The following is a 230,686-nucleotide window of genomic DNA, read 5'->3' on the forward strand; positions in this document are numbered from 1 at the left end:
AAGTAGTGGGACGTTTATATAAACATAATAAAACAATAGTAAACAGTTATAAACTACAAAAGCCAAAAAATGAAAATCAAGTTTTAGATTTTTTTAAAAAACAAAAATGGTCGGAAATGGAAGCTGCCAAATTTTTTAATCACTACGAAGCGACAGGTTGGAAATTGGGAGGTAAAGTCCAAATCGAAAATTGGCAGGCCACTGCAAAAAATTGGATGATTAAAGCGGCTGAAATTGCCTTAAAAAACAAAACAATTGAAAATGGTTCCCAACTGTCCCAAAATCGGGACAACCTCCATACCACTCGAAATAAAGATTACAACCAGCCCCTTTAATTTTTTTGATGTCAAAACCAGAATTTTTAAACTCTAAAAAAATGAAACACTTTTCATCAAATTACAACTTGAGCAACCCAAGCGTGATTTACGAAGGAGCTTCGCAATTCGAACTCGGTACGCTAGACGGAAAAGTCATTAACTACAATTTCGACAAAATTTTACTTTACCTCCAGATCAAAGGGAAATTGATGTTCGGTAAAAATTTTAAAATTTACAATGAAGACCATGAGCTGATTCTTAAACTATCCAGTTACTTCATTCAAGACCGCCAGTTCGCTCTTAAATTCGGAATCGACATAGATAAGGGATTGTTGCTTTCGGGACCTGTAGGATGCGGTAAGACCACTATGATGATGTTGCTGCCACATCTCGTCCCGCACAAAAGAAAATATAGCATCGTTCCGGCAAGAAACATTGTTTTTGGTTTCAATGCCATCGGCTACAAAATGATTGAGGACTACTGTGATGCCAAAGATTATTGCTTCGACGATTTGGGTGTTGAGAACATAGGTACCCATTTCGGTAAAGACTGCAATGTCCTGGGCGAAATTTTAATCTCACGCTATGACTTGTTCAAAGACAAAGGCATCAAAACCCATTGCACCACCAACCTCAACGCTGAAGAAATTCAAGAGCGCTATGGCGAACGTGTCCGCTCCAGGATGCGCGAACTTTTTAATTTGGTAGGGTTTGAAGCAAATAGTGTGGATAAGAGGCTCTGAACGTAATTTGATTAACGGATTTTAATTTAATTTATGTGTAGTTATATCGCTTTCATTCAGTATATTAGTTCCTAATAATGACCTGGCTCAGCTTAATCCTACTTACACTATGAGTACCCATAACCACTTCTGGAATTGGTTTAGAGATAACTACCAACATTTGGAGAATCCGAAGGACTTTGATAAGATCGGATATTTGATGTTAGAAGCCCAAGAAGAACTTAGTTATTATAGTTCTAATTTAACTTTTTTTATAAAGTACGCTAAAGAAGAAAATAAGAAAAATAAACTAAAGTTCGTTTCAAGTGGGGATAGGAGTGTGGTTGTGATGGTAAACTATCTTCTCAGCAAAGCCCCGGAATTGCCCAAATGGAAATTTTCTCTAAAAAAACGATCAAAACGTAAACTCAGCAAAATCATTGAGGGCACCGATCCTGACTATGAGTTTGGCGACTTCAAAATCAAGATCAGCGATCTCATGTTTGCCCCATCCAACTACTGTTCGGATACCGAGATGTTTGATATTACAATTTATCTCTCTGAATTCTGGAAACATCCCCAGGTGTTGTTATATCAGGCCATGGCCATCCTGCTGGAGGATCTATTGGGCGCCGATTATGCCTACTCAAAGATTGACCAACTTACATTGGAGCAGATGCCCAAAAATATTGAGGGACTCATTCCTGCACATGACATGGAGTTGTTTTTTCAAACATTTACTATGGAATGAAATTGTTCGTTTTCAGACCATTTTAAATTACCCGTTTTGAGATTTTCAAATTAAAAGCTTCAAGACTCATTTCACTACCAACCTCAACACCGAAGAAATTCAAGAATGCTATGGCGAACGTGTCCGCTCCAGGATGCGAGAGCTTTTTAATTTGGTGGGATTTGAGTCGTCTAGAATTGATAAGAAAACGTAATTTTAATTTTATTGATTTTTAATAATAAATTCTAGGGGAACTTATTGGAAATGAGTATGTTTGGAGTTTATGAGAAATATGCATAACAAGCGGTTTCTATTCGGTTTTTGATTGCAATAAGGAAGTAAAAAAAAGATAATAACTGTTCTAAAGGACACACAACAAGATAAAAATGAAATCACATTTTCCTAAGAAAGGTGTTTTAATACTCACCCTAATAGTTAGTGTATTAAATATTTTAACTTTTTCTTCTTGTAGTAAAGAGGAAATGGATAATAATGAACAAGTAAAAAATACCAATTACTATGTGAAGTATGTTATAAAAGGTACTGGTGCCTATGGTCGTTTTAGTAATTGGACAGCTACAACCCCAGAAGGGAAATACACCAATAGTGGCTATCAGACAAGAAGTTGGAATCAGACATACGGTCCAGTAAAAAAAGGGTTCAAGTGTGAAGTTCAAATAGGTAATTATATAAGTGGTGCTCCCGTTATTGAAATTCATGTTTCAAAGAATGAAGAACCCTTTGCTTTAAAAGTAACTGAAACAGGTAGGAAAGCATTATATACTATAGACTTTTAAATATTGAGTGAACGGAAGTTCAATTTTTCTTATAAATAAGCGTTCCACTAAAAAAACACCCCTAAAAAACCAACTCCGCATACTTCACAGGCTCACAAATCTCTGGAACATTCCCCATATACTCCTTACCTCTCAATTTCGAAACCGTATGAGCTTCCAATTCTTCCTCCGGATATGCCTGAATTAACTCCTCAATAAACTTCTGATCTTTTTCGCCTTCTAATTTGGCCAACCATTGATCTGCTAATTCTTCGTGCAGAATCACAGGCATTCTTGGTTCCTTAAGTTTCGGGTTATTATGGATTTTAGCCAGAAGCGGATTTCCCGTGGTCGTAACAATAGAAAAAGTATTCATTTTCCCTGAAGTTTCAGGATTGACCCATTCATTAAAAAGTCCAGCTAAAATGAAGGGCGATTTATCTTTTTTGTAAATATAAAAAGGATAGGTTTTTTTCTCAAAATGATGATGTTCATAAAACCCATCTATATAAATTAAGCAACGGCTTTCATTGGCAGCCCGTCTAAACGAATTTAATTCAAATATGGTTTCCCCGCGGGCATTCAAAGTGTTATTCCAACTCTTTTTCATATCCGCTTCATTTTTCACCCAATGCGGAACCAGTCCCCAAGTGGCAACTTCGGGGTAATTGGGAGAGCGATCCGTATAAATCAATAAGTCAGGATGCGAGAACCCCGAGCTGTGATAGAGTGGTAAATCGGTGAGAGGAATTAATGTTTCCATAATTTCATCCACGGCTTGTGCATCACCCTTTGTTTTGGCGCGTTTCAATTGGGTTTCTACGGTCGCTCTAATATCGTAACACATGATTTTTATTTTAAAGTTAACAGTATTGCGAATTACCTGCAACTATTTTGATCAACCTTAACAGCATGTTACACCAAATTTGTAGCATTCAATTATTCCGTGGATCCTCCAGTATCCCCATTTTACGACTCCAAACCACATTCATGCTATAAAAATCAAACCGATCAGTTATGCGACCATAACAGGCATAAACTCCCAATCCATTAATTGGGTATTTCTCTACCACATCAGTAAAATGAACGGCATCAAAATAGTCTCCGTTAATATCTATAAAAGTACTCAACCGCATTAATTTCCCTTGAGAGGTATTGTTGAATCTAGTTGTAACCAAGCTGCCATAAATTAAAACCTCCTTATTTATAAAATCTTTCATCTGACTCGCCAGAACACCATTGGCCATTTCTCCATTAACGAGATTAAAGTAATTACATAAAGGAAAGCCCAACAGCTCCATTTCATCATAAGCATTTTCAATCCAATTGCTATTTAATTTAGGCAACTTGAATGCCTTGTGCTGGATTTTAAACAACTTAGCTTGCTGACTTTTGGCACCGTCGGCATTCAATTTAAAAATAGCCTGCCAGAGTAATTCTGTTTTCGATTGTTTTGTAAACCGGAAGGCATCTATGCGAATTAAAATCGTTAGCTGTTCTATGCTTATGGTAACGCGATCTATAAAATCATCCAGAGAACTAAATGCACCATGCCACTGCCTTTCCGTTAAAAGCCGTTGCACGGTAAAAGTCTCTAAATTTTTCAGGTAGCCAAAACCTAAATAAATGGAGGTGCCAATCAATCGGTTCGGATGTTCACTATTATTAATGCACGGCGCACAAATGGTGGCGCCTTGTTTCTGTGCTTCGTGTAAATAATGTTCCACACTGTAAAACCCACCGCCATTGTTCAGTACGGCAGTCATAAACTCCAAAGGAAAGTAACATTTCAGATACAAGCTCTGGTAACTCTCCACGGCATAAGATGCGGAATGGCCTTTGGCAAAGGCATAACCGGCAAAACTCTTGATCTGATTCCAGACTTCAAATATCAATTCATCCGTAAAACCTTTCTTCCTGCAATTGGATATAAACTTTTCTTCCACGGCAACAAATTCTTGACGTGATCGAAACTTACCGCTCATCCCACGTCTCAATACATCGGCCTCACCAAGCGATAAATCCGCAAACTGATTGGCAACCTTTAATACATCCTCTTGATACACCATCACCCCATAAGTCTCAGGCATAATTTGCATCAGTATCGGATGGGCATTTTTTCTCTTTTCAGGATACCGGTGCCGCTTAATAAATTCCTCTTTCATTCCCGATCCAGAAACGCCTGGTCTAATAATGGAGCTTGCAGCAACCAATCCGATATAATCTTGGGTCTGTAATTGTTGCATCAGACCGCGCATGGCTGGCGATTCGACATAATAGGCGCCAATGGCACCTCCCGCTTTCAAAAGATTGTTGATATTCTTGTCCTTTTTAAAAGCTTCAACATTGGTAATGTCAATAGGAGGGACTTCTGGCCTGTTTTCTGCGATGATATCCAAAGCATCTTTAATCTTGGCCAAACCCCGCTGACCTAAAATATCGAACTTGAAGACACCCACATCCTCCGCGATGATCATATCAAATTGAACCGTTGGAAATCCTTTGGGTGGCATATCCGTTGCCGAGTAATAATGCACAGGTCGGTCTAAAATAAGCACGCCAGCAGAGTGAACACTCAAATGGTTCGGGAATCCCTCAATCAATTTCCCGTATTTCAAAACCAACTGCGAAATCTCATCCAATTGTGAAACTGCGTAATTCCCTTTACTCAATTTATCAATTTCTTCTTTCGGCAATCCAAACACTTTCCCTAACTCTCTAACCACAGCCCTATATTTAAAGGTATTATAAGTAGCCATTAGCGCGGTATGTGGAAATCGCCTAAAAATATAAGCCGTTACATCATCTCTGTCTTTCCAGGAGAAATCAATATCAAAATCGGGTGGGGAAGCCCTAAACGGATTGATAAAACGTTCAAAATATAAATCCAACTCAATAGGATCCACATCGGTGATCCCAATGATATAGGCCACAATACTATTGGCGCCACTACCACGCCCTACATGAAAATAACCTTTGCTGTTGGCATAGGAAACAATATCATAATTGATCAGAAAGAAGGCCACAAAATCCAAAGATTTGATAGTATCCAACTCGGTTTGTAACCGGTTTAAAACTACCTCATTCGGACAGGAATAACGTTTGTGTAAATTATCGTGACATAGTTTTTCCAGTAGTTTATAATCGTTTGCAGCGGAATCCGTATAAAGCTTTAAATTTTGTGAAACCCGATGTTCTCCAAAGCCAAATTCAATAGCACAGCTATTCAAGATCCGATTCGTATTTTCAATAATATGTGGAAAATCAACAAAAGCTTCATTTATTTCATCCAAAGGAATCATTTTTTCTGTAACCTTACATTCCTCCGATTTATCAAGTTTGCTCAATAAAGTGTTTTTATCAATAGCTCGTAACAACCGGTGCGCATTGAAATCCTTTTTTCCTCTTATTGTCACGGTCTGCAGAACCACCAATTTGCTTTCCAGATTTTTCAACTTAGAGAACCTTAGTTTCCGCAACTCTTCAATCGAAACGCCTATAAATTCATTAACCTTAAAGTCAGTTTTTTCTAACTGCAGAACATGCTCAAAAGGATAAATGATATAACAATTCTCAAAAACAGGAGCGAGCTCAGGTAATTTAACTTTGTTTTCCGAATGATGGGATAGAAAGGAATTAAGTTCTTGAAAACCTTCATTGTTCTTGGCAAGACCGACATATACTTGTTTGTTCCCATTTCTAAAGTCGATCCCAACCACAGGTTTGATATCATAATCCTTCGCTTTTCTAATGAAATTTAAGCATGCCGAGGTATTATTAATGTCCGTTAATGCTAAGGCCTGGACACCATTTGTTTTGGCAAGTTCCAAAAGTTCTATTTCAGAAAACGTACCGTAGCGAAGGGAATAATATGAGTGACAGTTGAGATACATTACTGGTTTCTATGAGCTAATACTGTTGGGGGTTCGCCATTGAATGGATTGTCAAATCTTCCAATAGAGTTGGCGCCCATAGACGAGGCGCGCATAATGCTGGCTTCGCCATAACGGCCTCTAATATGATCCATGGCGTTATAAAGACTGAGCATTTCTTCGGTATCATCAAATAAATTAATTTGATAATGGCCGCTGACGATATCGTTAATCTTCACGCCAACCAATCGCACCAACAAGCGACGTTGATACAATTGTTCAAACAGTTCCATCACTTTCGGAATGATAACATGGTCTGCACTGGAGTAAGGAATTTTAACCTGTTTGCTATACGTATTAAAATCTGAGTACCGAATTTTCACACTGATCACCCCAGCTATTTTATTCCCTCTGCGTAACTGAAACGCCAAATTCTCGGCCATGGCAAAAATGGTGGTCCGCAACTGTTTGACATCAATAGTGTCTTTATTGAAAGTGCGTTCTGTTGAAATGGACTTGCGTTCATGAAATGGCACCAACGGCGGATTGTCAATACCGTTAGCCCTTTTCCAAATGGTGGCACCATTGGCACCCAATGCGCTGGTCATCATTTCGATGGGCATTTGTTGGACCACCTTAACTTTATCAACGCCTAAATTCCGCAAAACCTGGTATGTTTTTTCTCCCACAGAGGGTATCTTCCGAATGGATAAAGGGCCAAGGAAAGATTTTTCAAAACCTGCATCGATCTTCAATTGGTTATTGGGTTTCGCTTCTCCAGTGGCAACTTTCGAAACGATCTTATTGACCGACAATCCAAATGAAATCGGCAAGCCACTATTTTTAATAATACTCTGTCTGAGCTCAGAAGCATATTTATAACAGCCATGAAATTTATCCATTCCAGTTAAATCAGCATAGAATTCATCAACACTCGCTTTCTCAAATACCGGAACTTTCTCCTTAATAATCTCCGTAACCAAATGTGAATATTTTGTATAAATTGAAGCATCCCCTCGGATCACAATAGCCTCCGGACATAAATTACGCGCCACCTTCATCGACATTCCCGAATGCACGCCAAACACTCGCGTTTCATAACTACAAGCCGCAACCACACCTCTATCTCCCGTGCCACCAACTAATAGCGGTCTGTTAACCAATCGGCTATCAATTAATCGCTCACACGAAACAAAGAAGGTATCCAAATCGAGATGCAAAATATTCTTTTCCATTCTACAAAATTACTCATAATTGTAGCTGTTTGTTGCTATTAATTGTAGTATGTGGATAACTTGCGATTATCATATTTTAAGTAAAACGTTTCCATAAATAATTTTTAACTCCTGAAAATATCTTTCATTAAGACTTCAACGCCGCAGAAATCCAGGAACGTTACTGCGAACGGGTTCGCTCAAGAATGCGTGAGATTTTTAATTTTGTAGGGGTTGAGTCGTCTAGTTTGGATAAGAGGGGGTGAGTCCAGCGTAATTGATTTTTTTAAATACTAATTGTAGGAAATGTCTTGGAAATTAATATGTTTGATGTATAAGAGTGATAGGCGCGACGAGTTGCGGCTATCCGATTATTGGCAACTAGTTAAAAAAGAACTATAACACATAATAAAGACATGACTGAAAAAAATAATATTCAAATACAATTTGACTACCTCGATTTAGAAAAATGCTTCAAAAATTTTTATGTAGTTCCTGATTATCAAAGAGAATATGTTTGGGAAGAAAGACAAGTAAATCAATTGTTGTCTGACGTTTTTGACGAGTTCGATAACAATCACAACAAAGAATATTTTATTGGAAGTACTGTAGTTTTTAAGGACAATAATGGTTCTTACGAATTAATTGACGGTCAACAAAGAACAACTACTTTGTTTTTAATTATTTGTGCTTTAAAATCTGTTTATAAAGAATGGAATTTAGACACAGATACACTTGACCGAATGATTAAGGATAAAACAGTTAATGCTTTAGGAGATTCAATAGATAAATATAAATTAGAACTTCAATACAAGGATTCTTCCAATATCTTAAACGTAATCTCTTCACTTTCTGACAGGCCTGAAAATTTAAAAGGTTCTGCTGAAAGACTTTTCAATGCATACGAAAACATAATTGCTTTTCTAAATCAAAATTTCAGAGAAGACAAACCTGAACAGCTTAAAAAATTTTTTGTTTATCTGTATCGTAAACTAAAATTCATTCAGATTGAAACACCTGAGATAAATGACGCATTAAAAATATTTGAAACCATCAACGAAAGAGGAATTGGTTTAAATCCAATGGACTTGCTTAAAAACCTAATATTTAGGCAGGTTGATCGAAAGGAGTTTACAAAACTCAATACTAAATGGCAGCAATTAGTTTCCATTTTAGCAAAAAACAATGAAAAACCATTGCGTTTCCTGCGTTATTTTATAATGGCAAATTATAATGTTAATAGTCCAAAAGGGGATGAGATTTTAAGAGAAGATGAAATTTATAATTGGATTACAAAACCCGAAAATACAATTCAATGTAATTACGAAAAAGAGCCCTTTGACTTTGTTAGTTTACTAATTGAAAATGCAGAGATATATGTCAAATACTTTAAAGGAGAAGACCAATTCGGGCAGAACATCTTTCTAAATAATATTAGAAAATTGGGAGGGGGATCATTCCGACAACATTTGATATTACTTTTAGCAGGCAGAAAATTATCCAAACCACTTTTCGACCATCTTGCTAAACAAATTGAAACCTTAATATTCTTCTATTTTATTACAAGAGAGCCAACGAAAGAATTTGAGCGGAACTTTTCAAAGTGGGCAAAAGACTTATTGACTATACAAACAGCAGACGAATTAGACCAATTTATTAAAGATAAAATTAAGCCAGAAGTTGACGAAAAAAGGAATAGTTACAGAAGTAGTTTTCTAGAGCTAAATCAAAATTCAGTTCAGCATTATCGAATGAGATATATTTTAGCGAAAATAGCTCAATATGTTGATCAACAAAGGTTAGGTTCTTACATTCCTCAAACACTTGATAGTTATATTACAACTGGAATTGAAATTGAACATATTTTACCTTTCACTCCTGAAAAGGGATTAAGAGAAAAAATAGGAGAAGAATATGATGAGGTTAAAATCAAATTAGGAAATCTGACTTTGCTCGAAAAAAGTATAAATGCTTCGATTGGTAATAATGATTTTTATGGCCATAAAGTTGGAGAATATTCTAAATCTTCAATCTATTTGACTAAATCAATTTCAAAACTTGAAAATGTCGGAACTAACACCGCAATTACTAGACTTAACCAACGATTAAAGTCCTTTACTGCTTGGAATTGCTCAACAATTACGGAGCGTCAAGAATTATTATTTGACTTGTCAAAAAGTATTTGGGAAGTGGATTATATTAACGAACAAAAAGAAAGGCCAATGGCCAACATTGGTAACAGTTACGCAACTCCATGAATGCACAAAAAGATGTACTCGTTTAAGCCCTTTTTAGGGCTTTGTTTAGCGGAAGCTTCTAAATTCCGTATTGACCAGAAAACAAGTTCCAACAAAGTACACTGTCCCTTCACTCTCAATTTTGAAACCGTAAGAGCTTCCAGTTTCGCATCTGGCTATCCCTGAGTAAGCTCCAAAATAAATTTTTGATCTTTAACGCCTTCTAATTTGACCATCCATTTCTCCGCTAATTTTTCATGCAGAATTACAGGCACTCTGGTCTTTTATCATAGCTTTTATCACAATTGCCTCTAATTCTTACTAAATCGATATAAATTGCTATTTTTAACATTAAATGATGACACAATCAAGTTTTCCAGAAGATGGTTGTGATTTTTAGTAATTCATCACGAAAAATTAATAAAGTCAACCTCGTAAGTTCTATTTCATAAGTGATGCCGTAAATTAATAATCAATGATACGTTGTCAATTTTTATTAATGAGATAGAGTTTAAGGAGTATGACTTCATTTGGAAAGAATAGAAAGAAATTTGAATAATGGCCAACAGCACCCACGCACATTTAAGATATAATATTCTGGATTATTGCTTTCGCAACAAGTCCTTCAATTTTGAGGAATTACTGAAGTTCGTGAATGAGGGTATTGCCGAGTTGTATCCTGGAGATGGCATTTCCACAAGAACTTTACGAGATGATCTAAAAGTGTTTAGAGATAAAGAAAGAGGATTTGGCGCACCATTACCCGAGAATATACGTGTTTTAAAATATACCGATCCAAAATTCTCAATTGCCCAGCGTTCATTAATGGGTCACGAACAGTATTTAATTGATGCCGCGCAGCAGTTATTAAGTCGTTTTGAAAATCATCCGAGGTACGATAAACTAGCCGAAGCTTTGATCAAGTTTCAGGATGAAGAAGATTCAGAAACTGACACCTCAAAAATTCTGTTTTACGACCAAAACGAAGAATATAAAGGTATTCAACATCTGAAACCACTTTACTTAGCCATTAAGAAAAAGGAAGTACTTAAAATTACTTATAAAGGGTTTAAAGATGAAAACTCAAGTTCTTTTGAATTTCATCCGCACCTTCTAAAACAATATAATAGAAGATGGTTCGTCTTTGGATTAAACAAAACTCGCGAGACCAAAGAATGGAGCATTCCATTAGATGAAAGACTTATTGGTTTTAATATTCTAGAAGATATTTCTTATATCGAATCTAATACCGACTGGGATACGTTTTTCAGAACGATGGTAGGCGTGGTAAGACCAGTCGATGCAGAGGTTGTAAGAGTTATTCTTCGTTTTCATAATGGAAGAGAACAGTACTTTAAAACAAAACCATTCCAGCCGGATTACGACGAGTTTTTAGAAGAAGACAAACAAGATCAAGTATGGTTCGATACAATTTTAAATAATGAATTGGTACAACAGATTTTGTCCTATGGACACGACGTAGAGGTGCTTGAACCAAAATCACTAAAACATAAGATGCGAGAACACACTAGTGTCATGCAGAACTATTATATGATTTAACTGTGCATTTATCTTGCACATTGGACTATTATGTTTGTTTCATAAAATTAATACCATCGTCAGATCAGATAATCCCGTTCCTTGCAGTTTTCCGCTCGAACGTTATAAAGATGTGTACTAATTTTATAATTATATGTACAATTTATTAATGAATTTATATGACTTATTTCCAATCATTGCTCTCCAAAAACAATCTCTCTTCTCATGATGGCCGACCTTTATGGAAGTATTTTTTAACGGAATCAGATTTTGAGGAATTGCGTAAAACCTTAAGTTTTGCAGCATCATATAATATCGACGCTAGAGATGCTGCCTTGTATTATGCGGAATGGTGGAAACGTAATTACGACGGAGGAAGTCCGAGAAAAGAAAGTGTTTTTGAGTCTATAGGGGGGAATAGTAAATATTATTTTAATTACAACGATTTTTATAAAATAGCGAAAAAAGGAGGGCAAATGCTAGGGGTTAAATGGATTGTTAAGCAGAACACCTTACGCTTCAAAACATTATTGCTTCAGGGGGGATTGCCTCTAACCCATATTAGTGCCAATCAAGGAGGGTATCTAAATTTTCTATTAGCAGTTTTAGAAGAGCAACCAGAAACTATAGAAGATTTTATTTTCCAACCACATATCGTTAATCATTTGCCAGTCTCGAGTAGAAATGATACAATTTATGAGAATTGTTTTGAAATAGTCCGCTCTATACTTAATAAAGAAAACATCTATGATGATTTATTAGATTCTGATGTTACCCTAAAAAGTATTTCTAGTCAACTTAAGATCCGTGCAAGCGAATTAAAAACAAAATCTAGACTCACCAAATCAAAAAATTATTGGTTAATGAGAAAATCGGAAAATCGCGTTGAAATTCAGTTGACTCTCGGTTTAGCATCGTCTTATACGCAAAAAGCACTTTCAGGAATTCTCGGCATTAATACTGAGGGTAGTCAATATCAACTTTATATAAATGATAAATTAATATGTGTATTTAAAAGACTCTACTCAGGTAATTATAAAACAGATTGGTTCAATCAAAAGAGTCATAATTGGGACGGGGATGACAACCTATTAAATGCTTATATAATAGTAGATGGTAATAAAATAGAGGTTCCTGATTTTATTCAGATCACACCATCCGTAACAGAACCTACGCTTTGGTCTAAATACACGGAAAACGAATGGAGGTTAATTAAAGGGAGCGGGAGTACGGATAAAAGTGCCTCTGTATTAATGCCTTTAGATTGGGAATCAGATTATGAATCTGAAAACATTGTGATTCTTGATAAAGAAATGAAATGGTTAGAGTTTGAGGGAGAATTACAAATTACGAAAAACGACCAAAGAAGAAAATTCTTAAGTGATGTTGAATCCTTCGATTGGACGATTGTTAGTAAAAAACCGCAATGGATAATAAAATCTAATATGCCAATTGTCAGAGCTGGGTTTAAAGTGTTTTTATATGATACTAGTGATAATTTAATTCCAGAATCTAAATATCAAGTTTGGATAAAGTCACATAGTCCCGGTACATATTGGACGGAATTATCGCAAGTTGCCAACTTGCCATTAGGTTGTGTCAGTGTTAAAATCGAAATGAATGGTTTAACTGCTTACGACCTTGTATATAATATTAGAAATTTATCAATTGACTATAATGAGACATCCATTGATAGAGCAAAGATTACCGTTAACGGAGCAACAGGGTTGGCTATTAATTTAATAGAAACCCCTTTATTCAATATAAGCAGTGACAACAACCAATATACATTAAAAGTAAATAAAGGAAGCTCTAAAATTCCTACGATGATTAAGGCATCATTAGGGATAGGAACTCAAAGGAAACTGCATTTCCAGATGGAATCACCATTTCAAGGCATGGCCCTTGTGGATAAAGATGGTAATATCATAGATGAAAGTGCTAATCTGTCGTTAAGAAACCTATACGGGTTACGTCTCTTAACTACTCCGGGCAGAGAAACAGTATTAACCTTAAGTAATAAGGTAAATACCGATGTTAAGATTTCTAAATCAATCATTCCAACTTTTCAACCCTTAATTTCATATCGAGATGAAATAGTACGATTGTTTTATCTAGCTGACGCTATGGATTATACCAACAAAGTGTGTTTACAGATAAAGGAAGGTACTAATCAAAAAACATATGAGGTTTCGGGGTTTTCCCATGCATTATACATTGACCAAGAAGCTGGCCATGTTGAACTAGTAAATTCTGATAAGGTCCTAGATTTATTTGCCATTCCATTAAACGATTGGAGTACAGATGTAACGGTAGTTCCTTTAGATAAAGAAGGTGAAAAATTTAAGTTTCCAACTCATGAAACAATTAAACAATGGATTATTATATCTTCCAAAGTAGAAGGAAGCCAATTGATGCCAAGATTTATAAATCTAGACCCAAATTACACATTTGTAGAACCAGAGGAGAGAATTAAAGCATACGGAGAGCAACTTTTAGAGAGTTCTTTTGATGCTGATATATGGCAGAAACTACTATCCTTATTTACTATTTGTTCCAAGAACGGATATGATATTCCTTTTTCGACATTCGATCAATTTAGAGCGCTCACATCCAACTCTAAAGCAGCAGCTAAAGCACTTCTATTTATTAGCACAAACCAAACAGATATTAACACATTCATTCAGCAAGACATTCCAGAAATGGAAAAGGACTTAGGGATTTGTTTTCATTGGATAGCAAATGATGATTGGTCTAGTGCTTTAAATGAGATCTTTGATTTTGCTAATGTGGAGCCTTATTATTATCATAAATATATGTCTTTGATATCAAGCTATATGCAAGAAGTAGGACTAGACTTGGTATTTAAAGTCATGTCCGGGAATAATGTTCACGTTGAAAAAGTTTCACATATGCGAATTAATGAACTCCGGTCGCGCTTAGGGCAAAGAGTCCTTGAAGAGCTTCCAGCAAACATTCCAAGAGTAACAAGCGAATATAATATTCCAGTCAAAGATCACAACCGAGTACAACTTTTAGTAAAGTCACCAATTGCGGTAGCCGAATCCATCAAGAATGTACCAACGCAATACCCTATATGGGGCGTTAATACACAAGTAAATACCATTAGAAGAAATATTCAATATAGTCAATATTTAAGTCCTGATTTTTATAAGGACACTATATTGCATGTACTAAAAACCAACTAAACCAAAAATGAATTTTAAAGAATTTTATACCAAAACAGAAAATAGATTAACCGATGCCATTCTTTCACTTTGGGCAACTGGAGATAAAGAAATGCAAGATTACTTTAAGTATTTGCTTTCCGAAGAACCAATAATGGCAGAGGCTGTGTTTCAAAATACATTTCCTTGGGAAGAGGGACAACTCGATTTTGGCGAAACATCAACAATGTTTAAAAAAGAGTTTATAGAGGCTTTAGACAATATCAAAGAAGAAGATTATCGATTCCCAAAAAGCAGAAAGCCCTACAAGCACCAAATAAGAAGTTGGGACATGTTATTGAACAAAAATAAATCTATCGCCGTGACTACTGGAACAGGTTCAGGTAAAACGGAGTGTTTTATGTTACCCGTTCTGCAGGATATTCATCAACACTGTAATAATCAACAAGGTATAAATGCTATTTTCTTATATCCTTTAAATGCGCTTATCGCAAGTCAGAGAAAGAGAATGCATGCTTGGTGTTCGGCTTTGGAAGGAGTTAGTTATGCATTATTAACAGGGGATACCCCAAATACTAGTAATAGAAATGATAGAGAGAAAAGCCTTCCACAGTTAATTTCCAGAGAACAAATAAGAGCTACACCTCCCCAAATATTATTTACAAACCCAACAATGTTGGAATATATGCTGGTAAGAAATGCTGATGTTCCAATTTTAGAAAAGTCAAAAGGTAAATTGCGTTGGATTTTATTAGACGAAGCACATACTTTAACAGGTTCAAAGGCTGCAGAAATGGCACTTTTGATTCGTAGAGTTGCAGATGCTTTTGGAGTGGATGTAAATGATTTGAGATTTGCTATCACTTCCGCAACTGTGGGTAGTGGTGATGGCAATAAATTGAAAAAATTCATGTCTGGTCTATGTGGTATTGATGAAGATAAAATAGAAGTGATTTCTGGAACCCGTGTAAACACGCATATAAAAGATAGTGAGATTCCAAATCTCTCGTCGGTACTCTCAAAAAATAATATAAAAGTATTAAGAGATAAATTTTTGAAGGAAAGTGCTTTAAGTCAAAGGGAAATTGGTGAGTATTTAGGAGTTAATGACCCGCTAGAACAATTAGAAATCGTTGACACGCTTGCAGAGAAGCAGATTAATGGAAATAACCTACTTCCAGTTCGAGGTCATTTCTTTACTAGAGGTATAGGTGGCGTGTATGTATGTACAAACTCAGAATGCAAGGAACATAAAGATGATAAACCAGAAATTGCATTAGGGTCAATGTACACTGTGGCAGGTAAAAAATGTAATTGTGGACATCAGCTGCTTGAATTAGTTGCCTGTAACTCCTGCGGAAACATAATGCTAGAAGGTGAGAAAGTAAATACTATAATTGACAAAAAGCCTAATAGTCAAATCAGACAAAAAGTAGGTGTTGGCTATGAGGCTTTTCAAATGGATAATCACGATGAAGATTCAGAAACTCTAGAAGACACAAAGTCACTCGATAGCTCAGTGTTTTTAGTGCGCAATAATGGAAGACAAAAATATCACAATGATCGTATGTCGCTTACTAATATTGATGGACATGGGGTACTGAAAAGCGGTGATCAATGGTGGATGACAGAGGATGAGGAAAAAAGGTGTCCCCATTGCAATTCTTTAAATGCAAACCCAATGCACTTCAGGGTCTCTTCAGCATTCACAAATAGAATCTTGTCTGATATTATTTTGGATCAAACGCAAGTGGCTAAACCTAAAGATAGAACGCCATATACGATTCATGACGGAAGAAAATATATATCATTTACAGATAGCCGTCAGGGAACGGCTAAAATTTCAGCAATGATAAATATTGATAGTGAAAGTGATTGGATACGCTATCAGACCTATCATTTTTTACTTAACAAAATGCACGAAGGTGATGAAGATAGATCACATGAAGAGCTGCTCGAAGAAAGAGTGTATTTTTTAGATCAATTGAATAGAGCTCCTGTGTTTTTACAGAAAGAAATTCAAGACAAATTAAGGTTAATAGAAGAAAAGCTAGCTGGGGGTAATAGCATACCTCTACTGCAAAGTAGGGCGTCCTGGAATGATATAGTTGAATATATCGTGTCAAAACAGGATTTCAAAACCTTGTTCTTTAAAGCGGCTAAAGGCGATAATTTTGTTATAGAAAATCACACCTATGCCAAGTCATTATTCTTCGATCAATTTGCACGGAGAAAACCAAGGGAGCGATCTCTTGAAAACTTAGGTTTGATAAACTTGGTTTATCCATCACTTGATAGTGTGACATTGCCAGAAGAAGCCGAAAGGCTAGGGGTTACTCTACAAGAATGGAAGGACTTGTTGAAGATTGCAGCCGATTATGTGATACGTTCTGGGTTTCATTATTTATATGATTCTTCATTATATACATTCACAATATCGCTTCATCGTTCAGATTTAATTTTTCCGCCAAATTCAGATGAACCCAATGCCAAAACATGGCCACAATATAATCCTAAAAGCAATTCTCAGTCACGCTTTGTTTTATTGATTTGTGCAGGGCTAGGTTGGTATGAAAAAGAAGATATTACAAAGGATAGAGAAGATGACTTGAATGAATTGCTTAATAAAATTTGGGTAACCTTAAGAACTAAACTTTTATCTGAGGACAATGGAGGTTATAGGATAAACCTTATGGAAAAGTCCAACTTTGAAATCGCAGGGGTTCAATATTTGTGTCCCGTTAAAAGAAGATTATTAGATAAGGTGTTTAGAGGCTATTCCCCATGGATTAAAGGGGTTTTGTCACAAGAAAACTTTGAACTCTACAGTATTGATTCAGCTTTTACCAATCAGTTCCCTGTGTTTTCACATCCATATCACTTGCATGAAAATGAGTCCGTCGATGCGTCTTTAGTGGATACATGGCTTGATGAAAAAAGTAAGGAAGCTCGTAGTAAAGGCTTGTGGAACAATTTACATGAACGGGTTTTTACGCCCAGTTCATTGTATTTAGCAGGAGAGCATTCTGCGCAACAAGGCAAAAAGAGACTGAATGAATTGGAAGAACAATTTGAAAAAGGAGAAATTAATGTGCTTAGTTGTTCAACTACTATGGAAATGGGTGTCGATATCGGCGGGATTTCAGCTGTAGTTATGAGTAATGTGCCACCCATGCCTGCCAACTATTTGCAGAGAGCTGGTCGAGCGGGGCGTCGTTCAGAAAATAAATCATTAGCATTAACATTTTGTGCACCTAATCCTATTGGACTGCGCACTATGAATAATCCAAAATGGGCGTTGGATCATGAAATAGCATCTCCAAATTTAAAATTTGACAGTAAGACTATTGTCGAAAGACACATCAATTCATTATTATTTGGGATTTTTATTAGGCATGAAAATAATAAAGAAAAAGGCCTTAATGTTGTCGAAAATATAAAGAACTTCTTTATTGAGGGGACCCCAACAATAGGAGAAGCATTTCTGAACTGGCTGGAAAATATATCTGCAAAAGATTATGAACGGTCCTTTAGTCGTATTGTTAAAGGTACGCCTTTACAAGGAGCAAGTGCAGAGCAGTTGAAACGTATGGTGTCGGACAACTTTAGAGATATAGTATCGGAGGTTAGAAGCCAATTAGAGGGATATGATCTAGAGTTGGAAAAGCTAAATGATGAGCTTGGGAACAATAGTCCTGGATATAAAGCCGTCAACTATCGTAAACGACAGTTTTTGGATAAGTTTGTTCTAAACTATTTGGCTGAGGTAAGCTTTCTGCCTAATGCGGGACTGCCAACTGGAATTGTCGAGTTTGAAAAAACGAGTTCTAAGGATATTGGTAGAAACTATACCGTCGAAAATCCGAGCTACTCAATAGAGCGCGCCTTAACAGAATTTGCACCGGGCAACAACATCCTTATTGATGGATTGAACTATCAGTCTGCAGGAGTCATAATGAAAAATACTCGCGGAGAAGCTGGTAAGCGTACTTTGATTCAAGCCTGTAGTTATTGTGGTTTTCAGAGAAGTACCGAATCCTATAAAGATGATGAAAACTGTCCAGAATGTGATGCTACTAATAGTTTTGTTGGAATTGATCTCGGAAGTAAAGGAGGTAAATTTACAGAACTGGTAGAGCCCGTTGGCTTTGCCGTTGATTTGTATAGAACGCCAACAAGAACAATTTCTGATAGAACTAAAGCACAGTACCTAGAGCCCTTATTATTGAACATTAAACCTTGGGGGCTTCAACAAAGTAGTCAACTAGATTTCCGAATGAGTAATGAGCAGGAAAACTCTGAGATTTTGTTCTATAATACAGGGGGAGGTCAGGGGTATAGTTTGTGTTTAGATTGTGGGCGTGTTGAAACGGCGCATGAATTGCTTGATGGGCATAAGCGTTTAAGAGGTGGTAAGAGGGAAGATGGAGAAAACATCTGTACTGCCACTAATATTCGTGATGGTATTATTCTGGGCAGTAGATTTAAAACCGACTTTACTGAAATTCGTTTAAAAAACAGTGATGGTGCCTATATTAATGATGAACGTTTGGTTTATTCTTTGGGGGTTATATTTACTAAAACCCTAGCAAATTATCTCGCTGTCAATGAGAACGAATTAGGTTTTGGTGTCAAGCGCTATAAAGATTACCGCACCATTTTTATTTATGACGCCGCTAAAGGTGGTGCAGGATATGCTTCGCAGTTTGCGATGTACACTGCTGAAATCTTAAAAGAAGCCTACAATGTGCTTAAAAACTGTGAATGCAAATCGGCATGTACTAAATGTTTAGTAGATCGATCCACACAATGGCATATTGAAAAGCTAGATCGAGAATTGGCTTATAAATGGATTGAAACGGCTGTAAAAAGTACCGTGCCATCAGACTTGCTGGCTATCCATCCGGAAGCAAGTTCCATTTTCGGTAATCTGGCAAGTGAAATTGCACGTATGGATTATCATTTTGGAATCAAAGGCATAAATATTCACGTTAATAGCCAATTAGAACACTGGAAGCTTGAAGATTTAAATTGGATAGAAAATATTAAAAGAAATTGTCCAGATGTAAATATAGTGGTAGAGGGAAGCCTTGTGTATTCAAATACTCAAGACAAATTATCTGTGACGATGTTATTGTATAAATACGGATTAACACAGAATGAAACTAAAATTAAAGAACAATATCCGGTGCATTTATCCATTTTGTTGAACAACAATAAAATTGTCAATTACGTGTCTAAATCAGATTATTCAAGTTTAGATGCCGTCTGGGCTTTTAATCTAGAAGAACGTTTCTATAAAATCGAGCAAAGCGAATGGATTGTGTATCCACCTGCTGAACTTCCCGATTTAACCAACACTAACCTCTACCAATCACGATTCAGTGCAATTCCATTTCGATCTCAAAGCGATGATCTGGCTAAGCTAATGTTGATTAACCTTAGTGATGCTTCTGATTTCTTGTCTAAAATTAAAAATCAAGAATTCTCGGTGGCCTATTATGATAAGTACAATCAATCAGAGTTCTCGTTGAGGTTATTGCTGCAATTTGTTGACGTATTTCAAAAAGAAGCTGATTTCACAATTAAAGACTTCAAAATCTATTCGGAAAAGGGAGCCTTTGAAAAAAATAGATACCCAGAATTCATCATCCATAATTATTTTGAAATTGAAGATTTCAAATATGACTTGGACCTCCTATCAAACGGGACTTCATATAGTGTTGAGACTGAAGAGAAGCGCGGGTTACCTCATTATCGCTATTTTAATTTCAAATCAAAAAATTTATCTTTTGAGTTCAGAATAGATGGCGGAATCGCCCATGGTTTCAAACCAATGGATTATTTAAGATCAGCGGAGATGTCTAATGAAAACACGCCTTTTACGATTAGGAAAGATGTGGATCACGACATTATATACAATATTACTATAGAGAATGAATAACTATGCAAGCAAATTGCACAATACATTTGTTAATTTGCAGAGTTGAATTTATAGAAGTTTATGAGAGAAGAAAATTATATAGAAAATGTAGAGGTAAAAAGTATCACTGAATCCCTCTGGCGATTAATAAGCAGTCTTAGCAGTGTTTTATCAGTAGAACAATATCACGTAATCCTTTTTCTTCTGTCAGCATATTATGAGGGTATAATTGGGAAAGAGCTCATGGAAGGAGAGGTTGACTATGAGGGCTTTTACTATGCTTTAGAAGATGATCATAGATACTGTGACCTGTTAAAAATTTATAAGCCTATAATCGATGGTATACCAGAATGGCCTTTAGAAATTATAATTAAAAAGTTTTCGATAATAGATAGTGACATTTCTGAGTCTGTATTTAATCGGGTTTTTGATAATCTTCTGTTCAAAATAGCAAGTAATCAGGGAAAATATTCCGGAGAATTTTTGCTCCCAAATGAGATCACTAGCTTAATTATGGGAATTATTGATATACCAAAAGGAGCTAAAGTCTTTAATCCGTTTGCAGGACTAGCTTCTTTTGCAACGCATCTTAATAATGAAGAAAGTTATTATGGACAGGAAATTAATTCTACTTGGGTATTAGGTAAGTTAAACCTTATTAGGTTAGATAAATCCAGAGCTGTTAGTATCGAATACAGAGTAGAAAATCCTATAGAAAATTGGCCCGAAACCATAGACTTCGATATAATAGTGAGTAAACCTCCATTTATTAAGTGGAGAGATGTGAGAATTCCTTCCAAATTAGGTGCTTATACTCTTAATAATAGTTATGCTTATGGTATTGATAAATCTATAAGTTCCATATCCGAAAATGGGCAAGTTGTAATTGTAGTTCCTGAAGGCTTTCTTCTTACGCAAAATTCAAATGATATTGCTCAAAAGACGTATTTAGTAGAAAAAAACTTGTTGGACAGTATCATTAGTTTGCCGGCCGGAATTATTCATAATACTGGTGTTAAAACGAGCATTATTATCCTTAAAAATAGTAGACCCACCAATGATCCCATTAAAATGTTTGATTTGTCAGATATCTATCTTACCGAAGCTAAAAATCGAGTGCTTGATGTTAAAAGATCCTTGGAAATTATCAATGCCAAAGAAGAAAAATTTAGTGTTGCTGTTTCGGGAAATCAAATTAAGCAAGAAAACTATGATTTTAGTGTTGGAAGGTTCATGGTGGCTCAAAATAATGGAACGCCTCTAGCAGAATTCTTTGAAATAGCGAACGGCACCTTGTCACCAGAGATGGATAAGTATCCAATTATAAAAGTGCGAGATATTATAAGTTCTTCGCCATATTTGGATGTAAGCATCGTTAAAGAAATTTCATCAAAGAGAAGGCCTAAATTTCTTTCTGGACAATATTTATTTATCAATACTGCTGGTTCTTTATTGCATAGTGCAATTTCTAAGGATTCTCAAATCATTTTTTTTCAATCAGATCAAATTGTTGTTTTGAAGTTGAAGGATGAGAATAAAATTAATCTGGAATACATACATTATATTCTTAAATCTGAGGAAATAAAGAGTCAAATTAGAATGTTAACTGGAGGCAGCACACAGCCAATGAGAATGAGAAATGAGGATATTCTTAGTTTAAGAATTTCTTTGCCAACACTTGAAGAGCAAAATAAATATGTCATTAATCAAATGATGACATTAATTAGGAAAGAAGAGGTATCGTTAAATAAATTAAAAACTGATGCTGGGATCGAGATTGCGGATGATATTTCATACTTAAGACATTCCTTAGCCGGTAGTGTTAAGAATACTCGAGACTCCTTTTCAAAAGTAGTGGCGATACTGAATGAGCAAATATTTAATATATATCCAGATTTACAGTTATTGACTAAAACACCTCGAAGTAAGATCACTTTAGGGGAGCATTTGAATATTATAAGTAAAGATTTGGAAGAAATCAAAAACACATTGAATAGAACAAGTGTCGAGATAGATGTTAGAACAATGAGCATGACACCTATTGATTTCATTGACTTTATTGAAAAATATACGCAAGTGCTATCCGCAAATAGGAATCATGAATTTCGTACCATGTTTAAATATGATCGCTCTTTAATAGAGAACAATAACATTGATTCAATTTATATTCTAGGAAATAGAGAGATGTTGAGAACGGCTTTAGAAAATATTGTTGAAAATGCAGTAAAGCACGCTTTTCACGACGAGCCAAATCCGTTAATTGAATTTGATTTAATGTTTGACTTTGAGTCAGATAATATGTTGCAATTAGACATCTCAAACAATGGAAAGGTTATTCCGGAGAATTTTTCTATAGATGATTTAACCAGAAAAGGACAACGTGTCGGACAATACGGAGGCGATGGTTTTGGCGGTTATTTAATTAAAGTAATAATTGAAGCTCACAAAGGGTATGTTGATATAACTGACGAAAGTGGTTCGGAAGGCATTGACTATCCAAGAATTTCTACAAGTTTTGAAATAAAATTACCATTTACCACTAATCCGGATGAATATGTATAAAGTATTATGGTTTGATGATGAATTTAATTCTAATAAAGGGATGAATATAATTGATAATGCGAACGAAGAGTATATCGAGCTTATCGGTGTAACAAATGCAAAAGTTGGCATAGATATGCTAACTTCATCGCCTGATAATTATGATGCAATTTTATTAGATGGACTTTTTTTTGTTGGGGATACGGAGCAAGAGAACTACACGGATATAGCATTTAGAGAAGTTGCAAAAACAATATTGAAACTTAAAGCTCAGGATATAGTTATTCCGTGGTTCGTATATTCGGGTCAAAAGGAATTTGTTAAAAGTAAGCACAGTCATCAATTGACTTTTGAAGATGAAAACTATGGGAAGAGAACCTATGATAAAAATAGTGATCAGGATCAGGTTGATTTATGGAAAGACATAATTAAAGCCTGTAATGAAAGAGATAGTGTCAGGGTGAGATTAAAATATTTTAATCCTTTTGAAATGTGCACTGATAATTATCTTGGTAAAAAACATTTCGATAGATTGCACCATTTAGTTTTAGGATTAGAAAATCCAAGCCAAATTAAAATAGCTCAAGATTCTCTAAATGGAATAAGAAAAATTATAGAAGCAGTTTTCGCGAAGCTAAATGAAATTGGCTGTATCCCAGATGAAATTATCCAAGATCAAGGTTGGATTAATGGATCGGGATTGTTTTTATCAGATAAACACAGAGATTATATTTATAAACAAGAAATTATACATCCAGTAGTCGCTTTTAATATATATAAAATCTTGAGTGTCACCCAAGATGGTTCACACAATGAGGGCAAATCATTGGGTGTTGATGCTTATATGGCATCAAATACAAATACATTTTTGTATCAAAGCATAGCTTTGCTTTTATTAGACACTTTAGACTGGTTAAAACCATTCATTGATGATAATAATGATAAAATAAAGAATCAAGCCAAGTGGGATAAAGTTCAATCGACTATTGTGTCTACGTCTCTTACTGGGGAAGTATGTCGAATAGCCGATAACGGATGGGGCACTTTTAAACATAATGATAGCCCTCTAGAAGTAAGTATTCCGCCGGCATTGGTTTCATCTAATCGTCTAGCATTAAATCAAAGCATAGAAATAACAACTGAGCCAAGTCCAGATGGGACAAAAACTTTTATTAAAAATATTAAAACCCAATTATAATACATGATCACAGGAGAATTAAAATCACAAATAGACCAAATCTGGAATACCTTCTGGACGGGCGGCATATCCAATACCATTACCATTGTTGAGCAATTGACCTATCTCATCTTTATCAAAGATTTGGACGAGACCGAAACCCGCAACGAGCGTATGTCAAAACGTTTGGATAAAGAATTTACACCCATTTTTGGAGCCGACCAGCAAGATTTCCGTTGGAAGAATTTAAAGGAAATGGACGTTAACGAGCGTCATAGTATTTTCAGTAATACGGTCGATGGTATTTTTCCATTTATCCGCTCATTAGGCAGTGAGAAAAGCTTGTTCAGTACCTATATGAAAGGCGCCACCTTTGGCATTTCTAAACCAGCCGTCTTAGATCAAGTGATGGAAAAATTGGAGCGACTGGATATGTCTAACCAAGACATTAAAGGCGATATCTACGAATATCTGCTGTCTAAATTAGAAGGTGGTGGAACCGCTGGTCAGTTTAGAACCCCACGCCATATCATTAAGATGATGGTCCACATGATGCAACCCACCTTAGAAGATACCATTTCTGATCCCGCAGCGGGAACCGCTGGTTTTTTAGTGGCTGCTAAAGAATATATTGACAAACATTACGACGTTACCGAGCTCGACAAACACCGTGAGCATATCAACAAACACATGTTTAGCGGTTCTGAGTTTGACGCGACCATGTTGCGCATTGCGTCCATGAACCTATTCTTACACGGAGTGGAAGAACCCAAAATCATAGATGTGGATGCCGTAAGTAAAGACAACAGCATCAGCGATGCTTATACCTTAATTTTGGCAAATCCACCATTTAAAGGCACCATCGACAAAGAAAGCATTGCGCCAGGACTGCGTAATGTGACCGATACCACAAAAACCGAATTACTCTTTTTAGCATTAATGTTACGCCAACTCAAAAAAGGGGGGCGTGCCGCAGTAGTTGTGCCAGACGGCGTGTTATTTGGAAGTGGAAAAGCCCACAAAAACATCCGTGAAGAAATTGTAGCCAACCACAAACTGGAAGCTGTAATCTCTTTACCAAGTGGCATATTTAAACCCTATTCTGGAGTTAGTACTGCGATTATTATATTTACTAAAACCGACAATGGTGGTACGGATAATGTATGGTTTTATGATATGTTAGCAGATGGTAAAAGCTTAGACGATAAACGAAATCTATTGGTAGATGCCGATATTTTTGAAGCCTTCTCTTTTGGGGATGTCGATGTCAGTCTGAGCGCAGTCGAAGACCTTAAAAACTTACACGACAAGTTTAATTTACCCGATGTCATCAAACGTTTTGCGTCATTACGTGACACGAAGCAATCTCCAGAAGTTAAACGTAAACGCACGGAACAATCATTTTTAGTGCCATTTAAAGAAATCAAAGCTAACGATTGGGATTTATCAATCAACCGCTATAAAGAGATCGTTTATGAGGAAGTGGAATATGATGCGCCATTAGATATATTAAAAAAGATAGAAAAGTTAAACTCTGAAAAAATGTCTATTAATGATAAATTATCTAAACTTTTATAAATGAAGACATTTTTAAAAGATATAATTGCGAAGCCCATTACTGGCGAATGGGGAACGGATGGAGATGAAGTAAATGTTCTAAGAACTACGAATTTTACAAATTCTGGAGTATTAGATCTATCTAATGTTGTAAAACGAAACATTGCAGAAAATAAAGTAAAACAAAAGCAATTATTAAGAGGGGATATAATAATTGAGAAATCAGGCGGGAGCCCTACGCAGCCAGTAGGGAGAGTTGTGTTTTTTGAGGAAGAAGGAGTTTATTTGTGTAATAATTTCACTTCTGTTTTAAGACCTAAAAAAGATAGAGTTGAACCTAAATATCTGCATTATTTACTTTATGCAAACCATAGATTTGGTGTTACTGAAATGTTTCAGAATAAGACCACAGGTATTATAAATTTACAATTAACACGTTATGTAAATAAATTAGAAATCCCACTTCCACCCCTAAAAACCCAACAACGCATCGCCCAAATTTTAGACGATGCCACAGCCTTACGCGATAAAACCAAACAACTCCTCACAGAATACGACTTGCTTGCGCAGTCTATCTTTTTGGAGATGTTTGGGGATCCTGTGATTAATCCGAAGCAGTGGGAGAAACGATTACTTAATGATATTTGCGGAGTTGGTTCAAGTAGAAGAGTTTTCGTAAATGAACTTGTAGATGAAGGTATACCATTTTATAGAGGTAAAGAAATAGGTGAATTAAGTGTAGGTAAGCCAATTAATCCTGACTTGTTTATAACTGAAGACCATTATAATGTTTTAAAAGAAGCGACCGGTGTACCCAAGATTGGACACCTGTTAATGCCTTCTATTTGTCCTGATGGAAGAATTTTAAGGATAGAAACTGAAGATCCTTTTTATTTTAAGGATGGTCGAGTTCTTTGGATAAAAGTAAATGAATCTAATATTAACAGTTATTATCTTACATTCTTTCTGAGAGAGTTGTTTAGGACTAATTATTATAATATAGCCTCAGGGACCACTTTTGCAGAGTTGAAAATAGTTGCATTGAAAAAGATAAAAACAATTGTTCCCCCAATCGACATCCAAAACCAATTCGCAGATAAAATAACATTGATAGAACAGCAAAAAGAACTGGCACAACAAGAGCTAAAAGAAAGTGAAGATTTGTTTAATTGTTTGTTGCAGAAGGCGTTTAAAGGGGAGTTGGTATGAGAAATAGACATTTAAACATATTTAGACCATTTAGTCAAAAGCTTTCTAATGAGAATATTGAGGACAATCTTAGTCGTGCATTGGTACATTGCTTGCAAAACAATAGCCTACTTTTCCATGAATTTTTAAGAACTGTTTTTTATGAAACTGAACAAAATGAGCTTTTTCAAAACCTACTTTCAGATATAACTGATAAAGATGCTTATAGTATAGATATCCAAGTGGAAACAACGGCAATTAACGAGTCATTTTCGAAAGTGTTTGCATTGACCATGAGTGGTGTTCCGTTAGATATGCAAGACTTTGTTCAAATAAAACCAAAACAAGAAAAAAGACATCGTACAGATATTTTTATCGCTATTAATGATATTGCAGTTATCATTGAAGTAAAACGAGATAAAACGGATTGCCGCCATCAATTATATCAACAAGTTGCGGCATTCACTGAAGATGTAAATGTGCACACGGTTTTTCCTTTAGATTTTAACTGGCCAAAGTTAATGCAATTGATAAACCGTGTTGTTGGTTTTCAAACACTTATTCAGTCTTCTGATATCCAGCTTAAGGACTTTATTGATTTAATCCAGAGTTACAATCCTAATTGGATACCTGTGCCACCATTAGCTTCCACGGGAAATAGTGTAGATAAAGCATATCAAATAAGACAAAGAGTTGTTTCCGCCTTAAAAAACATTAAAGAACAAGATGGCAACGTCCTAGACTATACTGATAGAATAGGTTTAGAATTACATTATAAATGGGCAAAGGAAATGCTTATTAATTTACGAGTAACGGAAGATAATACCGTAAATCTTGCCTTCGGTATCTGGCCAGGGAACACAAAGGGTCAAGGGTCATATGTTTTAGAACAACTTAAGAAAAATAAAGACTGGGTGCCTCCTAATAGTATTATAGTTAATGGTAAAGAGTTTAACGTAAAATGGGGTTATGAACTTAAGTTTTGTCATTTTAACCGCTACGTCACGAATATTATCATTAATGACACACATCTTAAACTAGGTAAGAATTTGATATCAGGACATGTACATTGGGGTTATACGGGAAAATATGATAAAGAACGATGGAATGATTTAGAGACCTTCCTTGACGATTACCTTATTGAAGATTACAACTGGCGTGAGAAATCTGGTTGGCGAAAACATTTCCTAGAAACGGGTCGTAATTATTTAACGTTGTCTATAGGTTATGAAATAGAAACTATAGTTCCAGTGGCCTATTTGCAAACAATAGATACTGAAATTGGGAATTTACAACCACTTTCAGATTTTATTGAAAATATTGAAAGGCAGTATAAAAACTTATTTTTATAGGAATGAATTATAGAGAGAAGACGGATTCAGAAGATTTACATTTTTGCTAGATAATGCAAAATATATTGTAAATGAATATTACATATATAAATTAAAAAAGCAAGGAAATATAAGTTAATATATAATACCGTATTATTAAAAGCCATCTAACAAAAAAACAACTTAAATCATGGGAATACCGCATAAGTTTTTAAATACAGATTTTGGAAATGGTTTTAATACCAACAATGCCATTTTAACTTCAACTCCTTATCAACCTGAAATTTTGTTTATAGGTACTTTTAATCCACTTACCAATGGCGATGCAAATCCAGCAGATTTTTTTTATGGACGCAATTGGTTTTGGCCAATATTATTCAATATTTTTGAACATAACAGAGAAGTCATTATTCAGAGTCAGCGCAAGTATTGTCCCCCTCATTTTAATCCAACTTTACTGGATATTTTTAAGTTTATGAAAACGCATAAAATTACGTTTGCAGATTTAATTATGAAGGTTTTTCCTGAAACTGAACTTGATAATATTGATGGAAATATTATCACGTATGATAATGAGACCTACAATTTAATTAATGATAACCATTTGATACAATTAAATCAATTTAACGAAGTCATGTGGAGTACAAAATATCTAATTAAGTATATAGAAGCTAATCCAACAATCAAACAAGTTTATTTTACCAGAAAAACGGTAAACCCTTTTACAGCGGAATTAATACAAGTTCAAAACGCGCTTAACCAAAGAGGGGTTACTATAAAATATTTATTTACACCATCAGGTCAAGGATTAGCGGGCATACCAAGAAATCAGGAATTAATGGATCAATGGTTGGAGAGTACAAGAGATGGTTTTGATAATTTGGATGAAGAATGGACTAATATAGATTAATAGATGGAAGCTAAATTTTTATGTGATGCAGAAAATGATCAAAGAAATCGATTTGTTTTGGCTAAAAAAGGCAAGAAGAATTTATTGGTTATTTGTTTGAATCCCAATACGGCTAATGAATATGAGCACGATGAAACATCACTGACTGTTGAAAAAATAGCCATAGCTAATGGGTATGATGGTTGGGTCCTTATTAACCTAACGCCAGAGCGTACCAATGATGAGGAGTTTTTGAGTTCATATTTTAGTGAAAAACTCTTAGATGATAATTTATGTCTAATTGGTGCTATAATGATGGGAAATCAATTTGAAATAAAGGAGGTTATGGTTGCTTGGGGAGATAATATAACAATTCCTGTGGTAGGATTCCATTATTTGCGATCCAGCGCTATTAATATTTTGGATCGCTTAAAAAAATATGAATTAAATTATTGGTGTATAAATCTCACAGCAAAAGGGCATCCATATCATCCTGTTTCATATGGTTATAATAGCTATCTTTCAGTTCCAGAAGAGGTTGTTCTACAGCCATTTGATGTTAAGGTTTATTTGAAAAAATTGACTCTTAAATATATATAGTATTTTAGAACTATGAATTCAAACTTCCAGTTTCTTAAAAACGAGTTTTCTGCCTTTTTTGATCGCGCGGTTAAGGCAGAACAAACGGTCATTACAGATCCGCGGACGTCATTAGTTTATAGTCGTATGGCATTGGAAGAAGCCATCAACTGGATGTATGCCAATGATGCCGAACTAGAAACACCTTATGATACGAGCCTAAACAGTCTCATGGTGGAAACACAGTTTAAAGAGCAGTTTAACCATAAACTGTATAATGACCTTCATATCATTCGTAAAGTTGGAAATCTGGCATCACACAACAAACCTGTAAATGATGTAGATGCCCACAATGCTATTGAAGCTTTATTTTATTATGCCAAATGGTTCGGTAGATCTTATGCGCAAGACGATTATGAAGATGCTGGTATTTTTGATTTCGAAATAATTCCTAGAGAAGGTGCAACTGCACTTTCTAAAAGACAAATTCAACAATTACAAGAGCAACTGGATAAGGAGCTTAATACCTATCAAGCACAATTACTAGCTAAAGAAGAAGAGCGACAATTACTTGCTTATGAAAACGAACTCTTCAAAAAGCAGATAGACGATTTACAAGCACAATTACAAGCCAATAAAGTAGAAGCCAATACGGCCGATGAGGTGCATCATCCGCGTAACGAAGCTGAAACACGTAAATATATCATAGACCTTGCCTTGCGAGAAGCAGGTTGGGATTTAAATGGCATTAACGATAAAGAATACAAAGTGCAGTACATGCCAAAATCTACAAACGTCTCTGAGACTGGATATGTAGATTATGTACTTTGGGATGATGATGGCTTGCCATTAGCACTCATAGAAGCCAAACGGACTTTAGAAAGTGTGACCAAAGGCGAAAACCAAGCACAACTTTATGCAGACAGTCTAGAGAAAATGTACGGACGTCGCCCTATCATGTATTATAGTAACGGTTATGAAACTTACTTGTGGGACGATAAGTTTTACAAACAATCACGGCCAGTGCATGGTTTTTATACCAAAGCCGAATTGCAAACAGCCATGTTCCGACGCAACCATCGTAAAGATATTCGCTTGGCACCAATCGATACGGATATTGCTGGGCGATCCTACCAAATGCGATCCATTAAAAGTATCGCAGAGCATTTCGCCGGTACCGATAAAACCACAGGCAAACTGATTGGCACTAACAGAGGTGCCTTATTAGTACTAGCTACAGGAACAGGTAAAACCAGAGTTTCTATTGCATTCTCAAAAGTCATGTTAGAATGTAATTGGGCAAAACGTGTCTTGTTTTTGGCCGATAGAATAAGTCTCGTAGATCAGGCCATGCGTAACTTTGTAAAGTTTCTCCCTGAACACACCAGTGTGAATTTATTAGAAGAAAAAGATAATCCGGATGCACGTTTTGCGTTTTCGACCTACAAAACCATGATGGGATTAATCGATGGGAGCCGGGATGAAAATGCGCGTTTTTATGGCGTTGGTCATTTCGATTTAATCATAATTGATGAGGCACACCGTTCCATTTATAAAAAATACCAAGCCATTTTTGAATACTTTGATGCTTTGTTCTTAGGGTTGACCGCAACACCTATAGACAGAATTGACAAGAACACCTATCACATGTTTGGCTTGCCAGATCAGTCGCCTACAGATGCATATACTTTTGACGAAGCAGTAGCCAATAGACATTTATCCCCATACGGAACCCGAGAGGTGCCTACCAAGTTTCTAAGCGAAGGCATTAGGTATAGCGAGCTTTCAGAAGAGGAAAAGGAAGAGTTTGAACAAGAAATATTGGATGGAGAGGAAGCTACCGGTAATGAATGGATAGCATCATCAGAATTAAATACCTGGTTATTCAATAAACCTACGGCTATTGAAACATTACGTTATGTTTTAAAACACGGTATTAAAAAACGTGGCGGAGAAGAGTTGGGAAAAACCATCATTTTCGCAAAGAATGAAAAACATGCCCAGTTTCTGAAGGAAACCTTTATGGAACTCGACAAAGAGTTATTTGGCAATGATTATGTCAAAGTCATAACACATAAGGCGCCAAAGGCCAAAGAATTTATCAATCGTTTTTGCGATGAAGAAAAAGAACTTTTACCGCAAATTGCCATTTCGGTAGATATGATGGATACCGGTATTGATGCGCCAAGTTGCGTGAATCTGGTATTCTATAAGCCTGTAAAGTCCTATGCTAAGTTCTGGCAGATGATTGGTAGAGGTTCACGTTTACGTCCCGATCTATTTGGTGTAGGCGAGGATAAGTCACACTTCTTAATTTTTGATCTCTGCGGAAATTTTGAGTTTTTTGAAGAAAATCCAAAAGGTATTGATGCAAGTTCTCAAAAGAGCTTAACCGAAATTTTATTCAGCCTACGTTTGCAACTTGCAGAATATTTAAAGAGTGATCAATTCAAAAACGATACGGCATTACAAGATTATAGAAAAGAATTATTAGATGGTTTACATCGCGAGATTGCCACACTGGATCTTGAAAGGTTCGATGTCAAAATGAAATTGGAAATCGTACATGAGTTTGGGAATGATAACCGAGAAATCTGGAATCACCTCTCTAAACGTGATATCAAGCGCATTGAAGATGAATTGGCAACCCTAGTAAAGCCACAACAGTGCGATACAGATTTGGCACGATACTATGACAAGTTATTATATACATTGATCACAAAACGACTAGAAACTCCCAATAGCGAGGAGTATGTCAATAGTTTTATAATTCCTATTTCCAAGATTGCGTCGACATCCAAAAAATTATTAAAGAAAACGACCATTCCTGCCGTGAAAGCGAAGGAAGATATCATCAAAATGCCACTGGAAGAAGACTTTTGGAAAGTGGATGGCATCGTGCATCTTGAGAAATTAAGAAAAGGAGTGCGCGAATTGGTAAAGTATATAGATCCCGTAGATCAGCGTTACGTAACTACAGATTTTGCAGATTATATATTAGAAGAAGGCATAAAAACAAGTCATCCCATAGATGACACCGGAGCAGTATATCCAGTATCGCCATTCCAAAATAATGTGCATCGTTTAGAGCAATTGATACGAGAAAACGAAAATCACATCACGATTACAAGAATTCGCAAAGGAGAACCCATTACCGAAAGCGAACTCAAAGCTTTAGAAGACATGTTGTTTTCAGGCGGAATTGATAAAGAAGCAATCGAAAGGGAATTGGGGTCACAGTTTAGTCTTGTAACATTCATAATTTCCTTAATGGGTTTAAGTCCAGAAAAAGTAGACCAAGCATTTGCTAATTTTATCAACGAATATCAATTAAATGCCATTCAAATTGAGTTTTTAGACACCATTAAAAAATTCCTGACTACCAACGGAAAGATAGAGCCTAGTAAACTATATGATTCCCCATTTAAGAATTACCACTCCATGGGCATTGATGGTGTGTTTACAACACAACAAGCCGATATGATTTTCAAAATTGTGGGAGATTTTAATAAGGCGAATTAAACAATAACTTCCTGAGTATTCTAAACTGTGCAATTACTCCGCGCAGTCCCGTCGTAGTATTGCAGTATTAATCTTAAATACTGTACGTATGACTGCTTATCAAAACTTTTGGGACGCTAAAATGGAAACATTAATCCTGCAATTAATATCACCATTATTTTACATGATATTTGTGAAAATGTAGCATAAAAGGAATAATAGCAATACTTAAAAATATAAATGTTATAATAATTTTAATGCACATCTGATGGAGCAGAAATCACAAAATAGCGACTTTCAAAATGATTGGGCATACAATGAGAATTTTACCTATCATATTCATATTTCTGAGGCTAAGAGCGGTCTGAATGGCTACTATTGTTTGGGATGTAAAAAAGAAATGCAGGCGGCCAAAGGCTTAAAAAGAATTCATTACTTCCGCCATCATGCCAAAAACGTTGATAAAGACAATACTGAATGTGTTGTAGCCAGCAGAAATTATAGAGAGCTTATCGCTCGGGATATTCTTCAAAGATTAAAGCAGTTAAAAGTACCAGATGTTTATAAGTTTCCTTCCATGGGTCAGGGGGGCAAGCCTATGTTGTTACAGAAATCTGAGACGATTGTCGCTCACAAGGTAAAGTCTGAAATAACCTTTTATGAAGATGATAATTGCCTAGTTCAGTTTGGTCAAAACCCAGAAGTTGATCAAAGATTTTTATTGATAAGACCGGACATTACGTTTTTCAACGAAAAGGAAGAGCCTATTTTACTCATTGAATTTGTAGTCACTCATAAAATAGACGATGAGAAAAGACTAAAACTTAAAAGGTTGGGCTTGAACACTGTTCAAATCATTATTCCTAAAAGGCCCGAAAATGAAATCGAAGCTGCGCTAAAATCACAAACAAAAGTAAAATGGGTATATAATGAAATCGAAGCCAACACCGAATACATATTCGTTTCCGAAGCAACTAATAATGGAATATGGTCAATTGATGACGACCAAAGAAACATTTTCGAAGAATCTTACAAGTGCAGAGCAAGCCAACTTAAATATCTTATACGATCAGTTAAAAGAGCTTTGGAATCGCAATCATACAATAGAACTGAACAACTCTTTGAATCTGAAATATCAAGAGTTGAGAAAGCTACAGCAGCAGAGCAACAGAGATTGGGAGAGTTGGAGACAGGAATTGATAACGAAGTACAATTACAGTATGCAGAACAGTTTATCGAACTTGATAGACAGAGAGGAAAACTTGACGAGTCAGAAAAGGAATTTCGAAGACACATTAAAGGTTTGGAAGAACGATATCGAACAAAGGATGACGAAATTAGAGGAGAACAGGAAGAAATTAGAGGTGACCAAGAAGAACTTAATGACATTAAGAGAAGAGAACTCGAAAACGGCGGAACTGAGGAATCTATTAGAGAAAGATTTAGGCGAGCAGGCGAAGAATTACGACATGACTTTGAAATTACATCAGAAGACCTTAAACGATATATCGACAGAGAAATCGAGTATAAAGGAAAGTTATCAGCAGACGAAGCAAAACTTCCAGGTTTCTTTAAACAACTTGAAAGTAAAGAATACGAAAACTTTGCAATCGAGAGAGATAGAAATCGAAACTGGTTCCGAGCACTCAATGACGGCGAAGAAAGAATCTTATCAGAAGATATTAGCAACGAAGAAGCAGGTCTTAAAGAGCTACAACTTAAAGAGGGAACCCTTGCAGAAGAGTTTGGAGAGCTTGAAGAAAGAGAACGAGCGCGTTTTAGAGAAGAAGAGGCAAGTCTTATTGGAGAAGAAAAACGCTATCAAGAATCAATTCGTGAAGAACTTATTAAAGAATTCAGAGAATCCACCACCGAATTACCCAGAAGAGTTAAGTTTATATTGGAAGCACAACGAGTGGGACGCGATTACAAAGATGCTCACCGCAAAGAACAATACTATCAGAGGGCACGAGACTTTTTTAACCAGGGAGCTTGGGAAAAAGAATAAATCTTTAAAGTGGTTTATAGAAACTTTTCAGAATGTAATAAATGATAAGTAGGTTTACGAGCAAGCTAAGGCATTATCGGACTTTTCTATAAATAAGAATAAATTGAATGTTTTTAAATTCAAATGTTAAATTCAATATCAACTAATCAATATAAATTACTATTTTTATCAATTGATGCTAAAATAAACGTTCTTCTCATTATTGGAAGACAGGTGATTATAGCATAACCGCTAACTAACCTAAACATGTCAAAAATAAATGCTGTTTTTGAACTCTTCTTGTTCAAAGTGTCAAAATTACTGTGTCCAAGCCGCAACAGCAATAAAGATAACCATAGGATTGAGGTAAGAGAAATTACATCTCCAAAATTAATTTTAAATTTTCATAGCAAACAATGTAATTATTACAAATTTCAAGAATATTTGTATGGAATCGGCAATACTTATTATATCGTAAAAAATATAGGTTTTAAGTCTATCAAATGCGGTTTGTGCAATATGATCTTCCAGGCAAACCAAAAACTACCAAATCAGGCAGCTTACATAAAGATAAATCATTAAAGTACATATGAAACAATCTGTTATTAAAGGAGAAGAAATTTTCAAAGATCTCTCACAGAGTCTTTCTATGGCCAAAAACAATATCCTTGTTGTAACTGCATGGTTTACAGATCAGGAATTATTAAGTATTTTGGAAATAAAGCAAAAAGAGGGCATTCCGGTTTCTGTTGTTATAGGAGATAACAAAGAAAATGAAAAACTAAATTTTAATAATTTAATTGGGTCTGGCGGAACTTTAACCAAAATTAAAGGTAAAGGATATGGTATGATGCATCAAAAGTACTGTGTCATAGATAACAACGTCGCTTATCATGGTTCATATAATTGGAGTGTTAATGCAAGAAGGAATAATTCCGAATCGGTCATAAAAACTGATCACAGCGATACAATACGAGATTTAATAAATGATTTTAAAATATTGACCATGGTTAAAGAAGAAGAAGAGCAGAGCGTTCCTAAAGTAAAAACCAATTCTTTTATTAACAAATTATTTGGGAAAAGAAATTTGGATAAGGAAATTGTAATTCCTCAAATAGAGAATAATACACAAGAAGTTGACAATGCGGTAATTTCTATAGATGACATCTATAAATCCATAATTTCGGCTGAAGCGAAGAAAACGGACTTTGATTCCGTAAAGAGTAAGGGGTATGCTCTTTCGAAGGAAGTCAGCGGTGATCATAATGTTCTAACAAAGTCGATGAATTCCTTATATCATCTATATATTTCTGATAACGCTGAAAACGTTGAATTAAAAGAAAAGTTAATTCAAAAAATCAATCAAAAAACTGAAGAATTAATTCAGTTGGAAGAGATTGAGCGGGCTAAAAAATCGGCTTCAGATGAAGTATACGATTTGACTAAACAAAAGGAATATAGTTTTGAAAAAACTAAACTAGCGCAGGAGCTAGATTTGACAAATAAGGATATTGAAGCTCACACTAAATCAATTGAAACTTTAAAGGATAAAATAAATAAAGTTAAAGATCAAATAATCGGGTTAGAGTTAGAATTTATGAAACCAGCCTTTAACTGGCTTGCTTTTTTACCTTATTTAATATTCATTTTGGGTTTAGGTACATTTTTAATGTTATTTTATTCTTCTTCCTTATATATAATGATTTACTCCCTTCAGGATTCCATGGAGTTGATAAAAGCAGGAGTGCCTTTAGAAGACATAAATCCACAAGTATTTGAGTCAAGGGCATTATCAAAATCATTTGGCAAAGAAGGCATTGCTGGTTATTTTATTGTTTTATTTTTCTTTGTACCATTGGTTATCGCGTACATTTCTCATTTAAAAGACGATCTAAAAGAAAAACGTAATTTTTGGGATTACACAAAAATGGGCCTATGTTATGTTGTTGTCTTTTTTATTGATGTTTTTATTGCTGCTAAAGTGACAAATACTATAGTCGAAATAAAAAAAGAGGCAAAACAATTAGCTCCTGACTATGTACTTACCTTTAATGAGTTAATTACGGACTTAAATTTCTGGTTAGTCTTTTGTCTTGGTGCGATACCATTTATATTTCTTGCTATTTTAATAGATAAATTATCCATATTCTTTAAAGAAAGATCGCCTGAGATTGAAAAAAAGAAACTGAAATTTAAGAAAAAAGCCTTAGACAAGAAGACCAAGGAATATATTACTGAAATAGATGAATTCGAGGTTAAGATTAAAGAAAAAGAAAGGGAAGTTGTCCGTATTAAAAATGAGATTGTTCAAATAGACAATAAGATGACGTTCCTGCCCTTAGAAGTTAATAATCAGAAAGCAGCCAATGGAAATTTAATAGATAAAAGAATCGAGTATATTAAAAATAAAGCAAGCTTGTTTTTGAACGATATTGATAACGATAATATTTCAATTTCGTTTTCTACCTTAAATCATAGAATTAGCGCTTTTATTGAAGGATGGATCGAATGGTTGCACGATGAGTATTCAATTGAAAAAGCGACTTTAATGTCAGAAAGTGCAGAAAAAATAATTGATAGATGGTTAGAGGAAAAATCAACAGTCACAAAATAAGTAGTAATGAAATTAATAAAAACTATATTTTCCGTTTGTTCATTATTCATGTTAATGTCTTGTCTTGAGCATGACACAAATAAGAGTGTAGACACAGCATCCAACGTTAATAAAAGAACTTCAGTAAATCTAAATATTATTATTACTCCAGATTTATCGAACAGAGTACAAGACAATTTATATCCTAAACCTGTTAAAGATATTGATTTAATAAGCAGTGTTTTTAGTAATTATTATCCAACATTATATGAATATAAACATAGAATTAGTAAACAAAAAGATGCTATAAATTTAGATTTTACAAATTCTAATATTATTAATGATTATGATTATAAAGGAGTATACTCATTTGACATATATAAGAAGGAAGAGCAGAATTCTGCATACTTGAAAACTTTTGACGGCACACAAACTCAGTTTGAAAAGGAGAGTAAAAATTTTATAAATGATATTAATACAATTTACGATAAGGCATCCAAAAAACCTGCAGGTGCTGATATTTTTAGCTATTTCAAAAAACTGAATACAATAATAAAAAAAGACATCCTAGATGTTGAAGTACAAAATTATTCCATAGATACGAAATATAGAAACATTCTTATTCTTTTTACCGATGGTTATTTAGAAGCAGGCCTATATGGTGAGAGGAATTGTATTGATAATAAATGCTATTTTTTAGACGGTAAATTAATTTCAAAATTCCGTGACGATTTTAATAGAAACGGTAAGGGTAGGGATTTGAAAACATTTTTTAAGGAAAAGGAATACGGTATAATTCCCGTGGAGAATCCTAATTTAAAAAATGTAGAAATATTTGTTTGTGAATTATACGACAGATCTTTGGATACAAGATCTGGAAGTCAAAGGTTGATCCCTACCGATTTTGATATTATGAAAATATTTTGGCAGGACTGGTTAGAGGAATCAGGATTTAAAAACATTAAAATCGAAGCAAAAGTTAATTCTGTAGATGAATTTCAGACACATTTAATGGCTTTTATTAACGAATAATAATAACCTTTTGAATTGAGTTGTATAACAAATTGATTATATATAAATTCAGAAAAGGGGCTAGTGTAAGCCTCTTTTTATGACATGAAGCATATGGCGAGTGTTATACGTGTATAAGTTTTTATTTGTGATGCACTGCATAGCTTAATTTTATATTGAAAGATGAATTTTAAAAGAGTGTGGAAATTATTAATACAAACATTATCTAAGATTACTATCTAAATAGTGCTGATACTATAAAGTGGTTCAGCATTGTAAAACTTTGATGGAGCGCTTTATGTTCTCGCTCAGATTTCATCATCAAAAAGAATTACTCTGCTAAATGATTGACTTTAATAAAATTAATCGATGTAATTGGCAAACCAAGAATTACAGTAAGGAAAAAATTAATGCGTCATTAATATCCAGCAGCTTTGTCAAAATTATTTGTTGACAGGATCATTGAAAAAATGAAAACCTAAAATTCTTTACCAGAATTAATTGTGAGTTAAACGAAATAGTTGCCTAAACAGAATAGATTTAAGAAACAAACAAGCCTTAATTATGATGAGAATTACAGAGTTTAAAGAACTAATACGAAACCTACCTTACGATCAACATTCTTTTGATGTTAAAAGGAAGAATTGGATAGTGCCATCGCAACAACAAGTGATAGATTCTATTTTTGCGGACAAAGATGTTATTTCATTAAATAGGCATCATTTACACAACTCTAATTTTGATCTGGACACTTTTATTCTCAAAACTTTAATGTGGGGTTATCCCACAAGAGGAAGAGGCAACAATCTAAATAACATACTAAAAAAAAGAAATTTTGTATTCCTTATCGAAATATTAGAAGATTACCGTGATAATGAGGTTTTTATTGAAAAAATGGAGTCAGACATAAAACAAATACGGGGGCTAGGGCTATCTACAATGACAAAATTCACCAATTTTTTAAACACCACAATTAACGGTAATAAAGCCCTAATTCTAGATAATCGAATAATTGAAGCTATTAATAAGGATTGTTTTATAGAGTTAGAACATCTAAAAGGTATAAGTATTAGTAACGGAATAAAACGGTATCCAGAATATTTAGAAACGATCAATCAATTGGCCAAACAAATAGAATCAGAGCCAGAACAAATTGAATTGTTTCTATTTATGTTTGGAAGAAACTTATCTGAATTAATAGGTGACAATGGTAAGTAATGAATAGCCTAAAAACCTTCATAGGAAAGAAAATGAGCAGGTCTTACATCTGCCAAACAGTGATAATTAAAGTATTGCTGGAAAATGAAGGTGTAGCATATAAGAGTTTCGAGAATTCAATACTCTCCACTGAAAATAAAATTATTAAATTAAATTGGCAATAGGATATGGATTTATATGATTTAGATACAGTTTTTAAAAATGGACAACATAAAGGTAAAAGTGTTGCCGAGGTGCTTATTCAAAATAATTCTTATCTACATTGGTGTTATGGTAATAGAGCCAACTTTTTTATAACAGATGCTGTTTGGGAGGCATTGGATGACCATAAGGATATAGAGGTCGCCTTTACAGAAAATTTTATAAATGCTGAGGACTTTCAATTGGTTGTTGCATCCAATAAGAAATATCATCAAGAAAAAAGAGACAATTACAAAAAGTATATGATGGATATTTATGAAAGAGAAGTTGAGTCATGCTTACAAGGCGATTCACAAATTCCATATTAGAATTAATTGATTTGAATAAGCCAGGTTTTTATATTACACATTGTGGATAAAGTTAGCTCATTAGATGTTTCATCTGAATTTTGGATTTTTCAGTTCTTAATATTATTATGCCATTCGTTATTGATCCATAAAACATATCCCTCATTATTTTTATTTATGATTTAAAACAACATTTAGAAAAGTTGATAATAAAAAACTTTTGTGAAATGAATGTTTTTATATTCATGATTAGAGATATTCCAAGAAAAATATTTAGTAAAATAAAACATTCATAATCTTGAAGGATAAAATTAACGAAGAAGTCTTATGTGTTCTTAGGAAGAATCAACAGACTAATTATATAGAAGTCGATTATATGTCTATTATAAATCCTTTATCAGGAGCTATAAATGGTTTTTTGTCTTTATGTAATGATTCAGAAAGCACTTTAGAGCAGATTATTGATTAAATAAAGACAACACAAGAATTAAATCAGCTTACAACTCATTTCCGTTATTGCTCTAAATTGAATGGTAATTATCAAGCGTTCAGTGGCAATAATCAGGAGACAGTCCAAGATATATTAACTAGGCAGGAACTAATGTTATTTAATCATCAAAGAAATCCTGAAACATATGATATATATAAGGCAATTACTGCATATAAGAATGAACTATTACAGAGATATCTTTCATGGGGCAAAGCATTTTCAATAAATAAAACATACAGACTTTGCCATGAAAACAAAAGTATTTTGACTTTCTCCCATCGGATAGACGGTTGGGCAAATCCAGTATATCAACTCACAACTAATTTTTCGGTCGAAATAAAGACAAATTTTGGATACGGACACTCCAGTTACTTCTACACGAAACTCAAATATAAAAACATTGAAATTACACCGTTCTCAGAGTGGGTTGATTATGAATTTGCGAAATACTCAGAAATAATCCGCTATACACGTACTCATTTATTAGAAAACAAATATTGGTACGAAGCAATGCAATTTGCAAAAGATGCTTGTAACTTATCAATGACCAATGAAGTCAAGTTTGTTGAAAAATATGTTATAGAAGAATGTGAGAAAATGGTAAGCGGTATAGAAGAGGTTTTCAATAAAGATAATTTCTTATTTAAAAGCAGAAAAGAGGATTCTTATAAAGTTGACAAAAAAGGACACGGATTAGTTGAGTTTAGAGGAGAGAAAATTAGTGGGGCATTAGATTTTATTTCAAAAATAATTGAATTTGAATATGTAGCTTCCATGAAATCTTTCATTAATAGAATTGAAGCTTGTAATAAAAAAATTCAGCCAATTTTGTTTGAGGAGTCAAACGTGCTTAAAGCGAAAATCTCCAATCTCCAAGATGATAAAAGCGCCTTGCAACCAACATATCAAAAGGCTTTGGCAGATAGTCAAATTTATCAAAAAGAAAGAAATATTCTACAAAAGGAAATGATATCTAGGGGTCAACTTGTTTTTGAAAAAATTGACGTAGAAAAATTAAATCAACAATTCAATAAAAATCATCCTGGTTACAATATGTTTAAGGATGAATATATCAAAATAACGAATGCTTTCAACACTCTATGTGATCAAATCTCCAAATTGAATAAAGTCTATAACAATATAAATACTTACAATAGAAAGATTGAACAATACTTTGGTAAGCTTGAAAATAATTTACGTCCTAAATAATCGCCATCTCACACTAACTTTATATAAATAATCCTTTTATTATAACTGATATACTAACAGTTGTCTACATTACCAACATATCATTCATTATCCAGAATTCTTAATCGTGTAAAAACAATTATAGACACTAACATTGCGGGCCATTTCTTCTGGCTTAAAGTAGAAATTGCAAATATCAATTTCCATAGATCAGGTCATATTTACCTCGAATTAGCAGAAAATCAGAATGGGCATACAGTAGCAAAGTGCAAAGCAATTATTTGGAATCATCAATTATCTCAAATAAGAGAGTCTTTAGGTAATGACTTTGCAAACATTCTCAAAAAAGGTAATGAGATATTATGCTATACAAGCATCCAGTTTGATGCGGCTCATGGCTTAAGCATATTAATTAGTGATGTCAATTTAGAATTTGCTGTTGGTCAAATCGAAAAGAAGAGACAAGAAACAATCGATCGTTTAAAGAAAGAAGGACTTATCGAATTAAATAAGTTGGTGCCTGTACCTCTCATCATAAAAAACATTGCACTTATTGCTTCAAAAGATACAGCGGGTTACCAAGATTTTGTTACAAATATTACAAAAACCCATATGGTTATAAATTCATTATTGAGGTTTTCTCATCATCCGTTCAGGGCAGTACAGCTGAAAATGAAATTGTCACCAGCCTGAAAACTATAAACCATAAAAAGTATGATTGCGTTGTGATAATTCGAGGTGGCGGTTCAAAAATGGATTTAGATGTTTTTAATTCTTATGAAATATCAAAACAAGTCAGTCAAATGCAAAGTGCCGTATTTACAGGTATTGGACACGAAAAAGATATTACAGTTATAGATTTTGCAGCCAATAAGTCATTTAAAACACCAACAGAAGTATCAAACTACATTCTTAATAAATCATATAATTTTGAACAGAAAATTATCAGCTTATATGACTTAATTACTGAAAGGTATCACAAACTATTAGAAAGAAAGAATAGTGATTTAAAACTCTATACAGAAGGCATAGCGAACGCGTCAAACCATTTCACTCAATTGCGAAGAGGACTTTTGCATACCTTAATGAATAGAATTATATCTAGCACTAATTATGCGTTGAATAACGAAATTAATAGGCTGTCTTTAATGGCACAAGAGCAATTACAGCTCAGCAAAAGGATTATTGACAATCAAGATGAGGTCCTAAAGAAACGTTTTGAAATGCTTACTTTATTAATTGAAAATGTAATTAATAACAAAAGAATATATTTAAACAACGCCTTAATATTGGCGTCAACAAGTAGCCCTAAAGCAATCCTCAATAAAGGTTTCACAATTCCTAGGGTGAATGGTAATCTCTATAACGGAGAGGAATTGCCCAAAGACACAGTGATCAAATTAGAATTTAAAGACGCAGTTATAATAACCAAATACGTTAAAAAAGAAAGTCATGGAAGATAAACCTATCTCAGAGCTAACCTATGAGGAAGCTTCAAACGAACTTGAATCAATTCTAGAGCAATTAAGAAATGATGAGGTCAGCATTGACAAATTAGAAAATGTAGTAACTAGGGCCGCAGCTTTATCTAAATTATGTCAGGATAAATTACGAAATACCGAAAAGAAAGTGCAGAATATCATCGAGAAGCTGGGTTTGTAAATAGAACATTTTACACATTTTACAATCAGTAGTTTCTAGCTATTGATTTGTACAAATCATTAAATTCTGTAATAGATAACTCCCCACTTCCAGCACATGCTCATTCCTTCATTCCGCGAATAGCTTCACTTATTCATTCGCAAGAGCTTCCAGAACAGCCTGTCCTGAGCGAAGTCGAAGGGCTCAATACCCGTTGTGTCCATTTCGCACCTACCTTCGGTTAGGAGCTACATTACCACAACCAGTATTTTTTGCCAACGCGCAGTCACTCTGCTAACGCTCGTTAATAATGATGATATCCAAGCTGCTGAGTTCATAGAATATTTAGGCTAGTTTGAATAGTTTTATAGAAATCAACGAAACCATTACTGGTAATTGGAATAAAGCAGTAAGATTGACACTTTAGATTTATTAGATTTTAAATAAGAAAACCCCTCCAAAGATGAAGAGGTTTTTGATTGTAAAGGAATATTAACAGCTTTTAACTCTGTGGGTTCAGGGTATAGCAAATTCCTTGAAGTTTATTTTTTTGATTCCGCTATTGAAATCTTACGGAATTCCTTTAATAACTTCTCTAAAGCCAATGACGATTTTCTCGCTCTTGTTCCTGCTGATTTGTTCCCGCTTTCTAACTGTAATTTAGCGTCACTTTCCAATGATTCGTAAGTGCTTTGCATGTTCTCAATAAGTTCTTTCATAAGATTTGTATTTTAAATTTTTAAAAGCGCGAAAGTATAGGTTTTCTGCCTAAATACCTGCAATAGTTCAATAAATTACACCCCCCCGCTAGCGCTCGTTTGTAACCCCCGCTAGTGCACGATTGCATCGCGTTCTAAACTGGCAAGCAACAAATATCAACTATTATTACAACCGTTAAAATTTGGAAGAGCAGGTGATAAGATTTCGTCAATCGTTTCATAAATTCCTGCTCAAGCAGGAAATCGAAGATTAAGTGGAGCTAATTTCCGACTAATATTAGCCCTGTTATTTATTCACATGTCACCCAGCCTGTCCTGAGTGGAGTCGAAGGGCAGTCGAAGGGGCGTCGAGTTAGCGAAATTAACTATTATCATTACTTGCGTAAGATCCTGAAGCTAAAGAAGAAATGTAAAATCTTATGCATTTTCTTACCATTCCCAAACCACCACATTCCAATGAGTGCCCGATGAGTCGGTATAGGAATGAATAATTTCATAGCCCACTTTTTGATGTGCTTTTAAAGAACGAATATTACTGGAGGCAATTTCCGTAATAGAAAAATCGTAACGCTCAGAAAAAGCGGTTTTATAATGTTGAAATAAGCCTTCAATTAATCCTTGTCCACGATAATCCTTGTGCACACAGGTTTGACCTACAATCATATAATTAAAATCGGCAATTGTTTTACCGCGAAAGGGAATCCTTTTAAATTCATCAAACAGCGGAGCGATTAAAGGAATATCAAATCTTGATTTCTTGGTCATAGCCAGTACATATCCAACCACTTTTCCATTGTCCTTTGCCACAGAATGGGGTTCAATTTTCGTTAAGCCAATAAGCGATTCCCAATCGTGATCTACCGTAACAAAGCCATCCTTTTCCGCGTTTTCTTTGGAAAGGTTCTTCTTTAAATTGGCTTTTTGCAAGCTGAGGATCTCTTGTAAATCCTCTTTTTTGTCTGTCGTTTCAAAAGTGATCATAATTTGTATATATGAAATGAGGTTTTAATACCCATTTCATTTTGTTCAATATTATGATATTTTAAAACCCTACCCAAATTTGTCCTCGATTGCGATCATTTATAACGACTGCAAGTAATAAATGTCAAAAGAAATTACAACCGTTAAAATTGGAGGGGGCAGGTAATATGGAGTTCGTCAGTCGTTCCATAAAACATATCTTCAGGCGCTTCTCATCCGGTTTTCCCCACATCATTCTTGGCAATGGCAGCAACCTCAAAATCATATGTCACATTTTTTATCACAAAATATTATCTCCTAAATAAATTTTTGAGTTTATCAAATACTGCATTTAATTTAACATCAATTGTAGGAAAATAGATTCAGAATGAATATGTTTGAAACATATCAGATGTAGTCGCATTTTGTGGTGCCCATACAAGTTCCAAAAACCCTCACAACGAAATCCTTTAACTAAAAAACTAAAATAAAATAATGTATAGCGAAAAATTAGAAAAATTAATTGCAATGGCTCTTTTAGATGGAGAGCTTAGTGAAAAAGAAAAACAAATTCTTTTTAAAAATGCAGAAAAAGAAGGAATTGATCTTGATGAATTTGAAATGGTGCTTGAAGCTAAGCTATTTGAAAATAATAAAAGCGATAAGCCTGTGACTGTGGCCCCAAAATCAGATAAATTTGGAGAAGTAAAAAAATGCCCGGCCTGTGGTTCTATGGTTCAATCATTCCAAATTAAGTGTATTGATTGTGGACATGAATTTTCAAACGTACAATCTAATGCATCAGTAAACAGATTATTTGAAATGTTGAATGAAGCTGAAAGTGAAAGAAAAGATGAGGGAATGTCAGTTGCAAAAGCTCTTGGAGGGATGTTTTCTGCTTATGGTTTAGGCGTTGATAACAGAATTGATAGTAAAAAGAAAACCATAATCTCAAATTTCCCAATTCCAACAACTAAAGATGATATTGTAGAGTTTTTATCATTAGCAGTGCCAAGAGCAAAATCCGTAGGTAATATATTTACCCGAAAAGAACCTGAGAACAAATCGCATAATGATTTTGTTAATGTATGGAAAGCAAAGTGCGAACAAATTATTATGAAAGCAAAATTTTCGATGAAAGAGGATAAGAGAGCTCTGGAAGAAATTATGCTATATGCAAAAGAGCTAAAAATCAAATAAATTATGGCACTATTTAGAAAAAAATCAGAGGGGGGATTAATGGATGTAATCCGCTGTGACGAACCAGAATATCTTGTTTGGAAATGGCGCCCTTCAGGTGATGCAAATTCAACAAAAAAAGAAAATGCAATACGTTACGGTAGTAGCTTGCGTGTTAAAGACGGCGAACTTGCAGTTTTTGTTTATAATCAAAAAGACGGGGGGAGTCAAGATTTTATAATTGGGCCTCATGACCAAACAATTAAAACAGCAAACTTTCCTGTTTTAACAAATATTGTTGGAACTGCATTTGGTGGTGCATCACCATTTCAAGCAGAAATTTATTTTATAAATCTATCAGGGAATGTTCAAATAAGATTTGGCATACCTTATTTCGATGTTTTCGATCCTCGGTTTATGGACTTCGCTGTTCCTATGGCAGTAAGAGGAACAATTACTTTTAATATAACAGATTACAAGGGATTTATAAAATTAAACCGGCTAATAAATTTTGAATTAGATGATTTTAAGATCCAAATAAAGGATGCCATAACAAAATATATTAAAGGTGTAGTTACAAATATCCCTTTGGATAATGGAATACCTGTATTGCAAATGGAAAGAAAAATCCTTGAAATAAATGATTTGGTTGCACAATATTTAGGTCCTCGACTTGAGATAGATTTCGGTGTAAATATGAAAGGTTTAGATATTGCATCTCTTGAAATTGACAAGGAAACAGAAGGATATGCCGAATTAAGAAAAGTTACAGCTGAACAGACTACTAAAACTGTCGGAGCTCAAACCGACGTAAATATTAGGAATTTACAAGATACTCAAGAAATCAATGCTATTAATATGGCAGAAACGCTACGTATTCAAAGAGAAGAAGCACAAAGGGCTCAAAAACTGCAAAGCGAAGCTCAAAACTTATCAGTGCATCAACTTAATCAACAAACCGATGTTGCAAAAACAGCTGCCAAGAGTATGGGGATGATGGGGTCAGGAGGCAACGGCGGTTCTAGTGGTGGAGGCGGAATGATGGATCCAGGCTCTATGATGGCAAGTATGGCTATGGGCGGAGCAGTAGGTTCAGGAATGGCAGGTGTCGTTGGTGGCATGATGCAAGGAATGAACCAAGAAAAACAAACACCGCCACCACCACCGCAAGTTCAGTATAGCCTTTCGGTTAATGGACAACAGAGCGGACCTTTTGCATGGCAGCAAATACAACAAATGGTTCAAAATGGCCAGATTACAAAAGAGACTTATGTTTGGAAACAGGGTATGTCAGGATGGGAGTTTGCGGGTAATGTTCAGGAATTATCATCATTATTTGGTACAGTCCCACCTCCACCGCCGCCAGCACCATAATTAAATAATAATCTAAAAAAAATATCATGGATAATTATAGTTTTTTTTCAATTGATAGATTAGTTGAATTTGGTATGGGAATGGCCGTTGCGCAACAGATGATAAAAACCATGAACCAATCTATGATCAGTATGTATGTTCCAGGAGCGACGAACCAAATGGAAAAATCACAGCAGCAATTTTTTTATGCAATCATAGAGACCAAACAAGCAGGACCGTTTTCTGAACAGGAACTAGCTCGTTTAATTGCCGAAAAGAAAATAGTAAAGGAAACTTATGTTTGGATGCCAAGTTTGTCAAGTTGGAAAATGGCAGACCAGGTCCCTGAAGTTTTAAAATTGGTTGCGTTAGCACCGCCACCATTTAATCCAAATCCATGAGATTATGAAAGTTAATTTTGTTCAAACAATTATAGCTATAGCGTTAAGTGTACTTATCGCTTATGGATTGTATTATTTTCACGATAATGAAAACAAAATACTTTTGAGTGTAGGTAGTTTTGTGTTTATTACGCTTACATTAATTCTTACAATTGGAACAAGTTTCCAACTTACTCGAACAACCACAAATGTTAGGGTTGTATCGGGTATTTTTTTTATAATCGCCTTGATTAGTAGTTTGGTGTTTACTTTTATTCATTTTTCAGTACCTATTTATGTTATAATAAACGGAATACTACTACTTATATTTATTCTTATCGTTTATTCCATTTACAACGCAAAACAATGACAGGTAGATAATACTCTCTTCCTTCGCTTGTAAGAATACATATTGTCAAAAACACTTGAGAAAAAATTTCAAGTGTTCTTTTTAATTTGACCTGTTGCACTAATCACTTTAAAAGATAATCACCTTTAAAGGTAAACTCCTATGGGTATAATTTTAAAAATAGAACACGATCTACCAATGCCCTTGATAAAAGCCTAATAAAGAAACAGCACTAGCGAACATTTTTCCTTCATGGATATAATCAAACCTAAATCCAGATCGTAATAAGGAGTTCCTCAAAATTTCTGTGCAGGCAGGGATCTAAAACTCGTTTTTATACTTAATAAATATTTTTAATACTGAATTTTCTGAACATCTTTGACCCCTTATTTCTGCGTAATTCAAAACTTACAAGGGGGCATGTTATAAGGAGATCGTCAGTCGTTCCATTTTATTCCATTAAACATTTATGCAAGACGCAGTGTATATAAAAAATAGTTTTTCAAACAAGGATCTATCGTGTCACGGTTATTATCGACACTTTACAAAATCTGTGTAAGTAGATAAAGATGACTTGGATTATCAAATTAAGTCATCTCTATCTAAATTTATTTTCTCATTTAACCATTATTATGATAATTGAATATAAACGTAAATTGCAGTTGTCATTGAAACTATTATTGCGCCTATACTTACTGCAGTTAGTAGTTTAAGCTTCTTTTTTGCATTATCGAATCGGTTAGATTCTAAAACCAATTTTGTGTTTAATTCTTTCAAAAAATGAACTTGTTGAATAGAGGCATTAAGTTCTTCTAATTTACAATTTACTGATTTTATAGTTGCATCTAATGCAAAATCAATTTTTTCTATATTTTGATTAAATAGCAACTCTCTTTCTAATTCATTTTTTGCTCTGTCAAGATACCGTTTTATAAGTTGGTTTAACTGCAATTGTCCTCTCTCAATCTGATCTCCCTTTTCATTAACTAATGATCTATTTTCCTTAATTTCAGTAAAACTTTTATTGAGATCCTCATAAGTCATGCATGATAATTGAGCAAGACCTCTCACCATTTTAGCAAGATCTGCTGTGTTTGCATTGACACTTTTAAATAAATGAGAGATGGAGGAGGTCGTTTCGCTATTTGATTTTTGATCACTTTTGATTAGCTCCCATAATTCAGATCTGCTCGGGCTACTTGAGAACCATTGCTCATCAACCGACGTTTGAGTTTTACCTATTAAGTCTTCATGATCCTTTAAGTTTTTTAGAAGTGCGGTCAGTTTACTTTCTGAATTGTCAAGTCTGCTTTGAACACCTTGAATCTCCTGAATAATTCTTGAGGGGGGTATAGTCCGAAGCGTATTGTTTGTTTTTATCATTATAAAGATGTTAGTTGGTTTAATAGATAATCTGCTTCGTCCTGCGAATTATCTATTCTATTGGCTTTTAAAATGAATTCACTTTTCATTTCTGATAAATCTCTTATTGATTCATTAATTTGATTTTTACAAGAGGAAATGATTGGTAATACACCTTGAAAAACGGTTATTGAAACACCTACAGCTTGTGTTGTTTTAAAATCACTCACTCCCGCTTGCGCCATATTTACCTTTGAAAGTCTTGTTAATTCATCTGCCTCTTGTCCGACTAATTTTTTAAAAGCAATTTGACTTTGATATTTCTGAAATCCTTGTAGAATTAGTACAGAACTGATACCTACAATTAAACCAGATAGTACTGGGGAAATAAAACCAGCAAAGGGAGCTGTAAAGGGCAGGTACGTTATTAAGGCCTTTTCGATAATTTCATCTAATGCGAGCCCGATTAATGTTGCAACTGTTGCGCCCATTATTTTCATAGCTTCATTAAGCCTTTCTTCCCACGTGTAATCATTAGAAAATAAAATTTTGACAGCTTTTATAATCGACATAAATGCGGTCTTAACAAACTTAAAGATATTCTTCGCTATTTTAAATACGGAATTTAATAGAGCATCTACAAAGGTTGAGAGAAAACTATTAATTGAATGATCTTTAAATGATCTCAAAATATCATTTGCTTTAACTTTAATTCTCGAAGTAATGTTTTTTGCTTTAGTTGTAAAATCAACATCTTCTTCACTTTTACATTCATTAATTACTTCAATAACAGTTATTGATAACAATTTACCAATTGCAGCCTTAGCACCACTTTTTGCTGCATTTGATACTGCGATTTTGGATTGGGTTCCAAGACTATATACAATTGTTTTGTTTTTTAAGATATCATTCTCCTTTCTGTTGCTTTTTTCTAGGGCATCATTAATTCGTTTCTCATCAATTTGAAAAAACTCTTTATTTGTTTTATTTGGGTCTTCTTTAGATGGGGCGTTTAGCCATTTTGGAAGATTGCTTAGGGTTACGGCCCTTTTATGATTATTTAACTTTCCTAATATCGGAACTAAATTCTCATCAGAGTTAAGAAAGTTTCTTTTTTCCTCCAAACTTAATAAACTCAGAACTGGGTCATTATGAACTTCATGAGCAGATTTAAAATGATCCCATTCATATGCTTTACTCTTTTTATCTGTTTCTCCATTCGCAATGAACTTACCTGTAAGTGCATCATGGACACCTCCGTCCTCCTGACTTGCTAACCACTTTTCACGTTGGGTTTCGGCTTGTGATAAACCATTTCCCTTCCCAACATAATCTTTCCTATTGTACTTAGGGATTTCCTGATTTAATAGTTTTTCAAATTCGTCACCAGAAGTATATTTTGGTTTGTATTTATGGCTTCTTTCAGTCAAGGGAGTATTATCCCATTGTTTTTTATTTTCAAATTCTTGTTTGAATTTAATAGCTTTAGTATGGCCAGTGTTCTCTAAAATGTCAGACACACCAAGCGCCATGGTAATGGTTTCAATAGCTTTTCTTTGAATAGCATCCATCAATTGGCCGTTTAGTTTTTTCGGATCGACATCATTCATTTTGCTCTGTAATGCTTCGATTTCCTTTAGTATTTGTTGCTCTTCACTGCTTAAGTCTATTTCTATTTTATCTAAATGCATACAATTAATTGTTTTCGTTGTTAGGGGTCAATCATAACCTGCAATGTAATATTTTAAACTATTGAAATCTTTATAATTGTAAAGATTTATCTTACAAATTAATATTATGAGGAGCCATTTTAGTTTGTCTTTTTTTAAATCAATTCTTAAAAATAAAACGCTAGATAGCACGAATGAATTTAATTGATTAGGATTAGTTCAAAGACAGATCCGAAATTATTTGAATTAGTTCTTGCGGACGCAGAAATTGTTGAAAGAGTTTATCAAGCGAAAAATGCATTTCATCTAAGAGTATATTTTATAGATAGGAATGATACTTCATTCATTGCCTTCGCCACCTCTTCAAATACTATTAGTTGTAGTTTCGATAAATTGTGCCAAGACATAATACTAAACACCGGAAAGAAAGTTCAAGATATAATCGAAAAATTAGATCTCTAAGTAAATCCATCCAAGCCCATCTCTCTTTGCGAACGAAAAGTGACCGAAAACCACGACGTTCATAACAAGGATTTAACATTCCGAAAAATTCTTGATTGTTTAATGTCCAAACATCGCAAACAGGAATTGGATTTGTATCGGCTTTACGCCAAAGAAGAATCTTCTTACCAGGCGTTTTTTAATACAATGAAGCTGATGGTGAGTTTGAGTGGTATATAAATATCTGAGATGGTGATTTCAAATATAAATAATTTACTGATCTACTGGATTATTTAAATAATGTAAAGTAAATCGTAAAATACAGAAATTCAATAATATTTAGTATGTCCGTGTTCCCGCTTTAAGTATTAAGAAATAGAGAATTTTGTGGTGAGAACTATCTTTTAGTTTGATGCAATAGTTGAGTCATAATCTTTAAGAGATTTTTAGAATATTGAAGATGACAAAAAATTCGATTTGGTAGTTACTTAAAACTAATTTTATTAAATATTGTAGTTAATTGTGTAGGAAAACGATATGTTTGAAATTTAAGTGGTATAGGTGCAATCGGTTACATCTACTCGGTTGTTCTATTTAATTAAAACAAAGTTTTGACTTTACTTTCTAAACTTACTATAACCATAAATAATATTTTTAATCAAAATCATACCGAATGAAAAATCAATTAGTTATCCTTTTTTTATTAGTCATTAGTTCTATTTCATGTAATTCTCAAATAAATAGCAAATTAACAATAGAAGGCACTAACATTTGGATCAGAGAGTATCCTACTACTGGTGATATAATTATGAAGTTAAATGAGGGTGATGTTTGTGATGTATTAAAAAAGGATAAAAAAGATAAAATAGGAGGTATTACGGACTATTGGTATAAAATTAAATTTAATAACCAAATTGGATGGGTTTTTGGCAGTCAGACTTCTATTAAACAAAATAAAAAATTAATAAAACTTCTGAAAAATTTCGATATAAAATATGAGGAAGGGTTAGATATAAAAATAATAAATAAAGTTTTATTTCATGAAGAAGATGTCTATGAATCTAGGATTCTTTTCGAATATACTTACTCAGATAAAAAACCTCCATTAATATTTGTTTATGTATCTCAAGAATCAACAGCGCCGTATTTTATTGTCGTAAATAAATTAATAAACTTTAGTGAACTAAAAGAAAAAGTATCGAAAGACTGGTCAGGCGCTTTCTCAGAAGAATTTTCGACTTTAATCCCCTCAGCTCAAATTCAGCTAAAGGCGAATGAAATTCTTGTTGACGTAAACTATGATACAACAATGTATGCCACACATATTTACAATATTGATGGCAGTGGTTTTATAACTGAATCCGATCAAAATGAATTCTTTATAAATAAGAAGACAACCGCTTTAGAGAGTTTTGATTTTTATGAAACCCAAGATTTAAGAAAAATTATAGGAAATATATTTCAGGGCGATAATATTATAATTGAGTCTACAATTTCATACTCTTTTTTTTATGGTGGTATCTTTAAAATTAGAACAGAAAAAGGAGAAATCGGTTGGGTTGAAATGGAATTACTACCTGCCAGACCATTAGAAAATACACCTCAATTACATGATATTGAATCGTTTGCGTGGTAAAAAATTACATAGAACAATAAAAATGGTGAATATGGCAGATAGTGATAAATTAGAATGCAGTGGCTATTTAAAACATTGTAGTTAACTGAAAATTTCTAGTGCTTATAGACCAAAAGCATATGCTGGCGCTCGTTTGTAAAGAGTACACGCTACCAAAGTTGGTAAAACGAAAATCGTTATAATTTTAAAGGGGGCAGGTAATAAGGAGTTCGTCAGTCGTTCCATGAATCCCTGCGCAGGCAGGGATCTCCGTCTTCAACCGCTAACCTTATTTACAATTTAATACCCCTTCAAACCTAATTTATTCCATTTTAAGAAAGAGGATAAGTAAGAAGGAGTTCGTCAGCATCCCTGCGAAGGCAGGGATCTCGTATATAAAAGCTTATTTCAATAACGAAGTTGAAAACTCATTAAATAAGAATATAACCTATTTACAAGAGGCAGGTAATAAGGAGTTCGTCAGTCGTTCCATTTTGTTTCATAAAACATCTGTGCAAGGCGCAGTACCCGTGAAAACGGGTAACTCTAACAAGAATCTTCCAACTCAATAACACTTCCTATCCACATAAAAGCCTTGCACACACCATAAATAGCACCACTGCGGCGGCACGTCCTCGTTTGGCACTATTTATTTGTTTTATTTCACACATTCTCTCCTTCCTCACCCGCAGCTACTTTTGTGCCCAAACCCAATAAGGTTTCGCTTCGCGAGTTTTTTTTATTGGGCACAACCGCTGCTTCATGTGATGCGAGCCTGCGGGTCGCTTCGGGCTGATCGGGCTGTCACGATTTTTGCAATTCCCCATTTGCCTCCAGTCGCTTCTGTTCAGGCCTTCGTGCCTCATGCCTTCATTCAGCCACTTCGGCAACCCGCGCAAGCGTAGCTCATTTATTACACTTCACGTCACAGCGTTTCTTCATTCCGCAATACTAACGGTTAAGTTCACAACATTGTTAGCACCAAATTTAGCATCTGGTAATCCACCACACCGGTTGCGTAAACGTATTGCTCCATTTCGGAGCTGTCAACGTTGCGTTTCATGCAATCGCTACCCTTGCCTTTGCCACCGCTGAAGCAAAAAAATCGCGCCAGCCCTGCGGTAAACCGTAGGCGTCTGCTGCCCTCATCCTTCGGGCTTATGCAGCCACCACCCTCGCTCAACTCGCAGCCGGCTCGCGCCTTTTGATTACCTGCCTTGGCTGTTTTATTATAAATTAGTTGATGTAGCATATAAATTATTGAGGTAAGAAAGCTTAAGTTAATACATATGAATCTAATACTTTCGAATGTACAGACATTTCTATATTCTTGAATCTAACAGCGAAGCGGTCTTGGTTCTTTTCCCTTAGTTTCTACATTATAACCACTCTAGTCTTGATTCCTGGTTCTAACAGCGACCTGTGCTGGGCGCAGTCGAAGTAAGCGATCTTGATTCTTTTCCCATAGTTTCTATATTATAACTATTCAAGTCTAGATTCTTGATTCTAAAAGCGAAGCGGTCTATATTCTATTTAAAACTCATACATACTACAAAGGTACAGGCATGCGGATGCGAGCGCTACAAGGGTTCGCTTCGCCTGTTTGGTAAAAAAATCTCCATCCGCCTTCGGCAGGATAGTATTTTTTTACCACAGCCCTTTCCGCAATCGCACCGTCCTGTATACAAGGCACTATGTTTAAGTTTTTATTCAGGATCCGTTTAGGCAGTCGGTGGCTGCTGGCGGGCATACGTACATCGGGCAGTCCGTTCCATGTAGGTGTTCACTTCGTCGGCTTTAAGGAGTACACGGTGCGCATCTTTTGGTTTGAGTGCTGTCTTTCTGAGCTCCCTTTTTAGGGGGCTTTTTTTTGGTCGTTCCCAGACTGATAGCATTAGAAATATGAAGGGGCAGAGTGAGAGCGGCGATAAAATTTCGGAAAGATTTTCGATAAGAATAAAACAAAAAAGACAACAAAGATAGTTGGCTTCCTTCGGCCTCCCCTTAGATGCTGTAAAGCTCAAGCCTAGTGGTTTTGCGAAAAATAGTGGCTAAGAAGCGCACGATTTTTCGGAAAAAGCTTGACAGCATCGCCCCGCCAACTGTGCCGAATGTTTTCTTTTTTTATCTTCCGAAAAAAATATCAAGGGGGAATTGGAGGACAACCCAAATGTGTCAAAACAATAAGGAGCCTCGTGTGAAGCTCCTTAAAGGCTATTAATCCTCTGATTGATGGCGTTTTATCCGTTTCCGAATAAATTTAATCAACAATGATACGACATAACTTACCACAGTTCCAAATGTGGCCATGACCGCGGTCTTGATGAGGTCCTCTGAATTGACATGCATCCAAAAAGAAGTAAAGGCACCACCAAGAATTGAGAATCGGATATGGGTAACATCTTCAGACATCCTTAATCGGATTCAGTCGATTTCTTTTTAGCCTCCGCGGCCCCATCTTGGGTAACTGCCTGACTCACCGCCACAGCTACCGATCCGGCCACCGTCAAATAGGTAGCAACCGAAATAAGTATGGCGGGCATCACTACCGGAGCAGCTAAAATGGCGCCTCCAGCGGTGGCCAATGCGATGCCGATATTGCGCAATTTCTTGAAGAATTTTGGCGTCGGCTTTTGATAACGTTCTATAATATTCATAATCTTACGATTTAATGATTAATTGGACTTTTTCGTTTCTGTCGAATGCCTGGTAGCATAGCGACACTAATTTTTGATGTAACAGCTTTGAATTGGTTCCTTTACCAATTCCCGTCAACTGCGTTACCGGAGCGATGCAACCTTGAAGCTCTCGCTTGGCATCATTGGCGGGATGAATTAGGATCAGACCTCGATCCAGGACGTCTAAAATGTGTAGATGATGTCCAAACTTTGCCGAATACCTCGCTTTTAACTTGTATTCACCCTCCCGAATACAAGAGATAACCTGTTTGTTGTTTAGCCAGGGTAATTCGATGGCGAAACCCATAAACAATCCATTAAGGAAGAGGGCACTATTGGTACCCTCTTCAAAATAGGTTCTATGGAGCAGAAGCACCATTACAAGTAATCCACACCAACAATTGAAAGCGCGTTAAAAGCACCGTTTTTAAGCGGGTACATTTGCCCATTCACTTCTTGGTAAAATTCAATCCCTAAAACATGGAGAATTGGAAGCAAGGAGTTTGGAGTTAATACCATCGCCAAGTTAATGACGGCGGTATCCGCACTGTCGTAAGGTAAGATTGCCGTTTCGGCACTTTCAAAAATCGACGTTTCGTTCACAAAGTCAAGCTCAGTGGCGCCAGAAACAATTTTGAAATGCGTGGTCCCACCAGGGGCAGCAATCCGCAAGGTTGGTGCAAAGGGAGCAATATCCACATCAACCTCTCCCGCCGCACGATCAATGGCAGGAGCAAAGGGTGCATACAATGTGGCACCAAGCTTTCCATTGATGTTGAACTCAAACCCGTTCAATAGGTCCATATTCCCATCTTCTATGGTTCTATGTCCACGTTCGTTGATCTGGTCCGTTTTTGCAACCGCAACCAAAGCTTTGACCAAACGGCTCACTACACGTTTGTCCTTTGCATTCTGCAAAAGAACGCGCACCGCCCCTCTGATCAGTTTACCACCTTTTCCCGCCCGCCCAAACTCCGAACCGTTTTCACGCGTCCGTTGATAGGCTGGGTCATTCGCAATCCTGCTGCCGTCAACACCACCTTTGGCTCTGGCCATATGGCCATCTGCACTTTTGTAAAAGGAAATATCTCCGATAGTTCCCTTCAATTTGATAATACCAGTTTGTCTAGCCATAATATTTAATATTTTGATTATCAGACAAAAGAGATTAACTTTATTTCAAAAATCAAAAACAACTTGACATCCATTCCGCAAAAAGCACATTTTGCCAAAACGGAGTAAATTGGCACCTTGTAAATTACCTAAGTTGAGGTATAGATCATGTAGGGCTCATGTATGGATCAAGTATGGATACAGTATCAAATGAAGCTAAGAAGAATCTGCATATACCCAAAAGACATCCAAGGCATCACCGGAAGAAGTGAGCGCTATGGGCGTAAGCTTATCAAAGAAATTAAGGACCACCTGGGCAAGGCCTCCCACCAGTTTGTAACCACAATGGAATTCTCTGAATACACCGGCATCCATCTCGACATCATCGAAGCCTATATCCAGCAAACATCCTAGTATTTAATAAGGTTTGATTAGGTTTGAACCCATATAGTTCGTAAATTAGTCATAGACCAAAAGTCAACAATCATCCCGAACTGCTATTACCACAATTCGGTCAACATATTTTTACAAGCCTCGCGAGCAGCGATAAACACTGGGTAATAACCAAAGGTTCGAATCCTGTCGGGCTCACACAAGCCGAAAGACACATAACAGTGACTTTCGGCTTTTTTTGTGGCACAATTCCGCTAATGAATAGTTCAGGATCTATGAATGTTTTCTTCAATCGCTATCTTCTTCACGCCAAGTTCTCAAAATTTCTTCTACGGAAGCCGTGATAGCATCACTTTCTTCATCTGTCATTGATTCACGTGCCTTTCTACTTTTTTCAATTCTATCGTTTTTTTCTTGAATGACCTCTTCCGTAAATCCGATATAAGTCATTTCATATATGCAATGGACAATAATTTCTGATTCTGAAAAGTTAGCTAAGCTTTCTTTGCTGATATCCATGCCCAGCCATTCTCGCCAAGACACTAACTCTATACCTTGTGAATAGGTTTCTTCTTTGTTTTTTGGATTGTTATGTAACCCTGAGACGTCAATGTAGTCCTCATCACCATCTTTTTCTTGGGTTATGACAATTGACATATCAGTTTCTTTGGGGGACAGCATTACCAATTTTTCAAATACAATTCGGTATCCATTAATGTTTTCTTCTGCCTCAGGATAGGTTTTTAAAAATATGGGCAAAATAGCAGGCCAATCATTGGTTTGTAAAAGCTGTTTCAATTTCATGACTATTCAATTTTAATATGAAATAATTTCTTATTCTTTAATATTAAGCGAGGTTTTTCAGATAAGCGACGACTGCTTTCCAATCTTCAAAACCTTTTCCTTCTTGGTTGAAGTGAATATGTTTTCCAGTAAACTTTCCCGCTCCATTTGCAGTACGGTCATCTATAAGGAAGTCCCCTTTGGCTAAATGTTTGTTGTGAGAAAGGATTAATCTTTTGTAGGCTAAATCTGGCAAGTATTTCTTCACCCAGTGCAATTTGTCTTGCCAGGCCGAAGGATTATCCCAAGGTGCAGTCGATAAAATATAAGTGTCAAAATTTTTACATAACCATTTGTAACCTTCAATAGCACCGTCGTTAGGCTCCATCAAAGAGAAAATTCCTGGAACTTCATCTAAGTTACCATTGTACTTTATTCTTTCTTCTTCTGAAATTCTATCGATGCCAGATTGGAAATTGACTAAGACACCATCCATATCGACAAAAACAATTTGTTTTTCCTTTCTCCTTTTTAGATCCAAAAGCTCTTTATAATTTTTGGTGTGTCTAACTACTTCTTCGCAAAAATAATCAGAGGAAATATCTGAAGCAGTGCCGCCATCATAATGTAGACTCACTCCAAAAGCGTCTCTCTTTTTATTCACCCGTGTTGTGTATTCCTCAGACATGAAATTCTCTGGGTCTCCGATTTCCCTTGCCATAAAATCCCATTCTTCTCCAAATAAGGCACCTTTCAATTCTCTGACTTGGGTAGAAAAGTCTGTGCGTGTTCTTTGAACTTTTCTGAGTTGTTCAATCTCATAGTCCGTTAAAAACTCTTTATAATTATTTAAAATTTTTCCGATGGTTAATGTTTTCATAGTTAGTTTCAATTAGGGTATTAGTTTAGTTTAATTATTGGGTGCTAAATTTTTAGATGCAGTGATCCTACTTTGCATAGAGAGTTTTAGTCAGTAATAAAATTAAAATTCACGAAGGTGTATTTATCACCTTTCTTAAAAGTTAGTTGTGAATCTTCCTTTACTAAAGCGGTACAAAGGGCAACTTCATGTTTAATTTGTTCTTCCGTTAAATCCGCAACATCGTCATTGAAGAAAATAACGCTTTCTGCTGTTATTCCGTCCCAATGCCACTTTTGATAAACGACATCATAGTCTTCGATTTTAGCCTCAACACTTGTGAGAATTCGAGTGTCTTCTTCTACAGGAATGTTTTTAAATTTGTCTGTCATAATTACTGTTTTTAGGTTAATTTATAATTTAGTTTAATTAGTTTTCATGCGCGCATGGCAGTTTCTCTCAGGTTCCAGACCAGAGCACGGTGTTTTTGTGTTATAAAAACACAGTAATCGGTAAATACTTTAAAAGGAATAAATCATATTTTTCCTAAAAGTAGGCTCATTGTCTTAGCACCTTCGCCTGTTTTGGCAGGTTGCTATCACTCAGTGTGATTCGTAATGATATCTCGAAGATAAGGCTATGTTTTGAATTTTCCTACAGGATTATATGAATACTTATTTGCGTTCTTTATGGCTCTTGAACCATAATAACCTTATTGAATTGGATTACAATCTAATGTGAAGCGGAATAATGCGGGAATAATTTTTCATTTTAATGATTTACACTATTCATGAATATTTTGGAATTTTAAAGTAGGAATTATCGTATTATTGGGACTGATAAGGTTATATTTCTCGATTGTATAATTGATAAAAATAAACATCAAACAATGATTGATTTAATTGGAGACGTACATGGATACGCCGATGAACTTGAAGAATTACTTAGCAAATTGGGCTATTCAAAAAAAGACAACTACTATTCGCATCCTGAAAGAAAAGCTTTATTTGTGGGCGACTATATTGATAGAGGCCCAAAAATTAGAGAGACTTTAGAGATCGTAAAACAAATGTCTGACAATGGTAGTGCCATTGCGTTATTGGGTAATCACGAATATAATGCGCTTACTTTTCATTTTAAAAAGTCTGAAGGGGGACACTTACGAGAGCATTCAATTAAGAATATTCTTCAACATTATGAAACCCTTTATCAATTCCGAGACACAAAAGAGTTTCCTGATGGAGAAAAGGAGTGGGCAAAATATATAGAATGGTTTAAAACCTTACCGTTATTCTATGAAACAGAAACAGTCAGAGCAGTTCATGCCTGCTGGGATTATAAAAGTATTGACTACCTGAAAAAACATTTACTTAACAACCGACTAACAGATGAGTTAATTCATCAATCTGTGGAAAAGGGGACAGAACTGTATGATGCTGTTGAGAACACCTTAAAAGGGAAAGAATTGAGCATGCCAGAAGGAAAAGACTTTGAAGATGAAGATGGGAATCCTCGAACTGAAATGAGATACAAATGGTGGGAAGACCTTTCTAAAATGACTTATGACGAAATCAAAATGCATCCTATAGCTGAACTTCCAGAAGGAGATATTGAATTGTCAGCTATAAAAGATAATGACTATTACAGAAAAGATGACAAAAGTGTTTTCTTTGGGCACTATTGGATGAAACTTGAAGAATTAGCTATAGATAAGCCTACACTATTTAGGGATAATATATGTTGTTTGGATTACAGTGTGGCCAAGGGAGGCCATTTAGTGGCTTATAGCTTCGCTGATGAACTTAAATTGGACGAGCAGAAATTCACTTGGGTAAAAAAGATTGTTTAAAATAAGCAAGTATGTCCTCCGTTCTCTATACAGGAACGGAGCCTACTTATTATATCACTTTTAGAATTCATGAATTTGTCTGAATTTCTCATAATACACAATCCAGAAAACCAACTTCTCAAATTCTCAACTAATTCACAATAAAAATCATCACTTCAATTGGAATTTCGCCCGTAATCGTGTACATAACGGTGTTGTAACTCCCTTTACCTTGACGCAGATATTTCCCGTCATAAGTGTATAAAATGGTATTATAATCGCCTTTACCTTGTCGAATAAATTCGCCGTCCCATGTACAAAGCACATCGTTATAATCCCCTTTTCCCAATCTTAAATATTTACCGTCCCAAGTTGATAAAACGGTGTTATAATCGCCTTTCCCTTGCCGAAAATATTTACCGTCATAAGTAACTAAAACCGTGTTGTATACGCCGTTTCCTTGTCTTAAATATTTTCCATCCCACGTATACAACACCTCATTATAATCGCCTTTTCCCTGTCTAATATAGGTTTGAGCATCTACTATAAACGATGAGAGCATTAAGGTAATTGTGAGTAGAAGTTTCATGTTTTGTTTCATTTTAAGATTTCAGTGCTAAAAGTCTCCAAATGCATAATTAAACACAATAGAAAACCTATTTTTTGGAGAGACTTAAAACTAAATTATTGAAATAAAAGCGTAAACCTGGTCTCTAGTTAACGCGCCGTCTATAAAGTATTTTACACTTCCGTGTCTTTTGTCTTTAATTTCTGAACCATCAATATAATAGCGCAATGAGCCATGTTTTGATTTGTCTTTTACCTCAGCGCTGTCAATGTAATACCTGACAGTTCCGTGTTTGCTCTTTTCTCTAATCTCACTTCCATTGATATAAAATCTCACAGTACCATGTCTAGATTTTTCTCTTACTTCTGAACCGTTAATATAAAATAGCGTTGTTCCATGTTTTTTATCTTTAATATCATTTCCATCAATATAGAATAAGGTTTTTCCGTGCTTTTTGTCTTTAATGTCTGGCATAATATATCGTTTTGAATTTCGCTTACTCTAAATCGGTTTTCAGCTTTCCCGTAAACTCAAAAATAAAAGCCTCCATTCAAACCGTGTGGTGCGATTGGAAAATTTTTATTGAATAGCACCGAATATACTCAATAAACCCAATTAAAGGAATATAATAGCTCGTGCTCAACGCTGCGAAACTTTTATTAGAAACATATCAGTTCCTTCATGTTTTGAGTTTACAGTGACTATATTCAAATCTTGCCTGTAAGGTTGTTTTTAAAATTCAGTCGTATTCTAATTATAGTTATAACAACATAACTCAAAGAAGGTTTGTATATCTAAGGATTTAACTATCTTCCATTTTTTTAGATACAACACATGGACAAGCCTACATAAAATTAGAAAGCATAAAAATTGCACTTAATATGATTGGATATAATACGCTTTTGGGATTGGATTTATTTAGTGATGAGATTGAAGACTCTTATATTTTCCATATCCCACATTCAAAGACTGAAATACCCGACCAATTCAAATCTGATTTTGTGAGTACAGAATTAATGGAACATGAAATAAAGTTACTTACTGATTTCGCCACGGATGAAATCTACACAATTGGCAGTTTGTCGAAGGTGGTATTTCCATATAGTAGGATTTTCTGTGATGTAGAGCGACTTGATGATGAAAACGAGGTGATGTTCGCTTATGGGCGTGGTTTTTACTATACAAAAACAGATAGTGGTGAATTACTTAGGGAGAACTCAAACGGAAACAAGGAGGTGATCTATAATGATTATTATCTCAAACATCATGAGACGTTAACTAATTTAGTAGACCAAAAACTTAAAGATGGTAGATCTCCATTAATTGTTGACTGTCATTCCTTCTCAGATACTCCATTTACTTCTGATATTGAACAAGGTCTTGAAAGACCTGATTTTTGTATCGGTACAGATGATTATCACACCCCTAAATGGTTGGTTGATATGGCGGTTGCCTACCTGACCAATCAGGGGTACTCAGTGAAAATAAACTACCCTTATGTAGGCACTATCGTTCCTCTGAAACATTATCAAAAAAACGAAAATGTACAGAGTATAATGATAGAGGTCAATAGAAAACTATATATGGACGGTGGTGTTGTTAACGACAGCAAAGTCATAGAATTGAATCAATTGATGTCGAGTCTGTTTTTGGTGAATTATCAACCAAACTAAAATGATTTGGATATTGAGATTTCTTCCAATTTAAAATGGAGTATGTGGGTTCGATTTTTCGTTGCATCTATACCTTTAAATGAGCTATTATTATCGGTGATTATGGGGAAGGAGACAGGATGTATTTGCTTGATAATCACTTAATTTAAACCTTATTTATCTTTTAGTGTAAATAATGTTGAAGAGCTCTAAATAATTATCGATTTATATTTTAAGCCCAGAGCATCCCGACCATATTTGGGACATTTATAGTTTCAAATTCTATCGGCTTCCCTTTTTCCTTTTATACTTCACCAATATAAATCACCCTTTCTGAATCAATTGTAAGGCATCCAATCGTATCCGTGCATTTTTTATTAGCGACGTTAATAATGTACGCTCTTCAATAGCAGCTTCGATTTCGTCTGTTCTGACGTGTTTGTTCTTCTTTTGTAGTGCAGTAAGCCGATTTATTTCATGATCCAATTTGAGTTTCATGCGTTGCTGGGCTGTTAATATCTCTTTTTCTGCTAATTCATTCGCGATTTTTGTTGCGGATAACATCATATTTGGCAACAGAGTGTCTACGAAGGCGTCATTTTCCAATAGTGGTTCTATACTGCTAGGCGTTAAGTTTTTGTTCAATAGTTCAACTGAAAAGACCTTTGTGACATCTTTCCCGTTATGGTCTATGACAACTCGAAGTGGTGTATGGGGAAGGAAACGGTTGATAGCCGTATTTTCTTGACCGGATGCCTCGAGCACAAATAGTAATTCGAGCAGCAGGGCAGGAGTGCCAGTTGTTCGAAAGAGACCATAGCTCACACTGCCAATTTTGGAACCAAACACCATGTCGATTGCCTCTGTAGTCATCGGGTGTTCCCAACTTAAAAAACTAATATCATCTCTAGTTATGGCACGCTTTCTATCGAAGGTAACGTGTATACCTTCCCGCGGAATGGATGGAAATATTTCAGAGTTAAATGTAGAAGGATGTAACAAATAGGTGCGGGCCGCAATGTCTTCCATCTCGATATCAAAATGCTCAAACACTTTGGTTAAATAAATTTCAAGACTTTTATCTTTGTCTTCAGTTTGGATTTGCTTCATAAGCTTTTTCGCTACTTTCGGACGAAACGAATTCATTTCCAATAGTCTATCACGACCTTCCGCCATGTTTTTTCTAAGTTCTTTTTGAAACTCTGCTGTTTCTGAAATTAATTGTTCCATTTCGGAATTGGCTTCTTCAAAGGACGGAAGTTCACAAATCTTTATTAATCGTTCGCCTAATGTTTTGGCAATAATATTCCCACCTTCAAGGTTGGTACTGAACGCATTTAATCCTTCATGAAACCATCGTACGAGTAAGTGCTGAGGACTTCCATCGAGATAAGGAATATGGATATGGATGTCGTTTTTTTGCCCAATCCTGTCCAAACGTCCTATGCGCTGTTCCAGTAATTCTGGATGCAAAGGCACATCAAATAGGATGAGATGATGAGCAAATTGAAAGTTACGACCTTCACTTCCTATTTCTGAACAAAGCAGGATTTGAGCACTATCATGATCTGCAAACCAAGCCGCATTTCTATCCCGTTGCACCAAGGTCAGATCTTCATGAAAAACGCCTACATTAATTTTGATGTGCGCACTAATGGCAGATTCCAATGCCAAAACCTTTTCTTTAGAATTACAGATGAGTAGGATTTTCGCAGGATATAATTCTTGCATTTTTTCTAAAACCCACTCCACCCTTGGATCTTCCTCAAACCAAAATTGCTGTTCACTTTTTGATTCTAATGGTCGTTTTATATCTGAATAAAATTCATGCTTGGCACGATCAACCCAAAGCTTATGATTTTTTTCTGCCTGAATTGGAATGACATGGGCTATTCGTTTAGGGAATCCGCTCATTGCCAAGCGCGTATTTCGAAATAAAACTCTTCCCGGACCATGCTGGTCAAGCAAATCTTCAATAAGATGGTGATTTTCAATACCGTCCTTATTGGCTAATGCAGCCACTCTTTCTTTAGTGAACATAGCTTCTAAAAGCTTGATGTCTTTTAATTTTAATTCTTCATCTGAAGATAGTTTCTCCACTACAGTAGCAATGTCTTTGTTGCCTTCAGATTCGTTGATAAAATCAGTGTAATTATGATACCGAATGGGATCGAGCAATCGCAGTCGCGCGAAGTGACTTTCCACGCCTAATTGTTCGGGAGTGGCAGTAAGAAGTAATAATCCCTTTGATGCCTGGCTCAATAATTCTACAATACCGTACTCTGGACTTACATGGTCAACAGACCAATCGAGATGATGTGCTTCATCTACAACAAGCATGTCCCAACCAGAAGAAAAGGCTTGTTGACTTCGTTTTCTTGAATTTGCCAAAAACCCTATGCTGCAAATAATCAGTTGATTGTCTAAAAACGGATTTCCATCGGGTGCACTTTCATCAAGAGATGCACAACGCTCTTCATCAAAAATATGAAACCACAAATTGAATTTCCGCAATAGTTCTACAAACCATTGATGAACAAGTGATTCGGGAACAAGAATAAGGACTCTGGAAATACTTCCGGTCACCAATAACCGATGCAGAATTAAACAGGCTTCGATGGTTTTTCCAAGGCCAACCTGATCGGATAACAATACGCGAGGTGCATATCGTGAGCTTACTTCATGTGCAATATAAAGTTGATGGGGAATTAAATCGATCTTGCCACCAACAAACCCATATACTGGAGATATTTTCCTGTTATAATCGCGGTATAATGTTTCTCTGCGAAGTGCAAACATTTCCGGTGCATCAACATCACCAGCAAAAAGCCGATCTTCAACATTATGTGTCACGGATCCGCCACCTATTTCTGCCTCATTCAAAGCACGTCCTTGCCCATAATAAACATAAAGTGCATCTACTTGTTTCACGTTTTCAACTAAAAGCGATTGGCCTTCATGATCTGTGATAACATCTCCTACTTTAAAGATAATTCGGGTTAATGGCGCACTTTCGATGGCATATAATCGCGTTTCGTCTGTTATTGGGAAATTCATTTGTACTTTGCCTTTGCTGACTTCTGTCACAATGCCCAATCCGAGTTCAGGCTCTCCAGAACTGGTATATCTTTGATCAGGAAAAAAATCTCCCATAGAATAGTTTGTTGTTTAAATTGTAGTTGTTGTTTCCAGCCATTAAGCTGTTGGTTATTTGAAAATAATGCCGAGGTTTTTGAATACTCTTATGGCATCTAGATGTTGCTTATGGCATGTGGGTAAAGCTTTGTGCGTGGTTGATGGCGAGCATAAACCGCTAAGTTAGAAAATTAAGACGGAATAGAAAATCCTTTGAGACTTTCAGAGCTGGATTTTAATCTGTTTGAACTTGATAAGTTATCAATTTTGGATCTGTATGGCCGAATAGTTGCAAGATTTTTTTTTTTGAAATATTTGATAGTGGTCTGGACGTATCAAAAAATGATATTTAACAACGAAAATTTAAGAGTAAAACAAAAAAAACCTCAAATGAGGTTTCTTTTGAATTGTGTAAACTATTTTTTTATTCTGGATTATCCACAGATGCATCACGAGCCAACGGAACATCATCAGCCGCATTTTCTAAATATTTATCAAGATTGAATAATGATTCATCCGTAGCTTTCGGTCCACCGGCAATTTTTAGTTTATCCAATAAATCCATCACTAATTTTTCTTCTTCTATTTGTTCTTTTACGAACCATTGTGCGAAATTAAAAGTTGCCCAATCGCCTTCCTTATGTGCCAAATTGACTATTTCATAGATCGCTGTTGTGTTGTCAACCTCATGTTTGAATGCCTTTTCAAAACAGTCCTGCAAATTTGTGGGATCTTTAGGAGGTGCTTTAATGGCGGTTATTTTTACAGTACCACCGCGCTGCATTATATATTGCATTACTTTCATCATATGGTTTCGTTCTTCACCCGAATGTCGAAAAAGAAAGTTTGCAACGCCACCATACCCTTGAGCGTCTGCCCAACAGCCATAGCTAAGGAAGACCTGTGCGGCTTCAGCTTCTTTTGATACTTGATGGTTTAAAATATCTTCTATTTTCTTTGATAGTCTGTTGGTGTCCATTGATTCTGAATTTTAATTGACTATAAAGTAAGACTATTTGGAAAAATAAGATTGTCTCATTTGCTACAATTAATTGTTTAAACCATTTTTTAGAGATATTGCTATAATGAGAGATAATAGATCGGTTGGACTTACTGATCCCGATTTTGGAACCTTTAATTCATTTTTATTTCCCATATGATGATTGTCCTATCGTCGCTTGCTGAAATCAAATAATCATTATACGTACTCCAAATTAACTTATTGACAGAAAATTGGTGGCCATCATAGGTTTCTTTATTAATGATTTCCAGTAGTTCAAACGATTTGGAATCCCATATTTTTATAGATTTGTCGCGACTCGCTGTAGCAAATAAGCTAGCATCTGGGCTAAATGCAATATCATAAATTGCCCATTCATGAGCGGGAATCGATTTTTTAAGCTTGTAACTTCCCGCGTCCCAAATGTTCAAATAGCCATCTCTTCCGCCTGTTAAAAGGAGTTTTCCGTCTGGACTGAAACGTGCGACATTTGACGACAATTGATGTCCAAGGAAAACTCTTTTCTCTACTAATGTGTTTAAGTCAAAAACATGAATGTTGCCGTCTCCTGCAGTCATAGCTATTTCTGAAGTTTTATAATTAAAATCCATATGACGAACTTTTTCATCGCATAGCTTGACCCATTTGATTAAGTCCAAACTATCCAATGAATACACCCCAAGATGACCGTCTCCGCCAAGAGCATAGATACAATTAGTGTCTAGAGAATAGCTGATATGAAAAACCTGAGAGGTATGGTCTGTTAGAAGTTTTTTTTCTTGGTTGGTTTCTAAATCTAATATATGAACCGTACCATTAGAAGTTCCTGCCAACAACCAATTTTTTTCTGGAATGTAACAAATAGAATATATAGGTTCTGGAAAACGAGCAATCATTTTTTCAGATTGAAATGTTTCTAGATTCCATTGCGCGATAACTTTATCCACACTTCCAGAAAAAATCAAATGGTCATGTGTTCCTATATCTAAAGCGTATATCGCTGCTTGATGTCCTGTGAGCTGTGCTATTTTAGTGATTTCAAAATTCATATATGTGAAAGTTCTGCAACTTGAAGTTCTTAACATTATTATCAACAACGCAAGATACACAACTAATTTACGTCATTGAAATGGACTAATGAATATTCAAATTCGCAGGAGAAGACTTTGGAGATACAAAGATGCGCTCAAGGAATCTTAAGAGGAATGTCGGAAAAAGAAGTTAGCTACACTACCAAGCATTTGAGCAAGAATGATTAATTCCCTCATTCGGTATAATAAGCATAGTATAAAATTAAATGAAGATTTTCGTTTTTGCGATATAATTTTATTGGATACAACTATTGATGTTTTTATTTGTTGATTAATTTTATCAATAAATTAAACAGAATAACATTATGAGCAAAGAGAATTTATATAACGACGACGCCAAAAAGAAAATTAAAGAGATGGCAGAAGACATCGACTTTACAATGATGGCAACAAATTTGAAGCAAACACCCTTGCACATGGTTCCGATGAGCACCAAAAAAGTGGACGAACAAGGGAACATTTGGTTTCTAAGCAATAAGAATAGTACGCACAATCACAATTTGATGAATGATCCTAATTTGCATCTTATTTATGCAGATAAAAGTGACATGCAATTCCTCAATGTGTATGGAATGGCAACAATCACTACCGATAGAAGTATGATTGATGAACTTTATGGCAAAACAGATGACGCGTGGTTTGAGGGGAAAGATGATCCAAACATTACCGCCATTTCTGTAAGACCCAAAGAAGCGTATTATTGGGATCCGAAAAACGGCAAATTGGTTTCTTTGGTTAAAATGGGCGTAGGCGCTATTACTGGAGATCAACCGGACACCATGGATTTTGGAAAATTAAAACCATAATTATTAGAAAGCTTGTACTGTAGTTCAAGTTTATCATTTAAAAAGGTTTAACCGCAACGGTCGTAAAGTGAAAACGTGAAGAGCGCAATGCAATTTCATTGAAAATTTATGGGTAGTCATTCACAGCAAATTCAATGTCAATTCATTTTGCGCTCTTTGCGAAAGCTTTGCGCTTCTTGCGTTTTAAAACATCATAAAATTTTACTCACAAATAGAACATTTGAAACTCGTTAAATTCACGAAAAAAGGCATTTACTGCATCCCTGGAAAATTTTATCTCGATCCGTGGCTGCCGGTAGATTATGCAATTATTTCTCACGGTCATGCAGATCATGCGCGTAGCGGAATGACATACTATTTGTGCCAAACGGATTCGAAAGCTATTTTAAAACACCGTCTTGGGGCAGATATTCACATCGAATCTTTAAATTATGATGAGCCAAAGATGGTCAATGGGGTACAAGTTAGTTTTCATCCTGCCGGACATGTGATTGGATCTGCTCAAATTCGTTTGGAATATAAAGGTTTTGTGGTGGTCTTCAGTGGAGATTATAAAGTTAAAAATGACTATCTGACCATTCCTTTTGAACCCATCAAATGTCATGAATTCATAACAGAAAGTACATTTGGACTCCCGATTTACAATTGGTTGCCGGAAGAACAATTGCAGCAGCAAATGCACGATTGGGTCTTGAAAAATCAATCGCATCATAGAACAAGCGTTTTTTTGGGATATTCTTTGGGAAAAGCGCAACGCATCATGAAACTCATGGAAGGTGTCGATAAAATATATGTGCATTCTGCTATCCATAATTTAAATAAGGCAATAGAAAATTCAGGAATAGCACTTCCTCAGACTGAGTTGCTCCAATACGATTTTAAAAAAGAAGACCTTCAAAATAAAATTATCATCATGCCTCCCGGATTGTTGGGGTCGAAATTATTAAAGAAAATCCCCAACGCGGCTACCGCAATTTGTTCCGGATGGATGCAGATTAGAGGGAACAGACGTTGGCAAGCCGTGGATGCGGGATTTGCTGTAAGTGATCACGCCGATTGGAACGGGCTATTATCTGCCGTAAAAGCTACCGAAGCTGAAAAAGTTTATGTCACTCACGGAAGCCAAGCGACGTTTTCAAAATATTTGAATGAAATTGGAATTCCATCGGAAGAAGTGAAAACAGAATACGGTTCAGAAGAAGATGATAAGGAAATAGTCACCGAAAAAAAAGACGTCTTATGAAGCATTTTTCGGAACTCATCAGCGCGATTGAAATCACCAATAAAACCAATTCTAAAATTGATGCTTTGGTGGATTATTTGAAAGTTGCTCCAGAAAAGGATAAACTTTGGATCATTACCTTATTCACAGGAAAACGACCTTCAAGACCTGTCAAAACAACATTGATGCGCCAATGGTGTCTGGAAATTACCGGATATCCCGAATGGCTGTTTTTGGAAAGTTATAGCAGTGTGGGCGATTTGGGTGAAACCATTGCTTTGATGCTACCTGATCCAACACATAAAATTGAAAAATCCTTGAGCGCATGGATGGAAGAATTGATTGCCTTGCGACCAAAATCCGATGCAGAAAAAAAGATCTACGTGCTCAATGCCTGGTCAGGCCTGGAGATGCAAGAACGACTTATTTTTAATAAACTGATTGGCGGAAGTTTTAGGATTGGGGTTTCCAAGAAAACATTGGTCAATGCCTTGTCTAAATATTCGGGAATTGATGCCAATCAGCTCATGCACAGTATTATTGGAAATTGGGATATCAACAGTATCAGTTTTGACGATTTGATTCAAGGGGAACACATCAATTATGATAATTCCAAACCTTATCCATTCTGTCTTGCCTATGCTTTGGAAAAAGAGTTGCCAGAGCTGGGCAATCCTGACCAATGGCAAGTAGAATATAAATGGGATGGCATTAGAGGTCAGATAGTCAAACGCAATGGCGAGATTTTCATCTGGTCAAGAGGCGAAGAATTGGTGACGAGCCAATTTCCAGAACTGGTCAGCGCTATGGAGACATTCGAGGATGATTTTGTCATTGATGGTGAAATATTGGCGCTCAAAGACAACGCCGTTTTGTTGTTCAATGATTTGCAGAAACGACTGAATCGGAAAAATGTCAGCAAAAAAATGTTGGAAGAAATTCCGGTAGGTTTTTATGTGTATGATATTTTGGAATGGAATGGGCAGGACATTCGCGAAAAACCTATGATTTATAGACGTGAAATTTTAGAAAATTTATTGACTTCTGAAATCTTGTCAAAACAAATTGTAATTTCCGAAATCATCACTTTTTACCATTGGAATGAATTGGATGCGATCAGGAATCAAGCACGCGAGTACAACAGCGAAGGTTTGATGCTGAAGCAGAAAGATTCGCCCTATCATACCGGACGTAAAAAAGGCGATTGGTGGAAATGGAAAGTTGATCCGCTTACGATTGATGCCGTTATGATTTATGCGCAAAAGGGTAGTGGAAGGCGGAGTTCAAAATATACAGACTATACTTTTGCCGTTAAAAAGGACGATGGCTTGGTGACGGTAGCAAAAGCTTATTCAGGACTTACCGATGTAGAAATCACCGAAATTTCAAGATTTGTCAATAAAAACGCCATCGAAAAATTTGGACCGGTTCGTACTGTTAAACCTGAATTGGTTTTTGAAATTGCTTTTGAAGGGATTGCTTTGAGCAATCGTCATAAATCTGGCGTGGCTTTAAGATTCCCTCGAATTCTAAGATGGCGACGCGATAAAACCGTCGCCGATATTGATACCATTGAACAAGTTAAACAACTAATCATAAATCCAAATTGAAAAACGTTCAGGACTCACAAGGCTATCAAATTATTAGCGATTGGATGCAAGAAAAAGGGCAGAAACCCTTCGATTTTCAATTGCAGACCTGGAACCAGTATCATAACGGTTACAGTGGTATGGTAGTGGCACCTACAGGTTTTGGAAAGACATTTTCGGTGTTCCTTGCAGTCGTTATTGATTATCTCAATCAGCCAGAAGCGTATAAAAAAGGCATGAAGTTACTTTGGGTAAGTCCGCTGCGCTCCCTCGCAAAAGATTTGGCAAAAGCTATGGCCATCGCCGTAGAAGAAATTGGTTTGGACTGGCAAGTGGAAGTCAGGAATGGTGATACGCCACAAAAAGATCGGCGCCGACAGGAACGTTTGATGCCTGATGTGTTATTGACCACTCCAGAAACCCTTCACATATTATTTTCACAAAAAAACAATTCCCGATTTTTCAAAAGTTTGCATTGTGTGGCTGTTGATGAATGGCATGAATTGTTGGGTTCCAAACGCGGCGTACTCACAGAGTTGGCCGTATCCAGATTATTGAGCCTTTCAGAAAACATGAAAATTTATGGAATCACGGCCACCATAGGAAACTTGGATGAAGCTGGAAAGGTGTTGATTCCCTATAAAAACATTAAAACCAAGCGTATTGTTGCCAAAGAGAAAAAGAAGATTGACATCATTACCGTGCTTCCCGATGAAATTGAGGTGTTGCCCTGGGCAGGGCATATGGGCGTAAAAATGGCTTCTAAAATTATTCCGATTATCTACGAAAATAACACGACACTTATTTTTACAAACACCAGAAATCAAAGTGAGATTTGGTATCAACAAATTTTAAAAATTGAACCCGATTTGGCGGGACAGATTGCCATTCATCACGGTTCCATTGATGCGCAATTACGAAACTGGATTGAAGATGCTATTTCAGATGGACACCTTAAAGCAGTGGTGTGCACGTCGTCTTTAGATTTGGGCGTCGATTTTAAACCTGTGGATTGCGTCATCCAAATTGGATCGCCAAAAGGTATTGCTCGATTTATGCAGCGGGCTGGGCGTAGTGGCCATTCACCTTATGAAACCTCTAAAATTTATTTTGTGCCCACGCATTCGTTGGAATTGATTGAAGCTGCTGCACTAAAACAAGCCGTAAAGGATAAACGTATTGAGGCTAGAGAACCAATGGTACTCACTTTTGATGTGTTGATCCAATACTTAGTGACCCTGGCAGTGGGTGAAGGGTTTAATGAGAAAGCGCTTTTTAAGGCTATTCAGAAAGTTCATGCCTTCCATTATATGACTGAAGACGATTGGCATTGGGCACTTCATTTTATTACAGAAGGCGGGAATACTTTAAAATCTTACGAAGAATATCACAAAGTTATTTTGGATGAGGACGGTCTTTACAAAGTAAAAAGTAAGCGGATTTCTATGTTGCATCGGATGAACATTGGTGCCATAGTCAGTGATGCCATGTTAAAGGTGAAATTTTTCTCCGGAGGTTATATTGGAATGGTAGAAGAGTATTTTATTTCAAAGTTGAAACCCAACGATCACTTTATTTTAGCGGGTCGGGTTTTGGAAATGATCACCATAAAAGACATGACGGTGTTGGTGAAACGAAGCAAACGAAAATCGGCAATTACCCCAAGTTGGATGGGCGGCCGTTTACCATTATCATCATATCTAAGTAATTATCTTCGTGAGAAATTATCGGAATCCTTACATCCAAAAACGACTGAGAAAGAATTGAAATTTTTGCATCCGCTGATTTCGCAACAGGAAAAGAATTCGCACATCCCTGGAAAGGACGAATTCTTAATCGAAATGATTGAAACCAAAGACGGGCATCATGTCTTTATGTATCCGTTTGAAGGCCGATTGATCCACGAAGTCATGGCAGCTTTGATTGCTTACCGTTTAAGTTTGATCAAACCTTTGACTTTTACCATCGCTATGAACGATTATGGCTTTGAATTGTTGAGTGATCAAGCCATTCCCATTAATGAGGACACGATTAAGGATATTTTATCCAAAGAAAATTTAATGGAAGATGTTATTGGGAGTATCAATGCCTCAGAAATGGCCTCCCGTAAGTTTAGGGATATTGCGGTTATTTCAGGTTTGGTGGTGCAAAGTCAGCCGGGAACGCGAAAAAACAATAAAAGCTTACAATCCTCTTCTGGATTAATTTTCAGGGTTTTGGAAGATTACGAACCTCAAAACCTATTGCTGCGACAAGCCTACACCGAAGTTTTTAATGAACAATTGGAAGAAGTGCGGTTAAAAGAGGCCTTTGAACGTATTTCTAAAAGTAAACTAATCCTTAAATTTGCAACATCTTTCACCCCATTAAGTTTCCCTATAAAAGTGGACAGTTTACGCCAATCCTTAACCAGTGAGGATTTGGATGCCCGCATTAAAAGGATTCGCGACGAGGTGCTGAAGCAAACGCAAGTATGAGAATTATTACCAAAGACATTAGAGTTCAAGATGAAGTTTTGACGCTGACCAACCAACGTGCTGTTTTTTGGGAGAAAGAGAAAACCTTGGTCGTATCAGATTTACACATCGGAAAAACGGCACATTTCAGAAAGGCTGGTATTCCTATTCCTTCAGCGGTTTTGGACAGTGATTTAAACCGATTAAAAGGTTTGATGGATCATTTTGAAACGAAAACAGTTTTAGTTGTTGGCGATCTCTTCCATGCCGAGAATAATACCGACATTGATCAATTTGGACAGTTTCTACAACATCATGAAAATGTTAGCTTAGAGCTTATTAAAGGCAATCACGATCGTTTAAAAACTAGTTTTTACGAATCGTTGGGGATTACCGTTTTTAAAACGCATAAAGATGTCGGCGCATTCCGGTTTGTGCATGACGAACAGCATTGTGGCGAGGATACTTTCTGCATTTCAGGACATACCCATCCAGGCGTGACCATTAAAGGTAGAGGGAAGGTGTCAATTAAACTGCCCTGTTATGAAGTCTCTGAACACCGCTTGATTCTTCCTGCGTTTAGTGAATTTACAGGATTGAATACTAAACGAACGGTGGATTCTGCCGTATGTTATGGATTTACTGAAAAATCGGTATTTGAGATATGATTTTTAGTTTTAGCGCACGCCGCGACTTTTTTTTCGCTTTATATTTATAAATTAAATTCTAAGACAATGAAAAATTTATTAAGAGCGCTTGCCGCAGGTTGGGGAGCGAAGAAAATAGGAGGTGGTAAATGCGGATGTATTGGCACCATTATCTTATTCATTATTATATATGTCCTGCTTGGGCCAGTCTTTAATATGATATAATGATTGCGAAAAATCCAACGCAACGATTTGTTGATAATGAAAAACAGCTAATTGTGATATGTTCCGTTATGATTTGAGCTTGATGATAATAACCATCGAGAAAGCGAAAAATGCTGATGTGAACAAATTGACCGAATTAACGATACGGTAAAAATCTAATTGGAATTATACCCCAAAACAGATTGAACAGTGGACAGATGAATTGACTGTAACTTCAGATGATATCCATAAAAGAGAGGTTTATAAGTTAGTAGCTGACACTATTCTGATTGGATACTGTTCTTATTCTGAATTAGAAGAGAACACTACAAAATGCATGATATGTTTGTCGAACCACGGTTTATTGAACAAGGTTATGGCATATTGTTGGTCGCTGACTTTGTACATCGCATAAAAAGAGAAAAATATAATAAAGTAACTCTCGATGCCGATCCAAATGCAGAAGAGTTTCATAAAGAAATCTGATTAAATCGGTTGGAAAATTGGACAGCACTATCAAAGATCGATTTCTTCTGATTATGGAAATGGACATAACAATCTGGCAGGATGAAGACTTATAGGCTCGGATTTCTACCGTTAGACTTAGGTTTCTGAGTCGACTTTCGCGCAGACTAAAACAATTTTCTCGTTATTAATATCTGTAGTAAAAAAAATATAATCATCGCCACCATCTTTAATTTTAAATAAGTTCCGAATATTTTGAACCGTATCGGGAAAATTTCGGGTGGTCAAATTTGCCTTCTGAATATTAAGTGTTTTGATCTGCTTTTTATGATACGGCACGGCTTTTAATATTTTAAATGCCCTTCCGGGGAATAGAATCAACTTCTCACTCGTATAGAGATGGGAATGTTTATGCAGCTTTTTCACGTCGAAAGTTTCTGTCAATGAGTTAAATCCGCCAGATTTCATAATCGCTGAGTTTGGCTCATAAAGATAGGTGAGTGGTTCACTGTAAATGGTCTCAACCTGAGCTTCGTCTTCAATAAAAAACTCAAACTGTTCAGAACCACTATTCTTAAGGTTAACCGTCTTTATTTTTACCTTCCCAGAAAACCCATGTTCTAAAACCCATAACAATTCCTTCACCTCATTATTAACTGCAACAATATGAATGGTTTTTACATTTTCCAATTCATTCAAACCAATGCTAATATCCAATAGCGGCGACGTTTTAATGAGGATGTTTTTTGAACGAGACCATAAGACATCTAAATGTTCTGGAATATTTGGAAGGCAATCTTTTAGAAAGAATACTTTGCCCTTGCTATCGTGTCGGCGGGAAGGATCGACATAGATCCAATCATAATTGGCTGCGGAGTTTTGAAGAAATGAGATACCATCTTCAGCAATAATGTTGATGTTACTGACTTTAAATTTTTCAAAATTGTATTTGACAATAGTACTGAGATCGGCATTAAGTTCGCAATGCGTTACCTGTTTAAAAACCTTTCCAAAATAATAGGCATCCACGCCAAATCCACCCGTAAGATCAATGAGTGTTTCCCCCGAAATTAAGCGCGATTTATATTCGGCGGTCGCTTCAGAAGAGGTTTGTTCAATATTAAGTTTATTGGGATAATAAATATTGGGCTGATTAAACCAAGTTGGTAATTTCTTTTCACATCTGCTTTTTGCTTCAATTTGTTCAACAACTTCTGTAACGCTGACTTCAGTGAAAGAAACGCCTTTTAAAATCAGAACTGTGGGATCTGTTTTAAGATTTTGGTTGATATAATTTTGAACATCAGGATCTAAAATAGCAGAATTCATCGCATAAAATTTAATGCAATATTAACTATTACACTTAAAGATTCTTGGTCAATTGCTTAACGATTTTGTATTCTGATAGAAATTCTTTTGAAATCACTTTTAAAGTGGTGTAAAAAGGAACGGCAAGGATCATTCCCGGGATTCCAAAAATCAAGCCTCCAATAATGATCACAAGAAAAACTTCTAACGGATGGGAACGAACACTTTTACCAAAAATGATAGGCTGAGAAAAGAGATTGTCAATTAACTGTGCAATAGCCACGCCTATGAGAACTTTGACAAGTAGTGGTAATAAATCTGTTGAAAAATCCACACCTAAATTATTAGAAACCACCACCAAAATCATGACCACTCCACCAAGAAGAGGTCCCAAATACGGCACAATATTAAGAAATGCACAAATAACAGCAATGGCCAGTGCATTTTTGACGTCTAAATTTAACAATAACAAAAAATAGAAGACACCCATTATCGAAGTTTGAATCAGGAGTCCGATAAAATATCTTGACAAGAGCTCTTTCGCTTTATCCAAAACTCTTAAAAACCGACGTTCTTTTCCTTCTTCGGCAAAACTGGCTACGGCGTTGGAAATCATGCGGTCATCCTTCAGTAAAAAGAATGAAATGAACAAAACAGAAAACACACCTATGAAAAATTTACCGATATTATTTACAAAAATATCGACAAAACTAACTACAAACTCAGAGTCAAAATCTTGGACAAATTCAGTGCGTTTGATGGCTTCTATAATATTGATCTTTTCTACGCCCAAATATTCACTTGCTTGAATACTCAGTTCATTCAAATCGGTTTTGACCATTTCAAAATCTATTTCCGAAATGCTTTTACTCTGCTCTAATATTATGGGAACAAAAAGCCATAAAATCAAAGTGAAAAATCCTCCAATTAATAAAAGCGTTATAAAAGCCGATAAGTTTCTTCCTAATTTCAACCGATTCTTGAAAAAATAAACCACAGGTCTGAAAATAAGCGATATGATTCCAGCTATAAACAAATAAAGTAATAAGGACTGTATTTTATAAAGAAAGAATAATAGAACAATGATGCCAAATACAACGGCTAATGCTTGTAAAAGTCCTTTTGAAATCGTTTTTGCTTTCATTTTTTAAATATAAATCAAATTTAGTATGTGGTTGCAAAAAAGTTTAACGGTAATCAAAATTTAATTGCTAATTCTTAAAAAAATCATGAAATTATTTTTTTCGAAGTTGTTTTGTAATTTCATAAAGTGCAATATTAGTCGCCTGTACAACATTCATACTGCTATTTTGCCCAAACATATCGATGTGAATGATATGATCGGACCGTTCTAATAATATTTCAGAAATACCGAAGTTTTCATCTCCAATTAACAATACTATAGGGTGATTGGTATTCAATTCTATAGTATTGAGTGCCGTACTGGTATCTGTAATTTCTAATGCGATAATCTGATAGCCCGATATTTTAAGATTCTTGAGAACTTCTTCAGGATTTTCATTCCATTCAAAATTGACATATTTCTCTGTGGCTCTTGATGTTTGTGCCATCTTCCTTCCGAAAGGAACCGGAGTGCCGCATAAAATCAATTTTTCAATTCCAAAAGCATCTGCCGTTCTAAATAAACTTCCAATATTGGACGCATTCGTCACATTTTCACAAACCAATATGATGGGAAACGTATGTTGGCTAAATTTAGAAGTGTAATGGGTGAGCTGCATCAGGATTGGAGATTGTTGATTAACGATTTTTGATTTTTGAAGTGGGAAATGTGCTTCGCTATGGGTTAACTTATCAGACCATAGCTCGTTATAAACGGAAACAATCCGTTCTGATTGTTTAGCTTTGGTGAAATTTATAACTCATCAAATAATTAGTGATATTTCGTGAAATTAGTGTCCATAAAAAAAATCAATAAGTTCAAAACCCTTTTAGTTTTCAAAAACATACTTAATAATATTAGCGCCCATTTTTAACGCTTTTTCCCTGACTTCAAAAGGGTCGTTATGCACTTCTTCATCTTCCCAGCCGTTTCCTAAATCACTTTCATAAGTAAATAAAAGGACTAATCTATCCTTCTCAAAAATGCCAAATGCCTGTGGGCGTTGGCCGTCATGTTCATGAATTTTGGGCAATCCCTCAGGAAATTTAAAAGCTGAACTGAAAATGGGGTGTGTTTTTGGCAATTCGATTAATTCCTTATTTGGAAATAATTTTTTGAGTTCATTTACCAAGTAAGGTTCCATCCCGTAATTGTCATCAATATGTAAAAATCCACCAGAAAAAAGATAGTTTCTTAAATTCTCAATATCATTCTCATTGAAAAACACGTTGCCATGTCCGGTCATGTGTATAAAAGGAAATTGGAAAATATCAGGACTATCAGGTTCCACCGTCTCTGGCTTGGGATTGATTTTCGTATTGATATTAAGATTGCAATATGAAATCAAGTTAGGCAAGGAGGTTGGGTTGGCATACCAATCGCCACCACCTTTATACTTTAGGACGGCAATTTCTTGTGCATAAGTTGAAACGGATAGGCACAACGTAAAGACCAAAAGCGGGGCAAACTGTTTTAATGTTTTTAAATCGAATGTCATGTGTCAAAAGTATAAATAAAAATAGTGATACCGTAAAACAATAAAAATATTGGTTCACATTTACACTTCGACGAAATCAAAGAATTCAGTTCGCATTATTAAAAACGTGGAAAACACAAAACACAGTGCAATGGGCTCTTAATAACGAACATAGAATCCATTTGATTAAAGAGTTTTTAGGATTCACTTTTAATTTATACGACATTATACAAAACCGCTTTATTTTTGAATGTTTTAATGAGAGATATCGCTCCTACGGAGCTCGTGGTTTATCTCAATCGTTTTAATCTATTGATATGACGCTCCTATGGAGCTTTTAGCATCATGAATAGTGAATAAAGTTTGGGTCATTTTATGCAAATATGTTTTGCAGAAAATCCTCAGCGTGGTTCTATTTTATTAAAAATGTAAGAATATTTAAGAGGGACATGTAATGAATGGCAATATACGTAACTACTTTATTTTAGAATATTTTGATAAGAGATGTCGCTCCTAAGGAGCTCGTGGTTTATCTCAATCGTTTTGATCTATTAATCTGACGCTCCTATGGAGCTTTTAGCATCATGAATAGTGAATAATATTAATTTCATTTTATACAAATGTTTTTGTCTGAGAAGCCTCAGCGTGGCGCCATCTTAATAGAAACATAGAGATTAACGCATTTAGCTCCAGAGGAGCGACATAAAATGGGTGGTAAAAAAAACATATTTAATATCATTAATTGTAAAAAAATTCACATCATTTTTATGTATTTTTTGTCAGAGAAGCCACAGCGTGGCGCCATCTTACTAGAAACATAGAGATTAACGCATTTGAGCTCCAGAGGAGCGACATATAATGGGTGTGAGAAATAGTAGAATTAATTTAGATTTTTTTATCTAAAATGATGTTAGACAAGATCATACAACATCCTATATTAAGCTCTTATTCATTTGAAAAGGCAACACTATGACACGCTACAATAGCTGCGGTTTCTGTGCGTAAACGTGTATTTCCCAGGGTTACAGGTTTGAATCCTAAGGCAATGGCTGCCTTGATTTCATTCGGACTAAAATCGCCTTCAGGACCGATCAAAATAAGCACATCACTTTGCGGTTGTAAAGCGTTTTTTAAAGAAGTGCGTTCTGTTTCTTCACAATGTGCAATAAACTTTTGTCCGTTGAATGGTTGATTTATAAAGTCATTAAATGAAATAGTTTCATTCAGTACGGGCATATAATAAAGCAAAGCTTGTTTCATCGCCGACTGAAGGATTTTCTCAAATCTGTCAGTTTTAACGACTTTGCGCTCACTGTGGTCGCAAATAATTGGGGTGATAGCGTCCACGCCAATTTCAGTTGCTTTTTCTAAAAACCATTCATACCGATCGTTCATTTTTGTTGGCGCTACTGCCAAATGAACTTTATAGTTTCGAGCAGGTTCAAACGCTTTGGAAATTATGGACGCCACACAGTTTTTAATATCTGCATTGGTGATTTCGGCAACAAATAACCAACCTATCCCATTGGTGATATGGAGTTGATCGCCACTGTTTTTGCGAAGCACTTTTACAATATGCTTGCTTTCATCTTTTGAAAATAAGATTTCCGGCGTGTTTTCGTCAATATTGGGATTATAAAATAATTGCATTGAGGTGTTGGTTCTGTAGTTTTAGATTTTGAGTCGAGAGGAAGCTGTGATATCTTGTTGAGCAAAATCGCCGTCCAGAAATTTCAAATATCCCACAATGGCAATCATTGCAGCATTATCTGTTGTGAATTCAAATTTCGGCACATAAGTGGTCCATCCAAATTTGGCCTCACCATCTTTTAATGCTTGTCTAATTCCGGTATTTGCTGAAACACCACCGCCAATAGCAATATGATTGATGCCCGTTTGCTTTGAAGCAAGTTTCAATTTATCAATCAAAATTCCGATGATGGTATATTGAATAGAGGCGCAAATGTCATTCAAATTCTCCTCAATAAAATTTGGATTTGCTTTGGTTTCTTTCTGAATAAAATAAAGAATGGCGGTTTTTAATCCGGAAAAACTAAAATTCAGGCCCTCTACTTTAGGCTTAGTGAATTTATAGGCTTTCGGATTTCCCAATTTTGCGCGTTTGTCAATTTCAGGACCGGCAGGATATCCCAAGCCCAAAATTTTTCCGCTCTTATCAAATGCTTCGCCCACAGCATCGTCAATAGTTTCACCAATGACTTCCATGTCAAAATGAGAGTTGACTTTGACTATTTGCGTATGGCCGCCCGAAATGGTCATCGCTAAAAAAGGAAAAGGAGGTTTATTAAATCCTTCTTCATCAATAAAATGTGCAAGAATATGGGCCTGCATATGGTTGACATCAATTAATGGAATGTCAAGGCCATAAGCCATCGATTTTGCAAACGAAGTGCCTACCAATAAGGATCCCATTAAACCAGGACCACGCGTGAAAGCAATAGCGCTCAGTTGTTTTTTATCAACATTGGCGCGTTTTAGGGCCTGCTGAACCACCGGTACAATGTTTTGTTGATGCGCTCGTGAAGCCAATTCTGGCACGACGCCACCGTAAGCTTCATGGATACTTTGACCCGCTACAACATTACTCAGGATTTTCCCGTTAAGCATTACCGAGGCCGCAGTATCATCACATGAAGACTCAATTGCAAGAATATAAATATTTTGTGTTGCCATTAGTAAGAATTAGGCACAATAATTGTTAATTTTGACTTCAAAGTTATAACTTTTAAAACGCATCAAAAAACTTTTAAAAATAGCATCTAAAATTGTAGCAATAATTGTGTTGCTATTCATCATTTTGGTGCTGATTCTTTCTATTCCGCCAGTTCAAACATTTTTGGGTAAAAAAGTGACCAAACGCATCAATGATGATTATGGCACCCATATCTATATCAATAAAGTTGGGCTTCGATTTAATGGCGATGTGGAAGTTAAAGGTATTTATATTGAAGATTATAAACAAGATACTTTAATAGGTATTGATGTTCTGAACACCTCCATTCGAAATTACAGAAATCTTTATAATAATAAATTGACTTTTGGCGATATTGATGTAAAAGGTTTAACTTTTAATATCCGAACATATTTAGGTGAAGATCAGACCAATTTAGATGTTTTTGTGGCGCGGTTTGATGAAGATAATCCGAGGCCTGATAAAAGCAAGTTTTTACTGTCCTCAAGTGATGTGTCCATTTATGGAAGCACGTTCAGAATGATTAACGACAACAATGAAAATCCAAAAATCCTTGAGTTCAACAATCTGAACATGAATGCTACCAATTTCTTGATCCATGCTAGCGATGTTAGTGCACGGATAAATACGCTCACTTTTAAGGATAGTAGAGGATTGACCGTAAAAAACATGGTTACGGATTTTGAATACACCCTGGACCACATGACCTTTGCCGATCTTTCCATAACCACACCCAATTCTTTTCTAATTGGCGACTTGACCTTTAAGTACAAGCGTGAAGATTTACAGGATTTCACCAACAAAGTGGAAGTTGTCGCCTCCTTTAAGGATTCTGATGTGATGCTCAATGAATTGAATACCTTTTATAACGAATTTGGTATTGAAGATCATGCTAGATTTAGCGTGAGCTTGAGTGGGACACTTAATGACCTGACCATGATGAACCTGAGGCTAAACACCAGTAGTCAAACAAAGGTTTATGGCGATATCAACTTTAAGAACTTATTTAATAGTGAGAGCAATACTTTTGAAATGGATGGTGATTTTAGCAATCTTTCATCCAATTATTATGATTTAAGATCGCTCATGCCTAATGTTTTGGGCGCTTCAATCCCGAGTATTTTTTCAAAATTGGGAGGTTTTACCATTTATGGAAAGACGAAAATAACATCCACCGACATTGTTGCCGATTTAAAGATCAATACAGCACTTGGACATATTGAATCCAATCTCAATTTGTTGCGATTTAATGATATTGACAACGCCAGCTACAAAGGCAATGTTGTTTTTGAGGATTTTGATCTTGGAGAGATACTTAACGATCCAAATATAAAAGAAACCACATTCGACATGGAAGTGGACGGAAAGGGGTTCACGCTCGAGAATTTAAAGACCAACATTAAAGGGCATGTTTTTAGTCTGGATTACAACAATTACAACTACCAAAATATTGACATTTCTGGTCAATTGGGAAATAAGATATTCAACGGTGATTTAGTTTCTCAGGATGAAAATTTGAAATTTAAATTCAAAGGATTGGCGGATATGTCAAAAGAAGTCAGTTCATTGGATTTTACTGCTGAAGTGGAATATGCCAACCTAAGAGCTCTCAATTTTGTCAAAAAGGACAGTATCTCCATTTTTACTGGCGACATAATGATGGATATGGATGGCTCAAATATTGACGACGCCTTTGGTAAACTTAATTTCAATAATACAACCTATACCAATCAAAACGATACTTACTATTTTGATGATTTTGAAATCACTTCACGATTTATTGAGAATGAACGCATCGTTGAAATTAATTCTCCAGATATTATTGAGGGTCAGGTGAGTGGTATCTTTAAGTTTAAGGACATTGGTAAACTGGTGAAAAACTCCATAGGCAGTATTTATACCAATTATGTTCCGCATAAAGTTCAAACCGACCAATACATCGATTTTAACTTTACGATTTACAATAAAATCGTGGAAGTGTTTTACCATGACTTGGAGCTTGGAAAAAACACGTTTGTAAAGGGACGGATTGAGAGTGATCAGCGCGGATTTAATTTGACTTTCAATTCGCCTAAGATAAAATTGCTCGATTATTTTGCTAATGACATTCAGGTAACCATAGACAATGGCAATCCTCTTTTTAACACGTTTATAGAGATAGATTCCATCAATACCAAGTTTTACAACGTCTCAAAGTTCAACCTTATCAACGTTACGGTAAGGGACACCCTGTTTATCAAATCTGAATTTAATGGCGGCAAACTCAATAAAGACCATTACAATTTGAGTTTGTTTTACACTATCGATGCAGATAACAAATCTGTTGTGGGTTTTAAAAGGTCAAATATTACCCTTAAGGAAAATGATTGGATTGTAAATGCACAGAAAGACCAACTCAATAAAGTAACTTTTGATAGAGATTTCAGGGAGTTTAATATTTCTGATGTCGTCTTCAATCATAAAGATGAAGAAATTCAATTATCAGGTATGTTGCGGGATTCTACTTATAAAGATATCAAGCTCAGTTTCATGGACGTGGATCTCAATAAAGTGACACCCACTATAGACAGCCTCAGTTTTGGTGGTATTTTGAACGGTAAATTGGACATTCTGCAACAAAACGGAGTCTATGTGCCGGATTCAAACTTGAGCATTGAAAATTTTACGTTTAATGATTATATGCTGGGTGATTTAAAAGCGGATATTGTGGGTAACCAATCGCTTACCAATTATATTGTCGACTTATCTTTAAGGAACGACAATTTGAAGTCATTGGACGTCACGGGTAATATTGACGTTAGCGCAACCAATTCCAATATTGATCTGGACGTTTCATTTGATGAATTTGATTTGGAACCACTCAATGTTTTTGGTGCGGATGTCATCACAAATATCCGAGGGTTGGCATCAGGGGAGGTTACGGTTTCTGGACAATTGAAAAAACCACAAATTGAAGGAACGCTTATTTTGGACAATGCAGGATTGGCCATACCGTATTTGAATGTGGATTATGCCTTCGACTTTGATTCAGAAGTCACTTTAAAAGACCAAAGATTTGTTTTTAATGATGTGGTGCTTACAGATTCTGAATTCTTTTCAAAAGCGACATTGAACGGATTTATGTCGCATCATAATTTTTCTGATTGGAAATTAGGTTTGGATATTGAGACCAACCGATTATTGGTTTTAAACACGGAAGATGCGGAAGATGCACTGTATTATGGAACAGCGTTTATGAACGGTTCTGCAAGCATTTATGGACCAACAGATCAATTGGTGATTGAAGTGGATGGCAGTACGTCTCAAGGCACTGTATTTAAGATTCCATTGAATGATGTTGAAAGTTTTGGAGACAACTCATATATCCACTTTTTGAGTCCCGAAGAAAAAGCCGCCCGTTTAAAGGGAGAAATCATTACCGAAACCCAGGTCAAAGGTTTGGAGCTAAAGTTCGACTTAAATATCAATCAGAATGCGGATATTGAAATTGTCATTGATAGAAACTCCGGAAGCACCATTCAGGGCAGTGGAGAAGGCAACCTATTGTTTGAAATCAATACCAACGGAAAGTTTAAAATGTGGGGAGATTTTTCAGTGTTTAAGGGAATTTATAACTTCTCTTATGGTGGTTTGATACAGAAAAATTTGGTCGTTGAACCTGGTGGCAGTATTATTTGGGAAGGTGATGCCTTAAAGGCGCAAATCAATTTAAAGGCCATTTACAAAACAGAGGCCAATCCATCGGTTTTATTGGATAATCCGATCAACCGAAGTATCCCGGTAAATGTGGAAATTAACCTTACAGGACAGTTGGAACAGCCCACTCCAGATTTTAACTTGGCCTTCCCCAATGCGAGTTCAACCGTAAGGTCAGAGCTTGAATACCGACTGGAAACTAAGGAAAGCAGAGAGAACCAAGCACTTTTTCTATTGGCGACAGGTTCTTTTGCCAGTGAAATCAGTTTAGGCCAACAAGCTTATGGTACCATTGCAGATCGTGTGAACAGTCTGTTCAATGACTTGCTTTCAAGTGACGATGATAAGCTCAAATTGGGCCTAAATTTTCAAGCAGGAGAGCAAACACCGGATTACAGATCAGATGATCGTTTAGGCTTGACCTTAAGTACTAAAATCAGCGATCGCGTGTTGTTTAACGGGAAAGTTGGAGTGCCAATTGGGGGTGTCAATGAAACGGTTATTGCTGGAGATGCTGAAATAGAGCTTCTGTTGAATGAGGACGGAACCTTATCTGCGAAATTTTTTAATAGAGAAAATAACATTCGGAATTTTGGTGAGGAAATTGGCTATACTCAAGGCGTTGGATTATCCTATAATGTGGAATTTGACACGTTTAGGGAATTGCTGAGAATCATCTTTTCAGGAAAAAATAGAAAAGATAATCAGGCGGTTGAAACTAAAAATGTAGGCACGAGAGAAGAAAATCCGCTTCCTGAATATGTCAAAATGAAGAAGAAATCAGATAAAAAGGAGAATTAAACCATCTGTTTTTTTAACAATTTCCATTTAGTTATTAACGAAATCGATTGAATTCCCTAATACCCAGTAAAATATCACAAATCCCGTCTTTATTATAGTATATGTTTAGTAATTTTACTTTACTAAAAAATTTAAATGTCAAAAAATATAAAAAAAATAGGGGTTATGACCTCGGGAGGCGACGCTCCAGGAATGAATGCAGCCATTCGTTCCGTAGTCAGAACCTGTGCCTATCATAATATAGAATGTGTAGGTATCTATCGTGGATACGAAGGGATAATGGAAGGTGATTTTAAGCCCATGGACGCACGTAGTGTCAAAGGGATTATCAACAAGGGCGGAACCGTTCTTAAATCTGCTCGTTCAAAAGCATTCAGGACACCTGAAGGTCGCAAATTTGCTCATGACCAACTTATAAAAGCCAATGTTGATGCGCTTGTTGTTATTGGTGGAGACGGAACGTTCAATGGCGGATTGGTTTTCAATAAGGAATATGATTTCCCCATTATTGGGATTCCTTGTACGATAGACAATGATATTTTCGGAACCACACATACCATCGGATTTGATACCGCATTAAATACTGTAGTAGATTGTATAGATAAAATCAGAGATACTGCAAGTTCTCATAACCGCTTATTTTTTGTGGAAGTTATGGGGCGTGACGTGGGGCATATTGCATTGAATGCTGGTGTTGGTGCCGGTGCAGAAGAGATTTTGATTCCTGAAGAGAATTTGGGTCTTGAACGTCTTTTGGAATCTTTACATAGAAGTAAACGTTCAGGCAAATCTTCGAGTATTGTTGTGGTAGCTGAAGGTGATAAAATAGGAAAAAACGTTTTTGAGCTGAAAGATTATGTTGAAGCCAATATGGACGAATATGACGTTAGGGTTTCTGTTTTGGGCCATATGCAACGCGGGGGAGCACCTTCATGTTTTGATAGGGTTTTGGCCAGTAGAATGGGCGTAAAAGCTGTAGAAACACTGTTGGAAGGAAAAACGAATTATATGGTTGGTTTGCTCAATGAGAAAATGGAATTGACCCATTTAAGAGAGGCTGTCAAAGGAAAGTCAAAAATAGATAGGGAATTACTACGTGTGTCAGAAATTATGACCACGTAAAACTTGCTTCGCCATCATGTGCTTAATGGATATGAAGGGGAAGAGTGTAAATAAATAATTAATAATAATATTAATAAAATATATAAAAAATGTCAAATTTAAAATTAGGAATAAACGGTTTTGGAAGAATAGGGAGAATTGTGTTTAGAGCAACCTTAAACAAACCAAATGTAGAAATAGTAGGAATCAATGACTTATTGGAAGTCGAGCATTTAGCTTATTTATTAAAGTATGATTCTGTACACGGTAGATTTGATGGTACGGTTGAAGTTAAAGACGGCCATTTAGTTGTCAATGGAAAAACTATTCGTGTAACCGCTGAAAGAGATCCACGTAACCTTAAATGGGATGAAGTAGGAGCAGACGTAGTTGCTGATTGTACCGGGATTTTCACCACTTTAGAATCTGCAAATTACCATATTGAGGCAGGTGCCAAGAAAGTAGTTATTTCTGCACCAAGTAAAGATGCTCCAATGTTTGTTATGGGGGTTAACCACAAAGAGGTGAAAGCTTCAGATAAAATTGTATCTAATGCCTCATGTACCACAAACTGTTTGGCTCCAATGGCGAAAATTATGGATGATAATTTTGGTATTGAAGAAGCATTGATGACTACGGTACACGCAACAACTGCTACACAGTTAACGGTTGATGGCCCTTCTAAAAAAGATTTTAGAGGAGGTAGAAGTGCGTTACTGAACATTATACCTGCTTCAACAGGTGCTGCAAAAGCTGTAGGAAAAGTAATTCCTAAATTGGATGGAAAATTAACAGGGATGGCATTCCGCGTACCAACTGCAAACGTATCGGTGGTGGATTTAACAGTAAGAACTGTTAAGGAAACTTCTTTGGATGCGATCAAAAAAGCCTTTAAGGATGCTTCTGAAGGGGAGATGAAAGGTATCGTTGGGTATACTGATGAGTTGGTGGTTTCTCAAGATTTTGTGGGAGAAACAAACACATGTGTATTTGATGCCGATGCTTCAATTGAGCTAAATTCAAGATTCTTCAAAGTAGTGGGATGGTATGATAACGAATTCGCATATTCTACCAAGTTGGTTGAATTGGCAGAACACATCCATTCTTTATAATTAACCCATATCAATCCGTGTAGGTTCACTAAATTTATTGAGATTTGAACTTATACGGATTTTTTCATTCAATAAACACATGATATTAATAGTTGATAGTGGTTCTACAAAAGCCGACTGGATTTCAGTAGATCAAAGCGGAAAGCAATTACAGGAAAAAATAAGGACCGGTGGTTTGAATCCAGAAATTCTTAAGGAGAAGAAACTCTACAAGATTATAAGAAAGAGTGAAGAATTGGCTTTAATCAAGCGCGACGTTACTCATGTGTTCTTTTATGGTGCCGGTTGTGGTACTGAAAATCCGAAATTATTACTTAAACGAGTCCTCGAAGATATTTTTGTAAACGCGGAGGTTGAAGTTACTGAAGATACCATGGCTGCCGTAAGGGCGACTTTGAATAATGATGATGAATCCGCCATAGTTTGCATCTTGGGTACTGGTTCAAATTGCAGTTATTACGACGGCGAAAAAATAGATCAGCGCATACAATCGTTGGGATATACTTTAATGGATGATGCTTCAGGCAATTATTTTGGGAAACAATTGGTACGTGATTATTACTTTAATCATATGCCAGAAGCGATAAAAATATCCTTTGCGGACAAATATAATATGGACGCAGATTACATTAAATACAATCTCTATAAGCAACCAAGTCCTAATGCTTATTTAGCGAATTTTGCAGAATTTCTGTTTTTGAATATAGATTCAACCTATATCCAAGAGATGATTAAAGAAGGCATGCGAATATTTGCAAGAAACATGATTTTCCAATATAAGGACGAAGTTAAAACGGTTCCGGTTCATTTTGCTGGATCAATAGCTTTTTTCGCTAAAGATCAGATTCTTGAAATAGCAGAAGAAATGGGTTTCACTGCAGGGAATTTTGTACGCCGACCTATTGAAGGTTTGGTGGGTTATCATACAAGGAAATTTCAAAGCTAAATTCGGAATTAAATTAAGAACCACAGGATATTAAAACCCATTGAAGGGTAAGTAATAAAATAAAAAAGCAGTGTCAGTTTTTAAACAACGACACTGCTTTTTTTATATTGAGAATATTGAATTTTGGGATTACTTCACCGCAATCATACTGATCTCAACATTCACAAATTTAGGAAGATTGGCTACTTCTACCGTTTCTCTTGCTGGGGCAGTAGCTTCATTAAAATAGCCACCATAAACCTCATTGATTTGTCCAAAATTGTTCATATCGCTGATAAAAATAGACGATTTGACAACGTTTTCAAAAGTCATATCGGCAGCAGCTAAAACGGCTTTCAGGTTTTCCATCACCTGCTTGGTTTCCGCAACAATGGAATCAAGGACAAGTTCATTGGTCTTTGGATCAAAAGCTATTTGTCCGGAAGTATATAGCGTATTCCCCGTTAAGATAGCTTGATTATAAGGTCCTATTGGTGCAGGAGCATTTGGTGTGTTGATGATTGTTTTCATAATGAATCGTATTTTATTTTTTTCCCTCAATAGGGTATTCTTATTTTAAACTTGGAATTTAAAATTTGGAATTTAAATTTTGTAATTATAGTCTTTTATCAGGCGAACGTTGTTTGTCGTATTTGATATCCTTTAATAAACTCGATTTGATTCCGATAAAAAAGTTCCATGAACTTCGCTCGCTAAATGGAATCCAGCTAAAGTTCATCCGCCAGCTCATAAGATCACGTTCAAACCTGAGTTGTGTATAAGTGAAACCTTGATTTTTAAAATCATATCCTGAGGAGACACCCACCGTCCAACGAGGCGTCAAATCTATGTCTCCTGAGAACATCAAGGAGTTTGATGAAATCTCATTTTGTCGTGCACTGTTGGAGTAGTTGACCGCCCATGCCAAACGCAAGCTCCACGGAATCGTGAAATTATAAAACTCAGATTTTTCCTCTTTACTTCGGTCGCGATCTTCATCTTCCAATCGTTGATCGGCAAAATTTTGTGATTTCCCGAATAAATCATCTGCACGGCCACCACTAAGAACAGATTCATCGATGGCTCTTTGGTCAGGCTCTTTTCGCCCTGAAAAACTAGTACTACTTAAAGAATAACTCACATTCATGCTTGCGGAGGTCATCCTAAATAAACTTCCACCATTGCTGATGTTAAATTTGTCCACACGTCGGTTATTGTTGTCAAGAGCGTATGGATCCAAGGTCATTCCAAAATTGACGTTCATTTTATTGTCTAATAACTGGGTTCCACCAGAAACCCTTAACGGACTCCATTGCAGAGAATCGCCGGCAAAATTATAGGAGGACGACAAGTTGAGATTATTCAATAAAATGATTTTTTTAGGCTCAGTTTTGGTAGAATCCCTATCTCTTACTTTGGCTTCAAAATTATTACCTAATGAAAAACCCATCGAACTCGAGAAATTTTTATTTGGTGCACCATAAAGAGATTCTTCAAATCGACTGTATTCCGCTCGCGTCAGATCGCCATTGGCAGTAATATAATCAAAGGAATCATAATACTCATCAAATGCCGGATTGATATTATAGCTTATGGAAGGCCTCATGATATGTCTGATGGCCTTAATTTTAGTGTCTTGCCCTGGCTTTTGAAAATTGAACATCCCATAAATGCTCGTTCCAATACTGGTGCTGAAATTATAGGTCCTATAACTGTCAAAGCCTGTTAAATCTTCCTTTAAGACAGCATTTTCTCCTTGATCATAATATTTTCTAATGGTGTTCAAAGTCCAGTTTTCCTGAAAATTCGTATTGGCACTAACACTAAAATACTTAAATATTTTAAAGTTTGTAGAGATTGGAATGCTTTGCTGCACACCAACACGAGCGTCCTCAAACATTTCTGGTTTAAAGAAAAGTGAATCTGTAGTTCTTATCCTATTCTGCGCATTGACATTATATTGAAAATTGATATTGTTGATTATTCCTTTTTTAGACCCAACTTTTGGCGCAAACGGGAAAATTCTGCTCACACTTCCCTGAAAGGTAGGTAAGGTCATATCAATTTGTTGCGTCCTTGTGTTTTGTGAGTGGGTGGCGGTCAAACTGACATTGACCTGTGGTTCACCAATAAAGGATTTGGAATAAGAGACGGATGACGATAAGGTGTTATTTAGAAAGTTAGAGGCATTCATTTGATTGACAGACTCTTGATAATACTTACTACTTCCTAAGTTGACAGATGCTGAGAAACGAGAACTCGGATTCGCTTTTGCATCCTGAGAATGTGACCATCTGATATTATAGATGGAAGATTTTGAATAATCAGGAAAGCCACGTTCACTGTTGATTAAGCTCTCATATCTAATCCCAAGATTTCCTCTAAATTTATAACGTGCGGCATAGTTGCTTTCCGTTCTGAAACCATAGCTTCCATTGGTATAATAATCACCATACAATGACAAATCCACATAATCACTTATAGCAAAATAATACCCTCCGTTTTGCAGGTTATAACCACGCCTGCTGTCTTGACCAAAAGTCGGGAGCAGAATTCCTGAAGTTTGTTTTTGTGACAATGGAAAAAAAGCAAAAGGCAACCCAATAGGGGTAGGTACATTATAAATATACATATTGGTCAAGCCGGTGACCACCTTTTTATTGGGAACAATTTTAGCTTTTCGCATTAAAAAATAAAACTCCGGATCCTCATGGTTTTCTGACGTTGTGAATTTTCCGCGATTGATAAAATAAACCGAATCATTTTCCTTTTTGGTCACATCTGCAATAATATAACCACCACTTTGTTCTGTTTTTGAATTAAAGATCAATGCTTTTTTGGTTTCTGTATTGAAGATAATCGAATCTGGTTCTACAAGATTGGCACCCTGTTTAAAAGTAGGGGCTTGAGAATAAACACCAGCGGAATCTTTTAATCGTCCGGCATAAACCAAGTTTTTATTATGGTCAATGACAATTATCCCTGCCTTGATCTCCATATCCTGATAGTACACTTCCGCTTCGTTATATAAGGTAGTTTGTTTTAAACGTTGATTAAGAGAGACATACTCTTTGGCTTTATAATTAACAACGGCCTCCAGAAAATCCTTCTTTTTTGGAATTGTATCCTGCAAAATACTATCCGTTTCCTTGAGTGTTGCTGTGGGAGTCAATAGAGAGTCAATGTTGATGGACACCCTCATACTGTCATTTTCCGTTTTTGGCAAGATGGGCGTTTGCGTTTTTGGCAGGTCTTGAGCCCACCCCAAAGTGTTAATAAACACTGTAAAACTCAGGGAAAAAAGTATATGAAAGCTTTTTGTACGCAACGCTTTTAAGTGTATTTTTGTAAAAGTATGGCTTGGTTTTTGAAAAGTCAAAATTACATATATTTTTTTGTGATTAATTACTATTCAAACAAAATTTAATAATTAAAATAAACCAAGTTTTTTATACGTTTATACCTTTATGAGAACGCAATTATATTACATCTTCGTATTTAGTATCTGTTTATTTACTGGTTTTTTAACACCTGCCCAGGCCTTTCAAAAAAACAAGGGTCAATTTGTGGTGGTGTTGGATGCTGGTCATGGTGGCAATGATCCCGGTAACGTGGGAAATGGTTATAAAGAGAAAGAAATTGCTCTTAACATCGTTTTGACGGTGGGCAAATCTTTAGAGAAACATCCAAATATAAAAGTGATTTACACACGTAAAACGGATGTTTTTGTACCTCTTAGAGATCGTGCAAAAATCGCTAATAATGCCGATGCCGACCTATTTGTATCGGTACACTGCAACTCGCACCACTCTAGTGCGCACGGTACGGAAACCTTTGTTCTGGGCCTACATGAAAACCAACGCAACTTTGAAATTGCCAAAAAGGAGAATGAGGTTATTTTTCTAGAGGACAACTATGAATCCCATTATGACGGATTTGATCCCAACTCGCCAGAATCCTTTATAGGCCTGACTTTAATGCAAGAGGAGTATCTTGACCAAAGTACCCAATTGGCCAGGCTGGTTCAAGATAACTTTACCAAAACCTTAAAACGAAACGATAGAGGAGTTAAACAAGCAGGATTCTGGGTGTTGCATAATACATATATGCCAAGTGTTTTGGTAGAAACAGGGTTCTTGACCTACAAGCCGGAAGGTGCTTATCTGAATTCGGTAAAAGGTCAAAATGAAGTTGCTTTGTCCATTTACAAAGGGCTAATGGATTATAAAATGATCTTGGATAGAAATGTGGGACAAAACGTCTATAAAGATGTCGCCATTACGGAGACTATCGTAGAAGCTGTAAATGATGAAATCAACTCTGGAAACAGCAATAAACGCGTGTATTCCAACACCGTTTTTAAAGTGCAATTGGCAGCAAGTTCAAATAAAATTGAACCTAAATCGTTTAATTTTAAAGGCTTAAAGGATATTTCCAGAGAACAGGAGGGCAAACTTTATAAATATTTTTATGGCGATACTTCTGACTATAATGAAATTAAAAAAATGGTTGAATTTGCAAAGTCAAAAGGCTATCCCACCTCATTTATTGTGGCTTTCCAAAATGGGCAACGTGTTGACTTATCTTCAGTAATCAATTCTCCCTCTAATTAAAAAGATTCTTAATATTTTTATTCCTAATTTTGTGAGCAACTAAATCTTAAAAAACTTTGAAAATATCCAGAGAAGTTAAAACCGCAATACTTGTAATATCAGGAGTACTCCTAATGGTGTTTACATTTAATTTTTTGAAAGGCATTAATATCCTACAAAAGCACAATCGCTACCAAACCCAATTTGATTTTAATGCTCTAAGTTCATCATCCTTGGTGACTATTAAAGGGAATCAAATTGGAAAAATAGAGACAATTACCTATGACGATAAAACCGGTAAAACTTTGGTGACCATTGTTGTGACGGAAGATGTCAAGTTTTCCAAAAATAGTAAGATCCGCATGTATGAAACAGGACTTATGGGAGGGAATGCGTTGGCCATTATACCAATGCCTGGACCGGAACTTGCAAAAGACGGTGATTTCTTGGAATCTGAGGTTGAAGAAGGTCTCATTACAAGCTTAACCAAAAACTTTTCGGGAATCAGTAGCAACTTGGGCGTGACCTTAAAAGCTGCCGACTCTTTAATGAATAATTTTAACCGATTGATCATTAATGAAGATGAAGACGGCATTAAAGCTGCTATTGCAGAATTAAACCAAACCATTGTTTCTTTCAGGGCCATGTCAAATGCGATGACTACTTTAGTCGCCAAAAATGACGTTGCATTAACTTCTGCCATTGGTAATTTTGACACTTTATCAGGAAATCTTGCGGAGATTACTACAGAATTTAAACAGGTTGAAATATCCAAAACTTTTGCTGAACTTGATCAAACCCTTCAGGAAGTCAATAATTTATTGGCAAGTGTAAAGGATGGGAAAGGCACGATGGGTAAACTGCTCAATGACGATAAGTTATATACAAATCTTGAAGGCGCCTCTTTACAATTAGAACAATTGTTGCAGGACTTTAAATTAAACCCGAAACGTTATGTACATTTTTCGGTTTTCGGGAAAAAACCAAACCGTTTTGATGCTGAAGGTAATATTATTGAAGATGAAAAAACACAACCAGACGAAATACGTGTAGAATTAGAAAACAACTAACCACCTTATAATGAATTACCTTCCGAATATCCTTTTTGCCATAGCGCTGATTGTTGGCATTGGTTTCTTTGCAAATAATGTGAGAAAACTGATCCGCAATATTAAATTGGGCCGCGATGTTGATGTGAGTGACCACACCTCCCAACGTTGGAAAAACATGGCAATGATTGCACTTGGACAAAGTAAAATGGTCAAAAGACCAGTTTCTGGATTTTTGCACATAATTGTCTATGTAGGTTTTATCATCATCAACATTGAGGTTTTAGAGATTATCATTGATGGTCTTGCGGGAACACATCGTATTTTTTCATCCATCGGGCCACTTTATGGGGTTCTTATTGGTGTGTTTGAAATTCTGGCGGTTTTGGTATTTATCTCTGTCATCATCTTTTGGATTAGAAGAAACATTATTAAAATCAAACGGTTCTGGGCTAATGAAATGACCAGTTGGCCTAAAAATGACGCCAACTATATCCTCTATATTGAAATGGTTCTGATGGCATTATTCTTAATAATGAACGCCACGGATCTGAAATTTCAAGCGATGGAAAATGGCAATATCATCAGCCAGTATTTGACGCCACTCTTTAGCGGACTTTCAGAAGGCACCATTCATATTATTGAGCGCAGCGCATGGTGGATGCACATTTTGGGAATTCTTGCTTTCTTGAACTATCTCTATTTTTCTAAACATTTGCACATTCTTTTGGCGTTTCCAAATACGTACTTCGGAAAAGTTGTACCCAAAGGTCAGTTCAAAAACAATGCTGCCGTTACCAAAGAAGTTAAAATGATGATGGATCCAAACGTCGATCCGTTTGCGGCACAACCGGAAGGAGAAGGAGATGGAACTCCTGCAAAATTTGGAGCTAGTGACGTGCAAGATTTAAGTTGGGTACAATTGCTCAACGCCTATACCTGTACAGAGTGTGGTCGTTGTACAAGTGAATGTCCGGCAAATATCACAGGTAAAAAATTGTCTCCGCGCAAAATCATGATGGATACGCGTGACCGGTTGGAGGAAGTAGGAAAAAATATTGATGCCAACAGCGGTGTTTTTAAGGAGGATGGCAAACAATTACTCGACGATTATATTACACGTGAAGAGTTGTGGGCATGTACCACATGTAACGCCTGTGTGGAAGCTTGTCCGGTGAGTATCGATCCCATGTCGATTATCATGGAGATGCGAAATTATTTGATCATGGAACAATCTACGGCACCAATGGAACTCAATAATATGATGACCAATATTGAAAATAATGGTGCACCATGGCCATACAACCAGATGGACAGATTGAATTGGAAGAACGAATAATTTTATTTAAGCCCAAGAGGTATTTTAAGTAGAATAAGTATAAAACTATATAAACTCATAAAAAATGAGAGAACAACTTATTGTGCCAACTATGGCAGAATTTATGGCTCAGGGCAAACAACCAGAAGTCCTTTTTTGGGTAGGTTGCATGGGAAGTTTTGATGATAGAGCAAAGAAAGTGACCAAAGCTTTTGTCAAATTGTTACATAAATCAAAGGTAGACTTTGCTGTTTTAGGAACTGAAGAAAGTTGTACTGGCGATCCTGCAAAACGTGCAGGTAATGAATTTCTTTTCCAGATGCAGGCGGTCACCAATATTGAGGTGCTTAATGCTTATGAAATCAAGAAAATCGTTACGGCTTGTCCGCATTGCTTCAATACCATAAAAAATGAATACCCAGGACTTGGAGGTAATTATCAGGTCATGCACCATACGCAATTTCTTAAATCACTTTTAGATGAAGGTCGCCTAACTATTGAAGGCGGACAATTTAAAGGCAAACGCATCACCTTCCATGACCCATGTTATTTGGGCCGTGCCAATGAAGTTTATGAAGCACCAAGAGATTTGATACGCAAACTGGATGCTGAATTGGTGGAAATGAAGAGTTGCAAATCACGTGGACTTTGTTGTGGTGCGGGTGGCGCTCAAATGTTTAAAGAATCAGAGCCAGGGAATAAAGAAATAAACGTTAAACGTACGGAGGAAGCCATCGAGGTGAAACCAGATATTATAGCCGCTGGTTGCCCATTTTGCAATACGATGATGACTGATGGCGTGAAATCAACAAATAAAGAATCTGAAATTGCCGTAATGGATATTGCGGAATTAATAGCGAATGCTCAGGATTTATAATGGCCACAGAGATATTTCTATTAAACATTTCAGGACAAGATAAACCTGGATTAACTTCAGGTTTGACCAATGTTTTAGCCCAGTATGGCGCTAAAGTATTGGATATTGGGCAAGCCAATATTCACGATACCTTATCCTTGGGCTTTTTATTTGAAATTGAATCAGGAGACAAATCCGCTGCAGTTTTAAAGGATTTATTGTTTAAAGCTTATGAGCTTGGTGTTAAAGCTAAATTCAAACCTATTACTTCTGAAGATTACGAAAAGTGGGTAAGTAACCAAGGTAAGGACCGTTATATTATCACCATTTTAGGTGAAAAATTAACGGCAGAGCAGATTTCTAAAGTCACTGAAGTTATTTCAGAAAAGAACTTAAATATTGATGCTATAAAAAGACTGACCGGTCGTTTGTCTTTAATTAAAAAGGAAGAATATCCAAGAGCATCCATAGAATTATCAATTCGAGGTAAAATTGATAACAAATCGGAATTGACTGCTAAATTCATGCAAATTTCACACGATCTGAGTGTCGATATTTCCTTTCAAGAAGATAATATTTATAGACGCAACAGACGTTTGGTATGCTTTGATATGGATTCCACATTGATCCAAGCTGAAGTTATCGATAAATTGGCCGAATTGGCAGGCGTTGGAGATGAAGTAAAAGCGATTACAGAATCTGCCATGAATGGTGAAATTGATTTTAGTGAAAGTTTTATACGTCGGATGAAACTGTTAAAAGGTTTAAGCGAAGATGTACTGCAGGATGTTGCCATCAATTTACCGATCACAAAAGGCGCAAGAAGACTTATTGACACCCTTAAAAAATATGGCTTTAAAACAGCGATTTTATCTGGCGGATTTACCTATTTCGGGAATTATTTGCAAAAGGAATTAGGTATCGATTATGTGTACGCCAACCAATTGGAAATCATAGATGGAAAGCTCACCGGGAACTATATCGGAGAGATTGTGGATGGTGAAAAAAAAGCAGAATACCTTAAAGAAATTGCCAAGAGAGAAGGAATTCACATCAATCAGACCATAGCTGTTGGTGATGGTGCAAATGACCTGCCAATGCTCAATCTTGCGGGATTGGGGATTGCATTCCACGCCAAACCAAAAGTAAAAAATAATGCACAAAGTGCGATATCCAGTATCGGATTGGATGGTGTTCTGTATTTATTGGGCTATCATGATCGACATATAGATTTAATTGAATAAAATCCCAGTCTATTTACCTTATAAGCCGGAGCATCTAGAGTGTACATCAGATAATTTTACTAGATCATTTACTGGGAATTGACTAATCGAAATCTTGCAAAACAAGATAAAACAAACCCGTTTATAAAACAAACACTTAGGAAACCTATGTTCACCAATCAGCAAATCAATTTGGATTCTTTGCCTTCTATTGATGATGTAGAATTAAAACCTATTTCAAAACAGTATCTTAAGATTATTGTAATCAACAGAGTGTTTTTTTATAGCCTCTTAATTGCGGCATTGTTCTTTGCCAAATTTATGGTTGTGCACGAAAATTTCCATATGGCATTCTGGTATTTGCTTTCGGTTTGCGTCTTCTTATGTGTCCTTAATTTTGTAGGTGCGATATTGGCCTTCAAAAAGCGGAAATATGCCATAAGGGAGGAAGATGTGATCTATTCAAAGGGGCTTTTGGTAAATTCAATTTCAGCAGTTCCTATTTCACGTATTCAGCATTTAGAAATTTCCCGTAGTTGGTTATCCAGAAGATTTAACTTGGCAACCTTAAAGATTTTCACCGCGGGCGAATCGGGGATTGATTTGAGGATTGATGGCTTGAACTATGCTGAGGCAAAACAAATCAATGATTTTTTAAGTAAAAAGGTGAATGAAACCGATTGATTTTTCTCATCCGGCACGGCAATCTTCCAAAGGCATACTTGTCATCTTTGCACTTAATACCTTCAAATTCATTAGGCGTTTCTTTGTTCTTTTTTTGGCATTGGGCTTGTCTTTGTCTAAAAAGGAATCCCTATCATTTTTAACCACAACAAACCTCACGCTCATAATTCTGGGTGTTTTTTTATTAATTTTTATTGTGGCCATTCTCAAGTATCTCAACTTTAAATTTCACTTGGATCAAGACCAGTTTTATTTGTCATCTGGTATCATCAATAAGGATATGACCATCATTCCCAAGTCTAAGATCCAAAACATCAACATTAAGCAAAACTTTATCCAGCAAATGATTAATGTAGTTTCGCTAACCATTGAAACTGCGGGTGATGATAAGGCTGAAATTGAAATTAATGCTTTAAGCCGTGCTACTGCTCTTGATCTTAAAAAGCAATTGTTCGTTAAAAAACAAATTACAGATCCTGATGTGATTGATGAACCCTTTCAAAGCATAGTGTTCTTTAAGGCTTCGATCAAGCGATTGTTTTTAGAAGGCATTTCGCAAAATCATATCAAAAGCTTTTTGATCATCGTTTCTTTTGTATTTGGATTATACAATGAATTTGAAAACTACCTTCAAGACCTTGGCATTTCTGATCGATTACAATCTTCAGTCAATTTTGAAACCGGTAGTATTCTCAGTCTGATATTGGCGAATGTGTTTATTGTAGGTCTCGCTATTTTGGGATCCATGCTATTTTCTATCATCAGCACATTTATTTCTAATTTCAATTTGGAAGTTGTTGAAAATGAAGATACCATCGAAATTAACAAGGGTTTATTTAATAAGCTCTCCTTGATATTGGTGCCTGTAAAAATTCAGAATATCATCATTAAAACCAATCGGTTAAAACAATATTTCGGTTTACATACCTTGTCCATCAAACAGGCCATGATCAATAAAAAGCAACAAAGAAACTTTAAGATCGTCGCTTTGGAGAAACATCAGGTGGCGCATTTGGTTCAGAAAGTTTTCGTTAATTATAATGGTGAAGGAACGTTTGAAAAACCAGATGTTTATTATATACGTTTACTTGTGCTTCGTTCTCTTATTATTGGCGCTTTTATAAATATTCCTGCTTATTTTATCTTCGGAAATTACTTTTGGTTGATCAATATCGTCATTATCTCTTGGATCGTGCTTTTTGTCCATTTTACTTATAAAAAGTCCAGCTATCAAATTACCGATGAATATCTCACCATTAACAACGGATTCATTGATCGTGTGCGAAATATCAGCGAGTTGCATAAAATTCAATCTGTTGAATTAAAACAGAGCATTTTTCAAAAGCGAAGAAACATCGCATCCATCTACGTTGCTACGGCATCTGATAAAGTTAAAATCCCATACATCACGGAAGAAAAAGCAAAATCCATCTTAGATTTGCTATTATTTAAGATTGAATCCTGAGATAGAGATTGGATGTAATTGTGTACTTTTGTAGTTAGAAAAAAACAAAATTATGCTAGTCGATTTTAATACCTTACCGGAAGAATCAAGAGTGTGGATTTACCAAGCAAACCGATCTTTTACGGATGAAGAGATTTCAGAAATAGAGTCCAAATTAGACACCTTTATATCCAATTGGACGGCTCATGGCGCCGATTTACAATCTGGCTATACCATTAAATATAAACGATTTATAGTCATTGCCATAAATCAAAACTTAAGCACTGCAACAGGGTGTAGTATTGATGCTTCAGTCCATTTTATTCAGCAATTGGAGAAGGAATATAACGTAGATCTTATGGACAAGATGAACGTGTCCTATAAACAAGGTGATTTTATTGCCTACAAAACCTTATTGGATTTCAAAAAAATGGCCAAAGAAAAGGCAGTCTCAAAGAACACCATCGTCTTCAATAATCTGGTCAATAATATTGCTGAGTTCAATGAAAATTGGGAGGTTCCTGCAAGTGAAAGCTGGCACAGTAGATTTATCAAGTAAGTTCTAAGTGTCAGAATAAACTTTGTTATTTAGCTTCTTTATAAAACTATCTTAAAGTACTATTACCTTCTAGGTAAAAGTGGTATTTTGCCGCTCTATTTTATATTGGTAATTAGATTCTTAAAAAGACCCAAATTTATATGCGCTTCGTAGTTTCCCTCGTTATATTCTTTTTTATTTCATTCCATAGTTTCGCACAAATGCCAGTAAATCCTTTATTGGCAAAAGACCCAATAGCTCAGCAAAAGTGGGTGGATAGTGTGTATAACAGTTTGGATACGCGACAACGTGTAGGGCAATTATTCATGGCAAGAGCGGTGTCAAATAACAATAAATCCAATGAAGCTGAAGTGGCCAGATTGATCAACACCCAACAAATTGGTGGGATTATCTATTCTACGGGCGGTCCAGTTAAACAGGCCAAATTAAACAATATCTATCAAGCCATTTCTAATGTGCCTTTGCTGATTGGGATGGATGCGGAATGGGGTTTGAGCATGCGCTTGGATTCCACTTATGCATTTCCTTATAATATGACGCTTGGCGCCATCACTGATGATAAGCTTGTGGAGCAGGTGGGCAGGCAAATTGGGGAACATAGCAAGCGCATTGGAGTCCATTTTAATTTTGCTCCAACGGTCGATATTAATACCAATCCGAAAAATCCCATTATTGGAAACCGCTCCTTTGGTGAGGATAGAGATAATGTGACGGCCAAAGGTTTGGCATTTATGAAAGGCATGCAAGATGCTGGGGTGTTGGCAAATGCGAAACATTTCCCCGGACATGGCGATACAGATACCGACAGCCATAAAACATTACCAACTATAAACTTCAACGCCAGACGTATTGATTCTATTGAGTTATATCCTTATAAAAAATTAATCCAAGAAGGTTTGTCCAGTGTTATGGTGGCGCATTTGAACGTGCCTAGTCTGGAGCCAAAAGATGGAACGCCATCATCTTTATCAAAACATATTATTACTGATATTTTAAAGGAACGCTTACAGTTTGAGGGCTTGATTTTTACAGATGCCTTGGAAATGAAGGGTGTTTCCAACTTTAGCAAACCTGGAGATATTGATCTCGCGGCATTTTTGGCTGGGAATGATGTGCTTTTAATTTCTGAAAATGTGCCTGTGGCCATTGATAAGATTGTTGCGGCCTATGAAGCCAACGAGGTTACCGAAGAGCGCTTGGCACATTCTGTGAAAAAGATTTTAATGGCGAAGTATAAAGTTGGCCTTCATAAATACAGTCCAATAGCCACCAAAAATTTAGTGAAGGACTTGAACCGTTTGAAGGATGATTTGCTCTACGAAAAAGTCATGGAAAATGCCATAACAGTTGTACGTAATCAAAAGGAAATCCTGCCATTAAGACATCTGGAAACCAAGAAAATAGCCTATGTGGAAATGGGTGATGCCATCGATAATTCGGCTTATCTGGATGAGTTGAGAAAATATACCAAAGTGCATCACATCAAGGCTGCAAAACTGGATGAGTTGATTACCAAACTTCAAAACTATAATACGGTGATCGTCGGATTTCATAAATCCAATGTCAATCCGTGGAAACCTTATCAATTTTCAGATAAAGAGATGGTTTGGCTTTATGAAATGGCACGGACCAATACCGTTATTTTAGACGTTTTTGCAAGACCTTATGCACTTATCGATTTACATTCTATAGAAAATATTGAAGGAATTGTCGTCAGCTATCAAAATAGTGAGATTTCTATGCGTAAATCAGCACAACTTATTTTTGGTGCTATCCCAGCGTTAGGAACCTTGCCTGTTTCTACCGGGGAGCATTTTAAGGTTGGCGATGGGTTTATCTATAATGCCATCCAATCTTTGAGTTATGGCCTGCCAGAATCTGTGGGGATGAGTTCTGAAAAATTGAAAAAATTAGATTCGATGGCTAAAATCACCATTGATCGTAAAGCAGCTCCGGGATTACAGATTTTAGTGGCTCGTAAAGGTAAAGTCATTTACAATAAAGCATTTGGCAAACACACTTATGAAGGTAAAGAAAAAGTGGACTTGGATGACATGTACGATGTGGCTTCTCTTACAAAAATATTGGCAACATTACCCTTATTAATGGAATTGGAAGAACGAGGCATTGTGTCTACGGACACAAAATTGTCTGAGATTTTGCCGGAATACAAAAATTCCAACAAGAAGAATGTCACTTTAAAGCAGATGTTATCGCACTATGCCAGATTAAAACCTTGGATTCCATTCTACACCGCTACCTTGGATGCCACCAAAAAGCCAGATCCCAAATATTACCGACGCGTTTCAAGTCCAATGTTTAGCGTTAAGGTGGCTGATGAATTATATTTAAGACATGACTATCCTGATACAATTCAGGAAATAATAAAAAAGAGCGATTTGTTGGTAAGTTTGAACTATAAATACAGTGATTTCCCATATTTCATCTTAAAAAAATATATTGAGGAATATTATGAGAAAGGTTTGGATGACTTGGTTCAAGAGCATTTTTACCAACCTTTGGGCGCGAATCATACCACTTACAATCCAGCCGCGATTTTTAGTAATTCGCAGTTGGTACCAACAGAAATAGACGATTATTACAGACATCAAACCATTCAAGGCTATGTTCATGATATGGGTGCCGCCATGCAAAATGGGGTGGGTGGGCACGCTGGTATTTTTAGTAATAGTAATGATGTTGCAAAAATTATGCAGATGTACCTTCAAAAAGGCTATTATGGCGGGAAACGTTATTTAAAGCCTGAGACGATTGATAAGTTTAATTTCTGTTACTACTGTGGAAGTGGCGTAAGAAGAGGTATTGGCTTTGATAAACCTCAGAAAGGTACTAAGGGACCAACTTGTGGCTGTGTGTCTCTATCAAGTTTTGGGCATTCAGGTTTTACGGGAACTTATACTTGGGCAGATCCAGAACAGGAAATTATCTATGTGTTTTTATCAAATAGAACCTATCCTAACGCCAATAATAATATACTTTTGAAAGAAGGTATCAGAACAGAAATTCAACGCTTGATTTATGAGGCGATTATTGAGTAGTTGTTGTAATGGGTTATAAGTTTTGAGTGCCTTAAGTACTTAAAGTTTGCGGTAAAGCAATTTTTAGTAAAAAAATAAACTGATAACTTTAGACACTTCAAGTACTTTAAACTTTAGGCGCCTCAAGAATAGATAAATTAAAAAAATTAGAACATGAAAATAGGAATCGTATGTTACCCGACCTTTGGAGGTAGTGGCGTTGTGGCAACAGAATTAGGCTTGGCATTGTCCAAACGTGGTCATGAAATTCACTTTATCACTTACAGTCAGCCAGTACGGTTGGATTTGTTGGGCAGTAATGTGCATTATCATGAGGTTACTGTACCAGAATATCCTTTGTTTTTATACCAACCTTATGAGCTTGCTTTATCAAGCAAATTGGTTGACATGGTTAAGTTGTACGGCATAGAACTTTTACATGTGCATTATGCCATTCCGCACGCCTATGCTGCCTATATGGCAAAAATGATGCTTCTAGAAGAGGGCATTAACATTCCTATTGTAACGACGCTTCACGGAACGGATATCACCCTTGTGGGAAGTCATCCTTTCTATAAGCCCGCAGTTACTTTTAGTATTAATAATTCAGATGCCGTGACTTCAGTATCTCAAAGTTTGAAAGACGACACCTTGCGTTTGTTTGATATTAAAAAGGAGATAGATGTAGTTCCCAATTTTATTGACTTTAGCCGTCATAAATCCGATTTTACAGATTGCCAGAGAGACGCGATGGCAAAGGACGACGAGATGATCATTACCCATATAAGTAACTTTAGAAAGGTGAAAAATATTCCGGATGTGGTCAAGATATTTTATAATATACAACAAAAAATACCTGCAAAATTGATGATGGTGGGGGAAGGCCCTGAAAAAGCTGAAGCTGAAAAGTTGTGTAAAAAACTTGATATTTTAGATAAGGTGGTCTTTTTTGGCAATAGTCATGAAATTGATAGAATTCTTTGCTTCAGTGATTTGTTTTTATTGCCATCGCAAACCGAAAGCTTTGGTTTGGCAGCTCTTGAGGCAATGAGCTCAGGTGTTCCAGTTATTTCAAGTAATACAGGAGGAATACCTGAAGTAAATATACAAGGTGTTTCGGGGTTTCTTAGCGATGTCAACGATGTGGAGGACATGTCTAAAAATGCTATTTATATTTTAAGCGACAAAGAAAGGCTTGAAACCTTTAAACTCAATGCGACAAGAGAATCTGCTAAATTCGCCATCGAGAATGTCGTACCTCAATATGAGGCCATTTACGTTAGGACCTTAAAAAATTGTTTGGTCGGAAAATAGTTTTATCTTTAAATATGCTGCCTGCAAACGAATGTTGGGAGTCTAAACTTCAAACTGTATGGTAACCATAAAAGTCAACTCTCTCCCAGTAGACTTGGTCATAAAAGATTTGGCTACAGCGTTTCAACTGCCCTATCAGCTTAATTGCAGGGAGTATCTTGTTGAACTTTCAGAAAATGTGGGTGAAGGGTATATCAAAGCCATGATGCTCGAGTCTGGGCTTGGCATTATCGAATACCATTGTAAGTTTAAAATGGATGTGGAAATTCAGTTTGTGAAAGATTTCACGCATCCTTTAAAATTCTTATACTGTACCAAAGGTAGCGTTAATCATCGTTTTTCCAATGAAGACGTGCTTCATGAGCTTCAAGAATACCAACAGGCCATTGTGGCAAGCCAAGATTATAATGGCCACGTCATAAGTTTAAAAAAGGATCAAGAGGTCAACCTGTATAGCTTAGAAATGGACCGCGAACGTTTTATGCTATATGATGAATGCTCATCAGAACTTATAAAATCTGATCTCAATGATATTTTTGGAGATGTTTTGGCCAAAAAAAGTTTTTACCATGAAGGCTATTATAGTTTGGCGCTGGCTGAAGTATTTGAACAGATAAACAGCTTTGATGATAATTATTTTTTAAGAACCATCTTTATGATCAGTAGTGGGTATCAATTGCTGGGAAACCAAATTGCACAATACCAAGACGATCTGAATAATGAAGATAACAGACATATTTTAAGGCAATATGAAGTGTCTAGGGTTAGAGAAGCTGTTCAATTTATCCATGAAAATATCGAAAGGACGAATACTATAAATGATATTTGCAAAGAAGTAGGCCTTACAGAAACTAAACTTCAAGAGGGTTTCAAAATTCTTTATGGCTCCACAATTAACAATTATATCAATGATATCCGATTAAATCTTGCTTCCCAGTTATTGAGGAGTACAAATTTCAATATCTCGGAAATAGTCTATAAAGTTGGCTTGACCAGTAGAAGTTATTTTTCGAAAATTTTCAAAGAGGAATATCAGATGACGCCAACGGAATACCGTCAAATGCACATAAAAAAACCATCACTAGATAACTAATGATGGTTTTACTTTTATTTATGTTCTCCGTAAAGAGTTTTTGTCTGTTTAAAAACGATATCTCACACTTAAAGCTAGACTAGAATGTAATTTGTTATTATTATATGCAGAACTACCAAAACCAAATTCTGGTCTAAAATCTATTGACAGCATTAATGGAATGTCAAAAACATATTCAATTCCTATATCGCCACCAATAAAAACATATGTATCAGTTTCATCAATATAATCGCCTTTATACTTTTTATAATTTTTACTTGAAATACCAGCACCAGGACCAGCATACCAATTGAAGCCACCATCAATGTTCCAAACCCATTGGTAAATACCAGCAAGTTTAAAACCATTAAAGTCAGAATCACCGACAAACCCCAAATCCAATTCTAACCGATTGTTATCGCTAAGGCCAAGTTGGTAGGATACTTCAGTTCCAAATCCATCACCACCACCAATACGTAAACCAATGGCATGGTCAGCAATATCTTGTGCATTCATAAATAGTGTACCTCCAATAAAGGTGATAGCGATAAAAAATATTTTTTTCATAATTTAAGTTTTTAAAGTTTTAACAAAAGTACGTTTTTGATTTGATATTAGTAAGCAAATATAACGCCACTTTGTTGTTTAAATTGACTAATAACTTCTAAATTTATCAAAAATTTTGAATATAAAAGAGTTTTAGAGATGTCGATAGTAATAGAGTCAAATAAAGTACTGAAAGAGCTCAAAACCCAGATGGATGGGGAAGTGTTTACAGATGATTTAATGAAAGCGCTGTACGCAACGGATGCTTCTGTGTATAGAAAACTACCTTTAGCTGTGGCCTATCCAAAAACAGTTGAGGATTTAAAATTACTCATCCATTTTGCACATTCCAATGCAACTTCTTTAATCCCGCGCACGGCAGGTACTTCTTTGGCAGGACAATGCGTTGGCGAAGGCATTGTGGTTGATGTGTCTAAACACTTTACTAAAATAATTAGGGTCGATGAAAAAGCAAAGACCGTTACACTTCAGCCAGGTGTCGTAAGGGACGAACTCAACAATTACCTCAAACCCTTCGGGCTTTTTTTTGGACCTAACACCTCCACATCCAATCGCTGTATGATTGGTGGGATGGTTGGAAATAACTCTTCTGGTACGACCTCCATTCAATATGGGGTTACTCGGGATAAGGTTTTAAAAATGAAAACCTTATTAAGTGATGGGAGTGAAGCCACTTTTGAAAACGTCTCCAAAGCGGAATTCTTTGAAAAAGCTAAACTGACCAGTTTGGAAGGTGCTATTTACCAATCCATATATAGGGAGCTTCATAAGGAAGATGTTCAAAGACGAATTATTGATAATTTTCCTAAACCTGAAATCCATAGACGAAATACGGGCTACGCCATTGACGAACTGCTTAAGAACGACGTTTTTTCGGAATCAACTGAAGCTTTTAATATGTGTAAGTTATTATCGGGAAGTGAAGGCACCTTGGCATTTACAACGGAAATAACATTGCAATTGGATGCACTGCCACCAAAGGAAAGTATGATGGTTGCGGCACATTTCAGCAGTATAGAAAGTTGTTTGCAAAGTGTTGAAATGACTATGAAGCACAATCTGTTTACTTGCGAAATGATGGATAAAACCATTTTGGACTGCACCAAGCAGAATAAGACCCAAGCTGAAAATAGAACTTTTATTATCGACGATCCCAAAGCCATTTTAATGTGCGAGGTTAGGGCAGATTCTTTTGAATCTGTTCAAAAACAAACCGAGTTACTTTTAAAAGATATTCAAGAGTCAGGTCTGAGCTATGCGTTTCCTGTTCTTATTGGGCAGGAAATTGAAAAAGCTGTGGAACTAAGAAAAGCTGGATTGGGACTTCTGGGCAATATGATAGGTGATAAAAAGTCAGCGGCTTGTATTGAAGATACTGCTGTGGCATTACCTGATTTGGCCAACTATATTAATGAATTTACGCAATTGATGAAAGGCCATAAGCAGGAAGCTATTTATTATGCTCATGCCGGTGCGGGAGAATTACATTTGAGGCCGATTCTCAATCTTAAAAAAAGTGAAGATGTTGTGATGTTCCGGCAAATAACAACGGATGTGGCGCATTTGGTGAAAAAATACCGCGGTTCTATGAGTGGAGAACACGGCGATGGTATTGTTAGAGGGGAATTTATTCCGTTAATGATTGGGGAAGAAAACTATCAATTGTTGAAGCGCGTAAAAAAAGCATTTGATCCGCAGGATATTTTCAATCCCGGAAAAATTGTAGACGCCTATCCCATGGATGAGAATCTACGCTATCAACCGGATAGAACGGAGCCAGAAATTGAAACCTTATTGGATTTTTCAGCGTCTTTAGGTATTTTAAGGGAAGCTGAAAAATGTAATGGTTCCGGCGATTGTAGGAAACTTCCAGAATTTGGAGGTTCTATGTGTCCGAGTTATAGAGCAACCCGTAATGAAAAAGATACAACAAGAGCCAGGGCAAATGCTTTGCGCGAGTTTTTGACAAATTCAGAAAAAGCAAATAAATTCGACCATAAAGAATTGAAAGAGGTCTTCGATCTGTGTTTAAGTTGCAAGGCTTGCGCCAGTGAATGCCCAAGCAGTGTGGATGTGGCAAGTTTAAAAGCAGAGTTCCAATACCAATATCAAAAGGCAAATGGAGTGTCATTACGAACAAAAATGTTCGCTTATAACAACACGTTGAATGGGTATTCCAGCACGCTTCCGCGAATGACCAATTTCTTTTTTAAAAATAAATTAACGTCATCAATCATAAAAAACACCTTCGGAATTGCGAGTGAAAGATCGCTTCCTTTAGTTTCAAATAGAAGTTTAGATAGGTATATTCAAAAGATTAAAGAACAGCCAGTTGAAAATAAATATATAAGAACGGTTTATTTTTTTAATGATGAATTTACTAACCATTTAGATACGCCGATTGGACAGGACGCAATTGAACTTTTGACAGGGCTGAATTATGATATAAAGTTTGTTTCGCATTCAGAATCTGGACGTTCGTTTATTTCCAAAGGCCTTTTGGAGCAAGCCAAGAAAATGGCCAATAGGAATGTTGCCATCTTCAAAGATTTAATTACCGCGGAGACGCCATTAATCGGTATTGAGCCTTCGGCAATTTTGACCTTTACGGATGAATACCCAAGATTGGCAGATGACAGAGCAGCGGCCCAAAATATTGCAAAACATACGTTATTGATTGATGAATTTATCCAACAGGAAATTACATTAGGGCATATTAAAGTTTCACAATTTACAAAAGAGGCTAAAACCATAAAATTTCATGGCCATTGCCATCAAAAGGCTTTGCGCAATCAGTTGTCCAGTTTTACAATTCTTAATTTTCCTGAGAATTATACCGCCACCATTATTCCAAGTGGTTGTTGCGGTATGGCGGGGAGTTTTGGATATGAAAAAGAACATTATGAAGTCAGCATGCAAGTTGGCGAACAAACCTTGTTTCCAGCGGTAAGAAAAGCTCCTGAATCGGCTATCATCTCTGCAAACGGTACAAGTTGCCGACATCAAATTTTGGATGGGACACAAAGAGAAGCGCTGCATCCGGTTACAATTTTGAGACGCGCACTTCTGTAATTATGATAGGCGGAAAATGTTAGCTACTTGGTTTTCGGTCCTGCGGTAATGTGTAGTTTATCTGTTTATTGGTTTTTTTGATCGATGATGGTTATTGCAGCTATTAAATCTTTGATATTCATGTCTTTAATGTCTTCATCGCCATAAAATGCAGAAAGTTTATCATGTTGGTAATTGTAGATTTTCCACCGTTTGAATTGGTATTCCAACGCTGAAAAATTTTCAATCCAATCGCCAGAGTTTAAATACATCGTTTTACCCATCTTATTTTCTTTGATCATCATTTTAGGTTGGTGGATATGGCCGCAAATCACGTAATCATAATGTTGTTGAATGGCGAGCTCAGAAACAACATTTTCAAAATCATTAATGTATTTTAAAGCGCCTTTGACACTGTTTTTGATTTTTTTTGACAAAGAATAACGCTCTCTTCCTGATTTGACCAAACACCAATTGATAACCCTATTCAATAGGATAAGGAGATCATAACCATAACCCCCTAACTTGGCAAGAAATTTTGCATTAGTTAGTGCCATGTCAAAGACGTCCCCATGAAAGATCCACGCCTTTTTGCCGTCCAACTCCAATACCACTTTGTCCGCGATGCGGATGTTGCCAATAGATGTCCCGCTAAATTTACGCAGCATTTCATCGTGATTCCCAGTAATGTAAATCACTTCAACACCATCAGCGGCCATATCTATGAGTTTTTTAATGACTTTTAAATGTGATTTAGGGAAATAACGCTTACTAAATTGCCAAATATCCACTATATCACCGTTCAATACGAGTTTCCTTGGCTCAATACTGCTCAAGTAAGTAAGTAGTTCCTTTGCGTGGCAGCCATAAGTACCTAAATGTACGTCTGAAATGACTGCAACTTCAACTTTCCGTTTTAATTTCAATGGTGTAGGTTTAAATTAAACTTCTATACGCAAAGAGAATAATCAAATATGTCCTGAAGGTTACGTCATAATTAATTAATCATAAGGGTTTTGTAATGAAATTGTTATCTTTCCATGGTTAAAATCCAGAAAACCTTTTAAAAAATCTATTTTTGTTTCTCTAAGAATACAATTACATTAGCACAAAAGAATATATATGGCAGGAAATTCCTTCGGAAAATTGTTTAAACTCACCACTTTTGGTGAGTCTCACGGTGTAGCCATTGGCGGCATAATTGATGGTTGTCCATCAGGAATACAGTTGGATTTTGAAGCCATTCAGTTAGAAATGGACCGTCGTAAACCTGGGCAATCCGATATCGTGACGCAACGTAAAGAATCGGATGTGGTAGAGTTTCTATCTGGAATTTTTGAAGGACAGACTACTGGCACTCCAATTGGTTTTATCATCAAAAACACCGATCAAAAATCCAACGATTATTCCCATATTAAAGACGTTTACCGACCAAGTCATGCCGATTACACCTACGATAAAAAATATGGCGTGCGCGATTATAGAGGTGGCGGACGAAGTTCTGCAAGGGAAACTGCTTGCAGGGTGGTGGCCGGTGCCGTTGCGAAACAAATGTTGAAAGACGTTAAAATCCATGCCTATACCTCTTCAGTTGGCGAGCTGTTTTTAGACAAACCTTATCAAGATCTTGACTTTTCAAAAATTGAAAGTAATACTGTACGTTGTCCAGATGAAACCATTGCTAATCAAATGATTGAAAAAATTAGGGCGATTAGAAAGGAAGGCGATACCATTGGTGGAACAGTCACTTGTGTGATTCAAAATCTACCTATCGGACTTGGAGAACCTGTCTTTGATAAATTGCATGCCGAACTTGGCAAAGCCATGCTTTCCATCAACGCTGTAAAAGGTTTTGAATATGGCAGTGGGTTTTGCGGTGCCAAAATGAAAGGGAGTGAGCACAACGATCAATTCAACGAAGACGGCAGTACTAAGACTAATTTATCAGGAGGCATTCAAGGGGGGATCAGTAATGGGATGGATATTTATTTTAGAGTGGCTTTCAAACCGGTAGCCACAATTATTCAGAAACAAAACACCCTAGATAATAAAGGTGATATTGTAGAGATGCAAGGAAAAGGAAGACATGATCCTTGCGTCGTACCAAGAGCTATTCCTATTGTTGAGGCAATGGCGGCCTTGGTTCTAGCAGATTACTCACTCCTGCGCAGGCAGGAGTCTCATAAATAAATAGACGGAACTTGAATGTTTACCATATAAAATCTATCTTTTATTTAATACAAATGAGACCATACGCATAACATTGGTTAATCTCTTGAGATAAAAATCATAACATAATCTTTGCGCAGACAGAAATCTCATAGCTAAGTATGGCAAGCTCAAAGTTTTAAAAAATAATAATAAAAAAGATTCCTGCCTTCGCAGGAATAGAGACTTATGAAGAAACTAGCACTACATTGGAAAATCGTCATCGGAATGGTCCTCGGTATTATATGGGCATTATTGTCCAGCTATATGGGCTGGAGCTCGTTTACCATCAATTGGATTGATCCGTTTGGCACCATCTTTATCAATTTATTGAAACTGATTGCAGTGCCTTTGGTGTTGTTTTCAATCATCGGTGGGGTTGCCAATATTGGTGATCCTTCAAGTTTGGGAAGAATGGGAGGTAAGACATTACTCCTGTATCTCGCCACAACTATTTTTGCTATTTCTTTAGGTTTAATTTTAGTGAACACCATAAAGCCTGGAAAGCTCATTGACGAGCAAAGCCGAATAGACAACCGTATCAATTATGAAATTTGGGCTAGTTCTCAGGGTCATGAAATCAAAGATGGGGTCAATTATTTAAAAGATCCTGCATTTTTTGAAAGAGCACAACAAATTTCCGAATTGACCAAACAGGATTTAAGAGAAGTTTCGGTATCAGATAAGTTGGCAACCGCTGATAAACGAAAGGAAACAACGCCTTTACAACCATTGATTGATATTGTTCCGGACAACTTCTTCTATTCCTTGTCCAACAATGGACTGATGCTGCAAATTATCTTTTTTGCGATTTTCTTTGGGGTTTGTTTGTTATTTATTCCTAATGAAAAATCGGCACCGGTTTTAAAATTGGTCGATGGTATAAATGAGGTATTTCTTAAAATGGTGGATTTGGTGATGCAAGCCGCCCCATTTTTCGTTTTTGCCTTGTTGGCAGGTGTGGTAAGTAAAATGGCTGGTGATGATATTGGAAAAGTAGTAGAGATATTCAAAGGCTTAAGTTGGTATTCCCTAACCGTTCTAACCGGACTTCTCATCATGATATTCATAACTTACCCGTCAATTTTGAAGGTATTTGTTAGAAAAATCCCTTATGCCGGATTCTTTAAGGCCATGAGTCCAGCGCAAACCTTGGCATTTTCAACATCCAGCAGTGCTGCAACACTTCCTGTTACCATGGAATGTGTTGAGCAAAACCTAGGTGTTGATAAGAAAATAAGCAGCTTTGTTCTGCCCATTGGCGCCACGGTGAATATGGATGGAACGAGTTTATACCAAGCCGTAGCGGTCATCTTTTTAGCCCAATTGCACATGATCGACTTGACTATAGGTCAGCAGTTGACTGTGGTAATGACTACAACATTGGCTTCTATTGGATCTGCAGCAGTACCAAGTGCAGGTTTAGTGATGTTGATAATCGTTTTGGATTCCGTAGGGCTTAATCCTGCTTGGATTGCTATAATTTTCCCTGTAGACCGTATCCTTGACATGTTTAGAACCGTGGTTAACGTTACTGGAGATGCAGCGGTATGTGCTATAGTAGCAGATGGTGAGAACATGTTGAATTACAAAGAAAGTAAAGACCCAGCTGAAACTTTCGATTTAAAATCTTAAACTCAAATATGTGCTGCACGCCTTCGATTGATTCTATTTTTTATTGCTGAAAAATTAAAAAGAAAGATAGAGATCAGGATTAGTAGATAGCACACTGCTTCAATTAAGCTGACCTTCTCGTCAAAATAGAAAATGGCGAACATAAAATTTATAAGTGGATTCAAATAAATGAACACCCCAACTACAGAAGAGTTCAATCCCCTTAAAGCATAGATATTAAGAAACATGGGAATGATGGTGAATACTATGGCAATCAGCGCCAACATTCCGTAAAAAAACGGTGTCTTTTCGTTTGGAGAATCATAAGAGATGATGAAGGGCAGAAGAAAAATCACCGCAAAAAACACTTGACTGGTTAAGACTAAAAAACGATCCAATTCTTGGTTTTTACGTTGTAAAACCAAATACAGGGCATATGTAAATGCAATGATCATACTGTAAAATAAATCCGTAAAATTGCCCAAGGACAGCAATAGACAGCCAATTAGACTCAAGATCACGGAAACCCACTGCAATTTAAAAAGTTTTTCTTTGAGTAGTAAATAGGCAAGAACCATAGTCAAAATCGGACAAATCAGATAGGCCAATGACGTAGCGCTCACACTTACATTATTCATGACATAAATATAAATGTACCAGTTAAGTGCCAAAAACAGACCGCTTAAGATATTGATGACGATGATCCGTCGTTTGTCTTTTGTAGAAAGCGATTTAAACAGCTTAATATTTGTTTTCAATGCTTTAGGCCTTAGTATCAAGGACACAAATACCATAATAAGCACGGATCCGACGGTGCGATAACTCAAAATATCAAAGGCTGAGAAGTCATCCAGGGATTTCAATACAAGACTGAAAAAACCCCAAATGGTAAAGGCTGAGATTACTGCTATATAGTACTTTGAATTCATTCCGGGATTTTTCAATAAGCAGGCAAAGGTATTCTAAAAACTTCTTCACATCATATTAAAGTACCATTAAATATGAACCACTTATCTATGCCCAATTCAGACGAATGAAAGCATATATTAACTATTTTTTATCATTTTAATTAGAGCCTAACAGAACATTATTCGATAGTTTTGTTAAGATGTGAGCATTATATGTTCGATAAAAAAGGTTAATTTTCTAATAAATTTCAACTCATGCAAAAATTATCCATAAGTGATATTATCTCAAAAATAGAAGCAGAAGACTGCTTTCATGCGGTAGCTTCAGATTATTCCTTTACCATTAAAATCGAAGATTATGTCCCGTATGCTTGCGCTGCCGTGCATAATGGCCACCAGTTCCGAAAAGAGTTATGGCCAAAGTGTCTACATTCGGAATATGAGCGCTGGTATGAAGAAGATCCAAAGACAAAGACCATGTTAAAACCTCATCCTATTGTGATTTCGGGAATGGATTCCCGATTTGAATATGATTTGAATAGAGATCCTGAGAATGCTATTTATGAAGATGCTTGGGGAAAAAAACTTTGGAAAGAACCTTTGACCGAAGAAGAAAAATCAAGAAGTCTTGTAAAACATCAAAACTTCTATAAAGTCGTTTTCGCCCTTATTAAAAAATTGGAACAAAAATTTGGATGTTGTGTGGTTTATGATCTGCACAGCTATAATTGGAAACGCTGGGATAGGGAAGTGCCAACTTGGAATTTAGGAACCTCAAATGTCGATAATAAACGTTTTGAGAACGCCATAGAAGCATGGCGCGAACAGTTGTCAAAAATCAAATTGCCAAATGATATCCCAACAACAGCCAAAATAAATGACACCTTTCAGGGCAATGGCTATTTTTTAAAATTCATTACAAATAACTTTAACAACACTTTAGTCCTAGCGACAGAAGTGGCCAAAATTTATTGTGATGAACTGGGTCAGGTTATATATCCTGAAGTTGTTACTGCCATCAGGAAAGGTTTAAAGAAGCAATTACCGGAACATGCTTCAGATTTCTATAATATATATTCTTATTAAATGATAAAGGAACACCAAATAGATGCTGAATTAGTTCAAACGATTTGCCAGAATATCGCTGAAAATGTACCTGTCAATGCTGCACTGCCCAAAAATGGTTTGCTGCATATTGACAAACTATTGCCATTTATTTGTGTTTACAGATATAAGGATATCGATGTGTATTTCTCAAGACTTCTAAAAACTCAAGCATCCTACTTGATTGTTGAAGAAAGCATCGATATTGCACATTTACTGGAAGCCATCCGTTTGATTACTTCTGAGAAATTCGAAACCTTTTTGATCTTGGAATTATGGCCAAATAAAGACGCGTTAAAAAACCAATTTCAGATTTACGGTCCAAAAGATAAATCGATAGAAACCATAAATGCACTGGTGGAGGGATTTAGTGAAATAAAAAGGGCCCTGTCCACGGTAAGCACTAAAGTCATTCCCACCGAATTTAGGCATCCCAAACACTTAACGCCTTTATTGGATATCAACACCTCTAAAAAATCAGGAACGCTGGTTATTGGGATTTCCATTCCTGCGGTTTATCAGAATACGAATACGAATGAGCTGTTCTCCTTGTTTTTCAGGAAATTCTATAGCATTTTTTCAGAAACCATCAAAAGAGCGGTTTATGAATTTATAAGGGTTCAGACTACTGATGCGTTTGAGAATTATTTGATGCTTGGCAAGACTCATATTGATGCTGCGACGATTGCGTCAGATACCCAACTTGCTGAGATCAGTGAACGCATGTCTTTTTTGTTGAGAGTAACTCCTGTGAACAGCAACGAGGAATGGGATAAGTTTGAACAAAATGAATTCACGGTCAAACCTTCATTCAAATATCGGTTGATTGCCATAGATCCTGAATTGGAAAAACGCAAACTTTTCAACATTCCTATTGACCTTGTTGAAGATCCAACCCTTGCTTTTATCTTGCGTGGAAAACGTCTCGAAATTGAAAAGCAGTTGATCATGCTTGAGGAGCGCGGCACCGATAATTTTCGGTTTATCGGCGAAAGTCTCTACGGGGTGATCCAGAAAGATGTTTTAGATGCGGCAAAATACATTCTTAAAACCTATCCAAAAGGAGAGGTTATTGAGGGTTCCAAACGTTTTAATTCTTCAGAATTTGCAGCACATGCACAAAGGGAAATAGATTACTATGCGAAGAAATTTCCAAATCTGGATCTTGGTATAGAAATCAGGGATGACGTTGCCGGTATTATGGTGTCAAAGTCGAAATTGCTTATTAATAATGAGATGGATTTGGATGCCAACAGATGTGATGCCTTGATCCAACACGAAATTGGGACACATATCTTGACTTATTGTAATGGTAAAAGTCAACCTTTAAAGCAGATGTACGAAGGCTTTGAAGGGTATGATCAATTACAGGAAGGTTTGGCGGTCATGGCGGAGTATTTGGTAGGCGGATTGACCGTGAACAGATTACGTTTGTTGGCAGGACGTGTCATTGCCGTGCAATCCATGGTAAACAATGCCAGTTTTATCGAAACCTTTAATTTGTTACGAACAGCTTATGCTTTTCCAAATCGTGTGGCCTATTCTATAAGTATGAGAGTTTACAGAGGCGGCGGGTTGACCAAAGATGCAGTTTATTTGGCAGGTCTTATTGATTTGATGGCCTACCTTAAAAATGGAGGGAAGCTTGAGCCACTGTATTCGGGTAAGTTCAATACCACCCATATCAATTTAATTGAGGAATTACTTTACAGAAACGTATTAAAGCAGCCCATATTACCAAGTTTTTTAGATCGGAATGAGGCAAAGGAACGCTTGAAAAAGTTAAGGAGGGGGATGAATATTGTTGATCTTGTACTTTAAAATATTGATAAAATGAAAATAGGATTTATAATAAATGACCACGCCACAGAAAAATGGAATTATACCACGCCAGCTTTGGGATACGCTGCTTATAAAAGAGGGCATGACGTGTTTTTTATCGGGGTTGGTGAATTGTCGTATGCTTCAAAAGGGCATCTCTCCGTAAGATGTAAAACTATAAAAGATCGCGTTTTTAAAGGTGAGGAGACCTATTTTAAAGCCGTCCAAAAAGAAGAATTTGTTAACTTATCGTCCAAAGATTTAGATGTTCTATTTCTTAGGAATAACCCTGCAGATGAAATCAATGAACGTGATTGGGCCTATAATGCGGCCTTCATTTTTGGTGAAATAGCGATGAGCAATGGGGTCTTGGTGCTCAATCACCCAAGCAGTTTGGCGGGCGCGGTGAATAAAATGTATTTTCAGCATTTTCCTGAAATCCTTCGTCCAAAGACAATCATTACCAGGGATCACAATGAAATAAAAGAGTTCTTTAAAGAACAAAAGCAGAAAATGATCCTTAAGCCTTTACAAGGGTCTGGTGGGACCAATGTGTTTATGATGGATAAAAAAAATGAACACAATCTTTCCCAAACTATTGATGCCATTTGCCGTGACGGCTTTGTCATTGCACAAGAGTATCTTACTGAAGCTACAGGGGGCGACACGCGTTTGTTCTTAATGAATGGCGAACCTTTACAAGTCAATGGTCAATACGCTTTAATGCAACGCGTTAATGCATCGGGGGATATTAGAAGTAATATTCATGCCGGTGGGAAACCTGAAAAAGTCAAGATGACCGATCAGATTATGGAACTCGCAGATATAGTCCGACCAAAACTGGTTCAGGACGGTATGTTTCTCGTTGGCATTGATATAGTAGGCTCTAAGTTGATGGAAATTAACGTATTTAGCCCAGGAGGTTTAAATGTTATGGGCCAAATGTACGATGCTGACTTTGCAACACCCGTTATTGAAGCCATAGAACGAAAAGTCTATTATAAGAGCATGTACGGCGATTATCTGTATAATAGCAGATTGGCAACCTTATAAATTAGAGATTCAAAGCAAAGTTTTAGAACGAGAATTCTTGAAATTTAACTAAATATGAAAACAGTTATCGTGCAACATACCGGATATTAAGGTGAGCCATTTAAATTAAAGTATGTTTCGTTTTTTAGGATCTGAAAAACGACTTCTAAATCGTCTCAAAAATGTTATATGTAGATGATTTTGGCAGAGTTGATTATTTAATCAAATATATTAAAGCTTACAACGAGTATTTTATTTGATCACCTATCAATTCTATAAGTTTACGGTATCAAAATAATGTGCTATTAATCAAATTATTATTCCCTCAATAATATTTAAAATTTAGGTTTAGATTAATTACGTTTAAATTTAAAAGTTGTTATTAAAAAAGCCCTTTTACCGAGGGCTTTTTTTGTTATAAAAACTTAGATTTCAGTTCCTTGGTCGGAATCATACATTCATCTTTTTTACCATACCATTTATATCGGTTTCTTGCAATATAATCATACACCCAGTTTCTGATAAACGTGGGAACAATCAAAAAGACGCTCATGAGATTCCTTGGAAATCCAAGTTGAGATGCAATTTTTAAGGCTGCAGTCGATTTATAGGAAATCCCTTTTTCAGGAGAATAGAGTAGGATAGAATCCGTTTTTTTGGTATCAATTTTATGTTTTTTGAGAATGTCTTGCCCAACGTCGCTTTGTAGCGCAGCATATCGAAACACATCGTCCTTGTCATTTTTGATGACAAATTGCACGGAGGCATTACAAAGGTTACAGACCCCGTCAAAAAGAATTAGTTTTTTATTTTTTTCCAAATTTATGGACATAATGTTCTATTTTTTAAACTATTTATTCGATTGATGATCGATGTCGAAATTATGTACTCTATGCCCTTGATTGCAAATTGCATACTGCAACCTCCCAACTGAATACTGAACACTGAAGCCTGCCCACTTATTTCTTAACCGCTTCCACTAATTCCAACTGTTCCACACTCACATTAGTTGTAAACATCCCGTAATTGATTACCGCCTTATTTTTTTCAAGTTTATCAATGCTTCCAACAGCTCTTCCGTCCTGTAGCCTGACCCGATCGCCAATTTTAAAATTTGGAGTGGCTTTTGGTGCAGCCTCCACTTTTTTCTTGGCGGCTTTCTTTTTCTGACGAATGACTTCTACTGTTTTTTCGGCTTCCTTAATGACTTTTTGTTCTTTGGCTTTTTGAACCTTTTTTACTTTGGCTGAAACCTTCTGTCGTTTAGAATTTTCAATTTGAACCACTTTGAACAATTCCGACATCAATTCACGTTTTTGATTGTTATCAAAATAACGTTCGGCGAGATCATTCATTTTTTGTCCTAAATAAATCAGACGTTGATTGCTGTCATAGAGCTCTTGATAGCTTTCCAATTTCTTTTGTATTTTCTCATTGATTTCTTCCAACTTCTCGGCTTCGTTCAATTTTTTCTGTTCATTGACTTTTAGAGAGCGTTCCGTTTTTTCTAATTTGGAACGTTCTTTTTGAAGTTTAGCAATAGTGGCATCAAATCTTACTTTTCCGCGTTCTATTTTCTTTTTTGCGCGATTGATCAAACTGTAGGGAATCCCGTTTTTTTGAGCCACTTCAAAGGTAAAGGAACTTCCAGCTTGACCCAATGCAAGTTTAAACATCGGTTCGAGGCTTTTTTCGTCAAACATCATATTGGCGTTTTGCATAAAAGGCAATTCGTTGGCCAAAACTTTGAGGTTGGAGTAGTGGGTAGTAATAATTCCGTAAGCTTCTCTATGGTAAAATTCTTCCAGAAAGGTTTCGGCCAAGGCGCCTCCCAATTCCGGATCGCTTCCCGTTCCAAATTCGTCAATCAGGAAAAGCGTGTTGCCATTACACTTCTTTAGGAAGTAATTCATCTGTTTCAATCGGTAGCTATACGTGCTCAAATGGTTTTCTATCGATTGATTATCACCGATATCGGTTAATATTCGATCAAATAAACAGATTTTACTCCGCTCATGTACAGGAATTAAAAGTCCGCTTTGAAGCATGACTTGCAATAAGCCTACTGTCTTTAAGGTGATGCTTTTACCACCTGCATTTGGACCCGAAATCACAATAATCCTATTTTCAGGATGTAATTCTATAGACTGTGGAAAGGTTTTTATATTTTTCTTTTGATTAGAAATACAAAGCAAGGGATGGATGGCATCTCTCAGAACATAGTCTTTATTTTCAGTAATTTCCGGTAAAAGAGCATTGATGGATTGTGCATATTTCGCTTTGGCAAAAATCACATCCACATCGGTTAAGAAGGATTGATAATCCTTTAGCAATTCACGAAACGGTCTCGTAAAATTGGTGAGCTGTTTTAGTATTCTATTGACTTCTTCTGTTTCTTCAAATACTAAATTATTGAGTTCTCGAGTATATCTAAAGGTTGCTTCAGGTTCTATGTAAACAATACTTCCCGTTTTACTCCCTCCCAAAATGGCACCTTTTACTTTGCGTCGATACATGGCTTTGACTGCCAAAACACGTTTGTTTTCAACCACAGATTCTCTGATATCATCCAAATAATCCATGGCGCTGTAGGAATTCAATGCCGAAATAAAACTTTGGTTGATCTTGCCCCTGATATTATTGATCTCTTGCCGGAGTTTAAAAAGTTCTTCTGACGCATTATCCTTGACATCACCAAAACGATCGATGATGGCATCTATTTCATGAATCAATTCATTTGTAACAGGGATTGTTGAAGAGAACTCAAAAAGATTAGGGTAGTATTCCTTAAACTTTTTCAGAAAATTGATGATTTCATTGCTTGAGATGGAAATGGCTTTGATTTTTTTAAAACTGCTAGTTTCCAAGAATGAATTTTCAATTTTTAAAAATTGAATTTCTTTGGTGATGGGCTCGAATCCGTGATTTGGAATGCGATTGTCATTTTCAAAAGACCCTAAATAGTCATTGGTGAGCGATAAGGCTTGCAATACCTCTTCCCTTTTGCTGAATGGAATAATCTTTAATGCCTTTTCAGTCCCCAAATGAGTCATACAGTGTTCCGCCATCTGGTTTAGGACGGTATAAAATTCAATATCTTTTAAGGTTTTATCTTGAATATGCATTCTTTGTAGGGCATCTTTAATTGAGTTCAAATTTAAGGAATTTTAAAGTTTTGGGAGACTAAATTTATCACATCCCGAAAATCGTCTTATTTTTATCGAAAACAGAAAAATAATCATGGACATCAGGATACATTCGAGCTGGGAAAAGCCACTGCAATCAGAGTTTAAGAAACCTTATTTCAAGGATTTAATGACATTTGTCAAACATGAGTATGCCACCCAAACCTGTTACCCGAAAATAGAAAATATATACAATGCTTTTAATTGGTGTTCATTTAATGATGTTAAGGTGGTCATTATTGGTCAAGATCCTTATCATGGTGTCGGTCAGGCCAACGGTTTATGCTTTTCAGTGAACGAAGGGATGGCGCATCCACCTTCGCTCAGAAACATTTTTAAAGAATTAGAACACGATTTGGGCAAAACGTATCCCATCTCAGGAAATTTAGAACCCTGGGCAAAACAAGGCGTTCTTTTACTTAATGCAACTTTAACTGTAAGGGCAGGAGTAGCAGGAAGTCATCAAAAACAAGGTTGGGAAGTTTTTACAGATCAGGTTATTAAAACAATAAACGATCAAAAAAGAAACGTAATTTTTTTACTTTGGGGAGGTTTCGCCAAGGAAAAAGCGAAATTAATTGATACTTCCAAACATACCATTATCACCTCAGGACATCCGTCGCCATTAAGCGCGAACAGAGGGTATTGGTTTGGCAATAAATGCTTTAGTCAGGTTAACTCCCAGTTGGAGCAAGTTGGTGCGTCTCCAATTGTTTGGCAACTCCCGTAGATCCCTTAATAGACTTCAAGTCAACAACTTCCTTTTTGGATGTTTTATTACAACTGAATATAAGCAGGAGAAAATTTAAAACAATTAAAGAAGCAAGGATTAGAATAATGATCATAATCGTATATATTAAATTATGTCAGGGGAATTATGACGATTTGGACTACAAATGTAACTAATTTTGGAACAAATTCATGGCCAATCAACAAAAACTTAATAAAAGGTTAAAATCATAAAGGTGATATCATATGTCTTTGACAATCTTACGATAAGGTTTTTGTTCTGAAAGGATATCAAGCCTTATGAGTTTCTCTTGCACCTTTTTTACAGTAGCCTCATCCAAATTACTTTGCGACCATTCTGTTAAAGAAAGCCACTCCTGGACGTCTTCCAACTGCAGTTCATACCTGTTGGCAATCATTCTGTCAATACTTGGGATCTCCTTAAAATCGACCGTTGTATTATTTATAATTTCCAAAATAATTTTAACGATATTCTCATTGGCTTCTAAAAATTCAGTTCTTACAGCAATGACAAAACAAGGCCATGGCGTAGGACAATTGCCAATGTGCCTAAAAACACCTGCATCTACAATGGGTTTGGTCATAAACTTTTCCCACATAAAATAATCGGCCTCGCCATTGCTCAAGGCTTTAACGGCACCATCTAAATCCTGTATGACTTCAAATTTAAGATCTGTGTCCAGATCCCAATCATGATTTTCAGCATTAATGTAAGCCATTAGGTGTGACCCCGAACCATATCTGCTAATCGCACAGCGTTTTCCTTTTAAGTCGTCAATGGATTTAAATTCAGAGCCTTCCGCTACATGAATCCCCCATATAAGTGGCGTTTCTACAAAGACCTGAACGATTTTACTTGGGTTTCCTTCAGCAATATCCTTGACAATTCCCTCGGTCAAAATTACGGCCATATCAATAGTTCCTAACCTAAGCGCTTCGCTCATGGCGCCAGTACCACCAGGATAATCTTCCCAACGCAGATTAATATTCTCCTCCTTATATTCACCATTTTTCAATGTTAAATACCAAGCAAGATTAAAATGTTCAGGTACACCACCAATTTTTACTGTCGTCATTGAAAATCGTCTTTATTTAGCCCACAATCCCAGTTGCATTGGGGTGGAGTTTGTTAACTTAAATTATGAATTGAATTTCAGGATATTCTTCAAACTATTCTACCAATTTGCCTAATGTATATGCTATTAAATTATTAACCAGGGTTGTTGGATCCTTACTGAATTCGCCAGTCGCCCTATTGGCAATAATGGCATTCATAGATAAGGCTTTGTGGCCCAAAAGTGCGGATAGGCCATATATTCCCGCAGTTTCCATCTCTAAATTGGTAATGGGCATATTATTATAATCAAAACTGGCCAATTTATCGTTAAGGTCGTCATCCTGTAGGGGAAGCCTTAAAACGCGGCCTTGAGGTCCATAAAAACCAACATTGGTAGCTGTAAAACCTCTCACAGTTTTGTCTGAACTGAATTTATTGAACAAGGCTTCACAACATCTTACAATATAGGGCCTTGATTTTAACGGACTCCATTTGGTATGTTTTACTAAGGCTTCAGAAATCTCATGATGTTGAATGTGTTCACTTTTATAAAAATGCAATAAACTGTCAAACCCTGCCGCGTAATCACTTATTAGAAAAGAATCTAAGGGGATTTCCTTTTGAATGGAGCCCGAAGTTCCAATCCTTATGATTTCCAAAGAAGTGAGTTGGTCTTTGATTTTGCGTTTTTCTAAATCGATATTTACCAGAGCATCCAATTCATTGAATACAATATCAATATTGTCGGTTCCAATCCCTGTTGAAATGACCGTGATCCGTTTACCTTTATAAGTCCCGGTTTGGGTGTGAAATTCTCTTTTTCTTGTTTGAAACTCAATATGATCAAAATGTTGGGTCACACTGTCCACACGGTCAGGGTCACCAACAGTAATTATAGTTTTAGCAAGATTTCCTGGCCTTAAATTAAGGTGATAGACACTGCCATCTGGATTGAGAATAAGTTCTGATGCTTTTATAGACATTAGTTTGATTTTATGAGTTTATTTTCAATTTTGCTGAACTGAAAATCAATTTTTTTGACGCCTCCATAAGTCATTTTCGACGCCAGTTCTTTTGAGAAGTTGCCTTTTTGGGCCAAGGCATCATGTCCTTTTCGGTTGAGAACAATTTGGTTTTCTTCTTCAATATAAAATAGTTCAAGACGATCAATCATTCTTTCAATCTGTAGATCAGCAAATCCATAATAGCCTTGAAAATTTAGGAGGTATCCCATTAAATGGCGTTTTGAAGTTATTTTTTGATCTAAAATCATGTGAAGCGTATGGGTTTCTAAAGTTGAAAGCCCTGTTTTAGAATCAGGAAATCGTTCTAAATGTGCCTTTAGGCAATTGCTTAAATACGGAAATGACGATTTCTGAACAATAAATGGTTTAAAGAGATTGTGATCTTGACCACAATAGATCCGCCATAACGAACTCATCAATTCAATGTCCTTCCCGGAAAGCTTAATTTTATTTTCATATTCCTTGCGTAGTTGATCAGGTTTTAAATCGGCCAAAGCTTTAAGGTCTTTCTCACCTTTGACGCGGCCGCTACATACCAAATAGAGTGGGATTTCAATTTTCTTCTGTTTTAAAAGGTTGATAATGGCCATTAAATTGATATGACAGAACAAATCGTATTCAAACCATAATACAATTTCTTCAAACTGATCTGTATGGTTTAAAACGTCCAATTCACTGAGAAGTTCAGCCTCTGCGATTTCAATATCATAAAAATCCGATAAAAATTCTTTCCGGAGATTGAAAAACTCTTCAGTTTCAATCGCTTCTGTTGTCGGACCTTCACAAAGCATTTCTTGCCAGGTCAAAAAATCACCTTCAATCTTCAGTTCGTTCAAATAATCTGTCAGATTATTGCCGTTGGTAATGTGTAAAACTCCGAATCCCATTAGCCTCCCACACGTTTTACTGTAAATCCTTTTTCTTTTAAGATTTCCATAATTTTAACTCTATAATCGCCTTGAATAATTATTTTATCGCCTTTAAAGCTTCCGCCAACACTCAGTTTTGTTTTAAGTTCCTTTGCCAGTATCTTGAAATCTTCCGTAGCGCCCGTATAACCTTCAATAATGGTGATAGGTTTACCTTTTCGCTTTTCGTATTTACAAATAATGGGATCGTCCTGCAACCAAATATTAGAGGATGCAACTTCAGGTGTTTCTTCAGGGGTGTGTTCTGGGAACAACTTTTTGAGTTGGTCTTGTAAATCCATTTTTTTAGTCTTCAGTCCTTAGTTTTTAGTCTTCAGTTGCATGATTGCCAAATGAAAACTGCCAACTTCCGACTATTTCTTAATCAATCCTAATTCTATTAAACGCTCATGTAAAAACTCACCAGCCGTAATATTTTCAAATTGCTTCGGGTTGTCCTCATCAACACAACTTTCTAAAACATCCAATTTCATCTCACTAATGGGATGCATAAAAAACGGAATGGAATAACGTGAGGTTCCCCATAATTCTTTTGGAGGATTGACGACACGGTGGATTGTTGATTTTAATTTATTATTGGTGTGACGTGAAAGCATGTCGCCAACATTGATCATCAATTCGTCGGGTGCGGCAATGGCATCAAGCCATTCCCCTTTATGATTCTGAACTTGTAACCCGCGTCCTTGAGCGCCCATTAACAGGGTGATCAAATTAATGTCGCCATGAGCCGCTGCGCGAACAGCTTCTTTAGGTTCTTCGTAAATTGGTGGATAATGGATAGGTCTTAAAATAGAGTTGCCATTATGAATGTAATTGTCAAAATAAGTTTCTTCCAAACCTAAATGAAGTGCCAAAGCCCTAAGCACATATTTTGCTGTTTTTTCGAGCATAGCATAAGCTTCCTTTCCTACTTCGTTGAATCTTGGTAGTTCAGTAACCGTAACGTTTTCTGGATATTCTTTGGCTCGGACAGGATCATCTTCTACATATTGCCCAAAATGCCAGAACTCCTTTAAATCGCCTTGTTTTTGTCCCTTTGCACTTTCTTTTCCAAAAGACACATAACCACGTTGCCCAGCAATACCAGGGATTTCATATTTCCGTTTGGTTTCTACAGGTAACGAAAAGAAATTCTTGACTTCACTATAAAGATCACCTACTAATTTATCATCTAAAAAATGGCCTTTAAGAGCAACAAAACCGATCTCTTCATAAGCTTTGCCTATTTCATCAATGAATTTTTGCTTTCTAGCAGGATCACCAGAAACAAAATCCTGAAGATTAACACTTGGTATCACATTCATATTTATATAAGTTATTAGATTTAATTGCCTTTATTACAAAAGTAACGAAAATAGTGTTAAATGTAGTTGCTTTATTACGCTAAAAGATTGGGGGTTTAGAGTCAATCTCTCTATTTTTATTTACATTTGAACTTTAAAACTTGAACCTTATGTTGACATCTGCAAAGAGCCATATAAATTACGATAGGAAAAATCTTGATGATAGGATACTTCTTCAACTTTATAAGAATATGTTGAAGCCAAGATTGATTGAAGAAAAAATGCTCATTCTCATACGTCAAGGCAAAGTTTCCAAATGGTTTTCTGGTATTGGGCAAGAAGCCATTTCTGTTGGCGTGACTATGGCGTTGCAAACCAACGAATACATCCTGCCAATGCATCGTAACCTCGGTGTTTTTACAACCCGCGAGATTCCTTTGCACCGATTGTTTAGTCAATGGCAAGGAAAAGCCAATGGGTTTACAAAAGGGCGCGATCGTTCGTTCCATTTTGGGACCCAAGATTATCATATTGTTGGGATGATTTCACATTTAGGTCCGCAATTGGGCGTGGCCGATGGAATAGCATTGGCCAGTAAATTGAAAAACAAAGGTCAGGTTACGGCAGTTTTTACAGGAGAAGGAGGGACCAGCGAAGGCGATTTCCATGAAGCCTTAAACGTCGCTGCTGTTTGGCAATTGCCGGTCATTTTTTGCATTGAAAATAATGGCTATGGCTTATCAACACCAACTTCAGAACAATATTACTGTAAGGATTTAGCCGATAGAGGCAAGGGTTATGGCATCGATTCCTTTATTTTTGATGGCAATAATATTCTTGAGGTCTATGGTAAAGTGTTGAAGCTTGCCGAAAGCATACGCAAACGTCCGCGTCCTATTTTAATTGAGTTTAAGACATTTAGAATGCGTGGCCACGAGGAAGCAAGTGGTACTAAATATGTGCCAAATGAATTAATGGCAGAATGGGAAGTTAAAGATCCAATTACAAATTATAGAAACTACCTTCTCAACATAGGGGTGCTTACTGCTGCTAAAGATGAAGAGTTACGTCAGGCTTTTAAGACCGAAATTGACGAGGCTTTACAAGTTGCCGGCGCAGAGGAAGCGATAGTTGCCGATGAAAGTGTTGAATTAGGTGATGTTTACAGGCATTTTGAATATCAGCATGTTGAGCCGAAATCAAAACCAGAGAACATTCGGTTTATTGATGCCATTTCCCAGGGGTTAAGACAGAGTATGCAACGGCATAGAGATCTCGTTATTATGGGGCAGGATATTGCCGAATATGGTGGCGTGTTTAAAATTACAGAAGGCTTTGTGGAAGAGTTTGGAAACGAACGTGTGCGCAATACGCCTATTTGTGAATCGGCCATAGTGGAAACAGCTATGGGACTGTCTATTGCTGGTATGAAAGCGGTGATGGAAATGCAATTTGCTGATTTTGTGAGTTCAGGATTTAATCCGATTGTCAATTATTTGGCAAAATCACATTACCGTTGGAATGAAATTGCCGATGTGGTCATCAGGATGCCATGTGGCGCTGGTGTTGCCGCAGGGCCGTTCCATTCGCAGACCAATGAAGCTTGGTTTACAAAAACTCCGGGATTAAAAGTGGTTTACCCTGCATTTCCTTATGATGCCAAAGGTTTGTTGGCAACCGCCATCAATGATCCAAATCCGGTGATGTATTTTGAGCACAAAGCGTTATATAGAAGCATCCGACAAGATGTACCAACAGACTACTATACTATTCCTTTTGGAAAAGCATCACTCTTAAAAGAAGGTGAAGCAATCACTATTATAACTTATGGTGCTGGGGTGCATTGGGCTTTAGACACCTTGTCAAACAATGAAGATGTTTCTGCTGATCTCATCGATTTAAGAACTTTACAACCTTTAGATACCGAAGCCATTTACAAATCGGTTAAGAAAACTGGACGCGCCATCATTCTACAGGAAGATTCCATGTTTGGTGGAATTGCCAGCGATTTGAGTGCCTTGATCATGGAAAATTGCTTTGAATATTTGGACGCACCTGTCAAACGGGTGGCTAGTATGGAAACGCCTATCCCATTTATCAACCAATTGGAAGAACAGTATTTGGCGAAAGGAAAATTTGAATCGGCATTGAGAGAGGTTTTGGAATATTAGTTTTCAAGCCATATCCCGATAGATATTGCGATCCCGCATGTGTTTAGCAGATTTTATCATAGTATAGGTAAAGGCGCTGTTGGTGTTTTTATCCAGCAGTTATTTTAGGAAATTGGTATGAATTAAGCAAATGTTCTTTTCAAATAATTTTTATATTTCTATTATTAATGCGGTTGATGGTGTTTTTCACCAACAGTTTTACTCTTGACATGTTATGCATCAAACAAACGCTCGTTTGAGATCGTTTTATCTTCTTAATATTATTTTTTTTGATTAACTTACAGAGATAACGTCAATTTTTAAAAACAAGAGATTATGAGCGACATCAAAATATATTCAGGCAGTTCCCAAGTTAGGGTCATGGAAATTAAAAACATTCTGGAAAATGAAGGGATAGAGTATCAAGAGGTGAATAAAATGGATTCTTCTTATGCAGGAATTTTTGGAGAGATTCAAATTTTTGTTTCTGAAGCAGATTCTGAAAAAGTGCTTCAACTTATAGGAATTGAAAAAGAATAAATTTTCACTTATTTAAAAAGCAAAAAGTCCGCAACATGCGGACTTTTTTTATATAAACTGTATGTTCTTAACTCTGTAACTTTTTTGCCACAGCTTGAACATCATCCAATACTCGTAGTAAATTCCCGCTCCAAAGCAAACCAATCTGCTCTTCAGTGTAACCACGTTTTACAAGTTCTAAAGTAACGTTGAAGGTTTCTGAAGCATCATTCCAACCTTCAATTCCGCCGCCGCCGTCAAAGTCACTACTGATTCCAACATGTTCGATCCCGATTTTATCTACCATATAATCAATGTGATCTACAAAATCTGAAACATTCACCGCTGCTGGAACGTTTTTCATGGTTTTTAATTTTGCTTCTACTATAGGATTCACTTTTTGCAAGACTTCAAAATAAGCCTCGCGCTCATCTGCTTTCAGCTCTCGAACAGCGCTCCAATCTAAGTAAGCAACATTCATGCTATCCATAACTGTTAATGCAACCTCCTTTTTGAAAGCAGCACGTTTTTCAGATTTCTCTGTATTCAGATACGCTGGAAAAGCAACCGCTTGTGCTACGCCATTGTTCTTTTTCAACCATTCCAATTGCTCATCATCTAAATTCCGACTATGGTCACATAAAGCTCTGGCTGAAGAGTGGGAGGCGATAATTGGCGCCTCAGACAGTTCAATCATATCTCTCATTGCTTCTTTGCTTGGATGTGACACATCGACCATCATCCCCAAACGATTCATTTCTTTGATCACTTTTTTACCTAAATCACTCAATCCATTATGTAACCAAATGGAATCCGCTTCGCCAGTATTACTATCACTCAATTGGCTATGGCCATTATGGGCCAAAGACATATAACGTCCGCCTAAATTATAGAATTTCTCAACGTTAGAAACATCCTTTCCAACTGGGTAGCCATTTTCAATACCGATCATAGCGACTTTTTTGCCAGATTTCACAATACGTCGCACATCATCTGAAGTTAAAGCCAGTTCGATCTGTTCTGGTGCGATTTCCTCGACCAATTTATGGATGGCATCAAATTTAGACATGGCCGTTTCATGGGCTTTTTTAAAGCCAGCATTATTTAATTCATCTTGACCTGTGTAAACAATAAACCAAGCCACATCCAAACCTCCAGCATCCATTTTTGGCAAGGTGACTTGCGAATCAAGATCTTGGGTGTAGTTGAGATCCTTAGTGAAGTTTTTGACATCAATGTCACAATGTGTGTCAAGTGTTATGACACGTTCATGGATCGCTTTTGCGCGTTCTACAAGTGCAATGGAGTCTTGTGTTGGATCATCAGTTACTGTCATTTGTTTTTTCTCGTTTTTACAGCTCATAAAAAGCGCGATGAGACTTAGGGAAAGAATAGTTTTTTTCATGGAAGGTGTGTTAAATTTTAAAAGCCCCAAGTTACAAAATTGTATTTATGTTGTATATTTATTTTATGCAAATCCGATTTCTATTTTTGATACTCTTAGCCATGAGCTGTTCTGAAGAACAAAAAGAGGAGTCTGAACATGTTTGGGATTCCGTTACTGTAACGGCGTCTGCTTACAATTCTACGGTTAGACAAACAAGTGGAAACCCTAATATTACGGCATTTGGTGATAGCTTAAAACCAGGTATGAAGTATATCGCCGTCTCTCAAGATTTACTGCGTAAAGGATTAAAACATAACACGCCTGTCGTTATTGAAGGTTTTGATGGTGTTTATTTGGTAAAAGATAAAATGCACTTTAAATGGCGTAACCATATCGATATTTACATGGGAGAAGATATTGAAGCCGCGAGAAAGTGGGGAAGGAGAAAGGTGTGTATCGAATTCAGGTTGCCAAAAGAGGAGTGACAATTGGTGAACACGAACCTGCCCGTCCCTGCAGACAAATTCGTGTTTTTTCTACTTAATTTTATTAGTATTCGGTAAAAAAGATAATAAACCCATTTAAAACAAAGGATTTTACGAGATTTTCAAAATTGACAGCTTACTTTTTAGAAACTATTTCTATTAAAGACGATTGGGCAATTTTAGTTTAAACAATAGGTGTTTGTCAATTATTTACAATCAAGTCTTTGTTCCCTGCCTGCCGGCAGGTTTACTCTAGAAGCGAAGCGAGAATTGCTGAGCTTGTGGAAGCATCTTGATTCTTTATCGGACAACTATGATTTATTTTGTGTTTGTCTCCGAAAGTATAAATGGATACGCTTGTTTGATTTCTTTAATTTCAGCAGCATTTAATTTATCTGGAGATTTCCCAAAAACAGCATAGCCGTAAACCTCCCTTAGTTCATAATATGCTTTGGAGAGTTCGTCCTGAACGGCAATAAAGGTTGCATAATTAGAGTCTTCGCTCGTGGACAACGATACTACCGCATCCTCAGGATGGTCAGAAAATAATGCTAAGGATGTTCCGTTGCAATAGGTGCAAGAGCCATTACCGTTATTATCCAAAAATAATTTAGTGACAGCTTTCAAATCTTCAATTTCAATGCGTTCATTGTCCACCATCAATTCATTTTTCGAATTTAATACAATTCTTAAAATGTTACGTTCGTTGATTTCTATGGAACAGTCGGTTCCTGGTGGACAATTGGGAGGAAGTTTCCTGTTAATGCCCTTGTCAGCAGAAATCGTAGTGGTTACCAAAAAGAAAATCAATAATAAAAAGGCAATGTCTGCCATGGAGCCGGCATTGACCTGTGGCGCAGATTTTTGTGAATGTCTCATAGTGTGAAGTTTTAAGGATATGTTAACGAAATCACAAAATTGATGCCACTAAATACTGGCGCTTGATTAGGGCGCCAGTAAAATTGATGAAGGTTGAGTTCTAATCGTTTCCAAATCGTCATTTTGAGTACATGAAGAGTCGATTATTTTGGATAAAGTTTTCATTGTAAATTTAATTTAGAGCCAATCGTAATTCTTGGCAGATTGATGAAATTCTAATGGAATTAGTTTTTAAAACGTCTTTTGGTGTTCCAAGTAGATGTTTTTGAGTTCTGAAAGGTTCCTGTGGATTGATTACTGTTTAATGTTCTCATGATTTCTATAATTTAAATAGTGATTATACTATAAAGACGAGACAAGGAATGATTTGTTACAGTACTATGTCATACAAAGTAGTTGACGGTATGCTTGAAACTGACAAAATGTTAGTTATCAGAGTATTAACTGTGTCAAAATGTCGGTTATCTATACCTATTTGTCAGTAATTCAAGACGAAATCGCAACTGGTACTGATTTTGAAGTATAGCTATCAAATAAAGTTTAACTACTAAAATTTGAATAACAATGAGTACATTAACAACAATGCCAAGAAATGGCAACGACGTTTCTACTAGAAGAGAAACTTCTTCTTTACCAAGTTTTTCATCTTGGGTTGACAATTTGTTTGAAAGTGGAATGGGAACTGGTTTTCTATCCAATTTTAATACGGGAATGACACTTCCGGCAGTAAATATTAAAGAGAACGCCAATGAATTCTATTTAGAAATCGCTGTGCCTGGAATGAAAAAATCAGATTTTAATATTGATGTCGATAATAAAATCCTTTCCATATCTTCAGAAACCAAAGAAGAGAAAGAGCAAAAAGAAGAAAATTACACAAGACGTGAATTTGGCTATTCGTCTTTTAAAAGAACCTTTACCTTGCCAGATACGATTGAGACTGATAAAATCAGTGCCCAATACAAAGAAGGTATCCTAACGGTACATTTACCGAAAAAAGAAGAGGCAAAAGAAAAGCCAGCTAAGAGAATTAACATTTCTTAAGAATCTAGACATTAGGAGTTTTAAAGAAGCCGTCTCAAAACTAATTGAAACGGCTTTTTTATGTTTTTATCTCGGACATCAGTCTGAGAACGGTTATCATAGACTCACCTCTCAGAATATCTCATGCAATCCCACTTATATAACTATCAGATAATCACGAACTAAAATCGGAATAATTGTTAATTGTTTTCAACAATAACCACGAATAACTCTTATAAAGCCTTAAATTTGTGAAAAATTTTTTGAACCCCAATTTTTATGTCAGAAACTTTAGAGCACCTTAACAAAACCGAAACCAAAAAAGATCTTTATGATTATCAGCTTGCTGATCTGAATAAGATTTTTGAGGTCATGGAATCTGCTCCAGATAATTTTAATTTGTTGTACCAACTGCCAACGGGAGGGGGGAAGACTGTGATTTTTTCCGAGATTGTAAGGCGCTATATTAAAGACCACAACAAGAAGGTCGTCATCCTCACGCATCGCATTGAGCTCTGTAAACAGACCTCAAAAATGCTGACTAATTTTGATGTCGAAAATAAAGTTATCAATAGCCATGTCAAGGAGCTTCCTGATCAAGATCAATACAAATGCTTCGTGGCCATGGTTGAGACTTTAAACAACCGTCTCAATGATAATAAATTGCGATTGGAAGATATCGGATTGGTCATTATTGATGAGGCCCATTACAATTCGTTCAGAAAACTGTTTAAATTTTTTGAAAATTGCTTCATCCTTGGGGTCACGGCAACCCCATTAAGCTCCAATATTAAATTGCCAATGAAAGATAATTACCAAAAACTGATTGTTGGTGATGATATTTCAACCTTGATAAAAAATGGATTTTTAGCAAATGCCGATCTGTATAACTTTGATGTGGAATTAAATACATTGAAGATTGGAATCAACGGGGATTATACCGTTAAGTCTTCGGAAACACTCTACACGAATTCCTATATGTTGAGCAAACTTATTTTTGCTTACGAAGAACTGTCCAAAGGTAAAAAAACCTTGATTTTCAATAACGGGATCAACACCTCAAAAGAAGTTTACTATTCGTTTAAGCGCGCTGGTTACAAGGTTAAGCATTTGGATAATACCTGCAGCAAACAGGAGCGGAAGGAGATTTTGAAATGGTTTAAGAACACGCCAGACGCCATTCTGACCTCAGTCAGTATTTTGACCACAGGATTTGATGAACCTACTGTAGAATCGGTAATCTTGAATCGTGCGACACGTTCCTTGACCCTATATTTTCAGATGATAGGGCGCGGCTCTCGTGTTTTGAAGGATAAAAAGTCATTCTTGGTTTTGGATTTGGGCAATAATGCAGTTCGTTTTGGGCCTTGGGAACAGACGGTCGATTGGCAGCACATCTTTAAATACCCAGATTTGTATCTGGATAACCTCCGGAATGACGAAGATATTGAACGCGATTTTGTCTACGTCATGCCAGATTCGATCAGGGAACGCTTTAAGAATACTGAAAATATCGACTTTGATATTAAAGCAGAATATGAAAAAGCTATTGTTGAGGGCAACAAATCGATGGTTTCCATTGAACGCTCCATAGAACAGCACTCTAAAATGTGTATTGCCAATGCCGAAACCATTTTCGAAGCAAGAGACCTCATTAAATATTTGATGGACGACATTTCATACCGTATCAAACAGTATTCTTATTGTATGATGAACAGCACCAAGAATTACAAAGAATGGCTGATGGAAGAATATGTGAGGAAGCTTCGCTTGAGTTTTAACGGCAAGTTTTAACGTTTCCTTTAAAATTAGAGTCAGAATTAATCGTTAGTTTCGCGATAGGTATGGTTTTTGATTCTTATATCCGAAATGGTTTTTAAGCTTATGACATCTTATAAATATAAACTTTTAGGTATTTTGTTTCTCGTTGTAGTGTTCCAAACTAAGGCTCAGGAATCTCCAATTAAGAGTATTCCCATCCCTGTAGTTGAAAAGAAGGACGAGAAGAAAGAGCCTGTGCCTGAACCTGTTAAAATTGAACCCGTAATTAAGGAAGAGCAGCCTAAAGTTGAAAGTCCAAGTGCCATCAAAAAACGAGAAACCGAGTTCTCCATGTTTGACAATAGCACCTTACGTGATCCTGGAGAAATCTTTGATAATAAATGGAACAAGAAAGCCGTAGAGCAGGGCTTCCGAATGGACAGCATGGAAGATCAGTTTTTGGGCAATTTCAATATCACCGGAAAAAAAGCTAATATCAGATGTCGAGACCATGAGTATCCTGACGGAGACCGCGTTAGGGTGTTTGTCAATGGTACTGTTTTTATAGCCGATCTATTATTGACCGGTAACTTCAAAAGCTTTGATGTGCCGTTGGTAGAGGGCATCAATAAAATAGACTTTGTGGCGCTCAACCAAGGTGAATCTGGTCCAAATACAGCAGAATTCCAAGTATTTGACGATAATGGCGTTCAGGTCTCGTCAAAAAAATGGAATCTCTTAACTGGCGTTACTGCCAGTATCATTCTTGTAAAAGAAAAGGAAAAAGAGAAATAGTTCTTTAAAGTAAAGGAAAGAAAGGTCCTTTTGCAATCACATGAAATTTAAGCTCGGTAGCTTTCTCCTGAATCTCATTGACATGTACTACTTGATCCGTGTGGACTGTAACCTCGGAAGGATAAGTGTCTTCAAAAATAACTTTGATTACACCGTCAATCTTCATAATTGCGGCTTTCAATCTTGATTTTTCCTCAGGACTTCTCACATTTGTGGTAAATGTTTTACCGTGATTTCCAGGGATGATATTATCATTTATATAGGTCATTTTAATAAGGTAGTTTTAAGATCATTCTAATCCTAAATTTAAATAATTTATTGCACATCACCTAATTGCAAAGGCTTAAAAACATCGTTTTTATTAAGTGTTCAGCTAACTAATTAATTTGAAGAATTTTAGATAGATTATAAATAGGCTGTAGCAAAATGCCCTTATCAGGTCTGGCTTAGAATAATCATTTCCAAATTAATATATGCCGTTTTATAATATTTCAAGGCGATGGAATATGTATCTTTACATAATTGAACACGCACTTAATTTGATCGTGTTTAAACTCTAGTATTCACTTGATGAACAAACAAACCACTCCTAAAGTTGTCATTGTTGGCGCAGGTTTTGGCGGAATAACTATCGCGAAATCTTTCAAGAACAAACCCGTTGAAATCCTTTTAATAGACCAACACAATTATCATAATTTCCAACCTTTAATGTATCAGATTGCGACCGGCGGTTTGGAACCCGACAGTATTGCCTATCCGGTCAGGCGGATTTTTAGAAATCAAGCGAATTTCAGTTTTAGAATGGCCAAGGTGGACAAGGTTTCTGTGGCTTCACAACTTTTACACACCTCCATAGGAGATATTCGTTATGATTATTTGGTCATCGCTACGGGAAGCACCAACAACTTTTTTAATTTCGAACCTGTCAAGGACAAACTACTGACTTTAAAGTCCATTCCAGATGCGTTGAATATGCGTAGTTATATCTATCAAAACCTAGAGAAAGCATTGGCGCATCAAAATGATTTTTCTGTTGATGATCTAATGAATATTGCCATTGTTGGTGGCGGACCTGCGGGAATTGAATTGGCCGGCGCTTTGGCGGAAATGAAGCATTTTGTGCTGCCGAAGGATTTTCCTGAACTCGATTTGTCAAAAATGCAAATCAATCTCTATGAAGCAGCTCAAGAATTGTTATCTGCCATGTCAGAAGCATCTTCAATTAAAAGTTTGGTGTATTTAAAGGAACTTGGAGTTAACGTCCATCTTAGTGCTAAAGTGGATGCTTATGATGGTAAGATATTGACTTTGGCAGATGGCACCTCATTTGCTACAGATACGGTTATTTGGACCGCTGGAGTAAAAGCTGCGCCAATAGATGGTCTTCCTGCCGATTCTTTAGCAGGCAACCGAATTTTAGTGGATCAATTCAATCAGGTAAAAAACACCCAGAACATATTTGCCATAGGTGATGTGGCATCTTATGTCACAAATGAAAATCCTAAAGGCCTCCCCATGTTGGCTCCGGTAGCCCAGCAGCAAGGCAAACAACTTTCAAAAAACATCATCAAGCTTACAAATCAACTGCCAATGCTGCCCTTTAAGTATAAAAACAAAGGCGTGATGGCCACCATTGGTCGTAAAAAGGCAGTGGTGGATTTACCCAAATGGCAATTCCAAGGTACTTTTGCCTGGATGGTGTGGATGTTTATCCATATCATGTCATTGGTAGGTTTTAGAAACAAGTTCATGGCATTTTATGATTGGATGGCCAATTATTTAACCTATGATAAGCCTTTAGGACTAATAATTAGACCTTACAAGCGCAAAGATTCATAGTTTGAAACCCATTATCTCAAATCAATCTCTTATATTTGTAAGGTATATAGACATTTAGTGGATTTTAACATTGAATTATAATGTACATTGCAATCACTGAATTAATCTTTCGAATCAACAATTCCAAGAATTGCCTATCTTAAGCATAATTTGGTATTTCAAATCTAACCCTTAAAACATATTTAAAAAAAAGAATGGCTAAGTCGCAACAGACCTTTAACAAAATTGAAAAAGAAAAAGCACGTGCTAAAAAACGTGAAGAAAAAAAGAAGAAAAAAGATGCCCGTAGAGCAGAAGGCGGAAGTGATGGGATTCAATTTGCTTACGTAGATGCCTACGGAAACCTATCAGATACACCAATGGATCCTGCGGACAAGATCAAAGTAGATGCTGAAGACATCGTTTTAGGTGTTCCTAAAAAAGAAGAGGGCGAAGAAGAAGACCCAGTAAGACAAGGGAAAGTTTCTTTCTACGACAGTTCTAAAGGCTTCGGATTTATCATCGATTTAGAGAACAATGAAAAGTACTTTTGTCACGTGAGCGGACTCTTAGATGATATCGCTGAAAACGACAAAGTGAGCTTTGAATTGGAACGTGGTATGAAAGGCATGAATGCCGTAAGAGTAAAACGCGTTTAATCTACAATTAATTCATCAACTTTAATGACCTCACCCGGTTGCATTTTGTTTAGATAAATGCGACCTACACGTACACGTACCAATCTCAAGGTAGGAAAACCAACAGCAGAAGTCATTTTGCGAACCTGCCTAAATTTTCCTTCATTTATTGTGATAGAAATCCACGAGGTTGGTCCATGACGTGAGTCCCTTATTTTTTTAGAACGCTCTGCGAAATCTGGCGATTGATCCAGCTTATAAACGTGACACGCTTGGGTCTGATAGGTGATGCCCTCAAATCCAATAGTAACGCTTTCTTGAAGTTGTGCTATGGCGGTCTCAGTAATGTCTCCATCCACTTGTACGTAATATTCTTTTTCAATAGGGCTACTGCAAATGGTATTGCTTAAAAAACCATCCGTAGTCAACAACAGCAATCCTTCAGAATTTTTATCCAATCGTCCTATCGGCATGACGCCTTCAGGAAAATCATATAGTGCACCCAAGAACTTTTTATTGCGCTGATGTTTGGCATTGCTCATAAATTGACTCAGGTAACCAAATGGCTTATGGAGTAGGAAATGAATGTGTTGCGTTGGTTTAGATGTCTTCATTTAAAATACTATAAACCAATTCTTTACTCATTGTCTTTCCAGTGGCTTTTTGTCGCACGTCATCAAAGCTGAATCTGAACGAACAGCCTTCTTTGTAGTGGCTACAGCCGTAAGCGGTTTTACCTTTAATGACTGTTCCTTTCTTGCATTTTGGACAGGTCAAGCTATCTGAAGTTTCTTTTTTAACCGATTTTTTAGGTTCCAGAACCAAGTGAAATTGATCGTCAAACCTGATGAGACCTTCCAATTCTCCAGCCTCAGTTTTAAAGCCTTTGAGATTGACGGTCGATCCTTTTTGGAGCAAACGGATATATTGTTTTTCTGAAATCTTCTTGTCCTGAAACTTAAAAGGTAAAACAAAGCGACAGCCATTTTTATAATCACTGCAACCGAACGCCAATTTACCTTCGATCAAATGCCCACTTTTACATTTTGGACAGATTTCTGTGGTGATTCCAGCTTTCTTATTAACTTCTTTTTCAGCAATGGCCTTTTGTTCAACTTTTACGTGGGAGATATTTGCCCGTTGCGTCTCACTTCGGACTTCGTACACTAAAGCATCCACCATTTTTTTCATGTTGGCGATAAATTGCGCAGCACTATAAGTGCCTTTCTCAATGTCCTTCAATTGCTTTTCCCACATTCCGGTCAATTCAGCCGATTTCAACAGTTCGTTCTGAATGGTATCAATCAATTGAATACCGATATGGGTAGGCAGCACTTGCTTTTTATTGCGTTCGATATATTTCCGCTTGAACAAGGTTTCGATAATATTGGCACGTGTGGATGGACGACCGATACCATTTTCCTTCATCAGTTCGCGCATTTCATCATCATCTACCTGTTTTCCTGCAGTTTCCATGGCGCGTAGGAGGGAAGCCTCTGTAAATTGATTGGGAGGCTTGGTCTGCTTTTCCAAAAACGAAGGGTGATGTGGCCCTTTTTCACCTTTGACAAACGATGGGAGTAAATCTGATGATTTTTGTTCTTTTTCGGCCGATTCGATGACCACACGCCAGCCCTTACTCAAAATCTCTTTACCTGTAGCCTTGAAATTCACATCCGAAGCTTTTCCGATAACCGTGGTGTTCGATACCGAAGAATCATCATAAAAAACAGCTATAAACCTTCTGGTGATAATGTCATAGACTTGCTGTTGGTTGTATTGCAATTGGCTTTCTACACCCGTTGGGATAATAGCGTGGTGATCCGTCACTTTTTTATCGTTAAAGACCTTTGTTGATTTCTTGATTTTTTTGCCCAAAAGCGGCGCTGTCAATGTTGCGTATTTTTTAAGATTCTGTAAAATTCCAGCAACCTTTGGATAAATATCGTTGGGTAAAAAAGTGGTGTCTACTCTCGGGTAGGTGACCACCTTTTGTTCATAGAGTTTCTGTACAATTTTGAGCGTTTCATCAGCTGAAAACCCGAACTTATTGTTGCAATATACTTGCAAGCCTGTTAAATCGAACAGTTTTGGGGCGTAATCCTTACCTTTTTTCTTGGTGACGGAGACAATCTCAAATTCATGCTCCTTGACTTTGTTGGCCAATATTTCGCCATCTTCCATTTTGGTAAAGCGGCCTTCCTCATAGCTGAACAAAGTGTCTCTATAAAGGGTCTGCAATTCCCAATAAGGTTGTGGCACAAAGTTTTCAATCTCTTTAAATCGGTTCACCACCATCGCCAAAGTTGGTGTCTGCACACGCCCTACAGAGAGGACCTGTTTATAACCGCCATGTTTAAGCGTGTATAATCGGGTGGCATTCATTCCTAAAAGCCAATCGCCAATAGCCCGGGAAAATCCGGCGTAAAACAGATTATCATACTGTTCTGAGGGTTTTAAATTTTCAAAACCTTCCTTTATGGCTTCGGCAGTTAATGAAGAAATCCATAAACGCTGCACTTTTCCCTTATAATTTGCCTGATCCAAAACCCAGCGCTGGATCAATTCTCCTTCTTGGCCAGCATCCCCACAATTGATCACCACCTCGGCTTGGTCAAACAGTTTCTTGACAATTTTAAACTGCTTTTGAATCCCAGAATTGCTGACCACCTTAGTTTTGAACTTTTCGGGGAGCATGGGTAAATTGTTTAGATCCCAACTTTTCCAATGTGGCTTATAATCGTTGGGCTCCATTAAAGTGCAGAGGTGTCCAAAAGTGTAGGTTACCGCATACCCATTGCCTTCATAGTAGCCATCATGTCTAGTGTTAGCTCCTAAAATAGTGGCGATTTCTCGCGCGACACTGGGTTTTTCGGCAATACAAACTTTCAAAATCGATGTTTTATTACTATTAATTATTGCTATTTGGAACCGTTTTTAATGATTGAATAACTGTGGTTATTTACGGATTTGACTTCGAAGTCTATAAAAAATAAACCTTGTTTTACTTCCAAATTAAAAGTGTGCAAAGTAAAACTTTTTGAAGACATATAGCAAGGATTAAGATGAAACCACAAGGTATTTGGAGATGAACCCATTACAGAAATCACCACCAGACCACAAAGAATTTAGAATAGTGTCCATTTAGTTTCAACCAACACATGGGCGCTAGTTTCTTAAATGTCCATTGTTTGATTTCCATCATAAACCCGTGATAATCCATCCATGCTACATGTTCATGGATATCCATAAGCCAATTGACTTTTTCAGGAATATAAAATTGTCCCAGTTCAAAACGCTCGAGGTCGTTTATTTTTAGATAAAAACCTTTCACGCAGTCGGGATTCAATTGAGAAAATACTGTTTTTTGGTGATCAAGTGGCAAAAACAACTGTGCTTTAAATAAAATCTGCTGTTTAATTTCGCTTAAGTTAAGGCTTAAATCATCCAGTAGAGATTGGGTTTTGGGATGGTAGAGTAGTGGGAGTTGTTTTTCTTTTAGCTTGTCTAATTTTTGGAGTAAACTGTCCCTTCTATTCGGACCGATCCAATGTGATAATTCGGTGTTGCCTTCAGAAGGATCATACAGATAAAATTTATAGATAATCTCCAAATGCACGGGACGGTTTTCCGTCATCAAAAGTGCATCCAATTCACCAATAGTACGCTTACCATCTTGTATCTGAATGTTTTCTGCCAAAATTGAATAAGAGCCATCCTCGTCCAATTGGTGAAACACAAATTGCTCTACCAACTTCCCCAAACGCAGATGTTCATTGCTTTTTTGTGTGAAGTTTCTGAATATCATTCCCTTTAAAGCACACTGTTTTAAGCCGTAAACTTCAGCATCGTGCCATAATAAGGGCGTGTTTAAATACCCTTCGAAATTGCGTTGTAAATTATCTTTTTCCATAAAAATATAGGGCAAATTACAAATATCTTTTAAACTTATAATTGCAAGACCGCGCTAATACTCATATCTTTGCAACTTCCTATTAACATCCAACACTAAGCCCAACGTACGAAATGTCTGTAAAAACAGTTTCACAAAATTTAGAACGCCAAACCGAGAAAGATTTATACAACTATCAAAAGAATGCCATTGACAAGGTATTTAAAGCTTTTGATGAAGCTCCTTCTGATTATCACCTGCTCTATCAATTACCGACAGGTGGTGGGAAAACTGTGATTTTTTCTGAATTTGTAAGGCAATATTTAAAGAATCACGATAAAAAAGTGGTGATCTTGACTCACCGGATTGAATTATTGAAACAGACCTCAAGGATGTTGACAGAATTCAACGTGAGCAATAAGGTCGTGGACAGTAAGGCCAATTTGGAAGATCAAGCAGAGTACAGCTGTTTTGTGGCGATGGTAGAAACCTTGAACAACCGACTCCAAGAGGACATGTTGGATATTTCAGATGTCGGATTGGTGATTATTGATGAGGCGCATTACAACTCGTTCACCAAACTGTTTAAATATTTTGAAAATTCCTTTATCCTTGGCGTTACGGCAACCCCGTTGAGTTCCAATAAGGATTTGCCAATGAAGGACAACTATAACGAGCTGATTACTGGTGAGACTATTGAGCATTTGATTGAGAACAACTTCCTTTCACGGGCAGAAACTTACCAATACAACGTGGGTTTAACTTCTTTGGAAGTAGGGTCCAACGGCGATTACACCGTTAAATCTTCAGAAGATTTATACACCAATTCGGACATGTTAAGAAAAGTGGTGTATGCCTATGAGCAACATTCACTTAATAAGAAAACCTTGATCTTTAATAACGGGATCAACACGTCATTACATGTTTATGATGCCTTTAAACGTGCTGGTTACACCATTGCGCACTTAGATAATACCGCGACCAAGAAAGAGCGTAAAATGATTTTGAAATGGTTCAAAGAGACACCAAATGCTATTTTGACATCGGTGAGTATTTTGACTACCGGATTTGATGAGCCTTCCGTAGATACCATTATTTTGAACAGAGCTACGAAATCTTTGGCCTTGTATTACCAAATGGTAGGACGTGGGTCTCGTATTTATAAGGACAAAGAAGTGTTTAAGATTATCGATTTAGGTAACAATATGCACCGTTTCGGTCCATGGGGTGCGGATATTAACTGGCAGAAGATTTTCGGATCGCCAAATTATTATCTGGACAGTATTGTTAATGATGATGATATTGAAGCCAATTTTAGATATGAGATGCCTGATGCTTTACGTCAGGAATTTGCTAATTCTGAAGAGGTTTATTTTGATATGAAACAGGCCTATATCGATTCGGTCAATAAAGGCGATTCATCCAAAGTCCTTTTAGAGCAATCCATTGCACACCATACTAAAATATGTGTGGAAAACAGTGAGGATGTGTATGATGCACTGGCCTTGATGAAATTGCTGGAGGACGATATCAATCACCGTTTGGAGCGCTACACCCAGTGTATCAGTAGAAGTACTTATAACTTTGTAAAGTGGCTGCATGATGATTACCGCTTGAAACTTCGAACCCATATCAGAGAAAACTTTGATACAGTTTATGAAGAGATTCATGGGCATCCGCCTGAGGATTAATTGGGGCTAAAATGGTGATATCAGAACGCTGATAACGCTGTTTTTGCTGATAGTTACTGATTCTTTAGATCTGAAGATTTCCACAAACCATTTCATTAGAATTTGGTGTTTATATATTTGGAGCTTTTCTAAATTTTAGACACGGACCTTCCCGTCCGTTCAGGCGAATTACACAGATTTCCACAGACCATCTTATTGAAATTTGCCTGTCGGTATACAGGGATTTTCAAGATTGGTGCTAATAACATATAAAGTTTCCATCCGTTTCGCTTTTTGCCGCTCTGCAAGGATAAACACTCGCTATCTAAAACTTATTTCTATCTTTATAATCTTAACTAAACGAAATAAGTCAATGAAGAAGTTATGTCTTTTTGCACTGGTGATTGGGAGTCTGTTCAATCCGCTCAATATGAGTGCGCAATCTAAAAAAAACACTAAAAAAGCAAAGAATCAGGTAGAAGCTCCTGCTCCCGAAAAGAAGAAGGATGAGGCTATCAAAGCTTATGACAAGGTGATAACCAACGACGCTGTGACCGATGAAGGCCTCTTCAAAATCCATAAGATAAAGGAGAAATACTTCTTTGAAATTCAGGATAGTTTGCTGAATAAGGATATGTTGCTCGTGAGCCGGATGTCCAAGCTGCCATCAAATTTAGGAGGTGGCTACGTCAATGCAGGATCTAAAACCAATGAACAATTAATCACCTGGGAGCGTTTTCAAGACAAAATACTGATCAAGGTGAAATCTTATAATGCCGTGGCCAATGACAGTTTGCCCATTAATATATCCGTTAAGGCAAACAATTATGAACCCATTTTATATGCGTTTGATATTGCGGCATTTAGTAAAGATTCATCCGCTGTGGTGATTGATGTTACTAAATTCTATACAAGTGATGTAAAAGCTATTAGTGGCCTGTCCAGCAGTATGCGTGAGACTTATAAAGTTCGCAATTTAGACGAGTCTCGCAGCTTTGTCACGGCTGCAAAAAGTTTCCCGCTGAATATTGAGATTATTCAAGATTTTACTTACAATGCGTCAAAACCACCCATGCTTCCAGCAACGGAAACGATCAGTCTCCAAATGAACCAATCCATGGTGTTGTTGCCAACCACACCAATGCAGCCGCGTCTTGCGGATCCGCGTGTCGGGTTTTTTACGGTGAGTCAATATGATTATAGCAGTGAAGCTTTAAAATCAGATCAAAAAACTTACATCCGTCGCTGGCGTTTGGAACCTAAAGATCCTGAAGCTTATAAAAGAGGCGAATTGGTAGAACCTATCAAACCAATTGTCTATTATTTAGATCCCGCAACACCAGAAAAACTGCGTAAATACATTAAACAAGGGATTGAAGAATGGCAAAAGCCATTTGAAACAGCGGGATTCAAAAACGCCATTGTCGCTAAAGACCCACCTACGTACGAAGAAGATCCGGATTTCAGTCCAGAAGATATCCGTTATTCCGTAGTCCGCTATGTGGCGAGTACCACAAGAAATGCGACAGGTCCTAGCGTATCCGATCCACGCACAGGAGAAATTATTGAAAGTGACATTATTTGGTACCACAACCATTTGCGATCCTATAGAAACCGATATCTGCTGGAAACCGGAGCGGCTAATCCTTCAGCGCGTACTTTGGATACCAGCGATGAGGAAATTGGAGAGATGATGCGTATGGTTATTGCCCATGAAGTGGGCCACGCCTTAGGATTTCCGCACAATATGGCCGCCAGTAATGCCTATGATGTGGAAAGTTATCGGAACGGGGCGTTCACTCAAGAACATGGCATTGCGGCGAGTATTATGGATTATGCCCGATATAATTATATTGCCCAGCCAGGCGATGAAAACATCCGATTTGTTCGTCAGATTGGGCCTTACGACCATTATGTTACCAATTGGGGCTACCGGTGGATTCCAGGGGCGACCACAGAAGGGGAGACCCCAACCTTGGACCAGTGGGTTATGGATAAAGCTGGAGATCCGCGATTTAAATATGGGAAACAGAGCAGTCGTTTTGATCCGTCCTCACAAACCGAAGATATTGGAAACAACTCTATAAAAGCGAGTACTTACGGACTCAAAAATCTAAAATATGTGGCGGAACAACTTCCAGCATGGACTAGCGATAAAACCAACGATTATGACGATTTAAAGGAATTGCAAGGGGAGTTGCTAGGCGTTTGGAACCGTTATATGGGTCATGTGACCACGCATATTGGAGGCCTTTATGAAGACACAAAAAAGCCTAATCAAGGGGGTGTAATTTATACACCAGCTTCAAAAGCCGATCAAAAAGCAGCGATGGCATGGCTGCAGGAAAATACCTTTGCAACGCCAACCTGGATGGTCAATTTTCAAATTCTTCGCAATATTGATCATGCTGGTTATACCGAAACCTTTAGAAATGCCCAAGCAAGACATTTAAACAGCATTCTTGATTTTGACGTCCTGGGGAGATTGATTGACGGCACCGCCATCAGCAAAGAAAATTATTCAGCCTTGGATATGTTACAGGAGATGCGCAAAGGGATTTGGAAAGAACTCAACAGCAATCAGGCCGTTGATGTGTACCGACGTAATTTACAACGTGCCTATATAGACCGCATGGCGTATTTAATGACGGAGGAATTGAAGCCTGGGCGTGGGGTAAGTTTTTATAATGTGAACCAATCTGACGTGAGGGCTTTGGTAAGAGGTGAATTGAATACGCTAAAAACCCAATTGAACAGTCGCAAGAATACGGTGTCAAATACCGAAACGAAATATCATTATCAGGATGCGGTTAAGCGAATTGAGCTGATTTTAGATCCTAAATAGGATGCGTTGTTTCACAGAGACACGCGGAGGTTTCGCAGAGATGCACGGAGAAATTAAACTGAATTTTTAGACACGAACTTGCCCGTCCGTTCAGGCGGGTTAAACTGATTTCAACAGATAATCTTGTTTCACAGAGATACGCGGAGGCTTTGCAGGAGATGCACTGAGAAATTTTTCGAAGTACATTAATTTTACGAATAGTCTGCGTGATATAATAGTACACTGATTTGTTTCACAGAGATACGCGGAGGTTTCGCAGAGGTCCACGGAGAAATGTTTCTAAGTACGATAAGTTCACGAATATTCTGCGTGAAATAATAGTACACTGATTTGTTTCACAGAGATACGCGGAGAAATTTTTGTAAGTACATTAATTTACGAATACTCTGCGTGTAATCTTTGCATCTCTGCGTCTTTGCGTGAAAAATAGAACGGAGAAGAGGCAGATTTTAATAGAGATTAACTGATATTTTTGGAATTTCATCACTTTGGTGAAAAATGGAACGCTGATGACACAGATATATTACAGATTGTGGATATCAAAATTATTAATATTCATGAAAATTAGTTCTAATATTTTTGTAATTTTAAGACTATGAAACACTTACTGCCATATTGTATGTTAGTTGTGATGGTGCTGAGCTGTGGTTCCAACAAAGTATTCACGGAGCAGGATAATCAAGACTATCAAAAACTACAGGATTTGGTAGACTCAAAATCCTTTGAGATTGTTTCCAATAGTGCTATGCCAATGGCTTCAGCATCTTTTAGTAAGGTTGCAAATTCGAGAATTTTAGGTCCAGGCAATAACGCAGGCAATATAGACATCTCATCAAATTCCAATAGATTGGTAGTTAAAGGAGATAGTATCCGAGGGTTTTTACCATTTTATGGAGATCAGAATTTTGGTGGTGGTTACAATGGAAATCATTCAGGAATTGAATTCAATGATGTTCCAGAAAATTATAAAGTAAGTTTGAACCATAAAAAGCACTCTGTAGACATTCGTTTTAAAATAGCAGACCAATACCGCAGTAGTGAGCGTTATGATATTATAATTACTTTATTTCCAAATAACAGAAGTACCATAAGAGTACAATCTACAACTCGAAGTTCTATTGAATATACAGGACGGGTCAGTGAGCTGGAAGAGGCTAAGGAATAGTTATTGAGTTCTTCACTTCAAAATATTCTATTTTACATAATATAAATTATAGGGCAATTTATAGCAATTTACGCAATAGCGCCATTTCGGCGTTATTTGACATAGTCATAGATATAACAACACGCCAGTGTTTTATATCGTTAATGATTATGTGCAAGTAAATTGTGGGTTCCTACGCATTGTTCATAATTTGAATATCCTGGGACATTGTTCAAATGTTTTTAAATAAGCGATTCTAAGCATTCTTAAAGTTGACAATTATAACTTGTCAATCATATTTTCTAAAGAATACTTGCTCAATTCTGGAATTGCATTCGTAAACACCCTAATTTCCCAATTTGATAAATGTGGCAACATTACGTTGTTACTTTTAAATATTAAGTTCGGATTTAGAAATTCAGTTGACCGAATTAGATATAAAACTTTCGTTTCACCCTCAAACAAAAGAGCAAAACCAATTAGCAGATTTTCGTTTAATTCTCCTAAATCTTGTTTTGAAATTTTAATCGATTATTCAGTTTCAGCATTAATCGATTTATAGAATAATCTAATTGGTGTTCTTCCAGCAAGATTCCAATCCAAAGACTAATTAGTATACTTTTTCTTCGAATTTCATTATTCCACACAAATAAATTTGCTTTTGAAAATAATTAGTCACAAACGACTAATTATTAGTTTATTTTGACTAATATTGATAAATGAAATCTTTATTTTCAAAATGACAACAAAAGAAAACATTATTAATTCCTCGGTAATATACTTTAATCAACACGGTTTTACGGCGGTTTCCTTAAATGAGATTGCCGGTCATTTAGACATGACCAGAGGGAATCTCACCTATCATTATAAAACAAAAGACGACTTACTTAAGGCAATTACGGATGCGATGTGGAAAAAAATTGCCGCAGAACGCGCAAAATCCAGAGCCCTCCCCTCTTTTGAAAACCTTCATAATGAAGTGCAACTATATTATCGTTTTCAGAAAGAATATGCTTTTATCTTTTTAGACTCTCAGGTTTTAGTCCACCCGATGGTTAAAAAACAATTTCGGGAAATGACTAAACAAACAGTGCTCGATAATAAGAAAGCCATTGCTTTTGCCATTTCTATTGGCAATATGAAGCCAGAACCTTTTAAAGGCGCCTATCATAATATTGCGCTTCTGGTGTGGATGATTGCATTTTTCTGGTCTGCACAACAGATTATCAGAGGTGATCAAAGCAAGGAAGATGGTGAAGCCCTGATTTGGTCTATTCTTTTACCGCATTTCACGGATAAAGGGAAAAAATCGATGACTGCCTTTTTTGGTGAGGATTATCTGGATAATCTGGGAGAAGCATTTGATACGACTATAGACAAATACATATCGTTTTAAATATGACACATTTTTCAAAAGAACATAAAGAATTCAGACAACGCTTAAGAGAATTTCTTGAAAAAGAAGTGCAGCCTCATATTTCTGAATGGGAAGACGCTGGTAGAATCCCAATTTTTATTTGGAAAAAAATGGGCGACCATGGCTTTCTTGGATTGTCTTACCCTAAAGAATATGGTGGTAAAGCCTTAGATTATTTCTATGATGTTGTGTTTAATGAAGAATTGGGTAAAATGAACTCTGGCGGCTTTGTTATTAGCCAACAAGTCGTACAATATATGTCTGGACCTTATATTTTAAACTATGGTACAGAACAATTAAAAGACAGGTATTTACCTGGTATTATTTCTGGAGATGTTGTGAGTTGTATCGCTATTACAGAACCAGAAGCTGGCTCAGATATCGCAAACATTCAAACTTACGCTGAAGTTCAAGGCGACCATTATATCATCAACGGAACAAAAACATTTGTCACTAACGGCATGCAAGGAAGTTATGCTGTAGTTGCTGTTAAAACGGATTTAGAAGCCGAAGCTAAAGGCATTAGCTTATTGGTGATCGATTTAGGTGCTGACGGCATTCATAAAACCGAGTTGAAGAAATTAGGTTGGCAGTCTTCCGACACAGCTACCTTGACTTTTGAGAATGTTAAAGTGCCTAAAGAAAACCTAATTGGAGAAGCAGGAAAAGGCTTTCAATACCTCATGAACGGACTGCAATTAGAGCGTTTATGCGTAGTGCCAAGCGCTATCGCCACTATGGAATATGCGCTTGACGAATCTTTACGCTATATGGCAAACCGAAAAACCTTCGGCAAAAACCTAAATAAAGTTCAAATATTACGACATAAAATTGCACAATTAACTTCTGAAGTAGAAGCCTTAAAAGCATTCAGTTATCACTGTGCCAAGGTGTACAACGAAGGGATTTATGATGTAAAACTTATTGCATCAGCAAAATTAATCGCCACAGAATTACACGAAAAAGTTGCGACACAATGTTTGCAGATTTTTGGTGGTAGTGGCTTTATGGACGATCATCCCTTAGCACGTATGTACAGAGATACACGCGCAGGCTCATTGAGTGCAGGATCTTCAGAGATGATGAAAGACATAATTGCTAAAGTTGTTATTGACAAGAAAGAATACACCAGTCTCACACATACCAAAGCAAAACACCCTTCTCCTTTCAATGAAGATCACGACTTATTTAGAGCTTCCGTAAAAGACTTTTTAAAACGGGAGGTAATCCCAAACCTGGATCAATGGGAGAAAGATGGCGAAGTGCCACGAGCGATCTATGAGAAGTTTGGAGCCATGGGGTACTTCGGACTGCGTTTTCCGGAAGCCTATGGCGGTTCCGATTTAGACATTTGGTACGAAGTGGTGTTACACGAAGAACTTTCACGAATCAACTCTGGTGGATTTGCCGCAGCCATGGGCGCGCATTTCTTCTTAGCCATGGTACATGTTAATGGCTCCGGAAGTGAAGCACAAAAACAAAAATATCTGACGGCAGGTAATGAAGGCAAACTCATTGGCTGTTTGGCGGTTACCGAACCAGATACCGGTTCAGACGTGAAATCCATTAGAACATCTGCTGTAAAAGATGGTGATCATTATATCATTAATGGTGCTAAAACATTTATTACCAATGGCGTGAATAGCGATTATATCGTTGCTGCCGTTAAGACCAATCCGGAAGCTGGCTATTACGGCATCAGTATGATGCTGATTGAACGCGATCGGAAAGGTGTGAGTGCTACGAAACTAAATAAATTGGGTTGGAGAGCATCTGATACTGGAGAAATAGGATTGGACAACGTCAAAGTTCCTGTAGAAAACTTATTGGGAGAAGAAAACCATGGTTTCTTTTACATCATGCAACATTTTGTTTCAGAACGCTTATCCATAGCAGCTGGCTCGGTATCGGGCGCAGAATATGCCATTGAACTCACCTTAGATTATATGAATCAGAGAGCTGTTTTTGGCAAGAAAATCAAAGAATTTCAGGTTTTAAGACATCGGATCGCACAAATGTCAGCCGAAATAGAATGTAACAAACAGTTTTTATACAGCATATACGATCGTCATAGTAAAGGTGAATACCTTGTAAAAGAAGCCTCGATGGCAAAATTGATGTGTTCACAAATGCTGGACAGGGTGACTTTTGAATGCCTACAAATGTTTGGCGGGAATGGCTTTATGGAAGACTATCCATTGGCACGTATGTGGCGCGATGCGCGATTAAACCAAATCGGCGGCGGCACCTCAGAAATACTCTGTGAAATTATTTCTAAAATGATTGTTGATGAGAAAAATTACGCTTCAAAAACAGCATAGAACAATGATGCCTACAACTTTAATACAAATTTAAGATGAGTGTTTTAAAATCAAAAATCAATATCAACGCTGCAGCGAGCAAAGAAAACTATCAAAAGATGATGGACTTGGTAGCGCAATTGAATAAAAAATATAAGGAAGGTAGTTTTCAAGGGGATGAAAAACACATTACCCGAGCAAGAAAAAGACAGAAATTCTTAGCCAGAGAACGCATCGAATTGCTATTGGATAGAGACAGTCCTTTTTTAGAATTAATGCCTTTAGCCGGTATGAACAACAAAAACGGCTTTGGTGCTGGCGGTACCAGTGTTTCAGGCATTGGCTTGGTTCACGGCAAGTTTTGTATGATCAACTCTAATGTGGGCACCCGTAAAGGTGGTTCTGTAGATTATGCGACTGTTTTTAAAGGCTTAAGAATTGGAGATATTACAAGAGAATGCAAATTACCAACCATCAATTTAGTAGAAAGTGGTGGCGCCAATTTACCCGACCAAGCCAAAATATTCAACTATGGTGGCGAAGGCTTTAGAGAAATTACCAGACGTTCCGAATTAGGCATTACCACGATTGCCGTGGTTTTTGGTAATGCTACTGCCGGTGGCGCTTATATTCCAGGAATGTCGGATTATTCCATATTTCAAAAGCAAGCTGCCAAAGTGTTTTTAGCGGGTCCGCCTTTAGTGAAAATGGCTACCAATGAGATTGCAACCGATGAAGAATTAGGAGGCGCAGAAATGCACAGTAGAGAATCGGGGGTTTCAGATTATTTAGCGGAAGATGAATTGGATGCTATCAGAATCGCCAGAGAAATTATGGAGTTTGTGCCAGAAACGACGCCACATTTGATTCCGACAGAAGACATTAAAACCCCATTATATCATTCAGATGAAATCTTAAGTGTGGTTCCTGCCGATATCAAAACTCCTTTTGATGTGAGAGAACTCATTATGCGGATTACCGATGGTTCTGAATTTTCTGAATTCAAGGCAGAATATGGCAGTACCATGGTTTGTGGGTGGTCTAAAATAAACGGCTATCCGGTAGGGATCATTGGAAACAACGGCGTTATTTTTTCTGAATCAGCCAACAAAGGCGCGCAGTTTATTCAGTTGTCCAACCAAAAGAACATTCCCCTACTCTTCTTACAGAATACGACGGGGTACATGGTTGGAAAAGAATATGAACGAGGCGGCATCATTAAAAACGGCGCCAAATTAATCAATGCGGTTTCCAACAGTAAAGTCCCCTCCATCACCTTAATGATTGGGAGTTCTTTTGGCGCTGGAAATTATGGAATGAACGGACGTTCATTTGAACCTAATTTCTTGTTTGCTTATCCCAATTCGAAAATTGGCGTGATGGGTTCAGAACAATTGGCAGGTGTGATGGAAATTATTCAAAAGGCATCCAATGAAGCCAAAGGAATTCCTGATAATCCTGAGCAAACCAATATGATTAAAGCCATGTTGGTTGCCGAAGCAGAATCGAAATCCTCAGCGTGGCATTCCACGTCTGAACTTTGGGATGATGGGATTATTGACCCCAAAGAAACACGGAATTATCTCGGCTTTTGTTTAGCAGTTTTGTACAATCAAGAAATTAAAGGCACAAATAGTTATGGTGTTTGGAGACACTAAAAGCAACCTAATAGCATGAAACATATCAATACAATTTTAGTTGCAAACAGGGGAGAAATTGCGTCGCGCATTTTTAGAACCTGTAAACAAATGGGCATTACGTCAGTTGCCGTATACACTGATGCAGACAAAAATGCACCTTATGTACAAGAAGCAGATCTTGCCATTCATATTGGTGATTCTGAGCCGGCAGCTTCCTATTTAAATCAAAATAAAATCATTGCAGCAGCAAAGCAAGTGAACGCAGATGCCATTCATCCTGGCTATGGTTTTTTATCTGAAAATCCAGATTTTGCAGAGCGCTGCAGTAAAGAAGATATCATTTTTATTGGTCCAAACGTAGAAGCCATTAGAGCCATGGGTTCTAAGGCAGAAGCGAAATCCATTATGGAAAAAGCGAAGGTGCCAACCATTCCAGGCTATAAAGGTAAAGATCAGTCTACTCAAACCTTAAAAGCCGAAGCTTTAAGAATTGGATTTCCGCTCTTGTTAAAAGCTACTTATGGTGGTGGTGGAAAAGGCATGCGGATTGTTCATAAAGAAGAGGAATTGGACAACGCTATTACGTCATCAAAAAGAGAAGCCATGAATGCTTTTGGTAATGATGATTTAATGGTGGAAAAATATATCGCTTCAGGCAGACATATCGAGTTTCAGGTATTTGGCGATCAACACGGTAATGTCATTCACATTTTAGAAAGAGAATGTACCATCCAAAGACGCTATCAAAAAGTCGTTGAAGAAAGCCCTTCTCCTGTTTTGACCCAAGAACTTAGAGAGCGTATGGGCGACGTGGCTGTTGCCGCAGTAAAAGCGCTGAATTATGATAATGCTGGTACCGTAGAATTTATTTTTGATGAGACTACCAACGACTTCTTTTTCCTGGAAGTCAATACACGATTACAAGTAGAACATCCGGTTACAGAAGAAATTACCGGTTTGGACTTAGTGAAAATGCAAATTGAATCTGCAACAGGAATGCCTTTTCAAGTGCAACAAGAAGACATCAAAGGCAATGGTTACGCCATAGAAGTGAGAGTGTATGCCGAAGACGCGGAAAACAATTTTGCGCCAGTTAATGGTACGGTGCATATGCTTAGATATCCAGAAGTGGAAGGATTGAGAGTGGAATCTGCCATTCGTACCGGTTCCGAAATTTCAATGCATTACGATCCGATGATTGCTAAAATTATTGTTCATGATAGCAATAGGAATTCCGCAATTGCTAAATTGAATTACGTGCTCAAAAACACAATTTGTCAAGGCACAAGAACAAATTTAGCCTTCTTACAAACCATCATAGAAAATGAAGATTTTATAGCTGGAAAGTACGACACCCATTTTATTGAAAACAACATCGACTTAACGGCTATAGCGACACTAAATCAACAAGATAAAGAAGAGTTAGCCATAGTTGCCACCTTATACAATTGGCAACAAAGAGAAGAACAACGAACAAAATTAAGAGCCATTCCTTCTGGTTGGAGAAATAACTTTTACGAACATCAAAAAGAAGCAGTTGTTATCAACGATGAAGAGATCACCGTGAATTATCGGTATTTAGAAGACCACTTTGAAGTTATTATTAATGATGAAAAACGCATTTCTGAAATCATTAATTGTTCTGAAGATAGCATTCGTTTAAGCACCAACGGACTTCAAAAAACCTTTGCAATTTGTGTAAAAGATGACCTCACCTATATCCATACGCCTTCCATTGGAAATGTGGAAGTGACACTCTTAGATCGTTTCCCAATAAAAGAGAAGGCAAAAGAAAAAGGTGGCTACACCTCCCCTATGCCTTCAAAAATCATCAAACTGCTTGTTGCCACAGGTGATGTGGTTAAAGAAAACGATCCTTTAATCGTGATTTCTTCTATGAAAATGGAAAGTACCATTATGGCGGATGAAGATGGAATTATAGAAGAAATATTTGTGGAAGAAGGTCAGAATGTCCAAGTAGATCATTTATTACTAAAAATAAACAGTAAGTAATTATGGAATTTTTCAATAAAGAACTTGTAGATAAAGCCTTGGAGCAAACCTTTGCTTTTATCCAATTGAAATTTGAAGCGCACGTACTCACGCTCACATTAGATAGAGCAGAAAAGAAAAATGCGATTCACCCACAGATGGTGCAAGAAATTGCTTTTGCCATGCAATTCGCCAAACAAACAAATGCCGTAAGAGCTGTTGTGATAAACGCTTTGGGAGATGTTTTTTGTGCTGGTGCCGATTTAAAAGCATTTATGGGTATGGTTGGCGAATTTGAATCCTCCATTCCAAAATCAGATCAGGAGATATTATTAGGAGAACTATTTAATAAAGTACACAAACCGGTGATTTCTAAAATTGAAGGCGATGTTTATGCAGGCGGACTTTTCTTCCTTGCTGGACCAACCTATGTGGTTTGTAATGACCATGTAAAACTTGGATTACCAGAAGTAAAACGTGGTTTGTTTCCTTTTCAAGTCATGGCATCACTTTTGGAAATTATGCCCAAACGGAAAGTTATCGATTGGTGTATTAATGGAGACACCATAGACGCCAACAAGGCTTTAGAATTTGGTTTAGTGACACATTTGACAACTAAGGAAACCATAGATGAAACGGTGAACAGCATTATCAACAAACTTCTTGAGAACTCCCCTACAGCAATCCGTTTGGGATTGGAAGCAGCAGATTATATCAATAAAAAAGAATCGGAACATGCCTATTTAATGCAAATGCTTCAAAAAACAATTATGTCTAAAGATGCACAAGAAGGCATGTTAGCATTTAAAGAAAAAAGAAAACCAAATTGGTCTGACCAATAAAATAATTACAGTTATGATTTACAAAAAACTCATCTTATCCGCAGCATTAACAGGTGCTGCCACCAATAGAACGCACTGTCCGGACATCCCTTATACGCCTAAAGAATTAGGCTTGGAAGCAAAACGTGCCGTGGATGCAGGTGCTGCCATCGTTCATATTCATGCCAGAGAAGACAACGGCATGCCTTCTTGGAGAACAGAGGTTTTTCAAGAAATTTCGGAAGAAGTGAGAAAGCATTCTAAAGACGTCATTATCAATTATTCTACAGGTGCGATTGGTCTTTCTATTGAAGATCGTTTAAAGCATTTACCAGCAACAAAACCAGATATGGCTGCTTTTAATATGGGGAGTATGAACTATGCGATATTTTCCAAAAGAGCCAAACAATTTATTTGGAATGGTGTTTTTGAGAACTCTTTCGACGACATGATCAAGGTGGTAGAAACCATGAACGAGAACAATATATGTCCAGAAATGGAATGTTTTGATACGGGGCATATCAGAAATGCGGAACCTTTAAGAGAAATGGGATTACTACCTGACAATGCCAGTTACAGTTTAGTGATGGGCGTTTTAGGAGGTATTGATGCTACGGCAGAAAACTTAATTCATCAGATCAAACAAGTCCCAGAAGGTGCTTTTTGGCAATCTATTGTGATCAGTAGAAAACAATGGCAACTCTCCGCAATTGCTGCAGCTATGGGCGGAAATTTTAGAGTTGGTTTAGAAGATAATTTTTACTTGCCAAACGGCGATATGGCAAAATCGAATGGCGAATTGGTAGACGCTGGGATGACTTTGGCAAAATCTGTAGGAAGAGAAGTTGCGACGATAGAAGAAGCCAGAGCCATGCTCAATATCCCTTTAAAACAATAAACGAACTATGTTTCAATCAAATACATTTAAAGATCAAGTTGTTTTAGTTACCGGAGGACGGTCCGGAATCGGTTTTCAAATCGCTAAAGACATGTTGCAACTGGGCGCAAAAGTCATTATTTGCTCACGTAAAGAAGCGCCCTTAAAAGAAGCCGCCGAAAAACTCTCTGAATTTGGAGTCGTTGATTATCAAGCTTGTGATATTCGAAATACCGAAGAGATTCAAGCATTGGCAGCCATGATCAAAGAAAAACACGGCAGATTGGATGTTTTGGTAAATAATGCTGGGGGACAATTTCCTGTACTTGCAGAGTATTTGAATGATAAAGGTTGGAATGCGGTGATCAATAACAATTTAAACGGCACATTTTATATGATCCGTGAAATGGCGAACGCTTTTTTCATTCCTCAAAAACAAGGAAACATCGTCAATATTATTGCGGATATGCATCGCGGTTTTCCTGGGATGATTCATACGGGTGCTGCCAGAGCTGGTGTGGAAAATATCACCAAAACCTTAGCCCAAGAATGGAGCGATTTTAATATTAGAATCAACTGTGTTGCTCCTGGCATAATCGAGTCAAGCGGATTAGATACTTATCCGCAACCTGTTCAAGACATGTTTGCTGAAGCCAAAAAAGCCATTCCTCTAAAGCGTTTCGGTGATGTAAAAGACATCTCCAATGCTGTTGCGTTTTTAGCGAGTCCGTTGGCGTCCTATATCACAGGGATTTCCTTGTATGTGGATGGCGCACAGCATTTAAATTATGATAAAATGGGAATGCCAAACGTATTAAAATCCTTTTTAAACCCATAAACCGATGAGCACAAAACAACTTATAAATGGTGGCGCGTTTTTAATCTACACGGCAGATTCCGAGAGTGTTTTTACACCAGAAGACTATACCGAAGACCAACTCTTGATTAGAGCCTCCGTTAGAGAATTTTTAGACCGAGAAATTGAACCTATAAAAGACGTTTTTGATACCAAAGAAGGCACCAAAATAGCGCCAGAGAAATTGGAACTGTTAGGCGAATTAGGTTTTTTGGGATTATCCGTACCTGAGAAATTTGGTGGGATGGGTTGCGATATCAAAACTGACATGGCGGCATCCGAAATCATGTCCGATAGTTTTGCATTTGCACAATCTATGGGGGTTCAAAGAGGCTTGGGCATTAATACCATTCTCTTTTATGGCACCCCAGAACAGCAAGAAAAATATTTAGGTGGCATTATTGCCGGTAAAATTAAGTGTTCGTATTGTTTAACAGAACCTGGCGCAGGATCTGATGCTAATTCTGGTAAAACAAAAGCAACACTTTCTGCCGATGGCAAACATTATATTCTCAACGGACAAAAGATGTGGATTACCAATGCAGGATTTGCAGACGTTTTCTCTGTGTTTTGTAAAATAGACGGTGATGAAAATTTATCCTGTTTGATTGTTGAAAAAGCATGGGGCGTCACCTTAGGCGCCGAAGAAGACAAAATGGGAATCCACGGCTCTTCCACACGACAAGTGTTTTTTGAAGATGTCAAAGTCCCTGTAGAAAATCTTTTAGGCGAACGGAATAAAGGCTTCAAGATTGCCATGAATGCCTTAAATCTGGGTCGTTTGTTTATCGGAATCGCAGGATCTGGAATATCAAAAAGAGCTTTTAAACTCGGTGTCACTTACGCCAACCAACGCGTTCAGTTTAACCAAACCATTGCATCCTATGGTGCTATTCAAGAAAAAATCGCCAAGATGGCTGTTTCTATTTATGCCTTAGAATCGAGTTGGAACCGATTGGCTGGTGATATGGATACGATGTACGACGTCTTCATGTCTGAAACGTCAAATGAACTCTTATCAAAACAAAAAGTAGCACAGGAATACGCCACAGAATGCGCCATTATTAAGGTGTTTGGTTCGGAAGTGGAGCAGTTTGTAGTCGATGAATCGCTTCAAATTCATGGCGGGATGGGCTATTCGAATGAAAGTGATATCTCGGTGTTATATAGAAATATTCGTGGCAACAGAATTTATGAAGGCACCAATGAGATTAATCGCCTATTAATTCCTGGGACTATTTTAAAATTGGCTTTTAAAGGAAAAATTCCGCTAATGGAAGAAGTTATGAAAACCTTTGGCGACTTACAAGCTGGCAACTTAAAACCCGCCGACCCTACCGTATCCTTTGCTGATTTTAGTTTAGAGTTTTTAGACAATTGTAAAAAGGTTGCCCAATTGGTCTGCGGTCAAGCCATGCAAAAATTCCAACAAGACATCGAAAAAGAGCAAGAGGTGCTTTCAAGGCTTTCCGATATCATTTCTCAAGTCTATATTCTTGAAAGTGTGGTGTTGCGAAGCATTAAAAACAAGAGCCATCAAACAGAATTAAGAGAAGCCATCACCAGCATTTTCATCTATGAATCTGCTAAAATTTTAAACGACGCTGCCCAAGAAGTTATTTACGCAAGTGCAGCCCCGGAAATGGCATTGATGAGCTTTAAAGCGATTAAAAAGCTGATTCAGCTACCTGCAGAACATATTATAGAAAAAAGAAGAGTCGTTGCAAAACACTTTATCGAAGAAAATAAATACAAATTATAAATTGATACCAATGAGCAATTATCATTTCACAGAGGAACACTTAATGTTTCAGGAAAGTTTGAAAGCATTCATGAAAAAAGAAGTGATTCCGAACATAGACATCTGGGAAGAAGAACAACGGATCCCAACTGAGGTATGGAAAAAAATGGGCGACTTAGGCTTTTTAGGATTAGGATTTCCTGAAGAGTTTGGAGGTTCAGACTTAGATTTCTTTTACGATGTTATTTTTGTTGAAGAAATCGCCAAAGTATTTTCAGGCGGTTTTGCCATCACCCAAGCAGTGGTTCAATACATGTCCAGTCCGTATATTTTAAAACACGGGTCGCAACAATTAAAAGAAAAATACCTGCCAAAACTCATTTCTGGTGAAGCCATAAGTGGGATTGCCATTACCGAACCTTCGGCTGGCTCCGATGTGGCTAATATAAAAACAACCGCCACTTTAGAAGGCGACCACTATATTCTGAACGGATCTAAAACATTTATTACCAATGCGGTTTATGGCGATTTCGTCATCTGTGTCGTAAAAACAGATGTCAGTGCCGGACCTGGTGGCGTCAGTCTTTTGGTGGTCGATTTAGATGCTGATGGCATTCAAAAAACGAAATTAAAAAAACTGGGTTGGCATGCTTCTGATACTGCAGAACTCTCCTTTGACAACGTGAAAGTGCCAAAAGAGAATTTAATCGGACAGGAAGGTCAAGGCTTTTACTATTTAATGGGTGGTCTTCAATTAGAACGCTTGGTTGGCGCCATTATGGGCTATGCCGCAAGCGAATCGGCTTTGGAGTACACCTTGCAATACATGTCTGAACGAACTGCTTTTAATAGACCGATTAACAAGTTTCAAGTCTTAAGACATCGTATGGCGCAATTGGCATCAGAAATAGAAGCTTGCAAACAGTTTGTACTGCATTGCTCCCGACTTCATAATGATGGGAAGTACGCGGTTAAAGAAAGTTCTATGGCGAAACTATTGGCTACAGAACTCTCCGATAAAACCATGACCCAATGTTTACAATCGTTTGGCGGCTATGGCTATATGGAGGAATACAAAATCGCCAGAATGTTTAGAGATAGCAGAATCGGCACTATTGGTGGCGGAACCTCAGAAATCATGAGAGAGATTATCGCCAAAATGGTCATTGATGATGTGAGTTATGAAAAAAGCACAGAAACTAAAAACGAAATTAATACAAATATAAATTTAAAAACAGATCAAAAAATGAGCACACAATTAGAAACACTTTTAGACGTCATTAAAGCAAAAACAGCAAAAGTTGACCCAATCGGACATACACTGAAATTCGATTTCGGAGAAGAGCAATTATATATCGATGGCAAAGGCGATGTCAATCAAGTTTCCACCAGTAATGACCCAGCCGAATGTGTTATTGAAACAAGTTTCGAAGACTTTATAGCATTAACAAAAGGCGAATTAAATCCGATGGCTGCGGTTATGGGCGGGAAAGTAAAAATTAAAGGCGATATGTCTGTAGCTATGAAGTTGCAAACCATTTTTGGATAGACTTTATGACTAATTCATTTTATAATTAAATTCAATTATAGGATCCGAAACCTGTATGATTTGCTGGCGATTCTAAAAGTATTGATTTTCACGAATCAAAATGCTTTTCTGTCAAAAACTAACGAATCGTACGGGTTTAATTTCCATAAGTAATGAATAATGCTGGATTTTGTGCTTTTGGTAAATCAACTGAAACTCCAATTGAACAAAAAATAAATGAGAATCCTTTAAATGTACTTCATCTTTTAAACAAAAAGTTATTTGAAAAATAATTATAACAACATGCAAGAGGAAAATAATTCTATAAAGAGCATTATTGAATATTTCTATTTCTGGGAAGAAAACACGCCTGATTCCGTATTTTTAAGACAGCCTTTTGGAAACGAATGGACGACTCTGACATTTAAAGAAGCAGGACTTGAAGCCCGAAAAATGGTGACCGCTTTAAAAAAGGAAGGACTACAGAAAGGCGATCATGTTGGTATCTACTCTAAAAACTGTTACCATTGGGTCTTAGCCGATTTGGCGATTCATATGGGCGGATTTGTTTCTGTGCCCTATTATGCGAGCTTACCCAAAGACCAATTAAAAACGGTCATCGATTTAAGCGATTTAAAAGCGCTATTTATTGGTAAATTGGATGAATGGGGAAGCAAGGAAGCCGTTCTTCCAGAAGGATTAACAGTGATACGGTTTCCGCATTATAAAGACAATGCAAAAGTGACTACCGGGTTGGATTGGAATGAACTCATAAAAGAAAATGAACCTCTTAAGGAAAATTACATTCCAAATTTGGAGGATTTATGGACCATCTTATTTACATCTGGTACTACAGGACTACCCAAAGGGGTCATGCATATTCACCGCTCGCCAGCGCTCATCATGCATCATGAAAAACAGACCGACTGGGTTGGGGTATTTAAAATTAAAGATTCCCGATTTTTTTCTTATTTGCCTTTAAATCATGCAGGCGAAAGAATTGGTGTAGAAACTACAGCAATCACCGTAGGAGGTTCCATATCTTTCGTAGAAAACATTGACACTTTTGCAAAGAATTTACGGGGCACACAACCTACCCTATTCTTTTCTGTACCACGGATTTGGAATAAATTTTACTTAGGTATTCTGAGTAAAATCCCTAAAAAGCAATTGGATATTTATCTGAAAGTTCCAATTCTAAAGACCATTGTTAAAAACAAGATATTAAAAGGCTTAGGATTAAATCAATGTAAGATCTTAGCCACTGGTGCAGCTATCACCCCCGCATTTTTAAAGGAATTTTATAAGAAACTCGACATCCATCTTATCGAAGCTTACGGGATGACCGAGCTTTGTGGATCCATAACAAATTCAGTCCATTTAAATTCCCCTTTTGATTCCGTAGGCAAAGTAGTGCCTTTTGCAGAACTTAAAATAGACCCAGAAGACGGCGAGGTGATTATTAAAACGCCATATATGATGAAAGGGTATTATAATGATGCAGAGAAAACAAATGAAGTTTTAAAAGACGACTGGATGTATAGTGGGGATATCGGTCATATTACAGCAGATGGATTTGTAATGATTACAGGTAGAAAATCTGACGCATTTAAAACCTCCAAAGGCAAATATATTGTGCCAAATCCTATAGAAGAAACAATTTTAGAAAACGATTTCATAGAACAAGTGTGTGTTGTAGGCTTAGGATTACCTAATCCCATTGCTTTGGTGCAACTTTCAGAAGATGGTATGAATACATCAAAAGATATTATTGAAGCCTCATGTGAGGAAACCTTGGAGCATTTAAACAAGGAACTTCCGAATTATGAAAGAATAAACACCATGGTTATTATCACAAAAGAGGTATGGTCAGAAAAGAACAACCTCCTTACTCCTACTTTAAAGATCAAGCGAAATGAAATCCATAAAACCTATAATGAACACTATTTGGATTGGTTTAACCACAAGAACAATATCGTTTGGGAGGCGTAATAATAATTAAAAGGACTACAACCCCCAAAGATATTGTATAGAGCACGTTCCGACTAAATTATAAGGTGATCGTTTTATAGCCGTTTTCTTGCAAACCGAAAATATAGGCAAATCCATCTGGTGTGGTTTCAATAGACCTGTGGTAATCTGATTTTTTCACATCAAAGTGCTTCATAGCCGACTCACAAACGACAATACGGACTCCAATCTTTTCACTCATTTCAATAAAAGAAGTCAAACTTTCGTCGGTGGCTAAATCTTTAGCTGCTGCACTGATGATGACAATCTCAAAACTCATTGTAGGATTCTTGCCTTTAAGTTCTTTACCCGTCATAACGGCTGCTTGAAAGTAGCGCGCATTAGGAACGAGGATCGCATATTTACCGTCCGTTTTCACGGAATTCTCAATATCTGAAACACTTAAGGATTGTGCAGTGGCTGGAGTGTACAAAACAGATCCTACAAAAACAAAAAGGACCAATAAAAATTGATGACGCATAATTTTTCTAAATTTGGGTTATTAATAATAACTAGGTGATTCACATCACAAGGACAAACATACGCTTTCCTTCTATCTCTAATTGTAACCTAGGTTACCAAGAATGCCAATTAAAATTCAAGAATATGAAACAGTTTTTTTTAATCTCAATACTGCTTTTGACGTTCAACATAGCAAAAGCTCAAAAAATCCATACGGTTGATTATGAAAATCAGGCTGATGTAAAAGTATTCGTTGTGGATTATGAAAACCAAGCCGATTTAAAAGTTTTCAAAGTAAAATACGAAAATCAAGCAGGTAAGAATGATGGAAAATGGTTCTTTACAAAATATGCGAATCAAGCAAAAAAGAAAATATATTTCGTGAAGTACGAAAATCAAGCCGACTTAAAAATCTTCTTTGTTGACTATCAAAACCAAGCGGGTTGGAGAAGGGCGTCTAAGAAGGAATTATTGTATTAAATTGGCTTTAATGAAAATTTGTAAATTTATTTTGATAAGTAAAAAGCAATAATTTGATGTTATAAGGTGATTATACCAAAATATGATAATAAAACTTAACCAATAGTCTTTGTCGATGTTATTTGACAGCATCAAAAATTCTCGATTAATTGCACATCTCCATCTAATTTCCCACCTAAAGTATTTAACTTGCCACAATTCCGTTCCTAATAAAAAACAAGGTCATGATCATCCCTAAATTACATTATATCTCGCAAGGCAACACTCCAAAAGAACATTTGGAAAACATCCAAAAAGCCTGTTCTTCTGGTGCAGAATTGGTACAATTGCGTTTGAAAAATATCTCAGAAAAAAAACATTTGAAATGGTCTCAGGAAGCGCGGGAGATCACCTCTCATTTTCAAACCAGATTGATCATCAACGACGACTACAAAATAGCCAAAACCGTTAAAGCCGATGGCGTGCACTTAGGAGCTACCGATGCCGATCCAACCCTTGCAAGAACACATTTATACACTTGGCAAATGATTGGTGGCTCCGCGCACAGCTTACAAGATTGTGAAGCCTTAATTGATAAGGAAGTGGATTATATCAGTTTGGGACCCTTCCGATATACAACCACAAAAGAGAACATTCCCGCAGTTTTGGGTTTAAATGGCTATGCTGCCATTATGGACGTCTTAAAAACTGAAACCCCTGTGCTTGCCGTTGGTGGCATCACTACAGCAGATGTTAAGGATTTATTGGCAACGGGTGTTTCTGGTCTTGCGGTATCTGGAGAAATCAATAGAGATTTTAATACTATCAAATTATTTAATGAACTACTGAATGCGTCTTCAACGGCGGAGAAACGGCATACGTTTGAGTAGCTTTGAGTATTAAGTACTAAGAATTAAGTATTTAGAGCGGCTTGTTTAGGGATCGTTATCTAGTGATTTATCGAAGGCTTTTCTTTGTTCAAAACGGAAATATCACTCCCGCTGCGACGCCTCAATCATCTTTTCCAAGAGATTGGCAGCGTGTGATAACTCGGTAAGTTTAAACAATTGGGCTTGCACCGATTGGCTGCGTTGATAAATTTTCCTTTGTAAATCGGGGTCTTTGAGCGCATATTCAATGCGGTTCAATTCGTCCATGCGCATTTCCAAAGCAATAATATTGAACATTTTTTTATGCTGTTCAAAACTGAGATTGGGCTGTTGGCCATTAATCTCTAAAATTCGGGAGTAGTATTCTGTAAAGTTCATGATACAAAGTTACTTGTATTTGTAGCAAGTCCTTGCTTGAAATTGTAGTAAATATGGGGCTTTAAGAACTATGTAACCTGTTTTGAGGAAAAACAAAACTAAACAACTTCCCTCTTCCCTGCTCTATCCATGGGTTCACAACAAGAACATGGCAATACCTGATGGATGAAATTTTAACAAGGTGGGCAAATCCAATTTAATCTTTGTCCTTCTTTTTCCTTTGCTTCCTTCTATAAGTAAAATAATAGATGACCAAGAGAACAGGGATAATAATATATACAATGATATTAAATGGGCTAGAAAAATCGACTGGATTGTTATTGGCTGAGTTTGGCAGGCCTTCCGGTATTTGTAGCAGTATTGGATATCGCGTGCTTAGCATTGTGTTTCTGTAAATGGTTACCTTATAAATTTACGAAATTAATAGAAAATAGCGTTTACTAAGAGACCCTAAAAACTAAATGTTACCCACGGCAAACCCTTCCTACGATAGCTCAATAGATTCTGATTAGATGTAACCCCTATTTGAGGCTTGATAATATGTGTACGGTTTTGTTATAAAGACAACAAACCTACAGGATTCTTTCAGTTCTAAAAGAGCTTCATCTTTGTGAAAAAGAAAGTTGAGAAATGGCATAAAGAGCCATCGCGGCGACATCAAACTTAATCTTCGTTCTTATCTTTCCTCTGCTTCTTTCTATAAACTAAATAAAACACGATCAATAGGATGGGCGCAATGATAAAGACGATGACCTCGAAGGGGCTTGAAAAATCGATGGGACTGGTGTCACCCGGGTTTGGAGTGCTTGAAGGTATTTGGATCAATAATAAAGAGAGTATGTTTGACATTATTTTTCTATAAATGATTATCTACTAATTTACGAAATTAATAGCGAAGAGCCTTCATTAAAAGAGCCTAAAAGCTAAATGCTGCTTAATGCAAACCTTTCAAACATTAGATAGATTGCCTTTTTATGTCGCCCCGATGGGGCTTATTAATTTTTGCTGTTTTTTGTGTTACAAAGATAACATCCCTACGGGATTCTTTTTAGCTCCAGAGGAGCTTCATATTTGTAGAAATTAAAGTGAAGGCATGACATAGAATTCCATCGGAACGACATCTAGCTTACAAAATAGAAAACAATGGTTGTCAGCATAAGATTCCATTCCTATCAATCATAGTTTCATAAAGTCTGTTTATAGAAGCTAAATGCTGCTCAATGCATACCTTTTAAACAGTGGCTTAATAGATTGCCTTTTGATGTCGCTCCTATGGGTCTTGTTAATTTTTGCTGTTTTTTGTGTTACAAAGATATCATCCCTACGGAATTCATTCAGCTCCAGAGGAGCTTTATCTTTGTAGAAATTAAAGTGAAGTGATGACATAGAGTTCCATCGGAACGACATCTAGCTTACAAAATAGAAAACAATGGTTGTCAGCATAAGATTCCATTCCTATCAATCATAGTTTCATAAAGTCTGTTTATAGAAGCTAAATGCTGCTCAATGCATACCTTTTAAACAGTGGCTTAATAGATTGCCTTTTGATGTCGCTCCTATGGGTCTTGTTAATTTTTGCTATTTTTTGTGTTACAAAGATATCATCCCTACGGAATTCATTCAGCTCCAGAGGAGCTTCATCTTTGTAGAAAACAAAGTGAAGGGATGACATAAAGTTCCATCGGAACGGCATCTAACTGGCAAAATAGAAAACACTCATTGTCAGCGTGGGATTTCATTCCCATCAATCATAGTTTCATAAAGTCTGTTTATAGAAGCTAAATGCTGCTCAATGCATACCTTTTAAACAGTGGCTTAAGAGATTGCTTTGTTATTTCGCCCCTATGGGGTTAAACTGTGCGATTTTCTGTTACAAAGATAACATCCCTACAGGATTCTATTCAGCTCCAGAGGAGCTTCATCTTTGTAGAAAACAAAGTGAAGGGATGACATAGAGTTCCATCGGAACGACATCTAGCTTGTCAAATAGAAAACAATGATTGTCAGCGTGGGATTTCATTCCCATCAATCATAGATTCATAAAGTCTGTTCATTTTCCCGCAAGAATGCTATACCCATTATACTTCCCTCCGCAACACCTCCAACGGCGAACTCTTTAAAACCGTACGAATATTGCTCAAGCCAATCGCCAATACCAAAAGCGTAATTCCCGGTAGAAAGACTACAAAAGGAATTAGCGAGGGCGCAAAAGGTTCTTTAAACACGAACAAGGCCAAGCCTAAACTGCTCACCAAAGCCAATAGAATCCCGATCAAACTTCCCAAAAGGCCTAAAAAGATATATTCAAAGGCCGAGATTTGTAAGATCTGTGAGTTTTTAGCTCCAAGGGTCCGGAGCAAGACACTTTCTTTAACCCGCTGGTATTTGCTGGTCCTAACGGAGCCAATCAATACAATAATGCCGGTAATGATACTGAAAAACGCCATAAAATTGATGACCCAAGACACTTTATCCAAGATGTCTTCCACCAGCGTAAACACTTGACGTAGATCGATAATGGACACGTTAGGGAACTTGGACACGAGATCGCGTTGCAAAGCCGCAGAACTTGATTCGTCCTGCACAGCGGTGGTCAAAACGTTGAACTGGGGTGCATCTTCCAAAACGCCCGCAGGAAAAACAACGGTAAAGTTGATCTGCATTTGTGCCCAATCAACTTTCCGGATACTGCCCACGGTAGTTTCCATCAGAACGCCTTGGACATTAAAAACAATTGTGTCACCAACGCCCACTTTCGCATCTCCCGCAAGGTTATCTGAAATGGAAATCACCACCGGATCTCCAGGGTTCAATCGCGGGATCCATTTACCTTCCTGTAATTCCTCTGAATCGGTCAACGTGTCCCGATAGGTCGTCCTAAATTCATGATTCAAGATCCACTGGCGCACTTGGCTGGTCGTGTCCTGACGGATATCGTTTACCAATCGGCCTTTAATGCTGTGCATGCGCATGGTTACCATCGGGATATTATTCACTACCCTTAAATCCTTGGAAACAATGTTTTGTGCCACCGCCTCACGTTGTTCGGTTTGGACATCCAAGATGATGATATTGGCATTTTCCGACGTCTGCCCTACCTCTGTTTTCGCCAATAGAATGTCCTTGGTAAAATATAGGGTGCTGATTAAAAACGTGCCCAAGCCAATAGCAACCACCAAAACAACGGTTTGATTGTTTGGTCGGAAGAGGTTGAGCAAGCTTTGGCGTGCCGTAAATCCCCAACTCTTTGGAAAATACCGTTTAATGGTTTTTATGAAAAGTCCTGCCACCCCCGCCAAAATAGCGAAGGTGATGACAGTAGCGCCAACAAACATGACCGCGTACAGGGCATCATGAATAAGCCACAGAGCGAATAAAAAGAGAAACACCAAGATGGCTGCAAAAACGATCACTCGTACTATTAGTGGCTCTTGAACGGCTTGTTCGTCCACCCGCAATACTTCCAAGGGCGACACGTACCAAGTCCGAAGTAATGGCAAGAGCGCAAACAGGACCGACATAAACAGACCTAAAAATACCCCGATGATTATTGGCTGCGCCGAAATGGAAATCTCGAGCGTAAAGGGTAAAAAGTCCTTTAAGAGATATGGAAAGAGGCCTTGTAACCCCACCCCAATGAGTGAACCGATGAGTCCGCCAACAATACCAATGCCCGCAATTTGGATCAGGAAAATCAGAAAACTCTGTAATCGGGACGCACCCATACATTTTAAGACCGCAATGGCCCTTAGTTTTTCTTTGATATAGATATGAACAGAACTCGCAATGCCAATACAGCCCAAGAGCAACGCGATAAAGGCTGCCAAGTTCAAGAATTTGCCCACGTTGTCATAGCGTTTGCCCAGCCGTTGGGTACTGCCAATGTGGGTTCTTAAATCGGCGTTCTCTGATTCGAGCCGTGGCTCTAACCGATCTTCGAGTTGCTTTAAATTTAAAGTATCTGAAGTCTTGTAGAAATATTGGAATTCCTTCCGACTGCCAAACTGCAACAATTTGGTGGCTTCAATAAAACGATACGGAATGATGACCGGAGGTGCCACAGACGTAGAAATTGCCGAGCTTCCCGGAATCGATTTTAAGGCGCCCGCTATCGGAATTGTAAGTTGACCTATTTTGATGGAATCACCAGGTTTCACATCAAATTGATGCAATAAGGTAGCGTCAACCAAAGCACCACCTGAGGATTGATAAGTTCCTGCAACAGAGGCTGGTTGGGTTTCTATTTTCCCATAAAAAGGAAAGCCGCCTTTCAGACCTCGCACCTGCACTAATTTGGTGCCGCCATTCTTGGGAAAAGCAATCATGGATACAAAATTGACTTCTGAGGCATTAGGTTTTAAAGAGTCGATAATGGCTTGGGCACGCGCTGTGGGCTCTTGTTTTGAATTGATAATAAAATCGGCACCCATCAAAACTTTCGATTGGCTCTGGATATTATCCTTCAGGTTGGTGCTGAACAATTGGATGGACACCACTGCCGCAATTCCCAAAATAATCGAGGCCATAAATAAGAACAGCCTTACTTTACTGGCTTTGGCATCGCGCCATGCCATTTTGAAAAGCCAAGATGTTTGTAAGTTGGATTTGAATGAAGAGTCGTTCACAGTACAGGAGTCAGTTGATTGGTTACTATTTTTCCGCCTTTAAGACGCAAGATTTGCTGGGTGCGATTTGCTAATTCCAAATCGTGGGTAATAATGACCAAGGTGGTGCCGTTCTCTTTATTGAGATCGAACAAGAGCTGAATCACCTTTTCGCCGGTTTCGGAATCTAAATTTCCAGTAGGTTCATCGGCAAATAAGATAGACGCCGAATTCGCAAAGGCACGTGCCAAAGCCACCCGCTGCTGCTCGCCTCCCGAAAGTTGGGATGGATAATGGTGAACCCTATCGCCCAAGCCTACTTTTTCCAATAATACCCGACTCTTTTTGGTAGCGTCTTTGTTGCCTTGTAATTCTAAGGGAACACTCACATTTTCAAGCGCCGTAAGCGTTGGCAATAATTGAAAATTCTGAAAAATAAAACCGACTTCCTTATTCCGTAATTGCGCCCGTTGGTCTTCATTTAAGTCATTCAAATCCTGTCCGCATAACTCCACGCGTCCTGCATTGGGCTCATCCAAACCCGCGCACAAGCCGAGTAATGTGGTCTTTCCACTTCCCGAAGGACCAACAATTGAAAAGGTTTGGCCTTTATCAACATCAAAGGAGATGTCGTGCAAGACCGTTAATTGTTTGTTACCACTGGTATATGTCTTTTCCAACCCGGTAATCTTTAATATCTTTGGCATATAAATTTTAATTTAAATAGCGACTTATGTCCACGGCTCAAAATAAACAAATGCATTCAATTCTACCAACCGGAATCTCCCACAAACTCATAAAGTTTTGTTATTTTATTCTGCCACTACTGCTCTTGTCATGTGGTGATACCAAAACAGAAAAAACTCCTGAAAACCAAAATACTACAGAGCCCGTAGAAGACCCTGTCACGAATGATACTAAAAACAAAACGATTTTGTGTTTTGGCGACAGTATCACCGCGGGCTACGGACTGGATGATAGTAATGATGCCTATCCTGCCCTGTTACAACAAAAGATTGATGCTCTGGATTTAAATTATACGGTGATCAATTCGGGCGTCAGTGGCGAAACGACTGCTGGCGGTAGAAGCCGAATTGATTGGGTCATCAAGCAAAAAGTGGACCTGTTTCTGTTGGAACTTGGCGCCAACGATGGTTTACGCGGCGTGGCATTGTCTGAAACACGCGCCAATTTGCAGGCCATCATTGATGTGGTCAAGGAAAAAAGCCCAGACACCACCATCATTTTGGCTGGGATGGAATTACCTCCAAATATGGGACAGGAGTACACTAACGGGTTCCGCCAACTTTACGCCGACTTGGCCGCAAAGAATGATGTGGCGTTTATTCCATTTATTTTGAAAGATGTTGGCGGGATTGCGGAGCTAAATCAAGGGGATGGGATTCACCCCAATGTGGAAGGTCATAAGATACTGGCAGATACGGTTTGGGAGACTCTGGAGCCTTTGACAACACGCTAGACTAGTGCTGTTTATGTAGTTGTAATTGATGTTGTGATTTAATCGTAAACAGAAACGTTGTTGGTGGAAAACACCAACAACGGCCTGTGAAAAACACGAACAATGGCTAAGTCATTTTATAATAACATAGCTTAAAGCATTTTGATTGATTAAGCTCTAATGTTTTGATTCACCCGAAATAAGTTTTCAGGATCATAAGCCGCTTTAATTTTCGCCAATCGTTCGTAATTATGCTTATAGCTCGCTTTCACGCGGTCCTGTCCTTCATCCATCATGAAATTTGAATACGCACCACCTGCAGAATACGGATGCAATGCATTGTAGTAGGCTTTACACCAATCGGTAATCTTAGCTGCGTTTTTAGGATCAGGATCGACGCCTACATACACGCCGGCATATCTGGCGTCCCGATAGGCCCATGGCGTATCTGTTGCGCCAACTCTACTGGCTGCGCCAGTAATGGGATAGAGATGCATTTGAGATAGTGGCGTTGGAATCTGTGAGCCAAACTTTAAATGCTGGGCGGTGACCTCTGGACTCAATTCGTTAAAAAAATCGGATCTCCAATACCATTGTAGCCCTGTTGGCAATAACCCGTCAAATAGGGATTGAATGCCGGGATATGGCATTTCGCCAACATGGGTAAAAACAGGTTCACGGTCTAATACCGGCTTAAAGATGGTGTCAAATTCATCGGGATCTCCAACATAGCACCAAACAATTCCACAGAAAATCTTGTTGTGCAGATGCTCTGGAAATGGCGGTCCTGGAATGATCATGGTGGCGATAAAACCGTTTAGCTCTTCCGGAGCTTCTTGAATAAAATCATCATACCAAGCCATGATTTCTTCAACCTTTTCAATGGGCCATAAAGTGGGGCCACCCACCACCGTTTTTACAGTATGTGCCTGAAATGTAAAGGACGTTACCACTCCAAAATTGCCACCGCCACCGCGAATGGCCCAAAACAATTCGGTGTTTTCTTTGGCATTTACGCTAACAAAACTGCCATCAGCCAAGACCATGTCGGCTTCCAGTAAATTGTCAATCGTCAACCCATACTTTCTTGTCAAATAACCAATGCCTCCGCCAAGCGTCAGGCCGCCAACGCCAGTGGTGGAGATCATTCCTGAAGGGATGGCCAAACCAAATTCGTGCGTAACCGCATCAATCTCACGCCAAATATTCCCTCCTCCAACTTTTACAGTGTTATTAGCCGTATTTACTTCCACAAACTTAATTCCAGATAAATCAATGACCAAGCCGTCATCGCATAAGCCTAATCCGCCGCCATTATGCCCACCACCTCTGATGGCTATTAACAGGTTGTGGTTTCTTCCAAAATTCACTGCTGCCACCACGTCCTCGGCATTTTGGCACATCACAAATAGGCCAGGATGCTTATCGATCATGGCATTGTACACTTTGCGGGTGTCATTATAGTCGGTGTCAGATGGGAAGATCAGCTTCCCATTTAGTTTGGATTGAAAGGTGTTTAAGTTTTTGGAAGCAATGTTTTTTACAGAATTTTTCATGGTAGTTGTTATTAATAGTGGTCCATATTTATTTTTACAATAAGAAGCCCGAACGAGCGCCCGCAAAGGATGACCGAAAACCTTGTCTTTATTGATTGTGCCAAGGCTGGGAAATGTGAAATCATTATTGGGATATAATCATTCCTTTTAAGGACCATAAAATAGCCAATACGTCTTTTTTTGCATCTTCAGTGATGTTGTTTTTGTCCAATGCCAGCAAGATATCGTCAATAGCATGCATATATTCGGTGGGATTGATATTCATTCCAGTGTGTGCTGTGATCATATCTCTTCCTGAATAATTGGCAGGACCGCCACTTCCCATCATAAAAAAATCGATGGTGTGTTTTTTAATGGTGGCCAATCGCTCCGGTTGATCTTTATAGGGCAGGAAACGTGCGCTAATTGCTGGATTCTCCATATGGGCGTCCACAGTATCATCAACTATTGATGAAATCCCTGCTTCGCCTCCTAATCGTTCAAAAAGTGTTGTGTTCATGATGATCTAGGTATTAAATAATGTTATTATGGCTTTTAGATGTCCTCTCAATTTTGAGGTGAATGGTGATCGTGTACCAAATGAACATCAGCATCAAGTGAGATTGGCAACGACATCATAAACGTCAATTTGTAAATCTTTGGCATCACACTTTACCATTTCAGCAACAGAACCAAAAACGCTATATTCATGTGATATTTAAATGGTTCACATCAAAAGTAGAATAGAATTGTCTTCTGTTATTCTACATTTAGACCAAATAAAAAGACTTTTAGATCAAGAGAAGTTTATAATGCGAACATTGGTTATTCAAAGGCTTGCTCGTCAATTCTAAAATAGGAATGTTTAATCGCCCTGTGTTTGCCAAATAATAGATCAAACCAAGGGTATCCATCCCCATCTGGAAGTTAGTAGGATATTAGCATATAAAAGTTCGGAAAGCTTTACAATTTTTTAATGAATTATGAGGTTTAAGAACCTCATCTTAAATACTTGATTTAAGTTAGATAGTTATCTTATTAGTGTGAAATGCACGTTCTAGACGTAAAAAGAGCAAGCTTTCAAAACAAGTGACGTTGGCATGTGCGATGGTTCGCTCTGAGGTTGGACCCGGCAGACTTGGGAATAGGCTTTGAGGACCTTAACCCCAACAGAGCTTATCAAGAAAAACCATTAGGATTTGTAGCATTACTGAATTTAGACTTTTTTGTCCTTCCCTACGTCAATGCCCAAAACAAGTTTAATAATAGCGATCACCACCAACAGCACCAAAGCGTAATTCCACACCTCGGTCAGATCGTAAATAACCCCTACAACAAAAGGACCAGTGGCAGCAATAAAATAACCAATGGATTGTACAATTCCGGAGAGCTCAGCGGCGGTTTCTGCGTCCTTAGACCGTAGAACGATCAGTAATAAAGCCAGTCCAAATGTGCCTCCAAGCACCATTCCAATCAGGCCGACCCAAAGCTCAACCATTCCAATTCCTGGAAGCATTAATCCAATCAAAGCGATAACCTCAACGATAATTAACGATACAATGACCAGACGTTGATCTTTTCTTGAACCCGCCCAAATAGGAATGACAATAGCGCCAATAATTCCGGTGGCCTGTGATAAGGAGAGCATCCATCCGGCGTACGATGCATCAAATCCGCGGTCAATCAGTAAAGCGGGAAGCCAAGCTAAGATCACATAAAACGCAAAAGATTGGAGGCCCATGTAGAACGCCAGTTTCCAGACCAATAACGAGCCACTCAGTTTTTTCATGGCTTCTTTAAATCCTCTACTTGGCGTAGTACGAGTAAGACGTTTGATGTTAGGGATCCAAATGATCAATGCCAACACCGCCAATGCCGCCCATACGGCCAAAGAACCGCGCCATCCTAAATTAAGCTCCACCGCCAAAGGAACACTTAATCCTGCTGCAACTGCAGCCCCAAGTGACATGATACCGGAATAGAGACTGGTCACAAATCCGGCCTTGTGCGGAAAGTTTCTTTTAATCAGTGCGGGGATCAGCACATTCCCAAAAGCAATGGCGATACCCAATAAAATAGTACCTAAATACAATTCAAAGATACTGCCTAAGGAACGAATGATGATTCCTACAGTTAGTAGAACCATAGCGCCTAAAAGCGTGTTTCCAATGCCAAAACGTTTGGTAAACAAAGGGGTCATTGTCGACACTACGCCAAAGGCAATTAAAGGCAACGTAGTAAGTAGACCAAGCAAGGCTTCTGAAAGGCCTATATCGGCACGAATCATGTCAATTAACGGGCCAATACTTGAAAGTGCAGGCCTTAAGTTGACCGCAACAAATAATAATCCAACGAGCAATAGCGTTCGTGATGCTTTTGTTAATCCGTTTTTATCTTGTGTTTCCATAAACCTTAAAACTGACAGTCATTAAGAACATCCATGTAGTATGTGATAAGATATCTTTAATGTCGATTCAACCTTATTTTGTACAATTGTTACCCTGAAAAGGAAAAATAGCAGCAAAAAGATTGCAAAACTAGGGTTTTGTTTTGGGACGAGCAGTTGATTTAATCTTTTATTACCACTAGTAGAGTTTTAATACCAAAAGGAATGTCTCGATTGAAAAAGCAATTTCTTATTCATAACTCGTGGACTTTCCCGCCCGTCAGTGCCGTTTGGAAGTGCCCTGAGGTTCTTGATTTAAAGTTTTAAACTTCGGAATGGAGTAAACCTATAGGTAATAGAAAGTGTAATTTAGGTTTAAATCTTCAGTCGCTGTCATCGAACCCATTCTTATCTATAAACTAGGACTCTTTATTTGAATAGCCTATCCTATTTAATTATACAAACTAGAAGGTAGGATGTTGTATTTTTTCTGGAAACATTTTGAAAAGTAAGCAGGGCTGCTAAATCCGGTCTGATAGGCGATTTCAGAAATGTTAAGTCTGTTTTTTTTAAGCAGTTCCAATGCTTTACTTAAACGATACTCTCTTAAAAAAACATTAGGGGATTTTCCAACCAAATTCATCATGGTGCGATAGAGTTTCGATTTGCTATAACCCAAATTCTCTTCAAAATCAGTCACCCCTATTTCGGGATGCGACCATATTTTTTCAGTATAATCAACTAATTCCGATATAAACGCTTCATCGGGGTTATTTAAAACATAGATCGTCTTATTTATCGAGATCGGCTTATTTTGGTTTTCTGCTTCAAAGAGATCTTTTACGGCTGCAGTAATGGACAAATCGCCTTTAACGATGTCACTCAAATAATCGGAGGTTTTTATGGTGTCCTCAAAAAGGCCTTCTTTAGCAGTCACCGGAATTCCAGCGCTTATGCCAATCTTAAATTCTAAACTTGGCGTCATTTCGGCATTATACGATTGCTGTATATTTAAGCCACAAGAAATCGCCTCTGTAACCGATTCGAAAGACATTAAATAGGTATTGGCCTCTTGTTTTACGATTCGTCCATGATGTTCCGAAGTCAATGTATTTATCGCTGAATTATAGTCCTTGACGGCTGCTTTTAATGTTTTTGATTTTTTAGTTGTTAAGATTTTCTCTTTTATTTTAACCACCATCAGAACTCTGAATGCTGGTTCGTTAATAATGTTTAAGCTTATGTTTTTTGATTTTTCAGGATCTTCTATCCGGCCTAAAAACGATTCGACGATGGTATCATTAACTTCAATGATCCGTGTGGGAATAGCACCATGGGAATGTTCATGCAAGTCTTTAAGGGCTTGTTTGTTTGGTGCATCGATCAGGCAAAAAGCTGTTTTCCTTTTTTCATCACACCAGTAGGTCAAGCCACGACAATTAAATTTGTGCTCAATAATTAAATCAGCTTGATGCATTTCTGCAACATGTGCTGCGGTAATGCCTTCAGGAAGTTCATGTAAATCTAAATATAGTGGCATCTCATTGATTTTGAATGTAATGTACGCTTTTTATTTTAAAATATGTAGGGAATAGCTGGGTTATATCGCTTCGTTTTTCAATCTTGAGCTGTATTATTTCAGGGGTTTGATGGTCCATTCGCCATTGTATTTTACTTATCTTGTGCACTAATTCAGCCGATTTATATTATACCCCATGAACATCACCGACTTTCTAACAACCATAGTAACTTTTACAGACGACGAATTGAAGGATATTGTCTCGCATTTTAAGAAAGAAACATTATTAAAAAATCAAACGCTTGTGCGACAGGGTGAGGTTTGTAAGACCCTGTATTTCATAGAAAAAGGTATGGGTAGGAGTTATTATCTCAATGAAAATGGCAAGGAAATCACCCAATGGTTTTTTGGCATTGGAAAGTTCATGTCCAGTGTAGACAGCTTTTTTCAACAAACTCCAAGTTTATATTATTTAGAAGTTTTGGAAGATGCAACGCTTTACAGTATTTCCAAGGAAGACATGGATCAATTGTTTGCCAAATATCATAAAATGGAAAAAATGGGCCGTCTTGTGACCATTGAGATGCTCACAAAAATGGTCAATAAACTCAACGCCATCCAATTTCAAACCGCCAAAGAGCGCTACGACTATATGCTCACGGAATTCCCTGATATTGCCTATCAAGTGCCGTTGGGACATATCGCTTCTTATTTGGGAATGACCCAAGAAACCTTGAGTAGGATTCGAAAAGGGTGATGTTTTCTCGGTAGACTCAGATGACACAGATATTCACTGATTCTCTTTATGAAGCTCAGTATTGCACTGTTTTTTCCCGCAGATCACGCTGATTGACGCAAAGCTCTAATACATCCCAACGCCCTCTGTGAAACTCCGTTTCTCCTCTGTGGAACTCTGTATAACAACAACTATTTCCCGAAGATATACGCAGAACGCTAACAAATTCAAATACTCTTTGTAAAACTCTGTGTCTCCTCTGTGGAACTCTGTGCAACAACCACTATTTCCCGCAGATCACGCTGATTGACCCAAAGCTCTAATACAGCCCAACGCCCTCTGTGAAACTCTGTGTCTCCTCTGTGAAACTCTGTGAAACAACCACTATTTCCAGCAGATATACGCAGAATCCTAAACCCTTTCTATCCTTAAACAGTCCATATCCACTACCCTCTATCCAACAAATAGAACTTCTCTGATTAGAGTTGACCGTTATTCAAAAATCAACATTCTTCAATCCCGCCTCCGCAAGAGCTTCGGAAGGGCAGGCGTTAATTGATAATTATTAATAAAACTTCGTTATTTTTCACGGCTCACTCTCTCACCTCTCACCACTCACCACTCACCACTCACTATTCCCTATTCCCCAATCCCCCATTCAACTCCTTCACTATTTGACCTATGTCAAAAGAAATCCCTCAAATTTTCCTCAACTTTGTATTATATTTATAAAAACCATCAACAATGAACTTAAACAAAGTCATCTTAAAGATGTTCCTGACCATCATCGCCATTGCGTTGCCGTCGGTTATTACGGCACAGCAATTGGATCCGGTGCTGCAGGACTTGATTCACAAAGGACTCAACAAGAGCCATCAACTCAATTCAAATCGTATTGACGCCGAGCAAGCACAAGTAGACCAGCAGCTGGCCAAATCGGTATTCTTACCAAAAATCACCCTCAATGGGAGCTTTGTACGCCTGGACGATGATCTTACTTTAGATGAAAACACCCAAAATCTATTGATGGCCACTCAAAAACTGGTCATAAAGGAAGCCGTGGGATTACCGTTCAATTCTCCTTTTCCCAGTAATATTCCATTGGAGGCGATTCCAAACCTTCAAAACAAGAACATCTTAAAATCGTCGGTCGATTTGGACTGGGTGCTGTTCAGCGGATTTGAAGCCAGTAATGCCCTAAAGGCCAGTCAGCATAAAGAAACTTCATTGAATTATCTGGGCCTTGCAGAGAAAGATAAAATTGCTTTACAAATCATAGAAGCCTATGATAAATTGGCACTTGTAAAAGCCTCTAAAACCGTGTTGATTACGTCAGAAAAGTATTTAAATGAACAAATATTTTACGTCACCAAAGCTATTGAGAATGGGTTGGCCACGCCTTTAAGCCGAAAGAAATTGGAACTTGCCCAACAACAATTGGCATCCAAACAATTGGAATTTGATCACAATAATATTTTGCTGATTGAAGTGCTCCATCAACTCACTGGAGAAACCCGAGCCAATTTGAGATTGCTCGAGCCTCAGTTACAGGCCTTCTCTACAGACGGCATTTCCACTACAGAAAAACGGAACGAAGTAAAAGCCTTGGAAGAAGCTGAAAAAGCAACCCTTTATCAAGCAAAAATGGCGAAAAGCAATTTTATTCCGAAAGTCGCCGTAAAAGGACATTATGAATTTATTGAAGACGATTTATCGCTCTTAGATCCCAAATGGTTTATTGGAGCAGGCATCAAGTGGAATGTCTTTGATGGCAACCAATCCCGATTGAAAAGTAAAAAAGCGACCTTAGAAAGTGAGAAATATAGAGATAGAATAGAAGAAGCGGAAGAAATGATTGCGCTGAGCATCACCAAAGCAGAATTGAGCTATCAGTCTGCATTGCAGAACTCAAGAATCGTTCAGAAGGAAATTGAACTGGCCAATGATACTTATGAAATGGTCGATAAACAATACCGAAACAATCTCGCCTCTATCAATGATGTGTTGGATGCCTTAAACGACGTTGAAAAAGCGAATTTCAAACTACAGGAATCTTATTTTAACGAACGACGCGCAGTAGCAGAAATGCTTCATGCCAAAGGCGTACTATCTTACTAACCCTACAAAATATCAAAAAATGAAAATATACACACCTATCGCTATTAGCTTCTTTGCACTACTGAGTTTAAATTCTTGCAAAAACGACAAAATTACGCCCAACCGAGGCAAAGTGAAATTTGAAACCATTTCAGTAAGCAGTAAAATTGCTGGACGGATTGAAAAAATATACGTGCAAGAAGGGCAAGAAGTCAAAAAAGGCGATACCCTTGCCTTAGTGAACATCCCTGAGGTGAATGCGAAAATGATGCAAGCTGAAGGTGCCATTACCGCGGCCCAAGGCCAACTGAATTTGGCATTTAACGGTGCTACTACCGAACAACTTAACCAAATTGAAGGCCAGTTAAACTCGGGCAAAGCACAAATGGAGTTTGCCCAAGAGTCTTATAACCGTTTAAAAAATATGTATGAGGATTCCTTGGTAAGCCAACAACAATTTGATGAAGTCAAAATGAAACTTCGTATGGCAAAGGCACAAGTGGATGCTTTGGAAGCCAAGCGCGACGAAATAAGATTAGGTGCGCGCTCAGAACAAATAGAGCAAGCGCAAGGCCAACTGGACAGAGCATTGGGTGCCAAGAAAGAAGTGTTATCAGCATCTGATGAACAATACGTCATTGCTCCGGCGAATATGTCCATTGAAACCATAAGTTTGGAAGAAGGCGAGTTGCTGACTCCCGGTTATGCTTTGTTTAACGGCTACAAAACCGATGGCTTGTATTTTCGCTTCACGATTCCTGAATCAAGAATCTACGATTTTAAGGTTGGAAAAGAACTCACATTGGTGAATCCTTACACCAACGAAGAAACTAGCGCCAAAATTGTTGCCATTAAACAGTTGGCCCAATATGCAGATATTACAAGTACAGCGCCTTTATATGAACTTTCAGAATCCATTTATGAATTGAAAGTGGTTCCCACTTCAAATACAGGCGATCAAAAGTTTTATACCAACGCGACCATCCTTATAAAACAATAACCAATGAAAACTTTTAAGAACTTACTTAAAGTAGAATTCAAACGCATCTTTTCAAATGGCGTCTTGATGGCCATCTTTTTTGGTGCGCCCATTGGTTACGGTATTTTGTTTGGTTATGTATATCAACAGGCAAAAGTTGTCGATTTACCAATTGTTATCGTAGATCAGGATCAAAGTCCAACGACTGATATGATCATTGATGCTTTTGTAGATAATGAAGGCTTATTGGTCAAAGATGTGCGATTAACGCCAGGCAATCTCCTAGACGAAATGCCCATTGAACAATACGCTGCCGTCATCACCCTACCTATAGGTTTTGAAAGTGACGTCCTCCAAAAGCGACATCCTGAAATCCGCGTGGATCTCAATATGGCAAATATCCTCAACGCCAACACCGCCAGCAATAATATCAATATGGTGCTGATGACCTTAAATGCGGGAATGGAAATAGAGGGTCTCAAAAAACAAGGGATGCATCCTGATCAGGCTAAAGCCTCTTACGAGACTTTTAAGATCAACTTCAATAAGCTCTATAACTCTGCCGGCAACTACGTCAATTTTATGTTACCGGGCATCTTGGCGGCCATTATGCAACAAATTATCTTTTTGGCCATGGCTTTGGCATTTTCAAGAGATTTTGAAGATGGGTATTTTGCCAGTCTTGTAGAAAAGAAAAAATCGGCATTATATCTTATTTTACTAAAAGCAACCCCATTCTTGATCATGTTGCCATTTATTTGGTTGGTAGTCGCTGCATATTTTCCCTATTTCAGGATCACTGCGGATATTTTCAACTTTCCAATGTTGGTCTTGACCGTACTGTTGACTTTAGCATCAATGATGATTGGGATGTTGTTTTCAGTTGCCATTCCAAGCCAATTAAAGGCCACCGAATTATTGATGGTCATCTCCACCCCTGCTTTTATCTTGAGCGGATTTACCTGGCCAACAGAAGCGATTCCTGGTTGGATTACGGGTGTGGCACAATTCATTCCGGTGACCCAATTCTTGAGCGGATTTAGAAGAATTGCTTTTTATGGTGGCGATTTGGCATCCATCGCCTCAGAGATCAAACTATTGTCACTCATTACACTTGTTGCCTTTGTAGCGATGGTGTTATTGTTGCAATTTAAAGTGAACAAAGCGGCGAAACAGCAACGTGTGGTTGTGGAAGGGTAATGCTGTAGATGCTTTAAGCTTATATATGAGGGTTGTTGGTGAAAAACACCAACAACGGCAGCGATAGTTTCGATTTAGAGACCACATAAATCTGTGACAATCCGTATAACCCGCCTGAACGGACGGGCAGTTCGTGCCCAAAAAATTCAGGCGGCATGCCTTCTACATTCGTGAAATAAATAGTTTTTATCCAGAGTCCTACAGGCAGGACATCTGCCTCTTTCCCGAAGCAGATGCCACTCCTACTTAAAAAGGAGGAGAATTTAGTTCGGTTCGTATTTAATAAACTTGGTCGGAACAAAGAATTCCTTCCATTGGTCATTGAGTTTGTCGAAATGAACGGAAGGTGGATTTAAGCTCAGAATAGAGCTTAAAGACGGAAGGGTTTAGTATTCAAGCACTATTTTGAACCTGTGATAATCCGTGTAACCCGCCTGAACGGACGGGCAGGTCCGTGTCTAAAAAACCTAGACTGCATGCATTCAACATTCGTGAAATGAACTGTTTTCATCCAGAGCCATACTTTTCCCAATGAATCCATTCCCAGCTGAAAATTCTTTACTAAATTCCGATCCCTATAATTCAAGTACTCATATCTTCAAAAAAATGAATAGAAACTTCTTAATCATAACACTTTTAGCTTTTAGCCTCATCAGTTCATGTCTCCAAAAACCAGAAGAGACACTAGCCATTGGTGTATTGCTCACAGTTCCAGAGGCTATTTACCAACAATCCATTAAATTAAATCGTGCGATACTGGAAAACCATCCTGATAATATCACTCTAAACGAGCAGCATATCCCACACATCACTTTATTGCATTGTTATGTGCAGGAAAGTGATCTTTCAGAAATTGAACAGGTATTGAACGGATTCTATAAAACTATTGAACATGACAGTCTTTGGGCTGATGAGCTGCAATATTCCAAAGCTAAAACCGAGAGTTTCGCTTCCATTGGCATTAAAAGGAGTCGGTCACTAATGGCACTTCACGAAAACGTCATCGCTCTTTTAGAACCCTATATCCTTGCTGAAGGCTCTCAACAAGCGTATGTACAAAACGTAGGTGGCACGCCTATAGATGACTTCACGCTGGCCTATGTGCCCAAATTTGTCAGTGCACATAGCTATGACAACTATAATCCACACATCAGTTTGGGCGTTGCTAATACGGCGATATTGGATAGTTTGGCGCAGCATCATTTTCGTGCTACGAAGTTTAAAGCCAAAGCCATAGGCATTTACCAATTGGGTGCTTTTGGTACGGCTCAAAAACGCATTTGGGAATCGGAGTAGGTTGATAAAAAGCTTATGCGCGGTTGACACTGTTTTTTTCAAAGTCCGAACCACCTCGCCTGCCTGCCGGACCTCTTTCCGGAAGCGGATGCCATTTCTCCAGAAAAAGAAAAATAATTTAGTTCGGTTCGTATTTAATAAACTAGTTCCAAACAAAGAATTCCTTCCAGTGGTCATTGAGCTTGTCGAAATGAAGGGAAGGTTCGTGTCTAAAAAACGTAGAACTGCAAGCCTTCCAACTTTGTGAAATGAATTGGTTCTATTTAGTCCGTTTTCATCAGACGAATGGATTTGTGATAATTGGTGCAATTCCTGCCTAAAATCTTTAGGTTTAACCCTAGTAAACCGCTATTTTTGCACTCTTAATTATCAAGAATCTCAAATAAGAGGTAGCAACCTGCATTAACGAGCAAGGTGCTAAAGCGATAAGCCAAATACTTTGGAAAAAACGTTACCATTCCCAATGATTTGCTATCACTTTCTTATTGCGATTCTGTAACAACAGACTTATGACCGCCATTAAGCCAAGTTTTAAAGCCTTATTGCCTTTTTTCGTTTTTATCATCACCTTTTTAAGTGTGGGGATAATTCAAGAGGATTTCTATGCCCTCCCCGCGCCCATCGCCGTAATAGCAGGGATATTTGTGGCATTTCTCTTGTTTAAACAGCCTATAAATACAAAGATCCAAACGCTTTTAAAAGGCTGTGGCGATCCTAAAATCCTCACCATGTGTTTGATCTATCTCCTCGCGGGCGCTTTTGCCGCAGTCACCAATGCAACCGGTAGTGTGGAGACCATTGTGCATTTAGGTATGGACCTCATCAATAACCAATACATCTATGTGGGCGTTTTCGTGATTGCTGCTTTTTTATCGGTGTCCACTGGTACTTCGGTTGGCTCTATCGTGGCCTTAGCGCCAATTGTGGTGGGTTTTGCAGATACCGGCACCTTTTCCCTGGCCATTCTTTGTGGTGCCTTATTAAGTGGTGCCATGTTTGGCGACAACCTATCCATTATTTCAGATACGACCATTGCTGCCACCCAATCTCTGGGCGTTAAAATGAGCGATAAATTTAAAGCCAATATAAAAATAGCCATTCCAGCAGCGTTGGTCACCTGCGCCATCCTTATTTTTGAAGGCTTGCAATTAGATGCGCATGTGGAAGAGACGGTCGAGTATAGTTATTCCGTGTTGAAAATAGCACCATACCTTATCGTGATTGTACTGTCCGTCATTGGGCTTGACGTTTTTGTCACCTTGGTACTTGGCATCATCACCGCTGGGATCTTGGGTTTATTTTATGCCGATTTCTCACTCATTGAGTTCACACAATTGGTCTATATAGGCTTTACGGATATGACCGAAATATTTCTTCTTTCCTTATTGACGGGAGGTTTGGCCGCTTTGGTAGCTTACAATGGCGGGATCGAGTACATTTTAGTCAAAATAAGAACCTTGATCAGAAGTAAAAAAACCGCCCAGTTTGGGATTGGCGCTTTGGTATCGAGCATCAATGTGGCCATTGCCAATAATACCGTGGCGATCATCATTTCAGGGTCTATCGCCAAAAATATCAACGACCAATACGAATTGGACAACAAACAAACCGCCTCTATTTTAGATATTTTCGCCTGTATCACACAAGGTCTATTGCCTTATGGTGCACAGGTATTAATGATTCTAAGTTTCGCTCAGGGCAATATCTCCTACTTCGATTTGGTAGGCAATGCGTGGTATTTAGGATTGCTTTTTGTATCCACCATCTTGTTTATCGGATTCAAAAGGGAAGTAAAGAGTGATGTTCTAATTTAAAAGTACTTTCACTACAGATTGAAAGTCTCTTCAATTCGGTCTAGAGATAATTTATGGGTTTGTTACGATGATTGTTGAAAATGAATCGGTATTTATCAGTGTCTGAAAAACGTCCAATCATCTCAAATGCGACTTATGAAATTTGAAATTCCAATTAATCCAACATAACAACTTCAGTCTCCAACACCCATCTCCCATCAACTTGAGCGCTGCGTGTCACCGTAATTTTATTGCGCCCCGATTTCTTAAAAACGTCAATAAGTTTGAGATTTTTATGTACGGTGGTATTAATAACAATAGGTTCCGTAAGTAATGCCCCATTGGTAGCATCAAAAACATAAAGAGTTTTGGAAGAGGGTTTGATATCCCAAAAGCCAATCTCATCTGCCCCATCGCTGTTTAGATCCTTAAGATTTTCTAACTGCGATTGGTAGGCTCCTTCAACTGTGATGTTTTCTAGATCCGTACTGCTAAAGACAATCACGCTGTTGCATCCGTCTTTGCATTTCACCTCATTATTTGTAGAGGATACGATATTTGGAGAGATCACCGTTGCATAGTCTGAGAGACCATCGCCATCAAAATCGCCAAACACTTGTCTGGTATTGGCGAGGATGCGAATATTTTCACGAGCCTTGGGAAATATAGGCGCATCAAGATCTTTAATACTCTCAGCAACGCCTTCTCTTAGGATTCTGAAAACACCATTTTTCATGGTCACTGAAAGAAACGACTCATAATCTGCTTCGATGCCGTCGTAGCTCACATGTTTGGTGAAAGTTACCAAATAACTTCCTGCCTCCTTGGTGATGATCAGTTCGTCATTTAGAATCCCTTGTGTATAGTCTGGAAATTGTTCAAATAACAAGGTCTTATCTTGTTGCACTTGGACCCTACTGCGCTGTTTACCATAATAGTTGACCACATCCATATAGTCACGCGCAAGGTAAGCCGAAGTGAGTTGTGTATGGGCTTCGTTCCATTGTTCCACAAATTTACGCACTGCTCTTTCGTCTTTGGAATCGATTTCATTGCAACCGAATAGTAGAACAACAAGTAGGCAGGAAAAGAAATACTTCATAGATTTAATGGGATATTATCTTAAATAAGGAACGCTAAAGATACATGATTTTTTATTGACTTTTAGTGTCCTAAACGGATCTAAAACTGAGAATTTAATGATGACTATAGGATATTATATCAGATGAAAGTTTTTTGATGTGACGACTTCTACCCAATCGATCCCATCTCCAATGTATCTTTTGTCATTAGTTTGCTCCCTTTCTTTTAACTCAATTTTTTAAGCAGATAAAAATTTTCGTTAAGAATCTCTTCCTTTTCTAAGCAAATGACATTTCCGTAAGTTTTGGACAAACTAAAATAATCTTGATGGTCAATCAAATGATAAACTGGCTGAGATCGGTAATAGTCATCCTCGATGGTTTGATAATCACTTGCTTTTGTTTTAGAAACCATTTGATTGAGAAAGTTCAACAGTTTTTTAAATGCGACACTGTCCTTAAACGTATCCTGGAAAGACACGCTTCCAATAAAATCGCCCGGATTTTGAATGGCATTAAAAAAGTTGAACAAATGATCTGTTTCTTTCCTGTCCAAAAAAAACAACACGCCTTCAATGAGAATAAAGCATGGTTTATTTTCTTTGATAGAAGATATTTGGGACAATAGCGCCTGCTCGTAATCCTCACTAAAATCAACGGCAATAAAATGAAGGTTCCGTTTTGGGAGTGCATTGGTTTTTTGCCAGTTCTCAATCTTCGATTTTTTATAATCGATGATTTCTGGTTTGTCAATTTCTATATGTATCAATCGTTCATCCAATAAAAATGGATACATACTAAAACCACAGCCAAAGTTGATCACGACCTCAATGTCGTTTTCTTCAACCAGATTTTTTATGGTATCGAGAAAGTACCTGTTTCTCAAACAATGGGTATTGGTTTCTTCCGAAGACACCTGCTCGAGATATTTTTTGATCCAAATATCAGATTTAGAGTTGCGCCATAGTTTTGCAAAAGAGTCGTGACTCAAATCTTCATTTAAAGAACGCAGCGTAGAGGTCAAAAAAGCGGTATCATGTATTTCTATGTTTTTTTCTCTTTCCATTCTTTTTCCATAAAGTTGAAACTTTTTAACCATAATTGAAGCAAGGTTAAGCATTCTCTTCTACAATCAATAATCCCAATTATGATAAATTTAGAAAATGTTAGGTGATAATTAACAGAAGCTTAAGACGAGAAATTCGTAATAAATTATTAAAATTATTATGTTGTGGTATCACCAAAACAGATACTAATATGAAATTAAAATTTGACTATAAAAAGGTCTATTCGCCTTATATCAATGGCGAATTTTTAGAAACAGACGATCAAAAAACGATTGATTCTATAAATCCCTATAACAATGAGGTTTTAGCTAAAGTCCGTTTAGCCAGTCCGGCTAATATTCAGACGGCTTTGGCCAGTGCGGTGGAAGCACAAAAAACTTGGGGTGTAACTATAGCAAAAGAGCGTGAAGCCATCCTTTTAAAAGCGGCGGATATTGCGGAAAGACGTCGTCCTGAACTGGCGAAAGCCTTGATTGACGAAGGTGGAAATGTGTTTGGGAAAGCCATGTACGAAGTAGATTATATTGTCAGTACTTTTAGAATTGCCGCTGGACAAACACGACAAATCCGTGGGGAAACCATGCCGGCCGAAGAGCCCAACCGCATCTCGTTCACCTACCGCATGCCGCTAGGTGTCGTTGTGGGGATAGGTCCTTTTAACGCCCCGTTGCTTTTAAATAGTAAAAAACTTGCTCCTGCCATTGCCGCTGGAAATAGTTTTATCCTTAAACCTTCACCTTACACTCCTATTATTGCCTTGCTGTTTGCGGAAATATTCCATGAAGCAGGATTACCCAAAGGAGTTCTAAGTGTACTTCCTACGGCTGACGAAGATCTTGGCGACACCCTGTTCTCTGATCCGCGCACCAATATGATTACGTTTACGGGATCGGCTAAAGTGGGCAATAAATTACAAGCGCTTGCCGGAAAGTTTCAGAAACGATTTGTTCCGGAACTGGGTGGGAAAAGCCCGTTGGTGATTCTTAAGGACGCCGACCTAGACTATGCCGTTCGTTCAGCAGCCTTTGGAATTTTCTTTAACCAAAGCCAAGTCTGTATGGCCAATTCACGAATAATTGTGGAAGACCCAATTTATGACGACTTCATTGAAGCCTTTGTAAAGCACGTCAAAACCATTAAGGTAGGCGATCCTAGTAAGGAAGATACCGCAGTGGGACCACTGATTTCTAAGGATGCCATAAAGACCATTGAGACTCATATTGAGGATGCCGTCAAAAAAGGCGCAAAACTCCATGTAGGTGGCCATATGAAAGATCAAATATGGAATCCGTCGGTTTTGTCGGAAGTTACTTCAGACATGAAGGTGTTTGACGATGAGACTTTCGCACCATTGGTGTCGGTGTACCGCGCCAAGGATTATGAAGATGCCCTGGCCAAGGCTAATGATACTTACTATGGATTGTCCTCTGGTATTATTACTAATGACTTACAAAAAGCGTTTGATTTCTCCCTGAGAATTCAAGCCGGTTCTGTCCATATCAACGACAACTCTTTTGATGACGACCCAAATGCACCTTTTGGAGGGTTTAAAGGAAGTGGTCATGGAAAAGAAAATGGCCAATACTCCATTGCGGATATGACTCAATTAAAATGGGTGACCGTGCAATTGGGAGAGCGTCCACTACCGTTCTAAAACTTTGATATAACAAACGTTAGATCAATAAATCCAAAAACCCTCTTCATGAGGGTTTTTGTTTTTTCTCTGAGGGTATAAAAGTATTGTTTCTGGATCTTTTTTTCAGTAAATATTACACTTATATAACTATAAAATCCATTGGAATTGTTCAAGATTAATTCGGTTTTAGTTCGACATTAATTTTATAAATGGTTTCTAAATCCACTAATGATTCGTTGGTTTCACTTGAAAAAATAATTTCTGAATCAGAAAATGAGTTCACTCGATCAAACTTTTTTGATATTTCTATTTCTTTTCCATTAGTTATATCTACTTCAACTACACCATGAAAAATATGTGAGCCGAGAAGTGCACCCATCAAGCCATTCAATTTTTACGAAAGCCGTTTTATTAAATTCTGGCCCTAACAGATTGGTTGGATCTTCAACTATCTCAATCTGCTCAGTAGCGTTTCTAATGATTTCATAGGAAAGCAATGTTTCTTCATCTGCCGGAACATAGAACTGTCCCTCCTTAAAATCAACACAGGTTAAGTGTTTTGCATGAGAGTTGAGGCTGATCAGAAGAATAATGAGGCATAGAATTTTCACAGGTTTAAGCCTTTGTTAAGTCCAAGATCTTCTCAAAATTACTTCGGAGTCGGTTTCTTGAAAATATCCCAAGCGAATAATATAAAATGCCCACCAACACAAAGAAGGATCCAATAATTAGAAAACGCATATTTGATCCTGCTGCTATAATGATTATGATGCCAACCACTACAGAAACTATAGAAGCAATGGACAACATGGTATTTGATCTGATGTTCAATTTTATAAGTGTCCCTTTTCCTGATTTTAAGATCTCCCCTTTTAAATAAGCTGCTTTCCTCTTAAAATTAGGTACGTACCAGGAGATAACAGACCATTTATCATAGGCTGCAAACTCACTCGAGCTTGTGAATTTTCCAAAAAAACTTAATGTCGATTGCTCAAAGTGGCTTTCAATCTTCTGTTTCAAATGATCCATGCTCAAATTTGAAGAATAATTTATTTCTTTACTATTCAGTATGTTTTCAATCATTTTCTATTAGTTTAAGTTTTTGTTAGCTTAACCAACGCTTTAGCTCCTCAAATATATTCTTATTTTATGAAAAAGCACCGTTAAAGTTTGCAACCAAATACAAATCAGTGGCCTCTATTTCCATGATCAATTCGGTTTTTTTGACCTTAAGCCTAAGGTTTCATGAATGATTATGTCGTTGCTTTTCACAAACTATTAAATATACTAAACTATAGAGAGGAAATCCGAGAATTCTGATCGCTTTTGTGATTTAAGGTTAATTATGAAATTTGTCTGTCTTCCATTGCAATGGATTGTTGATTATATAACGCTGGATGTTTTCAAATGATTTATTATTCCGGATAATATGATCGTGGAAACGCGGTTGCCAGGCGAATTCAGGATTTATTTTACGTGCATTTATGGTCACCCCAATTTTAAATCCACGAATTACAGATGCCAAATTTTTTGATTGTGGACCGAATTGATTTGTTTTACGTGGTTCCGTTCCGGTAGAGACGCAATGCATTGCGTCTCGACCCAATCCACCAATGGTATTATACCCATTTTCACCAATGCCAATTATCGCATGAAAATGGTTCGGCATCACAACATATTCACCCATTTCCAAATTCATATCCGGACGCATATCAAATGTTTTGATCCATTCTGATTTTACAATGTCGCCAATTTCGGATAGATGCATTTCACCATTGTTAATGCCACCAAAATAATGTTCCCGATTTTTGGTGCAGATGGTTATAAAATACAATCCACTGTTACCATAATCCCACGATTGTAAACGGGCAGACGGTATCCGATATTTGTTATTGAATTTTTCCGCCATACTATTTTCTTATTAAGACTGGATTTTTTAAAACAACTTATATATCCAACTTTTAGATCGCATATCATCGGCTTTTTCGCTCCATGTATAAAAGTAGGAAATCGAATGGAGTGTCACTAAGTTATCAAAATTTCATAATAGTAACATATAAAGCAACATTGCTACTGCTCCTTTGCAAAAATGACATTCAGCTGGTAGTGATTGTATTTGTTGCAATTAAAAATAAATAAGGAAAATGATGGTAAGGCAGGACTCTCGCACCAGCAGAGTCATTAAAAAACCCTTCAAATTTTTAAATCTGAAGGGCTTATCAAGATTGGCATTACTGCTGTTAGTAGCGACGCATTGCAAACTAACAACGTATCAAGTTACAAGATCTTAAAATTTATTTTATAAGTTCAAAGCGCATCCAGACGAAAGCCTTTTCATCACTTTTAGGGCCTTTATTTCTTGCACGTATCGGACCTTCCAAGATGATATCGCCATTGGTTCCTACATTTCTGAGCGGTAAAGTGCTGCCGTTAAAATGATCAAATTTCAACTCTGGCTCAACACCACCATCAAAAAAACTAGTTTCATTAGTGGTCTTTTTAATACCCGTTAAGATAGTAAGCACATCATGAATAGCCACCTTGGTAATTCGAGGATCGTTATTGAGAATAATGTCCGGATCGGAATATTCCTTGACAAACGTATCAATTTCAAATGATGCCTTCAAGTCATTTGCATCTTGATATGGGATATCAAATATGACAGAGTTATCAATATTTGCTGAGCGCTTTTCATTCACCTTTGGAGAAACGGATACGGCAATTTGCCGGTCTTTATTCCCGCAAATTAGTGCCGTGGCATCGGACCATTCGCCACTGCTACCGCCACCACCTAGATCGCATTTTTTGTTATCCTTAAATTTTCTAATATCAACAGTTGATGGCGTAATGACCTTGCCATTAGCTTTGTATCTCACGTGCTGTACAATGCCCAAGTCGGCAATTTTATCGCTATCTTGAGTCGTTTTACTTTGAAGTTGCATCAGGGTCACTTTTAATTTCAAACCGTCAGTACTGACACAGGTTGGAATGGTTTCAACATTTTTACTGCTCATGCCCACGCGCTTATTGTCCAGGTTTTTCATCTCATAGCTGATTGGATAGGCTTCAGCTTGCGAAAATCTATAGCCAGCTATATAATCGTGTAAAGGTTTTCTACCGGTTTCATTCCAATTCGCCGCAATATCCTTCACCACACTCTGTATGGCGCCACCATAATAAAAAGCCTTCACTGTGGTGCTATTAGACTTTGAGATCTTTTCAAGATTGGACTCAATGGCCGCTTTATGGCCCATATAATTCATGCTTGCACTTCCCTTGGCCCCAAAATCCTCGAGGCTCTTTTCAGTGATAAACATAAAATAGCCCTTTCTGCCGTAGTTTACTTTTGAGATATAAACATATTTGCTCAGGTCTACTTCTGGGTTGTTTGGAAATACTTTTTGCGGTTTGAGGCCATCTACCTCTATGCTATAAAGTGATTGCTGAAATTCGACAAGATAATAATGATAAGATTTTGAGCTTTTGTTTTCTAAACCCAAACTTACAGCAATGTCCGCAAAGACATTTGAATAGCGTCCATTGATCTTAAAATTAAGTTCGTCAATAGATTCAATCTCTGTATAAGAATAGGACATGTTGGCGCCATGCACATCATCCGGATTTTTAGATTGAATAGTTCTGATCGCGCGATTGATCGTGGATCTCTCTGTCGGGTTGGCAATAACTTCAAATTTACCTGTTGCGGTATTGGAAATCGTAATAGGGCCCCTTTCTATGTTTTCTTCTATTTGGTCACTTCCATTTACAAATTCCACAGCATTCATAATTATTCCAGGCTTGAGCCAATCTGGCGGTCCGTTTTCGGTAAAATCCTTAAAAGTGTCTGTATCCAACCGAGTGTTTAAGGTTGTATTCGTGCAAAACTTACCCATTGCCGGCGCTGGAACTGTTCTGGAAGTAGATTTATCTCCCGATTTGAAGTCTCCATCAATAACCTTAAACTCAGAAGACCAACTTCTTTTAACAACAGGGTTACTTTTAAGAACTTTTAAAACTTTTGGATCAAGGGCCATGACATTGCTGTTCCCCATAACTTGTATCGATTTTGTGGGTTCAGTGGTCTTTGGAAGCTGTTGCATTTGGGGACTAACATAAATCGGTTGCGCAATCAGCTGAATGGTCTTTTCAGGCTCTGCCTCTTTTTTAGTCTGTTCCGTTTTAGGCGCAGGTTTTCCGCGTCTCATGGGCGCTCTTTGCGAATACCCTTCTGTAGTCAATACCAGGAAGCATAGTGTTCCCAATAATAATAGTGTTTTGTTCATAATGAATTGGTGATTTAGGTTAATAAAAGTTTATTGAGTTTGGAATGATCTCCCAGAAAGGAACATCATTGTAATAGTGCTCTTTAAAATCTTAGATTTAGGTGTCTTATAGTAAAGACAGGAAGAAGCAGGTTGTAGGGCAGATTTGGTGATCAGGTCATGGCAATTGTTTTTAGGTTTGCCGGGAGTAACATCTGAACTGAAAGATTTCAACCCAACCCTCAAGACAATCCATAATTAGCTTTAAATCAGCGGATAACTGACCGTACAAGTATAGAACTTAAATCCTATATTATGGATGAAGAATGTATGGATGGCTTGAAATTGATGTTTTTTGGTAGTAAAACACGTATGGATGGTCAATTCCAAAAAATTGTTAAAAGGAAATTATGGCTAGCCCCTGTGCCATTTTAAAGTGAATAGGACGTTTTAATTAATGTAGGATGGGCATACTTATGCCACTATAGAACAAACTAAATGAATCCTTAGTTATGGTAAGCGGTTTTTATTCCTTGATATATTTAGCTTGACAGGCTTCTATACAAGGATAATAAACAATTAATTGGTTGTTGTTTTTTTCAAACGTAAAGTTGTAAGTTGGATTATTACAGGCAGACGAATTATAAGTGGATTCAGATTTTGAGTAAGTTCCGGAAGTCTGATGGTCAGAACTGATGGACATTTCGCATAAGTTGCCATTAGACGTTATGGTGCCATCGGTTTTAAAAGTTATCACTTTTTTACTTTCAACGGGATAAAACGTCCCACTGCCATCTCCCGGATCTGCTAAAACTTCAATTAATCTCCAGTTTCCAATTAATTCTACATCGGAGTTGGAATCATCGTCATTTTGACATGAATATATAATTGCTGCAGTAAATAAAACGAATAGAACTTTTTTCATAACCATGGTTTTTAACTAGATGCCAAAATCATCAAATGGTTGCGTGAGATAGTGTGAAGTTAGTAATATCAAACCTCGTTGCATCTATCGTTAGGGATGATGAGATTGCTATCACAACGCTTTTAGGTGTTGTGTATTTTCCAAGTATGCAGGAACCAAGCAACCCGCCAGAACGAATCTTTCGGGCTGGTTATTTTAAAACGGCTTTTAGTGCTTTTCTCCACATCGTAATTTATATCGCTTTTTTTTATTGGGTCTGTAGTTAATTCCAGTTTTTTTATTTAAAACTTTGTGGCATTTATCGCTTTAGTATTCCCTACATTTTTTAATTAGTAAATTTGTGTGAATACCGTGTAGGTTAATAGTTCGTCATTGAGTGAACGATTCCGAAGTTGTTTTTTCATTTCTTCTATCGATTCCGCTCCCGAGCTAAAAAGTCCAACGTAATATTTGTTCAATTTAAGTCAATTGAGTTGCATCGGTTGCCGATAATTTCTGCGTTCTTCCAATTATAAAATATAAAAGAGCTCCTAAAAAGTTCCCGAATAAAACCACTAAAAGCCAAACAATTTTATTGTTTCCAGTAAATTCATTTCTTACAATGTCAATAAGCGCAATAATCGTTGGTATAATGCCAAGAAATACAGTGACTAATATTAAAATAATTTGCCAAGGTCCAATTGCTAAAAAATAGTTCATAATTTTTGTTTTAATTAATATCCGTAATTTTTGTCAGCATTAAAGCTAACGGTTTTGTGTATAGTTGCGTGGATAAACACCTAAAATGGTAAAAATTGACCGAGCCTGTGGAAATTCCGTCCTGAAACGCTTTTCGGCTTTGAGGATTTTCGTAAGTAGACGAGAACAAGCAACCCGCCAGAACGAATCTTTCGGGCTGATTATTTTTACACGGCTTTGTTGGCAAACATATTTTGTTTTAATAGACTATTTCTGTTATTATTAATCGTTTTATGAAATAGTTATTTAGATCAACTTTTGATTCCAGCATTCTCTCCGCAATGAATCTTGGGTCAATCATTCCAGAAGCGTCACGTATTTTAAGATACTCAGTTAGAAAATCCGATTTATTTGATATTGCGTTTAATGCTCGCGAATATCTTCCATCATAATTTATATCAATCCAGTTTTTTCGAGATTCGATTATTACTGAATCATCATCGATAGGTTCCTTGTATTGAAAAGATGATACTGATGTGCCATATCTAAATGTTCCGTCTGGCATTAAATATTTTCGTTTGATATTTAAAGTCGGATAATTGTTATTGCTAAAAGTCAGTTTTTCAGGGTCACGTTCGATCCAAATTGAATCTGGAACGCTGTAAATTTCTAATCTTAAGGCACTATTTTCGAGATATTCTGTGCTATTTTCAGAAATTTTTGGCTTGTATTCGGTTTGACCGTTAGATAATTCTTTTAGGAATTGATTGTAAGCCTTTTTTGTGCTTATATTAGGGTATTGTCTTTTCAGAAAGTCAGATTCAAAGTCATTCACAAGATAGGTTAGAATTTCACTGTTTTCTTTTCCTAAAACCTTTTCAAATTCCGTTATTTCTTTTTGGTTTGAACAACTAAAAGTTAGAAGTGAAATTAAAATTAGATTGTATCTCATAGTTCTGTTATATGTTTGCCAACTTATATAAAGAAGCACCAACAATCCTAATATCTGCCCTCAGTGTACCCATAGGTGCTAATTTAGTTATTTAATTGTTTCGATCCAATCTACCACCTTTCCCTAATCTTTCCTATAAATAGAACTACCTATTTTTAAAACTATCCTATGAATTATAGTGGCCGATAGTAGTTCCGAGCTCGAGCAGGACGACAGCGCCATAAGGGCGGATATTAGCAAAAGTTAAGAGTAAAAAACTGGCCTTTGCAAGTGCAAAAATCAGGATTGCTTTATGATGATATCTATAGCAGTATTTTAATGAAAAGTTGATGGATTTTTACTTGTGTTTCACCTCAATTCTTAGTTATTGTGGTTAATTTTTTTCTCCGTTTATTTTAATTTCTAATAATTTTATTCTATTTTCAAGTAATCTGATTTCGCTAATATTCTCTTTTAGTTTTTTAACTTCTTTTCTAACAGCGTTGTCATACTCTTCATCTTCATTTGGTTGAACAAAATCTACTTCTCCACCATTTTTTGTAAAATCAATCAACTTTATAATAGATTTTTCTATAGCATTAATTTTATCTCCTTGTTGATTTGCATCGAGCTTTAAATCTTTTACAGCAACTTCTAAAATAGATTTAATCCCATTTTCTTTTTCTAGCAATGCCTCTTTTTTCAAATCTGTTTCTATTTGTTTGTTAGCCAATTTGAGACCTTTTACTTCTTGTACTTTTTTCAAAATATCTAAATATCTGTCAGCAACCTTTAATGCTTCCAGCAAAATTTTACTTACAGTTGTTGCTAAGGCAACTGCAACAGCCATTTCAATTATAATTGACCCTTTTTTTGCTCCAATTATATGAAAATCTTCTGGACTCATATTTTGAGCCATTGCAATTCCACGACCTATATCGTACCACATTGAGCTCAATTTTTTGAAGTCTGTTAAGTTGCTAATCGATACCTCGTTTTGAAAATATACTCTCATTAAAACAGAATTATCTGGAATTTCATCTTCATCTTTTTCATCAAACTCGAAATTTTCTGTAATTGCATTTTCTAAATTTCCGACTTTTGTAATTGCGTTGTTTATTCTCTCGGTAAATTCTCTAATACGTTCAGATGCGTTTGCTATATCAATATTGCTTTCAAACAAGACATTATTTATTTGTTGTACTCCTATGTCCCCTAACAAATCGTCAATTCTAAGTTTTTGAAGAAATTTTATTTGCTCCAAAGTTAATTTTTGAAAATTAATTGATTTTAATGTTTTAAAAAGTTGTTCCTTTTCTTCTTGAAAGGATTGAAAAGTTTGATTTTGTCGTGAATTTGTTGCAAGTTTATTGTAGAACGCTAAATATTCTGCCGAAAGATTTTTATCATTAATATTTTCGTTAAACCACTCAAAAAATTGATTCAATTCTGTTACTTGCATAGATTTTTTTTTAAAATTAACCACAACGTTTATAAGAATAGTTGCGGGTTTGTATGCGAGGATTTTCCGAAGGAAAATCAGACGTTACAAACACCCAACGACCTTTGGTTAAGCACTAAACCGCAATTATTTTTATACGGTGTTAGGTGCAGTTATTATTGTTCTTCAAGGTTTAAAATTTCTTCGTGTTCGCATTTTCGGCAAACTTGTTTTAATTTGTCTTTTTCAAATTCAATAAATTCCATTTGTAAACTTCCACATTCAGGACAAGCTAATTCTTGGTCGAAACCAATATACTTAAAAAATAAGTTCTCAAGTAAACTAATGATTGAAGAAGTAAATAATAATGCAATTTTAGCATCTGGATATTTTTTATTTTGTGAATGAACGACCATTGAATTATAACTCCAAGCACTATCCACTAATTTTCGTGAATAATTTCGTAAATCCGAGTTTTGATTTCCAGGAATATACAAGTCAATAAAAGCATTGGCAACACCTTTAAAGTCGGATTTTTTTAATCCTTTTTCCTTTATCAATTCAGGATTTCTTTCGCACAGTTCTTTTGATAAGTCAATTAAACTTTCGCGACACAAAAGTCCGATAGATTGAAATTCTTCAGATTCTAAATCAATCGAGAGTTTTTCAGAAGCCATATTTAACTTTCTGTTTATTGATTTTAAATGACCAATGTCTAATGGAATTTCGTCAATTATATGTTTAAAATCATTTTGATATCTTTTAGATAGTCGTTGAGTAATTCCCATATGAAAAGAATATGCTTCGTCTGCTGAAAAGTAGTGAGCTCGTTGAGTATATAAATTCATTGGTGCAGTTTCTCCTTCGACAACCCAATAAGCTTCATCTTCGGTTTTTACATTCCAAACGTTGACTACAACATCTAAATCGTTAAATGTCTCCTCACATTTAATATTCACGATTTCTTTTATATCATCATATGATTTAAAATATTCTCTAATTTGATTTTCAGTTTCTATTCGATATTCTGGTGTCATTCTTTAGTTGAAGAGTTGGTTTTAATTGCACACAACTTATATACAGAAGCACCAACAGTGCTCATAGCTACTCCCAGTATGCCAATAAGAGCCACTATAGTTATTTAACTTTATCGATCCAAATTTGCAACTTCCAATCTACCATCTTTCCCTATACTTTCCTATAAGTAGAACTACGTATTTTTTAATCTACTCTATGGGTTATAGTGGCCGTAAGTATTTGTGAGCATGAGCGGGACACTCACGCCAACAGGGTGATGAACTTTATCAATTTCTATCTTGCTTTTTATATAGTAAGGACTGAAATCAACATCAGGAAGTTCAATATCTAAACAATGAAACTCGTTCATATAATCTCAATTTTATCAATCTCCTTCATCAACCTATCCGTTTCTGAAAGTGCCACAATAATTTTCTGATAGTGTAAAATATCATCAAATTCTAAAGTCCTTTCTTGTCGGTCTTTTAGCCATTTTTGAGCTGGCTGATACCCACCAATGTAAAATTCCCAAGCAGTTAGCGGTATGTTGTCAAAGTACTGTTCATCATTTATCCATATTCTACCAAGTCCTTTTGCTTCATCAAATAATTCCCAATCTTTTTTGGCAACTTTGGTGGTAATTACGTTATTTCCATCTTTTGGATAAGTGGTAATGAAATCCTCCACTTTGGGAGATTTTAACAAATGTATTTGACGTATCTCTCTACCTAATTTTACCAATTGCCAAAAGGCATCTTTGTCCTTTGGATAAGGTACTCTTGGAAAGTCTATTTTTAGAAACTCATTATATGTCTCTCGGTAAGTTGGCGAATGCAAAACGGCATAAATGAAGTCTAAAATATCAATTGGCGCAAAAGTGTTTTCTGTTGTTTTTTTCTCGTCAGTAAAAGTTAAATCTAATGTTTCAGCGATTTTTTTTACAATTTCTTGATTTATATTTGGTTTTCTTTCTGTTGTTTGCTCAGTGGTTAGTTGTCCATTACTTTTTGGATATAGATAGAGTGGAAAAAGACAGCCTGTACCGAATAATTTAGCACTTGCGGTAAAATTTCCCTCAATTATTTTGTCAGTTATAAAGTTATGTCTATAATCTTGTGTTGTTTGCCTCGGTATAATTAATCCAATATTAGGTTGCAGTAAATGTTGCATAACTTCAAATCTTGAACGACCAATAAAACCTCCTGACTTTTTAGTGATTATCGTTTCCCTGACATCAAAAGGTCTATAGTTAATTTTCACTTGTTTAAATGTATCGTTTAAGATACTTTCTTTTGCTCGTGCAAATGTCCATCCACTTGAATCTTGCTTTTCCATGTATCGTGTCTTTAAAAATTCAATTGTTTCATTTTCAAAATCATTTATAACATTTTGAAGCTTTTGTTTAGAAAATTGAATAGCCAAAGCATCACATTTTGTTTCTATTCCATTCGAATTTAAACTTAGGATTTCATTTACTTTAAAGCCTTTTTCGTAATTTTTTATCAATTCAAAATCTTTTGGAACGAAAAAATAATATGGTTTTTTAAATGCAAGTTTTGACCATTTTATTTCAGAAATTGTTGAATTGTTAAGTGTTTCATATTTATGATTTCTCTTTCCATGCAAATCATAATGATAAACTTTTCCTAACTCTGTTTTCTTTTTACTTCCTGTTTTGACAAAAATATTTATCGAAACACCTTGCATAATATCAAAAACATTTTGGTCGGGACTTCCGTCAGGGCAGACTTCTTTTTTCTTAGCATTTCCGTGCAAATCCAAAATGTAAATCTTATCAAAAGTCTCTAACAGATGTTTACGCATTTGTCGGTGTGTAATTCCATCAATAAAACTGTTGTTAGAAATGTAAGCCAAAATACCACTTCCGTTTTTGTCGATATAATGTTGACCATAGCGAATGAATTTTATGTAATCATCATCCAAATTTATTTTACGCTCATTTAAGTTTTTCTTGTAGTCTGAAATTAAATCTTGTATCCAATCATTTTTATTCGTACTACTTACAGCATACGGTGGATTTCCAATAACACACATTACTGGAGTATCCCGTTTAATATGGTTGGCTTCATTGGCTTCACTACTTAACCAATTGGCAAATAAAGTACCCGTATCTGGATGATATTCTTCTAAACTGTTGGTTAGATAAACTCTTGTGCGTTGGTCTTTTGTCGGTTTAAAACCTGTTTCTTTTAGCAGTAAATCCAATTGCAAATGTGCCATTGCATAACTTGCCATTAATAATTCAAAACCGTTTAAACGAGGTAGCAAATGATTTTCTACATAACCACTCCAAATCCCTTCTTGTCCTTTAAACTTTTTGTGTACGTGTTTTATTACTTCCGCTAAAAAAGTTCCTGTTCCTGTGGCTGGGTCAAGAATTTGTACTTTGTGTACTTCTTGTTCCATTTGCCTATAACCTGTTGCAGAACGCTTGTCAGCCGTTTGAGTACTTACAGATATTTTTGTTTTTGAAGTGTCTGCTAAGCCTTGTGGTAAATCAAATTCCGTTTTAAGAATATCATCCACCGCACGAACAATAAAGTTGACAACAGGAGCAGGTGTGTACCAAACACCTCTTGCTTTTCTTAGTTTTGGGTCGTATTCTGCCAAGAAAGTTTCATAAAAATGGATAATTGGGTCTTCCATTTTTGTAGTCTTTCCGTAATTTTTAAGAATGTCTTCTACGTTACAGGCTAAGAATATTTCTGCAAGATTTTCTACAATCCATTTAATTCGGTCGTCAATATCTGGTCCGGCAATGTAGCCGAATAGTTTTCTTAAAAATGGATTTGATTTTGGAATCAGTTCGGCTGCTTCTTGTCTGCTAAAACTATCTAAAGTTGGGTCGTGCAAACGAGCTGCAAACATTCCGTATGCAATAGTTTGAGCATAAACGTCCGCAAATCCTTTAGGTGTGATATCGTGAATTAAGATCTCCTTGAAAGCTTGTTTTTGTTCTCGAAGTGTGCTGTTTTGATGATTTTGTTCATCACTTATCAAAGCCTTTCCAATAACATCAGAAAGAAGGCGGGCTTTGCCCGCCATCATTTCTGCTAATTTTTTTGGACTTTTTATGTTTTGTCCAATGTGTACACAAAAGTTTTTGATAAGATTTTCAAACCTTTCAAAATTTTGTGGTAACGCAATAATTCCTTTTTCTGTAATTTCTGCAATGGCAATTTTGGTAATAAATTCGCCATTATTGTATAAATGAAAATCTATATAGTCTGTAAAAATCAGATTGTCTAATGATGCTTTGTAGCGGTCAAATTGTTCTTTGTTTACCGATTTCTTCTTTCCTTCAAGATCTTTGTCGCCAATGTCTTTAGCTTCAATAAACCCTACTGGAATATCCTTTTTTGTCAAGATATAATCAGGTGCTCCGCAAGACTGTCTTTTCGGTTCGTTGGTAGCTCTGATTTCAGGCACTAAACTTTCCAACAACTGTTGTAAGTCGCCTCTAAAAGTATGCTCTGTTGCATTACCTAGTTTATATCTCTGATTTATATTGTCAATGTAATTTTCTATCGTCATCTATTGATTTTGTTTTCTGTTGAGCGCCTGCCTGTCGACAGGCAGGTTGGCAAGTAACAGCTCTTTTAGATTTTTAGCGTTGGCTTATGTGTCGACAAAAACCAAATGTTTCTGTTTGCGCGTTGGCTTTTCTTGTATGCCGCACAACATTTATGTACAAGAATTGTTGCTTGGGATAAATACCTAAAATACTAAAATTGACCGAGCCTGTGGAAATTCCGTCCTGCAACGCTTTTCGGCGTTGAGGAATTTCCAAGTAGGTACAGATCAAGCCATAGCTTATAGGATACAGTGTTACCTGCTGGGCTTATTCCCTGTTGTTCTTAATTCAGATAATCTCATTTTTGAAAATGTTGCGCTTCCACTATCAAAAATATCATAAATTATATTTATGCAATACCTTTCTTCTAAATTATCTCTTATCGTTTGTGCTGGTTTATTTGGTTTTCCTGAAATCATTAAACTTGGTGCAATATGTTTTGGTAAAATTTCTTTTTCACTATTAGTTAAGATTTCTTTTCTCAATTCGTTAACAACTCCTATGAAATTAAATAATAATTCTGGAAAAGGATTAAATTGTTTTACCTCACAAAATGTTATGAAATCCTCATTCTTTACGTAGCAGAACCTTCTTTTACTGTCGTAGTATTTCGTTGAAATTTTTACTTTGCCTTTTTTGATGACAACAATGTCTGGTGTAGTAAATAAATCGTTTGAATGAGAAGATTGAACGGCTAAATTATGTTGAACTTCGAAAATATAATTTTTCCTTCCGATTTTTTTACTAACGCCAAAATAGGAGAAATTTGATTGTAGACCTGCTGTTGAACATTTATAGCGATATTTACCCGATTGTAAGTTCTCTATTTGGACTATGTAATCATTCCTTTCGTAAAATGTAACAATATGGTTAAAACAACTCATCTCAAAAAAATCACTCATTCGAGTAGCTTGATTAACTACTGTAGCCTTGAACTTATTTACAAAAGCCTTAATTTCGGCTTCTAATTCGTCTTTGGCTTTAAAAGGGGAGGTCGTCTTCCGAGGTTTTGTCGTTGTTTTTTCCTTTGTTTTTTTTGTTTTCGTTTCTGGCATATTCAAAATCAGATTTTAAATTTTTCAATCTTAATAGAAAATCTTTTGTTGTATAATATTCCATAAATTCATCCGAAATACCATAATTATCTAACAGATTGCGATAATTAATTAAAAGTCCCAAGATTTTATTCTTTTCATCATTTGTTAAATCATAGCTACCAATTGATATTGCTACGGCTTCGCTTTGATTAGTTACAGTACCGTAAAATTTTACCGCTCCATCAAGATTAGCTATAACTCTTTTATGAAATATAGATAATGCTAAAAGTAGTTCTACTGTTTGTATATGTTCTTGTAAATCCTTGTATCTATTTACTTCATTTATAATGTAATTGGCTTCTCTTAATCTTGATTGGTATTCATTATATATTTGTCTTGCCAATTTATATGGAAGATTATAAGTTAGAATATTTATTATGGGTGTTTTTTCAGCCATTTGGTTTTTTCAGTCTTGCAGGTACAATGTTGGCTGCTGGTGTTTTTATTCGTTTCAGTTTATATTTCATTACTAAATACTTCAATTATTTCCCATTCATCTCGATTTATTTCACTTAGTAAGTTGTCGAACCTATTTTTGTGCACAGCTACACAAAGCAAGTCTGTTGGTCGTGAAAACCCAACATAGACCATTTTTGCTGATTGTTTAATTCTGGCGCCAACAGTAGACTGAATTTGAATCCCTAAAAATTGTTGGGATAATCGTTGCGATTCATAGGATTTTGCATTAGCGCCGTTGCCGTCTTTCTGAAAATATGATTCTAAATACAAAGTCGCACAATGGGTTTGTCCTTTTACTGCGTGGACGCTTGTGATTTCAATTTCAAGTCCGTCTTCTTTATATTGGTTGGTTGTCAATATTTCTTCATTTTCGGCAGGAATTTCTACATTGTCATTATTGATAAAATCCGAACTTGCGGAAATAGCTTTATCAAACATTAAAAGCAAAGTGGGTATGTATTCTTTGATTTCGTTCCAAACTTCATTTGTATTTTCTCTGATTATACCGATTGACCAATTGTAAAGACTCAAATTTAACTCATTATATTTTTGAACGTCTTTTTCGTGAATAAAGTCAATTAGTTTTTTCTTTGTGTAATGTCTTTCATCTATTGTGTTGACGTTTTCTAAACGCAATATTTTCAGGAAGGCATTTAAAATATTTTTACGTAATGGCTCTAACGTTTGCTTTTTATCGAAATACAGCAAATAACTTTTTAAGTTATCGTAGTCTTCTTTTGGTTTGCCTTTTTCTTTCTTAAAACCTTTGTGATAATCTTCTAAGCGTAGTTTGGCTGCATCATTTCTACTTGTTTCATCTTCTTTCCAATCCGTATTCCAGCAGACAACTTTGATTGGTTTTTCTAAAGTTTCTAACCTATTTTCCTTTACGATTTGAGCAAAACAAGGAATGATACTTCGGATAGTTTCGTTGTTAAAAACTAATAAATGAGGTTTAATACTGCATTCATTTCTTCCAACAATATCAAAATTCGCATCGCTGTGCAATGCAAACCTTTTCACAACATCTGCAATAGGTTTGCTTAAACGTTGGCTTCCGGTTAATCGTAAAATTTCTGCTCTGTCAATCCAAACATCGGTTGCTTTAACTGAATTATAAATAGCTTGATTTTTGTCGCCAATTCGCTGAGTTTTTGAAATGCTATTTCCATCATCATAAAATATTTTTTCCAATAAATTATATTGATGAGTGTCCATATCCTGCATTTCATCTATAAAGACAAATGGAAAACGTTTTTGTAAAATAGTTTTGATGGCAGGTATTTCCTTCAGATATAATTCGGCAAAAAAGTACGCATCATCATAATTTAAAATCCCCGATTTTAAGATCTGCAGTTTAATCGTCTTAAAAGTTTTATATGTGGCGGAATTGCCAGCGCTTTTTAGGACAATAGCACCATTCATTCCATTTGTCAAATTCAAATTAATGTCAAAACGAAAGTTCCTAAATAGACTTTCAGGGTCGTGTTGGCGTTTTAGCCAACTTTTCGCTGCGGAATTTGGAAGGCTATTAAAACGTTTTGAAGCAACTTCATTATAAATATCGCTATCAATTCGGTTTGGTTTTTTATTAGATTTCTGAATATAAAAAGGAATAGCCAAAAACTCATCAACGAAGCTCTGTATTGTTCCAATGAAATTTGGGTAGGAAAAAAGTTTTGGACAATGCTTTTGTATTTTTTCTTTTATTTCGTTAATGGCAGCGTTGGTATGCGATAAAACCAAAATCCCTGAACCATCAGCAAACGGCAGTTTACGTTCTAAAACAAGCAATTTAGCCAATAATGCTGTTGTTTTCCCACTTCCTGGAACGGCTTGTAAATCTATTGTGTTAAGGTTGCGAATAAACGTTATCCTTTCTTCGTCAAACACCTTACCGTCAGGCAGTAGTATTTTTTGGGCATAGCGAATGTCTTCTTCCGTTATGTTAAATTCCTGAGGCATATTTAATCGCTTTTACAAGATAATTAACTGTGTCGTTTACATCATCAGAAATTTGAATTGTGCGAACTTTCTTGACTAAGTCTTCATCGATAGCATTAGCCATCTGATAAGCAATTTCTGTCTTTTTCAACCCTTTGTTGATTAGCTTTTTTGCAAGGGCTTTTTCGAAATCTGTATTCCAATCTGTGTGCGTATGGGCGGCTTTTGCAACATTTTGAAATAAGTCTGCTAAACTCGCTGATTTGAACAGCGAATATTCCAACGTCCAATTTGGCGCAGGAAAATATTTTACGTTGTTTTCGGACTTTCCATTTATGGCTACTAATTTTTGCTGTGTTTCTTGCTGAATGGTGATTGTATCTCTTTTTATGAAATCATTTGCATTTTTTTCATATTCTCTAATGTCCGAATCTGTAATTACAGCAACAGGAATTTTCATATTGGGTTCCGATATTCGCAAGTAAATTTTTGCGTAATGGTCGAATCCTGTATGTCCAATGTTCACAATTGAAACCCCTTTCTCTGTTAAGTTAATTCCAATGGCTTTGGCAAGGCTTGGAATTAGGATTTCTTCTGCCCAACCCTCAACCAAAATCACACCTTTAGCAAAAAAGAGGTTGGCTTTTGTTGTGTCAAGAAACTTTTCCAAGAACTTATAGTTATCCAACCCCAATTTAGTATAGGTAGTCCCCATCGGATAGACATTTCCATTATTACATATAATTAGGTTTTCAAGTTTTAGTTTTGAAGCTAAATTCGGGCTGTGTGTAGTAAGAATAAGTTGAATAGCATCTTGCTTTTGAAAAGCTTCAATAACCTGCATTTGTGCCTGTGGATGCAAGTGTGCTTCCAACTCTTCCACTAAACCCAAGCGTAAACCGCTCCAATTTGATTTGTTCAAATGAAGAAGCTCAGCAGCCATAAACAAACGGTTCAATGTTCCTAAGCCGGGATTGGGTTCGTCTTTCAAAAACAAAGATAGTTTTTCAAGAATGCTTTTTATATCGCTTGTAGAAGCTTTAAAATCTGTCTCATAATTACTACCGTAGAAACCCTTAATATAGCCGTCTATTTTATCTTTAATTTGTTTCCCTTCTTGTGGTCTAACTGTTTGTTCTTCTCCTACTTCATTGGTGATAGCAATTTCAAATTCACCTTTGAAATACTTTTTCAATTCTTCGCTCAGACTTTCAAATATCTTTACAAGTTCGTGTTCCTTTTCTTTTCCCTTAAATGCGGTATCGCCCAAAAGGATTTGTGAAAGTCTTGAATTTCGTTTGGCAATCAATTCATTTTCCGCATCACGCAAAGGCTTTAAATAGGTTGCTTTCAGATATTCTTTTGATTCTGCAGTAAGTAAATAACCGTCATCATCTACACCTGCTTTTACATCAGCAGGCCATATCTTTTTGTCTTGACGCTTTACTTCGTAATTTAATTTTAAAAATGGCTTTACTTCTTCACCTGTTCCTGTCCAACCCAACCACTCTGTGAAGTTTTTGGCTTCATCAGGTGTTAAATCTTCAAAAGTCAATTCTATTCTAAAACGGTTTGCTTCATTATAAAAATCCTTATCCTCAACTCTGATATAATCATAGCTATGGGTTTTCAAGACTAATTTTATGGCATCGATAATGGCTGTTTTACCAGAATCATTTTCTCCAATAATTACATTCAAACCTTTGGTCAGGGTTAAATCTAAATTCGGCTTTGAAAGGTCTATGTCACCTACTGAACCGAATTTCCTAAAATTCCAAAATTTTATGTTTGATAGGTACATTTGTCAATTTTAAATCGTTGATTTGTTTCGTTTTTAATTCTTTACACTTACACCCAACTTATTTACACCCGCCTTAAACCTACTTATATCCAACTTTAAAGATTGGATTACATCACCTTCGGTAATCTTGTAGTATATTAAAAATCAATGCAAAATAGGCGCTATAAAACCTTATACCATGCGGAAACCCGCACCTACAATAAATTGATGCTTAAAAACTTAGGGGAAGTCTTACAAACTTAAACTTTATTTCTAAAATTCATAATATTTATGTTAAAAAAAGCACAACTACTTATTTACAGGCGCCATCCACTATCATTTTCATGAGTAAGGATCACTTGTTTTAAGAACATGGTAATCAAAACTTACGCTAAGAGTCAATCCTTAAAATATGAAACCCTCCCACCAGCGTCATTTTCACAACGCCAATAGAAGGGTTTCGGCAACATTTGAAAAAGGGGAAATTATCCAGTAACCGCCACTTTCATGACACTACCTCGGGCAAGTTCATAAAGCTCGCCATTGATAGACTGATAAAAGGTAATCCCAGTCCCCACCACCACGGAAACATCAAGAGGTATTGCAGCCGCAGTGGCCAGAACAATCTCAAGCTCCATGAGAGGGGTCAGCGCATCGCTTAGCGCATACGCATCCGAAACAACATGCCCACTCATACCACTAAACTCGGGATTAAGGGCCTTATAGGTTTTTTCAGCAAAATTATAGGTAAAATCACTGACATAACCAGCCGCAAATACCATCCTAAAATGGGTGGCACCTTCGGGCGCTTTGACGGAATCATCGGGGCTAAAAGGCTGAAGATCCCAAGCCACCGAATTTCGGTCGGGACGGATCATCGGCAATTGGCTCAGACGGAAAAAACGCGAATCGAAGGTTTCGCCTGAATTAAATTCAAAACCTCTGATCAGTTCATGAGAATCCGAGATCAGAAGCTCACGCTCGCCTCTTATACCTGGGCCGCTGCCCACAATCCGCTTCATGATTCCAGTCATTCTGGCGCTAATGTAGATATCGCCAAACTTTTGGGCACTGCCCGCAAAGGCAGTTCTAAAAGATTTTCCGGCAATAGCTGCACCGCCAAATTCACGCATATTCTCCCGAGTACGCTTAAATTTTGGATCGTTCATAATCCGAGCTCTACTGATGGTCGATTTTGATTTTACAAAATTCTCACCGTTTCTTCTGTAGAAGGTCAAATTATCTAATGTACCATCCAATTTTACAAAACTGTTGTTTCTTGCCATAGTTGTAGGTTTTACGATTCCTAATCAGCTTGGCATTTTACTGATTAGGCATCAGGTTAAAAATAGAATGCTAACTTGGGGTCGGCATCCAGATTTGGTTCTCGTAATAAAAATCAATAAAAAATAAAGGCCTACGTAGGTATCAAATGCTTCCATAAACTCCTCGCGAACAAGCTTTTAGAAACAACTTGATGTGACAAATGAAGATAATTAAAATGGATTAAACAAATAAAGTTTTAGTTAAAATTATAAACATTATAAATTAATATTTCTATTTTATTGCATTATATTCAATAAATATGTTAAAATTGATAATTGTTTTGAAAATAAAACACCACCCCTCGAACACCCCTTAACAACTTGACAGTAAATGTGTTAAAAAAATAAGTCGCTTTTTTGCATAAAAATCGTCGACAACCTGCTTTTTCCACTCGATTAACTGCCAAAAAAATCAAAATAAATCTAAAAATCAGACACTTAGCGGTCTAAAAAACGAAATAAATTCAAAAAAAATGTCATTTTTGTCCGATTAAAGGTTAGTTGATTCTCTGTTTTTATAAAATAGTGCCAAAACCTCATAATTCATTTTAAATTTGAGTTTTATAGCCATATTCTCAATGCTTCACATGTCTAGTCTTGGTTCTTGGTTCTAACAGCGCCCTGTGCTGAGCGCAGTCGAAGCAAGCGGTCTTAATTTTTTTCCGGACTTTGTTCACGGTTCTAATTTTTAAATGTGAGTTTTATAGCCCATATTCTCAATCCTTCACGTGTCTTGTCTTGGTTCTTGGTTCTAAAAGCGAAGCGGTCTTAATTCCTTTCCCGACATACCGACATCATTTTTTTCTTAAACGCTCCTTCGGTTCTCCTTCGGGTGAACTTCGGGTTAACCTCGGGTATACCTCGGATTAACTTCGGGTCAGCCTATTGTTGCACTATTTTGATGGTAAAAAGTTGCTGCCATGAGCATCCACATCAAAAAACGCCTTCCTTGGACATTGAGCTTGTCGAAATGAGAAAAGAGCTTAAAGACGGAAGGGTTGTAAATTATAAACAAGTTGTTGCCACGCACGTCTCCATTCCAGAGCTCCTTCCTTTAACCATTGAGCTTGTCGAAATGAGAAAAGAGCTTAAAGACCTGCCTGCGGACATGCAGGCGGAAGGATTGTTAAATATAAACCTGTGTCTGTATCGAGAACGCCTCATGCCAACTTATACCTTAAGAACCTGTCAAGTTCAATTAACGGTTTATCTATTTTTACAAACAGACTCTTACCCAAGTTTAACTTTAACATTTCTAACAAAAAATGAAACGTTTTATTTATCAACTGGCAAACCACCTCGTCTTCTGCTTCTCTTCGGAAGCAGAAGCCACTCCTCCTTAAAAAGGAGGAGAATTTAAGTCTTTTAATAACATTTGATATGGCATCCAAATCAAAAAACGCTCCTTCCCTTTTTTTAAGGGAAGGTGGATTTAAGCTCGGAAAAGAGCTTAAAGACGGAAGGGTCGTAAATTATAAACAAGTTGTTGCCACGCACGTCTCCATTCAAGAGCTCCTTATCTTGAACATTGAGCTTGTCGAAATGAGAAAAGAGATTAAACACCTGCCTGCGGACAGGCAGGCGGAAGGATTGTTAAATATAAACCTGTGTCTGTATCGAGAACGCCTAGTGACAACTTACACCTTAATAACCTGTCAATTACAATTAACGGTTTATCCATTTTTACAAACAGACTCTTACCCAAGTTTAACTTTAACATCTCTAACAAAAATTTGAAACGGTTTATTTATCAACTGGCAAACCACCTCGTCTTCTGCTTCTCTGCGGAAGCAGAAGCCACTCCTCTTTAAAAAGGAGGAGAATTTAAGTCTTTTAATAACATTTGATATGGCATCCAAATCAAAAGGCTCCTCCCCTTGGACATTGAGCTTGTCAAAATGAAGGGAAGGTGGATTTAAGCTCAGAAAAGAGCTTAATCACCTGTCAAGTACAATTAACGGTTTATCTATTTTTACAAACAAACGCTTACCCAAGTTCAACTTTAACATCTCTAACAAAAAAATGAAACGGTTTATTTATCAACTGGCAAACCACCTCGTCTTCTGCTTCTCTTCGGAAGCAGAAGCCACTCCTCCTTAAAAAGGAGGAGAATTTAAGTCTTTTAATAACATTTGATATGGCATCCAAATCAAAAGGCTCCTCCCCTTGGACATTGAGCGTGTCGAAATGAAAAAAGAGCTTAAATACCTGCCTGCAGGACAGGCAGGCGGAAGGGTTTTTAAATATAAACTTGTGTCTGCATCGAGAACGCCTCGTGCCAACTTACACCTTAAGAACCTGTCAAGTACAATTAACGGTTTATCTATTTTTACAAACAAACGCTTACCCAAGTTTAACCTTAACATCTCTAACAAAATATTGAAACGGTTTTATTTATCAACTGGCAAACCACCTCGTCATCTGCTTCTCTGCGGAAGCAGAAGCCACTCCTCCTTAAAAAGGAGGAGAATTTAGGTCTTGTAATAACATTTGATATGGCATCCAAATCAAAAGGCTCCTTCCCTTTTTTTAAGGGAAGGTGGATTTAAGCTCAGAATAGAGCTTAAAGACGGAAGGGTCGTAAATTATAAACAAGTTGTTGCCACGCGCATCTCCATTCAAGAGCTCCTTGCTTTAACCATTGAGCTTGCCGAAATGAAGGGATGTAGATTAAAACCCGTCCATCATAAATTAAGAAACCTCCCAGCCCCGATAGTTATCGATTCTGAGAGGTAGCTAATCAAAAAAAACAAAACTTAAAATTTAAAGTGGCCTATACACCAGCCACTCCATGAGCTTATTATAATGTCATATAATCTGTTAGTAAATTAGTGAAATGGCTAATCTTACATTTATGTTACGATTTTAATTTACACTGCATCCGTGAAAATCCGTGAAATCTGTGTCCAAAAACAATCTTCACATCCGTATCCAAAAACCCTACTGCGCACTCCATCCCCCATCCAACGCAAACGACGTCCCTGTAATGGTTGTTGATGAATCCTTCGCCAATAAAACCGCCATATCCGCAATAGCCTCCACCGGAACAAATTCCTTGACCGCCTGTTTGACCAGCATCACCTTCTCCACCACCTCTGCTTCGGTCATCTTATGCGCTTTCGCCTGGTCCTTGATCTGACCTTCCACTAAAGGAGTTTTGACATAGCCCGGGCAAATGGCGTTACAGGTAATATTGAACGGCGCGCCTTCTAAGGCCAAAACTTTAGTCATCCCAATCACCCCATGCTTCGCCGTTACATAAGCCGATTTAAATTCCGAAGCCCTCAAGCCATGCACGGAAGAAATGTTGATGATGCGCCCAAATTGCTGTTGTTTCATCTGCTTCCAAGCCGCTTTTGAGGCGTAGAACACCGCATTCATATTGATGGCAATGATGTTTTCATACGTCTCGTTGGGAAAATCTTCAATGGGCGACACAAATTGAATCCCCGCATTGTTGACCAACACGTGCAATTCGCCAAAGGTCTTTATCGTTTCTGCAATCAAACCTTCCACGGCATCTGAGTGCAACAGATTCCCTTTAGAAAATCCCACCTTTACGTTGTGGGTCGCCCCCAAGTCTTTTGCAATGGCATCGCCGTTGGCTTCCAGCCCGTGGAACATAATATTATAACCTTCCTTAGCAAATCGGGTGGCAATGGCCAAGCCAATCCCGCTGGTGCTTCCTGTAATGAGTACGGTTTTATTCATCGTTTAAAAATTTTTCAAGGGCTAGATTAAAAGCCTCCGGTTGATCAATCACGACGCCATGTCTTGAGTTCTTTATGATAACCAAGCTTGCATTTTGCATACGTGACACATATTCTTGCTTAAAAGAAACTTGGGTATAATCCATATCAGATCCCACAACAAGGGTACGCGTTGGAATGGCTTTTAACTGATCTCCCAATCCCCATGCCATCAAGGTTACAAACGACTTGTAATAGGCATTATAATCGTTGTTCCTGCAACGTGTTTCAAAAGCCTCCCTCAAGTCTAATTGATGTGCTTCCGGAAACATATTAAAGGAGATTTCCTTGGCCAATGGTGCCAAGCCTTTGGTTTCCAAAAACTCGGTCCGACTTCTTAAAAGTTCTTCGCCAATGCTGCCCATATCATTAAAATCGGGGCCGCTGTTGACAATGACTAAATTCTCGACATACTCAGGATAACTGGCTGCCATTTGAAAGGCCACTGCGCCGCCCATTGAAAAGCCCACAAAAGTGGCTTTCATGATCTGTAATTGGTCTAAGAATGCCTTGACGTCTTCGGTCATCAGCCCAACGCCATAAGCGTCTTTAGGCTTTGTAGAATCGCCGTGACCTCTTAAATCCAAAGCAATCACGCGATGTGTTTTAGAAAAGAAAGGGACTTGTGCGTCCCAATCTTTTTTTGTTGATCCCAAACCATGAAGCAATAACAGTACCTTTCCGGCGCCATAGTCTTCATAATCAAGTTCAATATCATTAGCATGTATTTTTGACATGGTATAGAAACTTAATTGGTTCGAACTCTTTATTTTTTAAAGAAATTGATGTTGTATTTTAGTTCAAAAGAAACTAGGGTGCTGATTGCTGGCGACGCCACAAACTCTCTAATCTCTGCATTAAATAAGTTGGTGATGTTCACCCCTAAAGACAGATCGTCGGTTAAAAAGTACCCAGCATTGGCATCTATAGTAAATCCGCCCAATTGGCCGTAGTTCCATGTTCTTCCATTACGTGCATTTTCAATAATGTCATTAACGCCATCACCAGTTAAATCCTGTGTTTTAGCAGCAATGTTGATCCCTGAAAAGAAATCATATTTCTCCACAAATCGGCCGTAGATAGCACCATAAAACTTCCCTTTATTGTAGTGAAGTCCTAAACTGAATTTATGGTTTGGCGTATTGATAGGCAATTCAGTTTCCAACACGACACCATCCATATTCCCGTCATTGGCCATATCATCTAAATCAAGCGTGCGGCCAAAATAAGAGTAGTTGAAAACCCCTCTAAAGCTACTGTCAAAATAATAGTTGAAACCAACATCAAATCCGTAAGTATCCACGTGACCAAAATTCAAGTAGGTCAACACAACAGCGCCGTTAGACCCTGGAACCACATCACCTATTGGCGTGTCTCCCATGTGGGTAACCGGACTGGTAGCGGCAACGTTAACCAACGGACTGATAAAGTTATCAGAGACGTTGTAATACGCATTGGTGTCAATAAATAATTTGTCAGACAGTTTTCCTTTGTAGCCAATCTCGTAAGAATTGATGGTTTCTACGTCCAACTTTGGAATCTTGGTGCCGTTGGCCAAAGTAAATCCTTCGCCATTCCCCAATACCAAACCGCCAAATAATTTTCCTTTAAGATTCAAAATAGAAGGTACTGCCATTCCTTTTCCATAAGTAATCCTGAACGTTCCGTTATTCACTTTTTTAGTGATGGCTACTTTTGGAATGAAGTTAGAGCCGTATAAATCGTGATTGTCCAAACGTGCTCCAAATAAGAAGCCCCATCCGGAATCTTCCATCTTATATTCCAATTGTGTGTACACGCCAGTTTGCGCCAAATCGATACCACCATCATCCAATAGATACGTGCCATGGGAATCTGCCATGTCTTTTTGGTATTGTGCACCTGCGGTCAAATAGAATTCATCCCAATTGTTGTTATACTGGGCTTCTGCATTAAAACGTTTAGAATCGTCCACAAATAAAGCACCACGCTCCAACGGAATCCCATTGCCTTGTCCTGGTCCTAATTGAAACCATTGTTCTTTATAAGAACGCTCACGAGCTTCAGCATCAGAAAAACCATTGTCTATAAACGAGACGTAGTTTTGTGTGCGTTGGTTCATCGCGTAAGTGTCGTCTGTTTTACTCCACGTGTAATACGTATTGGCAAAAAAGTTCTTAGACACAAATTTTATTTGAGCCTCGTCAATTCGCCAATCTTTTATTTGATTACGCCCGGCACTGGTCACGCCAATATTGCTACTGTTGCTATGTCCGTAATAACCTGTAAGCTCTGAGCCTGCAGTTGGCTTGTAGTTTAAAGAAGCACCATATTTTTGAGAGGTGAAATCACGATCTAAATCCAATTCCTTATAGCCTTTCGTTCCAACATAAACACTGTCTGTATAATCAAACTCAGTACCTTGCGCTCTTTCAAAATGGACTTTATAAGCAAACTTATCGTCAATAATCTGCGCATGTCTCACTCTACCGGTAAATACACTCTGGTTACCCGCCCCAATAGCGAAGGTTGTTCCTTCAGAAGTTCTTGGGTTTTTGGTGATCGTGCTTACCAATCCGTTATGGGCATTCGGTCCGTAAAGCGTTCCGTTTGGTCCTAAAAGGATTTCAACACGTTCAATATCATCTTTAGAAATAGTAGTAAAAGAACCAAAAGGTAGTCCAGTTGCGATCAATGAAGATAAACGATCATCAGTGACCTGAAGGTTTTTGGAGTTGAAAGAGGAGTTAAACCCTCTGATATTGATTCCCGTACCTAAAACACCGGCTCTTACAAAGTCAACACCTTTTTGTCTTGCTGCCAATTCTCCAATGTTAAAACTTGGGAATTCTGCGATTTCTCTCGCAGTAATTACGTTTACCGTGGCTGGGACATCAGTGATTTTTTGTGGTTTCTTGTTCGCCGTTAAGATGACTTCGTCCAAAACCGTATCCGAACCTTTCAACGACGCGTCCAATGTAGTGGTCTGTCCTGAAACAACGGATACATTCTTGTTCAAAGTCTCATAGCCAATATAAGAGATGACTACATCATAAGTGCCAACATTGACATTATCAATGGCATATCGTCCATCAAAGTCGGTCATGGCGCCCTTATTTAAAGTTTTAATAGAAACAGTTGCACCAGATAAAGGCATGCCGGTCGCATCTGTAATTAATCCGCTTATGGTTCCTGTTTCTTGGGCGTTGACCACAAAAGAACCAATAAAAGTGAGTAATAGGAATAGTTTTTTCATAATGCAAGAGTGTTGATTGAGTTTAATTTGTAGAGCAATCTATTATGAATTACGCCAACAGCACTCTTAAAAATAGAAGCATTCAAGTGTGACTATCTAACAGTTATCAGTCATAAGCAAATAGCAACCTATTGAAAACAAGGGTTTAATGGTCAAAATTTAGATGTGTGACTTCAATTTTAAAAAAGCTTCAGGTAAGTTATTGGAAAGCTTGTCAATGACTTTGACCATTAATTGCCTTTGATTGGTGGTAGGTTTAATGGCGGATAAAGGGGCTTTGATCTCCTCCAATAATCGGGTCGAATTTATTTGACCTTCCATATATCTGGACAAGGAAATACTCCAGGAGATATTGGGCACGTAGTTGTTTTGTTTCTGGCGTTCCTTCTCCTTTTCTATCAGGTCAAACTTGGTGGCGAGCTTCAACACGTCTTCATAATTTTCCTGGGTGATCAAAGTGCTGATATAGGACGTAAAGAAATGGTGCCATCGGTGTTTTAGGACTTCGTTTTTGTGTTTCCTTAAAAAGGTTTTGGCAGTGGCCTCGGCAAGACTGTTTTTATGAAGTTCTGACAAGACTCTAATTTGATAAGAGCAATAACCGATTTTCTGATGGTAATTATGCGTTTCCTTATACAGATCCTTATGTTTTTCCATCAAGGAATAGGCTTTTTCAGGTTTGTTGTTTCGCAATAAAATAGCCACCAAATTATTGAGATACATCAAGGTGTCATTGTTGTTTTGTCGGATGGAGAGGTAGCCATAAAACTCTGCTTCGTCAAATTCATCCTGCTTGGAATGTAACAATACCCTACTGGCGTAATAATTGGACAACAATCGTCTGGAATACATCTGACCTTGACTAAAATACACGTCAATCTGATCAAAAAGCACCTTCAGCTTATCGTTTTCATTGTAATTGGTGTACATAAAAGCCAGCAATACAAAAGCTTGATATCTGTTTTTTCCGCTGATGGTAGCGTCCTTAAAAACCTTAAGCAGCCACTTTTCAAGATGCTTGGTCTCTTTATTGTTGAGCGTGTATTGGTCCGTTATTTCGGTAGTGGCATCATAGAGTTTTTCTTTGATGTCCTGCGCTTTGAGGTAGGGTGCTTTGTAGGTTTTTATGAAATCGGATACAATTTGATGGTCTTTATAGCGCATTCTTACCAAGAGGTAGGATTTGTATTCTTTGGCGAGATCATACAGATTTTGGAATGAGAAATCGATGGTTTTGTAAGATGCGATATAATTCAGAAACTCCTTCTCTTCATCGGAGGCAATCGCATCCGTCAGGATCTTTTGGTTGATGGACATGATCCAGGCTATGGAGGCATCCACATCAATACTTTGCAATTTCTTTTCAATCCAATCTTTGATATAGGAATATTTACGTTTGTCAAATGACGCATCAAAATCCTTGCGTTTGTTTTGGGACAAGGCGTTGGTGATGACCAACTGGATAATTTGAAGCTTATCTTCTTCCACAAACTGATATTGGGTTTCAAGATATTTAGCTTCATTCGGGAGAATGGTTTTACTAAACTCTGTGAATTTTTTAAGCTTGGTTTTCATGGACTCAAATTTAGAGGATTTGGCTATCGAATATGAAGAGTTTTAGACACGGATTTGCCCGTTCGTTCAGGCGGTTTACGCGGATTCCCACGGATTCTCAGTTATCTGAAGATATAGGCTTAAATAACTTATTGGGATTTTACGAATAGAAATGACTAAACATGTACTGACCAAGATACTATAAGTTTGATGGTAAATTACTTCTTATCTACAAATTGCTGGATAAGCGCGTTCACTTCCTTTGGTTTCTCAAACTGAACAAAATGTCCGGCATCAGGGATGAATTCCAGAGTCGCATGTGGTATGTTTTCCAAAGCGATCTTGCCAACAGCTTCGGTAGTCAGCGTAGGGTTAAAATACCGATTGGGAATCAGCATATCCTTATCTCCAAAAATCACCAAGGTAGGTTGTTGGATGGCCTTTAAATCGTCACAAACCCGATCATCCAACATTCCCGAAACACTCTTTACGATCGCGTTGCAATGCGCTTCAAAATCGGAAGCTTTCGTAATGTTCTTTCTGTCGGTAATCATTTTTGACACTTCCTCTGGCTGTACATAAAAATTAAGCGCATAATTGTTTTCAATTTGAGCGTCCGTGGTGTTTTTGACCGAGGCTGGGGTTAAAAAGCCTTTCATCATAGCGGCGTTGGCTTCAGAAAACTGCTCCAAGCCTGCTGGGGCAACCAAAATAAGCTTCTCAATTAGTTCCGGATGTTCTGTGGCCAGTTTGACACTTGCTTGTCCACCCATAGAATGGCCGATGAGAATGACGTTTTTCAAGTCTAATTTTCCGATGAATTTGGATAAAACCTCCGCAAAATACGATGGCGTATAGGCAGCATCAGGTAATGACGATTTCCCATAGCCTGGCAAATCCACCGCAACACAGGTATAATCAGCTTTTAGATCGGCGATATTCTTAGACCAAGCATCGGCATTGCTGCTTAATCCGTGGACAAATAACAAGGTTTTTTCGCCTGCCCCTTCTTTAATATAACTGATTTCCAAACCATCTAAAGTTGTCGAATGGGTTTTGAATTCATATTCTGAAAGTAGTTCTTTCATAGGTTTTTGGGTGGTTTGTGAAAAAACGGAGGCATTGATTAACGTAAAAATAAATAGAAAGCTAAGGTTTTTCATGGTTCAGAATTGATGGTGTTAAAATAGGTGTAAAGTTGTTTTCGGCATACTTTTCCTAAGCTAGTAGTGGGAATATCGTCTAAAATAAAAATATACTTTGGATGTTTAAAAGCCACAAGATTCATTTTTAAATAGGCTCTAATCTCCACGACCGAAAGATTTTCATTGGCTGTTGTTACAAAGGCTATGCCACATTGCCCCCATTTGTCGTCCTTCACACTCAGTACGACAGCTTTGGTAATGTCCTTGAAGTCTTCCAGTTGTGCCTCAACTTCCTGGGGATAAATATTTTCACCGCCCGAAATGTACATGTCGTTCTTACGCCCTTTCATATACAAAAATCCTTCGGTATCGGCATAGGCGAAATCTCCGGTAAACAACCAACCTTTCTTAATCTTGTTACTGGTTTTCACCGAATTGTTCCAATATCCAGGAGTGACAATATCGCCTTTAATGCACAACTCCCCTACTTCATTGGGTTTGACTTTAACGCCCTTTTTATCTACGATTTTGATATCTAAATAAAAGTTGGGTTTTCCAATGGAGTTGGGTTTTAATTGCGCCATTTTATGGTGCAAAGACGTGATGCTTGGCCCAGCTTCGGTGGAGCCATAACCCGGTCGGATATAGATGTTTTTTTCTTTTTTCCAATAAGCCACGAGTTCTGAAGGTACTTTTTCGCCCCCAGAAATAATATAACGCAATCTTTTAAGATTGACCTCTTTGAAAATCGGCGCTTCCTGCATCATCAAGAGCATGGTGGGCAGCGCCATAAATAAGGTGGTTTTGTTAAGTTCCAAAAGGCACAAGGTCTTTTCGGCATCAAATTTCTCCAACATCCCAATATGCGCACCTTTATGCAAAAGCGGGGTGACAAAGATATTCCAACCCGACGTATGGTAAGGCGGCAAAATATTGATGGTAGAATCCCTAAACGTGATCCCGAGCTGCATGGACGTGTTCAAACTGTTCCAAAACAGCATTTTATTGGTGTAGATGACCCCTTTTGGTGCTCCTGTAGTTCCGGAGGTGTAAAAGATAAACAGCGGATTGTCCGCCTTGATCTGAAAAGTTTTTTCTAATAGCCTATCGACCGTTTGATAATACTGTTCTAAAGCATCAAAGGCGATGGTTTTGAGATTGTGATGTGCTAGTTGCGCTACTTTCTCCTTATGATTGGCATTGTAAACCAGCAGACGCGGGGTGCAATCTAAAATGAGTTTGGCGATTTCCTTTATGGACAAGCGATAGTTTAATGGCACCAAAATAATGCCCATCCTTTGGCACGCTACAAAAAGAACAATATACTCCAAACTGTGTTCGGCCAACACCGCAATGCGATCGCCCTCTTCCAGCTGGAGTTCTGTAAACTTATCGGTCAACCGATTGGCATAGGCATGCAAATCACTGTAGGTATAACTTTTATTGGCGTCATACGAAGTAATTGCAATCTTATCTGGCGTGTAATCCGCCCATTTAGCTGTCCAATCTAATGTGTCCACGTTGTTTCTTTTCGTCTAATTTATAAAATAGATACCCGATGATGAGTGAGCTGACAATGCCGATAGCTGCCGAAACCCCTGGATTGTTCACAGGCTCTTGCATATACGGTGTAAACCGACCGTAATATATACCAAAATGCACAACGATGGCCGTGATGCTGGCGATAAAAACCGAGCGTGTGGAGACATTCTTTAAAAATGTTCCAAAAAGTACCGGCACAAAGGCGGCCGTAAAATAAGCATACACGCCGTTTTGGGCAAAAATAGCCACGCTGATATCTGGATTTTGAATTTGGTTCCAACTCAATAAAAAACTCACAATGGCCAGGCCGACAATCACCACTTTATTGATAGAAATTGTTTTTGCGGTGTATTTGTCTTTGAATAATGGGTTGATGATATCGGAAGTGATGGTAATGGATAAGGATTGTATCAAGCTTTCCAAAGTGGACAGCCCTGCTGAAATCAAGCCGACCATGATAACTAATCCCACGCCTACTGAAAACTTCGTAACCACATAAGTAGGAATGATCTCGTCCATTTTTAAGGCTGTGCCATTTACCATAAGATCTGGGAAACTAATGCGGGCATACAAGCCGACAATTACCACTAAAAAGAAGATGATCATAAACGCAATCCCGCTGAATAGATAGGTGTTGACTTTACTTGAATCTTTTAATAATAAGGATTTGGTGATGATATGCGGCTGACAAACAATGGCCACACCAATAACGATTTGCGTGACGATGATCTCAAAATAATCCCGAAACAGAAAGCTGGATGGATTGGTGGGTTTGGTCAAATTGGGATCGATAGCGTTGAGTTTAGCTAAAAAACCACTAATACCATCAGAGAAATATTCAGCCCCAGAACCAATCAGGATCAAGGCCACAATACACATGATGATGGCTTGAATGGTATTGGTATACACCATGGAATTTGCACCGCCAAACATCATATAGCCAAACACAAATGCGGTGATGCCCATCAATACATAAAACGGATCGGCATTAAGCGATTTAGAAATCACCTGCGTGAGTCCCACATTGATCAATACAATAAAGGTCATCAGCAAAAGGGCAATAAACGCAAAGAAGATGGCGTAGTTTTTACTTTCGTAACGTTTACCAATCCATTGTGCCATGGTGGTTGCTTTAACTGCCTTGCCTTGTCTGGCAAACCCTTTGGTAAAAACAATCAGCGAAATAAATGCAGCGATGGGCATTACCAACGCAAAGGAAATAACCCCAGAAATGCCATAAAGAGCAATAAACCCAGGATTGATAATAAACGTTGCGGCACTGGTCATGGAAGCGGCTAAAGATAAACCGACTACCCACGACGGAAAGCCAATATTTCCTACGGCATAATCTTGGATGCTCTTATTTTTCCGCGCCCCTCGGACCACGAAAAATAAGATGACGGCAGCATATACGGCCAATAAAATCCACATGTAGGTCACTAAAGTATCTGATGCAATCATTGATTTAAGATGTTTGAAAACAAATAACAAACTTTATGTTATTATACTTCTATTATTTTACGATACTTAGGGTGTGACTTTGTGTAAATTACCTGATAATCCTCGTCAACGGCAAACATGTATGAAAAACAAGGAGCTATGACTATGCTAAGATATAATTAAAATGTTCTTGTTATCATTTTACATCCGTTACTTTCTAAATGCGCATAAGCTCAAAAGGATTTAGTAACAATACCTGAACCGAATAATTATCGGAATCGGTCAATTTAAATGCAGATGAGAGTGCTTTAATTTTAGAAATTTTCACAAAAAACATAAACTCTTTGACATGAACCTGCCCGTCCGTTCAGGCGGGTTACACTAATTACACGGATGGAATTGACGTTCAATTTCATACTCGTGAGAGTTAAATTCTATTTTAGAAATGTTCTTATTAATTCAACTTCTTAATTCGTGAAATGAATGCATTACAATGACGCAACTCTTCGTGAAAATCTGTGAAATCCGTGTCTGGAAAAAATCTATGTGACACAATCCGTAATGCCGAGGACGCTATCTGGAAGTTTCAATTAGTACTTTTTAAATTCGTGAAATAGATAGTATCGCATTTTCAGCCGATTCAGGCTCAAAAGGAATTCGTGATAATCTGTGAAATCCGTGTCTAAAAATAATCTATGTGACACAATCCTTAATGCCGAGGACTCTATCTTGAGATTTCAATTATTACTTTTTAAATTCGTGAAATAGATAGCATCACATTTTCAGCCGATTCAGGCTCAAAAGGAATTTATGAAAATCTGTGTAATTCGTGTCTAAAAAAATCTATGTGACAATCCATAATCTTAATGGTTTTCAGAACCTGTCCATAAAAGAACCAATGAGAGTATTTGATTTTAGAAATTGTCGCAAAATACATGAACTCTTAGACACGGATTACACTAATTACACGGATGGCATTGACGGTGAATAATCAATTAACACATTATTAATCATTTCACTAAAGGCAGCACTCATTAATCATTTTGCTGCGTATAATAAATTGAACAGCGGCGCAACTATATGACACAATCCGTAATGCCGAGGATGCTATCTTGAAGTTTCAATAGTACTTTTTAAATTCGTGAAATAGATAGCATCGCATTTTCAGCCGATTCAGGCTCAAAAGGAATTTGTGATAATCTGTGTAATCTGTGTCTAAAAGACAATATAACAGCAGCAAAATCCCCGAAGTTTCACCTCCTTTCCGAGAACACACCTTCCAAACTAAGACATTACAACCTATTATCACATTATAATTCCCAAACCTCTGTTAAAAGAGAATGAACGTTCACTTTTATTTGTATCTTTGTATTCAAATCAATATATGATGGCCAAACTTCAAAAGAGTATAGACAAACGTAATGCCCTAATCAATGCGACTATCGCATTGGTCAACAACAATGGGTTTCATGCGACACCTATGAGTAAAATTGCGAAAATGGCCAATGTATCCCCCGCCACCATATACCTGTATTTTGAAAACAAGCAGGATTTGGTCAACAAAACCTATATCGATGTGAAAGCACAATACACCGCCTATGCCTTCGCCAATTTTGACGAGAGCATGTCCGTGGAGCAAGGTTTTGAACATATTTGGAAACGCATTGCCGACTTCAAGTTGAACGAATCTGAAAGCGCCATGTTTTTATCGCAATGTGACAATACGCCCATCATCGACGAGCCAAGTTTACAGGAAGGGATTAAACACTTACAGCCCCTACTCGACCTTTGGGAACGCGGGAAACAAGAAGGTCTGATTAAGCCAATCTCTGATTATTTGCTATATGCTTATGCCATCAATCCGCTCTCATTTTTAATGATCGCCCAAAAGCGCGGGACGTTTAAATTGGATCAAAAACAAATAGAGGAAGCTTATGAAGCAGCTTGGAGTAGTATTAAGAATTAGAATGCTTCGACAAGCTCAGCAATCTCCGCTGCGCTTTTAGAATTGAGAGTCAAGAACCAAGATTTAAGACGACTAAAGTTGAAAGAAATAACTCTTAATAATAAATTGTAGTTTGCTTTAAAAGAACTAATTAACTACGATTGATTAAAGTAAACATCGCAATAAAAACAACTAATTATAATAAAAATAACACCATAAAATATACAAAAATGATACAGACCATTTTATTAAAAAACAGACCAAAGGGAACACCTACCCCTTCAGATTTTGAATTTGTAAAGGAAGACATCAATCTAACGCCAAAAGAGGGCGAACTACTTTTAGACACCGTTTACGTTTCTGTTGATCCGTATTTAAGGAGTCGGATGAGCGATGCCAAATCGTACATCCCTTCTTTTGAGCTTAACAAACCCATACATTCTGGGGTGGTTGCTAAAGTAACGGCTTCCAAAAACGACAACTTTAAAGAAGGCGAATTTGTTATGGGGATGTTAGATTGGAAAACACAGCAAATATCCTCAGGAAAGGAGCTCATGAAAGTGGATGGCGACAAAGCACCACTTAGTGCCTATTTAGGTATTTTAGGCATGACTGGCTTAACGGCCTATTTAGGACTGACCCAAATTGGTAAACCTGTGGCAGGCGAAACGCTAATTGTTTCTGGAGCTGCGGGCGCAGTTGGCAGTGTTGTAGGACAAATAGCTAAGAATCTTGGCCTTAATGTTATTGGCATTGCAGGTACCGATGAAAAGGTGGCACTTTTAAAAAGCAAATTCGGTTTTGATGCAGGAATTAATTACAACACCAGTACCGATATTAGAGCAGATATTGCCAAAGCAGCACCAAACGGCATCGACATCTATTTTGATAATGTGGGTGGTCCCATTTCAGATGCGGTACTATTCAATATCAATAAATTCTCACGTACCATTAATTGTGGAGCCATCTCGGTTTATAACGAAACAGAGCTTCCACAGAGTGTCAGTGTACAACCTTTTCTGGTTAAAAACAGTTCTTTGATGCAAGGCTTTATTGTTTCAGATTATGAGAAAAAATTCCCAGAAGCCATGCAGCAGTTGGCAGAATGGTTGGCAGCAGGAAAACTTACCTATACCGAAACTGTGGTAGAAGGTTTTGAAAATATCCCAAAGGCTTTTATGGATCTGTTCGAAGGAAAGAACACAGGGAAAATGATCGTTAAAATTTAAATCTTAAAAAAGACTGGAAAAATATATGAACAATTTTGAATTTAAGAATCCGACCAAAATCATCTTTGGAAAGGATAGCATTAGCAAATTATCAAATGAAATTCCTAAAGACGCTAAAATCCTCATGCTTTATGGTGGTGGAAGCATTAAGAAAAACGGAATTTACGATCAAGTGAAAACTGCGTTGGCAAATCACGATGTCATCGAATTTGCTGGTATCCCTGCCAATCCAGAATACGCTGTTTTAATGGAGGCTTTAAAAGTTATTAAGGACGAGAACATTTCGTATTTACTGGCTGTTGGTGGTGGATCTGTGATTGATGGCACCAAGTTTCTATCGGCTGCCGCACTCTTTGAAGGTAATAATCCTTGGGATATTTTAGTTAAGAACATAAAGACGGATAAGGGCATGCCATTTGGAACGGTGTTGACCTTACCGGCGACAGGTTCTGAAATGAACTCAGGCGCGGTGATTACCAGAAAGGAAACCAAAGAGAAATTAACCATGGGCGGACCTGGTTTATTTCCGGAGTTCTCCATCTTGGACCCTCAGGTGATTACTTCCATTCCGCAACGTCAATTGGCTAACGGTTTAACCGACGCCTTTACCCACGTTTTGGAGCAATATATGACCTACCCTATAAACGCAAGGTTACAGGACCGTTTTGCTGAAAGCATTCTGCAGACCTTAATTGAAGTGGCACCAAAGGTGTTGAAAGACCCGACAAATTACAAGGCCGCTTCTGATTTTATGTGGAGCTGTACGATGGCCCTTAACGGACTCATTCAAAAAGGAGTTCCTGGCGACTGGGCTGTGCATGCCATCGGGCACGAATTGACGGCGTTGTTTGGCATTGATCATGCCCGTACTTTGGCCGTGATTGCTCCAAGCCACTACAAATTCAACTTTGAAGCGAAAAAAGAGAAACTCGCGCAATATGCCGAACGCGTTTGGAATATCACAGAAGGCAACACCGATGCTAAAGCCCATGCGGCCATAGAGAAAACAGAAGCCTTCTTTCACCAATTGGGTATCGATACCAAGTTATCGGATTATACCAAAGATTATGAAGGCACGGCTGAAACCATCTCCAAACGATTTACAGAGCGCCAATGGTTAGGCCTGGGCGAGCATAAATCGCTATCACCGGATATGGTTGAAGAAATTGTTAAAATGGCGTATTGATATTAAAATGAAACCATTAAAAGCAACAGCAATTACGCTTATTATCATGGCATCAAGTTGTAAAGATGTGACACATCAAAATTCCTCTGAAACCGTTTCAGAAGAAAAAACAGACATTAAAATAGAAAAAGAAATGAACATATTATTTGTATTGACATCTCACGATCAATTAGGAGATACAGGAAAAAAGACCGGGTTTTGGGTTGAAGAATTTGCAAGCCCATATTACGCATTATTGAACAAAGGTGCGCAGATTACAATTGCCACGCCAAAAGGAGGCGCTGCACCAATAGACCCAAGCAGTGACACCCCAGATGCCGCTACCGATGCTACCAAACGTTTCCATGATGATGCAGAAGCCAAAGCAAAAATCGCGAATACTAAAGTTTTATCAGATATGAATCCCGACGATTTTGACGCTGTATTTTATCCAGGTGGACACGGGCCGTTGTGGGATTTAGCAAATGATAGCAGCTCTATCGCTTTAATCGAGAAGTTCAACAGTCAAGACAAACCGATTGCTTTTGTATGCCACGCTCCTGCTGCATTAAAAGATGTGAAAGATGCTCAAGGCAATCCGTTGGTAAAAGGCAAAAAAGTCACAGGATTTACAAATACTGAAGAAGCTGCAGTACAATTGACAGATGTCGTTCCTTTTTTGGTGGAAGATATGTTGAAAAAGAATGGCGGTATATATTCCAAAAAAGAAGATTGGGCACCGAATGTCCTCCAAGACGGGAACTTAATTACAGGTCAAAACCCAGCCTCTTCTGAGTTGGTTGCTGAAAAACTGTTGGAGAGTTTAAAATAATCCTAAATATTTAGTGATAAGAAAAGGTTGTCTGAAAGGGCAGCCTTTTTTGTTTATCACGCTTTACAAGCAATAACTATGGAAGATCACACCTTAGTTGTTGATAGTCGTCTTTTTTAATTCTTTACCGATTGATAGTCTTACCTGAGGAGTAAGAAAACTTAAGGGGTTGACATGTTGTAACTTCTATAAGTTCAAGGTTAATTAACATCCGATTTCTGATTTTTATAAAGATTGAATTTTCGTCCGTGGTCTTTCAATTTTTAATTATTTAGTAATATTTCCTTTAGTAAACGGCATTATCTTTAAAATATATGCCAAGCCAATAGCGCATACGACGCCTGAAATAGTTCCAATGATTTGATTTTCGCTGATAAAATAAGTTGCCATTCCAATACTGAAAATGCCAATGCCGATGATTTGATCTCTGTTCATGAATTTAATTTTGGTGGCTTGAAATACGAGTGTTACTCTTTTTGTTAACAGCGTTATACATTAGTTTTAACAATCCAGTTAGTGTGATAAATGCAATTCCAACACTACTTCGATATTCCGAAAAAATAGTATTCGGATATATATCTGTCAGAGCAATTATTAAAATGATCAAAGACGACACCCAAACTAAGGCAAGGATGATAAAAGCGATTTTTTTCATGTTTTTATTTAGTTGAGTGAATTTAAGCTGTCTTTATTTAATTTATTAACGCTAAGAAATTTAAATGTTGATTATCACGTATTTATAGGGTTTCGAAGCTGTTTCCTATGGTCTTAACTACGATTTCAAGCAACTAACTTACTGAAAATAGTCCAAACCAGATGTCATAAATCCGAGCTCTTATAAAAAACTTTAGTGCTATTTACTACAATCACCGTCATTGAAATTTTGTTTAGTTGGGTTGTAAGAATTTAATTTTATATCTAACAAAGTTCCTCCATTGGCAATTAAAGTGTTTAATCCGCAAAAATCGCTAAGAATTGCGTTGCTCTCAACTTTCAATCGCCCTCCAGTAGTCTTTACATTTACTAATCCATCTAAATTGGTTAAAATATCATTATAACTAATATCAGCGTATCCACCTATGCTCATTAATTTAGATAATCCATCGATATTACCTAAGCCGATGTTTCCAAAAATATCAAGATCCCCTTTCAAAATATTGAGATTATGTATTTGATCTAAATCCTTCAAGACATCGTTGCCCCGGATACTTAATTTTTCTTGTATCGATTTTATGTTGTCAAAACCATCCAAGCTTGTAAGATGATCATTATTGATTAATTCCAATGAACCTTCAATGTGCTGTAAATTGGAAAAAGCTTCTAAATTTTCAATTTTTGTTTGTGCAATTCTTATCGAAGCTGTAGTTGATCCAATTTTAGGTAGTCCAGCTAAACTTTCAAGCTGATCCATTTCCAACCAAATATAATCTTTAAGTGTAGTAGTAACATTTCTGAACATCTCTAAACTACCGATTTGATTTTGGTTGATATAAAATTGACCTCCAATAGAGTTCAAGTTTTCAAGACCATCCATATTTTGAAGTCCATTATGAGTAATAGTGAGATTGGCCCCTATACTTTTTAAATTTAGAAATCCATTTAGATTCTTAATGCCATTGTCAAAGAGTATTAAACTTCCACCGATATGCTTGAGCTTAGAAAAACTTTCCATACTTTTTAAACCAGAATTGTTTTCTAGAATTAAGTCGCCTCCAATTTCAGTTAAATCACTTAAAGCAGACAAATTGTGAATATAGGTTAGATTTGATAATGTTTGAATTCTTAAATAACCGGTGATTTTTGTGTATTTGAACTTACTAAGGGCGTCTACATCCGCTTGAGAGTTAAGAATGATATCACCATTAAATATGTTTTCAGCGACTTCGGAATTAGTATCGTCAGTTGCACAGTTGAATAAAGTGAGACAAAGAAATAGAGCGCATAGGTTTTTAATTTTCATAGAGATGGGTGTTTTTAGAGGTTAAGATTCTTTTAGGTAGGTTGTTTTTATAATGATTCCCGATTCATGGTATTATAATATTTCACCATCAAATACATGTTTTCCATAATATATTCTTCATTTAAAATTTTTGATACCAACGGTTGATTGTCCTCGAACAATTTAGCTAATTGTTTTTTGTTAAGAAAACCATCGAGAAGTAAGGCGGCCTCCCCTTTTTCTATGTATAAATAAACAACTTTATTTTGCGTTGGAAGGTGGGTCGTTGGATCCATAGTTTTATAGATATGTTCGTATTCATATAATGTAATTCTTCCGTCTAAGACTAATTTTAGATATGCACCATCCTTATCAAAAATAGTAGCTTTTCTTTTTTCCTTATGGATGTAAATGTCATTATTAAATCGGTAAGCTTTTATATGATCTTTTTCGATTTTGATTTTTACATTATCGGTATCTAAAAAGTGGAATTTCCAAAATATAGGATCTCGGAATTTACCATAAATGGTATCATTGGTCTTAGTGACCACAAAATCAGGTAGTCTTTTTTGAACGTTGATAAAATCTCCAAAACGTTTGGCAATACTGTCTTCCGGAATTATTCGAGGTGTGGATTGGGTGTAAATACCATCTGTAACGGAAGGTTTTTCATACCAATACATGTCATCGTTAAATCTTATTTTTTTGTAGTGTCTTAATTTATGAGTGCGAAACATCAGTCTATTTTCAGTAGACTTTGGATTTTTTTCAACGAGAAGGCCATTTTTAGTAATCGCATTCCTAATTGTGCCGTAGGTGGTATCATTCTTACGGTCAATACCATAATCCAAGAATTCATTTTGAGAAAAACTGAAAAGAGGAATTACGAATGCTAATAGTAAAAAAGATTTATGGGGTAAAATCATAAGTAGTATTAAATTGGGTCAAACTGCATTTCTATTGTTATGGTTATTTATCGTAATACCATAAAAAGTGTTTGTATGATATCGCCTCTTGAGAAGAGCTGATGGATACAATATTTAATTTATCCGAGTTTTGATTCACGTAATCCAAAAGATTTTGCTTTTTATTAAATTCCGCAACTTTTAATTCATTTTTCATCTATTTATTATATTTAATTGTTCACATTATTTTCTATAGTATAGTCCGATATCATATTAAATATCTCTGTACAACTCCAATCAGTTATCATCAAACACGCTCTACTCACTTTTACCAGTTACACTTTATAGTAGCCATTTTAATTCCCACTTATGGGATAAAAAATGCAATAAATCATTCCTAAATTAAAAGCCGAATGACATATTATTGCTCCCA

181 protein-coding genes, 2 pseudogenes and 2 riboswitches (1 of these 185 cut by a window edge) are annotated in these 230,686 nt (G+C 37.0%); of the genes and pseudogenes, 98 read left to right on the top strand and 85 right to left on the bottom strand.

Annotation, left to right across the window (positions count from 1 at the left end):
* The 5 genes and pseudogenes from ESZ48_RS04140 to ESZ48_RS04160 form a co-directional block, all read left to right on the top strand.
* Nucleotides 1-335, top strand: a pseudogene (locus ESZ48_RS04140) (hypothetical protein); the annotation flags it as partial.
* A 41-nt stretch (nucleotides 336-376) separates the two neighbouring features.
* Complete coding sequence (locus tag ESZ48_RS04145; protein ID WP_129016072.1) at nucleotides 377-1,060, top strand: P-loop NTPase family protein; 684 nt, start codon at nucleotides 377-379, stop codon at nucleotides 1,058-1,060.
* A gap of 109 nt (nucleotides 1,061-1,169) precedes the next feature.
* Complete coding sequence (locus ESZ48_RS04150) at nucleotides 1,170-1,790, top strand: hypothetical protein (RefSeq protein ID WP_129016073.1); 621 nt, start codon at nucleotides 1,170-1,172, stop codon at nucleotides 1,788-1,790.
* Nucleotides 1,791-1,851: 61 nt separating this feature from the next.
* Nucleotides 1,852-1,983: pseudogene (locus ESZ48_RS19755) on the top strand (ATPase); the annotation flags it as partial.
* A gap of 172 nt (nucleotides 1,984-2,155) precedes the next feature.
* Nucleotides 2,156-2,566, top strand: coding sequence for a hypothetical protein (locus ESZ48_RS04160; RefSeq protein WP_129016074.1), 411 nt, complete (start codon nucleotides 2,156-2,158; stop codon nucleotides 2,564-2,566).
* Nucleotides 2,567-2,627: 61 nt separating this feature from the next.
* Here ESZ48_RS04160 and ESZ48_RS04165 read toward each other — a convergent pair whose 3' ends face one another.
* From ESZ48_RS04165 to ESZ48_RS04175, 3 genes are all read right to left on the bottom strand, one after another.
* Nucleotides 2,628-3,392 carry an SOS response-associated peptidase gene (locus ESZ48_RS04165; RefSeq protein ID WP_129016075.1) on the bottom strand — a complete coding sequence of 255 codons (765 nt, stop codon included), beginning with the start codon at nucleotides 3,390-3,392 and terminating at the stop codon, nucleotides 2,628-2,630.
* A gap of 88 nt (nucleotides 3,393-3,480) precedes the next feature.
* Complete coding sequence (locus ESZ48_RS04170) at nucleotides 3,481-6,438, bottom strand: DNA polymerase III subunit alpha (RefSeq protein ID WP_129016076.1); 2,958 nt, start codon at nucleotides 6,436-6,438, stop codon at nucleotides 3,481-3,483.
* Nucleotides 6,438-7,652 (bottom strand): DNA polymerase Y family protein, encoded by a 1,215-nt coding sequence (locus ESZ48_RS04175; RefSeq protein WP_129016077.1) that lies wholly within the window; start codon nucleotides 7,650-7,652, stop codon nucleotides 6,438-6,440. The genes ESZ48_RS04170 and ESZ48_RS04175 overlap by 1 nt, the downstream gene beginning before the upstream one ends.
* Before the next feature lie 395 nt (nucleotides 7,653-8,047).
* On the opposite strand from ESZ48_RS04175, the gene ESZ48_RS04180 reads away from it, so the two are divergent.
* The 21 genes from ESZ48_RS04180 to xseB all read left to right on the top strand — a co-directional run bounded on the left by ESZ48_RS04180 (nucleotide 8,048) and on the right by xseB (nucleotide 43,918).
* Nucleotides 8,048-9,889, top strand: a complete 1,842-nt coding sequence (locus tag ESZ48_RS04180; RefSeq protein ID WP_129016078.1) for a DUF262 domain-containing protein — start codon at nucleotides 8,048-8,050, stop codon at nucleotides 9,887-9,889.
* A 537-nt stretch (nucleotides 9,890-10,426) separates the two neighbouring features.
* Entirely contained in the window at nucleotides 10,427-11,428 is a 1,002-nt protein-coding gene (locus tag ESZ48_RS04185; RefSeq protein WP_129016079.1) for a helix-turn-helix transcriptional regulator, read from the top strand.
* A 158-nt stretch (nucleotides 11,429-11,586) separates the two neighbouring features.
* Entirely contained in the window at nucleotides 11,587-14,616 is a 3,030-nt protein-coding gene (locus tag ESZ48_RS04190) for a hypothetical protein (RefSeq protein WP_129016080.1), read from the top strand.
* A 7-nt stretch (nucleotides 14,617-14,623) separates the two neighbouring features.
* Complete coding sequence (locus tag ESZ48_RS04195; protein WP_129016081.1) at nucleotides 14,624-20,539, top strand: DEAD/DEAH box helicase; 5,916 nt, start codon at nucleotides 14,624-14,626, stop codon at nucleotides 20,537-20,539.
* 60 nt (nucleotides 20,540-20,599) lie between these two features.
* Complete coding sequence (locus ESZ48_RS04200) at nucleotides 20,600-23,080, top strand: N-6 DNA methylase (protein ID WP_129016082.1); 2,481 nt, start codon at nucleotides 20,600-20,602, stop codon at nucleotides 23,078-23,080.
* Nucleotides 23,073-24,257 (top strand): hypothetical protein, encoded by a 1,185-nt coding sequence (locus ESZ48_RS04205; protein WP_129016083.1) that lies wholly within the window; start codon nucleotides 23,073-23,075, stop codon nucleotides 24,255-24,257. The genes ESZ48_RS04200 and ESZ48_RS04205 overlap by 8 nt, the downstream gene beginning before the upstream one ends.
* A gap of 3 nt (nucleotides 24,258-24,260) precedes the next feature.
* Entirely contained in the window at nucleotides 24,261-25,814 is a 1,554-nt protein-coding gene (locus ESZ48_RS04210; protein WP_129016084.1) for a type I restriction-modification system subunit M, read from the top strand.
* Nucleotides 25,815-27,002: a restriction endonuclease subunit S gene (locus tag ESZ48_RS04215; RefSeq protein ID WP_129016085.1), complete on the top strand. Its 1,188-nt coding sequence runs from the start codon at nucleotides 25,815-25,817 to the stop codon at nucleotides 27,000-27,002. It abuts the gene before it with no gap.
* Nucleotides 26,999-28,333 (top strand): hypothetical protein, encoded by a 1,335-nt coding sequence (locus ESZ48_RS04220; RefSeq protein ID WP_129016086.1) that lies wholly within the window; start codon nucleotides 26,999-27,001, stop codon nucleotides 28,331-28,333. The genes ESZ48_RS04215 and ESZ48_RS04220 overlap by 4 nt, the downstream gene beginning before the upstream one ends.
* Before the next feature lie 169 nt (nucleotides 28,334-28,502).
* A complete protein-coding gene (locus tag ESZ48_RS04225) occupies nucleotides 28,503-29,222 on the top strand; it encodes a hypothetical protein (RefSeq protein WP_129016087.1) in 720 nt (239 codons plus the stop codon).
* 3 nt (nucleotides 29,223-29,225) lie between these two features.
* Complete coding sequence (locus tag ESZ48_RS04230) at nucleotides 29,226-29,801, top strand: DUF1643 domain-containing protein (protein ID WP_129016088.1); 576 nt, start codon at nucleotides 29,226-29,228, stop codon at nucleotides 29,799-29,801.
* A 12-nt stretch (nucleotides 29,802-29,813) separates the two neighbouring features.
* Nucleotides 29,814-33,302, top strand: coding sequence for a DEAD/DEAH box helicase family protein (locus tag ESZ48_RS04235; protein WP_129016089.1), 3,489 nt, complete (start codon nucleotides 29,814-29,816; stop codon nucleotides 33,300-33,302).
* A gap of 247 nt (nucleotides 33,303-33,549) precedes the next feature.
* Complete coding sequence (locus ESZ48_RS04240) at nucleotides 33,550-35,289, top strand: coiled-coil domain-containing protein (protein WP_129016090.1); 1,740 nt, start codon at nucleotides 33,550-33,552, stop codon at nucleotides 35,287-35,289.
* A 568-nt stretch (nucleotides 35,290-35,857) separates the two neighbouring features.
* Nucleotides 35,858-37,882 (top strand): phospholipase D-like domain-containing protein, encoded by a 2,025-nt coding sequence (locus tag ESZ48_RS04245; protein ID WP_129016091.1) that lies wholly within the window; start codon nucleotides 35,858-35,860, stop codon nucleotides 37,880-37,882.
* Nucleotides 37,883-37,888: 6 nt separating this feature from the next.
* A complete protein-coding gene (locus ESZ48_RS04250) occupies nucleotides 37,889-38,893 on the top strand; it encodes a hypothetical protein (protein ID WP_129016092.1) in 1,005 nt (334 codons plus the stop codon).
* Nucleotides 38,894-39,436: 543 nt separating this feature from the next.
* The gene (locus tag ESZ48_RS04255; protein ID WP_129016093.1) at nucleotides 39,437-40,090 is read left to right on the top strand and encodes an 8-oxoguanine DNA glycosylase OGG fold protein; all 654 of its coding nucleotides are present in this window, start codon (nucleotides 39,437-39,439) and stop codon (nucleotides 40,088-40,090) included.
* A gap of 167 nt (nucleotides 40,091-40,257) precedes the next feature.
* Nucleotides 40,258-40,599, top strand: coding sequence for an exodeoxyribonuclease X C-terminal domain-containing protein (locus ESZ48_RS04260; protein WP_129016094.1), 342 nt, complete (start codon nucleotides 40,258-40,260; stop codon nucleotides 40,597-40,599).
* Between the two features lie 580 nt (nucleotides 40,600-41,179).
* Complete coding sequence (locus tag ESZ48_RS04265) at nucleotides 41,180-42,277, top strand: hypothetical protein (protein ID WP_190246188.1); 1,098 nt, start codon at nucleotides 41,180-41,182, stop codon at nucleotides 42,275-42,277.
* Nucleotides 42,278-42,337: 60 nt separating this feature from the next.
* Nucleotides 42,338-42,949: an exodeoxyribonuclease VII large subunit gene (locus ESZ48_RS19490; protein WP_223266355.1), complete on the top strand. Its 612-nt coding sequence runs from the start codon at nucleotides 42,338-42,340 to the stop codon at nucleotides 42,947-42,949.
* Entirely contained in the window at nucleotides 42,886-43,719 is an 834-nt protein-coding gene (locus ESZ48_RS19495) for an exodeoxyribonuclease VII large subunit (protein ID WP_262707962.1), read from the top strand. Before ESZ48_RS19490 ends, ESZ48_RS19495 begins: the two co-directional genes overlap by 64 nt.
* Entirely contained in the window at nucleotides 43,709-43,918 is a 210-nt protein-coding gene (xseB, locus tag ESZ48_RS04275; protein ID WP_129016096.1) for an exodeoxyribonuclease VII small subunit, read from the top strand. The genes ESZ48_RS19495 and xseB overlap by 11 nt, the downstream gene beginning before the upstream one ends.
* Before the next feature lie 521 nt (nucleotides 43,919-44,439).
* Here xseB and ESZ48_RS04280 read toward each other — a convergent pair.
* Together ESZ48_RS04280 and ESZ48_RS04285 are read right to left on the bottom strand one after the other, a co-directional pair.
* On the bottom strand, nucleotides 44,440-44,616 hold the full coding sequence (locus ESZ48_RS04280) for a histone H1 (RefSeq protein ID WP_129016097.1): 177 nt from the start codon (nucleotides 44,614-44,616) through the stop codon (nucleotides 44,440-44,442).
* 429 nt (nucleotides 44,617-45,045) lie between these two features.
* Entirely contained in the window at nucleotides 45,046-45,597 is a 552-nt protein-coding gene (locus ESZ48_RS04285; RefSeq protein ID WP_129016098.1) for a GNAT family N-acetyltransferase, read from the bottom strand.
* A gap of 474 nt (nucleotides 45,598-46,071) precedes the next feature.
* Here ESZ48_RS04285 and ESZ48_RS04290 point away from each other — a divergent pair, with 474 nt between their 5' ends.
* Genes ESZ48_RS04290 through ESZ48_RS04300 form a run of 3 tightly spaced genes read left to right on the top strand, consistent with a single transcriptional unit; the run spans nucleotide 46,072 to nucleotide 48,509 of the window.
* Entirely contained in the window at nucleotides 46,072-46,776 is a 705-nt protein-coding gene (locus ESZ48_RS04290) for a hypothetical protein (protein WP_129016099.1), read from the top strand.
* A 3-nt stretch (nucleotides 46,777-46,779) separates the two neighbouring features.
* Complete coding sequence (locus ESZ48_RS04295) at nucleotides 46,780-48,129, top strand: SPFH domain-containing protein (RefSeq protein ID WP_129016100.1); 1,350 nt, start codon at nucleotides 46,780-46,782, stop codon at nucleotides 48,127-48,129.
* Nucleotides 48,130-48,155: 26 nt separating this feature from the next.
* Nucleotides 48,156-48,509, top strand: a complete 354-nt coding sequence (locus ESZ48_RS04300) for a DUF4339 domain-containing protein (protein WP_129016101.1) — start codon at nucleotides 48,156-48,158, stop codon at nucleotides 48,507-48,509.
* Between the two features lie 958 nt (nucleotides 48,510-49,467).
* Here ESZ48_RS04300 and ESZ48_RS04305 read toward each other — a convergent pair.
* Together ESZ48_RS04305 and ESZ48_RS04310 are read right to left on the bottom strand one after the other, a co-directional pair.
* On the bottom strand, nucleotides 49,468-50,220 hold the full coding sequence (locus ESZ48_RS04305) for a YhgE/Pip domain-containing protein (RefSeq protein ID WP_129016102.1): 753 nt from the start codon (nucleotides 50,218-50,220) through the stop codon (nucleotides 49,468-49,470).
* Entirely contained in the window at nucleotides 50,220-51,890 is a 1,671-nt protein-coding gene (locus ESZ48_RS04310) for a hypothetical protein (protein WP_129016103.1), read from the bottom strand. The genes ESZ48_RS04305 and ESZ48_RS04310 overlap by 1 nt, the downstream gene beginning before the upstream one ends.
* Nucleotides 51,891-52,983: 1,093 nt before the next feature.
* Between ESZ48_RS04310 and ESZ48_RS04315 the strand changes: the two genes are divergently transcribed.
* Complete coding sequence (locus tag ESZ48_RS04315; protein WP_129016104.1) at nucleotides 52,984-53,946, top strand: SH3 domain-containing protein; 963 nt, start codon at nucleotides 52,984-52,986, stop codon at nucleotides 53,944-53,946.
* Nucleotides 53,947-54,889: 943 nt separating this feature from the next.
* On the opposite strand, the gene ESZ48_RS19210 is transcribed toward ESZ48_RS04315, so the two are convergent.
* The 9 genes from ESZ48_RS19210 to ESZ48_RS04360 all read right to left on the bottom strand — a co-directional run bounded on the left by ESZ48_RS19210 (nucleotide 54,890) and on the right by ESZ48_RS04360 (nucleotide 60,143).
* Nucleotides 54,890-55,177 carry a hypothetical protein gene (locus tag ESZ48_RS19210; RefSeq protein ID WP_129016105.1) on the bottom strand — a complete coding sequence of 96 codons (288 nt, stop codon included), beginning with the start codon at nucleotides 55,175-55,177 and terminating at the stop codon, nucleotides 54,890-54,892.
* A 965-nt stretch (nucleotides 55,178-56,142) separates the two neighbouring features.
* A complete protein-coding gene (locus tag ESZ48_RS04325; RefSeq protein ID WP_129016106.1) occupies nucleotides 56,143-56,337 on the bottom strand; it encodes a hypothetical protein in 195 nt (64 codons plus the stop codon).
* 2 nt (nucleotides 56,338-56,339) lie between these two features.
* A complete protein-coding gene (locus ESZ48_RS04330; protein ID WP_317127979.1) occupies nucleotides 56,340-56,531 on the bottom strand; it encodes a hypothetical protein in 192 nt (63 codons plus the stop codon).
* Nucleotides 56,532-56,586: 55 nt separating this feature from the next.
* On the bottom strand, nucleotides 56,587-56,982 hold the full coding sequence (locus tag ESZ48_RS04335) for a DUF5675 family protein (protein ID WP_129016108.1): 396 nt from the start codon (nucleotides 56,980-56,982) through the stop codon (nucleotides 56,587-56,589).
* Nucleotides 56,982-57,737: a hypothetical protein gene (locus tag ESZ48_RS04340; protein ID WP_129016109.1), complete on the bottom strand. Its 756-nt coding sequence runs from the start codon at nucleotides 57,735-57,737 to the stop codon at nucleotides 56,982-56,984. The genes ESZ48_RS04335 and ESZ48_RS04340 overlap by 1 nt, the downstream gene beginning before the upstream one ends.
* A gap of 195 nt (nucleotides 57,738-57,932) precedes the next feature.
* Nucleotides 57,933-58,091, bottom strand: coding sequence for a hypothetical protein (locus tag ESZ48_RS19710; RefSeq protein WP_190246189.1), 159 nt, complete (start codon nucleotides 58,089-58,091; stop codon nucleotides 57,933-57,935).
* A gap of 306 nt (nucleotides 58,092-58,397) precedes the next feature.
* On the bottom strand, nucleotides 58,398-58,913 hold the full coding sequence (locus ESZ48_RS04350) for a DUF6557 family protein (protein ID WP_129016111.1): 516 nt from the start codon (nucleotides 58,911-58,913) through the stop codon (nucleotides 58,398-58,400).
* 43 nt (nucleotides 58,914-58,956) lie between these two features.
* Complete coding sequence (locus tag ESZ48_RS19505; RefSeq protein WP_223266356.1) at nucleotides 58,957-59,772, bottom strand: 5' nucleotidase, NT5C type; 816 nt, start codon at nucleotides 59,770-59,772, stop codon at nucleotides 58,957-58,959.
* An 86-nt stretch (nucleotides 59,773-59,858) separates the two neighbouring features.
* Complete coding sequence (locus ESZ48_RS04360) at nucleotides 59,859-60,143, bottom strand: hypothetical protein (RefSeq protein ID WP_129016112.1); 285 nt, start codon at nucleotides 60,141-60,143, stop codon at nucleotides 59,859-59,861.
* Between the two features lie 137 nt (nucleotides 60,144-60,280).
* Nucleotides 60,281-60,377: riboswitch (SAM-I-IV-variant riboswitch) on the bottom strand.
* A gap of 263 nt (nucleotides 60,378-60,640) precedes the next feature.
* Between ESZ48_RS04360 and ESZ48_RS04365 the strand changes: the two genes are divergently transcribed.
* On the top strand, nucleotides 60,641-61,600 hold the full coding sequence (locus ESZ48_RS04365) for a metallophosphoesterase (protein ID WP_129016113.1): 960 nt from the start codon (nucleotides 60,641-60,643) through the stop codon (nucleotides 61,598-61,600).
* Between the two features lie 130 nt (nucleotides 61,601-61,730).
* Here the strand turns inward: ESZ48_RS04365 and ESZ48_RS04370 are convergent, their stop codons facing one another.
* Nucleotides 61,731-62,168, bottom strand: coding sequence for a hypothetical protein (locus ESZ48_RS04370; protein ID WP_129016114.1), 438 nt, complete (start codon nucleotides 62,166-62,168; stop codon nucleotides 61,731-61,733).
* 90 nt (nucleotides 62,169-62,258) lie between these two features.
* Entirely contained in the window at nucleotides 62,259-62,621 is a 363-nt protein-coding gene (locus tag ESZ48_RS04375) for a hypothetical protein (RefSeq protein ID WP_129016115.1), read from the bottom strand.
* Between the two features lie 407 nt (nucleotides 62,622-63,028).
* On the opposite strand from ESZ48_RS04375, the gene ESZ48_RS04380 reads away from it, so the two are divergent.
* Nucleotides 63,029-63,820, top strand: coding sequence for an N-formylglutamate amidohydrolase (locus ESZ48_RS04380; protein WP_129016116.1), 792 nt, complete (start codon nucleotides 63,029-63,031; stop codon nucleotides 63,818-63,820).
* Between the two features lie 303 nt (nucleotides 63,821-64,123).
* Here ESZ48_RS04380 and rapA read toward each other — a convergent pair whose 3' ends face one another.
* From rapA to ESZ48_RS04395, 3 genes are all read right to left on the bottom strand, one after another.
* Entirely contained in the window at nucleotides 64,124-66,952 is a 2,829-nt protein-coding gene (gene rapA / locus ESZ48_RS04385) for an RNA polymerase-associated protein RapA (RefSeq protein ID WP_129016117.1), read from the bottom strand.
* Nucleotides 66,953-67,358: 406 nt separating this feature from the next.
* Entirely contained in the window at nucleotides 67,359-67,913 is a 555-nt protein-coding gene (locus ESZ48_RS04390; protein WP_129016118.1) for a ferritin, read from the bottom strand.
* Between the two features lie 155 nt (nucleotides 67,914-68,068).
* Nucleotides 68,069-68,983 (bottom strand): WD40 repeat domain-containing protein, encoded by a 915-nt coding sequence (locus ESZ48_RS04395; RefSeq protein ID WP_129016119.1) that lies wholly within the window; start codon nucleotides 68,981-68,983, stop codon nucleotides 68,069-68,071.
* A gap of 347 nt (nucleotides 68,984-69,330) precedes the next feature.
* On the opposite strand from ESZ48_RS04395, the gene ESZ48_RS04400 reads away from it, so the two are divergent.
* The 7 genes from ESZ48_RS04400 (at nucleotide 69,331) to ESZ48_RS04425 (ending at nucleotide 76,435) form a co-directional block, all read left to right on the top strand.
* The gene (locus ESZ48_RS04400) at nucleotides 69,331-69,831 is read left to right on the top strand and encodes a pyridoxamine 5'-phosphate oxidase family protein (protein WP_129016120.1); all 501 of its coding nucleotides are present in this window, start codon (nucleotides 69,331-69,333) and stop codon (nucleotides 69,829-69,831) included.
* Nucleotides 69,832-70,051: 220 nt separating this feature from the next.
* Entirely contained in the window at nucleotides 70,052-71,074 is a 1,023-nt protein-coding gene (locus ESZ48_RS04405) for a ligase-associated DNA damage response exonuclease (RefSeq protein ID WP_129016121.1), read from the top strand.
* Nucleotides 71,071-72,663 carry an ATP-dependent DNA ligase gene (locus ESZ48_RS04410; RefSeq protein ID WP_129016122.1) on the top strand — a complete coding sequence of 531 codons (1,593 nt, stop codon included), beginning with the start codon at nucleotides 71,071-71,073 and terminating at the stop codon, nucleotides 72,661-72,663. Before ESZ48_RS04405 ends, ESZ48_RS04410 begins: the two co-directional genes overlap by 4 nt.
* Nucleotides 72,660-75,119 carry a ligase-associated DNA damage response DEXH box helicase gene (locus ESZ48_RS04415; protein WP_262707957.1) on the top strand — a complete coding sequence of 820 codons (2,460 nt, stop codon included), beginning with the start codon at nucleotides 72,660-72,662 and terminating at the stop codon, nucleotides 75,117-75,119. The genes ESZ48_RS04410 and ESZ48_RS04415 overlap by 4 nt, the downstream gene beginning before the upstream one ends.
* Nucleotides 75,116-75,766, top strand: coding sequence for a ligase-associated DNA damage response endonuclease PdeM (gene pdeM / locus ESZ48_RS04420; RefSeq protein WP_129016123.1), 651 nt, complete (start codon nucleotides 75,116-75,118; stop codon nucleotides 75,764-75,766). Before ESZ48_RS04415 ends, pdeM begins: the two co-directional genes overlap by 4 nt.
* 66 nt (nucleotides 75,767-75,832) lie before the next feature.
* A complete protein-coding gene (locus tag ESZ48_RS19220) occupies nucleotides 75,833-75,970 on the top strand; it encodes a hypothetical protein (protein ID WP_190246190.1) in 138 nt (45 codons plus the stop codon).
* A gap of 291 nt (nucleotides 75,971-76,261) precedes the next feature.
* Nucleotides 76,262-76,435, top strand: a complete 174-nt coding sequence (locus tag ESZ48_RS04425; RefSeq protein WP_394345721.1) for a GNAT family N-acetyltransferase — start codon at nucleotides 76,262-76,264, stop codon at nucleotides 76,433-76,435.
* Nucleotides 76,436-76,552: 117 nt separating this feature from the next.
* On the opposite strand, the gene ESZ48_RS04430 is transcribed toward ESZ48_RS04425, so the two are convergent.
* From ESZ48_RS04430 to tsaD, 6 genes are all read right to left on the bottom strand, one after another.
* A complete protein-coding gene (locus tag ESZ48_RS04430; protein ID WP_129016125.1) occupies nucleotides 76,553-77,743 on the bottom strand; it encodes a class I SAM-dependent methyltransferase in 1,191 nt (396 codons plus the stop codon).
* A 34-nt stretch (nucleotides 77,744-77,777) separates the two neighbouring features.
* Nucleotides 77,778-78,866, bottom strand: a complete 1,089-nt coding sequence (locus ESZ48_RS04435; protein WP_129016126.1) for an AI-2E family transporter — start codon at nucleotides 78,864-78,866, stop codon at nucleotides 77,778-77,780.
* 91 nt (nucleotides 78,867-78,957) lie between these two features.
* Nucleotides 78,958-79,464 (bottom strand): TrmH family RNA methyltransferase, encoded by a 507-nt coding sequence (locus ESZ48_RS04440; RefSeq protein WP_129016127.1) that lies wholly within the window; start codon nucleotides 79,462-79,464, stop codon nucleotides 78,958-78,960.
* A 210-nt stretch (nucleotides 79,465-79,674) separates the two neighbouring features.
* Nucleotides 79,675-80,343, bottom strand: a complete 669-nt coding sequence (locus tag ESZ48_RS04445; protein ID WP_129016128.1) for a DUF4159 domain-containing protein — start codon at nucleotides 80,341-80,343, stop codon at nucleotides 79,675-79,677.
* 924 nt (nucleotides 80,344-81,267) lie between these two features.
* Nucleotides 81,268-81,972: a 16S rRNA (uracil(1498)-N(3))-methyltransferase gene (locus ESZ48_RS04450; RefSeq protein WP_129016129.1), complete on the bottom strand. Its 705-nt coding sequence runs from the start codon at nucleotides 81,970-81,972 to the stop codon at nucleotides 81,268-81,270.
* Nucleotides 81,973-81,993: 21 nt separating this feature from the next.
* Nucleotides 81,994-83,016, bottom strand: coding sequence for a tRNA (adenosine(37)-N6)-threonylcarbamoyltransferase complex transferase subunit TsaD (gene tsaD / locus ESZ48_RS04455; protein ID WP_129016130.1), 1,023 nt, complete (start codon nucleotides 83,014-83,016; stop codon nucleotides 81,994-81,996).
* Nucleotides 83,017-83,122: 106 nt separating this feature from the next.
* Here tsaD and ESZ48_RS04460 point away from each other — a divergent pair, with 106 nt between their 5' ends.
* The 4 genes from ESZ48_RS04460 to ESZ48_RS04475 all read left to right on the top strand — a co-directional run bounded on the left by ESZ48_RS04460 (nucleotide 83,123) and on the right by ESZ48_RS04475 (nucleotide 90,691).
* Nucleotides 83,123-87,532: a translocation/assembly module TamB domain-containing protein gene (locus ESZ48_RS04460; protein ID WP_223266357.1), complete on the top strand. Its 4,410-nt coding sequence runs from the start codon at nucleotides 83,123-83,125 to the stop codon at nucleotides 87,530-87,532.
* Between the two features lie 135 nt (nucleotides 87,533-87,667).
* A complete protein-coding gene (gene pfkA / locus ESZ48_RS04465) occupies nucleotides 87,668-88,654 on the top strand; it encodes a 6-phosphofructokinase (protein ID WP_129016131.1) in 987 nt (328 codons plus the stop codon).
* An 89-nt stretch (nucleotides 88,655-88,743) separates the two neighbouring features.
* Complete coding sequence (gene gap, locus ESZ48_RS04470) at nucleotides 88,744-89,745, top strand: type I glyceraldehyde-3-phosphate dehydrogenase (protein WP_129016132.1); 1,002 nt, start codon at nucleotides 88,744-88,746, stop codon at nucleotides 89,743-89,745.
* A gap of 79 nt (nucleotides 89,746-89,824) precedes the next feature.
* Nucleotides 89,825-90,691, top strand: a complete 867-nt coding sequence (locus ESZ48_RS04475) for an N-acetylglucosamine kinase (RefSeq protein ID WP_129016133.1) — start codon at nucleotides 89,825-89,827, stop codon at nucleotides 90,689-90,691.
* Between the two features lie 129 nt (nucleotides 90,692-90,820).
* Here ESZ48_RS04475 and ESZ48_RS04480 read toward each other — a convergent pair whose 3' ends face one another.
* Both ESZ48_RS04480 and ESZ48_RS04485 read right to left on the bottom strand, forming a co-directional pair.
* A complete protein-coding gene (locus ESZ48_RS04480) occupies nucleotides 90,821-91,201 on the bottom strand; it encodes a Rid family detoxifying hydrolase (protein ID WP_129016134.1) in 381 nt (126 codons plus the stop codon).
* Nucleotides 91,202-91,286: 85 nt separating this feature from the next.
* Nucleotides 91,287-94,049, bottom strand: a complete 2,763-nt coding sequence (locus tag ESZ48_RS04485) for a putative LPS assembly protein LptD (protein WP_129016135.1) — start codon at nucleotides 94,047-94,049, stop codon at nucleotides 91,287-91,289.
* A gap of 88 nt (nucleotides 94,050-94,137) precedes the next feature.
* Between ESZ48_RS04485 and ESZ48_RS04490 the strand changes: the two genes are divergently transcribed.
* The 11 genes from ESZ48_RS04490 (at nucleotide 94,138) to ESZ48_RS04540 (ending at nucleotide 107,840) form a co-directional block, all read left to right on the top strand.
* Nucleotides 94,138-95,283 (top strand): N-acetylmuramoyl-L-alanine amidase family protein, encoded by a 1,146-nt coding sequence (locus tag ESZ48_RS04490; RefSeq protein ID WP_129016136.1) that lies wholly within the window; start codon nucleotides 94,138-94,140, stop codon nucleotides 95,281-95,283.
* 56 nt (nucleotides 95,284-95,339) lie between these two features.
* Complete coding sequence (locus tag ESZ48_RS04495) at nucleotides 95,340-96,332, top strand: MlaD family protein (RefSeq protein WP_223266358.1); 993 nt, start codon at nucleotides 95,340-95,342, stop codon at nucleotides 96,330-96,332.
* A gap of 10 nt (nucleotides 96,333-96,342) precedes the next feature.
* On the top strand, nucleotides 96,343-97,650 hold the full coding sequence (locus ESZ48_RS04500) for a (Fe-S)-binding protein (protein ID WP_129016137.1): 1,308 nt from the start codon (nucleotides 96,343-96,345) through the stop codon (nucleotides 97,648-97,650).
* Between the two features lie 64 nt (nucleotides 97,651-97,714).
* Complete coding sequence (locus tag ESZ48_RS04505) at nucleotides 97,715-98,506, top strand: (Fe-S)-binding protein (RefSeq protein WP_129016138.1); 792 nt, start codon at nucleotides 97,715-97,717, stop codon at nucleotides 98,504-98,506.
* On the top strand, nucleotides 98,506-99,729 hold the full coding sequence (gene serB / locus ESZ48_RS04510; protein ID WP_129016139.1) for a phosphoserine phosphatase SerB: 1,224 nt from the start codon (nucleotides 98,506-98,508) through the stop codon (nucleotides 99,727-99,729). The genes ESZ48_RS04505 and serB overlap by 1 nt, the downstream gene beginning before the upstream one ends.
* A 147-nt stretch (nucleotides 99,730-99,876) precedes the next feature.
* Nucleotides 99,877-100,392 carry a PH domain-containing protein gene (locus ESZ48_RS04515; RefSeq protein WP_129016140.1) on the top strand — a complete coding sequence of 172 codons (516 nt, stop codon included), beginning with the start codon at nucleotides 99,877-99,879 and terminating at the stop codon, nucleotides 100,390-100,392.
* Nucleotides 100,379-101,857, top strand: a complete 1,479-nt coding sequence (locus ESZ48_RS04520) for a PH domain-containing protein (protein WP_129016141.1) — start codon at nucleotides 100,379-100,381, stop codon at nucleotides 101,855-101,857. Before ESZ48_RS04515 ends, ESZ48_RS04520 begins: the two co-directional genes overlap by 14 nt.
* A gap of 52 nt (nucleotides 101,858-101,909) precedes the next feature.
* Complete coding sequence (locus tag ESZ48_RS04525) at nucleotides 101,910-102,395, top strand: ABC transporter ATPase (protein ID WP_129016142.1); 486 nt, start codon at nucleotides 101,910-101,912, stop codon at nucleotides 102,393-102,395.
* A 140-nt stretch (nucleotides 102,396-102,535) separates the two neighbouring features.
* Nucleotides 102,536-105,454, top strand: coding sequence for a glycoside hydrolase family 3 N-terminal domain-containing protein (locus ESZ48_RS04530; RefSeq protein ID WP_129016143.1), 2,919 nt, complete (start codon nucleotides 102,536-102,538; stop codon nucleotides 105,452-105,454).
* Between the two features lie 153 nt (nucleotides 105,455-105,607).
* On the top strand, nucleotides 105,608-106,747 hold the full coding sequence (gene bshA, locus ESZ48_RS04535; RefSeq protein WP_129016144.1) for an N-acetyl-alpha-D-glucosaminyl L-malate synthase BshA: 1,140 nt from the start codon (nucleotides 105,608-105,610) through the stop codon (nucleotides 106,745-106,747).
* A 58-nt stretch (nucleotides 106,748-106,805) separates the two neighbouring features.
* Nucleotides 106,806-107,840, top strand: coding sequence for a helix-turn-helix transcriptional regulator (locus ESZ48_RS04540; RefSeq protein WP_129016145.1), 1,035 nt, complete (start codon nucleotides 106,806-106,808; stop codon nucleotides 107,838-107,840).
* 48 nt (nucleotides 107,841-107,888) lie between these two features.
* On the opposite strand, the gene ESZ48_RS04545 is transcribed toward ESZ48_RS04540, so the two are convergent.
* Nucleotides 107,889-108,386, bottom strand: a complete 498-nt coding sequence (locus ESZ48_RS04545; protein ID WP_129016146.1) for a hypothetical protein — start codon at nucleotides 108,384-108,386, stop codon at nucleotides 107,889-107,891.
* Between the two features lie 138 nt (nucleotides 108,387-108,524).
* Here ESZ48_RS04545 and ESZ48_RS04550 point away from each other — a divergent pair, with 138 nt between their 5' ends.
* On the top strand, nucleotides 108,525-111,458 hold the full coding sequence (locus tag ESZ48_RS04550) for an FAD-binding and (Fe-S)-binding domain-containing protein (RefSeq protein WP_129016147.1): 2,934 nt from the start codon (nucleotides 108,525-108,527) through the stop codon (nucleotides 111,456-111,458).
* Between the two features lie 65 nt (nucleotides 111,459-111,523).
* Here the strand turns inward: ESZ48_RS04550 and ESZ48_RS04555 are convergent, their stop codons facing one another.
* Nucleotides 111,524-112,363 (bottom strand): UDP-2,3-diacylglucosamine diphosphatase, encoded by an 840-nt coding sequence (locus tag ESZ48_RS04555; RefSeq protein WP_129016148.1) that lies wholly within the window; start codon nucleotides 112,361-112,363, stop codon nucleotides 111,524-111,526.
* A 196-nt stretch (nucleotides 112,364-112,559) separates the two neighbouring features.
* Between ESZ48_RS04555 and aroC the strand changes: the two genes are divergently transcribed.
* Both aroC and ESZ48_RS04565 read left to right on the top strand, forming a co-directional pair.
* A complete protein-coding gene (gene aroC, locus ESZ48_RS04560; protein ID WP_129016149.1) occupies nucleotides 112,560-113,627 on the top strand; it encodes a chorismate synthase in 1,068 nt (355 codons plus the stop codon).
* Nucleotides 113,628-113,834: 207 nt separating this feature from the next.
* Nucleotides 113,835-115,280, top strand: a complete 1,446-nt coding sequence (locus ESZ48_RS04565; RefSeq protein ID WP_129016150.1) for a dicarboxylate/amino acid:cation symporter — start codon at nucleotides 113,835-113,837, stop codon at nucleotides 115,278-115,280.
* Between the two features lie 2 nt (nucleotides 115,281-115,282).
* Here ESZ48_RS04565 and ESZ48_RS04570 read toward each other — a convergent pair whose 3' ends face one another.
* The gene (locus ESZ48_RS04570; protein WP_129016151.1) at nucleotides 115,283-116,188 is read right to left on the bottom strand and encodes an EamA family transporter; all 906 of its coding nucleotides are present in this window, start codon (nucleotides 116,186-116,188) and stop codon (nucleotides 115,283-115,285) included.
* Between the two features lie 234 nt (nucleotides 116,189-116,422).
* Here ESZ48_RS04570 and ESZ48_RS04575 point away from each other — a divergent pair, with 234 nt between their 5' ends.
* From ESZ48_RS04575 to ESZ48_RS04585, 3 genes are read left to right on the top strand one after another with little or no spacing between them, the layout of a single operon-like run.
* On the top strand, nucleotides 116,423-117,253 hold the full coding sequence (locus ESZ48_RS04575; RefSeq protein ID WP_129016152.1) for an N-formylglutamate amidohydrolase: 831 nt from the start codon (nucleotides 116,423-116,425) through the stop codon (nucleotides 117,251-117,253).
* On the top strand, nucleotides 117,254-119,092 hold the full coding sequence (locus ESZ48_RS04580) for a flavohemoglobin expression-modulating QEGLA motif protein (RefSeq protein ID WP_129016153.1): 1,839 nt from the start codon (nucleotides 117,254-117,256) through the stop codon (nucleotides 119,090-119,092).
* Nucleotides 119,093-119,104: 12 nt separating this feature from the next.
* Entirely contained in the window at nucleotides 119,105-120,145 is a 1,041-nt protein-coding gene (locus ESZ48_RS04585; protein WP_129016154.1) for a glutathione synthetase, read from the top strand.
* A gap of 394 nt (nucleotides 120,146-120,539) precedes the next feature.
* Here ESZ48_RS04585 and ESZ48_RS04590 read toward each other — a convergent pair whose 3' ends face one another.
* Nucleotides 120,540-120,956 carry a thiol-disulfide oxidoreductase DCC family protein gene (locus ESZ48_RS04590; protein WP_129016155.1) on the bottom strand — a complete coding sequence of 139 codons (417 nt, stop codon included), beginning with the start codon at nucleotides 120,954-120,956 and terminating at the stop codon, nucleotides 120,540-120,542.
* A 127-nt stretch (nucleotides 120,957-121,083) separates the two neighbouring features.
* A complete protein-coding gene (locus tag ESZ48_RS04595; protein ID WP_129016519.1) occupies nucleotides 121,084-123,249 on the bottom strand; it encodes an endonuclease MutS2 in 2,166 nt (721 codons plus the stop codon).
* A 115-nt stretch (nucleotides 123,250-123,364) separates the two neighbouring features.
* Here ESZ48_RS04595 and ESZ48_RS04600 point away from each other — a divergent pair, with 115 nt between their 5' ends.
* Nucleotides 123,365-124,039: a uracil-DNA glycosylase gene (locus ESZ48_RS04600; protein ID WP_129016156.1), complete on the top strand. Its 675-nt coding sequence runs from the start codon at nucleotides 123,365-123,367 to the stop codon at nucleotides 124,037-124,039.
* Between the two features lie 241 nt (nucleotides 124,040-124,280).
* Here ESZ48_RS04600 and ESZ48_RS04605 read toward each other — a convergent pair whose 3' ends face one another.
* From ESZ48_RS04605 to ESZ48_RS04625, 5 genes are all read right to left on the bottom strand, one after another.
* The gene (locus ESZ48_RS04605; RefSeq protein ID WP_129016157.1) at nucleotides 124,281-125,135 is read right to left on the bottom strand and encodes a substrate-binding domain-containing protein; all 855 of its coding nucleotides are present in this window, start codon (nucleotides 125,133-125,135) and stop codon (nucleotides 124,281-124,283) included.
* A 94-nt stretch (nucleotides 125,136-125,229) separates the two neighbouring features.
* Nucleotides 125,230-126,099, bottom strand: coding sequence for a nucleoside phosphorylase (locus ESZ48_RS04610; protein WP_129016158.1), 870 nt, complete (start codon nucleotides 126,097-126,099; stop codon nucleotides 125,230-125,232).
* Nucleotides 126,099-127,028, bottom strand: a complete 930-nt coding sequence (locus ESZ48_RS04615; RefSeq protein ID WP_129016159.1) for a DUF1835 domain-containing protein — start codon at nucleotides 127,026-127,028, stop codon at nucleotides 126,099-126,101. The genes ESZ48_RS04610 and ESZ48_RS04615 overlap by 1 nt, the downstream gene beginning before the upstream one ends.
* On the bottom strand, nucleotides 127,028-127,351 hold the full coding sequence (locus tag ESZ48_RS04620) for a translation initiation factor (protein WP_129016160.1): 324 nt from the start codon (nucleotides 127,349-127,351) through the stop codon (nucleotides 127,028-127,030). The genes ESZ48_RS04615 and ESZ48_RS04620 overlap by 1 nt, the downstream gene beginning before the upstream one ends.
* A 72-nt stretch (nucleotides 127,352-127,423) precedes the next feature.
* Nucleotides 127,424-128,374, bottom strand: a complete 951-nt coding sequence (locus tag ESZ48_RS04625; protein WP_129016161.1) for an isopenicillin N synthase family dioxygenase — start codon at nucleotides 128,372-128,374, stop codon at nucleotides 127,424-127,426.
* Between the two features lie 149 nt (nucleotides 128,375-128,523).
* On the opposite strand from ESZ48_RS04625, the gene ESZ48_RS04630 reads away from it, so the two are divergent.
* On the top strand, nucleotides 128,524-130,524 hold the full coding sequence (locus ESZ48_RS04630; RefSeq protein ID WP_129016162.1) for an alpha-ketoacid dehydrogenase subunit alpha/beta: 2,001 nt from the start codon (nucleotides 128,524-128,526) through the stop codon (nucleotides 130,522-130,524).
* A gap of 315 nt (nucleotides 130,525-130,839) precedes the next feature.
* The gene (locus tag ESZ48_RS04635; RefSeq protein WP_129016163.1) at nucleotides 130,840-131,043 is read left to right on the top strand and encodes a putative signal transducing protein; all 204 of its coding nucleotides are present in this window, start codon (nucleotides 130,840-130,842) and stop codon (nucleotides 131,041-131,043) included.
* A gap of 67 nt (nucleotides 131,044-131,110) precedes the next feature.
* Here the strand turns inward: ESZ48_RS04635 and ESZ48_RS04640 are convergent, their stop codons facing one another.
* A complete protein-coding gene (locus ESZ48_RS04640; RefSeq protein WP_129016164.1) occupies nucleotides 131,111-132,427 on the bottom strand; it encodes a dipeptidase in 1,317 nt (438 codons plus the stop codon).
* A gap of 47 nt (nucleotides 132,428-132,474) precedes the next feature.
* On the opposite strand from ESZ48_RS04640, the gene ESZ48_RS04645 reads away from it, so the two are divergent.
* Nucleotides 132,475-132,894, top strand: a complete 420-nt coding sequence (locus ESZ48_RS04645; RefSeq protein ID WP_223266359.1) for a 3D domain-containing protein — start codon at nucleotides 132,475-132,477, stop codon at nucleotides 132,892-132,894.
* Nucleotides 132,895-133,212: 318 nt separating this feature from the next.
* Here the strand turns inward: ESZ48_RS04645 and ESZ48_RS04650 are convergent, their stop codons facing one another.
* On the bottom strand, nucleotides 133,213-133,773 hold the full coding sequence (locus ESZ48_RS04650) for an ExbD/TolR family protein (RefSeq protein WP_129016165.1): 561 nt from the start codon (nucleotides 133,771-133,773) through the stop codon (nucleotides 133,213-133,215).
* A 564-nt stretch (nucleotides 133,774-134,337) separates the two neighbouring features.
* Between ESZ48_RS04650 and ESZ48_RS04655 the strand changes: the two genes are divergently transcribed.
* The 3 genes from ESZ48_RS04655 (at nucleotide 134,338) to ESZ48_RS04665 (ending at nucleotide 137,352) form a co-directional block, all read left to right on the top strand.
* Nucleotides 134,338-134,817, top strand: a complete 480-nt coding sequence (locus ESZ48_RS04655; RefSeq protein ID WP_129016166.1) for an Hsp20/alpha crystallin family protein — start codon at nucleotides 134,338-134,340, stop codon at nucleotides 134,815-134,817.
* Nucleotides 134,818-135,075: 258 nt separating this feature from the next.
* On the top strand, nucleotides 135,076-136,590 hold the full coding sequence (locus ESZ48_RS04660) for a DEAD/DEAH box helicase (RefSeq protein WP_129016167.1): 1,515 nt from the start codon (nucleotides 135,076-135,078) through the stop codon (nucleotides 136,588-136,590).
* A 90-nt stretch (nucleotides 136,591-136,680) separates the two neighbouring features.
* Nucleotides 136,681-137,352 carry a hypothetical protein gene (locus tag ESZ48_RS04665; protein WP_129016168.1) on the top strand — a complete coding sequence of 224 codons (672 nt, stop codon included), beginning with the start codon at nucleotides 136,681-136,683 and terminating at the stop codon, nucleotides 137,350-137,352.
* Between the two features lie 4 nt (nucleotides 137,353-137,356).
* Here the strand turns inward: ESZ48_RS04665 and ESZ48_RS04670 are convergent, their stop codons facing one another.
* Nucleotides 137,357-137,620 carry a heavy-metal-associated domain-containing protein gene (locus tag ESZ48_RS04670; RefSeq protein ID WP_129016169.1) on the bottom strand — a complete coding sequence of 88 codons (264 nt, stop codon included), beginning with the start codon at nucleotides 137,618-137,620 and terminating at the stop codon, nucleotides 137,357-137,359.
* A gap of 302 nt (nucleotides 137,621-137,922) precedes the next feature.
* On the opposite strand from ESZ48_RS04670, the gene ESZ48_RS04675 reads away from it, so the two are divergent.
* Complete coding sequence (locus tag ESZ48_RS04675) at nucleotides 137,923-139,191, top strand: NAD(P)/FAD-dependent oxidoreductase (protein WP_129016521.1); 1,269 nt, start codon at nucleotides 137,923-137,925, stop codon at nucleotides 139,189-139,191.
* A 194-nt stretch (nucleotides 139,192-139,385) separates the two neighbouring features.
* Nucleotides 139,386-139,829, top strand: coding sequence for a cold-shock protein (locus ESZ48_RS04680; protein ID WP_129016170.1), 444 nt, complete (start codon nucleotides 139,386-139,388; stop codon nucleotides 139,827-139,829).
* On the opposite strand, the gene ESZ48_RS04685 is transcribed toward ESZ48_RS04680, so the two are convergent.
* The 3 genes from ESZ48_RS04685 to ESZ48_RS04695 all read right to left on the bottom strand — a co-directional run bounded on the left by ESZ48_RS04685 (nucleotide 139,826) and on the right by ESZ48_RS04695 (nucleotide 143,721).
* Entirely contained in the window at nucleotides 139,826-140,422 is a 597-nt protein-coding gene (locus ESZ48_RS04685) for a pseudouridine synthase (protein WP_129016171.1), read from the bottom strand. The two genes, ESZ48_RS04680 and ESZ48_RS04685, sit on opposite strands and share 4 nt — an antisense overlap.
* On the bottom strand, nucleotides 140,409-142,700 hold the full coding sequence (locus ESZ48_RS04690) for a type IA DNA topoisomerase (protein WP_129016172.1): 2,292 nt from the start codon (nucleotides 142,698-142,700) through the stop codon (nucleotides 140,409-140,411). The genes ESZ48_RS04685 and ESZ48_RS04690 overlap by 14 nt, the downstream gene beginning before the upstream one ends.
* A gap of 214 nt (nucleotides 142,701-142,914) precedes the next feature.
* Nucleotides 142,915-143,721, bottom strand: a complete 807-nt coding sequence (locus ESZ48_RS04695) for a DUF1853 family protein (protein ID WP_129016173.1) — start codon at nucleotides 143,719-143,721, stop codon at nucleotides 142,915-142,917.
* A 113-nt stretch (nucleotides 143,722-143,834) separates the two neighbouring features.
* Here ESZ48_RS04695 and ESZ48_RS04700 point away from each other — a divergent pair, with 113 nt between their 5' ends.
* The 13 genes from ESZ48_RS04700 to ESZ48_RS04760 all read left to right on the top strand — a co-directional run bounded on the left by ESZ48_RS04700 (nucleotide 143,835) and on the right by ESZ48_RS04760 (nucleotide 164,523).
* Nucleotides 143,835-145,391, top strand: coding sequence for a DEAD/DEAH box helicase (locus tag ESZ48_RS04700; protein ID WP_129016174.1), 1,557 nt, complete (start codon nucleotides 143,835-143,837; stop codon nucleotides 145,389-145,391).
* 352 nt (nucleotides 145,392-145,743) lie between these two features.
* On the top strand, nucleotides 145,744-148,215 hold the full coding sequence (locus ESZ48_RS04705; RefSeq protein WP_129016175.1) for a zinc-dependent metalloprotease: 2,472 nt from the start codon (nucleotides 145,744-145,746) through the stop codon (nucleotides 148,213-148,215).
* 595 nt (nucleotides 148,216-148,810) lie between these two features.
* Nucleotides 148,811-149,380 (top strand): DUF4251 domain-containing protein, encoded by a 570-nt coding sequence (locus ESZ48_RS04710; RefSeq protein ID WP_129016176.1) that lies wholly within the window; start codon nucleotides 148,811-148,813, stop codon nucleotides 149,378-149,380.
* A gap of 718 nt (nucleotides 149,381-150,098) precedes the next feature.
* The gene (locus tag ESZ48_RS04715; RefSeq protein ID WP_129016177.1) at nucleotides 150,099-150,755 is read left to right on the top strand and encodes a TetR/AcrR family transcriptional regulator; all 657 of its coding nucleotides are present in this window, start codon (nucleotides 150,099-150,101) and stop codon (nucleotides 150,753-150,755) included.
* Nucleotides 150,756-150,757: 2 nt separating this feature from the next.
* Entirely contained in the window at nucleotides 150,758-153,097 is a 2,340-nt protein-coding gene (locus ESZ48_RS19715) for an acyl-CoA dehydrogenase family protein (protein ID WP_317127980.1), read from the top strand.
* A gap of 35 nt (nucleotides 153,098-153,132) precedes the next feature.
* Complete coding sequence (locus ESZ48_RS04725) at nucleotides 153,133-154,734, top strand: acyl-CoA carboxylase subunit beta (protein ID WP_129016178.1); 1,602 nt, start codon at nucleotides 153,133-153,135, stop codon at nucleotides 154,732-154,734.
* 15 nt (nucleotides 154,735-154,749) lie between these two features.
* Nucleotides 154,750-156,729, top strand: coding sequence for an acetyl/propionyl/methylcrotonyl-CoA carboxylase subunit alpha (locus ESZ48_RS04730; protein WP_129016179.1), 1,980 nt, complete (start codon nucleotides 154,750-154,752; stop codon nucleotides 156,727-156,729).
* Nucleotides 156,730-156,731: 2 nt separating this feature from the next.
* Nucleotides 156,732-157,550, top strand: coding sequence for an enoyl-CoA hydratase-related protein (locus ESZ48_RS04735; RefSeq protein WP_129016180.1), 819 nt, complete (start codon nucleotides 156,732-156,734; stop codon nucleotides 157,548-157,550).
* Between the two features lie 13 nt (nucleotides 157,551-157,563).
* Entirely contained in the window at nucleotides 157,564-158,427 is an 864-nt protein-coding gene (locus ESZ48_RS04740; RefSeq protein ID WP_129016181.1) for a BKACE family enzyme, read from the top strand.
* 7 nt (nucleotides 158,428-158,434) lie between these two features.
* Nucleotides 158,435-159,244 carry an SDR family oxidoreductase gene (locus ESZ48_RS04745; protein WP_129016182.1) on the top strand — a complete coding sequence of 270 codons (810 nt, stop codon included), beginning with the start codon at nucleotides 158,435-158,437 and terminating at the stop codon, nucleotides 159,242-159,244.
* Between the two features lie 4 nt (nucleotides 159,245-159,248).
* Complete coding sequence (locus ESZ48_RS04750; protein ID WP_129016183.1) at nucleotides 159,249-161,024, top strand: acyl-CoA dehydrogenase family protein; 1,776 nt, start codon at nucleotides 159,249-159,251, stop codon at nucleotides 161,022-161,024.
* A gap of 10 nt (nucleotides 161,025-161,034) precedes the next feature.
* Complete coding sequence (locus tag ESZ48_RS04755; RefSeq protein WP_129016184.1) at nucleotides 161,035-162,552, top strand: acyl-CoA dehydrogenase family protein; 1,518 nt, start codon at nucleotides 161,035-161,037, stop codon at nucleotides 162,550-162,552.
* A 261-nt stretch (nucleotides 162,553-162,813) separates the two neighbouring features.
* A complete protein-coding gene (locus ESZ48_RS04760) occupies nucleotides 162,814-164,523 on the top strand; it encodes an AMP-binding protein (RefSeq protein ID WP_223266360.1) in 1,710 nt (569 codons plus the stop codon).
* A 58-nt stretch (nucleotides 164,524-164,581) separates the two neighbouring features.
* Here the strand turns inward: ESZ48_RS04760 and ESZ48_RS04765 are convergent, their stop codons facing one another.
* Nucleotides 164,582-165,022 carry a DsrE family protein gene (locus tag ESZ48_RS04765; RefSeq protein WP_129016185.1) on the bottom strand — a complete coding sequence of 147 codons (441 nt, stop codon included), beginning with the start codon at nucleotides 165,020-165,022 and terminating at the stop codon, nucleotides 164,582-164,584.
* 125 nt (nucleotides 165,023-165,147) lie between these two features.
* On the opposite strand from ESZ48_RS04765, the gene ESZ48_RS04770 reads away from it, so the two are divergent.
* Both ESZ48_RS04770 and thiE read left to right on the top strand, forming a co-directional pair.
* Nucleotides 165,148-165,483, top strand: coding sequence for a DUF6150 family protein (locus tag ESZ48_RS04770; RefSeq protein ID WP_129016186.1), 336 nt, complete (start codon nucleotides 165,148-165,150; stop codon nucleotides 165,481-165,483).
* A 224-nt stretch (nucleotides 165,484-165,707) separates the two neighbouring features.
* Nucleotides 165,708-166,352, top strand: a complete 645-nt coding sequence (thiE, locus tag ESZ48_RS04775; RefSeq protein WP_129016187.1) for a thiamine phosphate synthase — start codon at nucleotides 165,708-165,710, stop codon at nucleotides 166,350-166,352.
* Nucleotides 166,353-166,454: 102 nt separating this feature from the next.
* On the opposite strand, the gene ESZ48_RS04780 is transcribed toward thiE, so the two are convergent.
* The 4 genes from ESZ48_RS04780 to ESZ48_RS04795 form a co-directional block, all read right to left on the bottom strand.
* On the bottom strand, nucleotides 166,455-166,730 hold the full coding sequence (locus tag ESZ48_RS04780; RefSeq protein ID WP_129016188.1) for a hypothetical protein: 276 nt from the start codon (nucleotides 166,728-166,730) through the stop codon (nucleotides 166,455-166,457).
* Nucleotides 166,731-167,393: 663 nt separating this feature from the next.
* On the bottom strand, nucleotides 167,394-167,579 hold the full coding sequence (locus tag ESZ48_RS04785) for an adenylosuccinate synthetase (protein ID WP_129016189.1): 186 nt from the start codon (nucleotides 167,577-167,579) through the stop codon (nucleotides 167,394-167,396).
* 1,229 nt (nucleotides 167,580-168,808) lie between these two features.
* The gene (locus ESZ48_RS04790) at nucleotides 168,809-171,304 is read right to left on the bottom strand and encodes an ABC transporter permease (RefSeq protein ID WP_129016190.1); all 2,496 of its coding nucleotides are present in this window, start codon (nucleotides 171,302-171,304) and stop codon (nucleotides 168,809-168,811) included.
* Between the two features lie 47 nt (nucleotides 171,305-171,351).
* Nucleotides 171,352-172,041 carry an ABC transporter ATP-binding protein gene (locus ESZ48_RS04795; protein ID WP_129016191.1) on the bottom strand — a complete coding sequence of 230 codons (690 nt, stop codon included), beginning with the start codon at nucleotides 172,039-172,041 and terminating at the stop codon, nucleotides 171,352-171,354.
* Nucleotides 172,042-172,091: 50 nt separating this feature from the next.
* On the opposite strand from ESZ48_RS04795, the gene ESZ48_RS04800 reads away from it, so the two are divergent.
* Nucleotides 172,092-172,814, top strand: coding sequence for an arylesterase (locus ESZ48_RS04800; protein ID WP_394345720.1), 723 nt, complete (start codon nucleotides 172,092-172,094; stop codon nucleotides 172,812-172,814).
* Between the two features lie 149 nt (nucleotides 172,815-172,963).
* Here the strand turns inward: ESZ48_RS04800 and ESZ48_RS04805 are convergent, their stop codons facing one another.
* The 4 genes from ESZ48_RS04805 to ESZ48_RS04820 form a co-directional block, all read right to left on the bottom strand.
* Nucleotides 172,964-174,349 carry an FAD-binding oxidoreductase gene (locus ESZ48_RS04805; RefSeq protein WP_129016193.1) on the bottom strand — a complete coding sequence of 462 codons (1,386 nt, stop codon included), beginning with the start codon at nucleotides 174,347-174,349 and terminating at the stop codon, nucleotides 172,964-172,966.
* 124 nt (nucleotides 174,350-174,473) lie between these two features.
* Nucleotides 174,474-174,848: a group I truncated hemoglobin gene (locus ESZ48_RS04810; protein ID WP_129016194.1), complete on the bottom strand. Its 375-nt coding sequence runs from the start codon at nucleotides 174,846-174,848 to the stop codon at nucleotides 174,474-174,476.
* A 696-nt stretch (nucleotides 174,849-175,544) separates the two neighbouring features.
* Nucleotides 175,545-176,735: a CynX/NimT family MFS transporter gene (locus ESZ48_RS04815; protein WP_129016195.1), complete on the bottom strand. Its 1,191-nt coding sequence runs from the start codon at nucleotides 176,733-176,735 to the stop codon at nucleotides 175,545-175,547.
* 430 nt (nucleotides 176,736-177,165) lie between these two features.
* Nucleotides 177,166-178,254, bottom strand: coding sequence for a nickel-binding protein (locus ESZ48_RS04820; RefSeq protein ID WP_129016196.1), 1,089 nt, complete (start codon nucleotides 178,252-178,254; stop codon nucleotides 177,166-177,168).
* Nucleotides 178,255-178,429: 175 nt separating this feature from the next.
* Here ESZ48_RS04820 and ESZ48_RS04825 point away from each other — a divergent pair, with 175 nt between their 5' ends.
* The 4 genes from ESZ48_RS04825 (at nucleotide 178,430) to ESZ48_RS04840 (ending at nucleotide 183,245) form a co-directional block, all read left to right on the top strand.
* Nucleotides 178,430-178,990 carry a Crp/Fnr family transcriptional regulator gene (locus tag ESZ48_RS04825; protein ID WP_129016197.1) on the top strand — a complete coding sequence of 187 codons (561 nt, stop codon included), beginning with the start codon at nucleotides 178,430-178,432 and terminating at the stop codon, nucleotides 178,988-178,990.
* Nucleotides 178,991-179,713: 723 nt separating this feature from the next.
* Nucleotides 179,714-181,087 (top strand): TolC family protein, encoded by a 1,374-nt coding sequence (locus tag ESZ48_RS04830; protein WP_129016198.1) that lies wholly within the window; start codon nucleotides 179,714-179,716, stop codon nucleotides 181,085-181,087.
* 19 nt (nucleotides 181,088-181,106) lie between these two features.
* On the top strand, nucleotides 181,107-182,066 hold the full coding sequence (locus ESZ48_RS04835; protein WP_129016199.1) for an HlyD family secretion protein: 960 nt from the start codon (nucleotides 181,107-181,109) through the stop codon (nucleotides 182,064-182,066).
* Between the two features lie 3 nt (nucleotides 182,067-182,069).
* Nucleotides 182,070-183,245, top strand: coding sequence for an ABC transporter permease (locus tag ESZ48_RS04840; protein ID WP_129016200.1), 1,176 nt, complete (start codon nucleotides 182,070-182,072; stop codon nucleotides 183,243-183,245).
* A gap of 19 nt (nucleotides 183,246-183,264) precedes the next feature.
* On the opposite strand, the gene ESZ48_RS04845 is transcribed toward ESZ48_RS04840, so the two are convergent.
* Complete coding sequence (locus tag ESZ48_RS04845) at nucleotides 183,265-183,567, bottom strand: hypothetical protein (protein WP_129016201.1); 303 nt, start codon at nucleotides 183,565-183,567, stop codon at nucleotides 183,265-183,267.
* A 284-nt stretch (nucleotides 183,568-183,851) separates the two neighbouring features.
* Here ESZ48_RS04845 and ESZ48_RS04850 point away from each other — a divergent pair, with 284 nt between their 5' ends.
* A complete protein-coding gene (locus ESZ48_RS04850; RefSeq protein ID WP_190246192.1) occupies nucleotides 183,852-184,541 on the top strand; it encodes a 2'-5' RNA ligase family protein in 690 nt (229 codons plus the stop codon).
* Between the two features lie 361 nt (nucleotides 184,542-184,902).
* Nucleotides 184,903-185,000: riboswitch (SAM-I-IV-variant riboswitch) on the top strand.
* Between the two features lie 50 nt (nucleotides 185,001-185,050).
* Nucleotides 185,051-186,355 carry a Na+/H+ antiporter NhaC family protein gene (locus ESZ48_RS04855; RefSeq protein ID WP_129016203.1) on the top strand — a complete coding sequence of 435 codons (1,305 nt, stop codon included), beginning with the start codon at nucleotides 185,051-185,053 and terminating at the stop codon, nucleotides 186,353-186,355.
* Nucleotides 186,356-186,509: 154 nt separating this feature from the next.
* On the opposite strand, the gene ESZ48_RS04860 is transcribed toward ESZ48_RS04855, so the two are convergent.
* Both ESZ48_RS04860 and ESZ48_RS04865 read right to left on the bottom strand, forming a co-directional pair.
* Nucleotides 186,510-187,436 (bottom strand): hypothetical protein, encoded by a 927-nt coding sequence (locus ESZ48_RS04860; protein WP_129016204.1) that lies wholly within the window; start codon nucleotides 187,434-187,436, stop codon nucleotides 186,510-186,512.
* A 206-nt stretch (nucleotides 187,437-187,642) separates the two neighbouring features.
* Entirely contained in the window at nucleotides 187,643-188,482 is an 840-nt protein-coding gene (locus ESZ48_RS04865) for a class I SAM-dependent methyltransferase (RefSeq protein WP_129016205.1), read from the bottom strand.
* A gap of 191 nt (nucleotides 188,483-188,673) precedes the next feature.
* On the opposite strand from ESZ48_RS04865, the gene ESZ48_RS04870 reads away from it, so the two are divergent.
* Complete coding sequence (locus tag ESZ48_RS04870; protein WP_129016206.1) at nucleotides 188,674-190,137, top strand: aldehyde dehydrogenase family protein; 1,464 nt, start codon at nucleotides 188,674-188,676, stop codon at nucleotides 190,135-190,137.
* 157 nt (nucleotides 190,138-190,294) lie between these two features.
* On the opposite strand, the gene ESZ48_RS04875 is transcribed toward ESZ48_RS04870, so the two are convergent.
* The 16 genes from ESZ48_RS04875 to ESZ48_RS04945 form a co-directional block, all read right to left on the bottom strand.
* Entirely contained in the window at nucleotides 190,295-190,498 is a 204-nt protein-coding gene (locus ESZ48_RS04875; RefSeq protein WP_129016207.1) for a hypothetical protein, read from the bottom strand.
* 236 nt (nucleotides 190,499-190,734) lie between these two features.
* Nucleotides 190,735-191,202 carry a hypothetical protein gene (locus ESZ48_RS04880; protein ID WP_129016208.1) on the bottom strand — a complete coding sequence of 156 codons (468 nt, stop codon included), beginning with the start codon at nucleotides 191,200-191,202 and terminating at the stop codon, nucleotides 190,735-190,737.
* Nucleotides 191,203-191,458: 256 nt separating this feature from the next.
* On the bottom strand, nucleotides 191,459-192,028 hold the full coding sequence (locus tag ESZ48_RS04885) for a transposase (protein ID WP_129016209.1): 570 nt from the start codon (nucleotides 192,026-192,028) through the stop codon (nucleotides 191,459-191,461).
* A gap of 385 nt (nucleotides 192,029-192,413) precedes the next feature.
* Entirely contained in the window at nucleotides 192,414-194,402 is a 1,989-nt protein-coding gene (locus ESZ48_RS04890) for a thiol-activated cytolysin family protein (protein WP_129016210.1), read from the bottom strand.
* A 505-nt stretch (nucleotides 194,403-194,907) separates the two neighbouring features.
* Nucleotides 194,908-195,306 (bottom strand): lipocalin family protein, encoded by a 399-nt coding sequence (locus ESZ48_RS04895; protein WP_129016211.1) that lies wholly within the window; start codon nucleotides 195,304-195,306, stop codon nucleotides 194,908-194,910.
* Between the two features lie 459 nt (nucleotides 195,307-195,765).
* Entirely contained in the window at nucleotides 195,766-196,005 is a 240-nt protein-coding gene (locus ESZ48_RS04900) for a PLD nuclease N-terminal domain-containing protein (RefSeq protein ID WP_129016212.1), read from the bottom strand.
* A gap of 238 nt (nucleotides 196,006-196,243) precedes the next feature.
* A complete protein-coding gene (locus ESZ48_RS04905; protein WP_129016213.1) occupies nucleotides 196,244-196,936 on the bottom strand; it encodes a hypothetical protein in 693 nt (230 codons plus the stop codon).
* Between the two features lie 373 nt (nucleotides 196,937-197,309).
* Nucleotides 197,310-198,377 carry a hypothetical protein gene (locus tag ESZ48_RS04910; RefSeq protein ID WP_129016214.1) on the bottom strand — a complete coding sequence of 356 codons (1,068 nt, stop codon included), beginning with the start codon at nucleotides 198,375-198,377 and terminating at the stop codon, nucleotides 197,310-197,312.
* Between the two features lie 155 nt (nucleotides 198,378-198,532).
* Nucleotides 198,533-199,393, bottom strand: a complete 861-nt coding sequence (locus ESZ48_RS04915; RefSeq protein ID WP_129016215.1) for a hypothetical protein — start codon at nucleotides 199,391-199,393, stop codon at nucleotides 198,533-198,535.
* Nucleotides 199,394-199,587: 194 nt separating this feature from the next.
* Nucleotides 199,588-199,743 carry a hypothetical protein gene (locus ESZ48_RS19225; protein ID WP_190246193.1) on the bottom strand — a complete coding sequence of 52 codons (156 nt, stop codon included), beginning with the start codon at nucleotides 199,741-199,743 and terminating at the stop codon, nucleotides 199,588-199,590.
* Complete coding sequence (locus tag ESZ48_RS04920) at nucleotides 199,740-202,760, bottom strand: type ISP restriction/modification enzyme (RefSeq protein ID WP_317127981.1); 3,021 nt, start codon at nucleotides 202,758-202,760, stop codon at nucleotides 199,740-199,742. The genes ESZ48_RS19225 and ESZ48_RS04920 overlap by 4 nt, the downstream gene beginning before the upstream one ends.
* Nucleotides 202,761-203,222: 462 nt before the next feature.
* Nucleotides 203,223-204,023: a hypothetical protein gene (locus ESZ48_RS04925; RefSeq protein ID WP_129016217.1), complete on the bottom strand. Its 801-nt coding sequence runs from the start codon at nucleotides 204,021-204,023 to the stop codon at nucleotides 203,223-203,225.
* Complete coding sequence (locus tag ESZ48_RS04930; RefSeq protein WP_129016218.1) at nucleotides 203,950-204,462, bottom strand: hypothetical protein; 513 nt, start codon at nucleotides 204,460-204,462, stop codon at nucleotides 203,950-203,952. Before ESZ48_RS04930 ends, ESZ48_RS04925 begins: the two co-directional genes overlap by 74 nt.
* A gap of 59 nt (nucleotides 204,463-204,521) precedes the next feature.
* Nucleotides 204,522-206,489, bottom strand: coding sequence for a UvrD-helicase domain-containing protein (locus ESZ48_RS04935; RefSeq protein ID WP_129016219.1), 1,968 nt, complete (start codon nucleotides 206,487-206,489; stop codon nucleotides 204,522-204,524).
* Entirely contained in the window at nucleotides 206,473-208,269 is a 1,797-nt protein-coding gene (locus ESZ48_RS04940; RefSeq protein WP_129016220.1) for an ATP-dependent nuclease, read from the bottom strand. The genes ESZ48_RS04935 and ESZ48_RS04940 overlap by 17 nt, the downstream gene beginning before the upstream one ends.
* 464 nt (nucleotides 208,270-208,733) lie before the next feature.
* A complete protein-coding gene (locus ESZ48_RS04945; protein WP_129016221.1) occupies nucleotides 208,734-209,534 on the bottom strand; it encodes a hypothetical protein in 801 nt (266 codons plus the stop codon).
* A gap of 988 nt (nucleotides 209,535-210,522) precedes the next feature.
* On the opposite strand from ESZ48_RS04945, the gene ESZ48_RS04950 reads away from it, so the two are divergent.
* Together ESZ48_RS04950 and ESZ48_RS04955 are read left to right on the top strand one after the other, a co-directional pair.
* Nucleotides 210,523-210,933, top strand: a complete 411-nt coding sequence (locus ESZ48_RS04950) for a hypothetical protein (protein ID WP_129016222.1) — start codon at nucleotides 210,523-210,525, stop codon at nucleotides 210,931-210,933.
* A gap of 20 nt (nucleotides 210,934-210,953) precedes the next feature.
* Nucleotides 210,954-211,310: a hypothetical protein gene (locus tag ESZ48_RS04955; RefSeq protein ID WP_129016223.1), complete on the top strand. Its 357-nt coding sequence runs from the start codon at nucleotides 210,954-210,956 to the stop codon at nucleotides 211,308-211,310.
* A 1,203-nt stretch (nucleotides 211,311-212,513) separates the two neighbouring features.
* On the opposite strand, the gene ESZ48_RS04960 is transcribed toward ESZ48_RS04955, so the two are convergent.
* From ESZ48_RS04960 to ESZ48_RS04990, 7 genes are all read right to left on the bottom strand, one after another.
* The gene (locus tag ESZ48_RS04960; protein ID WP_129016224.1) at nucleotides 212,514-213,284 is read right to left on the bottom strand and encodes a 3-hydroxybutyrate dehydrogenase; all 771 of its coding nucleotides are present in this window, start codon (nucleotides 213,282-213,284) and stop codon (nucleotides 212,514-212,516) included.
* The gene (locus tag ESZ48_RS04965) at nucleotides 213,277-214,059 is read right to left on the bottom strand and encodes an alpha/beta fold hydrolase (RefSeq protein ID WP_129016225.1); all 783 of its coding nucleotides are present in this window, start codon (nucleotides 214,057-214,059) and stop codon (nucleotides 213,277-213,279) included. Before ESZ48_RS04965 ends, ESZ48_RS04960 begins: the two co-directional genes overlap by 8 nt.
* Before the next feature lie 29 nt (nucleotides 214,060-214,088).
* Entirely contained in the window at nucleotides 214,089-216,557 is a 2,469-nt protein-coding gene (locus tag ESZ48_RS04970) for a TonB-dependent receptor (RefSeq protein ID WP_129016226.1), read from the bottom strand.
* A 159-nt stretch (nucleotides 216,558-216,716) separates the two neighbouring features.
* Nucleotides 216,717-218,132, bottom strand: coding sequence for a hypothetical protein (locus ESZ48_RS04975; RefSeq protein WP_129016227.1), 1,416 nt, complete (start codon nucleotides 218,130-218,132; stop codon nucleotides 216,717-216,719).
* 197 nt (nucleotides 218,133-218,329) lie between these two features.
* Nucleotides 218,330-219,199, bottom strand: a complete 870-nt coding sequence (locus ESZ48_RS04980; RefSeq protein ID WP_190246194.1) for an alpha/beta fold hydrolase — start codon at nucleotides 219,197-219,199, stop codon at nucleotides 218,330-218,332.
* Between the two features lie 71 nt (nucleotides 219,200-219,270).
* On the bottom strand, nucleotides 219,271-220,776 hold the full coding sequence (locus ESZ48_RS04985; protein ID WP_129016229.1) for a class I adenylate-forming enzyme family protein: 1,506 nt from the start codon (nucleotides 220,774-220,776) through the stop codon (nucleotides 219,271-219,273).
* Nucleotides 220,751-222,259, bottom strand: a complete 1,509-nt coding sequence (locus tag ESZ48_RS04990) for a sodium/pantothenate symporter (protein WP_129016230.1) — start codon at nucleotides 222,257-222,259, stop codon at nucleotides 220,751-220,753. The genes ESZ48_RS04985 and ESZ48_RS04990 overlap by 26 nt, the downstream gene beginning before the upstream one ends.
* A 1,366-nt stretch (nucleotides 222,260-223,625) precedes the next feature.
* Between ESZ48_RS04990 and ESZ48_RS04995 the strand changes: the two genes are divergently transcribed.
* From ESZ48_RS04995 to ESZ48_RS05010, 4 genes are all read left to right on the top strand, one after another.
* Entirely contained in the window at nucleotides 223,626-224,204 is a 579-nt protein-coding gene (locus ESZ48_RS04995) for a TetR/AcrR family transcriptional regulator (RefSeq protein WP_129016524.1), read from the top strand.
* Nucleotides 224,205-224,413: 209 nt separating this feature from the next.
* Nucleotides 224,414-225,412, top strand: coding sequence for an NADP-dependent oxidoreductase (locus ESZ48_RS05000; RefSeq protein ID WP_129016231.1), 999 nt, complete (start codon nucleotides 224,414-224,416; stop codon nucleotides 225,410-225,412).
* A 25-nt stretch (nucleotides 225,413-225,437) separates the two neighbouring features.
* Nucleotides 225,438-226,598: an iron-containing alcohol dehydrogenase gene (locus ESZ48_RS05005; protein WP_129016232.1), complete on the top strand. Its 1,161-nt coding sequence runs from the start codon at nucleotides 225,438-225,440 to the stop codon at nucleotides 226,596-226,598.
* A 7-nt stretch (nucleotides 226,599-226,605) separates the two neighbouring features.
* Nucleotides 226,606-227,409 (top strand): type 1 glutamine amidotransferase domain-containing protein, encoded by an 804-nt coding sequence (locus ESZ48_RS05010; RefSeq protein WP_190246195.1) that lies wholly within the window; start codon nucleotides 226,606-226,608, stop codon nucleotides 227,407-227,409.
* Between the two features lie 267 nt (nucleotides 227,410-227,676).
* Here ESZ48_RS05010 and ESZ48_RS19230 read toward each other — a convergent pair whose 3' ends face one another.
* The 5 genes from ESZ48_RS19230 to ESZ48_RS05025 form a co-directional block, all read right to left on the bottom strand.
* A complete protein-coding gene (locus ESZ48_RS19230) occupies nucleotides 227,677-227,844 on the bottom strand; it encodes a hypothetical protein (protein WP_190246196.1) in 168 nt (55 codons plus the stop codon).
* 418 nt (nucleotides 227,845-228,262) lie between these two features.
* Nucleotides 228,263-229,369 (bottom strand): hypothetical protein, encoded by a 1,107-nt coding sequence (locus ESZ48_RS05015; RefSeq protein WP_129016233.1) that lies wholly within the window; start codon nucleotides 229,367-229,369, stop codon nucleotides 228,263-228,265.
* A 47-nt stretch (nucleotides 229,370-229,416) separates the two neighbouring features.
* Nucleotides 229,417-230,274, bottom strand: coding sequence for a hypothetical protein (locus ESZ48_RS05020; RefSeq protein ID WP_129016234.1), 858 nt, complete (start codon nucleotides 230,272-230,274; stop codon nucleotides 229,417-229,419).
* A gap of 43 nt (nucleotides 230,275-230,317) precedes the next feature.
* Nucleotides 230,318-230,470 (bottom strand): hypothetical protein, encoded by a 153-nt coding sequence (locus ESZ48_RS19235; RefSeq protein ID WP_190246197.1) that lies wholly within the window; start codon nucleotides 230,468-230,470, stop codon nucleotides 230,318-230,320.
* Between the two features lie 139 nt (nucleotides 230,471-230,609).
* On the bottom strand, nucleotides 230,610-230,686 hold the end of the coding sequence (locus tag ESZ48_RS05025; protein ID WP_190246198.1) for a CPBP family intramembrane glutamic endopeptidase. It continues 676 nt past the right edge of the window; 77 of the gene's 753 nt are visible here — the last part of the coding sequence; the start codon falls outside the window, past its right edge; the stop codon is at nucleotides 230,610-230,612.

Origin of the sequence: Gelidibacter gilvus (assembly GCF_004115975.1) — a bacterium.
Classification (GTDB): domain Bacteria; phylum Bacteroidota; class Bacteroidia; order Flavobacteriales; family Flavobacteriaceae; genus Gelidibacter; species Gelidibacter gilvus.

Coding starts and splice junctions, on each gene's coding strand:
- ESZ48_RS04885 (WP_129016209.1), bottom strand. CDS start 192,028: ATGGCGGAAAAATTCAATAACAAATATCGGATACCGTCTGCCCGTTTA.
- ESZ48_RS04370 (WP_129016114.1), bottom strand. CDS start 62,168: ATGAAACTTCTACTCACAATTACCTTAATGCTCTCATCGTTTATAGTA.
- ESZ48_RS04575 (WP_129016152.1), top strand. CDS start 116,423: ATGCAAAAATTATCCATAAGTGATATTATCTCAAAAATAGAAGCAGAA.
- ESZ48_RS04430 (WP_129016125.1), bottom strand. CDS start 77,743: ATGAATTCTGCTATTTTAGATCCTGATGTTCAAAATTATATCAACCAA.
- ESZ48_RS04545 (WP_129016146.1), bottom strand. CDS start 108,386: ATGAAAAAAATATTTTTTATCGCTATCACCTTTATTGGAGGTACACTA.
- ESZ48_RS04765 (WP_129016185.1), bottom strand. CDS start 165,022: ATGCGTCATCAATTTTTATTGGTCCTTTTTGTTTTTGTAGGATCTGTT.
- ESZ48_RS04725 (WP_129016178.1), top strand. CDS start 153,133: ATGAGTGTTTTAAAATCAAAAATCAATATCAACGCTGCAGCGAGCAAA.
- ESZ48_RS04660 (WP_129016167.1), top strand. CDS start 135,076: ATGTCAGAAACTTTAGAGCACCTTAACAAAACCGAAACCAAAAAAGAT.
- ESZ48_RS04285 (WP_129016098.1), bottom strand. CDS start 45,597: ATGATCACTTTTGAAACGACAGACAAAAAAGAGGATTTACAAGAGATC.
- ESZ48_RS04340 (WP_129016109.1), bottom strand. CDS start 57,737: ATGGCTAGACAAACTGGTATTATCAAATTGAAGGGAACTATCGGAGAT.
- ESZ48_RS04970 (WP_129016226.1), bottom strand. CDS start 216,557: ATGAAAAAACTATTCCTATTACTCACTTTTATTGGTTCTTTTGTGGTC.
- ESZ48_RS04585 (WP_129016154.1), top strand. CDS start 119,105: ATGAAAATAGGATTTATAATAAATGACCACGCCACAGAAAAATGGAAT.
- ESZ48_RS04785 (WP_129016189.1), bottom strand. CDS start 167,579: ATGTCAAACATACTCTCTTTATTATTGATCCAAATACCTTCAAGCACT.
- ESZ48_RS04295 (WP_129016100.1), top strand. CDS start 46,780: ATGGCACTATTTAGAAAAAAATCAGAGGGGGGATTAATGGATGTAATC.
- ESZ48_RS04820 (WP_129016196.1), bottom strand. CDS start 178,254: ATGCCACTATATTTAGATTTACATGAACTTCCTGAAGGCATTACCGCA.
- ESZ48_RS04310 (WP_129016103.1), bottom strand. CDS start 51,890: ATGCATTTAGATAAAATAGAAATAGACTTAAGCAGTGAAGAGCAACAA.
- ESZ48_RS04150 (WP_129016073.1), top strand. CDS start 1,170: ATGAGTACCCATAACCACTTCTGGAATTGGTTTAGAGATAACTACCAA.
- ESZ48_RS04260 (WP_129016094.1), top strand. CDS start 40,258: ATGGATTTATATGATTTAGATACAGTTTTTAAAAATGGACAACATAAA.
- ESZ48_RS04995 (WP_129016524.1), top strand. CDS start 223,626: ATGGCCAAACTTCAAAAGAGTATAGACAAACGTAATGCCCTAATCAAT.
- pdeM (WP_129016123.1), top strand. CDS start 75,116: ATGAGAATTATTACCAAAGACATTAGAGTTCAAGATGAAGTTTTGACG.
- ESZ48_RS04705 (WP_129016175.1), top strand. CDS start 145,744: ATGAAGAAGTTATGTCTTTTTGCACTGGTGATTGGGAGTCTGTTCAAT.
- ESZ48_RS04940 (WP_129016220.1), bottom strand. CDS start 208,269: ATGTACCTATCAAACATAAAATTTTGGAATTTTAGGAAATTCGGTTCA.
- ESZ48_RS04175 (WP_129016077.1), bottom strand. CDS start 7,652: ATGGAAAAGAATATTTTGCATCTCGATTTGGATACCTTCTTTGTTTCG.
- ESZ48_RS04710 (WP_129016176.1), top strand. CDS start 148,811: ATGAAACACTTACTGCCATATTGTATGTTAGTTGTGATGGTGCTGAGC.
- ESZ48_RS04280 (WP_129016097.1), bottom strand. CDS start 44,616: ATGAAAGAACTTATTGAGAACATGCAAAGCACTTACGAATCATTGGAA.
- ESZ48_RS04235 (WP_129016089.1), top strand. CDS start 29,814: ATGAATTCAAACTTCCAGTTTCTTAAAAACGAGTTTTCTGCCTTTTTT.
- ESZ48_RS04810 (WP_129016194.1), bottom strand. CDS start 174,848: ATGAACACAACACTTTTTGAACGATTAGGAGGCGAAGCAGGGATTTCA.
- ESZ48_RS04930 (WP_129016218.1), bottom strand. CDS start 204,462: ATGGCTGAAAAAACACCCATAATAAATATTCTAACTTATAATCTTCCA.
- ESZ48_RS04290 (WP_129016099.1), top strand. CDS start 46,072: ATGTATAGCGAAAAATTAGAAAAATTAATTGCAATGGCTCTTTTAGAT.
- ESZ48_RS19220 (WP_190246190.1), top strand. CDS start 75,833: ATGAAAAATTTATTAAGAGCGCTTGCCGCAGGTTGGGGAGCGAAGAAA.
- ESZ48_RS04895 (WP_129016211.1), bottom strand. CDS start 195,306: ATGAAAAAAGTTCTATTCGTTTTATTTACTGCAGCAATTATATATTCA.
- ESZ48_RS04435 (WP_129016126.1), bottom strand. CDS start 78,866: ATGAAAGCAAAAACGATTTCAAAAGGACTTTTACAAGCATTAGCCGTT.
- ESZ48_RS04250 (WP_129016092.1), top strand. CDS start 37,889: ATGAAATTAATAAAAACTATATTTTCCGTTTGTTCATTATTCATGTTA.
- ESZ48_RS04255 (WP_129016093.1), top strand. CDS start 39,437: ATGATGAGAATTACAGAGTTTAAAGAACTAATACGAAACCTACCTTAC.
- ESZ48_RS04910 (WP_129016214.1), bottom strand. CDS start 198,377: ATGCAAGTAACAGAATTGAATCAATTTTTTGAGTGGTTTAACGAAAAT.
- ESZ48_RS04410 (WP_129016122.1), top strand. CDS start 71,071: ATGAAGCATTTTTCGGAACTCATCAGCGCGATTGAAATCACCAATAAA.
- ESZ48_RS04325 (WP_129016106.1), bottom strand. CDS start 56,337: ATGTCTGAAGATGTTACCCATATCCGATTCTCAATTCTTGGTGGTGCC.
- ESZ48_RS04530 (WP_129016143.1), top strand. CDS start 102,536: ATGCGCTTCGTAGTTTCCCTCGTTATATTCTTTTTTATTTCATTCCAT.
- xseB (WP_129016096.1), top strand. CDS start 43,709: ATGGAAGATAAACCTATCTCAGAGCTAACCTATGAGGAAGCTTCAAAC.
- ESZ48_RS04365 (WP_129016113.1), top strand. CDS start 60,641: ATGATTGATTTAATTGGAGACGTACATGGATACGCCGATGAACTTGAA.
- ESZ48_RS04395 (WP_129016119.1), bottom strand. CDS start 68,983: ATGAATTTTGAAATCACTAAAATAGCACAGCTCACAGGACATCAAGCA.
- ESZ48_RS04650 (WP_129016165.1), bottom strand. CDS start 133,773: ATGAGACATTCACAAAAATCTGCGCCACAGGTCAATGCCGGCTCCATG.
- ESZ48_RS04205 (WP_129016083.1), top strand. CDS start 23,073: ATGTATAAAGTATTATGGTTTGATGATGAATTTAATTCTAATAAAGGG.
- ESZ48_RS04595 (WP_129016519.1), bottom strand. CDS start 123,249: ATGCATATTCAAGATAAAACCTTAAAAGATATTGAATTTTATACCGTC.
- ESZ48_RS04815 (WP_129016195.1), bottom strand. CDS start 176,735: ATGGAAACACAAGATAAAAACGGATTAACAAAAGCATCACGAACGCTA.
- ESZ48_RS04185 (WP_129016079.1), top strand. CDS start 10,427: ATGGCCAACAGCACCCACGCACATTTAAGATATAATATTCTGGATTAT.
- ESZ48_RS04200 (WP_129016082.1), top strand. CDS start 20,600: ATGAGAGAAGAAAATTATATAGAAAATGTAGAGGTAAAAAGTATCACT.
- ESZ48_RS04445 (WP_129016128.1), bottom strand. CDS start 80,343: ATGACATTCGATTTAAAAACATTAAAACAGTTTGCCCCGCTTTTGGTC.
- ESZ48_RS04875 (WP_129016207.1), bottom strand. CDS start 190,498: ATGGGTGCACTTCTCGGCTCACATATTTTTCATGGTGTAGTTGAAGTA.
- ESZ48_RS04600 (WP_129016156.1), top strand. CDS start 123,365: ATGGACATCAGGATACATTCGAGCTGGGAAAAGCCACTGCAATCAGAG.
- ESZ48_RS04580 (WP_129016153.1), top strand. CDS start 117,254: ATGATAAAGGAACACCAAATAGATGCTGAATTAGTTCAAACGATTTGC.
- ESZ48_RS04335 (WP_129016108.1), bottom strand. CDS start 56,982: ATGGTGCTTCTGCTCCATAGAACCTATTTTGAAGAGGGTACCAATAGT.
- ESZ48_RS04390 (WP_129016118.1), bottom strand. CDS start 67,913: ATGGACACCAACAGACTATCAAAGAAAATAGAAGATATTTTAAACCAT.
- ESZ48_RS04960 (WP_129016224.1), bottom strand. CDS start 213,284: ATGAATAAAACCGTACTCATTACAGGAAGCACCAGCGGGATTGGCTTG.
- ESZ48_RS04640 (WP_129016164.1), bottom strand. CDS start 132,427: ATGAAAAAAACTATTCTTTCCCTAAGTCTCATCGCGCTTTTTATGAGC.
- ESZ48_RS19235 (WP_190246197.1), bottom strand. CDS start 230,470: ATGAAAAATGAATTAAAAGTTGCGGAATTTAATAAAAAGCAAAATCTT.
- ESZ48_RS04740 (WP_129016181.1), top strand. CDS start 157,564: ATGATTTACAAAAAACTCATCTTATCCGCAGCATTAACAGGTGCTGCC.
- ESZ48_RS04520 (WP_129016141.1), top strand. CDS start 100,379: ATGAAACCGATTGATTTTTCTCATCCGGCACGGCAATCTTCCAAAGGC.
- ESZ48_RS04145 (WP_129016072.1), top strand. CDS start 377: ATGAAACACTTTTCATCAAATTACAACTTGAGCAACCCAAGCGTGATT.
- ESZ48_RS04795 (WP_129016191.1), bottom strand. CDS start 172,041: ATGCCAAAGATATTAAAGATTACCGGGTTGGAAAAGACATATACCAGT.
- ESZ48_RS04400 (WP_129016120.1), top strand. CDS start 69,331: ATGAGCAAAGAGAATTTATATAACGACGACGCCAAAAAGAAAATTAAA.
- ESZ48_RS04550 (WP_129016147.1), top strand. CDS start 108,525: ATGTCGATAGTAATAGAGTCAAATAAAGTACTGAAAGAGCTCAAAACC.
- ESZ48_RS04225 (WP_129016087.1), top strand. CDS start 28,503: ATGGGAATACCGCATAAGTTTTTAAATACAGATTTTGGAAATGGTTTT.
- ESZ48_RS05000 (WP_129016231.1), top strand. CDS start 224,414: ATGATACAGACCATTTTATTAAAAAACAGACCAAAGGGAACACCTACC.
- thiE (WP_129016187.1), top strand. CDS start 165,708: ATGATCATCCCTAAATTACATTATATCTCGCAAGGCAACACTCCAAAA.
- ESZ48_RS19230 (WP_190246196.1), bottom strand. CDS start 227,844: ATGAACAGAGATCAAATCATCGGCATTGGCATTTTCAGTATTGGAATG.
- ESZ48_RS05015 (WP_129016233.1), bottom strand. CDS start 229,369: ATGAAAATTAAAAACCTATGCGCTCTATTTCTTTGTCTCACTTTATTC.
- ESZ48_RS04780 (WP_129016188.1), bottom strand. CDS start 166,730: ATGAACTTTACAGAATACTACTCCCGAATTTTAGAGATTAATGGCCAA.
- ESZ48_RS04905 (WP_129016213.1), bottom strand. CDS start 196,936: ATGAGATACAATCTAATTTTAATTTCACTTCTAACTTTTAGTTGTTCA.
- ESZ48_RS04675 (WP_129016521.1), top strand. CDS start 137,923: ATGAACAAACAAACCACTCCTAAAGTTGTCATTGTTGGCGCAGGTTTT.
- ESZ48_RS04805 (WP_129016193.1), bottom strand. CDS start 174,349: ATGAAAAATTCTGTAAAAAACATTGCTTCCAAAAACTTAAACACCTTT.
- ESZ48_RS19505 (WP_223266356.1), bottom strand. CDS start 59,772: ATGAAAACATTAACCATCGGAAAAATTTTAAATAATTATAAAGAGTTT.
- ESZ48_RS04540 (WP_129016145.1), top strand. CDS start 106,806: ATGGTAACCATAAAAGTCAACTCTCTCCCAGTAGACTTGGTCATAAAA.
- ESZ48_RS04180 (WP_129016078.1), top strand. CDS start 8,048: ATGACTGAAAAAAATAATATTCAAATACAATTTGACTACCTCGATTTA.
- ESZ48_RS04670 (WP_129016169.1), bottom strand. CDS start 137,620: ATGACCTATATAAATGATAATATCATCCCTGGAAATCACGGTAAAACA.
- ESZ48_RS04635 (WP_129016163.1), top strand. CDS start 130,840: ATGAGCGACATCAAAATATATTCAGGCAGTTCCCAAGTTAGGGTCATG.
- ESZ48_RS04730 (WP_129016179.1), top strand. CDS start 154,750: ATGAAACATATCAATACAATTTTAGTTGCAAACAGGGGAGAAATTGCG.
- ESZ48_RS04655 (WP_129016166.1), top strand. CDS start 134,338: ATGAGTACATTAACAACAATGCCAAGAAATGGCAACGACGTTTCTACT.
- ESZ48_RS04570 (WP_129016151.1), bottom strand. CDS start 116,188: ATGAATTCAAAGTACTATATAGCAGTAATCTCAGCCTTTACCATTTGG.
- ESZ48_RS04735 (WP_129016180.1), top strand. CDS start 156,732: ATGGAATTTTTCAATAAAGAACTTGTAGATAAAGCCTTGGAGCAAACC.
- ESZ48_RS04165 (WP_129016075.1), bottom strand. CDS start 3,392: ATGTGTTACGATATTAGAGCGACCGTAGAAACCCAATTGAAACGCGCC.
- ESZ48_RS04245 (WP_129016091.1), top strand. CDS start 35,858: ATGAAACAATCTGTTATTAAAGGAGAAGAAATTTTCAAAGATCTCTCA.
- ESZ48_RS04790 (WP_129016190.1), bottom strand. CDS start 171,304: ATGGCATGGCGCGATGCCAAAGCCAGTAAAGTAAGGCTGTTCTTATTT.
- ESZ48_RS04830 (WP_129016198.1), top strand. CDS start 179,714: ATGAACTTAAACAAAGTCATCTTAAAGATGTTCCTGACCATCATCGCC.
- ESZ48_RS04625 (WP_129016161.1), bottom strand. CDS start 128,374: ATGAATGTGATACCAAGTGTTAATCTTCAGGATTTTGTTTCTGGTGAT.
- ESZ48_RS04380 (WP_129016116.1), top strand. CDS start 63,029: ATGATTGGATATAATACGCTTTTGGGATTGGATTTATTTAGTGATGAG.
- ESZ48_RS04800 (WP_394345720.1), top strand. CDS start 172,092: ATGCATTCAATTCTACCAACCGGAATCTCCCACAAACTCATAAAGTTT.
- rapA (WP_129016117.1), bottom strand. CDS start 66,952: ATGGGAGATTTTTTTCCTGATCAAAGATATACCAGTTCTGGAGAGCCT.
- ESZ48_RS04770 (WP_129016186.1), top strand. CDS start 165,148: ATGAAACAGTTTTTTTTAATCTCAATACTGCTTTTGACGTTCAACATA.
- ESZ48_RS04475 (WP_129016133.1), top strand. CDS start 89,825: ATGATATTAATAGTTGATAGTGGTTCTACAAAAGCCGACTGGATTTCA.
- ESZ48_RS04860 (WP_129016204.1), bottom strand. CDS start 187,436: ATGAAGTATTTCTTTTCCTGCCTACTTGTTGTTCTACTATTCGGTTGC.
- ESZ48_RS04480 (WP_129016134.1), bottom strand. CDS start 91,201: ATGAAAACAATCATCAACACACCAAATGCTCCTGCACCAATAGGACCT.
- ESZ48_RS04980 (WP_190246194.1), bottom strand. CDS start 219,199: ATGAAAGAACTACTTTCAGAATATGAATTCAAAACCCATTCGACAACT.
- pfkA (WP_129016131.1), top strand. CDS start 87,668: ATGTCAAAAAATATAAAAAAAATAGGGGTTATGACCTCGGGAGGCGAC.
- ESZ48_RS04915 (WP_129016215.1), bottom strand. CDS start 199,393: ATGACACCAGAATATCGAATAGAAACTGAAAATCAAATTAGAGAATAT.
- ESZ48_RS04195 (WP_129016081.1), top strand. CDS start 14,624: ATGAATTTTAAAGAATTTTATACCAAAACAGAAAATAGATTAACCGAT.
- ESZ48_RS04210 (WP_129016084.1), top strand. CDS start 24,261: ATGATCACAGGAGAATTAAAATCACAAATAGACCAAATCTGGAATACC.
- ESZ48_RS04450 (WP_129016129.1), bottom strand. CDS start 81,972: ATGCAATTATTTTATAATCCCAATATTGACGAAAACACGCCGGAAATC.
- ESZ48_RS04645 (WP_223266359.1), top strand. CDS start 132,475: ATGTTGTATATTTATTTTATGCAAATCCGATTTCTATTTTTGATACTC.
- ESZ48_RS04305 (WP_129016102.1), bottom strand. CDS start 50,220: ATGATAAAAACAAACAATACGCTTCGGACTATACCCCCCTCAAGAATT.
- ESZ48_RS04300 (WP_129016101.1), top strand. CDS start 48,156: ATGGATAATTATAGTTTTTTTTCAATTGATAGATTAGTTGAATTTGGT.
- ESZ48_RS04975 (WP_129016227.1), bottom strand. CDS start 218,132: ATGAAAACCAAGCTTAAAAAATTCACAGAGTTTAGTAAAACCATTCTC.
- ESZ48_RS19225 (WP_190246193.1), bottom strand. CDS start 199,743: ATGAACGAGTTTCATTGTTTAGATATTGAACTTCCTGATGTTGATTTC.
- ESZ48_RS04835 (WP_129016199.1), top strand. CDS start 181,107: ATGAAAATATACACACCTATCGCTATTAGCTTCTTTGCACTACTGAGT.
- ESZ48_RS05010 (WP_190246195.1), top strand. CDS start 226,606: ATGAAACCATTAAAAGCAACAGCAATTACGCTTATTATCATGGCATCA.
- ESZ48_RS04440 (WP_129016127.1), bottom strand. CDS start 79,464: ATGCAGCTCACCCATTACACTTCTAAATTTAGCCAACATACGTTTCCC.
- ESZ48_RS04610 (WP_129016158.1), bottom strand. CDS start 126,099: ATGTCTATAAAAGCATCAGAACTTATTCTCAATCCAGATGGCAGTGTC.
- ESZ48_RS04350 (WP_129016111.1), bottom strand. CDS start 58,913: ATGAAATTGAAACAGCTTTTACAAACCAATGATTGGCCTGCTATTTTG.
- ESZ48_RS04375 (WP_129016115.1), bottom strand. CDS start 62,621: ATGCCAGACATTAAAGACAAAAAGCACGGAAAAACCTTATTCTATATT.
- ESZ48_RS04525 (WP_129016142.1), top strand. CDS start 101,910: ATGCTAGTCGATTTTAATACCTTACCGGAAGAATCAAGAGTGTGGATT.
- ESZ48_RS04825 (WP_129016197.1), top strand. CDS start 178,430: ATGAACATCACCGACTTTCTAACAACCATAGTAACTTTTACAGACGAC.
- ESZ48_RS04750 (WP_129016183.1), top strand. CDS start 159,249: ATGAGCACAAAACAACTTATAAATGGTGGCGCGTTTTTAATCTACACG.
- ESZ48_RS04515 (WP_129016140.1), top strand. CDS start 99,877: ATGTTCACCAATCAGCAAATCAATTTGGATTCTTTGCCTTCTATTGAT.
- ESZ48_RS04990 (WP_129016230.1), bottom strand. CDS start 222,259: ATGATTGCATCAGATACTTTAGTGACCTACATGTGGATTTTATTGGCC.
- ESZ48_RS04605 (WP_129016157.1), bottom strand. CDS start 125,135: ATGACGACAGTAAAAATTGGTGGTGTACCTGAACATTTTAATCTTGCT.
- ESZ48_RS04890 (WP_129016210.1), bottom strand. CDS start 194,402: ATGAACAAAACACTATTATTATTGGGAACACTATGCTTCCTGGTATTG.
- ESZ48_RS04565 (WP_129016150.1), top strand. CDS start 113,835: ATGAAGAAACTAGCACTACATTGGAAAATCGTCATCGGAATGGTCCTC.
- ESZ48_RS04745 (WP_129016182.1), top strand. CDS start 158,435: ATGTTTCAATCAAATACATTTAAAGATCAAGTTGTTTTAGTTACCGGA.
- serB (WP_129016139.1), top strand. CDS start 98,506: ATGGCCACAGAGATATTTCTATTAAACATTTCAGGACAAGATAAACCT.
- tsaD (WP_129016130.1), bottom strand. CDS start 83,016: ATGGCAACACAAAATATTTATATTCTTGCAATTGAGTCTTCATGTGAT.
- ESZ48_RS04220 (WP_129016086.1), top strand. CDS start 26,999: ATGAGAAATAGACATTTAAACATATTTAGACCATTTAGTCAAAAGCTT.
- ESZ48_RS04230 (WP_129016088.1), top strand. CDS start 29,226: ATGGAAGCTAAATTTTTATGTGATGCAGAAAATGATCAAAGAAATCGA.
- ESZ48_RS04715 (WP_129016177.1), top strand. CDS start 150,099: ATGACAACAAAAGAAAACATTATTAATTCCTCGGTAATATACTTTAAT.
- ESZ48_RS04840 (WP_129016200.1), top strand. CDS start 182,070: ATGAAAACTTTTAAGAACTTACTTAAAGTAGAATTCAAACGCATCTTT.
- ESZ48_RS04850 (WP_190246192.1), top strand. CDS start 183,852: ATGAATAGAAACTTCTTAATCATAACACTTTTAGCTTTTAGCCTCATC.
- ESZ48_RS04590 (WP_129016155.1), bottom strand. CDS start 120,956: ATGTCCATAAATTTGGAAAAAAATAAAAAACTAATTCTTTTTGACGGG.
- ESZ48_RS04945 (WP_129016221.1), bottom strand. CDS start 209,534: ATGGCAAGAAACAACAGTTTTGTAAAATTGGATGGTACATTAGATAAT.
- ESZ48_RS04490 (WP_129016136.1), top strand. CDS start 94,138: ATGAGAACGCAATTATATTACATCTTCGTATTTAGTATCTGTTTATTT.
- ESZ48_RS04240 (WP_129016090.1), top strand. CDS start 33,550: ATGGAGCAGAAATCACAAAATAGCGACTTTCAAAATGATTGGGCATAC.
- ESZ48_RS04170 (WP_129016076.1), bottom strand. CDS start 6,438: ATGTATCTCAACTGTCACTCATATTATTCCCTTCGCTACGGTACGTTT.
- ESZ48_RS04265 (WP_190246188.1), top strand. CDS start 41,180: ATGTTATTTAATCATCAAAGAAATCCTGAAACATATGATATATATAAG.
- ESZ48_RS19710 (WP_190246189.1), bottom strand. CDS start 58,091: ATGGATGCCGGTGTATTCAGAGAATTCCATTGTGGTTACAAACTGGTG.
- ESZ48_RS04695 (WP_129016173.1), bottom strand. CDS start 143,721: ATGGAAAAAGATAATTTACAACGCAATTTCGAAGGGTATTTAAACACG.
- ESZ48_RS04315 (WP_129016104.1), top strand. CDS start 52,984: ATGAAAAATCAATTAGTTATCCTTTTTTTATTAGTCATTAGTTCTATT.
- ESZ48_RS04680 (WP_129016170.1), top strand. CDS start 139,386: ATGGCTAAGTCGCAACAGACCTTTAACAAAATTGAAAAAGAAAAAGCA.
- ESZ48_RS04700 (WP_129016174.1), top strand. CDS start 143,835: ATGTCTGTAAAAACAGTTTCACAAAATTTAGAACGCCAAACCGAGAAA.
- ESZ48_RS04190 (WP_129016080.1), top strand. CDS start 11,587: ATGACTTATTTCCAATCATTGCTCTCCAAAAACAATCTCTCTTCTCAT.
- ESZ48_RS04665 (WP_129016168.1), top strand. CDS start 136,681: ATGACATCTTATAAATATAAACTTTTAGGTATTTTGTTTCTCGTTGTA.
- ESZ48_RS04755 (WP_129016184.1), top strand. CDS start 161,035: ATGAGCAATTATCATTTCACAGAGGAACACTTAATGTTTCAGGAAAGT.
- aroC (WP_129016149.1), top strand. CDS start 112,560: ATGGCAGGAAATTCCTTCGGAAAATTGTTTAAACTCACCACTTTTGGT.
- ESZ48_RS04505 (WP_129016138.1), top strand. CDS start 97,715: ATGAGAGAACAACTTATTGTGCCAACTATGGCAGAATTTATGGCTCAG.
- ESZ48_RS04935 (WP_129016219.1), bottom strand. CDS start 206,489: ATGCCTCAGGAATTTAACATAACGGAAGAAGACATTCGCTATGCCCAA.
- ESZ48_RS04880 (WP_129016208.1), bottom strand. CDS start 191,202: ATGATTGAAAACATACTGAATAGTAAAGAAATAAATTATTCTTCAAAT.
- ESZ48_RS19715 (WP_317127980.1), top strand. CDS start 150,758: ATGACACATTTTTCAAAAGAACATAAAGAATTCAGACAACGCTTAAGA.
- bshA (WP_129016144.1), top strand. CDS start 105,608: ATGAAAATAGGAATCGTATGTTACCCGACCTTTGGAGGTAGTGGCGTT.
- ESZ48_RS04685 (WP_129016171.1), bottom strand. CDS start 140,422: ATGAAGACATCTAAACCAACGCAACACATTCATTTCCTACTCCATAAG.
- ESZ48_RS04855 (WP_129016203.1), top strand. CDS start 185,051: ATGACCGCCATTAAGCCAAGTTTTAAAGCCTTATTGCCTTTTTTCGTT.
- gap (WP_129016132.1), top strand. CDS start 88,744: ATGTCAAATTTAAAATTAGGAATAAACGGTTTTGGAAGAATAGGGAGA.
- ESZ48_RS04865 (WP_129016205.1), bottom strand. CDS start 188,482: ATGGAAAGAGAAAAAAACATAGAAATACATGATACCGCTTTTTTGACC.
- ESZ48_RS04845 (WP_129016201.1), bottom strand. CDS start 183,567: ATGACCAATGGAAGGAATTCTTTGTTCCGACCAAGTTTATTAAATACG.
- ESZ48_RS04900 (WP_129016212.1), bottom strand. CDS start 196,005: ATGAACTATTTTTTAGCAATTGGACCTTGGCAAATTATTTTAATATTA.
- ESZ48_RS04160 (WP_129016074.1), top strand. CDS start 2,156: ATGAAATCACATTTTCCTAAGAAAGGTGTTTTAATACTCACCCTAATA.
- ESZ48_RS04360 (WP_129016112.1), bottom strand. CDS start 60,143: ATGACAGACAAATTTAAAAACATTCCTGTAGAAGAAGACACTCGAATT.
- ESZ48_RS04925 (WP_129016217.1), bottom strand. CDS start 204,023: ATGCCAGAAACGAAAACAAAAAAAACAAAGGAAAAAACAACGACAAAA.
- ESZ48_RS04215 (WP_129016085.1), top strand. CDS start 25,815: ATGAAGACATTTTTAAAAGATATAATTGCGAAGCCCATTACTGGCGAA.
- ESZ48_RS04965 (WP_129016225.1), bottom strand. CDS start 214,059: ATGTCAAAAATACATGCTAATGATATTGAACTTGATTATGAAGACTAT.
- ESZ48_RS04955 (WP_129016223.1), top strand. CDS start 210,954: ATGGCATCCAAATCAAAAAACGCTCCTTCCCTTTTTTTAAGGGAAGGT.
- ESZ48_RS04500 (WP_129016137.1), top strand. CDS start 96,343: ATGAATTACCTTCCGAATATCCTTTTTGCCATAGCGCTGATTGTTGGC.
- ESZ48_RS05020 (WP_129016234.1), bottom strand. CDS start 230,274: ATGATTTTACCCCATAAATCTTTTTTACTATTAGCATTCGTAATTCCT.
- ESZ48_RS04620 (WP_129016160.1), bottom strand. CDS start 127,351: ATGGATTTACAAGACCAACTCAAAAAGTTGTTCCCAGAACACACCCCT.
- ESZ48_RS04870 (WP_129016206.1), top strand. CDS start 188,674: ATGAAATTAAAATTTGACTATAAAAAGGTCTATTCGCCTTATATCAAT.
- ESZ48_RS19210 (WP_129016105.1), bottom strand. CDS start 55,177: ATGCTACATCAACTAATTTATAATAAAACAGCCAAGGCAGGTAATCAA.
- ESZ48_RS05005 (WP_129016232.1), top strand. CDS start 225,438: ATGAACAATTTTGAATTTAAGAATCCGACCAAAATCATCTTTGGAAAG.
- ESZ48_RS04630 (WP_129016162.1), top strand. CDS start 128,524: ATGTTGACATCTGCAAAGAGCCATATAAATTACGATAGGAAAAATCTT.
- ESZ48_RS04615 (WP_129016159.1), bottom strand. CDS start 127,028: ATGGGATTCGGAGTTTTACACATTACCAACGGCAATAATCTGACAGAT.